Below are 230,686 nucleotides of genomic sequence, written 5' to 3'. Positions count from 1 at the left end.
AGCGCCGAACCTCCCTCACTGACATTCAGCGCAAAACCCCGACAGCGTGGGCAATCTCACGAAAGCCGACTTTGCCTCGCTGCGAGACAGTAGGCCCGTCGCCGATGAAAGCGCCTCGCCGGCGCCAACACGGCTTATCCCTACTCGATCTAAAACGCTGGAGAACATCATGACCGACTTCAAGAGCAGCACCCCAAACGAAGTGGCCGGTAAAGTCGCGCTGGTCACTGGCGCGGCCAGTGGCATCGGCAAGGCCATCGCATTGCTGCTGCATGCCCGCGGCGCCCAGGTCATTGCTGAAGATATAAACCCTGAGGTGGAAGCACTGGCCCGCCCCGGCCTGGTCCCCCTGGTGGCCGACGTCACTCAGGACGGGGCAGCCGAACGCGCGGTCGCCCTGGCCGTCGAGCAATTCGGGCGGCTGGACATTCTGGTCAACAACGCCGGCATCATCATCAACAAACTGGTCATCGACATGACCCGCGAAGACTGGGAACGCATTCAGGCGGTCAACGCCACGGCGGCCTTTTTGCATAGCCGGGAGGCGGTCAAAGCGATGATGCCCAACAAGTCCGGATCGATCGTCAACATCGCGTCCTACGCCTCCTATTTCGCCTTCCCCACCATTGCCGCCTACACCGCCTCCAAGGGCGCGCTGGCCCAACTGACGCGCACCCTGGCGCTTGAAGTCATTGGCCACGGCATCCGCGTCAATGCTGTCGGTGTCGGCGATGTGGTGACCAACATCCTCAACAATGTGGTCGACGATGGCCCTGCCTTTCTCGCCCAACATGGCGAAGCGGCACCGATCGGCCGCGCCGCCCAACCGGAAGAAATCGCCGAAGTGGTCGCGTTCATCGCCTCGGATCGGGCCAGCTTCATGGTCGGTTCGGTGGTCATGGCCGACGGCGGCATGACTGTCACGGCCGGCTGAGCCGCAGCACTAACGCGCCGCACGCCATGCCCGACCAGCCCGAGAGGATCAGGCAAATCTGCGGCAGTTTCGTCCTAACACCGCCGCGCCCGGCTACGTAATCTGAAAGCACGCAACGGATGCAGACACAGGCCACGGCAGGCCGCTCAGATGAACAACGTCAATGAGGACTGAACAATGAAAAACGCAAAACGGCTTTCCCTTTCACTGGTGATCGGCGCGATGGTGGCCTGCGCGATCAACCTTTCCTCGACCAGCCTGTACCTGGCCGCTGACGGTGCTGATCGAACTCCCGGCATGCGCGTAACTGAAGGTGGCAGTGATCGCACTCCAGGGTTCCGCGTTGCCGCAGATGGTTCGGACCGCACGCCCGGCATGCGCGTAACTGAAGGTGGCAGTGATCGCACTCCGGGTTTTCGCGTTGCCGAAAACGGCTCTGATCGCACGGCTTTGGGCCGTATCGGCTCAGTCTGAACATCCGAGGGGAAAAGTGATGAAAGATGCCAAAAAAACCACTCAGGACCATCGTTACGCAGGCATGTGGGTCACCGCGGATGGATTCATCCGTCATGAGCTTCTGACGACTGGTCGTTACGACGAGGCCCGTGGTAAAAACAAGAGCGCCTATCAGGGCCGCTACGAACTGGTCGGTGATTACATCCAGTACTGGGACGACACCGGCTTCACCGCTGATGGCCACTTTCATGACGACGTGCTGTATCACGCCGGAATGATCCTCTATCGGCAATGAGTACTTTGATGATGTCGGGTGAATATCGTCTGCCTGAAAAGCTTCAGGCAGACGCTCATGAACACTTGTGAGAGCCTTGAAATGGAACAGAGCGATGCTTTCATCCTTCAAAACACAGCCGTCTACCGTGACGAACTGGTTCGCCTGCTGACGCAACGCTTTACCACACCCGGGATCTATGAGACCGCCATAGCTCCCCTACATGTCATCCGTTTCGATGCACCTTCGGAGCTGATCCATACCGTGCACAAACCGGCACTTTGCCTGATCGTGCAAGGACAAAAGGAAATCGGCCTGAGTGACGACCACTACCTGTACGACCCCCTCAGCTACCTGGTGGTTTCGGTCACCCTTCCGGTGTCCGGTCGCGTGCTGATGGCCAGCCCGGAGGCGCCCTACCTGTGTATCCGGTTTGATTTCGAGCCCACGGAAATCGCTCAGGTCATCGCCGACGCTCCGCCGGCGGGCGTCCCGGACGAGCCGGAGCTTGGCCTTTTTCTTGAGAAAGTCGATGTGCCCCTGCTGGAAACAATGCTGCGGCTGGTCCGGCTGCTGGAAACACCGAAAGACATCGGCATGCTGGCACCGCTCGCCCTTCGCGAGTTGTATTACCACCTCCTGCGGGGTGTGCATGGCCGTCGTCTGTATGAGCTTGCCCTCGGCGACTCGCAAACACGGCGAGTAACACGGGCAATCGACTGGTTGAACAACCACTACACCCAACCCTTGCGCATCGAAGAGCTCGCCCGGGTCGCCAACTTGGGCAGCTCCACATTGCATCATCGTTTCAAGGCAGTGACGGCCATGAGTCCGCTGCAGTATCAGAAACAGCTGCGCCTGCAGGAAGCCCGCCGCCTGTTGCTCGGCGAAGGGCTGGATGTGGCGAGCGCCTGTTATCGAGTGGGCTACGAAAGCCCGTCGCAATTCAGTCGGGAATACAGTCGCCAGTTCGGGTGCCCGCCCTCCAGAGATGCCAGCCGGGTTCGGCATCCTGCGTGATGGCCTGGCCGGAGCCGGTTCAGGGCAGCAGAGCGCCGGGGAAAGATCCAATACGAAGGTTATTGAAGGAGCCATCGGAGGTTGTTTAAGGGCTTTGGCCTTTGCTGTTTAAAGACACTCAGCGTTACTTCCTCAAGGCTACAACGCCTTGCGTCATTACCTACGACTACGCCAGAATCCGCCGGCTTGTGCGTCTGGGACACGGGTTTTATCGTTTCCGGGTCACTGAAAAACAGTGATCGGGTTTGGTAGCCCGAGTTAACTAGTCGCATAGCGCGCCATTCGCAGACCTCCCCAGGACTGCACTTGATGGTGGCCATGCGCAGGGCACTTTCGAGTGCGCCGGGTTCCTAGTTACCGGTCTACCAACCCGCGTATTGGCCGCCACCCTTCGTTTGGTAGCGAGGGTGAAGGCTCCTTTTCAATAATTAGGAGTTTCACCATGATCAAACCAACACCGAATCCTCCGGAAACCGATCCGGTTTCCCCCTACAAATTCCCCGATTCCCGAACCCTCAACGAAGCTGCCGAACGCGCCCTCGATCACTACCTGACTCCGCAGCAACGGATCATGGGCAGCCACCACAAACACGACCCCATGTATCTGGCCAACCCTGCGTACAACACCGAATCCCTGCTGGCCAACGCCAGTGAGTCATTGGGATCGGCCAGCGAGATGCTCAACAACTTTGCGGCCACGCTGGAGCCCGCCCATCGCAAGACTGCGATCGGGATTGCGCAGTTGGTGATGCTGAGTGAGTTGGCGGTGAATCAGGCGTTGGATCATGTTGAGGTGAAGAGCTAAACGCTAGCCCTCTTTGGTGACCGACTAGTTCGGAACGACAGAGGGAATGAGCGTTGGCCGAAGCTGCCAGGGGAATGGCAGCTATCGGCCAAAAGCGGTCAACCAGACTCCTCATCCGCGATAGCTATCTGGCGCTACTTGGGATTAACCCGGTGGCGCATCGAGCATTACTTGCCCGTTCTTAGCCATTCTCAGTGACAGCCGCCCAGCTTCGTACCAGCATACTTTTTTACCGCCGTCGACAGAAACATTCCACGGTTTGCTTCCACAGTCTGCTGGATAACCATACTGTTTCTGAGTCTCACAAGCATCGGTGAACGGACATGCTGACTCCTGCAATTGAGCCGTACTACCCAATCGCCCATCCACGGTGAAGTGCTGTTGTAGATAGTGAATACTGGTTTGCAAAACACTTAGCTTCTGTAGGATCTCTTCCGGAAGCTTTGCAATTACACCATTGAGCGGCGCTATCCATTCAATAACGCTATCATCATCGACTTTTTCTTGGCAGACAAGACGCTCTAATATATTTAATGTAAAGTCACGAAACTCATACGCAGTAAACTTTTTCTGAATCATCATCTGCTCTAGCATAAAGGTTTTCGTTCGTTGCTTAAGGCCTTTATCGATTAGCTTGCAATAAATTTCGAGCCCTTCTATATGATCACCAGAGCCAGAGAGAATTTCTTTCAATTGATCAGTATATGAAAAATCCGGATTGGATACGTGCCTTACAAATGCGCGATAGATATCGTCTCCAATTCGATCTTGTTCAACCTTTTTACCATCACCTCGGTCCTTATCCCGTTTGATGGCCGCGCATAATTCAAAGAAAGTTTTAGCTGGAGCGCTGCTCAAAAGAGCCAAATTACCAATTAAAATCCGTTCCTGGGGAGTCGTACCGTGTCCAATTAGGTGTTCAACAAGCGGTCGGTAAGCCAAGTACGGATAGCACGGTGTTTGAGAGTCGAGGATTTTATCCGACAAATGTGGAGCGCGGCGCTGCTCCCGTTCAATTTCGTAAGCAATACCTTCACTAATAAAATCAAGACCGGGGGTTAGGACCAACTCTAGTGGCTCTCCTTTATTGTGCTTCGCAGTGATAGGTATCGATTGCATTTGGATTTTTCCAATCTCACCTTCGGTGCCGTAGGTCAGCGTTACCGACTCGGTAGATACTTCACCGAAACACCACTCTGTTATTTCAGGCCATTGAAAATTTTTATCCTTAGGAATACCGGTAACTGAACCCCGAGATGAGTTCATTACTGCGAAAGCTGCCGTCAGCTGATCGTCGTACTCAAGGCCCTCGTAGGCTGTAAACCAACCACGGTCATCCGTGCCTCTCACAAATGGAGCGACTAGCCAGAAGCAAGCAAGCAACGCGTCAAGACCCGCCAAAGTTGAGAGATTATGGAGGTAATGCGTGTACTCGTGCGCGTGCAGCGCAACCGCACCTTGCAACGGTTCGCCAATCTCCGGACTCAAGTCCCCTTCACTGGTAATACGGGTGAATAGCGAGTGAACGCGATAAGTTCCAAGCGTCCCAGCATTCAAAACTTCCCTTTCATGATACTTATACATTCCCAGCCCTTTAAAATTTAGAATTACAAACTTGCTTGCGCGCCAAAGACTTTAATTTTAAAATCGCACCAAACTAGCATCGCCCCCGTCTCCACCTACAAAACAGGCAACTTGTGAAAGTTATTTTTACCAACTAAAGCGGTAGCATAGCGTATGCTACCATTTTCATACTCTCTCCTCGCGTTTTCCTCGTTCGCCTTCTAAAAATTCATTACTAACTCAGTAAGGCGCCTACTTTATGCAAGATCGGAGCAAGCCAAGCCCCACAATTACTATAAATAGCCAGCCAAGCCAATCTGCTCCAGAGGATCGCTTCGGAGCACTTACCGGTCGCGATGCAGGAGCGTTTTGCGATTGCGTTAGCACCTGAGGTGCGCTGACTGTCTGTCGAACAATTTGAGGCGACTGAGCTCGCATCTTTTCAAGCAGTTGCTGATTCGAGCTTTTCGGAGGGACCGCATTCACAGGCGAACTCTGACTTGGAGTAACTGTCGTAGGCCGTCCCTTTGCCATATTCGAAAGTACACCTGCGTTTCGACTCGGCGCGGAATGAACAGCAGGCGCATAACCCAAGCCACGAAGTCGAAATTTTGCTTCCTGCTCCGGTAATTGTTGTATCTGGCCAGTGGCTGTAATAGTTAATGAAAGGTGAGTGTAACTACCAGCTTTCGCCTTCCCCTTGTAAGGAGGGTCAACTAGACCCGTTACTGAAAGCCAACGTCCCACCCACGACTCATCGGGCAGATTTGATCCGATTGCCTTCATCCCATCAGACCAGATTGATAGCTTGACAGCCTGCCCAAGCCAGTCAGAAAAATTCACAAATACATACGGCTTTTTATTCGCCCCAAACCCAGGTCGAACGGAGTGAATCTGTCCGATTAGCTCGATACGGCTGCCCACCTGAGCAAGAACCTGTGCGTACTTTGTTGCATCGCAGACTGGATAGGCCCCTTGATATCCAACCGTGGAAGGAGTGCCCTTTTGCTTAAACGTGATCGCCCCGCCTACTACTCCTTTGTCCTGAAGAAAATCACTAAGGGCTGGAACGCTTTGAAATTCTCCCACAACCACTCTTGCGAGATTTTTAGCGTGATTTGCCACGCCAGGCAGTTTTAGAACTTCACCGAAAATAATTGAAGAGCCAGGGTCAAGAAAATCGTTTCGCCTAAACACCACGGCACTAGGCTCTGAACGAGAAACACCCCAAAGAGAGGGAGAGGCTATCAGGGCTTGAAGAGCAACATCCAAAGTGAGGAACGAGAAACGATCAAGCCTCTCATTGAAATCTTTATCAGTTCGTCTTGGATGCTGAAAATTGATTTGTCCTAGTTCGGTAGCGAAGCGCCCCCTAAACCCTTCTACGAACATTCCATCATAGTCAATCAATTGCACCGTGCCACCGTCAGCGCTCACCATGACATTTTCGGGCTGGATGTCACCATGAGCGATCTGATTCTGTTCAAGAAACGCGGCTAACTTAGCAAGAGCTTGTCGTAACCGTTGGAGTGCTTGGGTATTTTGATGCTCGCCTTCCAGAAACTCTGCCAAAGTTCGACCCTGCGCCCATGCCATCTTGACGATGGGATATGTCGATCCTTGTATCCGAATTCCATTGGTAATGAACTCAAAAGGCAAGAAGTACGGGCTAGCCAATTGCCGGATTCGCGAGGAAATTGCCTTATATCGCTGTTCTAGCTCCCTTGAGCTTTTGTGGAAACAACGTAGCGCAAACCGCTTTCCAGGAACGTCTACGATATAGGTTAAAGCAAATCCCCCGCACAATGCCAAGGGCGAGCCCAGTCCGGAGGTTTTCAATCGGCCATGTTTCAACTCAGCGTCTTGCAGCACTAAATGCGGGGAGTGCAAGGCCTCGTTGTACTGTTCTAGGGTTGGATATGCCATGGTTTAATCTAACAAGTCAGAGTGGCGATAATCAGCGTGACGTCATCTCTTCGCATTGCACCTGAGGCACGCTCAACCTCCACCAGCTCAAGCAACTCTTTCTGATCCGTTATTCGACTAAGTCTCTCGAATGCATCCAAACTACCTTGCTCTCGACTATTCAGAAGCCATGCCCCCAGCGCATCAGTCATGCAAAGCAGTAGGCATGTGTCGTGCTGCTCGTAACACCACTCTATGCGACTCCAAGTTCCCAGCTCATTGATAATCATCTCAGAGTTCAACTCAGGGCGAGTTGCCAAAAGAGTTGGCTTTTGAGTGAATTGATCCGCACTTACATAGGGTGTGGTTTCAATTACATCATTGCCGATGCACCAAACAGCAAAGCTGTCGCCCAATGTCGTGACGGTGACCGTACTACGATCGTGATCATCCTGCGCAATCAACAACGTAGCGAAGCTGCCACGTTCATATGCAGCAGCTTTAGACCAAGATAAAACGTGAGGGTCGTAGAGCCCTTCATATGATCGGATACACGAGCCTAACTCTTCGTCTGATGGATCAGATTCTAGAAAATAATCCACCACCAGGTTAGCCCAGCTTTTAGCATCAAAAGACTCGGAGGCACCATCTGATAGCACCACACGCCCCCTAGCTGGGGCAATGCGATAGGCATCTTCATTTTCCCCTGGCGTATCGAGGTGCTTGGCTACCGTTCCGTCAAAAAGGATTCGGAATGCCATGGTTATCGCAACTGGGCTGCTCGTGTACCAATGTCGAAAAAGTCTACAATTTCGGCGATATCTCCATTAAAAACGAAACCCCGAGACTCCATGTTTGCGTTAATACCCTTGTCTTGTGCGACTTTATGAAGATGCAAAGGTAGGGGGCTGGACATGCGGAACAACAGCTTTGCGTAGCTATCACTCAGCCCTGCGTCAGAGGCGGGAAACTTCACCGGATCCCCCCCACTCGTACTTACATGAAGATTGAACAGCAAAACATTTCCGTCGCTGGTAGTGATTTGCTGTAGTTGCTGAGCCAGACCCTCAGGATCTCCGTCGGTGGACTCACCGTCGGTAACATGCAACACGGTTGGAGGGTAGCTATCCGGGTGAGCATCGCACCATGCAACCAACTGTTCAGCGGCTGTTGTAATCGCATTACACATAGGGGTGCCACCGCCGGCTTTGGGCTCAAACCAAATTGGGAACTTGATGGACTGATCCACCAAGCCGCCAGCTCCGTCGTCAACTCGCTTGACACGGTCTTCAATGCGCAAGGGATGAGCTTCAATCACAGAGATCGGATTCAGAACCCTCGCAGCAAGCTCACCAGACAAGCCGTTTTGAGCGGTGGCGCCGGAATAGCCCAATACGCCGACCTCGAAATAATCACGAGTACCTTCGGACTTTGTGCAGCGGGTAATTAACGTAGCGAAAGTGCGATTTAGAACATCAGCCACAAATTGGGCTTTTGACTTCCCGTTTGCCATGATGTCTTGCATAGACCCGGACTGGTCCACCAAGAACAGGAATGCAGTGGGACTCGTGCGGCTGATTTCAGCGGTATAGCTCATAGAACCCTCATTGGTTATCTGTACTCCAGTACGTGAAGATATAGCACTTTGAAATCATTTTGGCACCATGAATTTGCCGAGTCATAAACACCCACGGAACAACTCATTTGGCCACTTGGATGAAAACCGCCCTGATCTCCGACACCCACAACCTCCTCCGCCCCGAAGCCCTCGCCGCGCTCCAGGGCTGTGACCAGATCATCCACGCCGGCGACATCGGCAACGCGGACATCCTCGCCCAACTGGCCAAAATCGCCCCGGTCCACGCCGTGCGCGGCAACAACGACCTCAACAGCCCATGGGCCGAAAACCTCCCCGACCTCCTGACCTTCACCCTTAACGGTTGGCCAACCCTCCTCGTCCACGACATCGCCGATGTCCCCGCTGATCTCGATCCGGGCATCAAGCTCATCATCACCGGTCACTCCCACAAACCCCGCATCGAATGGCGCGGTGATCGTCTCTACGTCAACCCCGGCAGCGCCGGCCCTCGGCGTTTCAAGTTGCCGGTGACGCTGGCGATCCTCGAGATACAACCCGACTGCATCGAACCGCGCCTGATTTCCCTGCTGGATCCCCCTGCCTGAAACCGCTACCGTTCCCTCCATCCAGAACAGGGAACCCACGCGCCATGTCCATCGCCGACAACCTCCTCGCCTTCACCCTCGCCGCCACCCTGTTGACCCTGACGCCCGGTCTCGACACCGCGCTGGTGCTGCGCACCGCCACCGTCGAAGGCAAGCAGCAGGCGTTGCGTGCGGCGTTGGGGATCAATGCCGGTTGTCTGTTGTGGGGCGCGGCGGTGGCGTTTGGGTTGGGGGCGTTGATTGCGGTGTCGGAGCTGGCCTACAACCTGTTGAAGTATTGCGGCGCGGCGTATCTGGCGTGGCTGGGGTTGAACATGCTGCTGCGCCCTCGCCGCTCGCTGGCACCGGCCGAGGCCGACGGCAAGCCGGGGGCGAACTGGTTTTTCAAGGGCATGCTGGGGAATGTGCTGAATCCGAAGATCGGGATTTTCTACGTGTCGTTTCTGCCGCAGTTCATTCCGCAAGGTCAGCCGCTGGTGCCGTGGACATTCGGGCTGGTGAGCATTCATGTGGTGCTCGGGCTGATCTGGTCGCTGGTGTTGATTGGCGCGACGCAGCCGCTGTCCGGGTTTCTGCGCCGGGAGAAAGTGATTCGCTGGATGGATCGCACCACCGGGATGATTTTCGTGCTGTTTGCTGCGCGGTTGGCATTCAGCAAGCGTTGAAGCGCCTGCGCTAAACAAATCTTCGGTCGAGAGCTGCCACCGTCATCAAACTCCAGGCTTGCCCAACACATATGGATATCCGTATATTCGGACAACCATATGTACTGAAGGCATCGTCATGCTCACCCCCGCTTCCGTTTTCAAATGCCTTGCCGACGAAACCCGCGCCCGGGCCACGCTGCTGATCACCCGTGAGGGTGAGTTGTGTGTCTGCGAACTGGTCTGCGCGCTGGACGACAGTCAGCCGAAAATCTCCCGCCATCTCGCGCAGTTGCGCACCTGCGGTCTGTTGCTGGATCGCCGTCAAGGCCAGTGGGTTTATTACCGGCTCAACCCTGATTTGCCGACATGGATTCGCACGCTGCTTGAAACCACATTGGCCGCCAACACCGCCTGGCTGGAAGAAAACAGCGCGCGGCTGGCGGCCATGGGCGATCGCCCGCTCAATACGTCTGCCTGCTGCTGAGGATCGAAAATGCGAGTTCTATTCATGTGCACCGCCAACAGCTGCCGCAGCATTCTGTCGGAGGCGATGTTCAACCATCTGGCGCCGGCCGGTTTCGAAGCAGTCAGCGCCGGCAGCTTCCCCAAGGGCCAGGTACTGCCGCGCAGCCTGACCACGTTGCAGGCGGCCGGCATTTCCATCGCCGGGTTGAGCAGCAAGGGCAACGAGGCCTTCGAAGACAACCCGCCGGACATCGTCATTACCGTGTGCGACAAGGCCGCCGGTGAAGCCTGCCCGGTGTACTTCGGCCCGGCCCTGAAAGCCCATTGGGGGCTGGAGGATCCGTCGGATGTGCGCGGTGATGAAGACACCATCGACGCCGCCTTCCGCGCCACCCTCGCCCGCATCGAAACCCGCTGCAGGGCCTTCCTCGCCCTGCCCTTCGCCCAACTTGACCGTGATGCTCTCAAGCGCGAGCTCGACCGCATCAGCACGCTGTAACCGGAGCCGACATGACCGACCTGCCCAACCTCGATCCTTCACTGGTTCAAACAACCACGTGTGACGAAGACGCGCACAAGCCGCGCATCCTGTTGCTGTACGGCTCGACCCGCCCGCGCTCCTTCAGCCGTTTGCTGGTCGAAGAAGCCGCACGGTTGCTGGAGCACTTCGGTGCCGAGACGCGGATCTTCAATCCTTCAGGCCTGCCATTGCCGGACGACGCGCCCGGCGATCACCCGAAAGTCCAGGAACTGCTCGAACTGATGCAATGGTCCGAAGGCCAGGTCTGGTGCTCGCCGGAACGCCACGGTGCGATGTCGGCGGTGTTCAAGGCGCAGATCGACTGGGTGCCGCTGGCCCTCGGCGCGGTGCGTCCGACTCAGGGTAAGACCCTGGCGGTGATGCAGGTCTGCGGCGGTTCGCAGTCCTTCAACGTGGTCAATCAACTGCGCGTGCTGGGGCGCTGGATGCGCATGTTCACCATCCCCAATCAGTCGTCGGTGCCCAAGGCTTATCTGGAATTCGACGAAGGCAACCGCATGAAACCTTCGGCGCTGTACGACCGGGTGGTGGACGTGATGGAAGAGTTGGTGAAGTTCACGCTGTTGCTGCGTGATCGCCCGGACCTGGTGGATCGTTATTCCGAGCGCAAGGAATCGGCGGAAGAGTTGATGCAGCGGGTCAATCAGCGGTCGATCTGAAAGATTGAATAAAAACCGGCGCGATGATTCCCGCCGGTTTTTTTTACATCACACGCTTACTTGTTGATCGACACGATGGTCGCTTTGCTGCCCTCCATCTGGAACGAAAACTTCACCCGATCGCCCACCGCCAACCCGGCCAGTTGTTCCTGAGTTGCCGCGAAGCCCATGGTCATCGGCGGCCACTGCAACGCCGCAACGGCGCCATGGGCGATGGTCACGGTGCGCTTCTCGACATCGATGGACTTGATCGTGCCCTCAGCATTCGCGGTCGGAGCCTGTTGAGTGGCGGGTTGCATCTGCATGCCCTGCATGTCGTCCATCTTCATGCCGGGCATGTCCTCGGCGTGGGCAGTCAGTGCAAACGCAACCAGCGTGCCCGCAACAGTGATCGGGATCAGTTTCATGAGGTTTTTCCTTCAGATTGGAGGGTTTCAACGGACAACTGCCGACGGCGCATCAGGCGATACGCCGCCGGTATGACAAACAGCGACAACAACGGCGCCGTGACCATACCGCCGACCATGGGCGCGGCAATGCGGCTCATGACTTCGCTGCCGGTGCCGCTGCCCAGCAGAATCGGCAACAGGCCGGCGATGATCACGGCCACGGTCATCGCCTTGGGGCGCACGCGTTGCACAGCGCCTTCGCGAATCGCCGCGACCAGTCCACGTTCAGAGTGGTCGCCGAGGCCTTCGCGCTCGGCCCAGGCGTTTTTCAGGTAGAGCAGCATGATCACGCCGAACTCGGCCGAAACCCCGGCCAGCGCAATGAAGCCGACCCCGGTGGCGACCGACAGGTTGTAGCCCAGCAGATAAAGGAACCACGCACCGCCGCTCAATGCGAACGGCAATGTGGCCATGATCAGCAGCGCTTCGTCGAAGCGAGCGAACGTCAGGTAAAGCAGCACGAAGATAATCAGCAGCGTCGCCGGCACCACCAGTTTCAGCCGCGCATTGGCCCGCTCCAGAAACTCGAACTGCCCCGAGTAACTCAGGCTCATGCCGGGCTGCAATTTCACCTGCTCACTGACGGCACGACGCAGATCGGCCACCACCGAAGCGATGTCCCGCCCGCGCACGTCGATGTACACCCAACCGGACGGTCGGGCATTCTCGCTCTTGAGCATCGGTGGGCCGTCCGTGACCTTGATCTTCGCCAGCATGCCAAGGGTGATCTGGCTACCGGAAGGCGTGTAGATCGGCAATTGCTCCAGCGCGCCGGGCGAATCACGCCACTCTCGTGGATAACGGATGTTGATCGGAAACCGCGCCAGCCCCTCGATGGTTTCCCCGACGTTTTCCCCGCCAATGGCACCGGCGACGATGGATTGCACATCGCTGATGTTCAGCCCGTAGCGGCCGGCGGCGTTGCGGTCGATATCCACGTCGATGTAGCGGCCACCGGTCAACCGCTCGGCCAGTGCCGAACTGACGCCGGGCACACCTTTGGCTACACGCTCGATAGTCTGGGTCGCGGCGTCGATCTGGGCCAGATCGTTGCCGGCGACCTTCACGCCGATCGGGCTTTTGATCCCGGTGGCGAGCATGTCGATGCGGTTGCGGATCGGCGGAATCCAGATGTTGGTCAGGCCCGGCACGCGCACCACGCGATCCAGTTCTTCCACGAGTTTTTCCGGAGTCATACCAGGACGCCATTGATCGTGGGGCTTGAACTGGATCGTGGTTTCGAACATTTCCAGAGGTGCCGGGTCGGTAGCGGTTTCCGCACGGCCGGCCTTGCCGAACACATGCTCGACTTCGGGCACGGTCTTTATCAGCCGATCGGTCTGCTGCAACAGCTGCGCGGCTTTTTGCGCCGACAAACCCGGTAAGGCCGAAGGCATATACAGCAGATCACCCTCGTCCAGCGGCGGGAGGAATTCGCCACCGAGCCGCGAAATCGGCCAGGCAGCGCTGACAAACACCAACAGCGCCACCAGCAACGTGAATTTCGGCCGGCGCAGCACCACGTCCAGCGCCGGCTGATAAATCCGGATCAGCCAGCGGTTGAGCGGGTTGTGGCGTTCATCCGGAATCCGTCCGCGAATCCAGTAGCCCATCAGCACCGGCACCAGCGTCACCGACAATCCCGCTGCCGCCGCCATGGCGTAGGTCTTGGTGAACGCCAGCGGGCCGAACAGGCGCCCTTCCTGGGCCTGCAAGGTAAACACCGGAATGAACGACAGCGTGATGATCAGCAAACAGAAAAACAGCGCCGGCCCCACCTCCGCCGCCGCGTCGGTCATCACCTGCCAATGGCGCTCGCCCTTGAGCGCCTGCCCCGGATTGGCCGCGTGCCACGCCTCGATTTTCTTGTGGGCGTTCTCGATCATCACCACCGCCGCATCCACCATCGCACCAATGGCGATAGCAATCCCGCCTAGCGACATGATGTTGGCGTTCAACCCCTGATAACGCATCACGAGAAAAGCGATCAACACGCCCACCGGCAGCGAGATAATCGCCACCAGCGAAGAGCGCAAATGCCAGAGGAAGATCCCGCACACCAGCGCAACGACGATGAACTCTTCGAGCAGTTTGTGGCTGAGGTTTTCCACGGCGCGATCAATCAGCTTGCTGCGATCGTAAGTGGTGACGATCTCTACGCCGGGCGGCAGGCTGCTTTTCATGTCATCGAGTTTGGCCTTGACCGCCGCGATGGTTTCGCGGGCGTTCTTGCCGCTGCGCAGAATCACCACGCCGCCGACGGTTTCACCTTGGCCATCCAGTTCGGTGATGCCCCGGCGCATGTCCGGCCCGGTCTGAACCGTCGCGACATCGCCCAGGGTTACCGGTACGCCACCCACGCCGAGTTTTAACGGGATCGCCCGAAAATCATCAAGCGTCTTGAGGTAGCCGGAAGCACGGACGATGAATTCGGTTTCGGCCATTTCCAGCACCGCGCCACCGGTTTCCTGATTGGCCTTGCCGATAGCTTCGCGCACCTGCGCCAGGGTGATACCGAGGCTGGCCAGCCGCACCGGATCGGGCTGCACCTGATACTGCTTGACCATGCCGCCGACGGTGGCGACCTCGGCGACGTTGGGCAGGGTCTTGAGCTCAAACTTGAGGAACCAGTCCTGCAACGCCCGAAGCTGCGCCAGATCATGCCCGCCGCTGCGATCCACCAGCGCGTACTGATAGATCCAGCCCACCCCGGTGGCATCCGGACCCAGTGCCGGTTTGGCGCTGGCCGGCAGGCGACTCTGGATCTGGCTCAGGTACTCCAGCACCCGCGAGCGCGCCCAGTACTGATCTGTGCCGTCCTCGAACAGCACGTACACGAAGCTGTCACCGAAGAACGAATAACCGCGCACGGTTTTCGCCCCCGGCACCGAGAGCATGGTGGTGGTCAGCGGATAGGTCACCTGGTTCTCGACAATCTGTGGCGCCTGTCCGGGGTACGGCGTGCGGATGATCACCTGCACATCGGACAGATCCGGCAGCGCATCAATCGGCGTGCTCTGCACCGACCACACGCCCCAGCCCGTGACGAACAGCGTTGCCAGCAGCACCAGAAAACGATTGGCGACGGACCAGCGAATCAGCGCGGCGATCATGGCTGGCTCCCCGAAAAGTTCCCGCTCGTTTCGAGCGGCTCGGCGATGATGCCCTTGAGACTGGCCTCGGAATCGAGCAGGAACTGGCCGGATGTCACGACGCTCTGCCCTTCTGCCAGGCCGTCGAGGATCACCGTTCTGCCGGCGCTTTCCTGACCGAGGCGCACCTCCACCGGACGATAGTGCCCCGCGTCTTCGGCGAGCATGACCAAGGCGCGCTTGCCGGTGCGGATCACGGCTTCACTCGGCACCCACAATTGACTCTGCCCGGTCGAACGTTTCAGCCGCACTTGTGCGGTCATCCCCGGCCGCAAGCGGCCATCGGCATTGGCCAGCTCGACCCGCACGCGCAGGGTGCGGCTGTCCGGGTTGGTGTCCGGCAGAATCGCGCTGACCGCTCCGTTGAACACACCACCGGGAAAGGCCGGCAGGCGCACTTCGACGGCCTGCCCCACGGCAACCGAACCGGTCTGCGATTCCGGCACCGCCACCGCGAGCCAGACACTGCTCAGCCCGTTGACCCGCGCCAGGGTTTCACCTGTCGCCACGGCCATACCCGCCCGCACATCGAGTGCTTGCAGCACGCCGCCCAAAGGGCTGGTGACCGTCAGTTCGGACTGCACCTTGCCGCTGCGCTCCACTTGAGCAATCAGGCTCGACGGCATCCCGGTCAGCCGCAAGCGCTGGCGTGCCGCGGCGATCAGGTCGGCATCGCCGCTACGCCTGAGCGCCAGAAACTCGCTCTGGGCCGCCGTCCATTCCGGCACGAGAATGTCAGCCAACGCCGCGCCAGCCGTGAGCACGTCCCCCGGCGCTCGGGCGTAGACCCGCTCGACAAACCCGTTGGTGCGCGCCTGAATCACCGCGACATCGCGCTCGTTGAACGCCAGCACACCGCTCACATCGAAGCTCGAGGTGAAGGCACCGCGACTGACCGGCGCCACACGCACACCGAGGTTCTGACTCAGCCCCGGATCGATGCTGACGGACGCACTGCCCTCCCCACCGCTGGCGTATCGCGGCACCAGTTGCATGTCCATAAAGGGTGACTTGCCCGGTTTGTCGAACTTCTGCTGCGGGTACATCGGGTCGTACCAGTACAAGGCCTTGGGCTCAGTGCTCGGCGCCGGGGCTGAAGCCGCTACTCCGTTCATTCGCTGGTAGGCCAATCCGTAACCGCCACCCACACCCACCGCCAGCGCGAGGCCGGCCAGCCACACGCCGTTCCATTGTTTAAGGTTCACAGGCTGGTCTCCCCATAAGCGAAATGCAGACGCGCAGCGGTCAGCGCGCGTTGTTCTTCCATGTCGATCTGTTTGAGGCGGGCCTCGATGAGTTCGCGGCGGGCGTTGACCACCGCGTTCAAATCGCCCTGGCCGGCGCGATAACTGGCCAGGCTCAGATCGACTTTCTCTCTGGCCAGCGGCACCAGGCTGTCCTCGGTGCGGCGCACGGCCCGATCGAGGCGCTGGTAGTCGGCCAACTGGTTTTCAAGCTGCTCGGTGTGCTCGCGGGACAGTGCTTCGCGCTCGGCTTGCAACTGGCTGACTTCGGCCTGTCTGGCGGCGATTTTCGGGTTCTGGCGCGTCTCGGGAAACAGCGGCAGATCCCAGGAAAACTGCACGCTGACCATGTCGCCAAACTCACGGCCACGATGCTGGTAATCCACTTCCCAGCTCCAGTCGGACTTCTTCTCGGACACCGCCTCTTGCACCCTGGCCTGGGCTTCGCGGGTCATGGGGGCGAACGCCGCCAGTTCGGGGTGGTGTTGCAGTTGATGATTGAAGGTCGGGGCATCGACCGGCCACACGGGCAAACCGCCTTCGGGCTTGTCGTTGGCGGCGGTGCCGATCCAGCGTTTGAGCGCGGCTCGAGCCTGGGTGCGTTCGAGGGTCAGGTTGTCCTGTTGCTCGGCGAGTCGGGCCGCTTCCTGTTTCGGCGTCACTGCGTCGGCAGGTTGTGCGCGACCACCGGCAATCTGCGCCCGGACGGTCTCACTCAGCAGACGGTTTTCCTTGAACAATTCCTGGAACAACGCTTCTTTGCGCTCGACCGAATAGCCTCTGATCCACGCCAGCGCCGTCGCCTCACGCACCTTCAAACGCTCGACACGGCGCTCGGCCGCCGCGCGCTCGATGACTGCGTCGGCAACTTCGATGCGCGCCTTGCGCTTGTCTGCGTTGGGCATTTCCTGCCGGTAACCGACCATCTGCATGGTCATGAAGTCCTGATCGACGCTCCAGCGATCCGGGCCGCCCACGGGGTAGTTCTGCAGACCGAGCACCAGCTTGGGATCGGGCAACTCGCCCGCCGGAATGGCCGCGCTGCTGGCGGCCTGGATTTTCTGATCTTGTGCGGTCAGCGACGGCGCATTGTTTTCGGCCAGCCGCAGCGCTTCATCGAGCGTCAGCGCGGCGGCGAAACCCGGCCACGCGAGCACGCTTGCCGCAAGGCCGGCCACCAGAGGCCAACCCGTGCAATTGCACTTGAATGTCATGTTTACGATTCCTGTGATCGTCCACTGCGCGCGGCGTAAAACACGCGCACAGCCAAATCACTCCGCCTGGGCGAAATGAGCTTCAAGGGGAGACAGGAATCAGGTGCGGGGCGGTCGCCAGACCCCGGACGGGGCCGCTAGCGGCAGGGAATCACTGAAGAACGAATGCGTGACAGGACTGAACACGGTAACGGGCGGCTTGAGGATCGCGACTTGCAGCAGGCCGCCGGTCTTGCACTCCTGGCCGGGTTTGCAGGGGGAGCCATGGTCGGCAGGACTCTTCATGTCCTGGCAGCAATCCATGTTCATGCCGTCCATCATCGCCATGCCCATCGTTTGCATCGGGCACGGTTCTGTCGGTGCCTGCACGCCCGCCATCCCGCTGAGGGGAAGCGCCAGGCTGATCAGGAAAACGAGACAAAACCGCAGATAGCGTTTCATGGCCGGGAGTCTAGTCGTGAAAACGTGCGCCTACAATCGGCTGCCCGGCGATCTCACCGGACACGCATTAAGCCAGGATTAGCAGCAGAAAATGATGCAGCAGGCGCCCCATCACCTAACCTCAATGTTTGTGTGATCAACCGGAATCGCCCAGTCCCATGCGTAATGCATTGAAGTCATTGATGTTCATCACCCTGACGCTGCTCTGTCCGGGTGTCTCGATGGTGTCGGCCGCCGACCTGCCCGGCACGCCCGATGTCGGCGCCCCGCTCCCCGGCGTCACGCAAAGCGATCTGCAAGCCTTGCAACTGCGCCTCGACGGCCTCAAGCAGCAGATTTCGTCTGCCAACAATTACAACCAACTCGAAGGCCCGCAGGACCGGGTGCAGACGTTCATTCTGGACATCGATCGGCTGTCGGCATCGCTGTTACCGCAGCAGGCGCAACTGACCGTGCAACTGGGCGTACTCGGGGCTGCGCCGGCCGAAGCGGTCGCCGCCGAGCAAGCCGATATCGCCGCGCAACGGGCGACGTTGATCGAGCAGAAAACCAAAGTCGATACGGCGTTGAAGAACCTCGCCACCCTCAAGCAAAACGCCACGGAGCTGATCACCCAGATCGCCGGTATCCGCCGCACGTTGCTCGAAAGCGAACTGACGCTCAGCACCCACAGCATTCTGAATCCCGGCTTCTGGGCTCCCCTTGTCAATCCGTCGGCGGATGACCGCCAGCGTCTGCGCTCTTTCGTCGATCAGGTGCAACAGACCGGCGCCGAAGCCTGGCAACCGGGTCAGCGACTTTACACCGCCCTGCTGGTGGTGCTGGCCTTCGTCGTCTGGACGCTAGGGCGGCGACTGGCCGACCGCTGGCTGGCGTGGGTGTGCATTCACCGCATGCCGGAGGGTCGACTGCGCCGCAGTTCGCTGGCGTTCGCCTCGGCGCTGGCGACTCTCGCGACCACCGCCATCGCCCTGCAACTGCTCTATTACGCCTGCACCCGTCACGTGCCGTTGCCGCCGATGCTGGCGACATTTTCCGATGAGTTCGGGAAAGTGGTTTATGCCTGCGTGCTGATCACAGGGCTCAGCCGCGCGTTGCTCTCGACCGAGCACCCGTCCTGGCGACTGCCGGCGGTGGCTGACCCGGTGGCGCTCGCGCTGCATCCCTACGCACGGATCCTCGCCGCGACGCTGCTGGTGCTGGTGACGGCGGTGCAAGTCAGCAATGCCGCCGGCATGAGCAGTCAGATCGTGCTCGCAGGCAGAGGCATCATTGCGCTGGCGGTGCTCGGTATCGTCACCACGCTGCTGATGCGCGTCGGCAGGGTGCGCAAAACACTGGCCGCAGCCGGTGACACTCAAGTGGCGGGCAACACCTTTGCCGGGGTGGTTTACACCATCGCCACCCTGGCGATGGTGCTGTCGCTCGGCGCCCTGCTCACGGGTTACGTATCGCTGGCGCGGTTCATCACCTATGAACTGGTGTGGGCGTTTATCGTGTTTTCCGGGTTTTACCTGCTGATGCAATTGCTCAGCGACAGCTGCGAATACTTCTTCTCCCCGCGCCACTCCAGCGGCAAGGCGCTGAAACAGCTGCTGGGGGTCGGCGACCGACGCCTTGAGCAGGCCTCAACGCTGCTGGCCGGTTTCGGTCGAGCCGCGCTGTTGCTGCTGGCGGTCATCACCCTGTTCGTCGGCGGGATCGGCACCACCCTCGGCCAACTGGCCAACAACATCGGCACGATCCTCGGCGGCGCCGGCCTGCGCAAGCTGAACATCGTCCCCGGCCATTTGCTCAATGCGATGCTGGCGCTGCTGATTGGCATCTACCTGATCCGCGCCCTGCGCCGCTGGCTCGACAACGAGTTCCTGCCCAAGACCGACATGGACCCGGGCATGTGCGCCTCGCTCAGCACGCTGTTTTCCAACATCGGTTATGCGGTGGTGATTCTGCTGACCCTGTCATCGCTGGGGGTGCAATGGACCAACCTGGCGTGGATCGTCAGCGCCCTGTCGGTGGGCATCGGCTTCGGCTTGCAGGAGATTGTGAAGAACTTCGTCTCCGGACTGATCCTGCTCACCGAACGCCCGGTCAAGGTCGGCGACCTGATCAGCATCAGCGGCGTCGAGGGCGACATCCGCCGGATCAACGTGCGCGCCACCGAAATCCAGCTCAGCGACCGCTCGATCGTGATCGTGCCCAACTCGCAACTGATCTCGCAGAACCTGCGCAACGTCACCCTCGGCGGCAGCGCCCAGGGCGTGGCGACGCTGGAGCTGATGTTCCCGCTGGATATCGACCCCGAACAGGTGCAGAACCTGCTCTTCGACACCTACAAGGAACACGAAACCATCCTCGAAAAACCGGCGCCGTTCGTGCGCTTCAGCAAGCTGACGCCGGACGGGATTACGTTGACGGTGACCGGGTATGTGGCGAGCCCGAGGATTGTCGGGACGACCAAGAGTGATTTGCTGTTCGAGATTCTCAAGCGGCTGGGGGCGGCGGGAATCGAGCTGGCGAAGCCGCCGAGTACCTGAGGTAAAACCTGCTGCGCGCCTGCCTGATCAGGCCTCAGGGGTTTCAATCGACTCTGGAGCCGCTTGCGCCTCGATCTTCAGGCGATCAGCCTTGCTGATGTACTTCGGCTTGTTGCTCTTGGGTGCCAGTTTGGCGTTGGCCTTTCTGGATTTTTCTTTGAAGAGCTGTTGCAGTTTTTTCTGACGGTTCATGGTGTTTTTTGGCCTGCTTGAAAGTTGTTGGATGATATCAGCGTTGGGCCTGCTTCACCCCAGCACGTCAGTAATCCACCGCACCTGCTGCGTCAGCTCCTGCACCTTGTGTTCACAAACGGCATGCCGAGCCCGTCCGAAGTGAGCCAGCGTCTGCTGCTTGTGCCGCAGCCGGTGCTGCCACTTACTGACAAACGCCGGACTGCGCGCCTGCAACTGCAGCGGCCCGAAATACAGTTCCTCGGCGGTATAGGAAACCGGCCCGCCCCGCTCGGCCACGATGATTTCGTAGTCGAAGCGGTTCTCCCGAAGGATTTCCTCACAGAGGATTCGGTAGTCGTTGTCCATCAGCCATTGGCGCAGCGGTTGCTCGCCGCCGTTGGGTTGCAGGATCAGACGTTCGCGGCCGCTGAGGCGCGCCTTGCCGGCTTCGAGAATGTCGCGGATGGTTTCGCCGCCCATGCCACACACGGTAATTGCCGTGATCCCGTCTTCCGGTTCGACGGCCATCAAACCATTGGCCAGACGTACGGTGATCTGCTGCTCAAGATCGTTGTCGCGCACGGTGCGTTGCGCCGAACGGAACGGCGTCTCGGCCATCTCACCCGCCACCGCCGCCGCGATCGCGCCACGGCGCATCAGGGCCACTGGCAGGTAACCGTGATCCGAGCCGATATCGGCCAGCCGCGCACCGGCGGGCACATGCGCCGCCACACGCTCCAGGCGCAGGGACAATGTCTGTTCGTTCAACCGCAACCCCTTTCACTCTGAACGCCCGGCACCAGTGGCCGGATCGGGGCGCGATTCTGGGGGGCAACGGCGGGCATTTCAAATTTATGTGACCAACCGCGATGCCTAGACCAACACCGCCAACCAAGCCGACAGCAACAACAAAACCGCCAGCCCGGCATTCATTCGCCGAAACGCTCGTGGCGAGCCAAAAAAACGCGCACTGCCCACGCCCAACAGCGCCCACGCCGTCATGCATGGCAGGCAGACCATTAGAAAAACCGTCGACAACAGCAGCATCCGCGCGCTGTCGTCGCCGTTGCCGCCAAACACACTCACCACCGCCACGGCCATCATCCACACCTTGGGGTTGATCAATTGCAGGCCGGCGGCGCCGAACACGTTGAAGCCGTCATCAGCCGCTGTCGCCGAGTCCAGCGACGGCGGCGTGCTGCGAAAGATCTGCCACGCCAGCCAGCTCAGCCACAACACCCCGGCCCAGGCCATCGCCTGCTGGACACGGGGATAGCGCAGCAAGGTTTCCCCCACGCCGAGTCCGACCACCAACACCACCAGCGCCGCCGACACACACGCACCGAAGATGATCGGCACGGTGGCCGTCAGACCGCGCCGCGAGCTGTGGCTCATCACCAGAATATTGGTCGGCCCCGGGGTGATCGAGGCGACGAAGGAAAACAGCAGAAAGGGCAGCAACGATTCCATGACAGGACTCCCGAATCAAAACAGGAGGCCATGGTCGCGGTTGCGCGGGGTTCAGTCTGGAAGGTTTGAGCAGCGCTTGCGGTAGTCCGCCGGCGTCAGGTGATAGGCACGGCGGAACCAGCGCCCGAGATGGCTTTGATCGGCGAAACCGAGGGCGCTGGCGACGGTGGCGGGTGTTTCGCCGCGCGCCAGCAATTGCCGGGCGCGGGCCAGCCGCAGCTGGATCAGATAGGCATGTGGCGCCAGCCCGAAAGCGGCCTTGAACGCTCGGGTCAGACGAAAGCGATCGACCCCGCAGGCCTGGGCCAGGTCGTCCAGCCCGATGTCTTCGAAGGCATGCGCATGCAGATAGTCCCGCGCCACCTGGGCCACCCGTGGCAGGCGCGGATCGAACGGCTGGCGCTTGCGCCAGTCGAGGTGGGACGTCAGCGAACCGAGCAAGGTGTCGATGGCGGTCTGGCGCACGATGCGCAAGTCGCCTTGATGCAAGGCGTTGAAGGCCTGATTGATGGCCGTGGACAGGCGCGAATCCTGGCTCAGGGTATCGGTGAACCCGAGCTGGCTGTTGTCCGGAGCATGCTCGAACAGCACGCGCAATTCACGCTCCAGCCAGTGCGGGTCGAGGTAAAGCATGGAATAGGTGAAACCCTCCTCCGTCGGCGCATGCCCGTCGTGGATCTCACCCGGTTCCAGCATGAAAATCTTGCCCGGCGTACTCAGATGGCGCACGCGCCGGCAATGGAACTGCTGCACGCCCTGCTCGGTGACGCCCACCAGAAAGCTGTCATGCCAGTGCGGATCGTAGGCATGCCCCTGAAAATGGGCACGAATCGACTCGATCCCGGTGTCGGCATCCTGAGACAAGTCGATCCAGTTGCGTTTGTCCACGCAAGGCTCCGAAGGCAGTGGTTGTTCGTCAAGGACGTCTACGTTACCGCGACTTTGCCGATGGGTTTAGAACATTTGTGCACGTGAGCCAGGCAGGCCATCCAGCAAATTTAATGAACCCTGAGTTTCACGGCCCGCCTAAGCCAAAGACCATCAGGAGGTAGCTCATGCAAATTGAAACCACGTGGATCGTACTGGCCGTCGTGCTTTTGCTCATCGAATTGTGGGCGATCAACCGGGTGCGCAAGAGTGAGGGGAAAGCCAGCAACAAAGGCGTCTGGATCGTATTGATCGTTTTTGTTCCACTGTTCGGGCTGATCGCCTGGGCGCTGGCCGGGCCAAAGCAGGTTACTCAGGCCTGAAAACCCAAGGCAAGCAGGAGCCCCGAACATTCGGGGCTTTTTGTTGGCCGCTGGTTTGTATCGCAGTGTGTACGAACGCCTCCCGGATACATGCCCGCGCATCAGCTGATGAAAACGGAAACAGCGCAGATACGTGGCCAGTCTTTAATGGGCTCCAGATTCGAAGGGTTCAGCCAGAACCCGGCCCTCGCCGATCATAAGGAGACTTGCCATGAAGCACGCACCACACGCCACCGTCACCACCGGGAAAAACCGTCGCCGCCTGCTGGGCCTGTCGATTCTCGCCACCGCGCTGTTGCAGTTCGGCGCCTTCGCTCAAGCGCAAACTTCAGCACCGGAGCCGGTCAAGACCGCAGCCGCCAGCGTCAAGGCCGATCTGCCCTTCGGCCCGCTGAAACACGTGAAGGCTGGCCTGCTGGACGTGGCCTACGCCGAAACCGGCCCGGCCAATGGCCCGGTGGTGATTCTCCTGCACGGCTGGCCGTACGACATTCACAGCTACGACGACGTCGCGCCGCTGCTGGCGGCCAAGGGTTATCGGGTATTGATGCCATACGCCCGGGGTTATGGCGACACGCATTTCCTGTCCGACAAGACCGTGCGCAACGGTCAGCCGGCGGCGCTGGCCAGTGACGTGATCGATTTCATGGATGCGCTGAAGATCAAGCAAGCTGTGCTCGGCGGCTACGACTGGGGCGCACGTTCGGCAGACATCGTTTCGGCGCTGTGGCCGGAGCGGGTCAAGGCGCTGGTGTCGGTCAGCGGTTACCTGATCGGCAATCAGGCCGCCGGCAAGAATCCGCTGCCGCCCAAGGCCGAGCTGCAATGGTGGTATCAGTTCTACTTCGCCACAGACCGTGGTGAGGCGGGTTACACCAAGAACACCCATGATTTCGCCAAGCTGATCTGGCAACTGGCGTCACCGAAATGGGCCTTCGACGACGCCACCTTCGACCGCAGCGCCAAGGCGTTGCAGAACCCGGATCACGTCGCGATCACCGTGTTCAACTACCGCTGGCGTCTGGGTCTGGTACAGGGCGAAAGCCAGTACGATGCGCTGGAACAGAAACTCGCCACTGCGCCGTCGATCAGCGTGCCGACCATCACCCTCGAAGGCGATGCCAACGGCGCCCCGCACCCGGCGCCCGAGGATTACGCCAAACGCTTCACCGGCAAATACCAGTTCCGCCTGATCAACGGTGGCATCGGTCACAACCTGCCGCAGGAAGACCCGAAAGCCTTCGCTCAGGCGATCATTGACGCCGATCACCTCTGAAGCCGCACGCCAAACGGCTCGTCATTTGACGAGCCGTTTTTCTTTGGACGGCCGATAACCGAAATAGGCGCTGTAGCACTTGCTGAAATGACTCGGCGAAACGAATCCGCAGGCCACCAGCACGTCCACTTGGGACAGCTCGGTGTGTTGCAACAGGCGCCGAGCCTCAGTGATGCGCAGTTCCATGTAATAACGCTGCGGTGTGGTGCCCAGTTGTTCCTTGAACAGCCGTTCCAGCTGACGTCGGGAGCGACCGGCATACACCGCCAGTTGCTCCAGCTCCAACGGTTCTTCGAGGTTGGCGTCCATCAGCTTCACCACTTCACGCAACGGCGCGCTGACGCAGAGGTTTTCGGTCGGTTTGATCCGCCGGTAACGCGATTCCTCGAACGCCAGAATGTCTTCGATGCCTTCGACCAGCGCCTTGTCGTGCAGGCCCTTGATCCAGTCCAGCGCCATGTGGAACGCGCCGGAGGGACTGGACGCGGTCAACCGGTCGCGGTCGATCACATAGGGTTCGCTGCTGACCTGAGTCGCCTTGGAAATTTCCGCCAGCGCCGGCCGATGCTCCGGGTGAATCGCACAGCGATAACCTTCCAGCACCCCTGCCCGACCCAGGAACCACGCGCCGTTCCACAACCCGGCCAGTATCACGCCAGCCTCGGCGGCCATTTTCAGCAGGTTGATGAACTCGTCGCTCGCCTTCAATTCCGTACGGTAACCGCCGCAGATCACCAGCAGATCCAGTTCCTGCAACACGCTGGTTTCCAGGCGCGCGTCCGGGCGGATCACCAGCCCCAGGTCGCTGATCACTTCACCGTCGCTCAAGCCAAAGGTGCACGTGGAAAACAGACCGGGGCGCAGCAGATTGGCGGTGACCAGGGTGTCCAGCGCCTGGGTGAAGGCCGGCAGGGAAAAATGCTCCAGCAGCACGAACCCGGTGCGGGTCATACGTCCCGGCCCACTGGCGGGCTCGTTCAGGTAGCGAAGGTTCTTGCCCTTCATGCCACCGCTGAATTGGCGTCGTTCGATCAAGGTGGGGTCCATCGGTTTCATTGTTGTAGCGCCATGCTAACCGGCGCCGCAGCAAATTACTCGCGAACGACGCAAGCACCCATCCAGAAATCGTTCCCACGCCGTTGACCTTGATCGTTCCCACGCTCTGCGTGGGAATGCCTCCATGGACGCTCTGCGTCCGGCGTTGGGAGGGACGCGGAGCGTCCCGGGCTGCATTCCCACGCAGAGCGTGGGAACGATCAGTCACCCAATCCCCGCCGGCCTGCGTCCCAACGTCGCAGGCCCGGCACCTTGGCAAACGCCACACAAGGCTTAAAATCGCGCCTCCTCTTGCAGTCGCCCGAACGGCGCCTGCCCGCAGCCATGACAACCCTCAGGTTTGAACAGCCGGCCACTTTCACGAAGCGCGCCAGGCTCAATCGCCCTGCCCGTTCGGCGGTCGTTTGTCTTCAACACACTTCGGCTTGGCACTCGCATGCGCAGAGGCGCACGTTCCGCTGTTCGATCACTTGAGGTTTTTATGACACCGCGTTTGCTGGCCATGGCGCTGGCGCCCCTGCTCGGGCTGTTCATTGTTGCCCTGGGCAACGGCTTTCTGTCTTCTTTGACCACCCTGCGTCTGGGCGCGGCCGGCGAATCGGCGACGATGATCGGCATCGTGTCCTCGGCCTATTTCATCGGCCTGACGCTGGGCGCGATCTTCAACGACCGGTTGATCCTGCGCATCGGCCACATCCGCGCCTACAGCAGCTTCGCCTCGCTGATCGCCGCGACCATCCTGCTGCAAGGGTTGTTTTATGACACCTGGGGCTGGGTCGTGCTGCGACTGATCAACGGCTGGGCCACGGTCGGTGTGTTTCTGGTGATCGAGAGCTGGCTGCTGCTGGCCGGTGACGCGAAGATTCGCGGCCGTCTGCTCGCGTTGTACATGATCGTTCTCTACGGCGCCGGCGTGCTGGGTCAGGCGTTTTTGGGGAAAATCACCGGGCTGGGCGACACGGCGCCGTTCATGGTCGCCGGCATGCTCGCGACCTTGTCGGTGCTGCCGATCGTGATCCTGCCGCGGGTTTCGCCGCTGCTGGAACAGGTCGAACCGCTCAAGCCACGGGCGCTGCTCGGCGTATCGCCCACCGGGCTGGTCGGCTGCTTCGGCTCCGGCGTGACCATCGCGGCAATCTACACCCTGCTGCCGCTGTACCTGCAACGCATCGGCCTGAACGTCGGCGAAGTCGGCAGCATGATGGCCTGGACGATCCTCGGCGCGATGCTCTTGCAATACCCGGTCGGGCGCTGGTCCGATCGCAAGGATCGCCTGCAAGTGCTGACCGTGCTGTGCGCCGCGTGCACCGTGCTTTCCCTGGTGATTGTGCTGGTGCCGCTGTCCTCGGTCATGCTCGCGGCGATGCTGTTCCTGCTGGGCGGCGGCGTGTTCGCGCTGTACCCGGTGGCCGTCAGCCACGCTGCCGACCGTGCACCGGTTGAAACCCTGGTGCCGATGATTCAGGGCATGTTGCTGATTAATTCGCTGGGCTCGGCGATGAGCCCGCTGCTGATCTCGCCGGCGATGAACGCCCATGGCGAAACTGGCCTGTTCTGGGCCTTCGCGCTGGTCAACCTGGCCATGGTGACGTTCTTCTTCTGGCGTCGTGGCAAGCGCCCGGTGCCGGCCAATCCGGCGCCGTTTGCGGCGGCAGCAACGTTCTCGCCAACCGGCGCCGAGCTGCGAGTGACCGAGGATCTGCGTCAGGCCGCGCAGGACCATCCGCCGATGGTCGATGCGTTGAGCGGCGAAGCGGCGCCGCAGACAGGATCGCGCTACGAAGCCAGTTGAGTTTCTGCCGGGCATAAAAAAACCGGTGACTTTCGTCACCGGTTTTTTATTGCCTGCTAATCAGTGTGGAGCCCGAGGAATGGTCTTCATCAGGTCTTCAGGGCTGATATGCCCCACCACACTGCCCGGCTGCGGCAGATTCAGGATGTGGCCCTTCATCTTGCCGATCACGTGCATCTCGCACGGCTTGCAGTCGAACTTCAGGGTCAGCACTTCATCGCCGTGAATCAGCTGCATCGGCGCGACCTTGGTTTTCACACCGGTCACGCCTTTGGCCTGTTTCGGGCACAGGTTGAAGGAGAACCGCAGGCAGTGCTTGGTGATCATCACCGGCACTTCGCCCGCCTCTTCGTGAGCCTCGTACGCGGCGTCGATCAGCTTCACGCCGTGACGGTGGTAGAAGTCGCGAGCCTTCTGGTTGTAGACGTTGGCCAGGAACGACAGATGCGCCTCCGGATACACCGGCGGTGGCGTGGTCTCGGCCTTGCGCGAACCGCGCGGGTGGGCGGCAACGCGGGCGGCGGTCAGCGCTTCGATCACTTCACGGCGCAACGACTTGAGCTGCGAGTTCGGGATGAAGAACGCTTGCGGCGCATCCAGTTTGATCGAGGTCGCGTGGTACTCGGTGGTGCCGAGCTGGCCGAGCAGGTCATGCAAGGTGTCCAGCGCCTGTTCCGGTTTGTTGGCGACGCCGAACGGGCCTTCCAGCGCGACGCTGGCGCTGATGCCCTCTTCGCTGGTCACGGTCAGTTCCAGACGCTCTTCACGCAGCTTCGCCAGCCAGCTCACGCCGATCCGACGCTCGGCAGAAGTCTTGAGCAAGGCCTGCTGCCAGTTGTGGTCGAGGTTGCGGTTCAGCGGGTGGTTCGGGCGCAGCTTGTACAGGCCTTCCGGCATTTCGTTCGGCTCGACGCGGTAGCGGTAGCGCTTCTCGCCTTCTTCCTCGAACTCGCCCTTGGCTTCGGCGATATTGGCGCGGAACCCCACCACTTCGCGCTTGACCAGCACGTTGAGGCCGTCGCCGTTCGACAGCGGCTCGTGGGTGATGACCTGCATGTCACGCTTGCCGACTTTCTCGACCGTGCCCACCGCCAGACCGGTGAAGGTCGGCGAATCGAACGCGCCGATGTCGATCTTGCGCTCGCTGACGAAGTAGTCGGTGCTGCCACGGTGGAAGGTCTTTTCCGGGTCCGGCATGAAGAAATGCGCGGTGCGGCCGCTGGAAGCGCGCGCCAGGTCCGGGCGGTCGTTGAGCACGTCGTCGAGGCGCTGGCGGTAATAGGCGGTGATGTTCTTCACATAGCCCATGTCCTTGTAGCGACCTTCGATCTTGAACGAACGCACACCGGCCTCGACCAGCGCGCGGATGTTGGCGCTCTGGTTGTTGTCCTTCATCGACAGCAGGTGTTTTTCGTAGGCGATCACGCCACCCTTTTCGTCTTTGAGGGTGTACGGCAGACGGCAGGCCTGGGAGCAGTCGCCCCGGTTGGCACTGCGCCCGGTCTGCGCGTGGGAAATGTTGCACTGACCGGAAAACGCCACGCACAACGCGCCGTGGATGAAGAACTCGATGGCGGCATCGGTTTCATCGGCGATTGCGCGGATTTCCTTGAGGTTCAGTTCACGGGCCAGTACCAGTTGCGAGAAACCGGCCTGATCGAGGAACTTGGCCCGCTCAAGGGTGCGGATGTCGGTCTGGGTGCTGGCGTGCAGCTCGATGGGTGGAATGTCCAGCTCCATCACGCCCAGGTCCTGGACGATCAGCGCATCGACGCCGGCGTCGTACAACTGATGGATCAGCTTGCGCGCCGGTTCCAGTTCGTTGTCGTGCAGGATGGTGTTGATGGTGGTGAAGATGCGCGCGTGATAGCGACGGGCAAATTCCACCAGTTCGGCGATTTCGCTCACCTCGTTGCACGCGTTGTGGCGCGCACCGAAGCTCGGGCCGCCGATGTACACCGCGTCGGCGCCATGCAGGATGGCCTCGCGGGCGATGGCCACGTCACGGGCGGGGCTGAGCAGTTCCAGGTGATGTTTGGGCAAGGACATATGTTTTTTTAGTCAGGCTGTCACGGTTGAGGCGCGCATTGTAGCCGCGAAACGCGTGGCCGGCACGCCTGTGCTGCCGGGTGGCTGTTTTCAACCCGTCACGATCAGATCGCTCCCACGCGGTCCGTCACTGATCGTTCCCACGCTCTGCGTGGGAATGCAGTCCCGGGACGCTCCGCGTCCCTTCCAGAGCCGAACGCGGAGCGTCCGTTGAGGCATTCCCACGCCCGGCGTCACAGATCGTTCCCACGCTCTGCGTGGGAATGCAGCCCGGGACGCTCCGCATCCCTTCCAGAGCTGGAACGCGGAGCGTCCCTTGAGGCATTCCCACGCGGACGGTTCGACGCCTCGACGTGGGAACGATCATTACGGGGTCAAGCCTTGGCAGCCATCGCAGTCACTTCCACCTTCATCCCCTCAACCGCCAGCGCCGCCACGCCAACCGCCGCGCGCACCGGCCATGGCTTGGCGAAGTAGCGCTTGTACACCTCGTTGAACGCAGCGCGATCAGCCATGTCGGTCAGGTAGATGGTCAGGTGCAGCACGCGATCCATCGAGCTGCCGGCCTTTTCCAGCGCCACTTTCAGCGCCTGCAACGTGCATTCGCTCTGCGCGGTGACGTCGCCCAGTTCCAGGCTGCCGTCGGAACGGGTCGGAATCTGGGTCGACATCAGGATGCCGTTGAATTCGGTCACGTCCGAAGAGATCGAGTCTGCATCCGGGTCCGGGGTGTAGGTGATGTCTTGGTTGGCCATGGGAAAGTCCTTCGCTGACAGTGAGGACGGCGCCATCGCGCGCCGTTTCGGGCGGCCAGTTTACAGACCCGGTCGCCGGTGGGAAGTCCCGACGCGGTGTGTCAGCCCTGCGCCAGTATCCGCCGCAGTTCCAGCGCATTGCCGAGTGCCGCGCCGCTGGCGGTGTTATCGAAAATGCACCAGGTGTCGATGCCATCGACAGCCGCCACCTGCAAATCGCCGGCGAGCCTTTCCAGATACGCCGAATCATAGGCGCTGTGATAAATCCGTGGCGAACCGTGCAGCCGCCAGTAGCGCACGCCCGGCCAGCCGCACGGAGCCGTGTCGGTGCTGATTCGCGAGGGATCGACCACCGCTTGCGCGATGCGATACGCCATCAACAGCAGTTCGGCGGCGGCCCAGGATTCGTGGCGCGGCTCCAGCACCACGGCCCCGGAATAGCGCTGGCGCAAGCCGATAAAAAACGCCTCGGCAACCGCTTCGTCAAACACCAGCGACGGTGGCAACTGCAGCAGCAGGCAACCCAGGCGATCACCCAGTCCCGAGCACTGCTCGAGAAAGGCGTCGAGCTCATGTTCGCAGTCCCACAGACGCCGCTCATGGCTGATCGACTTCGGCATCTTCACGCAGAAGCGAAATCCGTCCGGCACCGACTCGGCCCAACGGGCGTAGGTTTGGCGTTGGTGCGGACGGTAGAAGGAGCTGTTGATTTCCACGCCATTGAGCAGCGCGGCATAACGTTGCAGATGAGTGCCCTGCTCCGGAAAGGCCGTCCAGTGCTGCCGGGGCAGGCTCCAGCCGGCGCAACCGATGAAGATCGACGGCACATTCAAAACAGCACCTTGCCCGCTTCACGCATGAAGATTTCCACGGTTTTCGGGCCGATCCCTTCGAAGGCTTGCAAACGCTTTTCGAAGTCCTGGCGGTCGGCGCTCGCCTCGACCATGTTCATTACCCGCCCGGCATATTCGCCATTCAGTCTGGCGACCAGGGCCAGCAAGCGCTCGGCGGTGGTTTCGTCGTAGCGCACGTAATGCGCCTGGCCGAGCATCCGCACCAGTTCGCGATGGGTGCAATGGCCGAGTTTGCGCGGCGTATCCCGCTGGTGTCGTTCAACGATCACTCGATAGGCTTCGGCGGCAATTTCGGCCTGGATTCGTTTGCCCATCAGGAAACTGGCGAGCAGCCATTTGAACAGCGCTGATTCGTTCAGCGGATGCAGGTCGATGTGCAAGTCTTCGGCGTTGATGGTTTTGGTCATGCAGTTTTTGAGCGAGGGGCGGCGTGATGAGTGCGGGGCTGGCGACGAATGGTTTTGAGGCTTAACGCGTCAGGTTTCTCCTCGTCGGGCGATGATTGATAAACAGGTTTGAATCACGCCGTTTAAAGACATGTCGGAATGCTTCCGAATGCCTACAAATCCTTGCGCCAGAGCCTACCGCTACGCCAGAATCCGCCGGCTTGTGCGCCTTGGGGTCGGCCGGTAACTTGGATCGGGTCACTGATTTGCAGTGATCGGGTTTAGCAGCCCGTCGAGTCAAGCCGTACAAGTCTCTATCAATTCAGGTATTTCTGAGCTTGATGGTGGCTGTGCGCAGGGCACCTTCGGGTGCGCCGATTGCTTGGCTCATCGGTCTGCTAACCTGCGCGCAGCTGCCACCCTAATTCGTTTAGCAGCGAGATGGTTGCAGCCTCACTCCTTAGAGAGGTTAGAGCCAATGTTCAAAATAACTCCGAATCCCCCGGTCACCGACCCGGCCAGCATCACCAATCCAACATCCCCCTACGAATGCCCTGACTCCAAAAAATTCAACGAAGCCGCCGAACGCGCCCTCAACTACTACCTCGGCCCGCCCGCCCCCTACATCATGGCCACGCCCTACGTTCCCAACCGCCTCTACCAGGCCAACCCGGCCAGCAACACCGAATCCCTGCTCGCCGACGCCTGCGAAACCCTGGGCTCGGCCAACGTCATGCTCAACAACCTCGTCGACGCCCTCGAAGGCCCCCACCGCAAAACCGCACAAGGCATCGCACAGATCGTGATGCTGGCGGAATTGGCGGTGAATCAGGTGTTGGATAATGTCGTGCCGACGGAGTAAACCGCACCGCCGAAACTTATCTTCGCTACCACACAAATCAAAAGGGGACGATTAAATAAATCTGCCCCTTTTGACTTATTAATTATTCTCCCACTCAAGTGTAGATAAAGGAGTGAGAAGCGAAACGTCCTTCTGCATCCTGCTTGTCGCAGGAATATAGCGAACCTCAACTTTTCCTTCTCCGCCGTTCCTAACTACGTCTAATGTAGACACGCCAAAACGTCGCCGAGCCCTCTCGGCGACCTGCTCCGTCGAAACGCCCAAAGGAACATTTAAATATTTAAAACTAAGCACTTCAGCCATGTTAAAAACTCCATTCAACAAATAAATAAAAAGGGGATAGATTATTCCCCGACTCAACCCGCCAAAAGTATCAACACAAACATGCCATTCAAATCTGTCCCCTTTTGATTTCTTTTGATTTAACAAGGTTGAGGTGCGGACTGGCACGCTGTGGGAAAGTCGCTACAAATCCAGCGTTGGTTTTTCAAATGAGGGAGACTCCTCAGCTGTAACCCATGTCCTGCTCGAAATCCAACGCCACATAACACAGCCTCTCCATACCCATATCTTGCAGCTTCTCAACTATTGCATAATCAACAAATCCACCTTCAAATTCATCCCAATTTGTTACTATCCCTCGCGGAGGTTTACCAAGATCTTTCCGTCTAGCAGAATCATCAAATTGAACCTTCCCCAACAAGTTAATTAAGTTTATAACCAGAATATCCGCAGACTCCGTACGCATATCAAAAACCTCTTTTTTTCCAATGAATTCAAAGAATAAAAAGGGACTGAATAAAAAGGGACAGATTTATTTTCCAGCCCACCAGACAAAGTATCAACACAAACAGCAACAACGACACCTGATAGAAATGACAGTTTTTAATACTTATTCAGAACAAACTAAATTCTGAATAACGATAAGGAACAGAGGACGCGGACTCATTTAATTCATTCTCTCCCCAAGCCAGCCAAACCCTCTCCGTCACTGCACACATCCGCCGACACTGGATATCCCCCCAATCCCAATTATGCTCAATGAAACCCCGCCCTCCCGCGCGGGGCGGTGATTCTGTGCACGCTCCACGAAATACCTGAACCGGCATCCGCCACAGGCCTTGGGTACGCGACGTTGATGAAGTGCTCCGGCCTACAAAAACAAGCACGACGGAGAACACCCATGGCAGTACTCGACAGCATGTCCACAGGCAGTGCCCCGCACCACAGCGTCAGCCGGGAGGAGCGCAAGGTCATTTTTGCGTCGTCCCTTGGCACGGTGTTCGAGTGGTACGACTTTTACCTCTACGGCTCTCTGGCGGCGATCATCGCCAAGCACTTCTTTGCCGGGGTGAACGAGACCACGGCGTTCATCTTCGCCCTGCTCGCCTTCGCCGCAGGCTTTGCGGTGCGGCCGTTCGGGGCGATTGTGTTTGGGCGACTGGGCGACATGATCGGGCGCAAGCACACGTTTCTGATCACCATTGTGATCATGGGTGTGTCGACGGCGATTGTGGGGTTCCTGCCCGGTTACGCGACCATCGGGGTGGCGGCGCCGATCATTCTGATTACCCTGCGCTTGCTGCAAGGTCTGGCGTTGGGCGGCGAGTACGGCGGCGCGGCAACCTATGTGGCCGAGCATGCGCCGAAGGGCAAACGCGGTTATTTCACTTCCTGGATTCAGACCACCGCGACCCTGGGCCTGTTTATGTCGTTGCTGGTGATCCTCGCCTGCCGCACCGCGCTGGGCACCGAGGCATTCGAGGCCTGGGGCTGGCGGATTCCGTTTCTGCTGTCGATCCTTCTGCTGGCGGTCTCGGTGTACATCCGGCTGCAACTGAACGAGTCGCCGGTGTTCAAGAAAATGAAGGAAGAAGGCAAGTCGTCGAAAGCCCCGCTGACCGAATCCTTCGCCCGTTGGGACAACCTGAAAATCGTGATCATGGCCCTGCTCGGCGGCACCGCCGGGCAAGCGGTGGTCTGGTACACCGGGCAGTTCTACGCGCTGTTTTTCCTGCTGCAAACCCTGAAGATCGACCCGCAGACCGCGAACCTGCTGATCGCCGGTTCGCTGCTGATCGGTACGCCGTTCTTCGTGATTTTCGGCAGCCTGTCCGACCGCATCGGGCGCAAGGGCATCATCATGGCCGGGTGCATTCTGGCGGCGGTGACCTACTTCCCGATCTTCCACGCGCTGACCCAATACGGTAACCCCGACGTGTTCGTGGCCCAGGAGAAGAACCCGGTCAAGGTGATCGCCAACCCCGACCAGTGCTCGTTCCAGTTCGATCCGGTGGGCAAGGCCAAATTCACCAGCTCCTGCGATCTGGCGAAAACCCTCCTGGCGAAACGGGCGATCCCGTACGAAAACGTGGTGGCGGAACCGGGCACCGTGGCTCAGGTGCGCATCGGCGACAAGGTCATCGAAAGCTTCGAAGGCACGACCCTGCCGGCCGCCGACTTCAAGACCCGTAACGACGCCTTCACCGCCAGCCTCGGCGCCGCGCTGAAAGAAGCCGGTTACCCGGAAAAAGCCGATCCGGCCAAGACCAATTACCCGATGGTGCTGCTCCTGCTGACCGTTCTGGTGATCTACGTGACTATGGTTTACGGTCCGATTGCGGCATGGCTGGTGGAGCTGTTCCCGGCGCGCATCCGCTACACGTCAATGTCGCTGCCGTACCACATCGGCAACGGCTGGTTCGGCGGGTTCCTGCCGACCGTGGCGTTTGCGATGGTCGCGGCCACCGGGGACATCTACTACGGCTTGTGGTACCCGATCGTGATTGCGGTGATGACGGCGATTCTCGGGATCTTCTTCATGCCGGAAACCAAGGATCGCGACATCCATCACACCTGACCCGCTTCGCTCGATGCTGTGCGTGACGTTCGCGCACAGCATCGAGCGTTGTCACATCGGCGTCATTCTCCCTTGGTAACGTCGTCGCGCCCCGATGCCCCGACCACCAAGGTGACCCTCCCGGTGTACTCAAGCCCGACGCGCCAGACCCTCATCCTGCGATCCGACAACATGGCCAGTGACGACTTCGGCGCCCTGTTCTCGCGAATGTTCGGCAACCGTTATGGCGACACACCACCGCCGCCCAAAGACATCATCATTGGCGGCGTTTACGGGCGGTACGAAGACGTGAGTTTCCGGCGCATGCATTACCGGGGCGATTTCACCGTCGCCTTCCCCGAGCCGTTCGATGAAATCACCTTCGTCATTCCCACCGCCGGCAAAATCGTGTTCAACCATGAATCCGTGGGGCTGTGCGATGTGGGGCTGGCCATCGACAAGGCTGACCTGCGTTCGATGCGTTTTATCGACAATCATGCCCAGCACGGCATGTCGATCAGCCGTGCGGCGCTCACCGAACGGCTGTCGACCCTGCTGGGCAAACCGATCGTGCACAAGCTGCATTTCGAGCCGAGGGTGGATCTGAACAGCCCGGCGTTTCAGGGCATTCGCGCGCTGATCGATCTGGCCACCGGTGCGGAATTCGATCTGCTGTTGAACGCTGGCTCGCTGATGCCGTCACGGCTGCGGGAGATGCTGGTGGACGCGGTATTGGAGGCCTGGCCACACAACTTCAGCGAGGCCTTGCGCCGTCCAGAGGCATTGATTGCGCCCAGGCATGTGCGGCAGGCGATCGATTACATTCAGGCGCATCCCGAGATTCAGGTCAGTGGCACGGATCTGGCGCGGCTGGCCAACGTCAGCCTGCGCGCATTGCAGGAAGGGTTTCGACGGTTTGCCGGGATGTCGATTGTCGGGTATCAGCGGCAGGTGCGGCTGGAGCGCGCTTACGAAACGTTGCGTCAGGGCGTTTCGCCGTCGGTGACTGAGGTGGCGCTGCGATTGGGCTTCAGCAATGTCGGCCGGTTCAGCCAGTATTTCCAGAATGCCTACGGCGTGAGCCCGGCCGAGGTGCGAAAAGGATTGCGCTGAGGCAATCCTTTTTCTTCACCTTCAGTTGATCAGAACTGATAACTGGCCTTGAGCGCGCCGCTGAAACCGTGGCTGTCGCCGCCACCGCTGGCACCGACTTCTGCACCCAGACTCAGGGCACCGAGGTTGGCCATCAGGTTGACGCCGCCGCTGAACTGATCGCGATTGTCGAACGCCGCGCGCTGCTCGATATCCAGCCCCAGCAGGTGCCCTTCGCTGTCGACCTGATGATCGCCCAGCACATGCTCGTAACCGACCCGCACGCCCGGCACCAGTTGCCACGCGCCCATCGACATCGGGGCGAACGAGACGTCGAGATTGGCCACGGCGCTGCGGCGGGTTTCCTGAATGTCATCGACATTAAGGGCCAATTCGCTGCCCTTCTCCTGAAAGCCCGACAGGTCCAGACGGCTGACCCGCACGCCGAGGCTCGGCTCCAGAATCACAGTGTTCAGCGGCATGCGATAACCCAGCGCCAGCGTCGCGCCGCTGAGATTACCGTGGGTGTCGCCCTTCGCCGAGCCGAGGCCGCCGCCGAGGTCGCGTTTGCTGTCGTAGTCGACATAACCGGCGCTGATGTTGGCATCGACAAACAGGCCACGTTCCAGACTGGTGAAACCATAACGGGCACCAAGGTCGAGGAAGGTGAAATCGGTGTCAGCCTCCCCACCTGCGCCGCCCACCGAGCCTTTGCTGTAACCGATGCCGCCGCGAGCGCTGAATTGTTCGGAGAAGCGCTGAGTGACGCCAACCATCAGGCCCTGACTGTGTTCGTTGCTGCTTTGCGCATGGGCCGAACCGTCGGTGCCCAGGTAACCGGCGAGCGCGGTGCTCCACAACCGGTACTGGCCGACCTTGAGGTCGGTGCCGCTGGCGAACGGCGCGGCGGCCTGCTCGATCATTGCGTTCTGACGCAGCAGGTAACTCGCAGCATCGGCGTGCACCTGACCGCCGACCGTGGACTCGACACCGCCGAGGGTGCCGGCGTCGATGGCCGATTGCAGGTAGTAGTTGTAGGCGCTGTAGGTGCCCGAGAGTTTACTGTTCTGCAACTCCCGCAACAGTTGCGCACCGGCGGCAGCGTTGCCGATAAGCCCGGCCTGACCCGGCAGGCTGTTGTACTCGACCATTTTGCCGCGCAGCACATAGATGGTTTCCTGGGACAGACCCAGCCCCTGCTTGAGGTAGTTGTCCATGCTGCCGTACTGCGCGGCCACCTGATCGAGGCCCGCTTGCAGATAACTCGCCTCGACACCCAGCAGCGGCGCGTAGATCGCGGCCATGCTCGGCGGCATCATCGCCAGGGTCTTGGCGACCCGTTCGGCGGTGTAGTCGTTGGTCGCCAGGTAATTGCTCATGATCGTGGCGTTATCCACGCCGGCGATGCTCAACAGAACGGCAGCGGTCCAGCCGGTGCGGTCCTTGCCGGCGGTGCAATGGAACAGCGCAGCGCCGTCGACACCGGCCAGTTCATTGAACAGCACACCGAACTGACCACGCATGCCGGCATCGCTGACGAACGCGCGGTTGGTCTCCTGCATCATCGCAATCGCATCGGCTGCGCTTTTGAACGACACGGTGGTGATGTTCGCGCCGGAGGTGGTGCTGCCGATGATGTCGATGTTCTGGTAGGTCGCACCGCTTGGCATCGTGTCCGGCGTGCTGGCAATTTCGCTGGGCGTGCGCAGGTCGTACACCGACTTGATCCCCAGACCGTTGAGGGTCGCCAGGTCCGCCGCCGTCGGCGTCAGGGCATTGGAGCGGTAGAACACACCGGCGCGCATTGTGCCGTCATGGGCCGTGGAATAGGCGGTGGTGGTGCCTGCGATATCCCGAAAATTGTCGATGCCCGCCAGACGCGAGGTATCGAGATCGGCGGCCTGGGCGGCAGCAATGGACAGACTCAGCACGGACAGCGAACACACAAGACGTTGAAACACGGGGCAGCCTCACTGGAAACAGGTTGGGCTGCCCACTATCTGCATTGAAATGTGACCGAATATGACAATTGCGCGAGGGCCAGAAATAGCGGCGCGATCTGTCCGTTTGCCGCGTTTTCTGTCCGTTTTACCTGCACTGACCGTGTAAATCTTCGACACGTTTTGACGTTTTTTTTGCAAGGGCGAACGTAGAATGCCCTCTCCGGCCATCGTGGAAACCGTCAATGAACGACGCAGATGAAGAAATCCTGAACCAGGCAGCGCACTGGTGCCTGCGCCTGCAGGAGGACGATTGCACACCTGACGAACGCCACGCGTTCCAGCAGTGGATTCAGCAAAGCCCGCGCCACGCCTTCGAATACGCGAAAATGCTGGAAATCTGGGACATCAGTGAGCAATTGCCGAACCACTCGACGACTCGCAAAAAACTGCTGACCGATCCTCCCCGGCCCGCCGCGAAGGAGCAATCCTCACGGTGAGCATTCGGGGTTAGAATCCGCGGGGTTCGGCTTACAGTTTAAGGATGATACCGGCATGGCCACCCCCGACATTTCCCTGCAAGACACCGCCGCCCCCGAGGGCGTCTGCTTTGGCTGCGGCAGCAGCAACCCACACGGTTTGCACATCAAGAGCTTCTGGCACGAAGACGGCGTGCACGTCATGGCCGAGCATGTGCCCGAGGCCAAATACTGCGGCTGGCCGGAACTGGTCTACGGTGGGTTGATCGCCATGCTGGTGGACTGCCATTCCAACTGGACGGCGATGGCTTATCACTATCGGACCGAGCAACGCGAACCCGAAAGCCTGCCGCGCATCAACTGCGTCACCGGCAACCTCGGCATCAAGTTCATCAAACCGACGCCGATGGGCGTGCCGCTGACACTGAAGGCCAGAGTCGAAGGTGAAGTCGGGCGCAAAACCCGGGTGATCTGCGAGGTCTACGCCGGGAATCTGCTGACGGCGGTGGGCGATTCGGTGTTTGTGCGAGTGGATACCGAGCAGTTGGCGGCGGCCGCGCACGGTCGCTGAAATCCGTCATTGAAGGAAAACACGATGTCCGACCGCAAAATCATCATCCCCGACTCCATGAAAACCATCGTCGAACGCGCCGGATACGCCCCGGCGGTTCTGGTCGGCGATACGCTTTATTGCGCCGGCCAGGTGGGCCGCACCGCTGATTTGCAAGTCATCGAAGACCCCGAACAGCAATTCATCCGCGCCTGGGAAAACCTCGACGAAGTGCTGAAGGCCGGTGGCTGCAGCTTCGACGATGTGGTGGAGATGACTACCTATCACGTCGACATGAGCCAACACATGCCGGTGTTTCGCGATGTGAAAAACCGCGTATTCCCCAAAGGCTTCTGCGCCTGGACCTGCATCGGCGTCAGCGAGCTGGCCCATCCGGGGCTGCTGGTGGAAATCAAATGCGTGGCGGTGCGCAGAAGCTGAGCCTTACGCCGGCTGGTGACTGGTCACGCAGTGAATCCCGCCACCGCCGGCCGCAATGGCATCGATGTTGATCTGCACCACGTCGCGGTTCGGGTAGAGTTTTTTCAGCAGGTCGAAGGCCTTTTTGTCGGCGTCCTTGTCGCCAAACTCCGGGGCGATCACCGCGCCGTTGATCACGAAATAGTTGATGTAACCGGCGGCGAAATCGTCGTTGTCTTTGTTGAATTTGGTCTTGCGCGGTTTCAGCGGTGGCGAAACGGTGTGGATCTGCAACGGGCGACCGTCGGCGTCGGTGGCCTTTTTCAGGATTTCCAGGTGCGCCAGGGTGACCTTGTTGTCGTAGGAGCGCGGGTCGGTGTCGAGGTTGGCGATCACCACGCCGGGCGTGACGAAGCGCGCGTAGAAATCGACGTGGGCGTCGGTGATGTCCTTGCCCTTGATGCCCGGCAGCCAGATGATCTTGCGCAGACCGAGGCGTGCTTTCAGTTCCGCCTCGACGTCAGCCTTGCTCCAGCCGGGGTTGCGGTTTTCGTTGACCCAGCAGCTTTCGGTCATGATCGCGGTGCCGTGGCCGTCGACTTCGATGCCGCCGCCCTCGCCCACCAGTTCGCTGCGCTGGTAGGTCGCCTGCGCATCGGCCGCCACGCGCTTGGCGATCTTCGCGTCTTTCGAATGCTGTTGCTTGTTGCCCCAGCCGCTGAAGTTGAAGTCCACCGCGCCCAGGCCATTCTTGTCGTCGATGACGAAGTTGGCGCTGATGTCACGCATCCAGATGTCGTCGAGGTTGGCGATCTGGTAGGTGATATTGGAGGTGCCGCAAATCTCTTCGGCCAAGCTGCGTTCTCCGCTGCGGCAGTAGATGGTCAGCGGTTCGTAGCGGGCAATAGCGCGGGCGATCCGGCCGAGGGCTTCCTGGACGTCTTCGGTGAAGTCTTCCCAGATCGCGTCCTGCGCGCCGAAGGCCATGTAGGCGCGATCGTGTTTGTCGCCCTCGTCGGGCATGAACCAGCGACCTTCGCTGGCCGCCAGCAAACGCGCCGGTGACAGGCCAAGGCCCATGACAGCAGCGCCTGCGCCGGCGGCGACTGAAACCTGTTTGATGAACTCGCGACGAGTCGGCATGTGTACGTTCCTGATGGGTAAGGGGCCACCAAGGCAGCCCGGAAAAATCACTGTGCAGTGGCGGTCTTGAATTTGGTCCAGGTGCGCATGCGGGCGCGCATGTCAGCCTGGGGAATGTCCTTGCCCGGTATCAGACGAGCATAGGTCGCTTCGTCGAGGTAGATGTCCGGGTTGTTGCGCATCGCCTCGTCCACATTTGGCCGGGCCTTGGCGTTTGAGGTGGGGTAACCGGTGAAATTGCTGATCGCGGCCATGTTCTCCGGGCGCATCACGAAGTTGATGAATTCGTAGGCGTATTCCGGGTGTTTGGCATCCACCGGAATGGCCATGGTGTCCATCCACACCGTGGTGCCCTCGCGCGGCACGCGGTACTGGAAGCGGGTCTGCTTGCCGGCGCTGTCCGAAGTGCGCTGGGCCTGGGTCATGTCGCCGCTGTAGCCGAGGGAAAGGCACAGGTTGCCGTTGACCAGATCGGTCACCGGTTGCGACTGGAACTTGCGGATGTACGGCCGCAGCTTCATCAGCAAGTCACTGGCCGCTGCCAGATCCGCAGGCTTGGCGCTGCGCGGGTCGCGGCCCAGATAGTTGAGCACCACGGCCAGTACTTCATCCGGCGAGTCGATCATCGAAATCCCGCAATCGGCAAACTTCGCGGCCAGTTCCGGTTTGAACAGCATGTCGAGGCTGTTGACCGGGGCGTCGGCCATGCGTTGCTTGATCTGCTCGGCGTTGTAGGTCAGGCCGATGGTGCCCCAGGTGTACGGCACCGTGGCCTTGTTCGAATGCTCGTAATGGCTGCGCAGCTTTTGCAGGCCCGGCTCGATGTCGTTCATCGCCGTGATTTTCGAAGGATCCAGCGGCAACAGGCTGCCGGCGCGCATCAGGCGTTCGGCCACGGTGTCGCCGGGGAAGATCAGGTCGTAGCCGCTGCCGCCGGAGAGCATCTTGGCTTCCAGGGTTTCGCTGCCGTCCATCACGTCGTAGATCACCTTGATCCCGGTTTCGGCGGTGAATTTGCTCAAGGTGCCTTCAGCGAAATAATCCGCCCAGTTGTACAGCCGCAGGGTCTTGTCTTCGGCGTGTACAGCAGGCATCAAACCGGCCAGCGCCAGGCCCAGAGCGCCCAGTAACCACTTGTGTGAAGTAGGCATATCAGACTCCTTGAGGATTCCAGCGGGCGTTAAGGTGACGGCCGTCCTGGCTCAACAAGGCGCCGTACATTTCCGGGCGGCGGTCGCGGTAGATGCCCCAGCTCAGGCGATCTTCACGCATGGCTGCCAGATCCAGGCTTTGCACCAATACGCCGGTGCTGGCGCGATCGGCTTCGGCGAGCATTTTTCCCTTGTGGTTGCAGATGAACGACGAGCCGTAGAAATTCATTTGCAGCGCCGCATCAGTGCCCGCCACTTCGCGGCCAACCCGGTTGGAAGCGATCACCGGCAGCAGGTTGGCAGCGGCGTGGCCACGCATGGTCATCTGCCAGTGGTCCCGCGAATCCAGATCCGCGCAGCCCGGTTCCGAGCCGATGGCGGTCGGAAACAGCAACACTTCAGCGCCCATCAACGCCAGGCAGCGGGCGGTTTCCGGGAACCACTGATCCCAGCAGATGCCGACGCCGAGGCGACCGAACGCGGTGTCCCAGACTTTGAAACCGGTGTCGCCGGGGCTGAAATATTCCTTCTCTTGATAGCCGATGGCGTTGGGGATGTGGGTCTTGCGGTACATGCCCAACAGGCGCCCGTCGGCATCCGCCACGCTCAGCGAGTTGAAGTAGGCGTTGCCGGCCTTCTCGTACCAGCTCAACGGCAGCACCACGCCCAGTTCACGGGACAGCGCGGCGAAGCGCGACAGCACCTGACTGTCGCGGTGCTCCTCGGCCAGCGCCATGTGCTGATGGCTCTGCTCGATGCAGAAATACGGCGTGGCGAACAGCTCCTGCAACAGGATCACTTGCGCGCCCTGCCCAGCCGCTTCACGCACCAACTGCTCGGCGCGATCAAGGTTGCTTTTCAGGTCCCAGGTGCACGGCATCTGGGTGGTGGCGACTTTCAATATCGTCATCGATCAACCCTCCACCGGCCAGGCTGGCTGTTGCTGGGTGATGCAGTGCACACCGCCGCCACCGTGGGCCAGATGATTGATCTGCACCGGCACCACTTCACGACCCGGGAACGCTTTGGCCAGGGTTTCTGCCGCCACATGGTCGGCCTCGATGCCGTACGCCGGCATGATGATCGCGCCGTTGGCGATGTAGAAGTTGGTGTACGAGGCGCAGAACACTTCGGCTTCGGTGTTCACCGCATCGGTGGCTTCGTACAACTCGATCAACTCGAATTTGCGGCCCCGGGCGTCGGTGGCCAGTTCCAATGCTCGACGGTTTTCCCGCACGACTTCGGCGTACACCGAACTGCGATCGTGAGTCGCGTCTACCAGCAACACACCGGGACGAGCGAAGGCGCAGACGCCATCGACGTGGCCGTCGGTCATGTCGCCGGTGACGTAATCCGGATCGCCCGGCAGCCAGATGGTTTTCTTCACGCCGAGCAGACGGCTGAAGATCTCTTCCATCTCGGCCTTGCTCACGCCGGGATTGCGGTTGGGGTTGAGCAGCACCGATTCGGTGGTGATCAACGTGCCCTCGCCGTCCACGTGGATCGCGCCGCCCTCGTTGCTCAGCGCCGTGCCGAAGCACTCGCCGCCCAAGTGATTGAGCACGCGACGGGCCAGGCTTTCGTCCAGGTCATGGGCCGACTTGCCGCCCCACGAGTTAAAACGCCAGCTCACCCCGGCCAGACCTTGCTCCGCATGAACGACGAAGCTCGGGCCGGAGTCGCGGCACCAGCTGTCGTTGACCGCCAGCGGAATCAGTTCGATGTTCGGTCCGCACAAGGCTTTGGCACGGGCGATGGCCGACGGATCGACGACCATTTTCACCGGTTCGAACCGGGCGATGGCGTTGGCGACGCGGGCGAAATCTTCCTGCACCAACGGCAAGGTCACGCCCCAGCCCGACTCCCACAGGGCCTGATTGTGGGGCCAGACCATCCAGGTCGCCGCATGCGTCACCCACTCTGCCGGCATCATCCAACCGCTGTTGTTGTTTTTGTTCTGCTGCATGGTAAAAAGCCCTTTGAGTTAAGCCATTGTGTTCAATGAAAACAGCCTTGGCGGCGTTGACATGCATGCTAATGGCGGCCTGAAGGGCAAACAAACGATGGATTTTGCGGAAAACTGATTAGAGGAACTTATCGATCATGCTGAAACACTGGCCACCCCTCAGCTCGTTGCGCGGCTTCGAAGCCGCTGCAAGGCTGGGCAGTTTTCACAAGGCTGCCGAGGAGCTGAGCCTCACGCAGTCGGCCATCAGCCAGCAGATCCGCAGCCTCGAGGCGTATCTGGAACAGCCGCTGTTTTTCCGCAGCGGGCGCAGCGTCAGCCTGACCGACGCCGGCCACGATCTGCTCAGCACCACCCAGGCCATGTTGCAGCAACTGTCGGTAGGGATTCGGCGGCTGGGGCAATACCAGAAACCCAATCAACTGGTGCTCAACACCACGCCGGCGTTTGCCCGGCACTGGTTGCTGCCACGGCTGGGGGATTTCCGCCGTCAGCATCCGAAGGTGGATCTGTGGATTTTCAGCACCGATGAAGTGCCGGACATGGCGACCCAGACCATCGATCTGGCGGTGCGCGACGACATCAGTTCGCAGGCTGAATGCAGCTTCAAGGTGCTGCATGCCGACCGCCTCTACCCCGCGTGTCATCCGAGCTTGTTAAGCGTGCCGAGCGCGCAGCGGACCACGCTGCACGGCGAGCGGGAAATGGACTGGAGCCATTGGGCGGTGGAGTCGGGAATCGATGTCGGCCAGCAGGATCAAGGTTTGAATTTCTCTGATCCCGGCTTGCTGCTGGATGCGGCGTGTTCAGGTCTGGGGATTGCGCTGGTCAGTCAGCTGCTCAGCCGGCAGGCGCAACAAAACGGGCTGTTGCAGCCACTGGTGGAGCAAACCATTCGCGGCCCGAACTGGGCGATGCTGACGCACCGCGACAGCGAGAACGACCCGATGGCGCGATGCTTCAGTCAATGGCTGACAACTCAGCTGGCAGAACCCGATCCGCAGGTTCAGACCGCCGTGAAATGACCTGCGCCGAGCCGGCCTTCCAGTCGACCGAACAGTACGTAATGCTGATAACCGCTGGTGAACGCACCCGTGGAAATCGCATTCCTGACGTCCTGATTCATATGCAGGTATTGCGCTTCGTCGAAGTTCTCGGCACTGACTTCGCCATTGCGCCCAAGCTTGTCGCTCTCGACCGGCGCCCCCATGATAGTGCGCCGCTGGAAATCGATGATCCGGTTGACGGCGTGACTTTCCAGCGGTCCCCGATTGGAGTGTGCCGAGTAGATGTGCAATCCGTTGTTCGCGCAGCGATTGCACATGTCGATGCAGTTCGACTGGGTGGACTTGCGTTCGGTCAGTTGCGCCAGCGGCATGTCCAGGTATTTGCCGACCTGATATTCGGTCTGATTGAAAATCGAACAACACAGGATGGTGTTGCCATTGCAGTCGAGCACCAGCCAGTCATCCTTGAGCGTGCAGGCCTGCTGAGGGTACTGGCGGACCAGATTGACCAGATCGTCGTAGGGTGGCAGCGCGAGTCGCTGCAGGGTCTCGCGATCAGTATCGGTCACCGACGGGTCGCGCTCGATCAGCGCCAGCGTCTTCTCCAGCGGCATCATCACTGAATAGCCGGTCGAGAACTGGAAGCCCAGGCTCTGGCTGAATTCGCGCATCAGCCCTTCTTCTTCCATGTTGTCCAGGTAGCGGTGGTAATAGACCTCGATCCGCGTGTTCAAGCCATGTTGCTGCTTGAGCTCATGCAGTTTGATCATGTTGGCCTTGACGACTTCAATATCGCCGCCCACGTGTCCCTGTTCGTACGTCTGCTGATAAAACCCGGACAGCGAGATACGGAAGAACCATGGATTGGCGAGCATCGCCGTCTCCATGTTTTTCGCCAGATTCAGGTTGGAACTGATACCGCTGCGCAGACCGGCCGCGTTGATGATTTCGACAAACTCGCCGATTCGCGGGTGGATCAACGGCTCGGTCCAGTTATACAGAAAAATCGCCTCGACCCCTTCGCTGCGGGCCTTCTCGACGATCTTCCTGAACATGTCAACTTGCATGGCTTTCTTGAAGTTGACGTTTTCCGAGTTACCCATCGGACACGAAGGGCAGCTCAAATTGCACGCGCCGACAATATCGATGTACATATTCATTGCGAGTGACGCTCCTGGGGTGAATAGCGGTGCATCCAGACTGTCGACTTTTGTGATTGCCGTTATTCGCTATTTTTTTGACAGTCCGAGAGCGCCGCCAGCAAGTTCCGCGCCATTGGCATGCGTGGCCATCAATTCCACGATCCAATCGATAAATACCCGCAGCTTTTGGCTGATATGCCGGTTCGGCGGGTACGCAACGTACAGCGGCATCGGTTCAAGCGCCCAACCCTCGAACAGCGCCACCAACTCACCGCGGGCCTCGTGCACCGCCGACATGTAGCGCGGCAGCCAGAGCACACCCAGACCGGCAAGGCCTGCGGCCAGATAGGCGTTGCCATCATCGACTGCCAGAACATGCCGGCCCTTGATCAGCAGGTTCTCCGTGGCATTGCGCAAGGTATAAGGCACTGGCCTGCCAGTGCGCGCCCAAAGGAAACCGACCACCCGATGATGGCTGTCTTCCAGCTCCCGGGGATGCATCGGGGTGCCGGCGCGGGCCAGGTAACTCGGCGCGGCGTACACGCCAAGTTGAAGATCCGCCACCTTCCGGGCCATCAGCGACTGATCCCGCAGCTCGCCGCCACGGATAACGCAATCGACGTTTTCATCGATGATGTCGACGATCCGGTCGCTGACGCCCATGTCGATCTGGATCTCCGGGTAGCGCGCGTAAAACTCGGGCAGCGCCGGCACCAGAATCAGATTGGCCAGGGGGCTGGGTACGTCGACCCGCAAGCGCCCCTTGGGCTGGGCCGCAGCGCCGGGAAGGCTGGTCTCGGCGTCGTCCATGTCCGCCAGCAACTTGATCACCCGCTCGTAATAGGCCGCGCCGTCCGCCGTGGCGTTGACCTTGCGCGTGGTGCGATTGAGCAACTTCACTCGCAGCCGCGCCTCCAGTTGCTGGACGAGCTGGGTCACGGTGGTCTTGCTCATGTGCAACGTCTCGGCGGCTTTGGTGAAACTCCCCGCCTCCACCACCCGGGCGAAGGCTTGCATCGCGTCAAAACGGTCCATACACCACCTCTGTTAGCGGCTCGATTGTTTGGGATTTGCAAACAGTGAACGCCAAGGTTGCGCGTTTATCACGCCGAGGCAAGTCCCTAAAGTTTCTCCATCGCAGGTTTTCAACCCATTGAAGGAGACTCCCCATGACTAACGCCCAGCCAAAACGCGATGTGGTTTTCCCGCCCGGACGCCATGCGCTTTACGAGCGCAACCGTTATTCCCCGGCGGTTCGTTCCAACGGTTTTCTGTTTGTCTCAGGCCAGGTCGGCAGCCTTGAGGACGGCTCGCCGGAGCCGGATCTGCAACAACAGGTGCGACTGGCCTTCACCAATCTCAATGCGATCCTCGGCGCGGCCGGCGGCAGTTTCGATGACGTGGTGGACGTGACGGTATTCATGGTCGACCCGCAATCGACCTTCGAAACCATCTGGGAAGTGGTGCCCGAGTTCTGGGGCGAGGCGCCGCATCCGACCATTACGGCGGTCGGCGTGACGTGGCTGTATGGGTTTCAGTTCGAGATCAAGGTGATTGCCAGGTTGCCGGAGGAGACACGGGCGTAGGCTTGCGGCAATTGCTCACAATCCGTGTTCAACGGCTTCACTGAAGCGCTCTTGATGCCGTTTCCGCGATCAATATTCTGTCCTCATGTTGTTTTTGCCCCGGACAGAAAAGAGCGCAAGCCATGCCCAGCCCGAGAACGCTGTACCAGAAGCACATCGACAGTCACACCGTCTGCACCCTCGACGATCAGGGCCACGTGCTGCTTTACATCGACCGCCAGGTCGCCAACGAATACACCAGCCCGCAAGCCTTCAGCGGCCTGCGCGAGGCCGGGCGCACGGTGTGGCGGCCTGCGGCGACGCTGGCGGTGGTCGATCATGTGAACCCCACCGCACCGAAACGCATCGCGACCATGCCCGACGCCGGGGGTGCGCGCCAGGTGTCGTACTTCGAAGAAAACTGCCGCGATTTCGGCATCGAGCTGTTCGATGTGCTGGACAAGCGCCAGGGCATCGAACACGTCGTGGCGCCGGAGCAAGGCTTCATTTTGCCGGGCATGGTGGTCGCGGCCGGTGACAGCCACACCACCACTTACGGCGCACTGGGCGCCTTCGGTTTCGGCATCGGCACTTCGGAAATCGAGCACCTGCTGGCGACGCAGACCCTGGTCTACAAGCGCCTGAAAACCCTGCGGGTAACGGTCAACGGTGAGCTCGGCGCAGGCGTCACGTCCAAGGACATCATCATGGCGCTGATCGAAAGGATCGGCGCTTCCGGCGCCACCGGTTACGCCATCGAATTCACCGGCCCGGCCATCAGCGCCCTCAGCGTCGAGGCGCGCATGACCATCTGCAACATGGCCGTCGAGGCCGGCGCCCGGGGTGCGTTCATGGCGCCGGACGACAAGGTGTTCGCCTACCTGCAACACAAGCCGCGTGCGCCCAAGGGCAAGGTCTGGGAGCAGGCCGTCGAACGCTGGAAAACCCTGCACAGCGACGAGGGCGCGGTGTTTGATCGCGAAGTCATCCTCGATGTCGCCGCGCTGGAGCCGATGGTGACCTGGGGCACCAGTCCCGATCAGGCCGCGCCGATCAAAGGGCACGTGCCGGACCCGGCCGCCCAGCCCGATCCAATCCTGCGTCAAGGACTGCAGCGCGCCCTCGATTACATGGGCCTGACACCCGGCATGCCGCTGAACGAAGTGACGATCAGCCATGCCTTCATCGGTTCCTGCACCAATGCGCGGATCGAAGATTTGCGCGATGTCGCCCGCGTGGTGCGCGGCAAGCGTGTGGCGGCCCACGTGCGGGCGATGATCGTTCCCGGCTCGACCCTGGTGCGCAATCAGGCCGAGGACGAAGGCCTGGCGCAGATTTTTCTCGACGCCGGTTTCGAGTGGCGGCAATCGGGTTGCTCGATGTGCCTGGCGATGAACGACGACGTGCTCGCGCCGGGTGATCGCTGTGCGTCGAGCACCAATCGCAACTTCGAAGGCCGTCAGGGCGCCGGTGCGCGCACCCACCTGATGAGCCCGGCGATGGTCGCCGCCGCCGCCATCAGCGGCCATTTGACTGACGTGCGCACCGTCGCGCTGGAGGCTTGAACCATGCAACCTTTCGACACCGTCAGCGGCAGCGCCGCGCCGTTTCTTGCATCCAACATCGACACCGACGTGATCATGCCCAAGCAGTTTCTCAAGGGCATCGATCGTCAGGGGCTGGATCGCGGGCTGTTCTTCGATTTGCGCTTTCTCGCTTCAGGCGAACCCGACCCTGAATTCGTGCTCAACCAACCGGCCTGGCAGGACGCGGCGTTTCTGGTGACCGGTCCCAACTTCGGTTGCGGCTCCAGCCGCGAACACGCGGTATGGGGCTTGAAGCAAGTGGGGATCCGGGCCCTGATCGGCACCACGTTCGCCGGGATTTTCTACGACAACTGCCAGCGTAATGGCGTGTTGGCGATTCAGCTGGACGACGCGCAGTTCAAGCGCGTGGCCGAGGCGATCAGCGTCCCGGAAACCGCGCGAATCAGCGTGAACCTGGCACAGCAAACCATCGAGCTGGCGGACGGCACGCTGATCGGCTTCGAGATCGATCAGTTGCGCAAACAATCGCTGCTGCTGGGACTGGACGCCATCGGCACCACGCTGCAACGCACCGAGCAGATCCGCGCCTTTGAGGCACGGCATCTGGCGGACAATCCCTGGCTGGGTTGATGGCAAAAAAAAACGGGCGGTTCATTGAACCGCCCGTTTTCATTCCACGGACAAATCGCGGAAGTACTCCTCCAGAAACTCCACGCACACCCGCAATTTCGCCGACTCGCTGAGCCGGGTCGGATAGACCGCCCAGACGTTGGCGCTCTGGGTGTAGCCGTCCAGCACCTGCACCAGCCTGCCCTGCTCGAGCATCGGTTTGACGTCCCACATCGAGCGCAACAGAATCCCGCCGCCGCTCAAGGCCCACTCCAGCACAATCTCGCCGCTGTTGGAGGACAACGGGCCATTCACTCGCACCGTTTCTTCCTGGCCGTCCTTGCTCAGGGTCCAGATGCCGAACGCGTTGTTACGCTCCTTGAGCACCAGACAATCGTGGTCTTTCAGATCTTCAAGGGATTGCGGCGTGCCCCGGCGTTCGAGGTATTCCGGCGTAGCGCACAGCACGCGCCGGTTGCTCACCAGTTTGCGCGCCAGATGCTGGCCCGGCAGATCATCGCCGACGAGGATTTCCAGGTCGAAGCCCTCGCCCACCAGATCGACCACCCGGTCGAACACGTCGAGCCGAATGTCGAGTTTCGGGCACGCGCGGGACAACTGGCTGATCGCCGGCGCCACATGATTGCGGCCGAAACCGAAGCTGCTGCAAATGTGCAGCGACCCCGCCGGCTGGTGCCGGGCCTGGGAAATCTCGCCGAGAAACTGATCGAAATCCCCCAGCAGTTTCTCCGCCCAGATCCGCACCCGCTCGCCGTCGTCGGTCAGCGCAATGCGCCGGGTGGTGCGGTGCAGCAGCTTGGTCGCCAGCGTGGTTTCCAGCACCGAGATGCGCTTGCTGACGTAGGCCGGTGAGAAGCCCAACTCGTCGGCGGCGCTAGCAAAGCTGTTCTTGCGGATGACGGTGAGGAACACCTTAAGGTCTTCGGGCAAGGGAAATTGGTCACGATTCGTGTTCATGGACAATATATTTCCGCTGATAGCATGCAGTTTGCGCAGAATACCACCGAGGCTTTCATTGCTGGTTTGTGCCGCCGACCTGAATGCCATCAAAAAACTCGAACTCGCTCCATGGCGCTGCATCCAACGTTTAACCCAACGGAGGTCAGTGCCATGAACAACGACAGCAAAGCCCCAGCCACGGATACGTCCGGCAAACCGGTCGATGTGGTGAAACGCGATCTTGAGGACCCGGACGACAAGACCCGCGGCGTGGATGAGGTCATCACGCCCTCGTCGACCCGCACCAAGGAGCAGGACGCTGAGGAGTTGCAACGCAAGGTCGACGAAATCGAACGCAAGGTTGCAGACGGCAACTGATCGGTTCATCGAGGCAGGTCTTTGCCAGGTTTTCGGGCTACAGCGGTCGCGCCGGTTTTCTTGGCAATCGCTGAAAAGCCCGAAAAACCTGACCGACAATACCGTCCGGGAAATAAGTAGCTGTTTTCCCTGAAATTTATTGGCTTCAGGGGTTCACAGATCGCAAGAGCGCTGGTAAAGTGCCGCCCACTGTTGCAGAGGTCCTCCCGGGACTGAAACCAATAGCTTCAGGGGCGTCGCCAAGCGGTAAGGCAGCAGGTTTTGATCCTGCCATGCGTTGGTTCGAATCCAGCCGCCCCTGCCATTTTCTTCCTCGTTTCACCCTCCTCCGTTTTATCTCTGCCTCAACGGCAAATCACTTCTTTGAATTCAACGTAATCGCCGAACGCACCAGCGTTTTCAGAGCTTTTGCATCGATCTTGTCGTCTTCGTGAATATCAATCGCCCGCCGGGTATTGCCCTCCAGGCTGGCGTTGAACAGTCCTGACGGATCCTCCAGCGCCGCGCCTTTGGCGAAGGTCATTTTCACCACGGCCTTGTAGGTTTCCCCGGTGCAGATGATGCCGTTGTGCGACCAGACCGGAACGCCGCGCCACTTCCACTCTTCGACGACCTCCGGGTCCGCTTCATGAATGATCGCGCGGATCTCGGCCAGCTTCTGGCCGCGCCAGTCGTTCAGTTCCTTGATTCTTGCGTCGATCAGCACAGAGGGATTCTCGGTCGCCGCGCCGCTGCTGTCCTTCTTCATATCCTTGTACTCCCGAAAACCTTTTCCGCTATCCAGCGTAGCGCCGGCTGCGCCAAACGCCGGGCAAAAAAAGCCCCGCAAGGTGCGGGGCAAAGGAATTGGTTGGTTGCGGCCAACCAAAGGAGCATCGTCAAAAGCGTTAACCGTCAGGCGTTACAGGCACTCCTGAGCAGCCCGTTCAAAACTCGACGGCATGAAACTCGACGCCAGCAAGTGGCGCTCATACAAAAACACCTTGCCGCCGTCCTGCGCCTTGTAGGCTTCCAGAACGTTGTCCGCCGCCACCTTGCTTGGCACCACGATCCGGTAGCTGCGCTGGGTCTGCGACACGGTCGGATTCAGCGCACTGCCCTGCAGTTTCGGCACCACGCATTCGGCGTACTGGGCGGGCGTCTTGTGCGTCTGCAAGGTCAGCGTCGGATCGTTCGGCGCAGAGGCGCAAGCGGTCAGCAGCAAAGTGGCAGAAGCCATGGCAGGGATAAAAAAGGTACGCATGGATAAAATCCTGAAAATAAACGGTTCGGTTCTTCGGCAACGTTCAGTGTCACGGGCACTGCCGTTGCCGTTTTTGATTTGGGTGTTCAGCCTGCACTCACCAGGGCTTTGAGCGAGTCATCGAACTGCTTCAAGGCACTCAGTTGCAGATCGCGTTGCTGTTCGATCCCTGCAGCGATTTCGGGCGCTGCCTTGTTGTGTACCCACACCGACGGCAGTTGCTTCTCCACCGCGCCCTCGGCCTTGCCGATGTATTGCAGGTTGGCGTTATAGAAGCGTGCGGCGAACCGCGCTTCGACCTGGCTGTTGCGTTGGGTCAGCAGACGGTTGTGGGTGTCGAGCATCACCACCACGTCCGGATGAGCCTGTACCAGCGCATCAAGGCTGTCGTAGACGGTCACCGAGAGAAACTGTTGTTGCAGCGAACTCATCAGCCAGTCGATGGCCAGCTCCGGGTCGGAGCTGTCGACGAAGGCGTCACGGATCCGCGCATCGAGCGCATTCCTGGCTCCGTTCACCGCCACGTCGTGGTAACGCTCGAGGTATTGCAGGTTGTCCAGGGTGTTTTCGCTGTACAGCACACCGACGGTTTGCGAGTGCTGCAACGCGGCGCTGCTGGCGGCGACGGGCAGAAAATGGCACGACTTGGCGTCGTCTGCATAAGCCGGGGCTACGGTAGCGGCCACCCCGCCCATCAGCAGGGCGACTACAGCCAGTCGGTTCAAAGTCTTCATCGCGCAATTCCTTCAGCGGTGTGTTCGATGGAGGCGATTTTCCGCCCATCGGTGCCAAAGCAGAACTTGCGTTTCTTGATGGTCACTATTACTTGAACCAATAGTTGCGCGGCGTGCAGACTGCGGCACACTCAATCACAACGAAAACAGATGAGGATTACCCGTGCGAACCTTTGATCTGATCCGCGATGCGGTCGTGCCCGAATTCCGCGACCGCGTGGCGGAATACCTTGTCGAATACGAAACGGTCCTGGGCCAGAACGTTGCCGACTCCGAATCAGTGCGGGCCGTCGCCTATCAGCTGCGCGGCTATTTGCGCGGCCTGAACACCACGCGCGTTTTGGGCATGGCGGACTGGGAAGAACTCGACCGGCGCGTGCTTAACACTTGGCTAGCGCCCGCTCGATGACACGCTAGACTCTTCAGGCTGCGCCCGCAGCGCCAGACCTGGAGGTGTCCCATGAGCAATAACACCGAACCCACGACATTCACCGGCTGGGCCGCCACCTCGGCCTGCGCGCCGCTGGAGCGCTTCAGTTACGACCCTGGCCCGCTGGGGGATGAGGAAGTCGAAGTCGCCGTGGAATATTGCGGCGTCTGCCACTCCGACCAGTCACTGATCGACAACGACTGGGGCATCAGCCAATACCCGTTCATTCCCGGCCATGAAGTGGTCGGCCGCATCGTGCGCACAGGCCCGCAGGTACGTGGTCTGGAGGTCGGTCAGCGCGTGGGGATCGGCTGGTACAAGGGCAGTTGCATGCATTGCTCGTCCTGCATCGGCGGTTCCCATCACCTTTGCGCCACCGCCAAACCGACGATCATCGGCAGCCATGGCGGTTTCGCCGATCGACTGCGCACTCACTGGGCCTGGGCGCTGAAGCTTCCGGACAACCTCGACCCGGCCCTCGCCGGCCCGCTGTTCTGCGCCGGCTCCACGGTCTTCAATCCGCTGGTGGAATTCGACATCAAGCCGACCGACCGGGTCGGCGTGGTGGGCATCGGCGGCCTCGGGCACCTGGCGCTGCGTTTTCTCAATGCCTGGGGATGCGACGTTACCGCGTTCACCTCTTCCCTGAGCAAACAGGACGAAGCCAAGCGCCTCGGCGCCCACAAGGTCGTCGCCTCCACCGACAGCGAAGCGCTGAAAGCGATGGCCGGCACCCTCGACTTTCTGCTGATCACCGCCAACGCCAACCTCGACTGGACGGCCATGCTCGCCACCCTGCGCGGCAAGGGCAGGTTGCACTTCGTCGGCATCGTGCCCGACGCGATTCCGGTACACGTGTTCAACTTCATTCCTCAACAGAAATCCCTGTCAGCCTCCCCGGTCGGCTCGCCCGCCACGGCAGCGACCATGCTGGAATTCTGCGCGCGGCATCAGATCCTGCCGCAGGTAGAGGAATTTCCGATGAGCAAGGTCAATGAGGCTGTTGATCATCTGCGCAGCGGCAAGGCGCGGTACCGGATTGTGTTGAACGCCAGCAAATGAAGGATTGGCGCGCCGGTTGCATCGGCGCGCCAATCATTTCATATAGAACCCAATTGAATTAATAAATAAAAAATCAGTATTTATCGTTATAAAAATCTCGGCGTACTCTCACCTCATCCCGTCATTGAACACAGTGAAGTGCGCCATGAAACCGACTGACAACCTGATCGACTTCGCCGTCTACCGCAAACGCCGCCACGCCCAGCAACAGGCCCGGCTGATGTGGGAAATGTATGCGCGCAATGCCGGTTATCAGGCTTACCAGTGGGTGCAGGCCGCTCGTTCCGGCGAGACGCGTCAAGCGTGAACGCGCGTGAACCCTCGCGCTTTCTGGCGAGCGCCGATGAACCTGTGCTGGACCTGAACAACCTTGATTCCCTGGAAGAAGACCCGATCTGTGAACGTGTCGCGCAGAACCTGCAACGTCTGCGCGGCAAGCGGCACCTGTCGCTCGATGCCCTCGCCCGCCAGTGCGGCGTGAGTCGGGCGATGCTGGCGCAGATCGAATCCGGGCGCAGCGTGCCGTCGATCAAGGTGCTGTGCAAAATCGCCAAGGGTTTGAAGGTGTCGGTGGCGGCGTTTCTCGAACATCGCGCGTTCGAAGGCGTGGCCGTGTTGTCGGCGAGCCAGAGCAAGCGGCTGGTCAGCGCCAGCGGTGCCTTTGTCAGCCGCGCGCTATTTCCCTTTGATGTGGCGCGCCAGTCGGAATTCTACGAACTGCGCCTGAGCCCGCTGGGCGAGGATCAATCCGAGGGCCACGGCCCGGGCGTGCAGGAAAACCTGGTGGTGGCTCAGGGCGTGCTGGAGATCAGCGTCAACGACGAGCGTTATCTGCTGTCGACAGGCGACTCGATCCTGTTTTACGCCGACCAGCCCCACCGCTACCGCAACCCCGCCGACAGTGAAGCGGTGGCGTATCTGGTGGTGACCTACCCCGAACGCCTGGACTGACAGACAGACAACAAAAAGCCCGACCGGGAATTTCCCGGTCGGGCTTTTTCATGCCTGAAGACTTAGCAGGTGCAGCACATCATCGGCATGCCGTTGCAGCTCATCATCATCGGCATGCTGCAGTCGTTCATCATTTTCATCATCAGGGCGCAGCAGTTCTTCATCATGTCCATGTTCATGCCCGGCATCGGCATGATTTTGCACATCATGCAGTCGGCCATCATGGTGCATTCCATCACGCACTTCATCGATGGCATCGGCATGCCCATCATTGGCATCGGCATCATCATGTTCATCATCGGCATGGCCATGGCCGCCGGGGACATGCACATCATGCTCATGTTGCCGCAATGCATCATCATCGGCATGCCGCAGTCCATCATCATCTGCATCATTTGCGCGCTGTTCTTGAACATGGCCATGTCCATGCCAGCGGCCGGCATCATCTTGCACATCATGCCGTCGTCCATCATGTCGCAGCTCATGGTCGCCATCATCATCGGCATGCCAGTCATCGGCATCATCGGCATGTTGGCGTTCATCGGCATTTGCATCTGCATGGCGTTCATCATGGTGTAGCTCCCTGAGGATTAAGAACTGGATGAGAAGTTGATGGAGCCGATTCTAAGGATTGAAAAATCCGCAACAAGCTGTCCATCGAGCAGCAAAAACTGCTGTTCAAACGCTTCAAGTGCAGCGTTCCGTGCGACTTGAACCGTTGCAGCAGCAGAGTAGACGCAATGACAGATCCGGCAAATGCGGGAGCAGGTTTTTGAATGCAATAGATATGCGATCAAACACCAAGCAAATAACTTAAAGAAATAATCGTTCTAACCAGCAGGCAATATTTTCACTGTGCTTGCTTATTCCATTAGTTCAGCGGCGATCCACTTTTTAATCTTTTATTGCTATTAACCGTCCCCTCTATAATTCGGGACAGTTCTTAACAATAAGGAAGTTCCATGCCGCAACGTTTTCTATTGGCAGCACTGTTCCTGGCGGTCGCCGGGTGTGCCAGCCCTCCTCCGGTTTCCGTGCATACCAAGGATCCCGTCAGTTCGACCCTGCAAGGCGATGCTACGCGGCCGGCGCAGGCGCAGTGGGTGCGCACCGAGTTGTATTTCTCGGTGGGGCCGTTGGAAGGCAAGGAAGGTGTGGTGAGCCCGGCGCGCTGGCGCGAGTTTCTCGATCAGGAAGTGACGACGCGGTTCCCGGACGGGTTCAGCGTGTTCGATGCGTATGGGCAGTGGAAAGACCATGACGCGAAAGTACCCGAGCGGCTGGCGACCAAGGTGATTGTGATCCTGCACGAAAGCAGCGCGAAACGTGAGAGTGACATTGAGGCGATTCGTTTGGCTTACAAGCGGATTACGGGGGATTTGTCGGTGCTGCGGTTATCTCAGCCGGCGGCGGTGTCCTTCTAATCTACGCTCCGTTGCAGAGTCTGCCGAGGTGTCGACACCAGGCGGCTCAACCCGGCCAGCAACAACCCGCCAACCACCAAAACCCCAATCCCCAGTAACGCCCCCAACCCCACCACTGTCACGCTGGAATACAGCATGTAAACGCACAAGCCAGAAAACAGCAGCGGCAAAACCGGATAAAACGGCACCCTGACCGGCCGGGGGATCTCGGGGAAACGCCGCCGCAGAATGATCAACGCCAGACTGCTCAGACTCAGAAACAACCAATACACCGGCGTCAGATACTCAACCATGGTGTTGAAACCGCTCTGGGTAAAACTGCCAAACAACACCAGCAACAACGCGACCGCCCCCTCCGCCAGCAACGCCTTGCGCGGCACGCCGTCGCGTTCGTCCCATTCGCCGAAACGGCGCAGTTGCGGCACATCGCGGGCGGCGGCGTAGGTGGTGCGGGCGCCGACCAGCAAGGTCGAGTTGATGGTGGCGATGGCCGCGATGCCGACCATCAGCAAAATCAGCAGCACGCCGGGAGCCCCGAAGGCGCGGTTCAACAGTTCCACCGCCGGCGCGTTGCTCGCGGCCAGACCTTCGAATCCCAGCCCTTGGACAAACGCCCAGTTCAGCGCCAGATAGATCGCCATTAGCACCGTCAGCGCACCGAGCATGGCAATGAAAATGCCGCGTCGACCGTCGCGCACTTCAGCCGATAACGTCGCCGCATCACTCCAGCCGCCGAAGGCCAGAAACACAAAAATCATCGCCGCAGAAAACCCCGCCGCGCCAGTGTGTTTGAGCACCACCGGATCGCTGGGCAGCGTTGGTTCGATCCCTTGCCACGCCAGCCAGACCCCGGCGCTGGCAATGCTCAGGAACCCGAGAGCAAGCAGCCCGACCAACACAGTCTGAGTAATGAAACCGATGTGCTTGCCCGTCAGATTCAACAGCACCAACGCGGCAATGATCGCACCGGCAAACACTCCCGATCCGTAATGCCCCAACGGCACGACCGCATTGAAGTAGTCGGCAAACATGAACGCCGACAACGCGATCCACCCGGTGTGCATCACCGAGAATCGCGACCAGGCAAACAGGAAACCCATGCGCTCGCCGTAAGCGGTGCGCAGGAAATGATAGTCACCGCCCGGATGCGGAAACGCGGTGGCCATCTCGGCAAAGCACAAGGCCCCGGCCATCGACGCCAGTGCGCCGAGCACCCAGACCCAATAGAAATGTTCCGGCCCGACGTTCAAGGCAACGGTCGGCGCGGTTTTGAGAATGTCGGTGGTGATGACCATGCCCAGCGTGATCAGCAACGCCTGAAACACCGGCAGGTGCCGCTTGGGGCCATAGGTTTGAGTCATGAAGGTTCCCGCTGATGATCCGCCATCCATGGCGGAAAAAGCTCAGAAGCCGTAAGTAGCGGTGGCGTAGTAATAAGCGCCGTTGGTACCGATCGGCGAGAGCACGTCGTACGGCAGGTTGCCGCCGTAGTTGATGGCCGAACCCGAGCGTTCCGGGTAGTTGTCGGTCAGGTTGTTGCCACCCAGGGCGATGCTGAATTTCGGGGTGAATTTGTAGGTCACCTCGGCGTCCAGTTGCCATACCGCGCCGTAGGTTTGCTCAGGCTGCGAGTCGCCGAAATCGAACACCCGAGTGGTTTCGCCCTGACGGGTCAGACGCCCGAGCAGGCCCCAGTGTTCGCTGGTCCAGTTGGCGGAAAACACGAAGCGATCCTTGGGCGCGGCGTCGGTCAGGGTGTTGCGTTCTTCGACCCCGACCAGCGCGTCGTTGCCGATCCCTAAGGCGGTCAGTTGCGACGGCGTGCCCTTGGTACTGGTGACCTTGGTGTGGTTGTAGGTGTACGCGGTGGTCAGGCCCAGTTGCCCGTCGTAGAACGGCTGATGGTAGTTGAGCACCAGTTCGGCGCCGTCGGTGCTGGTGTCAGCGGCGTTGGTGAAGAAGTTGACGTCGTGCACGCCTGCCACGCCGAAGTTGTCATTGATGTAGCTTTCCAGCGCGTCGCTGCCGATTCGCTGGGACAGGGTGATGCGGTCCTTGACGTCGATACGGAACACGTCGAGCGACGCATCGAAGCGTTCGTTCAACTGGAACGTCAGGCCGAGGCTGAAGTTCTTCGAGGTTTCCGGATCGAGTTTTTCCGCGCCCAGGGCACGGGCAATCGGATCGTTGACCGACAGCACGCGGATATCGGTGAGCGTGCCGCCGTCGCCGAAGTTGCTGGTGGTGTTCTGGAAGCCGCTCTGGGCCAGCGACGGCGCGCGGAAGTTATTCGACACCGCACCGCGCAACGCCCATTGATCGGTCAGCTTGTAGCGACCGCTGAGCTTGCCGGTGAGTTTGCTGCCGGCGTCGTCGTAATGTTCCCAGCGCGTGGCGGCATCAACGAAGAAGCGGTCGGTGAGATCACCGGACAATTCGGCGTAGGTGCCGAACACGTTGCGATCCAGATCCGACTCTTCACTCGGGCGCAGCCCGTTGGCGCCATCGGCCCCGGAACCGATGTAAGAGGCTTCATCTCCAGCAAAGGTCAGGTAGTTTTCGTAGCGATATTCACCGCCCACCGCCAGCACGAACGAACGGCCACCGATGCGCAATTCACGGCTGAAATCCAGGTTGGTGGTGGTCTGGCGCAACTCGTAATCGCCGGTGTCGAAGCGGGTCGGCGAGTCCGCGCCGAGGCTGACGTTGAGGGTGCGGCGGGTCGCCGATTCGAAGCGGTTGCGCCCGTGGGTGACGCTGCTGTCGAAATCCCAGTCGTCGCCGATCAGGCCCTTGTAACCGGCGGTGGCGGAGATGTCGGTGTTGTCACCCAACGATTGCGGCAAGTAGCCGTTGGGGTAGAACTGCGGCTGCTCGGACGGATAGCGATAGAACTCGGCGCCGGTGGTGTGGCGTTCGTTGTAGGTGCCGAAGCTGTAGGCCTTGCCGCCGGCCAGCGGCAACTCGCCGTTGAACCAGGCGTTGACGTCCCGCGCCACGCCGTCGCCCATCACATAGTTGCGCTGGCCCGGGGTGTCGGCAAAACCGTCGTAGCCGGCGCGGTTGGTGGGGTTGCGATCCTTGTACTCGGTGCCGCCGCGAATGAAGCCGCCCTCCTCACCCAGCCGCGTGCCGATCTTGGCGGTGGTCACGCTGTTCTGGCCATCGGTGGTGGTTTTGCCGATCGCGTCCTGATGGGTGTGGTAGGCGCCGTAGCTGGTGGAGACTTCGCCGCCTTCGGGGGCGTCGTCGAGGATGATGTTGATGACCCCGGCAATCGCGTCGGAGCCATACTGCGCACCGGCGCCGTCGCGAAGTACTTCGATGCGTTTGATCGCGCTGATCGGGATCGAGTTGAAATCCACCGGCGCCGTGCCGCGACCGATTTTCGACGAGTCGTTGACCACGGCCGAGGTGTGCCGGCGCTTGCCGTTGACCAGCACCAGCACCTGATCCGGGCTCATGCCACGCAGCTGCGCAGCGCGCACGTGGTCGGCGCCGCCGGAGTTGGACTGGCGCGGAAAACTGAACGACGGCAACAGCGTCTGCAACGCCTGGCCCAGCTCGCCGCCACTGGCGCCGGCGGTCTTCAGGTCCTCGGCGGTCAGCACATCCACCGGCACCGGCGAATCCAGCACCGTGCGAGCGGTGCCCCGGGTCCCGGTGACCAGCACGGTGCCCAGCCGAGTGTCATCGTCGACGCTCGCAGAAGTATCTTCAGCTTGTGCAGGAAGTTGCCAGATTGCACTGACAACAGCGATGGCGAGTAATGAACGCGAACGGTGAATCATGCGACAGCTCCTTGAATCGCAGTTAATAACCGGCCGCTGCCGAATCATGAAGTGTCGGCAATCAGCGCACGGCAATTTCTGCTGTAGTTTTGATATTCAGAAAGGCAGCCAGGTGTGTTGAACAACTATCGGCTGTTAGAGCGCAAGAACCCCAAAGTTAGTAGAACCCCCTGTTTACCGATCCTAGACGAGCGGTCGCACGCCGCAAAAGAACCAATAACGCTTAGGTTATGCCCGACGAACGGAGTGTTGCCTGAGCAACACTTGTGTTTGCGCAACAACATGAACACCCAACTAACCAACAACTAATCACGCACGAAAACGCACTCCACGTTGTTGTAGAGAGCGTTATTAATCTGTGTTTTTTCGGTGCGAAGTTAGAGGCCGTCAGTCGAAGTCCTTTTCCCGCCAGGCATCTTCGGCAATGTCCAGCGCGTCGCCGCTGAAGCGCTGCTCAATGAACGGATCGGCGTGCAAATGAAAGCCGTTGCGCTCCCAGAAGCCCGGTTGTTCCTGATCGGTGAACTCGAGCCCGCGCAGCCATTTCGCGCTCTTCCAGAAGTACCGCCCCGCCACCACCAGACGCAGCGGCCAGCCATGTTGCGCGGTCAGCGGCTGACCGTCGTAATGGGTGGCCAGCAGGCTGTGCGGATGCAGCAGGTCTTCGAGATGCAGGTTGGTCTGGTAACCGTGATCGGCGTGGGCCATGACGAAGGACGATGTCGGCCGAATGTCCAGGGCCTGCAACAGGTCTTGCAGGTGCACGCCGCTCCAGCGGGTGTCGAACTTCGACCAGCGTGTCACGCAATGAATGTCGCATTGCAACGAGCGTTGCGGCAGCGCTTGCAGATCGGCGTAGGTCAGCTCGACCGGGTTGGCCAAAGTGCCGAACAGGCGCAGCGACCACGTCGCCAGGTCATAGGCCGGCACCTCGCCTTCGTGCAGGATCGGGAAACGCTCGGTCAGCACCTGCCCCGGTGGCAGCCGTTCGCCCAACGCCACATCGGCTTTCGGCGAACGGCTCTTGCGCAGACGCGCAGCCTTGTCGTGCATGTCGGCTCCTCAGTTCGCCACGGGAATCCACGGCGACCGCGCGACGTTGGCGGTGTCACCGAAGGCCGGCAGTTTCTGCCCAAGGTCGCGCACGTTTTTCACGTCCAGATCCAGCAGTTGCTGACGGGTAATGAGAGTCGGCGGCACCAGCACCTTGTGCCCCGGATTTTCCCCGGCAATCAGCATCGCCAGACTGCGCACGCTGATCGCCCCGGCCACTTGCGGATTGACCGCAGCGGTGGCGGCCCAGGCGCTATCCGGCTCTTTCATGATCTGGATGTCGGCGGTGGAAATATCGGCGCTGTAGATCTTCACTTTGCGGCTCAGACCCGCCTCATCGACGGCGATCTTCGCGCCTTTGGCGAATTCGTCGAACGGCGCGAAGATCACACTGATCCCCGGATTGGCCCGCAGCACGGCGCTGGCCTGATCCGCCACCGAGTTGGCAATCGGCGGATTGAGCGTGCCGAAGCGCGCTTTCTCGATGATCCCCGGATTGCTCGCCTTGACCTGGCTCCAGATCTCGTCGCGGCGCTCCATCGGCGTGAAGCCGCTGATGTAGACATACCCGGCGTCGAAGCGGGTGCCGTTGTCCTTGAGCGCTTGATCGAGTGCCAGCCGCGCCAGTGCGTGGTGATCCTGCTCGACCTGAGTCACTTGCGGCGTGTTCAGGTCGACGTCGAATGCGACGACCTTGATGCCTTTGGCCAGCGCCCGCTCAATCGGCCCTTTGAGGGTTTCCGCCAGCCCCAGTTGCACGATGATCCCGTCGACACCGAGATCGGCGGCCTGATCGATCATCTCGCCCTGGCTCGCCGCCTGTTGCCGCGCGTCGAACACCCGCAGGTTGGCGCCCAGCGCTTCGGTCTGTTTCTCCACCCCGCGCAGATAGGCTTCAGGGAAATCCCCGGAGAACAGATAGCCCACCAGCGCGATCTGTACCTGACCTTTATCGAACGGCGCCGGTGCGCCGGGCAAGGCCTTGGCCTGCGCATTGAAGGCCAGTGCCGAGAGCAACGCCCCGGCGAGGCAATGACGTGCGAACTGCTTGATTGAACCGTGCATGGATCTTTCCTTGAAGCATCAATGAACCGGCTCAGCGCGCCCGATGCGCGAGGCCGAAGGTGAACATCAGGGCCAGCACCAGCACCAGTCCCTTGACGAAATCCTGCGCGTAATACGGCGCGTTGAGCATGGTCAGGCCGTTGAGCAACGAAGCCACCAGCAACGCGCCGACCAGCGTGCCGAACGCGTTGGGCTTCTTCGCCCCGAGCACGGCAAAACCGATCAGCGCAGCGCCCAACGCATCGAGCACCAGGCCGTTGCCGGAACTGACATCCCCGCGCCCCAATCGCGCCGCCAGCAACAAACCGCCCAGCGAGGCCAGCAGCGCCGAGAGCACATAAGCCAGCAACTTGAAGCGCTGCACCGGCGCACCGGCCAGACGCGCCGCCTGCTCGTTGCCGCCAATCGCATAGAACAACCGGCCGATGCGCGTGCGTTCGAGAAACAGCCACACCGCCACCGCAACCACCGCCGTGATCAACACCGGAATCGGCACGATGTCCCACAGCCGTCCGCGACCCAGCGCCAGAAACACCGCACTGAACGAACCCTCGGCTTCGTCGCCATTGGGCAGGGTCATGCCCACCGCAATCGAACGACCACCCGTGGGAATCAGTTGCACGCCGATCACCAGGAACATGCTGCCGAGCGTCGCGAGAATGTCCGGCACGCGCATCTTCACGATCAGCCAGCCGTTGAGCAGCCCGACCAGTGCGCCACCGGCCAGGCTGATCAGCACCGCCGGCACCGCACCCCAGCCGAGCACCACCATCACGTAACTGGCGATCATCAGGCTCATGGCCGCCACCGCGCCGATCGACAAATCCAGCCCGCCCACGGCCATGGTCAGCGTCACGCCCAAGGCCAGCAGCGCGACAATCGACACCGACTGCAGAATGCTGAACAGGTTGCCAACGCGCAGGAACGCCGGTTCCGCGACACTGAAAAACACCACGATCAACGCCAGCACCCACAGCAGGCCATAGCGGATCAGCGCTTGCACGAAGCGCTCGGACGGCGCCAGGGCGGATGACAACAGGGAACTCGAATCAGGCACTCGCTCTACTCCTTGGCGCGGCGTGAACAATAGAATTTTGCGGATCGTTGCCAGCCAGCGCGGCGACCAGGGTGGCGCGATCCAGCCCGGCACGCGGGTACTCGGCCACCACCGCGTGATCGCGCACCAGCAGAATCCGGTCGGCGATCTCCAGCGCTTCATCGACGTCCGAGCAGATCACCAGCGTGGCGCGGCCAGCGGCGCTGTCGCGCAACAACTGGCCGATCTCGCGCCGGGCACGCACATCGACGCCCTGAAACGGCTCGTCGAGAATCAACACTCTGCTCTCGCCAAGCAACCAGCGGCCGAGCACGACTTTTTGCTGATTGCCGCCGGACAACGCACTCATCGGCACATCGATGCCGGCGGTCTTGATTCCCAGCGCTGCGACTTGCGCCTCCACCGCCGCCGCTTCGGCACGGTTGCGGATGAAACCGCCACGGGTGAAGCGTTCGAGGAACGGCAAGGTCAGGGTTCGGCGCAATGAAAAGTCCGCCACCAGCGATTGGCTCGCGCGATCCTCGGCGGCGAAGAACACGCCACTCTGGATCGCCTGGCGGGGCGAGCCCGGTTGCCAATCGATGCCGTCCAGTTGCAGAGAACCGGACAATGTTTTGCGCAGCCCGAACAGCACTTCGGCGATCTCGCTTTTGCCGGCGCCGAGCAATCCGGTCAGCACCACCACTTCGTTTCCGTGCAAGGACAAATCAAAGGCACGGGTGCGCGGCAGGACTGTCACGCCGCGCAGTTTCAGCACTTCGCGCCCCGCCGCTCGCGGTGTGTAGACGTGAGCCTCCAGCGCCTGACCAAGCATCGCTTCCAGTGCCTCTGGCAATTGCCGGGCACTGAACTCACCGGCCAGTTGCCCGTCGCGCAATACCACGGCGCGGTCGGCCACCCGTTGCAGATCGGACAGCCGATGAGAGATGTACAGAATCGCCACGCCACGGCTGCGCAAGGTGTCGATCAGCCCGAACAGGCGCTGCGCTTCGGCATCCGACAGGGCCGCTGTCGGCTCGTCGAGAATCAGCAGGCGCGGTTGCAGGGCAAAGGCGCGGGCCAGCACCACCAGTTGCCGCTCGGCCTGGCCGAGGTGTTCGATCGGTTGCTCCAGCGGCAGCACCAGACCGAGCCCCGCAGCGATACTCGCGGCGCGTTCCAGCAGGCGTTTGCGGTTGAGCCAGAAGTCGGCGTCGGGGCGGCACAGTTCATCGAGCAGCAGGTTTTCCGCCACGCTCAATCCGGGCGCGATGCCCTCGTTGATCTGCTGATGAACCGCGACGATGCCGAAGCGGCGCGCCGACAGCGGCGAACTGAAATGCCGGGGTTGGCCATCGATCCGGATCTCGCCGCCATCGTGGGCCTGACTGCCGGCGAGGATCTTTACCAGCGTCGACTTGCCCGCACCGTTGGCGCCGAGCAGCGCCACCACTTCAGCGGGAAAAATATCCAGGCTGACCCGGTCCAGCGCCCGGTTCGAGCCAAAGGTCTTGCTCAGTTCACGTACACGAATCAGTGGCTCGGAGACCACGGCGACAGGCGCACTCATAAAATTCCTTAACGTCGATGAGCCAGTGAACGCACCAGTCGATCGCCCAGGCTTTGCACACCCTGGACGAGGATGACCAACACCACGACGGTGGCGACCATCACTTCATTGTTGAATCGTTGATAGCCGTAGCGGATCGCCAGATCGCCCAGTCCACCGCCCCCGATCACCCCGGCCATGGAAGAAAAACCGATCAGCATCACCAGCGTCAGGGTGATGCCCGCCAGCAAGGCCGGCAGCGCTTCGGGCAACAGCACTTTGAAAATCACGTGGCGGATGTCACCGCCCATGGCGAGGATCGCTTCGATCCGGCCCTTTTCGACTTCGTCCAAAGCGTTCTCGACGATCCGCGCAAAAAACGGAAAGGCGCCGATGGTGATCGGCACCACGGCGGCAGTGCTGCCCAACGTAGTGCCGACCACCAGCCGGGTCAGCGGGATCAGGGCAATCAGCATCACCACGAACGGCAGCGAACGACCGAGGTTGATCACCGCGCCCAAGGCCTGATTGAGCCTCGGCAACGGATAAAGACCCTGACGGCGACTGATGAACAGCAACACCCCCAGCGGCAAACCGATCAGTAACGTGAACAACCCGGCGAGCAGCACCATGTACAGGGTTTCGCCGGTAGCGTTGAGCACCAGTTGCAGGATTTCATTCCAGTCGATCACGCGGTTCATGAGTGGGCCGCCCGTACGCCGTATTGCCGCAGAAAGCTCAAACCGGGCGCGTCATGCCCCAGCGGCAAGCCGCAACTGGGGCGCAGTGAGGCGCCGAGGGCGGACTGCGGATCGGCCAGCAATCGAGCGACTGGCCCCGCCTCCACAAGTTTTCCGTTGGCCATGGACGCGGCGTGATCGCAGATCGACTTGACCACATCCAGCTCGTGGGTGATCAGGACGATGGTCAAACCGAGCTGGCGGTTGATGTCGCGCAACAGCTCCAGAATCGACGCGGTGGTTTCCGGGTCGAGGGCGCTGGTGGCTTCGTCCGACAGCAGGTACGCCGGCCGTGCCGCCAAGGCCCGGGCGATCCCGACCCGCTGCTTCTGCCCGCCGGACAGTTGCGATGGAAAGGCTTCGGCCTTGTCGCTCAGGCCCACCAGTTCCAGCAGTTCCCGAACCCGTTCATGGCGCTGTAGCTTGGCAACCTTGGCGATTTCCAGCGGCACCGCGACGTTGTCGAACACGTTGCGCGAATGCAGCAGGTTGAAGCCCTGAAAGATCATGCCGATGCGCTGACGCTGGCGGCGCAACTCACGGTCGGACAGCGCCGTGAGGTCTTCGCCGTCCAACAGAATCCGCCCGGCATCCGGGCGTTCGAGCAGATTGAGGCAACGCAGCAGCGTCGATTTACCCGCGCCGCTGCGCCCGAGAATCCCGTAGATCGCGCCATCGGGAATGCTCAGCGACACCTGATCCAGCGCCGGAGTCGACGCTGACGGATAGGTCTTGCTCAACTGCTCGACGACGATCATGGCTTGGCATCCGCCACCGGGATCACCGAACCCTTGAAGTTCTCGGCGATGTACTTGGCGACTTGCGGCGAGGTCAGGTCCTTGGCCAGTTGCTGAATGCGTGGATCGTTTTCCAGTTTCGGCGTGGTCACCAGAATATTGGCGTACGGGTTGTGCTCGGCCTTCTCCAGCCCCAGCGCATCCCTGGCCGGCACCAGCCCGGCTTCCAGCGCGTAGTTGCCGTTGATCACCGCCAGGTCGACGTCGTCCAGTGCGCGGGGCAGTTGCGGCGATTCGATTTCGAGGATCTTCAGCTGTTTCGGATTTTCGGCGATGTCCTTCGGTGTCGCCTGATCGGCCGCCGGGTCATTGAAGCCAGGCTTGAGCTTGATCAGGCCGTTGTCCTGCAACAGGTACAGCGCGCGGCTCAGGTTGGTGACATTGTTGGGCACGGCGACCGTGCCTTTGTCCGGCACCTGGGCGAAGGTTTTGTGGCGATGGGAATAGATGCCCAGCGGTTCGATGTGCACCGTGGCGGCCACCGCGAGTTTTTCGCCGAGAGCCTTTTCCTGGGATTGCAGGTACGGCAGATGCTGGAAGTAGTTGGCGTCCACATCGCCGTGCACCAGCAACTCGTTGGAGTTCACGCCCTGCGGGATTTCGATCACCTTGAGGTTGAGCTGCGGATCGAGTTTCTGGATGTACGCCAGAATCTGCGCGTGGGGCACCGGGTCGGCGGCAACCCGCAATGGCTCCAGCGCTCGAGCGCTGAACGAAGTCACCAGCGCGCCGAGGACGGCCAGGGTCAAGCCTGCTTTTTTCAACATGGAAAGAGTCCTTCTGCGAATGATGGATCAGGCGTTGGCGGTCTTGCGAAGCGGTGTCTGGGTATTCGACGCATCGGCGTAGAAGCGCTGCGCGACATCGGGATGGGAGCGCAGTCGGCCCTTCAGGTAATTCCAGCCGACATCGCGAAACAACGGATTGAGCGGATCGCTGGCCGGGCCGCGCGCCTCACGCAACAGCGCCGTCGGCAACGGATACAGCGGCACCACCGCATCCAGTTGCGCACCGAGGAAAAACGCGATGGACAATCGCTCGCTGCCCACCGGTGGCGACACCACCCGATGCACCGTGGCGCGCAGGTAACCGTTGGTGGCCAGCTCCAGCAACTCGCCGATGTTCACCACCAAGGTGTTGTCCCGAGGCAGCGCATCAATCCAGCGCCCCTCTTCGATTTCCACTTGCAGGCCGGCCTGCCGGTCTTGCAGCAGGAAGCTGAGAAAACCCGAATCCTTGTGCGCGCCGACGCCCTGATTGCTCGCGGTCGAGGCTTGCCCCGGATAGCGCATCAGCTTGATGTGTTCGTTGGGTTTGTCGCCGTACAACCGGTCGAAAGCGTCTTCCGGCAAGGACAGCGCCTGAGCGAATGCGCGCAGCAGGCGCAGCGACATTTGGGTCATCGCCTGCTGCCAGTCGAGCAACAGCGGCTTGAGTTGCGGCAACGCCTCGGGCCATTGATTCGGCCCTTGCAGCCGCGCCCACAACGGACTGTCGGCGTTCAACGGCAAGACCTCACGCTCGGCGCCCAGATCGAATTGCTCACGCTGATCAGGCTGGCCACGGGTGATCTCGGAAGCGGCGCGGTTGTAGCCGCGAAAGTGCGGCGAATTGATCATGCCAACGGCGGTTTTCTCGCTGTCGGGCAAGGCGAAGAACTGGCGTGCGTGATCCTGCACTTGCTCGAGCAGGCCGGCGTCGATGCCATGGCCGGTCAGGTAGAAAAAACCCACATCGCGGGCGGCATGACGCAGGTCATCAAGAAAGGCCTGGCGTTGCGACGGCGTACCGTCGAGCTGGGACAGGTCGAGGATGGGTAATGCGGTGATGTCTGAGGTGTGCGGCATGATTCACTCCCGTGTGAATCAAACCTGAAGAGTCCGTGATCGATTCAGCGCGTGCCGTCATGGCAATCGGGAGGTCTATCGGTTTGATGCATTTGATTCGTCTATGAAACAAAACTAAACGATATTAAAAACACCGAACAAATACCTTTTTTGCATTAGCTTAGGTCTGTCTTACTACAGGGCTCAGCTGACCACCGCGCCCTTCGGGCCGCTGGCAATAAGCGCCGCGCCACACGCAGTTTTCATGCCGTCGAGCGCGATGGGCACCCCATCGACGGTGTAGGTGCTGCTGCCCTCGGCAATCGGGAAAATCCCTTTGCACAACGGGCAACTGACCTTGTGACCGAGCCCGGCAATCGGCTTGCCGTTAAGGTCGGTCCGGGAGAAGGCTTCGAGGACCTTGCCACCGTGGGTGGTGGAGTCGCCGAGGCGGATTGCGTCTTTCATGTTGTCACTCCTTTGACCTGACTTCTGGCATGCCAAATGGGGCCGAGGAATCCATCAAACGTGAAAACGGCGGGCCTTGAGTCGTATCAGGGGAAGTAGCTTTCGATCTCGGGATACTCATCCAGGAACTCATCACTTCGAATAAAGGCGTCAAGATCCGGGGACTTCTTCGCAGCCGCGACAATCGCCTTGATCTTCTCTGCGTTGTCCGAGTTCACGACACGACCGATCAGAATAAGAGGCCATTCCTTGCCACTTGCCTGTCTTTGCAACGTTGAGAAGTTCACCGCAAGCCTTTCAGCAAAAACGCCCGCTTCAGCATGATCAAGAACACCCACCACGCGCTCTTGCACACCGTAGTCGTCTTCATCGCAAAAGGTCGACAGTAGTACATCAATGGTTTTTGCATCGAGTTCGTCGCGGACACTGCTCACGAGCGCCGAGAACTCACGAGCATCTTCCGGGTTCTCGTAGCGATCCAATGAAACCAGTTTATCTCGCCACACTTTGAACGCTTGATCATTCATGGTTTCTCTCACTTATCCAGAAATTTACGGCACTTGGCATACGCCAGCATTTCTTGCATTGCTTCATTGTACTTTCTGGGTTGTCCGACCTGAGTGGCTACACGGCGCACATCTCTGATCTCCATCGCCATTGCACCTCTCATGTCTCCCACTTCGATTTTTGACTGAACCTGAGCTCGATAGGCTTTTCCGGGATTACCCTGGTGGCCGTGACTCATTGTTTGGCTATGGTCATAGGGCTCCATTTGTATTGCTGGCCCCTGGCTTCTCTTAATCGGACTGGTGCTGTCTGCCGGCATGTGATGCGACTCGATCCCCGAGGCCGTGGTGCCTCCGTAAGATCCACCTCTGAATGGCCCGGTTCCTTCAGGGTTGCCTTTCTTCAGATCGGCACACGGACATCTTGCCAAGCCTAGCGGGTCAATCCAGCCCAGTGGACTCGGCGCATATACAAAGAGGTTCAACCCACCGTCATAACCGATGGGATCTTTGCTGATGAAGCGTCCAATCAACGGATCGTAATAACGATAACGATTGTAATGCAGCCCCGTTTCATGATCGTGATATTGCCCCTGGAAGCGAATCGGGTTGCCAATACCCTGTTGCTGCGCCAATGGCGAACGCTGCTCAGACACGCTCCCCCATGCCTTGTACTGAGCGCTCCAGGCTATTTCGCCATTCTGGTCGGTCAACTCCAGAGGCGTCCCCATTCGGTCGCATTGATACCAACTCAACACGTCGATTGGCAGTGCCACAGGTACGTGATTCCACAGCGGGTCGTCCTCCAATTGATACTCGCCGCTGAAGTCAGGCTGCCCCATCAGAATGATTGGCTGGTGTCGCAAAGCTTGCGCAACCGGAATGTAAGTACCCGGCTCATAGATGTAATGCACCGTGCGTCCGGGATCACCATCCAGCAGAGCCGGACTGCTCTCCCAGGCCAGCGTATCGCCGTCCCAGCCATACAATGTGAAACCACAACCCGACTCTCGCTGCTTGCGGACAAACTCATTGTCGTTCCACTGTGATCCGGCTTCAGGCCGCCGCTTGAAATGCGCAGTCGAGTTCTTGTAAAGGCGGCGTCCCAATACATCGTAGGCATACTCGACTTCCAGTCGGGCATCATCAAAGTGAACCAAACGGTCGAACAAATCCCAGCGCATTCTGCCGATACTGCCGTTGTGCCAGCGCTGTATCAGATTGCCTCGATCATCGTATTCATAGTGGGTACCCGAGTACTCGCGCAGCAGGTTGTCCACCCGCTTGCTACGCATCGGGTCCTGATCCAGAGGTCGGCGCATCTGTTCAACCGGCTCATCAAGCAAGTTACCGGCAGGATCAAAGGCGAAAGTTTCCACACCCTGTCGACTCGCCGCCTTGATCAGGCGCCCCACCGGATCGTACTGATACGTCAGCGGCCCGCGTCGCGTGTCGTTGAGAAGGATCAGTTGGCCCGCAGGATCATATTGATATTCACGCTTGAGCAACGTGCGCTTGTCATCGCTGCGACCCAACAATTGCTCCTGCAACTGCCCAGCCGGGTCCCACTTCTGCGTCTGCAATAAATGGTTGCCCTGATGACGGGCGATTTCGCGATGCAGATCATCACGCTCCCAGGCCAGCAACTCGTGGTCATCCACTTTCAATCCCAGCAAGTGCCCGCTGCCGTAGGTCATCCAACTGACTCTTTGGCCATCCGGACGCACAGTCGCTACTCGCTGATTCAGGGCATCGTATTCATGTTGCCAGACTGCGATCCGAGGCTGCTCCAGACTCAGATAATGCTGATGTTCACGCAGCAGGTTGCCCGCCGGATCGTGGAACCACTGCAAGCGACTGTGATCATTTTCAGCCAGTGTCATATTGCCGTTGCCATCGTAGGCAAATGTTTCACTTTGTACCTGTTCGCCCAGACTCGCACGGCGCTCTATCAGACGGCCCATCAGGTCGAATTGGAAAGCCACTCGCCGCTCGCCATCAAGCTTGCTGCTCAAACGACCTGATTCAGTGTCGTACTGGTAGCGCGTAATATGGCCGTCGAAACCTGTTTCCTCCAATAACCGCCCCATCGGATCGTAGTGAAAATGGGCGCTACGCTCATTTTCGTTCTCCAAAGCGGTCAAACGACCGAGACGGTCCCAGCGATAGCGCAACGTTTGCTCAGCCGCATCCACTCGCTCGGCGATAAGGCCGGCGGCGCTGTAGTTCCAGGTGGTGCAGCGGTTCAGGCCGTCGACATGGGCCAACAGTCGCCCTTCGGCATCGCGACTGAAACGCTCCTCAGACTTGTCCGGATGCCTGATCAACACCAGTTGACCTGCCACATACTCATACTCGGTGCTTTGCCCTGCCGCATCGGTAAAGCAAATCAACTGACCCAGGCCGTTGTACTCCCAGGTACTGGTTTTGCCGGAACAATCGGTGTACCCGGTCAACTGACCGGCATCGTTGTATTCGAATTTCTTCTCTGCTCCGTTAGCATCCTTGACGGTCTCCGGATAGCCGGCAGATGTGTAGGTGTACTCCGTCTTGTTACCCAGAGGATCGACAGCTTCCACAAGATTGCCGCTGTCGTCATAAGCTCTGGTCCACTGTCCGCCCTCTGCATCACTAACCTTGATCAGTTGGTCCAGATCATCGTATGCGTAATGCACTACGGTGTTATCGGCACGGATGTGTTCGAGAAGATTGCCACGCTCGTCGTAGCTGAACCGATCAACGCTTCCATCGGTGTGGACATGTCGCACGACATTTTTGGCCTCATCGCGGAACAACCATTCCGAACGCTCATCCGGATGACGGATACGGTACGTGTAGCCAAGAATGTCGTAGTAGTGCCAGGTCTCATTGCCGTGAGCGTCAGTGACGTAGGTCAGACGAATGTTTTCGTCCCACTCAAGTCGAGTATCGAAGCTTCCATCATCCGCCCATTCACGAATCGCTTTGGCATCGGAGCCGTCCCCCTGCCATTGCAAATTCATGCCCCGCCCGGTCCGGTCGGTGTATCGCGTGATCAGATGGCTGCGGAATTCATAATTCCAGGCATAACCGTTTTCATCCCGTGCCTGAACCAGATCGCCCAACGCATCATAGTGATAGGCACACAGTTGGCGCTGAGGAATGCCATCGGCGATCTCCCACAAACCTGTCAGACGTCCGTGGTCATCGATCAGTGTTCCGAGTTGTAGATGAACCTTTGTAACGTCCCCCTGATAGGTGAGCAGGTCAGAGAGCACCGGCTCATCACCATGCATGTGCTCATAGTGCAGCATGATTCCGGCACCGCTGCGCAGCTCGATGCCGGCGAGCAGAAAGCGTGCCCCACGACGCACGTAGGTCTCCTTTCGCTCGACGCCGCGGCACAGCAGCAATTGATTTTCACCTGAGCGAATCAGAGTCAGGTTTTCAATCGGGTCATGATGGGCTTCGCCGACTTTGGGCAACGCAAACTCATGACTTCGGCCATCGGCCGCATGAAAGACCAACCCGTCATCCACATAATCGAAACGAGTGGTGAACTCGTTGATCCAGCGAGCACCCAGGCTGCCTTTGTCGTAGGCCTCCAGATTCGAGTAATAAGTACGGTTCCAGACGACGGGAAACGGGCCCGGCAAACGGAAATCCGTGTGGGTGATGGTTTCCGTGCCGCGTGCAAAGCTGATGTTTCTTTTCGTGCCTGTCGGGACGCGATTCTTGCAATCACTGGCATCAGAACGGGCTCGAGCCTGGCTTTGCTGCAACTCCAGTTGGCCTTTGCCGGCGCGTTGTTCTGCCTTGCTCGTGGCCCCCGGTTTGACACTGGCGGCCTGACCATGAGAGCGACGTTTGCGCCAAGTTACTACAGAGCCCGCCAACATCTGCAACAGCCAGCCGATGGAATGCTGAACGCCTGGGTCACCAAGCTTTTTCATCTGGGATTGCAGCTCCACCCCCAGCGTGCGAAGCATCGATGTGTTGCTCAGTACCAGAGCCTTGGCTTTCTCCGGCAGCAAGTTCTTGGCGGCACTGTTGGCAACGCCTTTGCCTGCAGCTTTGTAGGCACTGAAAGCGGCACCGAAAATGTTGCTGATAGCCGCCTTGGGGTCATGCAACAACTGACCGCGCGCCGCCGTGATTTTCGAACCGGCCGCATTGAGGTCTCCCTTCGCATCGAGCTTGCCGTTGACCACCTTTTCCAGGCCCTTGGCGATCTCGTTCACCAGGCTTTGACCCAGTTTTCCAGCGTCGTCGAGAATGCCCGCCAGTTTGGGTTGTGCCTGTTTGACGAAGTCATCGATGGTGCCGACGATGGTCGCGTTCAGATGCCCGATCAACACTTCAATCAGAGAGTCCCCCAGCAGCATCTTGGCGCTGTTACGCAGCTCCTGACGCACCAACCCCAGGGTCGGGCGTAGTGTCATGCGCGCAGAAGCCATGGTCGGTGGCGCAGGCAATACACCAATCAGGTTGATACCCAGGCTGACCCAATCCAGCACCTGACGCTGTTTGCTTTTGGCCAGGGTGACGATGTCTCCAAGGGCATCAACCAACGCCATGATGTTGCCCACGACAGGAAGAGCACCCGCGACGTTCTTGACCCGATCGAGTGTGACGACACCGCCGCTGATAGACTGCAACCAGGCATCGAATTTGGCAGCGCCGCGTCCAACATCCTGAATATCGATCGTGTTGAGTGGCACCACCGCGACTTGCGGCTCACGCTGTTTCGCACCACCGCCCCCAGTTGTCATGACAGCACCTCACCCGCCAGCAATTCCGGAGTTTTCAAAGAAGGTTTTGGAAGTGTCGGCGTTGGCAGACTCGGCAACTTGCCCGCCTTGCTCGCCGCCCCGAGAATCCCCGACGCACTCGGCATTGCCGCACTCGCCAGTTTCGGCAGCCCGGCCCCTCCGCCCTGCATCACGCCTTTCACCTGCTGCGCCGTTTGCATCGCACCTTGCGCGGTCTGCACGGCGCCCATCCCTGTTTTCGCCATGTCCTTGCCCTTCTCCAACATGTCCCAGTTCTTGCTTGGCAGCACCTGCGCCACCATGGCCTGCACCTGGCTCGGAATGTCTTCGGCCCCCGGCGGATTCAACGGCCATTCCGGTTTGCCGATGTAACTGCCTTCGCTCCAGGTGTCCGCCGGATCCTGGCCGAACAGCACCCGCGCCGGGCCTGGTGCGGCGCCGGCAACGCTGGCGAACCCCTTCGCGTCGAGCTTGCCCTTGATGCTTTTGCCCAGCGCATCGATGACTTCGTAGTCGCCGTCCTTGATGCCCTGACGCCCGGCGTACTGGTTGAACAGCTCCAGATTGCCCTTGCCCGGTTTCGGTGGTTCCGGGAACACACCGGCCAGGGATTTCGCCCCGGTGTAGGCGAAGTTCGCCGCGTGGGCGGTGTACGGGCCGCTGGTGGCGTGGGTGATGCCGCCGGCGTTGTAGGTCGTGGCGCTGCCGCCACCCTGGATCACCAGTTCGGTCTTGGCGGTGATGGTGATGCGGTCGGCGTTGGCGGTGATGTTGAGTTTGGCCAGCAGGTTGATGCTGTCCTTCAGCGCCTTGACGTCGATGTCGCCGGACGCTGCGACCAGACGCCAACCCATGCTTTGCACGAACAGACGCATGCCACGGCTGGCGCTGGCCAGCAGGCGTTTGCCGATGGAAAAACTGGTGTGCCCGGTACTGCTCAGCGCCAGGTGTTCGCCGGTGGCTATGTGGCTGGAGCGCGGGGTGGTCAGGGCGATGCCGGCGGGACTGGCGAGTACCAGATGCGGCTCGGTGAACTCGGGAAATTCGTTGGCGGTGAGGTTCGCCGGGCCACTGCCGAGTACGCCTTGATGCTGCGCGTGCAAGGCCTTGGCCACGTCGTCCTGATCGCCCGCTTCCTGGGCCTGAAGCTCTTTGGCTTGTGTGGCGAAACCGTCCTGTTGGTCGCTGGCGGTGGCCAGGCGCTCGGCGGTTTCCGGCAGGTCCTTGTGGTGTTTCGATTCGTTCGGACGCGGTTCGGTGGTGATCAGCAGACCGGCTCCGGCACGCACGGCGCCGTGGCGGTCGGTTCTTAACTCAAAACCTTCACCCCGAGGCTGACCGCCGCTTGGGCGCGGGTGGGTCAGGTAACCAAGGTTGATCGCGCTCGCGCCGTGATCGCTGCGCAGCGCGATGCTGATCTCGCTGGTGGTGTCGTCGATGCGCAGTTCGTTGGCGCGGCTGCCCTTGTATTCCTTGCTCTTGACCGTGGCCAGGGTCTTGAAGTCCGGCAGCTTGTACGGCGGCAGATTGGCGCCGTGGTACAGGCAACCGGTGATCAGCGGCTGATCGGGATCGCCTTCGAGGAAGGTGATCAGCACTTCCATGCCGACCCGCGGAATGTTGATCGAGCCAAAGGTTTCCGCCGCCCAACTGGAGGCCACGCGCATCCAGCAGGTGGTCTTGTCGTCGTGCTGGCCTTCGCGGTCCCAGAAGAACTGCACCTTCACCCGGCCGTACTGGTCGCAGAAAATTTCTTCGCCTTCGGGACCGGTGACCACGGCGCTTTGCGAACCGAGGACTTTGGGTTTCGGGTGGTCCAGCGGCGGACGGTACGGCACGTCCCACGGGATCGCGTTGAAGCGGTTGCGATAACCCTGATGGAAATCGTCTTTGTTGTCCGTGGTGTCGCTGGTCACCGACTCTTCCAGCACTTGCGGCTGCTTGCCTTCGTGGAAGATTTCGGTGAGCAGCCACAGGTCGTTCCACGTCGGATTGGCGTGGTCGGTCAGGGCCAGAAAATGCCCGGTGACCAGAATCGGCTGATCACTGTTGCCCTCGGCCAGGCGATAGTCGCTGCGGTGGCGTTCGAGGTTGCGGTTGGCCAGGTGCTTGCCACGCTCGCGATCCACGAAACGGCCTGGGTAATCGTAGTCTTCCAGGTCCGGCTGGGCGCTGCTCTTGGCGTCGCTTTCCAGCTCGATCTTCGGTTTGACGAAGTCGTAATCGCGGCGCGTGGTACGGCTGGTGCGGGTGGCCAGGCGCAGGCCGAAACGCTTGACCACCGGTTGGTCCGCCACCAGCCCGGAGTCCTGCTGATACGCCACCGGCGCCAGTTTCGGGAACACCGTCTGGTCATCGCCGAAGGTCAGTTTGTGGCCGCTGGACGTGTGCTGGAAGTGGTAGTGAATGCCTTCTTCTTCGCACAGGCGCTGGACGAAATGCAGGTCCGATTCGTCGTACTGCGTGCAGTAGATCCGCTCGGGATACACCGCACTCAACTGGAAGTGGTAATCGCTGGCCAGAATGCCGTGCTCTTCCAGCACCTGACTGATGATCTGCTGCACCGTCATCTGCTGGAAGATGCGCTGGTTGAAGCGGTGCGCCAGGTACGAAAGCTGCGGTCGCAACGAGATTTTGTAGCGGGTCAGGCGCTTGCCCGCCTCGCCCTGGGCGATGCTGTAGATCAGCCCGTGGATCCCGGTGCCGCTCGGCGACAGTTGAAGAAACGCCAGTTTGTGCAGCAGGCTTTCGAGGTTGATCGAGGCCTTTTCGCTGACCAGTTCCAGCTCGAATTCGAAGGGAGTGTTGAGGGCTTCCCGACCGGTAAACGACAGGACCTGGAAATCGCTGTCCGCGCCATCGATGGTCAGATTGAAGTGAGGCTGGTTGGCCGGTGAGAACATTCCCTTGTCCCTCGTGCTGTGCTGCAACCCACGCCAGATGGATAAGCATCTGGCGGCAGTAATCCTTTAAGAACTCAGAGGTTCCGGCCAGTAACGCTGGCCGGAACGGTACAACCATCAGCCGCGTTTAAACGACCGGAGCACGCCAGTCATCGGAGCCCGAAGTACCGGAGACTTCGTGGGTCCAGGTGATCTTGCGGTAGGTGAAATGCACCTCTTCCAGATGAGTGAAGTGGGCGTTTGCCGGGTCCTGGCAGTTGTGCATCTTGTTGTTGATGGCGACGATGATCGCGTCTTCCAGTTTGGTGGTGTAGTAGTGCTCTTGGGTGCCTTGCGCCGAAGTACGGTACCACTGGATAACGATTTCGCTCATGCGCTCGCCGGAAGTCAGAGCCGCTTGCAGCAGAGGCGAAGCCTTGTCGTAGACCTTGGTGATCACGACTGGCTTGTGCACGCGCTGACCGGTTGGCTGACCGGACTGCGGATCACGTGGGATGATCACGTCGTGGGTGAACGCCTGAACCATGACCTGGTCTTCGTGGCCTTCCTGGTAGGTGTTGCCAACGGAGTCGGCGGTGAAGGCGCCGGCAGTGATCAGGCCTTGTTTTTCGCCGGTAACCGACATGTACGCTGGTGTTGCCATGGGGTGTGCTCCTTGCTCAAAAGACAGGACCGGACGGCGTGATTGCCTGCCCGGGTGGCCAAGGAGTTATCAAAAGTCGTGCCAGCCGTATCAGGGCTGTTACCCATCAAAGACTTACGACGTTTACGTGAGATTCGTTCGATTTTGGCTGTAGGAAACAGGGAAAAAGTGCGCAAGAAGTTGCGCAGTGCTGTGCAACTTCTTGCGCACTTGGCTGGAGGCCTTGATCTGCGAGGCCTCCAGCTATTTTTACCGTGATTTTATTACGGATTACTGCGCAACTTTTTGCGCAGTTCCGCCAATGCGAACAGAACTGCGGAATCAGTACTCCTGCAACGCCCGTGGTCGTTGACTGCGCTGCTGCGCCGCCGCATCCGGCGCCTGCTGCAACTGAAAGTCGAACTTCAATTCGGCTCGACGTCCCGCTGCATCCTCCAGAAATTCGACCTCCCCGACCAACCCTTCACGGGTCGCATACGCAAAGTCATCCCAAAGGTATTTGTCACCCGACAGATTGATCTGCGTCGTCAGGTGCCGGTGCCCCGGTGCGGAAATGAAGAAGTGAATATGAGCCGGGCGCTGGCCGTGGCGGCCGAGCAGGTCGAGGCATTCCTGGGTCGGGCCTTTCGGGTCGCAGCCATAACCGGAGGGCACGATGCTGCGGGCGCGGTAGCGGCCTTCGGCGTCGGTGATGATCCGGCGGCGCAGGTTGTATTCGGATTGGCTCTGATCGAAGAACGAGTAAGTGCCTTTGGTGTTAGCGTGCCACAGGTCGACCGTGGCGCCGGCCAGCGGCTGGCCCTGCGGGTCGAACACCTGGCCTTCGAGCAACATCAGCGTGGCGACGCCCTCCTCGCTGCCGTCGTCCATGCGGCATTCACCTTCGTACAGCGGCGCGCCGGCCACGTACAACGGGCCTTCGATGGTGCGCGGCGTGCCGCCGGTCAAGCCGATCTGCGCATCCTTGGCGTCCTGCAGCAGGTCGAGGAAATGTTCGAGGCCGAGACCGGCCACCAGCAGCCCGGCTTCCGAGCGGCCGCCCAGGCGGTTGAGGTAATCGACGGCTTTCCAGAATTCGTCTTCGCTGATGTCCAGGTCTTCGATGATCCGGGCGGTGTCCTGCAACACCCGCAGGACGATGGTTTTCAGACGCGAGCTGCCGCCGTCGTTGGCGAAACCGGCGGCTTGTTCGAAGAACGCTTGCAGCTCGGCAGTGTGGGCAATCTTCACGGTCATGGTGTTCACCTCATCTTGTTGTTGTGGGGTCGGGTCCGGGCTCAGCGGTCGTCGGTGTGGATCGATGAGGGATGGCGGCAGAGGCCGTCGATCTCGATGTCCATGTAGGGAAACAGCGGCAACAGCATCAGGGTGTCGTGCAGCGCTTCGACGCTGGGCACGTCGAACACGCTGTAATTGGCGTAGTGCCCGGCGATGCGCCAGAGATGGCGCCACTGGCCTTCGCGTTGCAGGCGCTGGGCGAGTTCCTTTTCGTCGGCCTTGAGCTTTGTGGCAACGGCCGGGTCCATGTCGGCGGGCAATTTCACGGTCATTTTTACGTGGAACAGCATGGCGTTCTCCTTAGGGAATCAGTGCCGGCGAAAACGCGCCAGACGCTCTTCATCCAGCGTCAGGCCCAGGCCCGGGGTGCGTGGAATGTGCAGGTGAAAGTCGCGGTACTGCAGGCGCTCGGTGACGATGTCTTCGGTCAGCAACAGCGGGCCGAACAGCTCGGTGTCCCAGGTCAACTGCCTGAGCGTGAGGAACGCATGGGCCGAGGCCAGCGTGCCGACGGAGCCTTCGAGCATGGTGCCGCCGTACAAAGCGATGCCGGCGGCTTCGGCGATTTGCGCGGTGCGCAACACGGCGCGCGGGCCGCCGTTCTTGGCGATCTTCAGGGCGAAGACGCTGGCGGCGCCGTCGGCGGCGAGGCTGAACGCATCCTCGACGCTTTCAATGGATTCGTCGGCCATGATCGGCGCCGGGCTGCGCTGGTTCAGGCGAATCTGCCCGGAACGATTGACCCGCGAGATCGGCTGCTCGATCAGGTCGATGCCGTTGTCGCCGAGCACCTGACAGCCACGAATCGCCTGGGATTCGTCCCAGTACTGGTTGACGTCGACCCGCACACTGGCGCGCTCACCCAGGGCTTTTTTGATCGCCACCACGTGCTTCAGATCCTGCTCCAGCGGGTTGGCGCCGATTTTCAGTTTGAAGATCCGGTGTCGCCGCGCTTCCAGCATTTGTTCGGCTTCGGCGATGTCGCGGGCGGTGTCGCCGCTGGCCAGAGTCCAGGCGACTTCGAGGCTGTCGCGGACCCGGCCACCGAGCAGTTCGCTCACGGGCAGACCGAGACGTTTGCCTTGGGCATCGAGCAAGGCGCTCTCGATGCCGGACTTGGCGAAGGTGTTGCCCTTGGCGATCTTGTCGAGTTTCTGCATCGCGGCGTTGATGTTGTCCGCGTCCATGCCGATCAGCGCCGGCGCCAGGTGCGCGTCGAGGTTGGCCTTGATGCTTTCCGGGCTTTCGTAGCCGTAGGCCAGACCGCCAATGGTGGTGGCTTCGCCGATGCCTTCGATACCGTCACTGCAACGCAGGCGCAGGATCACCAGCGTCTGGTTCTGCATCGTGTGCATCGCCAGTTTGTGCGGGCGGATGGTCGGCAGGTCGACGATGACCGCCGACAGGTTTTCAATCAGGATCCGGTTCATGTCAGTGTCCATTCAAGCGTGATCAACCGAGGTCACCGCCACCGACCGGCAGGGTTACCCCGGTGATGTAGGAGGCGTCGTCCGAGGCGAGAAACAGGATCGCGCCGACCTGTTCGTCAATGGTTCCGTAGCGTTTCATCAGGCTGCTATCAAGGGTTTGCGCGACGATTTCCTGATACCAGGCCTGCTCCTGCTCAGATTGTTCGGCGGCGTTACGCGGGATGCGCCGGGGCGGCGCTTCGGTGCCGCCGGGCGCGGTGGCGTTGACCCGAATCCCGCGCTCGGCGTTTTCGAATGCCAGGCAGGCAGTCAGCGCATTGATCCCGCCCTTGGCTGCGCCGTAAGGGACGCGGTTCAGGCTGCGGGTCGCAATCGACGACACATTGACGATCGCGCCGCGCCCCTGCTTGAGCATGTACGGCAATGCGGCGTGGCAGCACCACAGCGTCGGGAACAGCGAGCGGCGCACTTCGGCCTCGATCTGCTCGACTTCGTAGCGTTCGAACGGCTTGGCCCAAATGGTGCCGCCGACATTGTTGACCAGCACATCCAGGCGCCCGAATGCATCGACGGCGGCGCTCATCACCCGCGCACAATCGGCGTATTGCTCAAGATCGGCGATCAGCGACAGCACGCTCTCGCCTTGCAGTTCGTGAACCAGCTCGGAGCGGTCGACGGCGATCACCTGCGCGCCCTCCTCCAGCAAACGCTCGCACACCCGGCGACCGATGCCCTGCGCCGCGCCAGTGACCAGCGCGACCTTGTTGGCGAATCTGTTGTTCATGACAACCTCGCAATTCAGAAAGAAGACTCAGGCCGCCGCGAATTTCTCGTAGTAGAAGTTCGCCGGCGTGATGCCCTGCTCGCGGATGTACTGGCTGACCGCCTCGACCATCGGCGGCGGACCGCACAGGTACACGTCGACATCGCCTTCGTTGAGGTGTCGCGGCTCGATGTGCTGGGTGACATAACCCTTGAGCGGGTGCTGACTCTGCGGATTGGCCACGCAGGCGCCGAAGCTGAAATTCGGGATGCGCGCGGCGAAGGCTTCGAGGCGGTCGAGTTCCACCAGATCGAAATCGTTGGTCACGCCGTAGATCAGGTGAACTGGATGCTCGCTGCCCTGCTCGGCGATCTTCTCCAGCATCGCCGTGAAAGGCGCCAGCCCGGTGCCGCCCGCCAACAGCAACAACGGCCGCTTGATCTCGCGCAGGTAAAAACTGCCCAGCGGCCCGGCCAGATTCAGGCTGTCGCCGGCCTTGGCCAGCCCGGTGAGGAAGCTGCTCATCAGGCCGCCGGGGACATTGCGGATCAGGAAACTGACCTCGCCGTTCTTCTGCAACGAGCTGAAGGAATAGGCGCGGGATTGCTCGCTGCCCGGCACTTGCAGGTTGACGTACTGACCGGGCAGGAACGCCAGTTTGCTCAGGGATTCGCCCTTGAGCGACAGCGCGATGGTGCTTTCGGAAAGCTGCCGGACATCGCTGATCGACGCCTGATAACTCGCCTGCTCGGTCTTGCACACCTGCGAGCCGACCGGCACTCGCACCACGCAATCGCTTTCGGCGCGCATTTGGCAGGTCAGCACATAACCCTGGGCCAGTTCGTCTTCACTCAGGGCGTCTTCGATGAAGTTGTCGCCCATGGCGTAACGCCCGGCTTCGGCGAAACACTTGCAGGTGCCGCAGGCGCCATCGCGGCAGTCCAGCGGGATGTTGATGCCTTGGCGATACGCCGCGTCGGCAACGGTTTCGTGGCCCGAGGCCTCGATGAAACGGGTGACCCCGTCTTCGAAATTCAGTGCGATCTGGAAACTCATGGTGCACCTCGCTCACAGCGTCGAGCCCGGCTCGCCGCCGTCTCGATCAGATGTGATAGATGTCGATGACCTGACGGACGTAATCGTTCTTCAGCACGACTTTCTTGGCCTTGATCAGCGGCTGTTCGCCGCGCAGGTCGAGGGTGTAGAAGCTGGTGCCGAAATAACTGTCGGTGACCTGATAGCGAAAGCTCAGGGTGTACCAGTTGAAGCGCACCTGACATTGCCCTTCGCCCTGCTCGACGATCTCGATGTTGCTGAGGTTGTGCGAGGTGCGAGTGTCGGGGATGGTCGCGCTGGAGCGCTCGGTCTTGATCCGGAACACCCGGTCTTCGAGGCCGCCACGGTTGCCATACCAGATCAACGAGATTTCGCTTTGCGGGTCTTCGGTCAGGGTGTCGTGGTCGTCCCAGGCCGGCATCCAGAAACTGGCGTCGGCGGCGTAGAGTTCCAGCCACTGATCCCATTGGCCGTCGTCCAGATAACGCGCTTCGCGGTAGAGGAAATCGCGCACGGTGTCGTAGAGGTTGCTCATCACCCAGCCTCCACGGGAATCAGAACCTGCTCGGCCGAAACGGCCTTGAGCATGGTTTCCTGCCAGTACTTGTGTTGCAGCACGAACAGGCCTTCGTCTTCGGTGCGCATGCCGGACAGCAAGGGCTTGAGGTCGATTTCCTCCGCCGCCGCGTCCGCGCCTTCGACCCAATGGGTCGCGCCACGGGACATGTCGTTCCAGCCGCGCCCGGCGCCGTAACCGGTCTGGCACGAGCGGAACTCTTCGAGGTCATCCGGGGTGGCCATGCCGCTGACGTTGAAGAAGTCTTCGTACTGGCGGATACGCTTGGCCCGGGCCTCCGCGCTTTCGCCTTTGGGCGCGATGCAGTAGATGGTGATCTCGGTCTTGTCGACGGAGATCGGCCGGGCGATGCGGATCTGCGAGCTGAACTGATCCATCAGATAGACGTTGGGGTACAGGCACAGGTTGCGCGAGTTCTCGATCATCCAGTCGGCGCGGGCCTGGCCGAAGTCCCGGGCCAGTTCATCACGACGCTCGTAGGCCGGACGATCCTCGGGGTTGGCCCAGCGGGTCCAGAGCAGCAGATGGCCGTGGTCGAACGAGTAGAAACCGCCGCCCTTCTTCGCCCAACTGCCGGCGCTCATGGTCTTGATTTCTTCACCGGCGTCACGCTGCTGACGCTGGTTCTGGGTAGCGGCGTAGTTCCAGTGCACGGAGCTGACGTGATAGCCGTCGGCACCATTTTCGGCGGTGAGTTTCCAGTTGCCTTCATAGATGTAGGAGCTGGAACCGCGCAGCACTTCCAGACCTTCAGGGGACTGATCGACGATCATGTCGATGATCTTGGCCGACTCGCCCAGATGCTCGACGAGGGTTTTCACATCGGCATTCAGGCTGCCGAACAGAAAGCCGCGATAGGACTCGAAACGCGCGACTTTGGTGAGGTCGTGGGAGCCTTCGCAGTTGAAGCCTTCGGGATAGCCGGCTTCGCCCGGGTCCTTGACCTTGAGCAGTTTGCCGCTGTTGTTGAACGTCCAGCCGTGGAACGGGCAGGTATAGCTGGAACGGTTGCCGGACTTGTGCCGGCAAAGCATCGCGCCGCGATGGCTGCACGCATTGAGAAAGGCATTGAGTTCACCGGCCTTGTTGCGGGCGATGAACACGGGCTGGCGACCCATGGTGGTAGTCAGAAAATCGTTGGCGTTGGGGATCTGGCTTTCGTGGGCGAGGTAGATCCAGTTGCCTTCGAAGATGTGCGCCATCTCCAGTTCGAACAGCCGCGGATCGGTGAACATCTCCCGCTTGCAGCGGTAGGCCCCCTTTTCGGGGTCCTCTTCAAGCATGGCATTGAGGTAGTCGATTCCCAGGGACATGGCCGGGGCCTCCATTGTTATTGTTCAGGCCAGGTCAGATTAGGGAGGCAACGCGGGCGGCAATATCCGAATCCTGCAGAGCGCTATCCGTTTTGTGCAGGACGGCGCAGCAGGTGCTTCAGATTGTTTCGAGGCGGGACTTCAGTGGCGGCGCTTGAAGGTCACGGACGGCAATTCGCCGAACTGCTGGCGGTAGCTTTCGGAGAAACGCCCGAGGTGCAGGAAGCCGTAGTCGAGCGCCAGTTCGGTGAGGTTGCGCACCGGGCAGCTCGGATCATTGAGGCAGGCATGAATGCGTTCCAGCTTGCGCTGGCGGATGTACTGCATCGGGGTCACGCCGAGCTGGCGTTCGAACAGCGCGTACAGTGAGCGCGAGCTCATGTTTGCCTGGGCCGCCAGGTGTTCGGCGGGCAGATCCAGCTTCAGGTTGCGCTCTATATAGTCGAGGATCCGCTCGAAACTGACGCTCGGCGAACTCAGGCATTCACGGCTGACGTTGGTGTTCATCAGCGAGATCAGTTTGCTGCCGACGATCTGCGCGTAATGTTCCTGCACCCGCAGCAACGGGTCGCTGGCTTCAGCTTCCTGGCAGATCATGCCCAGCAGATTGGTAAAGCCTTCCAGTTCGTCGAGCCGGTAATGATTGCGCAGAAACCGGATGCCGCCGGCAGGATGCAGCCAGCGCTGCTCGTCGCACACTGACTCCAGCACGCTGACCGGCACCTTGAGGATGAATTTCTCGCAATCGTCGGAATAGGTCAGATCGACCGGATCGTCCGGGTTGATCAACAGCAATTCGCCCGGCACCAGGTGATGCTCGCGCTTGTGCCCGCGCCACAGGCAGTTGCCTTGCAGCAGGACTTGCAGGTGATAGACCGTTTCCAGTGCAAGTGAAGTGACGCGAACGCTGCCGCCATAGCTGATGCGGCACAGATCGAGGTCGGCGAGTTTGCGGTGGTTGAGGCTGGCTTGCGGATGGGTGGTTTTGGACAGGCCGATGAAATGCTGGCCGACGTGCTGGTTCACATAGTCGGAGACGGCATACGGGTCAGCGTGGCGAAACACGCTGCTGCGGTCGCTCAGCAGGCGGCTGTCCATGGGCAAGGTACTCGATCTTGTCGTTATGGTGATGGTCACGGTTTACGCCATCACCGGTCACAGTACGCCGGCGTGCCGGATCGGGCAATTGGACGAAGGTTTGGCTGTCCGCTGATCGAACGCTTTCAGCGAATCAGAATTGACGGCCCCCAACGAAAAAACCACCTGCGAACAGGTGGTTTGATCTGGCCGGCACACCCGATCACTCAGCGATCGGCATGCTGCTCCAGCATCGCATAGGCCTCGCCGGTGAAACGGTAGCTTTTGTCGGGCTGAAACACGATGACGCCCTCCTCGCACAAACGCTTGAGCACTTCCCTGACGCTGATGAACTGAATGCCGCTGACAAATGCCTGCAGATACCCATGCACCCCGCGCCCGCCAACGGCGCGTCCTTCCCGTGTGGCAACCAGCAAGGCATCGATCACCTTGATCCGGATCAGGCTGGTGCGCAGCCCGTAATAATGCAGCAGCTCACGGATATGCTCGTTGGTGCTGCGCTCGAAATCGAAGGCTCGCTGGACTTTCGGGATCGGCAATGGCGTACCAGAGGAAGTCGATGCCGGGCTGGTTAACATTCGAATACTCCTTTTCCTTGAAGGCTCTGTGATCAACCGCTGTGCGTAGCTCTATATATAAGAAGGCGCACCCAACAGTGCGCCCCCGGATCAGAAGTCGACGGTCGCCGACAACTGCAACGTGCGTGGATAGCCCGGGGAGAAAGCGCCATAGGACGCCACACCCGACCAGTACTCGCGATCAAACACGTTCTGCACCGTGGCGCGGAATGTCGTTGGCCGACCTTCGATCTTGGTGGCGTAGCGAGCGCCGGCGTCGATGCGGGTCCAGGAAGGCAGTTCCTGGGTGTTGGCCTGATTGACGTATTGGCTGTCGGTGTAGATCGCGCCGCCGGTCAGAGTGAAACCTTCGACCCACGGTGTGTCCCACTCGGCCCAGAGGTTGGCCTGGACATCCGGCACGCCCACCGGTTTGTTGCCACGGTTGGCGGCGGTGGCCGAATCCGTCAGTTCGCCATCGAGCAAGGTCACGCCGCCCATCAGGCGGGTGCCCGGCGCCACTTCACCGAACATGCTCAGCTCGACACCACGGTTGCGTTGTTCGGCCTGCACCGAGAACACGTTGCCGGCGCCGATTTCGCCGCTCGGCTTCTCGATCTGGAACAGCGCCAGAGTGGTCATGAACGTGCCGTGTTCGTACTTGACGCCGATTTCGTGCTGCCTGGATTTGTAGGGTGCGAAGGTTTCACCGGAGTTCGCCGCCGTGCCCGGAGCGATATCACCTTTGCTCAGGCCTTCGACGTAGTTGTAGTACAGCGAAACGTCTTCCCACGGTTTGACCACCACGCCCGCCAGCGGCGTCGTCGCGTTGTCGTCGTAACGGGAGCTGACCGCACCCGAAGCGTTGTAGTTACGCGATTCGATGTCCTGACGGCGCACGCCGAGGGTCAACTGGATCCGGTCATCGAGAAAGCCCAGGGTGTCGGTCAACGCGATGCCGGACAGTTCCGATTCGGAAATGCGCAGCACTTTCGGCGAGTTGATGTACTGCTTGGGCACGTCCACCGGGTGGTAGATGTTCGAGCGGATTTCCGTGCCGTTGTTGATGCCCCGGGACAACTCATCCTGATAACGGGTCGCCATGACCGTGGTCGTGTGGGTGACCGGGCCGGTGGCGAACAGCGCACGCATGCCCACGTCGGCCGTCGAACGGTCGACGTTGAATTTGTAATAGCCGGGGATGTTGCTGGTGTCGCCGGCGTCGTTGAGGATTCGCGGCACCTGGTCGGACATGCGCTTGACGTCGGAGCGGCCACCGCCGGCGTGGGCGAATACCGTCAGATTATCGTTGAGGTCGTACTCGCCGCCGAGCAAGGCCGACTGCTCCCTGGTGTCCGACCAGCCCCAGTCCTGCGGCAGGTTGGTGCGGCCGTTCGGCGCCGATGGAATCTCGACGCCCGGTGCGATGGTGAACGGGCGCGACGCCGCCTCGAAGCTCTCTTTCTGGCTGATGAAATCCAGGTTCAGACGCAAGCGCTCGCCCTGGTAGTCGAGGGCGATTGCACCGATGTTGAGGTCCCTCTCCTGATCATCCACCGCAGTGTCGCCGCCCTGGAGGCTGCCATTGAAACGTACGCCGAACTGGTTTTCGTCACCGAAACGCCGACTGATGTCCAGGTGCCCGCCCACTTGCGAGTCCGACGCGTAACTGCCGGTAAAGCGGGTCAGGTCTTCGGCCAGCGGTCGTTTGGGTACGATGTTGATCACGCCGCCAACACCACTGTTGGGCGAAATCCCGTACATCAGCGCGCCCGGCCCCTTGAGCACTTCGACGCGCTCGGCGTATTCGGTGAACACGCGATAGTTGGGCGCAACGCCGTACACACCGTCATAGGCCAGCTCGCCGAGGTTGCCCTCGCCTATCGCAAATCCCCGGATGAAAAACGAATCGACGATCCCGCCGGTCTGCCCGGTCGAGCGCACCGATGGGTCGCGTTCCAGTGCATCAGCCACGGTGACCGTTTGCAGATCCGCGAGGGTTTTGGCGGTGTAGCTGGTCACGCTGAACGGTGTGTCCATCACGTCTTTGTTGCCCATCATCCCCAGCCTTGCGCCTCGGGCGACCTGCCCTCCGGCGAGAACTTCCGGCAATGCGGTTGCGCCGTTGTAACGGGCGTTGACGTTGGTGGTGTCCAGCGTCAGCCCTTCGGTGGCGGCGGCGTCCTGTTGCTCGGGTTGCTTGGGGTCTGCTGCCCAGGCAGTGGCGCTTCCTGCGGCCAGGATAGAACTCAGCATCGCGGTGCGAATGGCCAGTGTGAGGGCGCGTTCACTGCAGGGTCGGCGTGCAACAGACATGACGATTGGGTCCTTCTCGAATGGCTGAAAATGGTAATGACTCCTATTTGCCAGTCGACAATCGAAAAAGTATCAGCGTGGCCGAATATTTTTTTGCGCGGATCGCCCGCAGGGGAAAACGCCGGAGGATGGGGCAGTGAAACCCACCCTCCGACGCCGGTCAGTCATACAGGCAGTGCAGCGGGATGGAGACCACCGGCAGTGCGGGGTCGAACGCGTGGCGGGTGGTCTTGTACGGGAACAATTCGCCACGCTCGATGGTGGTGAAAATCTGCGCCACTTCGAACGCTTGTCCGGTTTGCCAGTGGCGCACACAAACCCGTGGGTCGGCGTAGTCGAGCTGGATGCACGGCACGCGTTTCAACCCCAGTGCCCGCGCTGCGTTGAACCGGTGGTTGCCGTCCATCACGATGCCCCGGGAACGCTCGACGATGATCGGTTCCAGCCAATGCCCGGCCTGGATGATCGCCTCGCGCAGACGTTGCACGTTGAGCGGATCGACCTGCTCGGATTGCCGCACGTCGCACAGCGCACGCAAGGCAATCTGGTAACCATGTCCCATGCTTCACCCCCGGTTTCAGCAGGCATCCGCGTTGGCGACCAGCGCGTACTGGCTGGCCATGTCCCGCAGGCGCTGGGCCTGTTCGATGAGCGGCAGATCGACCATTTCGCCGTCGACCTGCACCGCGTGACTGCCCCCGGCCACCGCGCTCAGGACCCGATCCGCCCACGCCAGTTGGCGGGCGTTGGGCAGGAAGGCTTTCTGCACCGTAGTGATTTGCGAAGGATGGATACACAGCTTGGCGCCGAACCCCAGTGACCGGGCGTAACGCGAGTCGCGCTCGACCACCGGCATGTCGCTGATGGCCGGGGTCACGCCATCGATCGGCGCCGGTAACCCGGCCACCCGCGAAGCCAGCACGATGCGATTGCGGGCGAACAGAAACGCTTCGGGAATCTGGCTGCAATCGATGTCCAGGGAAAAATCCAGCGAACCGAATGCCAGCCGCGCCAACCCGGGAATCGCCGCAATCGCCTCGACCTGATGCAAGCCCTTGGCGGTCTCGATGATGGCGACGATCTGCAGCTCGGGGTTCCATTCCAGCAGTCGCCCGACGACATGGGACAGGCTCTCCGGGCATTCGGCCTTGGGCAGGAAAATCCCCGCGCAGCGCTCGGGGTAGCGCATATCACCCAGCCACGTCATGTCCTGGCGAAACAGCGAACTGCCGACGCTGTTCAGCCGGATGTAACGCCGGCAGGCGGTTTCAGGCGTGCTCTGTTGCCAGGCCCAGATCGACGCCCGGGCCACGGCTTTGCTGTTCGGATGAACGGCATCTTCGAGGTCGAGAATGATCGCGTCCGGCCCGGCGTCGACCGCTTTGGAAAAACGCTCCGGGCGGTTGCCGGGAACGAACAGGTAGCTGATGGGAAGCGTAGCGTTGGTGCTGTGACGAACAGTCATCGGGACTCTCCTGAGCGTGCTTCAGTCGTGGGTTTTCAAAAAAAATTCGAACACCTGTTACAGGGGAAAAACCGGGTTGATTTCAGGCGCATTGAATCAATCGTCAACACCTTGAATAACAAGGCGTTAAAAGAATTTTTAATCAATACGCGAGCGCTTACTTGAGCAGGCGAACAAACGGCTTCGCACTCCCCTGTTGTGTGTGTTCATTCAAAAATATTTGAAAACCTTACTTGATAATCGTTCCCGTTCGCAATATTGTTCGAGCCGCTGACAGGGTCGAGACTCAAATCAAGACCTGCAATTTTGTTCACGGAAAGTTCGGCGCAATGATGTCATTTACATGTCAGGCAATGGCACTTCAAAAGCGAAAAGGCCATATTTTATTGGCCTTCTCCTTGCCTGCCTGAGCATTAAGGAGTGGGGTTCTCATGAAACAGATTTGTGAAAATTTTATGAAAGAACATGCCCCTTGTTTAATTCCAGAGCGGATCTGTCATCCGCCTCCACCTTTTTAAACATTCGTATCTGACGAGCAGCAAGAACACGCAACATACATATGGCGATTATTTACGCCAGAGGTTTCCTATGCCTGAATTAATTGCGCCGCCCGTTAAACACACAACTGAAGCTCATTACACAAAAGTGCTGAAACCGTTACTTGATCCTGTTATCGAAAACTTTCTTCAACATTCACCAGGAAAACTTGTTGAGCTTGTTAAACAACACGGATCGCCGCTGAATCTGGTGTGGCCACATGCCTTTGAGGCCAACGCCCAGGCGCTGCAATCGGTGCTGAAAAAGCATGACGTCGACTACGCGATTTTCTACGGCGCCAAAGCCAACAAGTCCCAGTGCCTGCTGGCTGCGGCTGCGTCTTCGGGTATCGGCACTGACGTATCGAGCCTGTTTGAGTTGCAAGCTGCACTGCGCGCCGGGACCGAAGCGGAAAATTTGTGCGCAACCGGGCCGGCCAAAACCAACGCGTTTCATCAAGCGCTGGTGCAAGGCGGTTCGCTGATTTGTGTGGATTCCCGAGAGGAATTCAGCGAGCTAACAGCGTTGCTCGACACTTCGCCGTCACCGGCCAAAGCCCGAGTCCTGCTGCGTTACAGGCCAACAAATTGCTCGTCGAGCCGCTTCGGAATGGGCGCCGATGACGTGTTTCAGTGCTTGCAATGGCTGACGGAACATCGGGAGTCGTTGCACTTCGAAGGTTTCCATTTCCACCTCGGCGGATACGGCTACGAAACCCGAGTACAGGCCTTCCGTGAAGTGACCGGGTTCTTCGATGCCGCCAGGGAAATGGGCCTCGACCCGGTCATGATTGACATCGGTGGTGGCCTGCCGATGCGCTATGTCGACCCACGGCAGTACGACAGTTTTTTGCAGAACGACAACAACCCTGGTCATTATCAGAACCGTCGAGTACCCCACTCTTATTACCCTTATGGCAGCGGTCTGACGGCTTGCCAGTGGTTGGACTTATTCCTGACGTCGGAGCATTCCCCGGAAAAAACCATTGCCAGTTACTTGAAGAGTCAGAATATAAAACTGGCACTTGAGCCCGGCCGAAGTCTGGTGGATCAAGCGGCGATCACCGTCTTTCGCGTAACGCGCACCAAACAATTGGCCGACAACAAAGTTGTGATATTCGCCGAAGGCAGCAGTTTCAGCGCGTGCGAAACCTGGTTTTCATCTGAATACCTTGTCGATCCAATCCTGATCACTTCGAAAGAATCGAGACAAGTTCCGATGCAAGCCTACATCGCCGGACATAGTTGCCTGGATGATGACGTGATTACTCATCGATTGATCAACTTCGAAACAACACCGCAAACCGGCGATTTATTGATCTACGCCAATACCGCCGGTTATCAGATGGACTTGCTGGAAAACGAATTTCATCGCCACCCGTTGCCACGGCGACTGACGGCGACTTGTTGTACGGAAGGTAACTACGCATTCACACCTGACTATTAAGGGAAGACGTCCAGATGATACTGAATAAAGTTTCGGATCTTATTGGCAATACACCAATGTTGGGCATTGATGTTCCGGATACCAACGCTCGACTTTTGCTCAAGATAGAGAAGAACAACCCCGGCGGCAGCATTAAAGACCGTATGGCGCGCAACATGGTCTTGGCGGCGCTCAAGTCCGGAAAGTTGAAACCCGGTGGCGTGGTCGTGGAATCGTCCTCCGGCAATACCGGCATCGGCCTGGCAATGGCAGCCGTGGAGTTCGACCTGCATTTCATTGCGGTGGTCGATCACCATGCGGCGCAGGACAAGATCGCGGTGATGAAGGCACTGGGCGCCGAGATCCGCTTCGTCGCCGGCACGTACCGGGAAGACGAAGTGGCCGTGGTCGAGCGTCAACGGTTGGCCGCCGAACTCGCCTCGCAGATCCCCGGCGCGGTGTTCATGAACCAGTCCGACAACGCGGCCAATGCCGGCGGCTACAGCGACTTCGTCCGTGAAACCATCGCCCAGGCCGGTGGCCACATCGGCGCGTACGTTGGCTGCGTCGGCACTGGCGGTTCGATGACCGGCATCGCCCGCGGCCTGAAACTGCACAACCCGGACATCGTTACCGTCGCCGTCGAACCGGCCGGTTCCATCGTCTTCGGCCATCCCGGCTATCCGTACTACCAGTCGGGGACCGGCACCCCGGCCGGCGACACCGTTGGCCTGGTGCTCGACTACAGCTGCATCGACCTGGGCTTGCAGGTGACCGATTCTCAGGCCTTCGAAACCGCCCGCTACATCGCACGCAATCTGGCCCTGCTGGTCGGCGGTTCGACCGGCGGAGCGATCTTCAAGGCGCTGGAGCTGATTCACAAAGGCACGCTGACCGGCAACGTTGTGGTGCCGATTGCCGACGGTGGCGAGAAGTACCTGCACACCGTATTCGACGACAAATGGCTGGAAGAACGCGACCTGCTGGACCCGGACGTCGCCCCGCAACTGGACCGCTGGCTGGGCAAGACCCGCTGGCTGGAATCCGACGCCACTCCCCTGCAATTGAGCGTCGCCTGACGCGTCTCCCACACAGGAAAGTCTCTGTATGAAACCGCTGAAAGTCGCCATCTGCGGCGCAGGCCGGACCGGGCATCTGAATGCCATCCTGTTTAAACAGTTGCCCAATGTTCAGGTTTCGATACTCACCAATAATCAAGAGGTGGTCGACCGGCACCTCGCCAACCAGCCGATGCAGGCGCTGATGCCGGACGGCTCGACGCTGAGCGCGCGACCGGACCGGGTCAGCACCGACGCCGGCGTCGTGGTTGCCGACGCCGACATCGTGATCATCACGGTGCCGGCTCACGCACGGCCGCAAGCCTTGCAAGCCATCGCGCCGCATTTGAGTTCGAGCAAACCGGTTTATGTCGGCGCGATCCCGGGTTTCTGCGGTTTTGACTGGCTGGCGGAAGCTTCGCTGGGCGAACGCTCCAATGTGGTGATCTGGGGAATGAAGGATGTGCCGCACACCGCGTTCGATCTGAAGCCTGGGGTGTCGGTCAAGATGGGCGGCGGCAAGAGCCAGTTGTATGTCGCGCTGCACGACCGCGAATCAGCGCAATCACGGCAGCACCTGGAAAAAATCCTCACCACGCTTTATGGCCCCTGCGTGACGATGCTCGACCACTACCTGGAAATCACCCTGACACCAGGCAACCCGATCATGCACAGCTCGGTGATCTACGGTTTGATCGGTCCTTACGGCCAATGGCATCGCAAGATCTTCCCGCAACGAATGTGCTGGTGGACCGAATGCCCCGAGTTGGGCGCCTATTTCCTCGAGCGAATGGATCAGGAAAGTCAGGAACTGTGCACGGTGATCAGCCAACGCATGGGCATCGACCTGTCGTCGGTCAAATCCCTCAAGCAGGAAATCATCGAGGCCTATGGCGAGCAGATCCGCGATCAGAGCAGCATGCTGTCGATCCTGCGCACCAACCAGGCCTACAACGACATCCTCGCGCCAATGATTCCGGCCGACGACAACCGCGCCGGCTACGTGATCGAGCGCGAAAGCCGCGCCTTCAACGAAGACGTTGCCTACGGCCTCGTGCTGCTGGTGGAAATGGCCCGGCGCTTCGAACTGAAAGTCCCCTACATCGAAGAAGTCCTGCAATGGAGCGTTTCCTACATGCAGGGCCTGCGCGACTCGGCGCTCGACTACTTCCCCAGCCAATGGCCGCGCACCGCGTGAGCGGGTTCAACTTTTCATTAACTTCTCGACGAGCAGATAGCTGATATGGATGACTTCAAGACACTCATCGCCTACTCCCGCAAGAACGCCCTGCGACGGATGATCCGTTGCCTGTTTGCCGAAAACATTCTGGATCGCGCGGGCTTGCGCTTCTCTGAGGCCGGTAATGAGGCCACGTACGCGCTGAAAGACGGTCGTGCCCATGTGTTCTTTTCCAACATCGCCAAGGGCCCGGCCGATACCGTAGTCAATGACGGCGACGTGATCCTGATGACCGATGAAGGCGTACGCCAGGTGATCTACACCCATCATGACCTGCTGGATGTGCTGCGCGACAGCTTCGATTTCGAACCCACTGATGAAGGCATCGCCGGGCTCAAGTCGGACATGGAAAACAGCCTGATGAACGACGCCCACGCGCGTCAGCATCGCCAGCAATGGAACGCTCGACTGGCCGCCGCCGCCCGGGAACAGGGCCTCGACAGCCTGACCGATTACCTGCGCCAGCACGCAAGCACCAAGGACGCCGCGATCCTTCTCGACCAGTGGGGCTCGCTGGAAGGTCACCCCTACTATCCGACCTGGAAAGCGCGACCGGGCCTCAGCGATGAGGAAGTCGAGCAACTGTCACCGGAGTTCAACGCCCAGGTGCCGCTGCGCATTGCCGCGCTGCGGGCCGACATGGCGAAAAGCGAAAGCATGCCTCACGTCAGCGATTACCACAGCTGGTTCGCCAGTAACTTCCCAACGCAATGGGCGCAATGGAAGGCGTCGCTCAACGACAAGGGCCTGGACGAATCCCAGTGGTTGCCGCTACCGATTCACTCATGGCATTTGCAGGCTTACGTGCTGAAAAACTTTGCGGCGGAAATTGCAGAAGGCATTCTCATCACCGACGGTCCGGACATCCAGACCCTGCCGACCATGTCCTACCGCACGATGATGCCGGTGCTCAATGAGAGCGCGCCGCTGATCAAGTTGCCGATTGCCGTGTGGATGACCAGCGAACTGCGCAGCCTGCAAGCCAAGTCGATTCACATGGGGCCACGCATCAGCACCGTCATCACGAAGATCCTCGAGGTCGAAAACGGTTTCGAGCAACGCCTGGAAATCTTCCCGGAGGAGATCGGCTTGCGTTACAAGCACGCGATCACTCAGGACGACCATCCCGGCCGGCACCTGTCGGTGGTGTTCCGTGCCAGCCAGCAAGCGTTCGAGCGTAACGACGATTGTCTGCCGATCACCGTGGCTTCTCTGTTCACTCGCTTGCCGGGCAACGGTCGACCACTGTTCACCGAGCTGATCGAGCGCGACGGCGTTCGGGCCAATGCCGTTCAGGTGGAAGACTGGTTCCGTCAGTACGCCAAAGTGGTCACTCATCCGGTAGTGGCGATTTACCTGATGTACGGGATCGGGCTCGAAGCGCACCAGCAGAACACGATGGTGCTGTTTTCCCCGGATGGCAAAGCACGTAGTCTGCTGATCCGCGATTTCGGCGATGGCAGGACCTACGCGCCATTATTGGAGGGACGCGGCTACACCCTGCAACCGCATGTGCAGCCGGGCATTCTGCCAACGGTGTTCGAGGGCGATATCGAGCCGGTGCGCATGTTCGTGCTCGACGCTGCATTCCTCACGCACCTGCATGAAATGGCCCTGTGGCTGACCAAGGAGTACGCGCTGGACAACAACCGGATGTGGGGCATTCTGCGTGAAGAAACCGAGCAGGCGTTCGCAGCGGTGCGCGAGCGTGTCGCGCCGGATCTATGGGAAGTCGAACGCAAGGCCTTCCTCAATGATCCATGGCCGACCCGTTCGTTGCTGCGCATGCACATGATGCAGTATTCCAACTACCGGATTCAGCACACGCTGACCAACCCGCTCAATGTCGTTCAATAACCGAGGCTGACTCATGACCCAAGCAGGTGCCATCGCGGGTTCGCGCGTAAGAGTCCTGATTTATCTTCTGTTCGCGATCCAGCTCATTTCGATGGGCGCGATGGAAATGAGCGGGCCGTTCTGGCCTGTCCACCTGCGCGGGCTGACCTCCTCAGACTCGCTTTTCAGCTTCGCCAGCATCGCCGTGTACGTCGGGCCGATGCTGGGCATTATTCTGACCAGCGCATTCTGGGGCCGTATCGGCGACCGCTACGGCCACAAGTTGATGATGATCCGCGCCCTCGCCGGCCTGTCATTGACCCAGCTTGGGCTGGCCCTGTGCAGTGACATCTGGGTGATCCTGATCCTGCGCTTCCTGCAAGGCGCCTTCGCCGGCTACATCGCCCCGGCCCAGGCCTATGGCGTGAGTATCGAGGCGCCTTCGCGGCGGGCGCGACTGTTCGCGATCCTGCAGATTTCCACCAACGTCGGCTCGCTGCTCGGCGCGGTGGTTGGCGGGCTGATCCTCGATTACGCGACGTTCTTCTGGATCAACATGATCGCCGCTGTGTTGTGCGCCATCTGCACCGTGGTCGCGGCCGTCACGTTGCCGGACGTACCGCCGGTGAAGAAAGCACCGGTCGCCGATAACACCGCTCCGGCCGGCCACACCGCCGGCGTCTGGCAAGGCACGCCCCTGCTGTCGTTACTGGGCGTCATGGGCATTTTGCTGCTGGCGCGGATGCTGCCGCAGACGTCGTTCTCGCTGTACGTCAGCTCGGTGTTCGAGGTCAGCAACTCGGTGGTCGGGCTGTGCTATGGCTTGCTGGCATTGGGTTTCATTCTGTCGGCAACCGCGTGGTCGCGTTACTTCGAGCACCGTACCCAGCAGGACACCCTGCAACGCATCACTTATGTCGTCCTCGGCTGTATTGCGCTGACGGCCCTTGCCGGCTACACGCGCAACCCGATCGTGTTCGTCGGTGCCTATTTCATCTGGGGCGTATTGCTGGGGGCCACCACGCCGGTGCTGATGGCCCTGATTTCCAAAACCGCCGACAGCTCGCGCCAGGGCTACGTGCTGGGCATTGCCCAAAGCACTGCGCAATTCGCGTCCATCGCCGGCATTTCGGCCGGTGGGTTACTCAGCCAGATCTATGGTTTGCAGTACACCTACCTGTTTGTCTGCCTCGCCTACATGCTCGCGCTGATGCCCATCGTTGCCTTGCGCTACCGGCCGATGGTCATGCAACCGAGCCAGATGCCGCCGGGCGACTGACCAAGGAGTTTTCGTTGAACATTGAACAACTGCGCGCCGACACCCCTGGTGTCGAGCAACTGATTCACTTCAACAATGCGGGCGCGGCGCTGATGCCCAATCCAGTCATCGAAGCGGTAACCCGTCACTTGCAACTTGAAACCCGGATCGGCGGTTACGAAGCCGCCGGGCAACAGGCCCGGGAAGTGGAGGATGTCTACGACGCCATCGGCCAACTGATCAACGCGCGTCCCGATGAAATCGCGGTGATCGAAAACGCCACCCGCGCCTGGGACATGGCCTTCTATTCATTGCCGCTGCGGCCTGGTGATGTGGTGCTGACGTCGACTACCGAATACGCCGGCAACTACATTCCCTATCTGCAACTCAAGCAGCAGCGCGGCATCGAGATCAGGGTGATTCCCAACGATGAACAGGGACAGGTGTCATTGCCGGCGCTGCGGGACATGCTCGGCGATGACCGGGTTGCCCTGGTGTCGCTGCCGGTGATCGCCACCAACGGCGGCCCGGTGCAGCCTATCGAACAGATCGGCGCCCTCGCCCGCTCGGCCGGGGTTCTGTTTCTGCTGGATGCCTGCCAGGGCGTCGGGCAGATGCCGATCGATGTGCAGAAAATCGGCTGTCATATGCTGGCGGCCACCAGCCGCAAATACCTTCGTGGCCCTCGGGGCATGGGGTTTCTCTACGTCGAAAAAACCTTGTGCGAAAACCTCGAACCGACGTTTCTCGACCTGCACGCGGCCTCATTGCTGACCCCGGATACCTTCAAGATCCGAGGCGATGCCCGACGATTTGAAAACTGGGAATGCAACGTTGCCGCGAAACTGGGCATGGGGGCGGCGGCCCGTTACGCCCTGGCGCAAGGCATCGAACCGATGTGGCAGCGCATTCAACGATTGTCAGCGCATCTGCGCAATCGTCTGGCTGATGTGCCGGGTGTTACGTCGCAGGATCGGGGCGCGGTCAAGTCAGGCATCGTCACCTTCACCTGTAAGGACGCCAGCGCAGCACAAGTCCAGGCATGGCTCGCGGCGCAGGAAAAACGCATCAACGTCACCACCTCGACCTTCCGCTCGACGATGCTCGACATGCAGCAACGGGACCTGCTGGAAGTCAGCCGCGCATCGCTGCACGCTTACAACACCGAGGATGAAATCGATGCCATGGTAAACACGTTGTTGAGAATGCCCCGCGCCTGAAAACGGATGCTGATTCGCGCTTGCGTCGCAGGCTCTTTGTAAACTAGCATTGGGAATACTTCTCAATTGCAAAACACTGCAGCCATGAGCGAAACCCTTCCCGCGAACAACGACAACCATCTGCGCGTGATCGAAGCGCTGTACAGCGGCCATCACGGCTGGCTGTACGCCACGCTGAAGAAAAAACTGGGTAACGCCATGGATGCGGCGGATCTGGCGCAGGATACCTTCACCCGGATCCTCGCCTCCCAAGTCACGACCATCGAGCAACCCCGGGCCTACCTGAGTTGCGTGGCGAAGGGCATCCTCATCAACTGGTATCAGCGCAAGGCTCTGGAACGCGCCTACCTTGATGCCCTCGCGCATTTGCCCGCACCGGAAGTGCCCTCCCCCGAGTTGCGCTTCGTGGTGCTGGAAACCCTGCACGAAATCGACGCGATGCTCGACACCCTGCCGCCACTGGTCAAACGCGCGTTCCTGCTGTCGCAGATCGGCGGCTTGAAATACGCCGACATCGCCGAGCAGCTGGACGTCTCGCTGATCACCGTCAAGCGCTACATGAAACAGGCTTTCGTGCAGTGCCTGATGCTGGTGGAATGAATGCTTACGCGCCGCAGTGAACCGCCGCTCGATCCGAAAATACTCGAAGAAGCCGCCGAGTGGCTGATGCGTCTGAGCGAAAACGACCTCAGCGAAACCGAGCGTGCGGAGTGGGAGTACTGGAAAGTCAGCAGCCCCGAGCGCAACCGGGCGTGGGCCCGCGCGCAGTTGCTGCAAAGCAAGTTCGGCGGCCTGCCGCCGTCGCTGGCGATGTCGGCGCTGGATCGCCCGAGTAACCCGGAACGCCGCGCAGCGCTGGGCAAACTGGCCTTGCTGCTGGCGGCGATACCCGCCGGTTGGGGCAGCTGGAAACTGGCGCAGTCGCAGCAATGGTCCGCCGATTACCACACCGCCGTCGGGCAGCGTCGCGAACTGACCCTGGCCGACGGCTCGCAAATCACCCTGAACACCGACACGGCCATCGACGTTCTGTTCGACACCCGGCAGCGGCTGATCCATTTACGCGAAGGCGAAATCCTGGTGCAGACTGCGCCGGACAACGCCGCGCAGCCTCGACCTTTTCTGGTCAGCACCCGTCAGGGCCGGATGCAGGCGCTGGGCACGCGCTTCACCGTTCGTGAATGGCAGCCGCGCACCCAACTCGCAGTGCTCGAAGGCGCTGTGCAAGTCGAGCTGGCCGACAGCCCACAGAGCGCGCCGATCATCGTCAACGCCGGGCAACGTACCGACTTTTCATCACAGGCCTTTGGCTCGCTGAACCCGACCGACCGCAACGTTGGCGCCTGGACCGAGGGCATGCTGATGGCGGACAAGATGCGGCTGGCGGATTTTGCTGTCGAACTGGCGCGCTATCGCCGAGGCATTGTGCGGTGCGATCCAGCCATTGCCGACCTGCGCATTTCCGGGGCCTTTCCCATCAGTGATACCCAACGCTCGCTGAACATGCTGGCGCAGACCTATCCCGTGCGCGTCTCCGGGCACTTGAGTGGTTACTGGGTGACGCTCTCACCCGCCTGAGCAAAAAAATCACCGCACGGGTGATACTTTTTTTGATCTCGGCTGGCTATGAAAGGAACAACCATTCCACCTCGTCCATAGGGTCATCCCTTCATGCTCGTTGCACGACCCTTGCTTGCGGATCGTCTGCTAAAGCCCGTTATGCGCGGCGTGTTGCTCAGCGTTGTGCTGGGCCTGGCCAGCAGCGCGCTCGCCGAGGCAGCCAGGCCGGAGCAGCTGGACGCAGTCACTGTGCGAGCCTACAACATCGGGCCCGGCCCGCTTGGCGTGACCCTCTCGAGCTTTGCCGTGGACGCCGGTATCGCCTTGTCGTTTCAGCCGTCGATCACCGAAGGCCTCGTCAGCCCTGGATTGTCCGGCAGCTACTCGGTGCAGGAAGCGGTGTCTCGACTGCTCGAAGGCAGTGGCCTGGAGATGGTCGCTCGCAGCGACGGGACCTGGACGCTGGTAGTACGCCGGGTCACGTTGTCGGACACCACGGTCGAAGGCATCGACACGCGCACCGACAGCTTGCCGCCGGTGCTTGCGGGCGGTCAGGTCGCCCGCGGCGGACGCCTTGGCATTCTGGGCAACCGCGATGCGATGGACGCTCCGTTCAGTGTCAGCAGCTACACCTCGACACTGATCAAGGACCAGCAGGCTGTCACCGTCGGCGACTTGCTGGAGCGCGACTCATCGGTGCGTTCCACAGGGCAGACAGGCGGGATTGTCGACTCGTTCTTCATCCGTGGTTTTCCGGTCGGCGAAGGCAACCTCGGTGAACTGGCGTTCGACGGCGTGTACGGCGTGGCCTCCAACTACCGGGTGTTCACCGAGTACGCCGAACGGATCGAACTGGTCAAAGGCCCCGGCGCCCTGCTCTACGGCATGTCGCCCAACAGCGGTGTCGGCGGCGTGATCAACGTGGTACCCAAGCGTTCACTGGACGAAGACCTGACTCGTTTCACCACCAGTTACGCCTTGAATACCCAGCTCGGCGGCCACCTCGATGTCAGCCGACGCTTCGGTGAAGAACGCCGCTTCGGCGTGCGGATCAATGGCAGCGTCCAGCAAGGCGATACGGCTATCGACAAGCAATCCCGAGAGGTCGGTATCGGCGCGATGTCCCTCGACTACCAGGGCGAACGCCTGCGCACCACCCTGGACCTGATCAATCAGAAAGAGAGTTTCGACGCCGCATCCCGCCCCTTCCTGATTGCCTCCGGCGTGGAGATTCCGTCCGCAGCCAACGGCCGCACCAGCGTCAGCCAGGAATGGGGCTGGTCGGAAACCCGCGACAAATCGGCGTTGCTCGGCGGCGAATACGACCTCAACGACAACCTGACCGTGTTCGCCCACGCCGGCGGTGGCCAATCGGATGTCGCGCGCATGTCCGACCAGACGCCGACCATCATCAATGAAGCGGGCGACACCTCGTCGATCCCCGGCTATTACAAATTCGAAGTCCAGCGCTACACCGTTGATGCCGGTGCGCGGCTGCGGTTCGACACCGGGCCGATCAGTCATAGCACGGCGCTACAAGTCACCCGCTACCGCGATAACTTGTCCCGGGGGATTATTTCCGGCCCGGCGATCCTGTCGAACATCTATCACCCGCTCGATCGCCCGAAACCCGCGATCGCCAAGCCAGATACCCCGAAGGTTTCCGAAAGCGAGCTGTCGGGCGTGGCCCTCGCCGACACCCTGTCGGTGCTCGATGAACACCTCCAGGTCACGCTCGGCGTGCGCCAGCAGAACATCAAGTCGGATAACTACAACACGGCAGGCTCAATCACCACGTCCTACGACAAAAGCAAATCCACGCCGCTGTTCGGGATCGTCGCCAAGCCCTGGGACCACGTCTCGCTCTACTACAACTACGTCGAAGGCCTGGGCAAGGGTGACATCGCGCCGTCTGCCGCTGCCAACGCGGGCGAGATCTTTTCCCCTTATGTGTCGCGCCAGCAGGAAGTCGGGGTCAAGCTCGACTACGGCCGTTTCATGTCCACCATCGCCCTGTTCCAGCTTGAAAAGCCCAGCGGTGAACTGGCATCCGGGGTGTTCTCGGTCAATGGGGAACAGCGCAACCGGGGCGTCGAACTGAACATGGCGGGCGAGATTGCAACAGGCACACGCCTGATCGGGGGCGTGACGCTGCTCGACGGCGAACTGACCCGAACCAGTGTCGCTGCCAACCGTGGCAACAAACCGGTCGGGGTTCCCGAAGTGCAAGCCAACCTCTGGGCCGAATGGGACGTGCCGCAAGTCGAAGGCCTGACATTGACCAGCGGCGCGATCTACACCGGCACCCAGTACGTCAATCAGGCCAACACCCAACAACTGGACGCCTGGACCCGCTTCGATGTCGGCGCGCGCTACGCCACCCGCATCGCCGAACGGCCGACCACTTTGCGGGCCACCGTGCAGAACGTGTTTGACCGTGAATACTGGTCGGGCGTCGCCTCCTACGGCGCGTTCTCCCAGGGCGCGCCTCGGACCTTGTTGCTCTCGGCCACTGTCGATTTCTGAAACGTCCGGTCCGGAGCGGCGCCTGGCGTCGTGGTCCGATCCGGCTTTTGCAAAGGCATACACCATGGTTAATGTTTTTCGCCGCCGCCAGACCTTCGCCGCCCTGCTGATCGCCGGGCTGCTGGGTTTGTCGATTTCTTCCTTGATGCCAAGCCGCGTACAGGCTGGCGAAGCGGATCCGGCACTGGGCACCGTGACTGACTTGCAGGGCCGCACGGTCAAGGTTCACCTGCCGGTGCGCCGGGTCATTCTGGGTGAAGGTCGCCAGCTGTATCTGGTGGCCGCGCTGGATACGCAGAACCCTATCGAACGCATCGTCGGCTGGCGCAAGGATTTGATCCAGTCCGACCCGGACACCTATAACGCCTACCTGCGCAAATTCCCCGACATCGCGAAAATCCCGACCTTCGGCGGTTTCGAGAGCGGCACCTTCGACATCGAGCAGGCGATCTCGCAGAAGCCTGACGTGATCATCCTCAACATCGAAGCGCAGCACGCAACCGAGGATGCCCGCTACATCGAGAAACTCGATGCCCTGGGCATCCCGGTGGTGTACGTCGACTTTCGCAACAACCCCATGCAGAACACCGAGCCGACCATGCGTCTGTTCGGCAAGTTGTTCGGCAAGGAAGAGCGCGCCGAAGCCTTCATCGATTTTCGTAACCAGCAGATCCACCGAGTCACCGACGTGATCGAGAAATACCATCCTGCCCGTCCCAACGTGTTCATCGAGCGCATCGGTGGCTATACCGATGATTGCTGCCTGAGTTTCGGCAACGAGAACTTTGGTCTGTTCGTCGACATGGCCGGTGGCAATAACATCGCCCGTCGGATCATTCCGAGCACCTTCGGGCAACTGAACCCTGAGCAAGTGATCGTCGCCAATCCCGACCATGTGGTGGTTACCAGCGCCGACTGGGAAGCCTTTGCGCCGCGGGGCCATTGGGTCGGCGTCGGCCCGGGCGCAGACCTGACCGAAGCCCGGCGCAAACTGGCCTGGTACACCCAGCGCCCGGCCTACGCCGGCATCAAGGCGCAGAACACTCAGGCGTTTCATGCGATCTGGCACCAGTTTTACAACAGCCCTTACCAGTTCGTGGCCATTCAGCAATTGGCCAAATGGTTCCACCCGGAACTGTTCGCCGATCTTGATCCCGATGCGGAATTTCGCGAAATGCACGAGCGCTTCCTGCCGGTGCCGTATGAACCGGGCTATTTCGTCAGCCTGCAAAAAACCGAGGACAAGCCATGAGTTCGCTGGGCGAAGCACCGATTGTGCAGAGCGTCACCTACCGACGGCTGGTGCTGCGTAAACGGCTGATTCTGCTAGGGCTGGCCGTGCTGCTGATCTTCAGCGTGTTGCTCGATCTGGCACTGGGCCCGGCCCGTTACAGCCTCAGCGAAGTGCTCGGTGCTTTGATCTCGCCGGAAACCGCATCGGCACAAGTGCGGGTGGTCATGTGGGACATCCGCCTGCCGGTGGCGTTGATGGCGGTCGCTGTCGGCGCGGCGCTTTCGCTCGCCGGGGCGCAGATGCAGACCATCCTCAACAACCCGCTCGCCAGCCCGTTCACCCTCGGTATTTCGGCGGCGGCCGGTTTCGGCGCAGCGCTGGGGCTGGCCTTCGGCGTGGCGCTGTTTCCGCTGGCGGCGCAATACATGGTGCCGCTCAACGCGTTCATCATGGCGATGCTCTCGGCGCTGTTGATTCACTTCATGAGCATGCGTCGTGGCGTGACCGCCGAAACCATCGTGCTGCTCGGCATCGCGCTGGTGTTTACCTTCAATGCGTTATTGGCGCTGGTGCAGTTTTTCGCCACCGAACAAGCCGTGGCAGCCGTGGTGTTCTGGACCATGGGCAGCCTGACCAAGGCCACGTGGCCGAAACTTGGGATGATCTGCGTGGTGATCCTCATCACCCTGCCGATCTTCGCCAAACGTGCGTGGGCGATGACGGCCCTGCGCCTGGGCGACGACAAGGCTGCGAGTTTCGGCATCAACGTGCGCAGCCTGCGCTTTCAGACGCTGATCATGGTCAGTCTGCTCGCGTCGTTTCCGGTGGCGTTCGTTGGCACGATCGGCTTCATCGGGCTGGTTGGGCCGCACATCGCGCGGATGCTGATCGGCGAGGATCAGCGGTTTTTCCTGCCGGCCTCGTTGCTGACCGGTGCGCTGATCCTGTCCGCCAGTTCGGTGGTCAGCAAGACCCTGATCCCGGGAGCGATATTCCCCATCGGTGTGGTCACGTCACTGATCGGCGTGCCGTTCTTCATTTCTCTGATTCTCAACGGTAAGAAAAACTCATGGTGAAGATCCGGCTCGACAACCTCGGCGCCCGCTACGGGCAGCGCGAGATCATTTCCGGCGTCAGTACCGCAACGTTTACCGGCGGCCAGGTCGTGGCCGTCGTCGGCCCCAACGCGGCAGGCAAATCGACGCTGTTCAAGCGCATGGCCGGGCTGATCGACGGGCCGGGCGAAGTGATTCTGGAAGGCTCGAAAAAAGGCACTCAAGGCATCAGCTACATGCCCCAGGGCCTGAACGCCAGCGCCCGGCTCACGGTGTACGAATCGGTGCTGCTGGCGCGCAAGCAACTGACGCCCAACTGGGCGGTTCACGATGATGAACTGAAACTGGTGGACGAGATTCTCGAAGCGCTAGGGATCACCGAACTGTCGTTTCGCAACCTCGGTGAACTGAGCGGCGGCCAACAGCAATTGGTGTCAATCGCCCAGACGCTGGTGCGCGAACCGGAAATCCTGCTGATGGACGAACCCACCAGCGCACTCGACATGCACCGACAGGTTCAGGTGTTGAACTTCATGAAAGCCCTCGCGCGCCGTCGCGAAGTGATCGTCTTCATCGCCATTCACGACCTGAATCAGGCGCTGCGTTTTGCCGATCAGGTGCTGGTCATCGCGGGTGGCACGGCCCATGGCAGCGGGCCCAGCCATGAAGTCATCACCGAGCCGATGCTGCGCGCGGTCTACAAGGTCGAGGCGCGGATCGAGCAATGCAGTCGCGGGCAGCACCATATTCTGATCGATGACATTGTTTGAGGGTTGCACCGTCAAACCGCAAACGCAGGGATGCCGAGAGCTATTTCGTGACGGGTAGAAATTTCAGGCAGGCGAAACCGGTCTTGATACGCAATTGTTGGATGGGCTGGACACTTTCCTGATCGCCGACCTTTTTCACTACACCGATCCCGCAGTGATACTGGTCGTACTCGAACACCGGAATGATGCCGGGCTTGGTCTCGCTCCAGAAACCGGTCTTTATGGTGTAGACAGCGCCTTCCTGAGGCGTGAAGGAAAAAGGTATCTGGCACTGAGTACCGCCCACTACATCGCGGTAAGTCAGCACCAGTTCTTTACCGACGGCGACTTTGGACTCGATGAAGTCGCCGTTATAGGAAAGCGGCGTAAAGCCGGCATAACAACTTTTTTCGTTGAACGTCATCGCGTCCAGCGTTGTGCCACGATCATATTTAAGGCGAACGGTCGCAGAAGGCTCATCCGGGCGGGGAAACTCGTACTGTTTGCCCATGAACAGTGACGTGCAACCACTGAGCGCAAACGACCCGGCCAACAGTGCACACCAACCAAACTTGTATTTACCGACCATCAACCAGTCCTTGAGACGTTTGAATAGGGAACTGCCTGCCCCTCAGAGCAAACTCCACGACACCCCGACATACATCGCCATGCCCTCACCCGGCGTGGAGCGTGCGGCGTCCAGACCTTTATCGTCATAGCCCGGCGTAACTGTAGCGGCGTAGTGCTTGTCGGTCAGGTTGCGCATGTCCAGCCAGGTCTGCCAGTCGCCTTTCGGTGCGTTGTAACCGAGGGTCGCACCGAAGGTGGCGTAAGGATCGGCGTAATAGCTGTTGGCGTAATCCACTGCGGTTTTCGAGACCAGTTGCGTGTTGACCGCCGCGAAGAAACCCTGCGGGAAGTCGTAGCGCAGTTCGCCCTGGTAGTAATGCATCGGCAGGCCCGGCAAGCGGTTATCACCGAAGCGGTCGTCGTCGCGGTAGTGGAAATCGCTGAAGGTGTAGGCCTGACGCAGGCTCAACTTGCCGCCATCGTTCGCTGACCACAGGTTGCTGAGCAGGCTGGCTTCCACGCCTTGGTGCACGGTCGGGCTGGCGTTGAGTTCGTAAGGCGTGGTCGCGTTGGCGTCCGGCAATACCGAGAGCAATTCGTGGCGCACCTGAGCGTAGTACCAGGCCAGGCTCCATTCACCGAGCGCACTGTCGCCACGGCCGCCGAGTTCCAGGGTGGTCGCGGTCTGGTTTTGCAGCTTGACCGGGTCGCGCTGGGTGCCGGTGGCGGCGCCGCTGCCGGCCGGGAACCGTACGTTGGAGCTGTAGATCAGCGACCACGGATGCGGCGCTTCGACCGAGCGGCTCAGGTTGCCGAACAGTTGCAGGTCCGGCGTCACCTGATAGCGCAGGCCCAGACGTGGCGCGTAATCCCAGTCACCGAGGCTGGTCTTGCCGCCACCTTCCGGGTAGGTCACGGCGCTTTCGCGACGGGTGTAGATCGCGGCGAGGCCGGTGGTCAGCCACAGGTCATCGGCGATTTCCAGATCGTTGCCCACGTGCAGGACAGAATCCGAACCCTGATACGTAAAGTTGCGCATGTGAGTGCCCGGCGCATAGCCGGCGGTGTTGCCGACAGGAATCCGCACCAGCTCGCTGGCCCCGTCGTTGGGCAGGTGTTTGGTCACTCGCAGGCCCACGGTGCTGTTGCTCTCCATCCCCCAGAGCGTGTCGCGGCGCTTGTAGTCAAACGTGCCGCTGACATCGGTGTACGCCACTTTCAGGCGATTGGGGCCTTCGCGCAGGTCCATCGGGTAATCGTGATAGACCAGACCGGTCTGGATGCTCGAATCGTCGTCGATGTAGTACGTGGTCTTGTTGCCGATGAAGGTGCTGCCGGGCTGATCGCGGCTGTCGTTGCGCGTCACGTAGGCCGGGTTGGCTGCGCGCGGATCGTGCTCGATGGAGTGTTTGGTCACCCGGCCGGCGAGGTCGTTGTCGGTCTCGCGGTGACGAATGTAGAAGCGGGTTTCCAGATTCGGATTGAAGCGATAACCGAAGTTGGCGATCACGCCCTGGCTCTTGCTGGCGGTGTGATCCTGATAACCGTCGGAATGCGCGTCGGTCATCGACAGGTAGTAATCGAAGTCACCCAGCACCTGGCCCGAGCTGACTTGCCGCTGGGAATAACCGTGGCTGCCCATGACGTAACGCACATTCAGCAGTGGCGCGTTATAGCCCGTGTGGCTGACGTAATCGACGGCGCCACCGAGGGCCAGCGCACCGCGATCAAAACCGTTGGCGCCGCGCAGCACTTCCACATGATCCAGCCACAGCGGCTCCAGCAGTTCATAAGGCGTACCGCCGGGGCCGGTCAGCGGCAGACCGTCGAGCATCGTGTACAGCCCCGACGCGTGGGCGCCGGGAGCGCGGTTGATGCCCGAGCCACGGATCGAGATTTTCGTCCCTTCGTTGCCCGCCGACTGGGCATAGACACCGGGCTGATACGCCAACACATCCTGATTGCTCGCGACCCGGCCCTGCAATGGCTGGCGCATATCGACCACGTTGCTGCCACCCGGCACCTGGGCCAGACGAGCCTTCGCCTCTTCCACCGACGCATCTTCACCGCTCTGATCCTCGGCCCCGATCAGCACTTGCCCCAGTTCCAGCCCCTGGGATTGCGCCTTGACCGGACAGACAAGGGCCAGCCCCAGCAAGGCAGCGGGCAGGGTTTTCAGCGAAGGCATCGGGTGAACTCCAGACAGGCGGGAACGGACAGTGACAACTGCGACGCAGGAAAGAACGAAGGAAACACATGGCGATTTTGTTTTTTGTCAGGTAAACAGGCGGCTGAAATGCCGGGCTGTGATTTGAACAAGGAGATGCAGGGATGGCCGAAGAAGTTCTGAAGTCGAAGATGGTCAACTTTCTGGTGACCGATGCTGAACTGAACTACGACGATGTGGGCGAATTCTACGAGGTCGTGGGGAGCGGCAATGTCGGCGTACTGGCCGGGGTGCTCGAGGGATTCAGAAATCACTATGGCGGATTGTGGGTGGGCGGCAGAGTCACCGTCACCGAAAACGCCGTTTACTTGAATGCCAATGCCATGAACCGCATGGTTCAGGACGGGACACTGGATGTCGAGATACCAATGCCGGCGATCCGCAAGGTCACCGTCGAAGGCGGTTTCGTGACAAAGATCGTCCGTCTCGACACAGACGCCTACAGTGTCAAATTCCGCTGCTACGGTGCCAAGGACGTTGCCTCGCTGATCGCCAGGCAGGCCCTTTCGCAGTCGTTGAAACGCGCGCGGTAGTGCTGGTCTGAAGACAACAGCGCCACCGGCCTTTGAGGTGGCGACTGGGTCCCCCGTCAATTCTTGCACTTGGCCAACACCACCTGACAGGTGTTGGGCGTTCCGCCCGAACGTCCGGCATAGCGCACGCAGTTATTCATGGATTTTTTTTGCGCGATACCCAGGGTCGCTCCCCACGCGAGACCACCCTCCCCTGACGTCGGCACCGCTTTGGCATAGCAGCGATCACCGGTGCTCGCGTAATGAGCCTTGCTCGAACAGGACGCCGTCAGCGTCAGCAGGATCGCGCACAGGCCATACGAGCATCGGCGTACCCAGAATTCGCTCATCTCGTTTCACCTGCAGCAAGTGGGGCTGACCTGTTCAGTCTAGCCGCAATGACTCGCAAGCCGCTCATTGCTCTGTCGCCTGCCGGTACTGACGCGGGGTGAACCCGGTCGATGCCTTGAACTGGCGAGTGAAAGCACTGTGATCGGTGTAGCCGCATTGCAGCGCCACCTCGGTGATCGGCAGCTCGGTGTGCAACAGGCGATGGGCATGTTCCAGCCGCACTTTCTGGATCATCTGCCGGGGTGTCAGATGGAAGACCCGTTTGCAGTAGCGCTCCAGCTGTGCCACCGAAATACCGGCGATCCGGGTCAGTTCGCCCAACGTGACACGCCGATTGAAATGCGCGCGGATGTGTTCGTCGACCGCCGCCAGTCGCTGGAACGCCGGGTGGGTTTCGCTGGCCGATTGCAGATCCACCGAAATCCCCGCGAGGCCGATGATCTCGCCGTCGCGGTTGTACAGCGGACGCTTGTGCGTCAGGCACCAGCCCGGTTCGCGACTGCCGTACAGGTGCAGTTCCAGCTGATCCTCCAGCACGAAGCCTTCTTCCAGCACCCGCCGATCCTGCTCGGTATAACCCGGCCCCAGTTGCGCCGGAAATACCTGCGCACTGGTTTTGCCGAGCAGCGGTTTCAGGTCTTTCAGCCCACAGCGCTGCACCAGCGTGCGATTGGCCAGGACGTAACGCGCCTGCATGTCCTTGATGAAGATCGCCGCGTTCGGAATCACGTCGAGCATCGGCAACAGCGGCGCCACCCCCGCCAACAGCGCCTCGAGGGTGTGGGGACGATTGTGCTCATCGCCCTGGCACAGGATCGCAAATGCGTTCTGCATGGTGACGGTTTTCCCCGGTGAGTGGATCGGGCTGAGGCGTTCGCGTGCAGATTGCAGCAACGTTCGAAGCGTGTCGAGCGCCGCTGGCTTTCTTCGCAACTGTGCCGAATTCGTCATCCGGAGCTGCGCAAAACATCAATCGCCCGACGCCCGATGAGTTCACTGTTTAGCCGTTCCAGTGACTCACACCTGCCTATCCAATAACTCACAAGAAGGCGATGCCATGTCAGGCCAAGGCAAGTTCAAAAAACAACTTTCATTGATCGACCTCACCTTTATCGGGCTGGGGGCGATCTTCGGTTCCGGCTGGTTGTTCGCGGCCAGTCACGTGTCGGCGATTGCCGGGCCGGCGGGAATTTTTTCCTGGTTGCTGGGCGGGTTCGCCGTGTTGCTGCTGGGCATCGTCTACTGCGAACTGGGCGCGGCATTGCCCCGCGCTGGCGGTGTGGTGCGCTACCCGGTTTACAGCCACGGGCCGCTGCTCGGTTACCTGATGGGTTTTATTACGCTGATCGCGTTTTCCAGTCTGGTGGCGATCGAGGTGGTCGCTTCGCGCCAATACGCGGCAGCCTGGTTTCCGAGCCTGACCAAGGCCGGCAGCGGTGACCCGACCCTGCTCGGCTGGCTGGTGCAGTTCGGCCTGCTGTGCGTGTTCTTCCTGCTCAACTACCGCAGCGTGAAGACCTTCGCCAAGGCCAACAATCTGGTCAGCGTGTTCAAGTTCATCGTGCCGCTGCTGGTGATCGGCGTGCTGTTCACCTTCTTCAAACCGGAAAACTTTCAGGTTCAAGGCTTCGCCCCCTTCGGGCTCTCGGGCATCGAGATGGCCGTCTCCGCCGGCGGCGTGATCTTCGCCTACCTCGGCCTGACCCCGATCATTTCGGTGGCCAGCGAAGTGAAGAACCCGCAACGCACCATCCCGATTGCGCTGATCCTGTCGGTGCTGCTGTCCACCGCGATCTACGTGTTGCTGCAAACCGCCTTCCTCGGCGGCATCCCGACCGAATTGCTCGCCAATGGCTGGGCCGGGGTATCCAAGGAATTCGCCCTGCCGTACCGCGACATCGCCCTGGCACTGGGCGTGGGCTGGCTGGCGTATCTGGTGGTGGCGGACGCGGTGATCTCCCCCAGCGGCTGCGGCAACATCTACATGAACGCCACGCCTCGGGTGATCTACGGCTGGGCGCAGACCGGCACGTTCTTCAAGGTCTTCACCCACATCGACGCGAAGTCCGGCATCCCGCGTCCGGCGCTGTGGCTGACCTTCGCCCTGTCGGTGTTCTGGACCCTGCCGTTCCCGTCGTGGGAAGCACTGATCAACGTGGTGTCCGCCGCGCTGGTGCTGAGCTATGCCGTCGCCCCGGTGACCGTCGCGGCGCTGCGTCGCAATGCGCCCGACATGCCGCGCCCGTTCCGGGTCAAGTGCATGGGCGTGCTGGGGCCGGTGTCGTTCATCATCGCTGCGCTGATCGTTTACTGGTCGGGCTGGAACACCGTGTCCTGGCTGCTCGGCCTGCAAATCCTGATGTTCGTCGTCTACCTGCTCTGCGGCCGCTTCGTGCCGACCGCCCACCTCAGCCTGTCCCGCCAAGTGCGCTCGTCGGCGTGGCTGATCGCCTTCTACGCGGTGACCATCGTCCTGTCGAAACTCGGCACCTTTGGTGGTCTGGGCATCCTCACCCATCCGTTCGACACCCTGGTCGTCGCAGCCTGTGCGATGGGCATCTATTACTGGGGCGCCGCCACCGGCGTACCGGCACACCTGCTGCGTCTGGAATCGGAAGAGGATGAGAGCGAAGTCGCTTCGCCGTCGCCCGCCTCCGCCGCCAACCCGCGCACTGCCGGCGCTTACTGAAATCACTCAACGGGACCTGTCCATGAAACGAGTACACGTCATTGATTCCCACACCGGCGGCGAACCCACACGTCTGGTGATGAAAGGTTTTCCCGATCTGCCCGGCCGCACCATGGCCGAGAAACGCGACGCGCTGCGCAACCAGCACGACCAATGGCGCCGCGCCTGCCTGCTGGAACCGCGTGGCAACGATGTGCTGGTGGGCGCGCTGTATTGCGAGCCGGTGTCGCCGGACGCTACCTGCGGCGTGATCTTCTTCAACAACGCCGGCTACCTCGGCATGTGCGGCCACGGCACCATCGGCCTGGTCGCATCGCTGCAGCACCTGGGGCTGATCGCACCGGGGGTGCACAAGATCGACACGCCGGTCGGCCCGGTCAGCGCCACGCTGCATGAAGACGGTGCCGTGACGCTCGGCAACGTGCCCGCTTATCGCTCACGCAAACAGGTGGCGGTGGAAGTGCCGGGGTACGGCCGCTTCCTCGGTGACGTCGCCTACGGCGGCAACTGGTTTTTCCTGGTCTCCGAACACGGCCAGACCCTGACGATGGACTACGTCGAAACCCTGACCGACCTCACCTGGAAAATGCTCAAGGCCCTCGAGGACCAAGGGATCCATGGCGAGGACGGCGCGGTCATCGACCACATCGAACTGTTCGCCGATGACGCCGAGGCCGACAGCCGCAACTTCGTCATGTGCCCCGGCAAAGCCTACGACCGCTCCCCTTGCGGCACCGGCACCAGCGCCAAACTGGCGTGCCTGGCCGCCGACGAAAAACTCGCGCCGGGCGAGCGCTGGGTGCAGGCGAGCATCACCGGCAGCCAGTTCGAAGGCCGCTTTGAATGGGAAGGCGATCGCATCCGCCCCTACATCACCGGCCGCGCCCACATGACCGCCGACAGCACGCTGCTGATCGACGAAACCGATCCGTTCGCGTGGGGCATCTGAGCCGCTGCGCTGCACTTCAAACCCCTCTGAATGACCGTTCCAAGGAGAACAATAATGAGCGACAACATCTTCACCGGCTGCATGCCCGCCCTGATGACCCCGTGCACCGCCGCGCGCAAACCGGACTTCGATGCGCTGGTGGCCAAGGGTCGCGAACTGATCGACATCGGCATGAGCGCGGTCGTGTATTGCGGCTCCATGGGCGACTGGCCGCTGCTCACCGAAGCCGAGCGTCAGGAAGGCGTGGCGCGGCTGGTGGCGGCCGGGATTCCGACCATCGTCGGCACCGGCGCGGTCAACACCCGTGAAGCGGTGTCCCACGCGGCCCATGCGGCGAAAGTCGGCGCGCGGGGCTTGATGGTGATTCCTCGGGTGCTGTCCCGTGGTGCTTCGGCGGCGGCGCAAAAAGCCCACTTCGCGGCGATTCTGCAAGCCGCGCCGAACCTGCCGGCGGTGATCTACAACAGCCCTTACTACGGCTTCGCCACCCGCGCCGATCTGTTCTTCGAGCTGCGCCGTGAATACCCGAACCTGATCGGTTTCAAGGAATTCGGCGGTGGCGCCGATCTGCGCTACGCCGCTGAAAACATCACTTCCAAGGACGATGACGTGACTCTGATGGTGGGTGTCGACACTCAAGTGGTGCATGGCTTCGTCAACTGCAACGCCACCGGCGCCATCACCGGCATCGGCAACGCCCTGCCCCGCGAAGTGCTGCAACTGGTGGCCCTGAGCAAGCAGGCGGCCAAGGGTGATGCCAAGGCCCGACGTCAGGCCCGGGAGCTGGAATCGGCGCTGGCGGTGCTGTCGTCCTTCGACGAAGGCACGGATCTGGTGCTGTATTACAAACACCTGATGGTGCTCAACGGCGACAAGGAATACACCCTGCATTTCAACGAAACCGATGCCCTTAGCGACTCACAGCGTCGTTACGCAGAAGCCCAGTACGCGCTGTTCCGTCACTGGTACGAAAACTGGTCGGCGGAACAGAACTTCGCCTGACCTGCCGCTGCGCTCAAGCCCGCCGCCACCCACGGCGGCGGGCCTTATTCGTGACCTGTTTTATTGATAAGGAATGCGCCATGACTCTGACGGGCCAACTGCTGATCGGTCAGCAAACCCTCACCGGCGACCGCGACGTCATCCACGGAATCAACCCCGCTACAAACTCGCCTTTGCAACCGGCCTACGCCGGCGGCTCTGCCGAACATGTCGAGCAGGCCTGCGCACTGGCCTGGGCGGCGCTCGACCATTACCGCGAGACATCGCTCGAGGCACGGGCCGAATTCATTGACACCATTGCGAGCGAAATCGAAGCGCTGGGCGACGAACTGATCGACCGCGCCATGGCGGAAACCGGCCTGCCGCGCCCGCGCCTGCTGGGTGAACGGGGCCGTACCTGCCAGCAACTGCGCTTGTTTGCCCGCACCGTACGGGCCGGTGAATGGCTGGATGTGCGAGTCGACAGCGCGCAACCGCAGCGCCAGCCAATGCCGCGTTCGGATCTGCGTCAGCGGCAGATCCCACTGGGCCCGGTGGCCGTGTTTGGTGCGAGCAACTTTCCACTGGCGTTCTCGGTGGCCGGTGGCGATACCGCTTCGGCACTGGCCGCTGGCTGCCCGGTGATCGTCAAGGCTCACGGCGCCCATCCCGGCACCAGCGAACTGGTTGGCCGTGCCGTTGCGCGGGCGGTCAAGGCCTGCGGCTTGCCGGAAGGTGTGTTCTCGTTGTTGTACGGCTCCGGCCGTGAAGTCGGCATTGCGCTGGTCAGCGATCCACGGATCAAGGCGGTCGGCTTCACCGGTTCGCGCAGTGGCGGGCTCGCGCTGATCAAAGCGGCCCAAGCCCGGCCCGAGCCGATTCCGGTGTACGCGGAAATGAGTTCGATCAACCCGGTGTTGCTGTTTCCGGCAGCGCTGCAGAATCGCGCCGAGGCGTTGGCCCAAGGGTTTGTGGCTTCGCTGACGTTGGGCGCCGGTCAGTTCTGCACCAATCCCGGTCTGGTCATCGCCCACAAGGGGCCGGCGTTGGACGCCTTCATTGGCGCCACCACCGAACTGATCCAGCGCAGCCCCGCGCAGACCATGCTGACGCCGGGGATCTTCAACGCCTACGAATCCAGCGTGAATGCCCTCGCGGAAAACCACCGAACGCGTATTGCCGCCGTCGGCCAGCGAGCGACGGAACCGAATCAGGGCCAGGCTCATGTGTTCATCACCGACGCCGCCGACTTCCTCGCCGATCATTCGTTGCAGGCCGAAGCCTTCGGCGCCGCGTCCTTGATCGTGCAATGCGCCAGCGACGCTGAAATCCGTCAGGTGCTCGAACAGCTGGAAGGCCAGTTGACCGCCACGCTGCACTTGGATGACGAGGATCTGCAACAGGCCCGCGCCTTGCTGCCGACCCTGGAGCGCAAGGCCGGACGCCTGCTGGTCAACGGCTGGCCGACCGGCGTTGAAGTCTGCGATGCGATGGTGCATGGCGGGCCGTTCCCGGCGACCTCCGATTCGCGCACCACCTCAGTGGGCACGGCGGCGATCCTGCGTTTTCTGCGCCCGGTCTGCTATCAGGATTTTCCCGACAGCCTGTTGCCCATCGCGCTCAAACACGCCAATCCACTGTCGCTGCGTCGCTTGCTCGATGGCCAAAGGGAAACCGCGAAAAATGCCGAATAACCCGCACGACATCGCCGTGGTCGGCGCCGGTATCATCGGCGTCGCGAGCGCCATGCGCCTGGCCCGTCAGGGTTTGCGGGTGGTGGTGATCGATCCGCAGGAACCGGGCCACGGCGCCTCGTTCGGCAACGCCGGGCATCTGGCGACCGAGCAGGTGTTTCCGATTGCCGACAGCTCGATCCTCAAACGTCTGCCGGCCATGCTCATGGACCCGATGGGGCCGCTGCGCCTGGACTGGAAATACCTGCCCCGCGCCCTGCCCTGGTTTGCGCGGCTGTTGCTGAACCTGCGCTCGGCGCCGTTCCAGCGCACCGTTGCCGGATTGCGGGCACTCAATGAAAGCTCGCTCGACGCCTGGCACCGCTTGCTCAATGACATCCAGCTCCCCGAGCTGTTGAAGATGGAAGGTTCGCTGCTGGTGTTCGAACGACCCGACTCACACCCGGCACTCGAAGCACTGCAGCGACGCATGCAACAGCAACAAGTGCCAGTCGATTGGTGGCAGGCCAGAGCGGTACGCGAGACCGCGCCGCAACTCAGCGAACGGATTCAGGGCGGACTGTTTTTCCCGAACACCGGGCATTTCATCGATCCCTACCGCGTCGTGCGTGAGTTGGTGGAAGCGGCGAAAGCCAGCGGCGTGCAGTTTGTGAAGCAGGCGGTTCAGGGCGGGCAACTGCATGAGCATGGCGTCAGCCTGATGACCGGAACCGGCACCCTGTCCGCTCGCCAGGTACTGATCGCCTGCGGCGCCCACTCGGCAAAACTCACCGCTGCACTGACCGGCAAAAAAATCCCGCTGGACACCGAGCGCGGCTACCACCTGATGCTGCCTCACGAACACAACCGGCTGCCCTTCCCCGTCACCTCGCTGGAACGCAAATTCATCATGACCCCGATGTCCGAAGGGCTGCGCCTGGCCGGTACCGTCGAATTCGCCGGCCTCGAAGCCCCACCGACCATGGCCCGAGCGTGGCAGTTGCATCGGTTGAGCAAGGGGTTGTTTCGTGATGATTTGAGTGTCGAGGCAGCCACGCCGTGGATGGGGTTTCGGCCGTCGCTGCCGGATTCGCTGCCCGTGATCGATCGGGTGTGTGACGGCAAGGTATTGCTTGCGTTCGGGCATCAGCATCTGGGGCTGACGCAGGCGGCGGTGACGGCGGAGATGGTGGAAGAGATGGTTTCACCATCGGCGCAGGACACGGCTCGTATTCTGCCGGTGCGCGAGCCCTATCGGCTGGATCGCTTTTGAGTGACCGTCTATCTGGCGCCCTGCTGATATTCACGGGGCGTACACCCGAACTCTCGGCGGAACACCGTGTGCAGGTACTGCGCGGATTTGAAACCGCACGCGCGGGCAACGTCCGCAATCGGCGTGTCGGTTTTTTCCAGCCCGCGGGTGGCCGCCGCCAGTTTGAAACGCAGAATCTCGTCATGCACGCTGCAACCACGCACCGCACGAAAATGCGACTCCAGCGAGGAACGCGACACGCCGACATAAGCCGCCACTTGCGCGGTCTTGATGCCCTGGCAGGCATATTGGCGGATGAACAGCAGCGCCTGCATCACGTAGGGGTTGCCCAAAGGTTGATGCAAGCTCGACACCTGGACGTTGATCGCTTCAGGCGGGATCAGGACATGCGCACCCGTTGACGGTTTGCCGTGCAGCATCTGGTGCAGCAGTTGCGCGGCGGTGCGGCCCATGGTTTCAGTGCCCTGGATCACCGAACTCAGGGGGACCCGGGTCAGGCTGCGGGTCAGCGGGTCGTTGTCGATGCCGATCAGCGCCACCTGCTCCGGCACGGCGATGCCGGCGGTCAGGCAGGCTTGCAGCAACTGCCGGGCGCGGGCGTCACTCACCGCGATGATGCCAATCGGCTTGGGCAGGCTTTGCAGCCAGGCGATCAACTGTTCGACGGCGCTGTCCCACAGCGGTGCACTGGTGCCCATGCCGCGATAGACCTCGGCGTGCAAGCCGTCCCGTTGCATCAATCGTAGAAAGGCTTTTTCGCGCTCCTGAGCCCAACGATTGGCCTGCGCCTCAGGCAGGCTGAAGCAGGCGAACCGTTGCAGCCCGGCCTCGATCAGGTGCTCGTAAGCCATTGTGATCAGCGCGTTATTGTCGGTCGCGACGTACGGGATGCCTTTGGGATAGGCCCGTTCATCCTGATAAGAACCACCCACCGCCACCACCGGCAACTTGATGTCGGCCAGCGCCTCGCCGATCAACGGGTCGTCGAAGTCGGCAATGATGCCGTCGCCCTGCCAGCGCTCGATGCCCTTCAAGCGGCAGAGAAAATCCTCTTCCAGAAACAGATCCCAGGACGCGCGCGTGCTGCTCAGGTAGTTGCCGATGCCGCTGATGATGCCGCGGTCATAGATCTTGCTCCCGTTGAACAACAGGGCGATACGGTGAACAGGCGGTACGGTTTTCATTGTTTTCAGGCTTGTTCCGGGCCCCTTGCCGTAGAGGCGGTCTGCACAGACTAGGCGCGCAGAGGGCGAATCTCAATACGCAAAATCGCACTGCGTGTTGGTGATTTTCGCAATCGGCAGGCACGGGGCCGTTGCTAGTATCGGGACACGCCCCAAGAACAACAACCGAGAACAACAACCAAGAACAACAAGGACATTGCCAATGCCGTACTTCCCCGATGTCGACCGGATTCGCTACGAAGGTCCTGCCAGCGATTCTCCCCTTGCCTTCCGTCACTACGACGCCGACAAAATCATCCTCGGCAAGCCCATGCGCGAACACCTGCGCATGGCCGCCTGTTATTGGCACACCTTTGTCTGGCCGGGCTCCGACGTGTTCGGCGCCGGGACGTTCAAGCGCCCGTGGCAACACGCCGGTGACCCGATGGAGCTGGCCATTGGCAAGGCGCAGGCCGCGTTCGAATTTTTCTCCAAGCTGGGTATCGACTACTACTGCTTTCACGACACGGATGTCGCCCCCGAAGGCAATTCGCTGAAGGAGTACCGCAACCACTTCGCCCAAATGATCGATCACCTGGAACGCCATCAGGAAGAAAGCGGAATCAAGCTGCTGTGGGGCACCGCCAACTGCTTCAGCAATCCGCGCTTTGCCGCCGGCGCCGCCAGCAACCCGGATCCTGAAGTGTTCGCCTGCGCCGCTGCCCAGGTTTTCAGCGCCATGAACGCGACTCAACGCCTCAAGGGCGCCAACTATGTGTTGTGGGGCGGTCGCGAGGGCTACGAAACCCTGCTCAACACCGACTTGAAACGCGAGCGCGAACAACTGGGTCGCTTCATGCGCATGGTGGTCGAGCACAAGTACAAGATCGGCTTCAAAGGTGACCTGCTGATCGAGCCCAAACCGCAGGAACCGACCAAGCACCAATACGATTACGACAGTGCCACCGTGTTCGGTTTTCTCCAGCAGTTCGGTCTGGAAAAGGAAATCAAGGTCAACATCGAGGCCAACCACGCGACCCTGGCCGGTCACAGTTTTCATCACGAGGTGGCGACGGCCGTCTCGCTGGGGATTTTCGGCAGCATCGACGCCAACCGGGGCGATCCGCAAAACGGTTGGGACACCGATCAATTCCCCAACAGCGTCGAGGAAATGACCCTCGTCACTTATGAAATCCTCAAGGCCGGCGGCTTCGGCAATGGCGGGTTCAACTTCGACTCCAAGGTGCGCCGCCAGAGCCTCGACGAAGTCGATCTGTTTCACGGTCACGTCGGGGCCATGGACGTCCTCGCCCTGTCGCTCGAGCGGGCCGCCGCCATGGTCCAGAACGACCAGCTGCAACGGCTCAAGGACCAACGCTATGCCGGCTGGCAGCATACCTTCGGCCAGTCGGTGCTGGCGGGTGAGTTCAATCTCCAATCCCTGGCCGAGCACGCCTTCGCCAACGAACTGAACCCGCAGGCCGTCAGCGGTCGGCAGGAAATGCTCGAAAACCTCGTCAACCGGTTTATCTATCGCTGATCGCCAATGAGGACTGCGGACGCTGTGACATTTGCGCGACAAATCTGTAGTCCGTTTCGCCTGCTGATTCTCTACAGTTCCACCAGCCCGATATTCATCGTCAGGCCGTGTCTTTCAAACAAAAATAAAAGGACGCACCACCATGAAGAACGTAAAACGCACGCTGCTGGCCAGCGCCCTGGCGCTGTTGTCGCTGCCGGTGATGGCCGACGCGGCCCATCCGAAAATCGGCTTCTCCATTGATGACCTGCGGCTGGAACGCTGGTCCCGTGACCGGGATTACTTCGTTGCAGCGGCGGAAAAAATGGATGCCAAGGTCTTCGTGCAGTCGGCCGATGCCAACGAGCAGAAGCAGATTTCGCAAATCGAAAACCTGATTTCCCGTGGTGTCGATGTCATCGTCATCGTGCCGTTCAACGCCACCGTGCTGACCAATGCCGTGGCCGAGGCCAAGAAAGCCGGAATCAAGGTCGTGTCCTATGACCGTCTGATCCTCAACGCCGATATCGACGCCTACATTTCCTTCGATAACGAAAAGGTCGGCGAGATGCAGGCCAGCGGCGTGCTGCATGCAGCGCCCAAGGGCAATTACTTCCTGCTGGGTGGCGCGCCCACCGACAACAACGCGAAAGTGTTGCGCGAAGGTCAGATGAAGGTGCTGCAACCGGCCATCGACAAGGGTGATATCAAGATCGTCGGCCAGCAATGGGTGAAGGAATGGAACCCTACCGAGGCGCTGAGCATTGTTGAGAACGCCCTGACCCGCAACGAAAACAAAATCGACGGCATCGTCGCCTCCAACGACGCCACGGCCGGCGGCGCCATTCAGGCCCTGGCCGCTCAGCAACTGGCCGGCAAAGTACCGATCTCCGGACAGGACGCGGACCTGGCAGCAGTCAAGCGGGTGATTGCCGGCACCCAAACCATGACGGTGTACAAGCCGCTGAAACTGATTGCCTCCGAAGCCGCCAAACTCTCGGTGCAACTGGCGCGCAATGAGAAACCCGCCTACGGCTCGCAGTACGACAACGGCAGCAAAAAAGTCGACACCATCCTGCTAACCCCGACCCCGTTGACCAAGGACAACATCGACCTGCTGGAACAGGACGGCTTCTACACCAAGGCGCAGATCGCCGGACAGTGACACTCACTGAGTGATGCCCCCCGCAGGCGTTCTGCTCCTGCGGGTTCAGTCCCGTATCTGCCGCTTATGAGCCTCTGCCATGTCCGACTACCTGCTGCAAATGAACGGCATCGTCAAAACCTTCGGCGGTGTCAAAGCGCTCAATGGCATCGACCTCAAGGTCCGGCCGGGGGAATGCGTCGGGCTGTGCGGCGAGAATGGCGCCGGCAAGTCCACGCTGATGAAAATCCTGTCTGCGGTCTATCCCCATGGCACCTGGGACGGTGAAATCCTCTGGGACGGTCAACCGCTCAGGGCGCAATCGATCAGCGAGACGGAAGCCGCTGGTATCGTCATCATTCACCAGGAGCTGACGCTGGTTCCCGACCTCTCGGTGGCCGAAAACATTTTCATGGGCCATGAGCTGACGCTGCCGGGTGGGCGGATGAATTACCAGGCGATGATCCACCGCGCCGAAGCTCTGATGCGTGAACTGAAAGTGCCGGACATGAACGTTTCGCTGCCGGTTTCGCAGTACGGTGGCGGTTATCAGCAACTGGTGGAAATCGCCAAGGCCCTGAACAAACAGGCGCGCCTGCTGATCCTCGATGAACCTTCGTCGGCCCTGACCCGTTCGGAAATCGAGGTGTTGCTGGACATCATCCGCGACCTCAAAGCCAAGGGCGTCGCCTGCGTCTACATCTCCCACAAGCTCGATGAAGTGGCCGCCGTGTGTGACACCATTTCGGTGATCCGCGACGGTCAACACATCGCCACGACCGCCATGGAAAACATGGATATTCCACAGATCATCACCCAGATGGTCGGCCGGGAAATGAGCAACCTCTACCCCACCGACCCCCACGACATCGGCGAGGTGATTTTCGAGGCGCGCCACATCACCTGCTACGACGTCGACAACCCCAAACGCAAACGGGTCGACGACGTTTCCTTCAGCCTCAAACGCGGGGAAATCCTCGGCATCGCCGGGCTGGTCGGTGCAGGTCGCACGGAGCTTGTGACCGCGCTGTTCGGCGCCTACCCCGGTCGCCACGAAGGTGAAGTCTGGCTGGACGGCAAACCCATAGACACCCGCACGCCGCTCAAATCGATCCGCGCCGGCGTGTGCCTGGTGCCCGAGGACCGCAAGCGTCAGGGCATCATTCCCGACCTGGGTGTCGGCCAGAACATCACCCTGGCCGTGCTGGACAGTTTCTCGAAACTGACCCGCATCGACGCCGAAGCCGAACTGGGCAGCATCGATCGGGAAATTTCGCGCCTGCACCTCAAGACCGCGAGCCCGTTCCTGCCGATCACCAGCCTGTCCGGGGGCAATCAACAGAAAGCCGTGTTGGCGAAGATGCTGCTGACACGGCCCCGGGTGCTGATTCTCGACGAGCCGACCCGAGGGGTGGACGTCGGCGCCAAGTATGAGATCTACAAGTTGATGGGGATGCTGGCCGCCGAAGGCGTGTCGATCATCATGGTGTCTTCGGAACTGGCCGAAGTGCTCGGCGTTTCCGACCGCGTCCTGGTCATCGGCGAAGGCCAACTGCGGGGTGACTTCATCAACCATGAACTCACCCAGGAACAGGTGCTCGCCGCCGCACTCAGCCAGCCTGACAGCCATAACAATAAAGATCGGAAATCCGCGTAAATGAATCAGGTCAAACAACTTTTCACCCGCTACAAGATGCTCGCACTGGTGTTTGCCGTGGCGTTGATCTGGCTGTTCTTCAGCTGGCAGACCGAGGGCGGATTTCTGACGCCGCGCAACCTCTCCAACCTGCTGCGCCAGATGTCGATTACCGGGATCCTCGCCTGCGGCATGGTGCTGGTGATCATCAGCGGCGAGATCGATCTGTCCGTCGGCTCATTGCTGGGCCTGCTCGGAGGCGTGGCAGCCATTCTCGATGTTGTCTATCACATACCGCTGCTGGCGAATCTCAGCCTTGTGGTGGTGTGCGGACTGCTGATCGGCCTCGCCAACGGCTACATGGCGGCCTACCTGCGCATTCCGTCGTTCATCGTGGGGCTGGGGGGCATGCTGGCTTTTCGGGGGATTTTGCTGGGAATAACCGGCGGCACGACCATTGCGCCGGTGTCGCCGGAACTCGTCTACATCGGCCAGGGTTATCTTCCACATGCGGTTGGCGCAGGTCTGGGCGTCCTGCTGTTCGCACTGACGTTGTTCCTGACCTGGAAACAACGGCGCAATCGCGCCCTGCACGGCCTCGCGGCACACTCACTGGTGCGTGACGTGGCACGCGTGTTATTGATCGGCGCGGTGCTGGCCGGTTTCGTCCAGACCCTCAACAGCTATGACGGCATTCCCGTGCCGGTCCTGCTTTTGCTGATCCTGCTGGGCGGCTTCAGCTACGTGACCAGCCAGACCGTGTTCGGCCGACGCGTCTATTCCGTGGGCAGCAACATGGAAGCGACGCGCCTGTCCGGTATCAATGTGCAGGCCGTGAAGCTGTGGATCTTCGGGATCATGGGCGTGATGTGCGCCCTCGCCGGCGTGGTCAACACCGCGCGCCTGGCCGCAGGCTCACCCTCGGCCGGCAGCATGGGCGAACTCGACGCCATCGCCGCCTGCTTCATCGGCGGCACCTCGATGCGCGGCGGTTCCGGCACAGTCTACGGCGCCCTCCTCGGCGCCCTGGTCATCACCAGCCTGGACAACGGCATGTCCATGCTCGACGTCGACAGCTACTGGCAGATGATCGTCAAGGGCAGCATTCTGGTGTTGGCTGTCTGGGTGGATGTGAGTACGCGGACTGGGCGGCGTTGAAATGAAGGCATCTCTGAGAATGCAAAAAGCCTGCTTTTGAAGGCAGGCTTTTCGTTACGCCTGGAGCTTTCTGATATCTAGGAAGGCATCAGCCAGTGCCGTTCAGTGGTCCACCCGAGAAAAACCTTACAACCCTCCCGCTCTTGGTGAGCCAAAGTCAACCGACATCCACATACCGCCATGCGCAACCCGATCATGGCGGGAAGAAATCGCCCCTGAAATGCACTGGGTTGAGCGGCAAAGTGCACTTCAATGTTTCCAAGCACACTCTCCAATCGAGACTGATCCAGCATCGACAGGTAAAACATCATCTGGCGCCACGCATACGCTGTGTTCTTCAACATGACCAGACGTGCGTGGTAGAGCTTGATCTGCATCTGCTGCCGACTGCATATCCATTTGAAACATGCTTCGGCCATTGAGCCCAAACGATCATGTAACCGCGTCTTCAGGTCCAGATCATCAAACAGGATTGCCAGATTTTGCGTGGTCAATATTTGTTGCTGTTCGATGATCGTGCCGTTGTTCGCTGGACTCCATCTACCGATGTCGGCATTCGCCCGCCGCGCGCACAAACCAGCCAGCACACCACTGTTGTTTCGTGAATCCCGCTGCTTGGGTAGTGCAGCCAACTCATCCATATCGATATCGTAATAGCGTGCGTAAAGAGACCCGTCCATCAACCGGACTGAACGCTTGGCAGCCTTTACGAACTTGCCGGAGAAAGCGCCCATGAAAATATCAGCCGCGATTTCCTCTACGAAGGGAAGATCCAGCTTGGCCGATTCGGCAAGCGAAGAAAATTCCTGAAGCAACTTGTTGGGCAGAATGGCCTGAGGAAATGCGGTAAGGGTCAACGCGGACGCTTCGACCAAAGCCTGCCTGGCACCTTCAACCGCAAGAGCACCCGCCTCGTATTCGGTTTCCAGGGCTTTCACCCAAGGCAAATCATCGACTCTCACCTGACGCTGCATGTTCAGCAACAATAGAGAGCGTCGACGCCTGAAAGCACGATAGGTAGCGACAGACAGTGCCCGCAGCGCTACGTCTCGATATCCGGCGCTACAGATTTGCGCCGTCATCGCCGGCAGCACTTTCGCGACTGTATCTGCGGATGTGATGACGCCATGGTCAATCAACTCTGCAACCGTTCCCTTTCGGCAACGTTCGAGGCGTTGACGAATCGAAGGAGGAATGGTCTCTCCCACCTTCAACGAGTAAGCCTTAGCCTCTTCGTAGGTGATGGGCGTCAGTAACGGGGCGAAATCAGAAATGCCTTCCGAGACTGGATATCTCGCCAGTCGCACGGAAGCAGCCTTGGCAATCAGATGGTGTGCCGAAGCTGATACGTGATGACGCTGCTGTGCGCGCTTGCTGGAATGATCTTCGGACTCAGGGTGTCCATGCTTGGCTACAAAGTCATCGACGATTCTGCGAATTCGCCCAACCTGGCGCCCCGTTAGCGATGCAGGATCGATAGAGCATTGCTTGAGCAATGCCAGCAACTCCGTCACTCGATCACTGGAATTATCCGTACGACGGGGATCAGCTTCAGTGGCGTTATCAAACTCTTTACCAAGCACCGAAGCACGCTCGAACCACCCTTCAGGGTAATGCCGGCAAGGCCAACCATCGTTGTACGTCAGCAGGAATAGCGAGACCGCCGCGTCGTAGAGAGGCAACCTGCGTTCAACAACATGCTTTTGAACGGCAAGACGAGGCTGGGGTGAGAGAACGGACAGGCGCAGGCTGATTTGGCCAGCATTGAAAACTTCAACTTCAGCCATCGAGAGCGGGCGCTCGTTGGCTGCCGCGGGAAAGAAACGCACTCGTTCGAAGAAAGGCGCGATCTGCTCGATCAACGTCCTGGCTTCTTCGACGCGTTGCTGCCCCAGAAACCAGGCCACTGTCAGCAACGCGGCCTCTTCCGGTACATCGATCCGATAGTCTTCGTTCGTCAATCGCTCTTGCAGCGTTCTGATGCCTTCGTCTGAAAGATGCCACCTATTCAAATCGAGCCGTTCGTAACCCGCTCGAATGCCGGGAATCGATGACGCCAACAGGCGCTCATCAGCGGTCAGCTCGCCACCGGCCAGAAGGTTACCCGTTGCAAAGCCGCCAGTGGCCACTTCCAGCGTGATCCATTCTGGCAGGTCGGTAAACGGCGTCCGCGAGCCATACAGTGCACGGCCATGCATCAGGTTTTCGAGAACCTTTTGCCAGCGTTCGATCCGGGCAAATGCTTTCGGACTGGCGTCGTTGTCGCGTGCAGTGAGCGCGCGAGACAGTTGAAAGTGCGCATAACCGGCGTTTATTCCGCCGAGCGCACCCGATTCATCCTCAGGCCTGGACATACTTCCTTGTGACCTACTATGTAGTGGGTCCGGGGGCTGGATTCGAACCAGCGCCCACCCGGTTAGGAGCCGAGTGTTCTACCGCTGAACTACCCCGGAACAGAGCGCGCATTGTCGATGAGTCGCGAAAGTATGTGAAGCTCGGATTCAGGGATTTTGTTGCGACAAATCTCTGATCGTTAAGCCTTCATCACTCAATGCAGCTCTTATCCAAACGTTGCACGCACAAAATCAATAAAACTCCTCAACTTCGGCGTCAGCCTCGGATCCGGCGCATACAACAGATTCATCGGCGAAACCGGCACCTTGTACTGCGGCAGCAGACTCACCAGCGTCCCGCTCCTCAGCGCATCCTTGACCAGCTCCAGCGGCAACATCACCACCCCCAGCCCCGCCATTGCCCCGGACAGCAACGGATCGCCCTGATTAATCGTCAATCGGCTTTTAATCGGTACATCGATACAGCCTTCCGGGCCTTCGAATCGCAGGTGCGAGCGGCCGTCCGAATAGGCGAACGCCAGACATTCATGTTCCTGAAGGTCCCAAGGCGTGGTGATGGTTGGGCGGCGTGCGAGGTAGGACGGTGCCGCGCACAGCACCATCTGATAGGGCATCAGCGGCAGTGCCTTCAGGCCGCTGTCGGCGAGTTCGCCGATGCGAAATACAGCGTCGTATCCGCCGTCCACCAGGTCGACCAGTTCGTTCGACAGCGTCAGGTCCACCGATACTTGCGGATAACGAACCATGTACTCCAGCAGCTTCGGCGACAGTGTGCTGACGCCGAAGGTGACGGGCGCATTGATCCGCAACCGGCCACTGGGCACGCCCCGGGTCACGGCGGCCATTTCTTCAGCGGCGTCCATGTCGGCCAGAATCAGCTTCGCCCGCTGATAGAACGTGCGGCCGAAATCCGTGAGGCTCTGCTTGCGGGTGGTGCGGTTGAGCAGCGAAACGCCCAGATGCTGCTCGAGCATTTTCACTTGCTTGCCGACCATTTGCGGGGACAGGTTGAGTTCGTCCGCCACCGCGCTGAAGGAACCCAGCTCCACCGCTTTGACGAAAGTGGCCATGAGTGTGAGGCGATCCATTGGAAACTCATTGTTTCTAGTGTTGCGCCATCCTAGGCCTTTATCCGGAGCGGGCCAAAGCCTAAATTGGCGTCCATGGCACCGGATCAAGTCGGTGCAATTTCATCGATAACCGAGGAAGTACAGATGGCACGCATTGTCAGGATTCATGAATACGGTGACGCGAGCGTCCTGAAACTGGAAAACGTCGACGTCCCGAAACCCGCGGCGGACGAAGTGCAGATCGAGGTCAAAGCCTTTGGTCTGAATCGCGCCGAAGTGATGTACCGCAATCACGCCTATCTGCAGGAAGCAGAGTTTCCCAGCCGTCTCGGCTACGAAGCTGCAGGCGTGGTGGTCGCGGTTGGCGCCAACGTCAGTGAATTCAACATCGGTGATGCCGTCAGCCTGATTCCGCCGCTGGACATCGCGCGCTGGGGCACTTACGGCGAGCTGGCCAACGTGCCCGCCCACCTCACCGTCAAGCACCCGCAGAACCTGTCGTTTGAACAAGCGGCGGCGTCCTGGATGCAATACGTCACCGCGTGGGGTGCGCTGGTCGAACAGGCCAAATTGCAAAAGGACGATTTCGTGATCGTCACCGCCGCCTCCAGCAGTGTCGGCCTGGCAGCCTTCCAGATCGCGAAAATGGTCGGCGCCACCTCCATTGCCGTCACCCGCACCCGCGCCAAGAAACAGGCCTTGCTCGACGCCGGCGCCGCACACGTGATCGTCAGCGATGAAGAAGACATGGTTGCAGCCGTCATGGCGCTGACCGACGGCAAAGGCGCGCGGGTGGTGTTCGATCCGGTGGGCGGCCCGTCGTTCGAACCGCTGACCCAAAGCATGGCGCGCGGCGGCATCCTGCTGGAGTACGGTGCCCTGAGCCCTGAGCCAACGCCGTTCCCGCTGTTCACCGTGTTGGGAAAATGCCTGACCCTCAAGGGTTACCTCTACTCGGAGGTCGTCTCCGACCCGGCCACCCTGGCACGCGCCAAGACTTTCATCGGCGACGGGCTGGCGTCAGGTGCGCTGAAACCGATCATTGCCAGGACATTTGGTCTGGATGACATTCAGGAAGCGCATCGCTTTCTTGAGGCCAATCAACAGGTCGGGAAGATTGTCGTCACAGTTTGAGGTGACGATTCCCCTGCTCTACTGTTTGCGGTAGAAACGACGAAAGCCTGCTTTGAAAAAAGCAGGCTTTCGTCTATCCGGCGTCCGGTTATTTCTGATGCGCCGTCAGTGCGGCATAGCCGTTCATCAAGTTGCGGTAGTTCGGAATGCGCTGGGACAGCAGGTTGCCCAGGCCTTCGATGTCGTTGCGCCAGTCGCGGTGCAGTTCGCAGGCTACCGAGAACCAGTTCATCATCTGTGCACCGGCCTGGGTCATGCGGTTCCACGCCGCTTGCTGCACGGTGGTGTTGAAGGTGCCGGAGGCGTCGGTCACCACGAACACGTCAAATCCTTCCGCCAGCGCCGACAGGGTCGGGAACGCTACGCACACATCGGTCACGACACCGGCAATGATGATCTGCTTGCGGCCGGTGGCCTTGATCGCCTTGACGAAGTCTTCGTTGTCCCATGCGTTGATCTGGCCTGGACGGGCGATGTATGGCGCGTCCGGGAACATTTCCTTGAGTTCCGGCACCAGCGGGCCGTTCGGGCCTTGTTCGAAACTGGTGGTGAGGATGGTCGGCAACTCGAAGAATTTGGCCAGATCGGCCAGCGCCAATACGTTGTTCTTGAACTCGTTTGGCGAGAAGTCCTGAACCAGAGAAATCAGGCCGGTCTGGTGGTCAACCAGCAGTACTACGGCGTCGTCTTTGTTCAGGCGGTTGTAGGTTGGAGTGCTCATGTGTGAATCCCTTTTTAATTGTGGAAGTTCGTTTGCGTTCAAGATGGGCACAGATTACTGACTCGCCTGAAAGCGATAAATCGTCTGAAAAGCGTTTCACCGTCAACTCAAAACGGACAATTCGCTCAAACTGCCGAGCAGATCACACAGCCAGCCCGACCTTCCCCCCGATCCTTGTCATACTGTTCACTCGCTCACAACGACAGCCAGGGAATGTTGATGCCCGGACGCAACACGCAAGCGCCCACCTCAGATGAAACACCGCGCGCGCCTCGCCAAGGCGTGAAGGCCGGCTCGACCTTTCGCCTGACCGTCAGTTTCATGCTGATGGTGGTCGTGGCTTTTTTGACCGTCGAGAGCTGGAGGACGTGGCGCGATTACCGTTCGGTGTTTGCCTCCGCGCGCGATTCGGTGACCAACCTCGCCCGCGCCACGGCGCAACATGCCGAGGACACCATCCGCCAGGTCGATGTGCTGACCGCCGGGCTGGCCGAACGGGTTGAAGGCGACGGGCTGCAGAACCTGGATGTGGCACGGATTCACAAGCTGCTCATCCAGCAGTCGAAAATCATGCCGCAGCTGCATGGCCTGTTCATCTACGGCCCGGACGGCCAGTGGATCGTGACCGACAAGGAGGTCACGCCCGAAACCGCCAACAACGCCGACCGCGATTATTTCCAGTACCACCGCACCCATGAAGACCGGCGCGTGCGCATCGGTCAGGTGGTGGAGAGCCGTTCCACCCACGACCTGATCATTCCGATCTCGCGGCGTTTGAACAACCCCGACGGCTCGTTCGCCGGCGTGCTGCTGGGGACGGTCAAGGTCAGCTATTTTGTCGATTACTACGGTGACTTCCGCATCGATGACAAAGGCGCGCTGGTGCTGGCGATGCGCGACGGCACGATCCTCGTGCGCCGGCCGTTCATTGCCTCCGTGGTCGGCAAAAGCCTGGCGAACAGCGAGATCTTCAAGACCTACCTGCCCAATGCCAACCAGGGCATTGTCCAGATCAGGGCGGTGGTCGACGACACCGAACGCCTTTATGGCTATCGCGCGCTGACCACCTATCCGCTGGTGGTCGAGGCCGGTTTGTCCCGTGACTCCATCATCGCGCCGTGGCGCCAGGACCTGCTGAAAAACGGATTCGTGCTGGTGTTCCTGATTCTGGTCCTGGCCTGTTTCGGGCTCATCGTTCTGAGCCAGTTGCGTCAGCGGATGGCGATGGAACGGGAGATCCGTTCCGCGCACAAGACCATGCGCGACATGGCGCTGACCGACAGCCTCACAGGCCTCGGCAATCGCCGACGCCTGGACGCGGCGCTGACGGACGAGATTCGCCTGGCCCGGCGTCAGGGTTCGCCGCTGTCATTGATCATGCTCGATGTCGACTACTTCAAGCGCTACAACGACCAGTACGGTCATGCCGCCGGCGATGACTGCCTGATCGCGGTCGGCGACGGCATCCGCAAAGCGGTCAAACGCCCCTCGGATCTGGCCGTGCGCTACGGCGGCGAGGAATTCACCGTGCTGTTGCCCAACACCGACAACGCCGGGGCGATTCAGGTGGCCGAAGACATTCTGCAGACCATTCGTTCACTGGAGCTTGAACATGCCGGGCATCCACTGGGATACGTCACCGCGAGTGCGGGGATCACCACGCGCTATCCGGTTGACGATGCGGTGACCCCGGCCACTTTGCTCAAGTCGGCGGACACTTGCCTCTATCAGGCCAAGCAACAGGGCCGGAATCGCTGGTGTTCGGCGCAGGCATCCCGGCAAATACAGCCGATTGCGGCCATGCCGCGGACGGATCGCTGAGAGCAACTACCACCCGCCAATTCCAGCGTCCTTCAAGTACATAAGCAGCGTCCTACATCAGCCGTCCCTCACGCCTGATTACGTGGGCGCCCTCGCCTTCGATACCGTCTGCTGCCTGATCCGGACAGAACACAGACGATGCGAAGAAAAGGCAAAGGTACCGAACTCCGAAACCAAACGCTCAAATCAGAAGCCCGCAAACTTGCGCATGAAACACTTTCCATGGATCCAGGAGCTCTGGCAGCCGGGATTAATGCTCAGTTGCTCAGGATCGACCCGATCACGCCCTTGGCAATCAACGCATATCATCAGTGGAGCGGGCCCATTGGGTACCCATGGGATGATGTACTTGAGTGGAAAACAAAAGATGCAAAAGGTCTGGACTTGGCTTTCTGGTACGAAGATGAGCTGTGCGGTTTGTGCTATGCAACGCCACGAAAATGCACAATCTGCATAAAAATCGTTCTTTTGCAGGGTCACACCTGCAAGGCCCATACCCTGCGAGGCTGGATCGCACCAATGGCACTACTGACAACAGAGTTCTATGCCCGAAAGCTGGGATGTACCGAAATTGAAGTTCAAGAACCTGACTCAGGTGCTATCTCCTACTACCAAACGCTTGGATTTTATTTTGACACGACTGACCGCCTTGTCTTTCCACTGGCCCCCCCATAAGATCGACTCAAGCAACCAGACACGAGAGGTGTCCATGAAACACAAGAAGCCAAAAGCTCAACCAGCGCTTGCTTCCAGACTTCGTGCCGAAGAGCCCGGTTTGCCCATCAGGGTTTCCGCTAGTCAGCGGCACTTTTTGAAAGTAGCCGCAACGTGTGGCAAAGAAATGGAGCCTGATGGTTGGCTCGCCGGTGGCAGAACCTGAATCCCGCTTTGAAAAAACCGCCTGATTGGCGGTTTTTTTTCGCTTCAATATTGGCGCGCCCCGCGCCGGGCGCTCCAAAGACAGTGACGTGAAGCAAAAGCAGGAGAATTCCGAAAGCCCGCGCTTCATGATTTATTTACCGGCTCAACCTTGGAATCGGCCCACACTCCCTCATATCAAGGAACATCTGCGACCCATTCGAGAGGAAGGACATGCCATGACCACTCAAACCGAAACTGCGATTCTCGCCGGCGGCTGCTTCTGGGGCATGCAGGATCTGTTGCGCCGCTACCCCGGCGTGCTGCAGACGCGGGTCGGTTACACCGGCGGCGATGTGCCGAACGCCACTTACCGCAATCATGGCAACCACGCCGAAGCCATCGAAATCGTCTTCGACCCCGCCGTGATCAGCTATCGGCAGATCCTCGAGTTCTTCTTCCAGATCCACGACCCCAGCACTCCCAACCGTCAGGGCAACGACCTCGGTCCGAGCTATCGTTCGGCGATCTACTACCTGAACGAGCAGCAACGCGATATCGCCGAAGACACCGCTGCCGACGTCGACGCATCAGGCCTGTGGCCAGGCCGGGTGGTCACCGAAATCGAACCGGCGGGCCCGTTCTGGGAAGCGGAACCGGAGCATCAGGATTACCTCGAGCGCATTCCGAATGGCTACACCTGCCACTTCATTCGCCCGAACTGGAAGCTGCCGAAACGCGGTTGAGGTCCAGCGGGGTCGGTGCGCAACGCGGTATTGGTCGCGTTGTGCCTGATCCCTTTCTCTGGTGCGGCCTTACGATCGAATAGCGCCCATGCCATCCACGCTCATCAGCCTCGTCACCTGGCTTGCCCTTGTAACGCCTGCCCAAGCTGACACCTGCCCCGCCGGCGAAAAGCAAGTGTGCCTCGACAGCTGCATTTGCCTGCCGGATCCGGGGCGGCTGTCTGAAGACCTGTTCCTGATCGCGGCACCCGCTCTGGCGATGGGATTGACCCAGGCCCGCGCCGAAGCCGCCAGCACCGACATCAAACCGATTCCCCCGCACATCCGGGAGCAACTGCTGCGTTGGTATGACCCCGGCGTCCTCGATGCCGTGCACTACAAAGTCACCAATGACGGCCAATACAACGCCGCCACGGCCATCCTGCAAAACCCGGATGTCGGAGCGGTTACGCTGATCGACATCATCCTGTTCCGCGACGCTGAAACCGCAGAACACAACGTCACGCTCTGGGCGCACGAACTGAAGCACGTGCAGCAGTTTCAGGAATGGGGAGTCGACGGGTTTGCGCAGCGCTACACGCAGGATTTCAATGCGGTCGAGGCTCCGGCCTACGCGATACAGGGCGAAGTCAGACGTTGGCTGCGAGCCGAAGCCCGGTGATCGGACATCCCTTGCGTCCATGCCGGGGCCAGCCCCACCGTTCAAGCATCAGAAAAACCCTAGGCCTTGCCCGCCGAAACCGCCGCCCTCACCTGCCCATGTTGCCGCGTGGTCACCAGCCCGATAAACGAAATCGCCAGCGCCAGCCCAATGGTCGACGTCACTTCCAGACGATGCTCGGGCGTCACCATCATCACCGCGAGCGCGGCGCAGATGAACGCGATCACCAGCCACGTCAGCCACGGAAACAGCCACATGCGAAACGTCAGCTCGACGTTCTGCCGACGCAGCATCCGGCGCATGCGCAATTGCGAAACCGCGATCACCAGATACACCAGCAACGCAATCGCGCCGGAGCTGGCGAGCAGAAACTGGAACAGCCCCGCCGGCATGAAATAGCTGAACAGCGTCACCCCGGCGCCGATCACGGTGCTGGCGATCACCGCCGCCCTCGGCACGCCCGCAGCGGAGGTCACTTTCAGCGGTTGCGGAGCATCGCCGCGTCGACCCAGCGAGAACAGCATTCGTGAAGAAATGTAGATCGAGGAATTCATGCAACTGGCCACCGCGATCAGCACGACCACATCGACCAGGAATTTGGCGTTGGGAACGTTCATCAGCTCCAGCGCGCGCTGGTAAGAGCCGACGGACGCCAGCAGCGGATCGTTCCACGGCACCACGGAAATCACCACGAAAATCGACAGCAGATAAAACACGCCGATGCGCCAGATCACCGAGCGCGTGGCCTTGGCGATGTTCTGCGCCGGGTTGCTCGATTCGGCGGCCGCGATGGTCACCGCTTCGGTTCCGATAAAACTGAACATGATGGTGATGAACGCCCCGACCACCGCCGACAAGCCATTGGGCGCAAACCCGCCATGCTCTTCCATCAACCGGCTCAAACCGCTGGCCTCACGCTCCGGAATCCAGCCCATCAACACCGCGAAACCCAGCCCGATGAACCCGATGATCGCCACCACTTTGGCCATCGCAAACCAGAACTCGAACTCACCGTACTTGGACACGCTGAACAGGTTGGTCACCACCAGCAAAATGATCGACAGCAACGCAAACAACCACGCATCGACCTGAGGAAACCACTGATTCAAGACATGCCCGGCGGCCAGCGCTTCGATCGGAATGACCAGCACCCAGAACCACCAATACAACCAACCAATGGTGAACCCCGCCCAGCGGCCGATGGCCTGATCGGCATAGGTGGAAAACGATCCCGTGTCCGGGTGAGCCACGGCCATTTCACCGAGCATGCGCATGACCAGCACGACCAGCAGACCGGAGAAGAGATAAGCGAGCAAGACGGCCGGGCCGGCGGCGGCAATGGCGTGGCCGGAGCCGACAAACAGCCCCGCACCGATGATGCCGGCAATGGAAAGCATGGTGACATGACGCGGCTTGAAGCCCTGCGCCAACTGACCGTTCGAGTCCTTCGAGTTCAGGCTATTCATTGTTTTTGTTGTTCTCTGGTGATCGACGTTTGGGCGTACTGACGACGTGTCAGGCGATCATCATTTCTTCCTCTTGCCCTGCTCCAGAGCGGCGCACCTCAAGCGCTGCAGCGTTACAAATCGGTCGGACGACGACGCAGGGCGATGAAATGATGCGTCACCTTACGTGCCCGGCGTTGATCGCAAATAGCCTGGGAGCGGCACGACGGTGTCTGATTTCGACATGGTGAATAGCGTTCGGGCCCGTTCGAGAGCGCCTTCACAAAATTAAAAAAGGTAAAAAAGCGGTAAAAAAGGGGACTGGTAAAAAAGGGACAAAAAAGGGGACTGATTTATTTAGGAAAAATAGATCAGTCCCCTTTTTCACAAGCCGATGTCGCTGAACAGCTGAGTGACCTCCGGCTTCAGCCCTTGGTCAGATCAACCAACGGTGTCTGCCGCACCTCGGTCTCCCGCCCGCCCTGAATGTCGCTCACCTGCTTCAAGGCCTTATCCACGGCCGCCTTATCCGCCAACAAGCTGTAGCTGATGCGGAAGTTTTTGTGTTCCTTCGGCCCGATTGTCGGTACCAGGTTCAGTGGCCGCTGATAACGGCGGTTGTAGGAAAAACTCGTCCCCGGCTCCAGCCCGGTGACATAACCCTGGCGTTGGGTATCGGTGTTCTTCCACAGGGAAAACACCGGCAACGTCTGCGTATTGAAGCCAACCGAAACGCCCAGGCTGCCGGCCTTGTTATGCAACACGGTCAACGTATCGCCCTTGGCATCGGCATACGGCACGACGTTGTAAACCGTTTCGTCGTAGTCCTTGGTCGGTGCGCGGTAGGTTTGCCATTCGGGCAAATCGCCCTTGGCTTTGTCGTTGAACGGCGACACTTGTTTCACAGGCGCGGCGAAACGAGCGCCCTGCTCCAGAAACGGGGTGCTGAAGTTGCTGTGGTACAGCGCCTGGTATTCCTTCGGATAGTCACCGTTGTTGGTCAGGGTGTCGTTAAGCGCGAACACTACGCTGCCGGGTTCGGTGACCAGTTCGGTGGCGACGGAGAAGTCGACTTTCTTGAACGCCTGCTCTTTCAGCTCACCGCGCAGGGTGATGGCGTACGGTGGCGTTTCATCGATGTGCAAGGTGACTTTGTTCGCCGGAATGTTGGCGGCCCGGCCGTGCAGGGTCAGCAGTTCGCCGTTGTCGACGCCGGGGTGGCCGACCCATTCGTATCCGCAGCGGGTCACCAACTCATTGAAACCCTCCAGCCAGCCCAGACCACCGCGACCATTGAGTTCGATGAAGGACGGATTGACCACCTCCTTGACCGGCGAATCCCAACCCATGCGCACATCGCCGACCGAGGCCTGCAAGACGTTCATTCCCCGCGTCGGCACCACCGAGAGTTTCATCGTGCCGTTATCGATGTCGACAATGCTGACGCCCTCCTGCCGACCACCATGCAAGGTGCGCAGGCTGACGCTGAAGGGTTTGTCGGTTTTCACGCCGAGTTGCTGGCTGGTGATCTGCCAGTTCTGAGCGGCTTTGTCGGTGTCGAGCAAAACGTAATCCCAGGCCATGGCGTGGGAGGCAGCGGACAGTGCGCTGAGGGCAACAACGAGTTTGAGCGGGGTCATGGGAGCAGCCTTTCTTGGAGTTGTGCGGTTTTTATAAACCTGCTGAAACGTTTCATCAAGCTTAAAAAGCGACGCGGCGCTGGTAGGGGCCGAGAAAGAATGGGTACGGACAGGAAAATTGAAATCGATGTGATCGCTTTATCCCGGAGATGGGTGTCCGCTTTTTTAAGGAGCGGCATGAACGTCTGATTTCGACATGGCGAGGGCGACGTGTTTAAGCGTTTTATGAATGGTGTTTAGAAACGCCCGGCATTACTTCACCACGGCTACAGCGTCTTGCGTCATTGCCTACGACTACGCCAGAATCCGCCGGCTTGTGCGTCTGGGGTGCGGGTTTTATCGTTTCCGGGTCACTGAAAAACAGTGATCGGGTTTGGTAGCCCGCAGCGCTGACGCATCGCGTCACCTCATGCAGTTGCATTCATGCGACTGGATTTATGGTGGCCATGCTCAGGGCTTCTTCGGAAGCGCCGGTTCCAGTGCTCCGGTCTACCAACCTGCGTATGGTCGCCACCCCTCGTTTGGTAGCGAGAGTGGATGACTCCCCTTTAATAAGTGCTGGAGATTCATCTATGTTCAAACCGACACCGAACCCACCGGAAACCGATCCGGTTTCTCCTTACAAATTTCCCGATTCCCGAACGCTCAACGAAGCGGCCGAACGCGCCCTCGATCACTACCTCACCCCGCAGCAACGGATCATGGGTAGCCATCACAAACACGACCCCATGTACCTGGCCAACCCGGCCTACAACACCGAATCACTCCTGGCCAACGCCAGCGAATCATTGGGATCGGCCAGCGAGATGCTCAACAACTTCGCTGCGACGCTGGAGCCGGCCCATCGCAAGACTGCGATCGGGATTGCGCAGTTGGTGATGTTGAGTGAGTTGGCGGTGAATCAGGCGTTGGACCATGTTGAGGTTAAGAGCTAAACCTTTGCCCTCTGTGGTGCCCGGATAGTACGCAGCGATAGAGGGAATGAGCGTTGGCCGTAGCTGCCATGGTAAATGGCAGCTATCGGCCAGAAGCTGCCGCTTGCGCGCGACCGCAGTTATTCCAAGTAAGATAGTCACGATAGATATAAATACGCGAAAACAGAAGTACAAGGCGCCGCATGACGAATGTGATTAACAGACACCTAGCTTACGCGGGGTAGGCCGGAGGCCTTGAAATCAGTGGAGCGGATGTAGGGAGTCGTACCCTCATTATCAGCTTGGGAAGCTGCTAACAAGGGTAGGTTTTTTTGAGCTTTTTATAGATTGGCTGAAGTGCACAGCAACAAGTTAATCACAACCTTCTATGAACTCACGTGGGGACAACGTCTTAGCTTTAAAGCCATCCGTAAACTGATCAACGACAGCGGTACCAAAAAAATACTCTGGGTTGTACCAGCGACGATGTTTTGCGACTGCATCAAGCGCAAAACGATATGCTAGCTGACGTTCAATTTCCTTTGTGGCTTTAGAAAACATATCCACAGTAGGCATCCAATCGTATAGATATCGGCATTCATCTAGCACCAGCATGTCCATAAACATAGGGGTGTCTTTTGATTTGTATGACCACCTAAGCGTCTTCTCAATATTTACATGATAGGGCGTTGCAACCTGCCTAAAAAGAGCCTCTATTGATTGATGAAAAAGTACAAGATCGCAAAATTGATGGTAGTCGAAAATCTTGTGTGAGTCGTACATAATTTTGAACTGCTCGGATAAATATTCACTTTGTTCTTGACCTTCGGACAACAAGTATGAAAGGAGCTTAATGCTATCAACCAGCTCTTTTTTGCTTCCTTTAATGTCGAGTTGGGCGAGAAACTGATCAGAATAGTTTGAGAACTCTTCATCTTGGAAGATAAACTGCGGGTAATTTAAATCCTTATTATTCAAGCTTTTATCAAGCGCAGCGAGCGTCCAAAGAAGTGGATACATGTCAGGATCGATGATTACATCACCACCGCCATCGTCCTTGTCGAAATGAAAAAGACTTTCGAGGGATTTTTTGAGAGGAGCTATATCTCGGATATCAAAAAATTTACTAAACAAAGAGTTGTGCTGGGGAAACCTATTATAAGGCGAGATCAAGCTGGCGTGATCTATTAGCAGGCGCGTAACAAACTGCCCATAGTAATAGTCAAGTTTTTCCGATACAACTTGATGCCATTCATTAGGATCGAGGCTCTGAGCGATAGGGCCTTCAGTGAAATCATTTTCGCTGTCTTCGCTTTCTATAAAGCTTTTTGGATACAAGTAGCATGCAACTAACTTGGCGAGCAAGGCTCTACCAACTGGATCCTGAGCCTCAGTTGGCAGCGAAAAATTCGTAATCAAAACACCGGGCGAATTTAGTGAGTGCTTTGCGAGCACTCTTGTTAAGGCTGTCAGTGTTTTTTGTTTTTTCCCCCTACTTGGTAAAGGGCCACAGAAATCCAAGTATATTATATCAAAACGCTGGGGTGAGGCTTCGACAAAAGCGTCAAGCCCTCCATTAATTATTTTAATAAATGGGAATTCTGAGTTTAGTGCAGAAATAACAGCCTCGCTGTATGTGGAATTTTCGGACTCAAATGCCCAGATGTTTTCTGGAAGAAGTCCGAGACTACAAAATACCCGCAAATCGTTCTCTGGGTTAGGTCCTGATAAATATGCAACCTTGAGATTTTCTGGCTTTCTAGATTGTGTTATTGAATCATAAAATGACTCCCATCTTTCGATCGTCGATGTCGATAGTTTCGCGGCCACAATGGAGTCAAAAGAATTATCCTTATTAAGGATATGCTGCTTTACGTCTCGAACGTATGAGCGCCGCGCCAATGTTGAATTTGTTCGGTTTTTTGTCAATGCTTCAACTGCGCCGCTGATAACTGAGTGCCTTGCTATATTCTTTACAGTTTCCGTGTAATTTGCCATTTTGTGCTCTCTCCGGACTTGGTTGGCGATTCCATAGCTGGTAGTTTTATGGTGCTGATATTGAATAATGTTTAGATTGATACTAGTTATAATTTTTGAGCTGGTAAGGGTTTTTTTAAGCTTGTCCAAGTTGACTGGTGTTTTATTTTCTAAAGATTTGTAGATTTTCAGGTGCGTATGTTTGTTAAAAATCTTGAAAACCACCATAGCCTACCGCCATCATGTCGTCCACTAGGCTAGTGAAATTTGTTTGGGACATACAAGAGGGTATGCGGAGTCGATTGAATTTTTCGAATCGGCGAAGTAGATCGCTGTTGGCATGTGGTCTGATCGTGCTATTGTCAGCCGTGGCAAGCTGCGAAATTCGAGCTGCTAGACCTGATCCAGGATGCTGGATGGATGACTTTAATATTTAAGGATGACGTAAAAAATGCATTATAAAAGCTTCTTTGTCGAATGCGCTGAAAAAGTAAGGGACGAGCTAAGAGATTCAAAGTCTGAGATCAATCAAGAAACTGCGAGCCCTTTGATAAAAAGTCTTTTTGATCAGTTTAGCGATGATGAACATGAAGCAATTATGTTGCTGCTTTTAAATGGCCCAGATACGGAATATTATATACAGCGTTCTACAGTAGCTGCTTTTCGTGCGTTAAAGGCCTCAAGAACAAAAATCTCGATAGATGAGTTCCACCATCATATGAACGATTACCTCCAAGACCTTTTCAAAAGTATGGGAGGGTCAGGAACGGTAAATGAAGAGGGGCACAATGATTACAGCATTCTGTTTGCGGATGGTACAGAGATTGAGTTTGAGCCCTATATCAATGAAAGTGGCAAGCCAAAACTCCGCATCACTACTACGCAAGGGCACATGCCTCTCTAGTAGCTCGAAAGGCTAAGGTACTTCCGAAAATTTCAAGGGGCAAGAATGTGGCTAATCGTACGCCAACAACGCCCCTTAGTGCTAAATTAGCTATAATCTCGATATGCAAAAAAGTCCTAAAGCCTTACATTTGTGGGGGCTGTAGGGCTTTTTTTGACTAGTGTTCCAACGTAAGCTCAGCTATGTACTAAGTAGTGACTGATGATCGGTACGTTGTCACGATATCTACTTGGTGTGCCTCAATATACTCTAGAAGTTTTCTGTAATTTTTCAGAAGTACTGCTCTGTTCGACCAGTTATTCTCCTCATCTGCAACCTTTGGCTCCACAAAGGTTCCATTTCGGCTGAAAAAGAACTTGCTTTCTTGAATGCACATCATAGTGTGGTCCCAGTCGGCATTAAATACGGCATCAAAGCTCAGTAAGAAGTTGGAAATGAGTGTATTGAGTTCATTGTGGGCTTTGAAGCCTCCCGTCTTCTGGATTGCTAGTGACCTCGTTAGGTCTAGAATCTCATTGAGAACTTCTCGGTCGTCCCGTTTGGCTTGCTCGTCACTGTCGGGGTTCGTCGAGCGGATTATTTCGGAAACGTGCTCTTCTAGATCGGACCAGTTTTTCTCAAAAGCCTGGTTCAAAATTGACTCGTTAAGAACATTGTCAGGGTTGGCTTTGTTGAGGGCTTGAATTAATTTTTTGATCTCGGCCTTCTGAAATGGAGTGACCTGGAACTGCGTGAGGGGGCCGTTTAGATCACTGGTGCCTAAATCGATCAATACAGGGCATACCAAAGAATCATCAACCTGCTTTGATATGGCTCCTGCCTCGAACGCTAACCAAGGGCTTTTTAAGTTTTCTCGTGTAACGAAAAAAATTCCGGCAGACGATGATTCAAGCTCGGCGGCAATGTCGTGTGACCAGCGAGTGCCTTTTTCGATGTCGGTGGGGGTGTAATACGGTTCAACGGTTTGGAGGACGTGGGGTATCCAATTTTTGAAGGCCTCACCCACACGTTTGCTCATTTCGCCAGACCAGCTAATAAAAACCTTCATTTTCGTCCCATGAGGCTGTGTAGAGTTGTTCGTACATTACCCACGTAAATCTGGCTTGTCACGATGAGGAGGTGGGCAAGCTGGGGTGGGTGGTACAAAAAAGGTACATGGCTAGACGTTTAAAGCTAGCAGCGTTACTAGGCGTGGCCTAAGGAAACTATGACTAATCCATTATCGGAGCGATCTTGCGCCTGCTTCTGGCCGATAGCAGTCCCTCACGAATGTTGTCACTCCCGCTCATACCGCCCCACCGAAAACAACGAAAGATCCAGCTCACTCTCCCCCCGCAAACACCACTGCGCAAACGCCTCCCCCAGCGCCGCCGAGTGTTTGAACCCGTGCCCGGAGCACGCCGACACCACCAACGTGTGTTGCAACCGTGGATGCTCATCAATGATGAAATGCCGATCCGGCGTAACGGTGTAGGCGCAAACCGCTGACTTCACCACCCGATCCGTCAGCCCGGCAATCCGCCCCTGCACCTGCTGTTCGTACATCTCGCGCTCTTCCTCGGCCGAGACTGCGCGATTCAGAGTTTCAGGCGTGGATGTGCTGTGATACTGCGCCGTCGCCACCTTCAAACTGCCCTCCCCCGGCAACGCGGGAAAGCCATAGAAATCGTCGTCCGGTCCGTGAGTGAAGATGAACGTGGGTGAGTGGCCGACCAGTCCGGCGTCAGGCTCGGTCTCGAACCAGAACAGTTTTTGCCGATAGACGCTGAGCAGTTTGTCGAACGGTGCGCCGAGCAAGCCGCCCGCCCAGTTGCCGGCGGTGACCACCAGTTTGTTCGCCCGCACGGTGCGCTGGTCGGTGGTGACGGTGACGCCCTGTTCGTCCGAGCTGATGTGGGTCACGGTCTCGCCCTTATAGAGCGTGGCGCCGTGTTGTTCGGCCAATCTCAGTTGTACGTCGATGCAGCGCTCGGGCCGTACAAAACCGCCTTCGGGCTCGAAGTAGCCAATGGCGTCGTCGCGCACCTGGGCAAACTGCGGGAAGCGCTGGCGGATCTGGGCAGCGTCGAGGACTTCGTGTTCGATGCCGTAGGTCTGTGCCAGGGCGATGGTGCGCAGGGTGAAGTCGGTTTCGTCGCCGGGATCGAAGTCGGGGCTGGAGGTCAGCACCAGCAGGCCGGTCTGTTCGAACAGGGACTCGCCCGACAGCGCTTCCAGTTCGCGCCAGATGCGGTGGGAGTTGCGCACGATGGGCACGTATTGCGCGCCCTCGCCCACGGACAGCCGGGTGATGCGGGTGTCGCCATGGCTGGAGCCGAATGTGTGCGGCGGATGGTGGCGGTCGATGCCGACCACGTTGACCCCGGCCTTCGCCAGTTGATACACCGTGGCCGCGCCCATGGCGCCGAGGCCGATGACCAGTGCTTCGCATCGTTCCATGATTGATTTCCGCTCAGGCAAAAGAGCCACAGTGAAGCGGATCAGGCGATGGAAAACAATCCGTTGAAGGCCGCGTTCTGGCAAAAACGCAAAAATCCAAAAGCCGTGCGATTACCGGCCAGACTCGTTTGTTCCGTCTTGCATCGCGGCATACCCTCTGACGCCAATAAAAACCATAAGAGAGAGTCCCGCCTTGATCCGTTTCTGCAAAACCTCGCTGTGCCTCGCCGTTCTGTCTTCGTTTGTTGCCACTGCCAGCCATGCCGCCGATGCGCCCTGGGTCGATGGCGCCGTGAGCGCGGTCAATCAGGAAGTCATTGATCTGCGCCACACGATTCACCAGCATCCAGAGCTGGGCAATCTTGAATTCAAGACTGCCGCGCTGGTGGCTGAGCGGCTGAAGGCGTCGAACATTGAAGTGCGCACCGGGGTCGGCAAGACGGGGGTTGTGGGTGTTCTGAAAGGCGGATTGCCGGGGCCGGTGGTTGCGTTGCGCGCCGACATGGACGCACTGCCGGTCAAGGAGATGACGAACCTGCCGTTCGCCAGTCAGGCCTCCAGCACGCGGCTGGGAAAGAGCGTGCCGGTGATGCACGCCTGTGGGCACGACACCCACACCGCGATGTTGCTAGGCGCCGCGAAGGTGCTGGCCGAGCATCGGGATCAGGTACGCGGGACGGTGGTGTTTCTGTTCCAGCCGGCTGAAGAAGGCGCGGCCGATGTCGATGAATTCCAGACCGACACTTTGATTGGCGCGCAAGCGATGATCCGCGATGGCGCGCTCGATTCGCCCAAGGTCGAGGCGGTGTTCGGGGTGCATGTGATGGCGGGTTATCCGACCGGGCATCTGTTCTATAAATCCGGAACCGTGCTCAACAGCAGCGATTCGTTTCGCATCACAGTCAAGGGCCAGCAGACTCACGGCTCGGCGCCCTGGAGCGGTGTCGATCCGATTGTCGCCAGCCAAGGCATCATCAGCGGATTGCAGACGCTGGTCAGTCGGCGCATCGACCTGACCCAAGGCATGGGCGTGATCAGCGTCGGTACGATCAATGGCGGTTCGGCGGCCAACATCATTCCCGAGACCGTGGAAATGACCGGGACCATCCGCACCAACAACGCCGACATCCGCGACACGATCTTGAAAAAGATGCCGCCGCTGGTGAACAGCATCGCCAGCGCCTACGAGACCCAGGCCAATTTGCTGCTGGTGAACAATGCGCCGGTAACCACCAACGATCCGGCCCTGACCGAAGCCATGATCCCGGCTCTCGAACTGGCAGCACCGGGCAAGGTCGAGCGCCTGCCCGCCTCGCTGTCGCCGAGCGAAGACTTCTCCTACTACGCGCGCAAAGTGCCGGGGCTGTTCGTGTTCCTCGGCGCAACGCCGGAAGGCCAGGATATGAACAAGGCGCCGAACAACCACAGCCCCTACTTCACCGCCGATGACGCGACACTGGCCACCGGGGTGAAGGCGCATGTGCAGTTTGTGCTCAATTATCCGGGGCGGGGTCAGCGGGGCTGACTAATCTCATTCGCAGTTTTAGCCCCCGATCAGATGACTGATCGGGGTATTGTTTTGGTGCTTACCATTGATCACGGTAAACGAACGAAATTTGGTAGTCGTAAGAAGATGGATCAATGACATGGTTGAAATTCGGTTGAAGAATGCTCACCCAGTTTGAGAGCACGTCGAATCCGCCATTGTTTATATTATTTTCAATTGGTATGCCGAGTGATTCGATTACAGCACCGTCGTCACCGAAATCTTTCGATAATTCCTCTCCCATACCGAGCTCGGTTTCCTTGTCATACCATTCAAGTCTGGCTTTCAATCCCATAAATCCCTCACAAGTACTTTTTGATGCTTCGCTTTTTCCCTTTAGGGGGATCTAGTTGCTTACCGGTTCTATGGTCGTACGACCCCAAATGAGTACCGTCGCTCGCGCGATAGGCCTCAAGCTCTCCGTGAAGAAAGTCCCATTCATATATCGTCCTCCCTTTTGCGTCTATCCAGCGATCCCGGAGACCACCCGAGTACGGGGTTTTCTTTTTCGCTCTTCTCAATCCTGGAAACGCTGTGATTTCGTCTGTCTCAGGGGCCGGGTGGTAGGTGTGACCAGCCTTGGCTGTGCCATGGCCGCGTACATTTAAAACAATATAAATCGGCTTAACCCCGGAACTCGCCGGAAACACCAATATGAAATCCCGATACTCCGGCGGATAAACCGGATTCACCAGAATCCCCTCCGCCGCTTTCGTCGGCGGATACACCCAGATATGCGGCGCCTGCGGAGCAGCCTCCAGTGCCGGAATACCAAGAATGTCGGAACCATCCACAGCCGGCGTCCAGACCAGCTCAACACCGTCACCAAGGTCTGCAACAAACCGGCTATCGCGTGCAGCGAACTGCACAACATCAACCATCTCCCAATCGCGATTCTTGCCGGTGTAGAAGCCGTAACCCTTCAGGCTGCCATCGGCCTGCTGTTCAACGCGCAGGCGCACGCGGGTTCGGGCCTGTTTGAGGGCGAGCAACTGGTCTTCGGTATAGAGCGCGCTGTCGCCCAGGTTCGAGGGCATGAACATCGCCACCAGCCCGAGCAGCGGGCTGATGACGGCAGCAGAGGCCAGCGCGGGCAATGCCTTGAACGCCTCACCGGCAAGGGCAAAAGTGCCCAGCCCCGCAGGAATGGCAGTGCCGCTGATTTTCTTGAGTTCAATCCCACCGCTGTCATTGGCCTCACGCCCACCGAGCAAAATCAGCTCGCCGTAATCCTTCAGGCTGTCTGTCGGCACCATCCCCGACGGATTCGAGTAATCGATGATCGCGTCCGGCAGCTTGCACGACTTGGCAAACACGCAGCCCGCGCGCACCGGCTCAGGCTTGTTCGCCGCCACCTCACGGCTGCGCTCGAAGGCGTCCTGCCTCGTCAGCATGGCGTCGTACTTGTCTTGTCGTTCTTGCTGATCGGCCAGTTCGGTGGCCGTCATGTAGCGGTAGGTAACGTGATGCCCGTCGCCCGCCGGTGGGTTGGGAACCCGAGGAATGTCCTTTTGACCAGCCACTGATTGTCCTTTCGTTCATGCATCGACAGCCCCTCGCAAGGGGCTGCACGACGTTAACGAAGCAGGAAAATCGGGGCTGTAGGACGCGTCTCTAAAAACGTGGGGATTGTTCGACGTGAACGGATTGCATCTCGCCAACCACAGCCTCAATCACACACAACGCCGTCGGCGACAAGCTTCTACCCTGCAAACTCACCACCCCGATTTCAGAATGAAATCCCGGCCTGTCGACAACATGAAGCTCGATCAAACGCCCCACCCGAATGTCTTCAGCCACGGCGCCATGGATAACGCCGAGGATGGTGTCGGTTGAACCAGCAACGGTCTTGAGCAACGCCACATCATCGCACTCCAACACGATGGGCAGCGCCTGGCGGGTGGAGATGCCGAGGGTTCGGGCGGTCTCGAGTTTCACCACTTCCGGCAGGCGCGTTGTGGCGATGCCGTAGCCTTCCAGTTCGCCCATCGACACCTGGCGTCCGGCCAGCGGGTGCTCCGGTCGTACGAAAAAGCCTGCCGAGACTTGGCCCAGCGAACGGATCAGCAGATCGGATTCCGCGGTGAAGTTACGGATATCAGCAACAAAGAATTCGATCGCTTCAGCACGCAACCGCGCTTCGAGAATCTGCCAGTTGTTCACTTCAACGCGCAGGGTGACTGCCGGGTGATCCAGGCGCAGTCGCGGCACCACCTGATGCATCAACATCGCCGCCGGGAACGGGCCGACGCCGAACGCCAGGCTGCCCAGTTGGCGATCGCTGTAGAGCGCCATGTCCCGCTCCAGCGACCGGGCATCGAACAACAGCCGCCGCGCCCGCTCGATCAGAAAGGCCCCCGCCGGCGTCGGGCGGACATCGCCGGTGTCGCGATCGAACAGGCGCTGCCCGGTTTCGCTTTCCAGCGCCTGAATGCTGCGGCTCAGGGCCGGCTGGCTGAGGTGCACGCGCTCGGCCGCGCGGCCGAAATGGCGTTCATCGGCCAGCGCGAGAAGGTGTGACAGTCGTTTGAGGTCCATTCCCGCGATGCTAGCGACGCATTATCCGGATGTAAATAATGCATTGGATACATCGCTGCCCTGCCCCTAGGCTGGAGCGCATTCGACCCTCGGAGAACAACAAGAATGAAACCGACCCTTTACACGATCCTCGCCCTGACGCTGGTGTCCCTCGCCGGCTGCGACAACAAGCCCAGCATCGCAGCCGGCGACGCCACGCCCGCCACGGCCGCGCTGATCCAGGCGTCGATCAAGGGCCTGGATCTCAGCGACAACCGCGACATGGAAGATGCCCAACGCGGCTTCATCGCGCGCCCCACCGGCAAGATCCTCGGCTCCGACGGCAATGTCCTGATCGATTTCGACGCGTACCGCTTCGTCGAAGGCCAGGCGCCGGCCACCGTCAACCCGAGCCCGTGGCGGCACGCGATGCTCAACGCACAGATCGGTCTGTTCAAGGTCCGCGACGGGATTTACCAGTTGCGCGGTTTCGACATCGCCAACATGACACTGATCGACGGGCAGACCGGCTGGATCGTGGTCGACCCGCTGACCTCCCGGGAATCTGCCGCCGCAGCGCTGGCCTTCGCCCGCGAGCATCTGGGCAACAAGCCTGTCACCGCGATCATTTTCACCCACGACCATGCCGATCATTTCGGCGGTGTGCTGGGCATCACCTCGAGCAGTGAAGTGGCCCAGCGCAACATTCCCATCGTCGCGCCCGCCGGCTTCATGGAGGAAGCCACCAGTGAAAACATCCTGGCGGGCCCGGCGATGGCGCGGCGTTCGATGTATCAGTTCGGCAAGAACCTGACGCCGGGCGCCACCGGCATCGTCGACACCGGGCTGGGCAAAAACGTCGCCTACGGCAGCATGGGCATCCTGCCGCCAACGCAGATCATCGACCAGCCGATCCAGCCGCTGGAACTCGACGGCGTCAGCTTCGTATTCCACAACATGCCCGGCGCGGAAGCCCCGGCCGAGCTGACCTTTTCGATCCCCGCGCTCAAGGCATACGGCGGTGCGGAGCTGCTGACGCAGACCATGCACAACCTGCTGCCGATCCGTGGCGCCAAGGTGCGCGATGCGCTGCGCTGGTCCGACTACATGCAAATCGCCCTGGATGAGCTGGGCGACACCGAGGTCTATTTCGGTCAGCACAACTGGCCGATCTGGGGCAACGAGCGGATCCGCGAATTCATCACCAAGCACCGCGACGTCTACAAATACCTGCACGACCAGACCGTGCGCCTGATGAACGCCGGCTACATCCCCAACGAGATCGCCGACAAGATCCAGCTGCCGGATTCGCTGGCATCGTACTTCGGCACCCGTGGCTATTACGGCGACCTGCGCCACAACGTAAAAGCGATCTACCAGATGTACCTGGGCGCCTACGACGGCAACCCCGCCCACTTGAATCCGCTGGTGCCAAAGGAATCGGCAAAGCGCTACGTCGAATTGATGGGAGGTAACGCCAAGGTGGTTGAGGCCGCGCGCGTGGCCTATGACAAGGGCGAATACCGCTGGGTCGCTGAGCTGCTGGATCAGGCCGTGCTCGCCAAACCCGACGACACCGCCGCCAAGGAACTGCTGGCCCGCGCGTACGAACAGATGGGCTATCAGGCGGAATCGGCAACCTGGCGCAACAGTTACCTGACGGCGGCCATGGAGCTGCGCAACGGCCCGCCGGCCAAGGGCGTCAAACGCTCCGACCTGATCGAGCTGATGAAGCAGACGCCCACCGAACGTTTCCTCGAAGCCATGGCTGCGAGCCTCGACGGGCCGGCGGCGGATGGCAAGCACTGGACGTTCAATCTGGTGCTGACCGATACCGACGAATCGTTCGTGCTGTGGATCGAGAACGCCGTGCTGCACTATCGAAAAGGCCCGACGGCGGCGAACGCCAACGCAACGCTGACTGTCACCAAGGACCTGTTCGTCCAACTGCTGGGCGGCGCTGCCGGACTCAAGGAAACGCTAACTTCCGATGATCTGAAAGTGGATGGCAGCAAGGTCGATCTCGTGAGATTCCTGGGGTTGCTGGAAAAGGCGCCGGGGAATTTTGCGATAGTCGCCCGGGCAGGAAACTGACCCACCGAGGCCATCGATTGATCAAACTCCCGGTCGATGGCCTCTGGACGCTTACCCAAGCAAAATCCAATGAAAACCGGAGGCTCGGTCAAAGCTTTCCATTGGATTGTTCAGCATCCTGCGCAACCCGATCGCCGCGAAGCCATCCAGCGTATGGACGTAGAACTTGCACCCGAGCGAAACCCCGAATCCATCGTTTTCATCATTGATGATGACGCTCCTCTACGTGAGGCGCTTGGCAGCCTGCTGCGCTCCATCGGCCTGCGCGTCGAGCTGTTCGGATCGGTCGCCGACTTCATGCAATACCAGCGACCTGACCTGCCCAGTTGCCTGGTGCTGGATGTGCGATTGCAAGGCACCAGCGGGCTGGTCTTTCAGCAGGCGCTCGCCGACGCCAACATCCATTTGCCAATCATTTTCATGACCGGGTACGGCGACATCGCCATGACCGTTCGCGCCATGAAAGCCGGTGCCGTCGATTTCCTGGAAAAACCGTTTCGCGAGCAGGCAATGATCGACGCCGTGGTCGCCGCGCATACGCGGGACAGGTCACGCCGCGAGTGCGAACGCCGCCAAAATGAATTGCGCACACGCCATGGGACACTCACGGTCAGAGAGCAAGCGGTGATGGCGCTGGCCGTCTCGGGTCTGATAAACAAGCAGATCGCCAGTGCCATCGGCCTGAGCGAGATCACCGTGAAGATTCACCGCAGCCAGGCCATGCGCAAGATGCGCGCGCAGTCGTTTGCCGATCTGGTTCGAATGGCCGAAAGTCTGGGCATTAACCATTAGATGTATCGCCCTTATGCGGCGCGCATAGAGTTGTTTATATACGTTGGTATGACTTCTCCATACGCTGGCAGGATAAAACCAAACTTATGCAACATGGTTGATCCCTACCGCCAACAGTAAAATCCCTCCATCAAATGCGACGGCCGGCAAAGTTATTGACTTCGTGGTTTCCTCGCGCGCCGACACTTGTCGATCCACTCATTGACTCAGGGATGACTGATCAACATGTATGACTTTTTTGAAGACTCGTACCGCGTGCTGAAGTTGTCCCACGTGTTGCTGGTCGGTGGCCTGGGCATGTTGATGGTGGGGATTTTCCTGGCTTATGTGTTTGACGCTCACTTGAACTTGCCCACACTGGTCGGCGCGCACGGGATGACGATCCTCGGGCCGACCGCGATCAAGCTGGGCTACGTCATGCGCTTGATTGCGTACAACCGTATTCGCCTGGCAGCACAGGAACATGGAGTTTCCCACTAGAAGTATTCGATTGAATTCAAACCTGTCTGGTTGCAACCGGAAGTTCATTAACGAAATCCCACCACGACTCAGGATGATCACGATGAAAACTATTGGATTGGTATTACCCGTCGCCATTGTTTCAGCCACCTGGATAGTTGCCACTCATGCATTCGGCGCAAGTTGCCTGCCCGATATGCCGGTGGCGAACAGGCAGGAAACCAGTGCTCCGGATTCAGAAACTTCATCAGTGCAACAGCACCGGGCCAGAAAGGCGCCGACCCAGATTGCCGAAGGGGGTTCGGATCGGCTGATGGAGCGTCGTGTTGCCGAGGGCGGTTCGGATCGCCTGAACGAACGTCGCGTAGCCGAAGGCGGCTCAGATCGCCTGATCGAACGCCGGGTAGCCGAAGGAGGCTCAGATCGCCTGATCGAACGCCGGGTAGCCGAAGGAGGCTCAGATCGCCTGATCGAACGCCGTGTTGCCGAAGGCGGCTCCGATCGCCTGATTGAACGTCGCGTTGCCGAAGGCGGCTCCGATCGCCTGCTCGAACGCCGTGTTGCCAGCAATCAGTACGATGCCGCAATGAACATGCAAATGCATTTTTCGATGGATTGATTGGCCGGCTGAGCCATTACTCCGGCAACCCCGCCAACCGCAAACCTTCGGCAAACCGGGCAACGTCTTCAGGCCGTTGAATGGGCAGCCACGCGCGCAGGCTGGACACCCGCAACGTCGGGTCCAGCTGACGCACCCGTTCCATGGCCTGCCCGGCTTTGTCGGCCCGCCCATTGAGCGCGTGGCTCGCGGCGATCAGGGCCGCCGCTACCAGCAGACTGGGCAGGTTTCCCTGCGCTTTCTCGGCCCAGGAAACCGAACATTCGAAGCGACCGGCGAAGAAGTGCGCCAGCGCCATCCCGACCTGCATGCGAAACATTTCCGGATCCAGCGGGCTCAGGCGCACGGCGTGCTCAAGGTTAGCGATGGCGGCCTCGGTTTCGCCACCCAAGGCGCGCAGGATGCCACCCAGATACCAGGCCGGCGCCAGATTGGGGTTGAGCAATCGAGCTCGATCAAGCAGGGCGATGCCGCAGTCGACATCCCCGGTCAGATGGGCCAGGGCATGACCGCAACGGGTCAGCGCCACGGCGTCATCGCGCCCCAGTTCCACACCCATGCGCGCCAGCCGCGCACCTTCGGCGATTTCCCTGGGTCGGTCGGTCATCCAGCCGTTGAGCTTGCGCCAGAAATGGCACCACGCGGCCATGCCGTATGCCGAGGCAAATTCCGGATCCAGTTCGATTGCCCGGTAGAACAGCGCCAGAGCCTGCTCGATCGCCTCTCGGGTGCCGATGTGCAGTTTGGCCGTGCCCCGCAGGTAGTAATCGTATGCATCGAGGCTGTCGGTGGGCTTGCGCTTGGCCCGCTCGATTTCCGCTCGTTCAAGCTGCGGCGCAATGGCGCCCACTACGCTCTCGGCCACCTGATCCTGGAGTTCGAAAATATCGTCGAGCAGGCCTTCGAAGCGCTCGGCCCACAGATGCGTGCCGCTGCACGCATCAATCAACTGGCCGGTGATGCGGATCTTGTTGCCGCTCTTGCGCACGCTGCCTTCCAGCACGTAACGCACGCCCAGTTCCAGCCCAACGCCCCGCGCGTCGACCGCCCTGCCCTTGTAGGTGAAGCTGGAGTTGCGGGCGATGACAAACAGCCAACGCAGGCGCGACAGCGCGGTGATGATGTCTTCGACGATGCCGTCGGCGAAGTAGTCCTGCGCGGGGTCGCCGCTGAGATTCTGGAACGGCAGGACGGTGATCGACGGCTTTTCCGGCAGGACAAGTGTCGTGGCCACTTCGGGTATCGCAGGCGCTTCGGGCGCATTGACGGGGCTGTCGCTCAAGGTGATTTCGCCGACGAAGCGATAGCCCTTGCGCGGCACCGTACGCACCATGCGCTGCTGCTCACCGGTGTCGCCGATGGCCTTGCGCACGGCGTTGATGTGGCTGGTGATGGTTGATTCGGAAACGATTCGGCCACTCCACACGACGCTCAATAGTTCGTCCTTGCTCACCACCCGCTCACGGTTGCTGACCAGTAACAGCAACAAGTCAAAGACCTGCGGCCCGACAGTCACGACTTGCCCGCGCCAGGTCAGTTCCCGGCACTGCTGGTCGAGCACGTAGTCTTCAAACACGAATTGCACGGTGGCTGTTCTCTGGTCTGGCGCCCCCGACTCCGTGTCCGAGCGGGCGATGGTTTTGCGCTCAATCATACGGCAGACCTTGGGCCGCCGCACCGGCCTGCACAGTGGTCTACGCATCTGCCGACGGATTGGCCTGTCTGGACAAAAAACCAAGGTAAATCCAAGGTCACCACAAGGATTCATCCGAACGCCGCAGGCATGCTCAACCCACATCGACAGCAATGGTTGCCGTCGGCAAGTGGAGAGATGTCATGAAGATAGTCGTTATCGGAGGCACCGGCCTCATCGGATCGAAACTTGTGAACAATCTGCGCGAACGCGGACACGATGCCCGCGCCGCCTCGCCTAACACCGGCGTCAACAGCATTACCCGCGAAGGCCTGGCCGAAGCAATGGACGGTGCCCAGGTGGTGGTCGACGTGTCCAACGCGCCGTCGTGGGAAGACCAGGCCGTACTCGACTTCTTCGAAACCTCCACCCGCAACCTGCTTGCCGCCGAAGCCGCCGCCGGTGTTCGCCATCACGTGGCGCTGTCGATTGTCGGCAGTGAGCGCCTGCCCGCCAACGGTTACTTCCGCGCCAAGGTCGCGCAGGAGAATCTGATCAAGGCGTCCGGCATTCCGTACAGTCTGTTACGGGCCACGCAGTTCTTCGAATTTGTCGGCGGCATTGCCCAGTCCGCCACCGTCGGCGAGGAAGTGCGCCTGTCGCCGGCGCTGATCCAGCCCATGGCTTCTGACGACGTCGCTGCTGCGCTGACGGATGTGGCACTGGCAGCGCCGATCAACGGCACACAGGAAATTGCCGGCCCCGAAGCCATGCCGCTCGACGAGTTGGTCCGGCGTTTTTTCCGCGCCACCCACGACACCCGCAAAGTGATCCCGGACGTCCACGCCCGCTACTTCGGCGACGTGCTCGACGACCAGTCGCTCACCCCCGGTAGCAGCAACCCGCGCCTGGGCTCGACGCGCTTTGAAGACTGGCTGGCGCAATCGATCCAGCGCTAACCCCCCCCATCCGCTTAGAAGGAGTCTCGCCATGTTCAGCCGAATCCTGCTGGCCGCCACGTTTGCGGCCCTTTCAATCTCATCCGTCTCGGCCGCCGAGCCGCAGGCAGGCAAGGTCACCGTGGTGTTCGACCGCGCCCTGCCGAACGTTCCGGGAAAATCCATGAAGGGCGTGCTGGTGGAATACGCACCCGGTGGTTCTTCGCCGGCGCACTTTCATCCGAAGTCCGCGTTCATCTACGCCACGGTGCTTGAGGGCGCCGTGCGCAGCAAGGTAGGCGACGGGCCGGAGAAGGTCTACAAGGCCGGGGAAAACTTCATCGAACAACCGGGCGACTTCCACGCGGTGAGCGCCAATGCCAGCACCACCGAACCGTCCCGTCTGCTGGCGGTGTTCGTGCTCGACAGCAGCGAGACCGACCTGGTCAAACCGGTCAAGCCGTAACCGATCCATTCGCCGATCCACCTCCGGCAGCGTGGCTGCCGGAGAGCACCGCTAAGGGGCGCGTTCAAGGTCGGCGTTGCAAAACATGCCCGATCAAAACATTGATCTTTCGCCCCACACCCAGTAAAAAACCGTCTTCCCTTTCCGCCCTTGCAAGGAGCAGCGGATGCTCGAACTCGCCACGCAACGCCTGGATCTGCGCACGATGGTCGAATCCGACTGGCCGCTGTTCCTCAGGCTGCATTCCGAGCCGCAAACCATGCAGTACGTGTTCGGTGAAATCGCCGAGGAACAGGTGCGCAAAGGCTTCGAGCATCGGCTTCCGGCCTGGGGGCCGCAGTCGGATCACTGGTTGTGTCTGGTGGTGACCGACAGGGCCAGCGGGCAGGAACTGGGCGTGACCGGATTCCGCATCCTGTCGCCGGGGCATGCCGAGGTGGGTTGCCTGCTGTTGCCCGAACATCAGGGCAAAGGCTTTGGCACCGAGTCGCGGCAGGCGATCATCGACTATGCCACCGCCATCGGCCTGGACTCATTGGAGTCGACCGTGACCGACGGTAATATCGCGTCCTGCAAGGTTTTGGAGAAATGCGGTTTTGTATTCGAGCGCCGCGTGCCGCAGGCCTATCAGATTGGAGATCGGTGGTTTGACGACCTGATCTACCGCTATCAAATCACCTGACCCGTTTTATCAGCGACCGCCAAGGAGGCCCTCGTCGTGAATCCTTATCAATGCCTGCCACCCCGCGCTTTCTGGCGCACCGCCGTGGCTGACAAGCCCGCGCTGAACATCGATCAACTGTGGACGCCGCAGTTCGAGATCGGCAACAAGGACGCCATCGTCACCGCCGGCTCGTGTTTCGCCCAGCACATCGGCCGCGCGCTGGTGGAGCGCGGCATGAACTGGCTGGATGCGGAACCGGCCCCGGCCGAACTGCCCGCAGCCGACTGGAAGGCCCACAACTACGGGGTGTTCTCGTTCCGCACCGGCAATCTGTACACCCCGGCGATGCTGTGCCAATGGCTGGAATGGGCGCTGGGCGTGAGCCTGCCCCCCGACGAAACCTGGGCCCATGACGGGCGATTCTTCGACCCATTCCGCCCCGCCGTGGAACCCGACGGCTTTGCCAGCGAGGACGCGCTGTTCACCTCGCGCGAAGCCACCCTCGACGCCATCCGCACTGCCCTGCGCCGGGCCAAAGTCTTTGTGTTCACCCTCGGCCTGACCGAAGCTTGGCAGAACCGTCAGACCGGGCTGGTCTATCCCGTGTGCCCCGGCACAGTGCGTGGCACCTTCGATCCGCTGCGTCACCGTTTCTGCAATTTCGGCTTCATGGACACCTATGGGGACATGGTCCGGGCGCTGGAGTTGATGCGTTCGATCAACCCGCAACTGCGCCTGCTGCTCACCGTGTCACCGGTGCCCCTGACGGCGACCGCCACGGGCGAGCATGTGCTGAGCGCCACCACCTATTCCAAATCGGTCCTGCGCGCCGTCGCCGGGCAGCTGTGTGAAGACCTGCACGACGTCGACTATTTCCCCTCTTACGAAATCATCACCGGCACACCGTTCAAGGGCGCGTTCTACCAGCCCAACCAGCGCGAGGTCACGCCGGAAGGCGTGGCGTTTGTCATGCAGCAGTTTTTCGCCGGGCTCGACGCCGTTCAACCGCTGCAAACGCCGGCCAGCATTCCCTCCACCTGCGTGTCCAGCGAGGAGCTTGTCTGTGAAGACGCCGTGCTCGATTACTACGCCTAGGTTTCTGCTGCTGGGCGACTCCCATGCCGGGGTCATCGGCAAAGCCGCGCAGGCCCGCGAGCTGCCGTTCAGCGGCGGCCCGCTGGGCACCGGCCGGGATTTCGCGGTGGATTTTTTCAGCCTGACCCGCCATGACGTGCTGTTTCGGGAAGCCGAGATGGAACGTCTGTATCGCCAGGCCCTGGCGCCGTTCGAAGTGCCGCAACTGGCGAAGGTCGGGGTGCCGCTGGTGAGTACCATTGGCCTGAGCCTGCACTACCTCGCCACCGCGCCGAACTGGACCTGCTACCAGACACCGGACGGCGAATTCGACGAAGGTTTTCTCGCAGGTCCCCTGTTCGAATCCATCGTCGACACCTTGTCCAAACCTGCGCTGGCGTTCTATGAACAGGCCCGGGCGATGAACCTCAAGGTGTTCGCCGTGCTGCCGCCGCAGCGGGTGCCAGAGTTGTCCGATCCGCGGGTGTTCATGGCCGCGCAGGCGCTGCTGATCGAGCGCCTGCAAGGGCTCGGCATCGAGCTGATCGATGTGCGCGCGGCAGCGAATGATGAGCTGGGTTTTCAGCTTCCGGCGTACTGCGAAGTGGATGACCCGCTGCACGGGAATCTGGCGTTTGGCGAGTTGATCGTCGAGCAACTGCTCAAACAAGGTCTGTAAATGAGCGGTGGGAACGGCGCCCGCTCCCACCTTTTTTAGACTCAAGCCTTGGGCTGCGTCCCCAGAATCGTCACCCGCTCGCCATACCGCGAGTGCGGGAAATAATCCCAGACCGCATGGTGCTGGGTGCAGCGGTTATCCCAGAACACCAGGCTGTTCGGCGCCCAACGCACGCGACAGCTGAGGACCGGCTCCCGCGCCACCAGATCGAACAGCATGTTCAACAGCACCTGACTTTCACCGCCGGACAACTGGACGATGTGCGACGTGAACCCGGAATTGACGAACAGCGATTTGCGCCCGGTTTCCGGGTGGCGAACCACCACCGGGTGCTCGGTTTTCGGCAGGTTGGCCGGCGCCTCATAGCCCTTCCACGGAATCGCACCGTCATGGATCGCGGTCAATTCGCCGAGAAACTGCTGCATCGTCGGCGACAGCATTTCCAGCGCCAGGTGCATGTTGGCGAACAGCGTGTCGCCGCCGGTGCCGATGGCCGGGGTTTCCTTGACGTACAGCATCGAGCCCATGGACGGCGCCAGATCGGCGGTGCCGTCGGTGTGCCAGGTTTCGCCGGCCACGTAGCGCGATTGCGCATTGGCGCGGATCACCACCAGCTCCGGGTCATCACCGTCGATGTCTTCCACTGGCAGCGCCCGCAGCTCACCGAACAGCCGGCCAAACGCCTTGTGCTCGTCCACCGTCAGGTGCTGATCGCGGAACACCACCACGTGGTTTTCCAGAAAGGCCCGGCGGATTTCCGCGAGCTGCTCGTCGCTCAGCGGCTGCGAAAGATCGACGCCGCCGATCTCGGCCCCAATGATCGGCGTGATCCGCTCGACCGTGATGTGTTGATACGGCGCGCGCCGTTCGGCGGCGATGCGCTCGATTGCCTTGAGTGCCAACTGATCCATGTTCCCTCACCTTTTTTATTGGAACGACACCGATGACTGCTCGCGCAGCGAACGCGGGCGCATGTCGATCCAGTGTTCGTTGATGTAATCCAGACAGATTTGGCGTTCGCCGCGCATCCCCGCCTCGCTCCAGCCGCTGGCCATCGGCTTGCCCGCCGGCCACAGGGAATACTGGCCCTGAGCGTTGATCACCACATCGAATTGCAGTTGTGCGTCATTCATGTCGTTCTCCTGTTGAACGGGATTGCAGCGTGGCCAGGCTTCGCTCGAGCCCGGCGGCGAGATGGTTGAATGCGGCATGCCGCTGTTCGTCGCTCGAAGCGCCGGCCCCGACGTAAACCCGCACGGACGCCCCGCAGACCTGAGCGCAGGTGTCTGCATCGTCGTCCGCGAAAGCTCGGGCCGACACTTCGGCGTTGGCGCTGGCATGAGCCTGGGCAAACGCGGTGGCGGCGGCCTCGGTATTGAGTTGCGCGTAGTACTGGGCGAACGCCTCGGCATCGCCGAAGTGCTCGACAATCATGGCGCTGTTGGCCGGTGCGAGGCCGTAGGTCAGCGCACTGGTGTGGGCCTTGGCGTACGCCGCGTCGTAGGCGTAGGCCTTGCGATACAGCGCCAGCAATACCGGTTTGAGCGCGGCCCGCCATTCGCCCTGACGCCCGAGCACGCCGAGCGCCGCCCGCTGATGCAGGCTTTGCAACGCGAGCAGCGCCTGCCGGTGTTCCGGCAAGGCTTCGCCGAGCATCGGCAGGACCACGTCGGCCTGCCAGAGATGAAACAGCTGAAACGGCACATGACCCTGCAGTTGCCTCAAGCGCAAGGCCGCGTTCGGCTCGGCTTCGCACAATACCTTGGTCAAGGCCAGCCACCATTGCGGCATCGAGATCGGTTCATTCATGGCGCCGGCTCATCCGTACCAATGACTTCGGCCAGCAACCGCGCCCAGCGGCCCGCGACGATGCCGTAGTGATCGGTGTCGAGGGTTTGCCAGCTGCGCAACTGCGGCAACAAGGCCTGCCAGTTGCGTTGCAGGTCATCCGGGTTCCAGGCGCTGCCCGGCCCGTAAGGATTGGCGTGCCCGGCGATGAACAACCGCACCGCAGTGGTCGCCAGCTCTGGCGGTCGGAAGTCGATCATGCTGGCCATGTTATTGCGGCAGCACACGATCAGCCGTTGCAGATACGCCTGACGTTCCTCGGCCATGCCCTGCCCTTCGACCGCCGGCCAGCGCAGGGCAAACTCGCGCTGGAACACCTGCTCGATGGTCTGCTCATCAATGCCGGCCAGTTCCGCACCGGCATCCGGCGCGGGCGGGTCGATCAGGTACAACAACGGTTGCCTGAACCCGTCAGCCTGGGCCTGATGACACAGCGCCTGCGCCACCCATGCACCAAACGACCAACCTGCCAGACGCCAAGTGCTGCCGTGCGGAAGGTGGGTTTTGATCGCCGCCAGATACCGGCGTGCACGCTCGTCAACGCTGATGTTCGGCAACTGTGGCAGGCGCAGTGCCGGGTCGGCGATCACGCAAACGCCCAGTTCCGCCGGCAGCGCCGAGACCAGTTCCCGATAGGCCTGAACATCGCCGCCCACCGGGTGGATCAGGTACAGCCAGTCACGCCCGGCTCCGGCATGCCATTGGTCGATCCGCACCGCGTCGTGCCAGCCCTGCTGTGTTACACCGGGCGCCTCTTCAACCGTAGCGGTCGAGACCAGCCCCAGCACCTCGCTCAGGCTGACCTTGTGGCTGAATTGCGACAGCTGGAATACCTCACCCGTGGCCGCTTGCAGCTCGTCGATCAGGTCGAGCAGCGTCAGCGAATCCGCGCCCAGGTCGTACAACGAATCGTCATCTTCCAGCTCGGCCACACCGAGCCACTTGCACAGGCACTCACGCAGGCGCGCCGACAGATCCACGCCCTTCGGCGCCTCGACCGCTGCGGCCACGGCACCGTGGCGAACCGGATAAAACCGCCGCGCCGTGTCGATGCCGGTGGTGGAGATCAGCAACTGAGGCAACTGCGTCGCCATCGCCAGATCGAACACCCGACAGCCCTCTTCCGCCGACAGGCCAACCGTCAGATGCTCCAGATGCGCGGCGTCTCCACCGTTGCTGGTGGTGGCCATGCCGATGTCGCGCCAGATGTCCCAGTTGATCCCCAGTCGCAAGCAAGTGTCGGCGGGGTTCGGGCAATAGTGAGTGAAGCCGTCGAGTACCCCGCTGGCCGCCGCGTAGTCCAGATGCCCCGCGCCGCCGAACAGTGCCGACATTGACGAGCAATACAGGACAAAACCCGGTGTCAGGTGTTCGATCAACGCCTCGACCGCCAGCATGCCGCGAGTCTTGGCGGCCATGGCCTCGGCCATTTGTCGGGCATTGCGGAGGCGAATCAGACTGCCCGCACCGACGCCCGCCGCATGAATCACCCCGCTCAGACGACCGTAACGAACGGCCAGTTGATCGAGTACCTGCGGCCAGCGCGGCAGGTCGGCGATGTCCGCTTTGATGCAGTCGATCCGCGAAGCGTAAGCCGTCAGAGACGCCGGCAGTTGCCCCTGACGCGAGAGCAGCACCACTCGGCGTGCAGGCGCCTGCAGCAGGTGTTCGCACAAGGTCCGGCCGATGCCGCCGCTGCCGCCCAGCACGAGAAACGTGCCGTCTTCCGGCAGAAGCCCTGATGTCGTTGCTGGGCCGGTCAATGGCTGAGGCAGCAAGCGTGGCTGCCACAGGTAACCATCGCGCACCGCCATTCGCCGAGGCAGTGAAGACGGATCGCCAAGCAACGCTGCCAACTCGCCGGCCTGCGTTTCGAGGCGTGACGAAGGCCAGTCCAGCCAGTGGCAACGCACCGGGTATTCCTGCGGCACCACTTCGGTGATGCCGGCCAGCGCTGCCAATTCGGGACGCTGAACCTCGCCGTCCACCGGGCACGCCTGCCATGACATCAACCACAACCGCAGCCGTGTCGTGCGCGGTGTTTGCCCCCAGGCCTGCATCAATGCGCTGACCGTGTCCAGACAGGCCCACTGCGCCAGATCCAGACTTTGCTCGCTGACCGCGCCCGACACCGCCAGCGGCAAGGCATGCAGCCAGTCGAGTTCGCCGAGTTCAGGTTCTGCGACCTCGGCGAGCACGCGGTTCAGGGCTTCGATGTCCAGCGGATCAAGCTCGAAACGGTCCGCGCTCAAGCGCTTGAAGCCATTGCCGGTGCGCACTTGAATCACGCGTCGATAGACAGTGTTCAGGCTCGCCAGCAAGGTCGATTCGGGCGCGTCATGGCTACACAGGATCAGCACCTCACGGGATCGGGTCGTGGCTGTCGCGCTCAATCGCCGGGTGCGCACCCACTGGCGCTGGTGGAACCAGTCCGCCAGCGGTTGCCGCGCCAGGGCTGGCGCTTCAGGTTCAGCAGCTACAGGCGTCTGGAAACGATACGACTGAAGATCGAACGACGACGGCGGCAAATCCCAGGGCGGCGGTGCCGAGCGCTGCGGCCACTGGATATTCGCGCCTTCGTACCAGGCGTCCAGCAGTTCCTGCGGCGATTGATCGACGATTTTAAGTTGCGCGCCCGAAGCGGTGACTTCCTTGATCGCTGTCGGCTGCGATGGAATGTCATCACCCGACCGGCAGACCATCGCGAAGCGCCAGCGCAGCTGCCGACGACCTGACTGCAAGTGCCGCAGCAACGCGGTGCGCTGTTCCGGATTGGTTTGCAGATATTCACGAATCACCGCGATATCTCGTAGCAGCTCTGCCCGGCTATGGGCCGAGACCATCAGCAACGGCAACGTTTCCTCGCCCCCTCCCTGCGCCGTGGGCGCAGCACCAACGATGACATGCGCGTTGGTCCCGCCAATCCCGAAACTGCTGACACCGGCCAGTCGCCGCCGCCCTTGCGGCCATGGCCGAGACGTGGTCGGCACATAGAACGGCGAATGTTCCAGGTCGATCTGCGGGTTAATCCGGCCAAAACCGAGGTTCGGCGGCAACACGCCATGGAACACCGCGAGACTGGCGCGAATCAGCCCGACTACCCCCGCCGCCGCGCCCAGATGACCGATCTGGCTTTTCACCGAGGCCAGCGCGCATTGGCCGGCCGGCGCATCGCCGAAAGCTTTGGTCAATGCCGCGACTTCGATCGGATCGCCGAGCAAGGTGCCGGTGCCGTGGGCCTCGATATAGCCGATGTCGGCACCGGTCAACCCGGCCCGACTCAAGGCATCGCGGATGACCGCGCTCTGCCCCGCCACCGACGGCGCGGTGTAACTCATCTTGGCCCGGCCATCGTTGTTCAGCGCCGAGCCTTCGACCAACGCATAGATCCGGTCACCATCGGCCCGCGCCTTGGCCAGCGGTTTGAGCACCACCACGCCGTAGCCACTGGCGCCGAGGGTGCCGCTGGCGTCATCGCTGAATGGACGGCACAGACCGTCGGCGGAAAAGATGTGCTGCGAGCGATGCCGATAGCCCTCGGTCAGGGTCGGATCGATCAGCACCCCGGCCGCGAGCATCACGTCGCTGTCGCCCTGGCGCAGCATCGAACTGGCCAGGTGCACGGCGATCAGCGAACTGCCACACGCAGCCTGCACGCTCAGGGCCGGGCCGTTGAGGTCCAGGTGATACGCGGCTTTGGTCGCCAGAAAATCCTTGTCGTGGTGCAGCGCCAGTTGAAAACCGTCCGGCAGATCGTCGTCGGCGGTTTCGCGCAGCATCTGCTGGAAGTACGTGGTTTCGCCGCAACTGGCGATCAGACCGATGCGCGGGCCCTCCGCCGACGGAACGATGGCCGCGTGTTGCAGGGCCTGCACGCAGGCCATCAGCAGATGCCGCTGTTGCGGATCCATCAGGCGCGCTTCCTGGCGGCTGATGCCGAAGTACTCGGGATCGAAATCGAGCATGCCCGCCAGTTGACTGCGGGCGCCGACCAGGCCCTCTGCGGCGGCAAAGTGCTCGATGCCCAACTCGTTGCCTTGCACCATCGCCCAGAACTCGGACAGATTCTGCGCCCCGGCCACATTGACCGCCATGCCGATGATCGCCATCGGCTGATGGCCTGCATCGGTCTGCCGTATACGCTCCGCCGCTGCCACCGGCGCCGTCGACAGGTGCGCCGCCAGACGCCGCACCGTGACGTGTTCGAACAGATCGGCCATCGTCACCTTGTGCGGCAGTTCTTCGGCGTAACGGCCATGCAAACGCATGAGGCCGAGGCTGGTGGCGCCGGCCTCGAAGAAGGTCTGTTCCGGTTCGATATCCCGGCCGATCACGGCCTGGAACAACTCGCTGAGTTGCCGTTCCAGTGCACTCAGTTGAACAACCGGTTGTGGCGTGCTGCGCCGCTCCATCGCCTCGCCCAGATTCGGCAAGGCCTTACGGTCGATCTTGCCGCTGGGGGTGCGTGGCCAGAGGTCGATCCGCCGGTATTCATCGATTCGCACATGGGCTGGCAGCCACCGTGCAACCTGACGATCCAGCTCGCCGGATGTCGCAGGTTGACCATCGAGTTGCAGCCAGGCAATCAGCCGTGGCGGATCGGCCTGCACCGCGACCACCGCGTTGACCACTTCCGGCACCTGCATCAGCGCCGCCTCGATCTGCCCCAGCTCCAGACGATGGCCGCTGAGTTTGATCTGCTGATCGTCACGCCCCAGATAATGCAGGCAGCCCTGAGCATCGGCCCACGCCAGATCGCCGGTGCGGTAGTACAAACAGTCGTCTGCCACCTCGACAAACCGCGCGGCGTTCAGGGCAGGATCGGCCAGATAACAGCGGGCAACCATCGGCCCGGCCACCAGCAGATAGCCGCGACTGCCGATCGGCACCGGGCGGTCGTGCTCATCCACCAGCAGCAACCGCGCATTGCCGACGGCATGGCCGATCGGCGCGCGCAATGGCCAGTCCCGCGCCACGGGCGGCAGGCGCAAGGCGCTGACCACGTGGGTTTCGGTCGGGCCATAGTGGTTGAACAGCGACGCGTGCGGCATGCCGTCGAACCAGTTGCGCAGCGCATCGGTGCAGAGCAATTGCTCGCCGGCCGTGATCACCTCACGCAACGCCAACGGGTAAATGCCCCGACTCACGGCGGTTTGCGCCAGATGCTGCAAGGCCACGTACGGCAGAAACAGGCGCTCGATTCGCGCCTCGACCATGTAATCCAGCAACGCCTCGGCGTCCTGACGCCAGCGCGGCGTGATCAGGTGATAACAGCCGCCGCCGCACAGGGTGCTGAAAATCTCCTGGAACGACACATCGAACGACAGCATCGAGAACTGCAGGGTCACCGCTTTCGCCGGCAACTGCCCTCCGGTGCGCTGCCATTGCAGCAGGTTGCACAGGGTGCGTTCCGACACCTGCACGCCTTTCGGTGTGCCGGTCGATCCGGAGGTGAACAGCGTGTACAGCGGCCGTTCGCCAGCGTGGCGTGGACGCTCGAACGTTCCGGCATCGGCGCGCAGATCGACCCGATGGGTGGCGAATCGTCCGGCGTTCAGGTCGTCGAGTGCGGCCGCCGTCGTGTCGCTGAACAGCACACACAGAGGCTGCGCCTGCTCCAGCACCTGACGCTGGATCGCCACCGGATAAGCAGGGTCGAGCGGCACGGCGGTCAGGTTGAGTTTGGCCAGCGCCAGCAAGGCGACGATGTGTTCTACCGAGGCATCGAGGAACAGCACGACATGCAGCGGCGCGTTCCCGGTCGCCAAGGGATGACGCTCGATCAGGGTGGCCGCCAGAGTATCGGCCAGCGCATTCAGTTCGCTGTAGCTGAGGCGGTGCTGGCCTTGAACCAGCGCGACCGCCTCCGGCGTGCAATGCACTTGATGCTCGAACCCGTCCGCCAGTGTGTTGAACGGCAGCGCAGTTCGGGGCCCCTCGCTGGCCGGTGGCAAACCACGTCGATACGGACCGAGCAAATCTTCGAGGTTGGCCGCCGGGTTTTCCAGCAACAGATCCAGACCCCGGCGGAACAGCGCGTTCAACGCCCGCATCTGTTCGGCATCGAAATAGCTGCACTGATATTCCCACCAGCATTCCAGCTGCGAACCGCTGCCCACCATCAACAACGTCAACGGGCACTTGGCATGTAACTGCTCGTTGAATGCCAGCGTGGCGCGCAGGTTTGAGTCGGCCAGTGCGGCGTAGTCAGTGTTTTCCAGCACGAACATGAAGTCGAACAGCGAGGGGCTCGACGACAGCCGCAGGTCTTCCACCAGATCCGCCAGCGCCACGTCCTGCAACGCCAGCACTTCACGCACGGTGGCACTCTGTTTGCGCAACTGCTCGCTCAGGGGCAATGCATTTTCAACGGCAGTGGGGATCAGCACGGTGTTGGCAAACATGCCGACGGTGTCTTCGAACTCCGCCAGTGGCCGGTTGGCCACCGGGCTGGCGATCCGTGGCCGCTCGCACCCGGTCAGCGCGTACAGGCTCCAGGCGAAGACACTGAACAGCACTTCGAAACGGGTCAGCCGTTGTTGGGTGCAAAAGCGCTCAAGAGCCGCACTGCGCAGGGTGCCCAAGGGTTCGCGGTGCAACCGGGCGTCGGGGCTGAGTTCGCGCATTGGCATCAATGCAGGCGATGGTTCCTCCTGACGGCGGTGCAATTCGGCGAGGGCGCGGCGCTGGGCGCGATAATGCGGATCGACGCTCCACTGACGCTGCCACTGGCCAAACTCCAGCGTCGTCAATCGGGCGGACGGTTGCGGGCTGTCGCGGCCTTGCAGGACATCGGCGTAAAGCTGCGCCAGGTCGTCGAACAACAGGTTCACCGACCAGCCATCGACGATGATGTGATGCAGGTTCAGCAACAACCGGCAGCTGCCATCGGCGAACGGCAACAGCCAGGCCTGAAACAGGTTCGGCGTGGTCAGGTCGAACGGCGCGGCGAACACTAGCTCGGCAAAGGCCTGCCAGTTGTCCTCGGTGAAATGCCCGACTGCGAAGGTGCGACAGGTCGGACCCTGCTCGGCGATTACCTGATCCAGTCCATCGGCACCCGCCACGAATGCCGTGCGCAACCCCGGATGGCGCTGCACCAGACGCCCCAAAGCCTCGGCCAGTGCCGCAACTTCGACACCTGCCGCCAGATACAGAATCAGCGGCACGCTGTAGGCGGTCGAGGTCGGCGAGCGTTGTTGCAACAGCCACAATCGGCGCTGTTCGGCGGTGGCAGGCAGGCGTTTGGCGCTGCTGATCGAAGGCGCGGGTGGGTAGATCGACTCGCCGTTCGTTTCACCGCTCAGTTGTGCGGCCAATGACGAGAAAGGCTCGTTGAGCAACGTATCGATGGCGATCTCGCGCTGCCAGTGGACACGGATCGCCGAACGCAGGCGCAGGGCCTTTAGCGAATCGCCGCCACTTCCCAGCCAGTCGTCCTGCGCACTCAGGGCCGGTTGACCGAGCAGCGAACGGGCCTGACTCAGCAACCAGTCCAGCGCCGGTGAAACGCTTTCGTTATGCGTAGCCGCCAGGGCTGGATGCCACGGACTCAACCCCTGCGCCAGCAAGCCATCACGATCGATCTTGCCATTGGCCGTCAGCGGCAGGCGCTCCAGCAGAAACAACTGATGCGGCCGCATATACGGCGCCAGTTGTGCCCGCAGATGGTTTTCGAATTCCTGATAGTCCAGATCCCCGCGCGGCACGATGAACGCCAGCAACTGATGGTCTTCTGCCGCCTGCCGCCGGGTGCAGACGTACACCTGCGCCACGCCTGGATGCTCCAGGATCCGTTGCTCCACCTCCCCCGGTTCGATCCGGAAGCCGCGAATCTTCACCTGCCGGTCGACCCGCCCCAGATACTCGATCAAGCCTTCGGCATTGCGCCGCACCAGATCGCCGGTGCGGTAATGCACCTGCACACCACCGTCGAGGTCGGGCAAACGAATGAACTGGCGGGCAGTTTCTTCGGGCCGGTTGCGATAGCCCCGAGCGACACCGTTGCCACTCAAATACAGCTCGCCGACCTCGCCCCCCGGCACTGGGCGTTGCTGCTCATCCAGCACCTGCACGCCGGTCTCCGGCAACGGTTGGCCAATGGGCGCCGAGTCACCGGCAAAATCGCGGCTGATCGGCCAGCACAGGGCAAACGTGGTGCATTCGGTGGGGCCGTAGACGTTGAAGATCCGGCAGCGGCTCTCAGGGTTGGCCCGATACCAGCCGCGCACGGCGGCAGCGCTGATCTGCTCACCGCCGATCAGCACCTGACGTACGCTGGAAAAGCACGACGGCCACTCGGCAATCAACGTGTTGAACAGCGACACGGTCATGAACAGATTGTCGACCTGCGTCCGCTCCAGCACCTCGGCCAGTCGACGCGCATCCAGCACGTCCTCGTCGGCGATCATCACGCAGCAGCCGCCGTTGAGCAGCGGCGCCCACAGTTCGAAACTGCACGCATCGAACGCCGGGTTGGACAGGCAGGCAAACCGGTCCGTCGGGCGAATCTCGATATAGCCGTCGGTGTGCGCCAGACGCAGCAGGCCGCGCTCACCCACCTCGACTGCTTTTGGCGTGCCGGTGGTGCCCGAGGTGTAGAACAGGAACATCACCTCGGCAAAGTCTTCGGCCAGTGTTTGCGGCGGAGCGTCCGGCTGATCGAGCAAGGCCTCGACACTGGTTTGCCACAGTGACGGCGACCACAGCGGTTCTTCGTCCAGGGTAATCAGGCCGACACACGCCGCATCCGCCAGCATCAGTTCCCGGCGTTTGCGTGGGCTGGCGCGATCCAGCGGCACCACCACCGCGCCGACTTTCAGGGCGCCGAGAATCGCCGCCAACCATTGCCAGCAACGCGGCATGCACAACGCCAGCGACTGGCCGGGTTCGACACCGCGCGCCAGCAATCCTCGGGCGATACGTTCGCTCGCGCTGGCCAGTTCCGCGTAAGTCAGCGTGACCGACTGATCAATCACCGCCGGCGCTTGCGGATTACGCCGCACTTGCTCGGCGAAACGCACTAGCAACGGCATGTCTTTGGACGCACTCATCATTTCGCCTCCTGCGCATCGAAGCGTTGCAGCTCCTGACGGATGATTTGCGAGACCCGGTGGATTTCCGCGCTTTCAAGCATGTCCCAGTGCCCGCCGCTGACCAGTTTCGCCAGATAACCGCTGCTCGCGCGGCGACGCCAGAAGCCGCGCAGTTCATGCAACTGATGGCGGCTGAAATCTTCCCGCGCCTGGATCAGCACCACGCGGCCGGCGCGCGGCGCGCACTCATAGGCGGCCATGGCCAGGCGGTTATGGTTGTAGATGTTGAAGTAGCGCTCGACCTGCGCGTCTTCGATGCCGGGGTACATGCCATTGAAACGCACCAGTTTGTCGCGGAATTCGGCCATGTCCACGGTGCCAATCTGCTCGCGAAAACCGGGGTCGTCACTGCCCTGGGTGTCGAGCAGCACCACCGTCACCTGACGATGCCCCGCCGCCGTCAACCGCCGCGCCATTTCATAGGCCACCAGGCCGCCGAACGACAGCCCGGTGAGGATCAGCGGTTGCTCCGTCAGCGGTTCGATCTGGCGCAAGTAAGCCTCTGCCATCGCTTCGACCGTCGGCTCGGTGCTCTCCCCCGGATTCAGTCCCGGCGATTGCACCCCGTACACGCCGGTTTCATCCGGCAGCACCTTGGCCAGCGACAGGTAACAGAACGCCGTACCGCCCGCCGGGTGAATGCACACCACGTTGTGCTGGCCGCTGCCGCGACGGAATTCGATCAGGTTGCTCTGGGCCAACGCCGGGTTGGCCCCGACCCGCAGCCAGCCGCCCAGCGCCTCGATGGTCGGGTAGCTGAGCACCACGCGCACCGGCACTTCGACCGCGAACTGCTGGCTGATTTCATGAGCCATCTTGATCGCGGCGATCGAGGTGCCGCCGACGTTGAAGAAGTTGTCACGAATGCCGATCTGCGGCGCCAGCAACAGGCTTTTCCAGATCTGGTACAGCGCCAGTTCGATGTGATCGCGCGGGCTGCTCAGGTTGACCTGTCGGTTGGTCATCTCTTCGTCTGCCAATGCCGTCAGCGCGGCACGGTCGACTTTGCCATTGGCGGTCAGCGGCAGCGCGTCGAGCCACAGGTAGCTGCCGGGGATCACCGCTCTGGGCAGTGTCGTCGCCAGATGGACGTGCACCGCTGCTTCGTCCACGGTCTCGGCCACCACGCAGCAGGCCACCAGTCGCTGGTCCTGCGCCGCTTCGCCGACCATCAGCACCACGGCGCTGCGGATGCCGGGAAACGCTTCGAGCCGGGCTTCGATCTCGCCCAGCTCCAGCCGCACGCCGCGCAACTTGACCTGAAAGTCGTTGCGACCCAGAAATTCCAGCTGACCGTCCGGGCGATAACGCGCCAGATCGCCGCTGCGATAGAGCCGATCCCCCACGACGAAAGGATTGTCGATAAAGCGCTCGGCACTGAGCTGCGCCAGCCCCAGATAACCCCGGGCCACGCCAACGCCGCCAATGTGCAGATGCCCGGTCACGCCCACCGGCACCGGCTGGTCGCGGTCATCAAGAACATAAAAGCGGTTGTTGGCAATCGGCCGGCCGATCGGCAGTTGCCGGGCCGGCACCTCGGCGCCGGGCTCCAGCGTCCAGAGGCTGTTGATCACCGTGGTTTCGGTCGGGCCGTAGACGTTGTGCAGCCGCGCATGGGGCAGTCGCTCCTGAAAGCGCCGGGCCAGGGCTGGCGGCAGTTCACCGCCGCCGCTGAACACATCGGTCAGCGACCCACACCGGCTGACCTCGTCGACCTCCAGAAACAGCTGCAACATCGCCGGCACGAACACCAGCGCCGTGACCTTTTGCTCGCGCACCTCGCGGGCCAGATACGCCGGTTCGTAATGCCCGCCGGGCCGTGCGATCACCAGCCGTCCGCCGGTTGCCAGCGGCCAGAAGGTCTCCCACGCCGAAGCATCGAAACCGAACGGGATCTTGTGCAGCATCGCCCCTGCTTCGCCGCAGACCTGCAAACACCACAGCAGCAGGTTGCTCAAGCCACGGTGGGCGACCATAGCGCCCTTGGGCAACCCGGTGGTGCCGGAGGTGTAGATCACGTAGGCGAGATGGTCCGGGGTGACGCCGACATGGCGCGGATCAAGATTGTCCGCCGGCAACGACGCCCAGCTCGCGGCATCTTGTTCGAGGTCGAGGATCGGCGCTTCCCAATTCGATCCTTGCACGGCCTGACGCAAGATTCCGTGCGCCGAACCAAGGGTCAGCAGCACCGCCGGCGTGCTGTCGCCGAGCATATGACTCAGGCGCCCCAACGGGTAATCCGGATCCAGCGGCACGTAAGCGCCGCCGGCCTTGAGCACCGCCAGCAACGCGACCGGCAACTCCAGTGAGCGCTCAATGCACACCGCCACGCGCACATCAGGGCCGACGCCCAAGGTGCGCAAGTGCCGCGCCAGCCGATTGGCTTGGGCATTGAGTTCGGCGTAGCTCAGGGATTCGCCCTCGAAGACCACTGCGCAGGCCTGAGGGTTGCTCGCGGCCTGCGCTTCAACCAGTTGATGCACGCAGGGCGCCGTTTGCGTGAGTGGCGTGGCGCGGTTGAAGTCCACCAGCACCTGCTGACGCTCCGCTTCGTTCATCAATGGCAAGGCATTGATCGGTTGCTTGGCGTCGGCGGCGATCTGTTCGAGCAGATGTCGGTAGTGCCCGCTCAGGCGTTGGATGGTCGCGATGTCGTAGAGGTCGGTGTTGTATTCCACCAGCAAGTCCAGCCGCCCTGCCCGCTCGACCCATTCGAACGCCAGATCGAACTTGGCCGTGGCGCTGCTGGTGCCGTACGGCGCGAGTTCCAGGCCGGGCATCTGCACCGCGTTGCCCGGTGTGTTCTGCAACACCAGCATCACCTGGAACAACGGCGAATGACCGGGATCGCGCGGCGGGTTGACAGCCTCGACCACGCGGTCGAACGGCACATCCTGATGGGCGTGGACGTCGAGCATCTGGCCACGCACCTCGCGCAGCAGTTCGGCGAAGGTCTGCTGTGGATTCAGGCGCTGACGCAGCACCAGGGTGTTGACGAAATGGCCGATCAGCGGCTCGACTTCCGGGCGATTGCGGTTGGCGAACGGTGTGCCGATGCACAGATCCTGCTGACCGCTGTGGCGCCACAGCAGCACCGCCAATGCGCCCAGCAGCACGTTGAACAGCGTGCCCTGAGTCTGCCGGGCCAGCGCCGTGAGTTCGCGCAAGGTGCCGCCATCGACGGAGGAACTGAACGTGGCCCCGACATAGCGCTGCACCAACGGGCGCGGCCGGTCGGCGGGCAACGTCGATACCAGCGGCGCGTCGTCCAGGGTGCGCCGCCAGTAATCGAGCTGTGCGTCCAGCGCGGCGCCGCCCACTCGCTGTTGCTGCCAGCAGGCGTAGTCGGCGTATTGCACCGGCAACGGCGCAAGCGTCGGGGTTTCACCACGCAGATAATCGCCGTACAGCGTGGCGACTTCGTGCAGGATCACGCCCATCGACCAGCCGTCGGCGATGATGTGATGCACGCTGTACAGCCACAGGTATTCATCGTCGGCCACGCGCAGTAACGACGCCCGCAGCAACGGCCCGCTGGCCAGATCGAATGGCGCCCGGGCGTCCTGCTCGACGGCGGATCGCACGTGCTGCTCGCGCTCTTCGGCAGGCAATTGGCGCAGATCCGTCACCGACAACGACAGCGGCATCGACGGATGCACCACCTGACGCGGTTCGCCGTCGACGCTGCGAAACGTCGTGCGCAGGATTTCGTGGCGGGCCACCAGTTGGTTGAGCGCCCGCTCCAGCTGCGCGACGTCCAACTGCCCTTTCAGCGTTACCGCCGTCGGCACGTTGTAGAACGGGTTGCCGGGTTCCAGTTGATCGAGAAACCACAGTTGCCGCTGCGAGAAGGACAACGGCCAGGACGTGTGCGTGCCGGATCGGCGGGGAATCGCCGCGTCATCGTGCCCGCCGAGCAAGGCGATCAGTTCCTGTTTGTGACGTTTGAGCGCCTGGGTCAGTTCTTCGGTGAGAAAACCGCGCGGCGCCTTGCAGCGCAGCCTGTCACCGTCCACTTCGAGCACCACACCATGGCGAGCGAACAACGCCAGCAATTGATCGGCATTCATACTTCGAACTCCTCCATGTCTTCATCGTCCAGGCTGGCGGTCACAGGCTCGCTGGCAAACACCTCGACTGGCGCGCGGTGTTGTTCATCGGCCGTGCGCAGGCCGCCGATCATCGAGTAGATCAATTCATGGCTCGGCCCGAGATCGAACAGCGTCGTCAGTTGCTGCTCCTCGACCGAGCCGATACCGCAAAGGCCCAGACCGTGCTCGACGGCAGTCATGCTCAGCAACTGGGCCATGGCGCCGCTTTCGATGTGGCAGAAGTCGCGGCTGCGCTCGCCATACAGCGGGCGAATCGCCGCCATGTCGGCGATGAAAAACAGCGAGAACGCGGCGTTCTCATACACCGGACGGTTGACGAAATAGTCGTAGGTGTCCGGGTCGAGCGCTCCGCTCTGGAGCGCCAGCAGACGATGCTGGCGGGGATCGTAGTAATACGCGCCGCCAGGCACGCCGAGCACGCGATCCGCTTTGATGTAGAGGTAGGCCTGAATCGGGTACAGCCCGCCCGCCGACGGGAACTGGTATTTCACTTCGCCGTCGAGTTGCCCCTGGGCCAGCGCTGCCAGTACGTGGGCGAAGGCCTGGGTGGCGATCGGTTGCCGATCGTATTGACGCACCGAGCGGTAATCACTCAAACGCCGGGCGAAGGCCGGGTCCTGCGGCAGATCCAGTGCCACTGCCGGCAAGGCTTGAGCAAAGTCACGACGCCCACGCTGTTCGGCTTTGAACTGCGCCCGCTGCTGGGGATCTTCGATGATGTCCTGCGCGGGCTCCGGGGCCTGCTGCACGTTGCCGAGCAGATCCTGCCGCGCCCGGTTCTGGCGGTACATGCCAAGCAGATGCAGCAGCGTCGGTTGGGCCAGCAATTGCGCCACGTGCGGGCGGAACTGCAAGGCGCCGGACAAGGCGTTGCTGATCCTGACGATATCGATCGACGTTGCGCCGAGGTTCAGCAGATTGGCGTTGGCGGCAATGGAATCGCGCTTGAGCACGTCCTGCACGATTTCCACCAGCCGTTGCTCCTGCGGGCCCTCGACTTCGAGCGCCGGCCCTTGTTCCTCGATCTGCTCCGGTTCCGGCAGGCGTTTCTTGTCGACCTTGCCGTTGGACGACAACGGCCACGCTTCAACAAAGGTGAACGACGGCGGAATCATGTAGGCCGGCAGTTTGTCGCTCAGGTACGCGCTGAAATCGCTGGCCTGCAACGCCGGGTCGGCCTTCAGCACATAACCCGCCAGACGCTTCTCGCCCAGCGTGCTGCCGAGAATCCGCACCACCGCGCTCTGCACGCCGGGATGGCGATTGAGTGCGGCTTCGATCTCGCCCAGCTCGATGCGATAGCCCTGGACCTTGACCTGATTGTCTTCGCGACCGAGGAATTCGATGTTGCCGTCCGGCAGCAAGCGTCCCAGGTCGCCCGTGCGATACAGCCGTTCGCCGGTCAGTGGATGATCGAAGAAACTGCCCGCGCTGAGTTTTTCATCGCGCCAGTAACCTTTGGCCAGACCGATGCCGCCGATGTACAGCTGACCCGCGACCCAAGTTGGGCGAACCTGCAATGCTTCGTCCAGCACGTAGAAACGCTGATGATCGAGGGCCTTGCCGTAGGGGATGCTGCGCCAAGTCGGGTCGACGTGCTTCACCGGATAATAGATCGACCAGATCGACGCTTCGGTGGCGCCGCCCAGGCTGATCAACTGCAACTCCGGCTGCAAAGCCCAGGCCCGCGCGGGCAAGGTAAGGGGAATCCAGTCACCGGACAGCATCGCCACCCGCAGGCTGGCGGGCAACGTGCCGCCCTCGCCCTCTACGTACTCGACCAGCATGCCGAGCAGCGCCGGCACCGAGTTCCACAGGCTGACCTGATGACGCTTGATCAATTCGAGCCAGTGCGCCGGATCGAGTGACAGTTGCGGTTCGAGGATGACCACCGCCGCGCCCACGGCGAGGGTGCCGAAGAAGTCATAGACCGACAGGTCGAAGCTCAGCGACGAGATCGCCAATACCCGGTCAGTCGGGCCGACGGCAAAGCGTCGGTTGATGTCGAGCAGCGTGTTGACCGCGCCGCGATGGTCGATCACCACGCCTTTCGGCTGACCGGTGGAGCCGGAGGTGTAGATCACGTAGGCGAGGTCGCTTTCGTTCACCTGCACCGGTTGCAGTGGCAGTTCATCGTTCGAGATTTCATCGGCCACCGCGATGGCCGTCACCTGCGCCGGCCATTCGACTTTGTCGAGCAGCGCCGGTTGGGTCAGGGCCAGACTCGCCTCCGCCCGTTCCAGAATATGCCGCAGCCGTTCCGCCGGCTGAGTCGGTTCGATCGGCAGGTAAGCGCCGCCGGCATACAGAATCGCCAGCGTTGCGACCACTTGCTCCCAACCGCGCTCCATCACCACCGCCACCAAGCGGTTCGGCAGGACACCCTGCGCTTGCAGTCGGGCGCCGAGTTGCCGGGCCTCAAAACGAAGCTGGGCGTACGTCAGTTGCCGCGTACCGATCACCGCCAGGGCATCCGGTGTGGCGCGGGCCTGACGTTCGAACAGTTCGTGCATCAATGGCAGCGTTTGCTGACGGTCGACCGGTGCCGGCAAGCGTGCCTGCGGCAGCAGTTGTGGCGTGTTCGCGCCCCAGGCTGCCGGCTCGCACAGGCTGTCGAGCAGGGTGTTATAGGCGACGAACATCTGCTCGATCATGCCTTGCGGGAACAGTTCGTCGATGCTGTCCCAGTTGAACAGCAGGCGCCCTTCCAGCTCCAGCAACGTGTGGTCGAGCCACACTTGCGGGGTCTGGGTGATGCTGTGCATGTGCTTGGCATTCAATGCGTCGGCCAGGTTGAATTCGGCCAGTTCCGGCGCCGCTTCCGACAGCGTGCTGTTGAACACGATCGGCATCGCCGTCTGCTGCACGCCCCGGGCCTGGGACAATTCGCGCAGTACCCGCACGCCGCTGACCACCGAATGGTCGATGTCGCGCCACAGTTGCGCCTGCACCGCGCGGGCCTTGTCGGTGAAGCTCTGCGAACCGTCGATACCGACTTCCAGCAGCACCAGCGAGGTGAAGTCGCCAATGATTTCGTCGACATCGCTGTGCAGCGGCATGCGGTTGAACAGCGGCAGGCTCAGGGTGAAACGTGGGGTGCGGCTCCACAGCGCCAGCACTTCGCTGAACGCGGTCAGCAGCATCACCGATGGCGTCACGGCAAACTGTTTGGCCACGGCTTTGAGCTGCGTCCACTGCGCCGCCGACATGTCGCGGTCGCGGCGGGTGAAGTGCGGGTTGGCGATGCTTTCCGGCTGGCGTACCAGCGGCAGGTCCGGCGCCGGGGCCAACGTGGTCACCCGCTCACGCCAGTAGCCCAGCGCCTGCTCGTAGCGGCGGCCATTACGCAGCTGCTGTTCGGCCAGCACATAGTCGCGGAAGGTCAGGCCCGGTTCCGCCAGCTCCAGGTTCGGATCGACGTAGAACGCCATGAGTTCGCGGGCGAGAATCTGCGTGCTCGCGGCGTCGACGATCAGCGCGTCGAGGCTGATGTGCAAATGGGTGATGCCGTCATCGAGTAACGACAGGCTGAACTCGAACAGCGGCCAGCGACTGGCGTCCAGCACCTGATGGGACTGACGTTCGCGGGTCGCTTCCAGCGTGCGCTGCGCCACATCGGCGGGCAAACCGCGCAGATCGCTGCGCGGCATGCGATAGGTCGGCACCTGCGCCAGCACCTGTTGCGTGCCGTCGCTGAGGAACACCACGCGCAGCATGTCGTGGCGCAGGATCATGCGGTTCAAGGCTTGTTCGAAACGCTCGGCGTCGAACTCGGGAATGCGCAGTTCTTCGTAACCGTGGGCACTGACGCCGCCGAGGCTGACCGTGGCCTCACGACCGAACCAGTAGGCTTGCTGGATATCGGTCAGAGGGAATGGTTCATGCCGATTACTGCGATCCGGCTCGATCTGGAGGAATGCCGGTTCAACGCTTTGCTCTTCACGCGACACCTGCGCCGCCAGATCCAGCAACACCGGGGTCTGGAACAGACTGCTCAGGGACAGTTGCGCGCCCATGCGCTGGTTGATCGCGTAGATCATCCGCGTCGCCAGCAGCGAGTGGCCGCCGAGGTCGAAGAAGTTGTCGTGGATCCCGACCCGCTCGCACTTGAGCACTTCGGCCCAGATCTCGGCCATTTGCCGTTCGGTGTCATTGCGCGGCGCCTCGTAGGTCGCCCCGGCGCTGCGTTCCGGTGCCGGCAGCGCCTGGCGGTCGAGCTTGCCGTTGCGGGTCAGCGGCAATTGCGACAGGCGAACCCAGGCACTCGGGATCATGTGTTCGGGCAACTGGCGTTGCAGTTCGGCACGCAGGCATTCAGGGGTCGCGGTGCCGACCACATAGGCCACCAGACGCTTGTCCCCGACCACGTCTTCGCGCAGCAACACGGCGGCTTCCTGCACACCGGGTTGTTGATGCAACAGGCTGTCGATCTCGCCGAGTTCGATGCGGAAGCCGCGCAATTTCACCTGTTGGTCGATGCGTCCCAGGTACTGCACGTTGCCATCGGCCTGGAATTTCGCGAGGTCGCCGCTGCGGTACATCCGTGCGCCCGGCTCGGCGCTGAACGGATCCGGCAGGAAACGTTCGGCGGTCAGGTCCGGACGGTTCAGATACCCTCGGGCCAGGCAGGCGCCAGCGATGTACAACTCGCCCGCCACACCGACCGGGACCGGATTCAAGTGCTCGTCCAGCACGTACAGCCGCGCGTTGGCGATGGGACGGCCAATGGGCGGCGCGTCCGGCCAGAACTCGGCCTCGTTGCAGTCAAGGCTGAACTGGCTGACCACATGGGTTTCGGTCGGCCCGTACTGGTTGTGCAACTGCGCGCCACCGAGCCCACGGACAAAACCGCGCAGCTCGTCGTTGATTTGCAGGGCTTCACCGGCGGTGATGATTTCGCACCCACCAAGCGGCATCGGTGCATCGGCCTCGGTCAGGCCGGCGAGTTGCTGCAACACGGCGAACGGCAGGAATGCCCGCTGCACGCCTTCGGCCACCAGGGTCGGGCGCAGCGCGGCGAGGTCCTTACGGCTGTCTTCAGTCATCAGCAACAGGCTGCCGCCCTGGCAGAGCGTGCTGCAGATTTCCTGGAACGAGACGTCGAAGTTCAGCGAGGCGAATTGCAGGACGCGCTGCGGTGCCGTGGCTTGATCGAGCTGCCAGCCAATCAGGTTGTCCAGCGCGCGACGGCTGTGGGCCACGCCTTTCGGGCGTCCGGTGGAGCCGGAGGTGTAGAGCACGTAGCCGAGGTTTTCCGGGCTCACCGTGACTTGCGGATCATCCGTCGGGTGTTGTGCCCATTGCGTTGCGTCGGTGTCCAGGCAGCAGACTTTCGCCTCGTTGGCCGGCAGCCCGGTCATCAGGCTCGACTGGGTCAGCAGCAGGGTCGGCGCCGCATCGCTGAACATGAATGCCAGACGCTCGCTCGGGTAAGCCGGGTCAAACGGCACGTACGCCGCACCGGCCTTGAGGATCGCCAGCAGGCCGATGACCATGTGCGGCGAGCGTTCCAGGCACAGGCCGACGCGATGTTCGGGGCCGACACCTTGTTCGATCAGGTAATGCCCTAGGCGGTTGGCCGCGCGATTCAGTTCGCCGTAACTCATTTGCTCACGATCGGCGAGCAGCGCCACGGCGTGGGGCGTTTGCCGGGCGAGGCTTTCAAAGCGCGCCACGCAACCGGGCAACGATGCGGTATCCCGCGCGGTGCGGTTCCAGTCATGAACGATCTGCTGGTGTTGCTCGGCGCTCAGCAGCTTGATCGCAGCCAGCGACTGCTCGCTGTCCTCGACCATCTGCGTCAGCACCCGGCGCAGGTACTCGCCGAACTGCTCGACGGTGCCGCGTTCGAACAGCCCCGAGGCATATTCCAGGCCACCGACGATCTGCCCGTCGCGCTCATGGAGCGCCAGTTGCAGATCGAACTTGGCCACGTGATGGCTGCTCTCGACCGGCGTAACGTCGAGCCCGGTCAGCAGCAGGTCGGAATCCTGATCCTGTTCCCAGGCAAACAGCACCTGGAACAGCGGACTGTGGGCCAGACTGCGCGGCGGGTTGAGCAATTCCACCACTTGCTCGAACGGCAGATCCTGATGTTCCTGAGCCTCCAGCGCCACTCGCCGCGCCTGTTGCAGCCATTGCGCCACCGACGGCGTACCCGATTGGGTCATGCGCAGCGCGAGGGTGTTGACGAAGAAACCGATCAGCCCTTCCAGTTCCTGCTGTGGACGGTTGGCCGACGGCACGCCGATCACCACGTCGCCTTGCCCGGAAAGACGCGACAGCAACAGCGAAAAACCGGCCAGCAGAGTCATGAACAGCGTGGTGCCTTGCTGCATGCCCAGGGCTTTCAGGCGTGCGGTCAGGGCGGCGTCGAAGACCAACGGGACAAAACCGCCGAGGTAATCCTGCACGGGCGGGCGCTTGTGATCGGTCGGCAACTCCAGCAGCACCGGCGCGCTGCTGAGGGTTTCGCGCCAGTAGCGGCTTTGCTGCTCCAGCACGTCGCCGGACAGCCATTGCTTTTGCCACACCGCGTAATCCACGTACTGCACCGGCAAGGGCGGCAGCGGATCGTCGCGATCCTGCAACGCCGCTGCGTACAGCTGACCGAGCTCGCGGGTGAGCACACCCATCGACCAGCCGTCAGAAATGATGTGATGCTGGGTCAGCAGCAACACATGGTCATCCGCCGCCAGCCGCAGCAGGCTGACCCGCATCAGCGGGCCCCGGCTCAGGTCGAAGGGTCTGGCGCCTTCCTCGTCGATCAAGCGGCTCAGGCGTTCTTGCGCATCGAGCCCCTGCACGTCACTCACCGTCAGCCGGACACTGTGCGCAGGCGGCGAAACCAACTGCCGCCCTTCCCCTTCAACGGCGATGAACGTCGTGCGTAACGCCGCATGGCGCGCCACCAGTTGATTGAAGCTGCGTTCCAGTGCCGGCACGTCCAGCGAACCGCGCAAACGCAGGTTCAACGGCATGTGATACGCCGCGTTGCCACCCTCCATTTGTGCCAGAAACCACAGGCGCTGCTGGGCAGACGACAACGTTTGCGCGCCCGCGCGTTCAAGGGCCGTGATGGCCGGGCGAGCCGCCGCCTGACTGGCTTGCAGCCGTTCGGCGAACGCCGCCAGAACCGGTGCGGCAAACAGCGCCGAGGGCGCCACTTCCAGCCCCAGCGCATGACGAACCTGCGCCAGCACGCGCATCACCAGCAGCGAGTGACCGCCGAGGGCGAAGAACTGATCCTCACGCCCTACCCGCTCCACGCCGAGCACGTCGGCCCAGATTGCGGCGAGTGCGGTTTCCAGCGAGCCTTGGGGTGGCTGGTATTCCTGCTGGTCGAACGCCCCGGCGTCCGGCGCCGGCAGATTTGGCCGATCGACCTTGCCGTTGGCGGTCAGCGGCAACGCGTCGAGACGCACGAAAGCGGTCGGCACCATGAAGTCCGGCAGGCTGATTTGCAGTTGTTCGCGCAGTGAGCGCGGGCTCAGCGTTGAGTCTGGTTTTTCGCAGTAGTAGGCGACCAATCGCGGTTCACCGGGACTGTCCTGGCGCAGCGACACCACGCTTTCGCGCACGCCCGGAATGTCCGCCAACCGGGTTTCGATTTCCCCCAGTTCCAGACGCAGGCCGCGCAATTTGGCCTGGGAATCGTTGCGGCCAAGGAATTCCAGTTGGCCGTCGGCCCGGTAACGCGCCAGATCGCCGGTGCGATACAGACGCTCGCCCGCCACGAACGGGCTATCGATGAAGCGCTCGGCGGTCAGTTGCGGCAGGTTCAGATAACCGCGCGCCACGCCGACACCACCGATGTACAACTCCCCCGCGATCCCCTCGGCAACCGGTGCGCCGTCAGCGTCGAGCAGGTAAATCCGGGTGTTGGGCAGTGCCCGGCCAATAGGCAACACCGCGTCGATCTGGCTGTTTTCGGTGAGCTCGAAACAGGTGCTGTCGATGCTCGCTTCGGTCACGCCATAGGCCTGGACGATCTGCACCTGCTCACCGCAAAGCCTGCGCAATTGCCGTGCGCTGTGGGCGGTCCAGATGTCGGAGCCGCAGACCACGGTGCGCAGGAACGACAGGTCGTGGTCGGTCTCTTCGACCCACGCCAACAGTGGATTGAGCAGCGCCGGCACGAAGTCGGCAAAGCCAATCTGCGCCTCGCGCATCAGACGATACAGGGCCGGCGGGTCCATCAGAGTGTCCCGTGGACACAGCACCAGCGTGCCGCCAAAACCCAGCGCACGGATCAGGTCGGCGCTGAACACGTCGAAGGAAAAACCGGCCATCTGCAGATGATTGATCGGCTCGCCCAACTCATAGAGTTGCGCCCAGTCAGCGCTCACCGCAACCAGCCCGCGATGCTCGACCATCACGCCTTTCGGGGTGCCGGTGGAGCCGGAGGTGTAGATCACGTAAGCCAGGTGACGGGGTGTCAGGCCGATTGAATGAGGATCGAGGTTGTCGGCTGAAAGCGAAGCCCAATCACTGGCGTCGGCCAGATCCTGCACCGTCGGTGCAGTCGCCGACTGTTCGAGCGCCGCCCGCAAAACATCGCGCGCCTGGCCGTGGGTCAGCACCACCGGCGGTGCGCTGTCGGCCAGCATGTGCGCCAGCCGCGCCTGCGGATAGGCCGGGTCCAGCGGCACATAGGCGCCGCCGGCCTTGAGCACCGCGAGCACGCCGACCAGCATTTCCAGCGAACGCTCCAGACACAGCCCGACCCGCACGTCCGGCCCGACCCCGAGCATGCGCAGGTGATGGGCCAACCGGTTGGCGCGGGTATTCAGTTCACGATAACTGAGCGCCTCCTGCTGCCAGCGTGCGGCGATGGTCTCGGGGTTGCGCAGCACCTGCGCTTCAAACAGGCCGTGCACGCACAGGTCTGCATCGAACGGTTTCAAGGAGCAAACGTCGGGCTGCGCGGGATTCGTCCCACGCAAGGAAGTGTTATCGAGCATCGGAGGCTACCGTCCATGACTACTTTATTTTTGTGATCAGGCCGGGACAAAAATGCCCCGCCAGTCAGGCCCCGGCATCAGATGCCGGCACGGTCATTCGAATTCAGGAGGATGGCGCGGCGCGCGCGTGCAGACTCGCGTTGAACGCGGGCACACGGAGAAATTCGGGGGGAGACAGGCTGGAGAAAAACGCCGCCGCGCGGTCGGCGCAGGCAACTGGAAAGTGGGCCGGATCATTGGCGACAGACGTCGCCCCGTTCATTGCATCGACGATTGCAAACCGCGTGACCAATTGAAACCTCGACTTCCATTTGAGGGTCAACGACGAGGAACAACCTGCGCGGGGATGACAGCGCCAGGGTGGTCCCGATCGGCTGCGACTGCCGGGTCTGTAGACACACGGCAATCTTCTGGCGCCGGGTTTGTGACCCGAAGCGCCGGCGGATAATAACCACGTTTTTTGTTAGGGAGGCAAACAAAATGTAGGAAATTTGCTAAATAAATATCGGACGTTTCCTACATGGTTGTGACGATGGCAAAGGGACAGGGATGTCAAAAATGCTCGTACACCGTACCGCCGTTTCGTGCAGGCCACGGGCATCGAAAACCGCTGCAGCGTCTTGAGTGGCCAGCGAAAAAGTCACCACGCGACCTACCTCGATAGCCGGGCGCTAACAAGCGCTAACAACGCATAACTGGCAGTCATTCGGCTGTGAAGGCAGGCTTGAATCTCACCGCTGAACGCCGGGCCACCTGCAAATCTTTCCGGCAGCCGCGCTCAGTCGAACGATGGTTTTGCGAGGGATTCGACCATGGCTGAAGGTTATCGCCACACTTGCCTGTGCGAGTCAGACCGGCTCGGCAACGACGAACTGTATGCCTTGGTCGCGGGCGCCGTCCGGCATGGCCGGGGTGAGGCGCAACAGCTGTTCGCGACGGTGACGCCGTTGCTCATCGCCTTTTACGAAGGTCAGGTGCAGGCCGGGCGGGTCCGTCGCGAAGACACCGGCAACCTCGTTCAGCAAGCTTTCAGGGCGCTCTATCAGGAACAGCCCGCCCATGACCCGAGCTTTCCGTTTCGCGCCTGGCTGATCGAGATCGCCCGCTCGACCCTGCTCGACAATCTTGGCCATCGCGGCGCTGAAGTCGTGCCCACGGCCGACGGGCTGGCGGGTGCATCTGCACGGGAATGTCATGAACCCACGCGGGCCACATGAACCGCCCTCCACGCTGTGAAATGCTTTTCAGGGAATGCCCATGATCGATATCGAAAAAACCCTCTACTCCGCGCATACCTGCACCACGGGAGGCCGCGAGGGCACAGGACGCAGTGACGATGGCCGACTGGATCTCAAGCTTTCACCACCGGGCGCGCCCGGCACCGGAACCAACCCCGAGCAATTGTTTGCCGTGTGCTGGTCGGCCTGTTTCCTCGGCTCGCTGCGCCACGCCTGCAATGCGCGCAAGATCGGTTTTCCTGCACAAGCGATGGTTGATGCGCAAGTCGATCTGGCTCATGGCGAGCACGGGTTCTTCCTGCAGGCCCGACTGGCGGTGTCGCTGCCGGATATCGAACCGCAAGTGGCGCTCCAGCTGATCGACGCAGCGCACCAGAACTGCCCCTACTCCAAGGCCACGCGCAACAACATCAAGGTCAGCATCACCCTCGCCTGATCCGTCTTTTGCCGACAGCAAAACGCCCAATCTTCCAACCACACCTTCGTACTATCCGGCGACACCAAGGTGCAATAGATCGCGCCCAAGGCTTTTGATGTGATGGCTGGAAACCGACAAAAGCCAGGAGTTGCGCATGAACAAGCTGACGACTGCCGCGGGCGCGCCCGTGGTTGATAACAACAACGTACAGACCGCCGGCCCCAGAGGCCCGATGCTGTTGCAGGACGTATGGTTGCTGGAAAAACTGGCGCACTTCGATCGGGAGGTCATTCCGGAGCGGCGCATGCACGCCAAGGGTTCCGGTGCGTTCGGCACCTTCACCGTCACCCATGACATCAGCCGCTTCACCAAGGCCAGGCTGTTTTCCAGCGTGGGCAAGACCACCGATGTGTTCGTCCGTTTCTCGACCGTGGCCGGTGAACGTGGCGCGGCGGATGCCGAGCGCGATATCCGTGGATTCGCCATCAAGTTCTACACCGAACAAGGCAACTGGGATCTGGTGGGCAACAACACGCCGGTGTTCTTTCTGCGCGACCCGTTGAAATTCCCCGACCTCAACCATGCGGTCAAACGCGACCCGCGCACCAACATGCGCAGCGCGCGCAACAACTGGGATTTCTGGACCTTACTGCCGGAAGCGCTGCATCAGGTCACGATTGTCATGAGCGATCGTGGCCTGCCGCGCACCTACCGCCACATGCACGGTTTCGGCAGCCACACCTTCAGTTTCATCAGCCCGGCGAACGAACGTTTCTGGGTGAAGTTCACCTGGAAGACTCAACAAGGCATCGAGAACCTGACCGATCAACAAGCCGCGACACTGATCGGCGATGACCGCGAAAGCGCCCAGCGCGACCTGTACAACGCCATCGAGGAAGGCCACTTCCCGCAATGGAAGCTCTACGTACAAGTGATGCCGGAGCTGGACGCCGAGACCTACCCAATCAACCCGTTCGACCTGACCAAAGTCTGGCCCCACGCGGATTACCCGTTGATCGAAGTCGGCGTGCTCGAGCTCAACCGCAACCCGGACAACTACTTCGCCGACGTCGAACAGGCGGCCTTCAACCCGGCCAACGTGGTGCCCGGCATCAGCTTCTCACCGGACAAAATGCTTCAGGCCCGGCTGTTCTCCTATGGCGATGCCCAGCGCTATCGCGTCGGCGTCAATCATCACCAGATTCCGGTGAACGCCCCGCGCTGCCCGGTCAACAGCTATCACCGGGACGGCCAGATGCGCACCGATTCCAACGCGGGCAGCACAATCGGCTACGAGCCCAACAGCTATGGCGAGTGGGCCGAGCAACCGGATTTCAGCGAACCGCCGCTGGCCCTCAAAGGCAGCGCCGGGCACTGGAATCACCGCGAGGACGACGACTACTTCTCGCAACCGGGCGCACTGTTCCGGGCCATGTCGCCCGCCCAGCAAAAGGTTTTGTTCGAAAACACCGCGCGCTCGATCCATGGCGCCAGCGCCCAGACCCGGCAACGCCACATCGATAACTGCACCCAGGCCGATCCGGCATACGGTGCGGGTGTTGCACAGGCCATCGAAGCACTGGGCTGATCCGCAATGGCGTAAGCAAGGCAAGCAGGACAAGCAGGATTGATCCTGTTTGCCCTGCTGCCGTGGTCAGTCCTCTACGATGCTTTTCGCTTCAAGAAACGCCTCCAGCCCGGACACGCCAAATTCCCTGCCGATCCCCGACTGCTTGACCCCGCCAAACGGCGCGAGCAGCTCCGGTGCGATCCGGTTGATCAACACCGAACCGGCCTCCAGACGCGCAGCGATGCGTCGACCCCGTTCCGCCTCGCGGGTAAACACATAGGCCTGCAAACCGTAGACGCTGGCATTGGCGATGCGAATGGCGTGTTCTTCATCGTCATAAGCGATGATCGACAGCACCGGGCCGAAGATCTCTTCCCGGGCAATATCCATGTCGTTGCTGACGTCGGCAAACACCGTGGGCTTGACGAAATAGCCCTGGCTCAGCCCGGAAGGCCGGCCCTCCCCGCCGACGATCAATCGCGCGCCCTGCTCCAGCCCGCGCCGGATAAAACCCTGCACGCGATCAAACTGCGCCTGGTTGACCAACGGGCCGATGGCCGTCGCCGGATCATGGGGATTACCGACCACTATGGCGTCGACCAAGCCTCTTACCCGTTCGATCACCTGCGGCAGGAGCGCGCGCGGCACCAACAGCCGCGTGCCGGCGACACAGGCCTGACCGTTGTTCATGAAGGCGGCATTCAGGGCCATGGGGATGGCCGCCTCGAGATCCGCGTCGTCGAGCACGATGGACGCCGACTTGCCGGTGAGCGACAGGCTCACCCGCTTCATGGTCTCGATACCCGCGCGGGCAATGAGTTTTCCGGTGGCGGTGGAACCGGTGAACGAAATCTTCGCGATGTGCGGGCTGGTGCTGATCTCGTCGCCCACTTCGCCGCCACGGCCCAAGACAATATTGATCACCCCGTTTGGCAGTTCCGCACGGTGCAAGGCGAGCGCGAGCACCTGGGTCTGCAACGGGCTGAGTTCGCTCGGCTTGATGACCGAGGCGCAGCCGCCGGCAATCGCCGCCGCCAGTTTGCTGCACACCGTACCGGCGGTGCTGTTCCAGGGGGCGAACAACGCGGACACCCCGACCGGTTCCATCACGACGCTTGCACGACCCACAGGCCGCACCAGCTCGTAGTTTTCGAGAATCTGCGCCGCGTTGGCGAAGGATTGCGAGGCGTACTGGCTGACCCATTGCGCACGGGCCAACGGTGCGCCGTATTCCTCGATGGCGGTGTCGCGTATCTCCTCGGTGCTCTCCAGCACCGCCGCCTGCAGGCGCTTGAGCATGTCGATGCGCTCGGCTTTCGAGGTGCGGCCCATCGTGACTTGCGCACGCTGGGCGGCGGCGATGGCTTGCCTGGCATCGTCGCGATTGGCCAGGGTGACCGTTCCGATGACGGACTCCGTCGCCGGGTTGATGCATTCGATCGTTTCGCGGCCCTGAACGGGCACGAACGCACCATCGATGTAGCTGTGCTTGATAGTCCACATGGCGATTTTCCCAAGGGTTGAAACAGCAACGCCCGGAACATCCGGGCGTTGATCAGGGCGACGGTTCAGTCGGGTAATGACTCGCGGCTGAAGGCCTGCACCTCCTGGACCAGACCACGAGCGGCCATTTCCACCAGTTGCCGGCCTTTTTCCGGCGAAGCCTGGGCCGGGTCCGAGCCCATGCGGCCGTCCGGGTGACGGGCACGGAAATCCGCCGCTTCCCGGATAGGCCCCCAATTGGCGATCTGCGGCGAGTAGTCGGCCGACTTGATGGAATCGGGGTAGGCCCATTGGGTCACGGCGATTTCCGAAGGGGTCGCGTGAACGCCGTGGCCGGTCGGGAACTGCTCGCGCGCCAGCTCGTTGACCCCTTCCAGGTCCCACCAGTTGCACAGCTTCAGGGCGAACCCGGCCTTGCGTCGGGCGAAGCTCGCTTCGGCGTACAGCTCCGAAAATGCCGCTTCGATTGACGCGATGTTGCCGCCGTGGCCATTGAGGAAAAAGATCTTTTCAAAGCCGTGGGCGGCCAGCGAACGGGTCCAGTCGGCGATGGCGGCGATGAAGGTCGAAGGCCGGAGCGAGATGGTGCCGGGGAAGCCGAGGTGATGTTGCGCCATGCCGATGTTGAAGGTCGGGGCAATCAGGATTTCGGCGTTTTTCTGCGCTTCATGGGCGATGATTTCCGGGCACATCCAGTCGGTGCCCAGCAGGCCGGTCGGCCCGTGCTGTTCGTTGGAACCGATCGGGATGACGATGGTGCGGCTGCGTTCGAGGAATTGGGCGATTTCGGACCAGGTCGATAGGTATAAAAGCATCAGGATTCTCACTCTTCGAAGGTTCCTCGCGGAACGAGGCTGGGTGTTCAGTGCACCTGCAACAGCAGTGTCATTGATACCACCCGCCTCCCTTCGACGACAGAATACGAAGGTATCGGAATCGCCGAAACGCGCTAATCGCGAACGAGAAATTCACGGGGCGATTCGCCCATCACTCGCCTGAACATCGCACTGAAGGCACTCTGGCTGGCGTAGCCCAGATCCCGGGCAATCACCCCGACGGATTGCCCCTTGTCGAGCCGATCGATAGCGGTCGCCAGCCGTACCTGCTGCAGCCAGTGGCGGAAATTCAGACCGGTTTCATTGACGAACAGGCGTATCAGCGTGCGCGAACTGGCGCCGACCCGGTCAGCCCAATAGCCGATCGAATGGTCTTGTCCGGGGTCCTGCAGAATCGCCTCGCACACCGTGACCAGTCGCCGGTCGACCGGCCATGGCACTTCGATCGGCAACGTCCGGGCTCCCTTCAATTCACTGAGTATCAACGCCACGATGTGCGCGTTGCGGCCTTCCTGCGGGTATTCGATCGGTTGCTCGGCCAGGGCCAGAATCAACTCGCGCAGCAGTCCGGGGATCTCCAGTACTTTGCAGTGATGGCCCAGCTCTGCGCAGGCTTGCGGCTCGATGTAGATCGAGCGCATCTTGACCGCGCTCAGCATCAACTGGTCGTGGATCATTCCGGGCGGAATCCACAGCGCCCGTTTCGGCGGCAGGATCCACAAGCCGCGCTCGGTGGCCACCCGCATCACGCCGTTCGAGGCATACAGCAACTGCCCGTGCCGATGCACGTGCGGCTCGTTGTATTCGCCGGTGGCCTGATCGCGCACCAGCACGGTCATTACCCGCGGCACATCCTGATAGTCGGGATAACGTTCGCTGCGCGGCGCGTGTTCACGCCTGGCAATGACCTTGCGCACCTCTCGTTTCATCGGCTGGAGTCTCCTGAAAGCAGACCTTGATCGTGTTGAAGCGGCGATTGTCACTTTGGCGACAAACCCTGGCATTTGCCATGGCCGACCCATTGTTAACCTTGCGCTCATTGTTCATCAATGAGGCCTTTCCCATGGCAATCACCCGCAATCTCTCCGGCCACCAGCAGAGCGTCACGGCGGTGATCGGCCTGCTGATCCTGTCCATCGCCCTGCGGCCGCCGATCATTTCGGTGGGGCCGATTCTGCTGTTGATCCAGCAGCACTTCCAGTTGAGCTACACCCAGGCCGCGCTGCTGACTTCGATTCCCGACGTGTGCATGGGTGTGTTCGCGCTGGTGGTTCCGAGCCTGGCCAGGCGCTTCGGGATCGATCGCAGTGTGGTGGTCGCCCTGACGTTGTTGGGCGCTTCCACCTTGTTGCGGGCGATCTCGCCGAATGCATTCTTCCTGCTCGGCAGTACGTTCTTTGCCAGCATCGGCATTGCGGTTGCCGGCGCGATGACCGGCGCGTGGATCAAGACTCACTTTGCGCATCGGCCGGCGCTGTTCATGGGCATCTATGCCGGCGGCCTGAGTCTGGGCGCGACCCTCGCGGCGGTGTTCAGTGCGCCGATTGCCGAGCTGGCGCAGGACTGGCGGGTCAGCGCCGGTATCTGGAGCGTGCTGTGCCTCACCGCCATCGCCAGTTGGGTGTGGATGGCACGGCGTTTTGCGACACCGGTGCCAGTGGTGAAGTCGTCGCCCCAGAGCAAGCGTCTGCCCTGGGGCAATCCGCAGGCGTGGCTGATCGCGTTGAATTTCGGGGCCGGGCAATTCGTGGTCTATGCCCTCTTCGCCTGGATGGCGCCCGCCTCGGTGGAAGCGGCCACATCGAGTGTTTCCCCGGGCGTCCTGCTGGGCATTTTTACGGCGGTGTTCGCCGTGGCCAGCGTCGGTGCGGGGCTGATTCCGGGCAAGGCCCACGACCGGCGCGGTTTGCTTGGGCTGTCGGCGTTGCTGGCCCTGCTCGGGGTGGGCGGCATGGCGTTCCTGCCGGCGTACTGGCCGATGCTCTACGTGGTGCTCGCGGCCATCGGCCTGGGCATGGGTTTCACCGTGGCCATGACCTTGCCGCTGGATCACGCCCGCACCAGCGAACAGGCCGGATTGTGGACGGTGTTCATGTTGTTCATCGGTTACCTGATCGCCGCGCTCGGGCCGCTGCTGTTCGGTGCCCTGCGCGAATACGCCGGACACTACGGCCCGGCGTACACCTTGCTGTTCGCGGTACTGCTGTTGATGCTCGGCATCACCCCCCTGCTCAGACTGGCACCGGCAACTTCGCCGCAGGTGTCCGTTGCCTGAGCGGGAAGTGACAGAGCTGCGACGCGCCTCGGCACGTCGCAGGGTTTCAGTTGGCGGCCGCAGCTTTTTCAATCAGCCGCGCCACCGGTGCCGGATTCGACACCATCACCACGTGCGAGGCGCCCTTGACCACCTCGACGGCCCTGGCATCTGCACGCTTGGCCATGAACGCCATCGCCTGGGGCGGGATGTTCTTGTCCTTGTCGCCGTAGATGTACCACGACGGAATGTGCTTCCAGGCCGGCGTTCCGGCCTGCTCGTTCAGCGCCGCTTCGGTGACCGGACGTTGAGTAGCCGCCATCAGCGCCGCTTGTGCAGCCGGGACATCGGCGGCGAACTGGTCGTGGAACTTGCTCTGCTGGATGTACAGGTCCTTGCCGCCGTCGGCCAGCGCAACGGGTGGTGCCAGCGTTGGTCCGAGGGTGCTGCCGGGAAACTTGCCGGCCAGCCCGGCAACGGTTTCACCGGCCTCTGGGGCAAACGCGCTGACGTAGACCAGCGCTTTGATATTGGCATGATCGTTGGCCGCATCACTGATGACGTTGCCGCCATAGGAATGACCGACCAGCACCACCGGCGACTGGATGCTGCTGAGCAACGCCGATACCGCTGCGCCATCGCTCTTGACGCCGCGCAGCGGATTGGCGGCGGCGATCACCGTGTAGCCGTCCTTCTCGAGAATCTTCGCCACGCCGTTCCAGCTCGACGCGTCGGCAAATGCGCCGTGCACCAGCACGACCGTGGGTTTGGCGGTTTGGGCGAAGGCATTGGCGCCCAGGCACAGGCCCGCAGCGATGCTCAGTGCAATCAGTGTTTTTTTCATCTGGATGTTCCTCGTATGACGGATTCAGGGGGCGTATCGGGTGAAGACAAAATCGTGGTTCTGCACCCGCGCCTGATGGCAGGCAAAGCAGGTCTGGTGCTGGGCTTCGTCGGCGGGTTTGCCGTTGATGAAACGGCCGAATCCCCAGCCACCGGTCGAGGCGTATTTGCGCGAGTCCTTGACCATCACCTGAACGGTGGTGGCCGCCCCTGGAATCGAGGCCGGTTCGAATTCCGGCGACTGCACGTGTTTCCACGCCAGCTTCACCAGCACCGTGCCGTCGGGAAACGGCAACGTCGCGCTCTGGTAAGCCTTGATCGCCCGGTCATTGCCCAGCACCGCACGCAGTTCATCCAGCGGCGCGGCTTCCTGGGCCGGGGCAATCAGCGCCCACTGCCGATAGTTTTTCGGCAGCTTCACGCCGTAGATCGGCGAGGCATCGCCGTCATCGGCCTCGCCCAACGCGACACCGGTGGCCGCCAGTGCCGCGAGCGCAATGGCCGCTGGCAGCACGGCCCAATGGTTGAATTTCATGGTCGGATCCCCTTCGGCCGGCAATCAGAGATGATCGGCATCGATCACCGCCTGGGCGAACGCTTGCGGCGCTTCCTGCGGCAGGTTGTGGCCGATGCCGCCGCTGATCAGCCGGTACTCGTACTTGCCGGTAAAGCGTTTGGCGTAGGCCTCGGCCGGTGGGTGCGGCGCACCATTGGCGTCGCCTTCGAGGGTGATGGTCGGCACGCTGATCGAGGGGAATGCCGCCAGTTTTTTCTCCAGCGGATCGTATTGCGCTTCCCCTTTGATCAGCCCCAGGCGCCAGCGGTAGTTGAAGATCGACACGGCGACGTGATCCGGGTTCTGCAACGCGGCGGCGCTGCGCTCGTAAGTCGCGTCGTCGAAGTTCCACTTCGGCGAGGCCAGCTGCCAGATCAGTTTGGCGAAGTCGTGGGTGTTCTTTTCGTAGCCCAGACGACCGCGTTCGGTCGCAAAGTAAAACTGATACCACCACTGCAACTCCGCCGCCGGCGGCAGCGGCGTCTTGCCGGCGTCCTGGCTGCCGATCAGGTAACCGCTCACCGCCACCAGCGCTTTCACCCGCTCGGGCCAGAGCGCGGCGACGATGTCGGCAGTACGCGCGCCCCAGTCATAGCCGCCAAGCACGGCCTGCTTGATCTTCAGGGCGTCCATGAAGTCGATCAGATCTTTGGCCAATGCCGCCGGCTGGCCGTTGCGCACGGTTTTGGCAGACAGGAAACGCGTGTCGCCATAGCCGCGCGCGTAGGGAATCAGCACCCGATAGCCTTTCTGCGCCAGTGCCGGCGCCACGTCGGTGTAGCTGTGAATATCGTAGGGCCAGCCGTGCAGCAGGATGACCACCGGACCGTCGGCGGGACCGACTTCGGCGTAGGACACGTCGAGCAATCCGGCCTTGACGTGTTTCAGCGCGCCGAACGAAACGTGGGTGCCGGCGGTAATGGCGTCGATCTTGCCGGCGGGCACTTCGGCGGCGCTGGCGAATGCCGAGGCAATGCCCAGCGCAAGCGCCAGGATCGAACCGGCGAGCACGCGCCGGGATGGGGTTACAGCGTTAGAGTCAGTCATGCCGGGTCTCCCTCGTGAACCGCCGGGGGGCGGTTCCGGGCTTTGTGGTCAAGGGCTTAGGGTTGAAGGGCTTGCGGATTGAAGGGTCAGCGGGCTGCCTGCGCAGCGGTTTTCTGCGCAGCCGCGCGCAGTGGCCGGAAGGCTTCGCGCAGTTCTTCGCTGAACAGTTGCGGTTGCTCCCATGCCGCGAAGTGACCGCCCTTGCTGACTTCGCTGAAGTAGGCCAGCGACGGATAGGCGCGCTGCGACCAGACTTTCGGCGCGCGGTAGATTTCGTGTGGGAACACGGTGATCGCCACCGGCACCTTGATGTCGGCAGTCTTCTGCGCGGCGGCGCTGAAGTTATTGTTGTTGTTCTCCCAGTAGAAACGGGAGGACGACGCCCCGCTGTCGGTCAGCCAGTACAGGCTGATGTCGTCGAGCATTTCATCGCGGCTCAGGACCTTCTCGGGCTGACCGTCGCTATCGGTCCACGCGGCGAATTTTTCATACATCCACGCTGCCGTGCCGGCAGGCGAATCGGCCAGCAGATAACCGATGGTCTGCGGTCGGGTCACCATCATTGCGCCGTAGGCGGCGTTGCGACCGAAGAACTGGCTGAGCGAATTGAAGGCCGTCACCTCCGGCGCGGTCAGCCCTGCCGGGGCCGGATCGCCGCTGTTGATCGGCTTGACCAGTTCCGGCGGCACGGTGGCCGGCATGTTCAGGTGGATACCCAGCAAACCGGGCGGCGCCAGGCGACCCAGCGCATCGGAAATCACCGAGCCGTGATCGCCGCCCTGGGACACGTAATGGCTGTAGCCCAGACGTTTCATCAACACATCCCAGGCCTTCGCCACCCGGTCAGGCCCCCAGCCGAGCTCGGTCGGTTTGCCGGAGAAACCATGGCCGGGAATCGACGGGATCACCACATCGAACGAGTCCTCGACCTTGCCGCCATAGGCCACGGGATCGGTCAGCGGGCCGATGGTCTTGAGAAATTCGAACTGCGAACCCGGCCAGCCGTGGGTGAGGATCAGCGGCATCGCATTGGGATTGCGCGAGCGCACGTGGATGAACTGGATGTCGACGCCGTCGATGGTGGTCACAAACTCCGGCAAGGCGTTGAGCTTCGCTTCAGCCTTGCGCCAGTCATAGCCGTCGCCCCAGTACTTCACCAACGCCTGGACCTGCGCCAGTTGCACTCCCTGGGACACGTCGCCGACCGTTTCCTTGTCCGGCCAGCGAGTGTCGGCGATGCGTTTGCGCAGGTCGCTCAACTTCGCTTCGTCCACATGGATGGTGTACGGGCGAATGGCTTGCGACGGATCCGCTGCCGGGGTCGCGGCCCAGACGCCGCTGCTGCCAGCGAGTACGGCAACGCCGAGTGCGCCGCCCCTGATGCATGACGCCAGGCAATGGCGCCAGGTAAGACCGGACGAAACCGCAACCATGATGGATCTCCTTGTAGTCATTATTCGAAAGGCATCGCCAATCGGATCAGACCACTGCGCTGGCACCGGGGCGATTACACGATGGTGTCGGTCGATACCTTGGTATGACGCGCTGGCCCGGCGTGCAAAATCGCGCTCGAACTCAGCAGCGGTTAACGGGCAGAATGCGGCGGGGAAAAGACCCATTTGAATCACAGAGCGGAACAAGGATCGCGGATGCGTGGGGAAACAGCGCTCGAACGCCTGAGCGGCACGCCATCGACCACTTCGCCGTGGTGGGTGATCGGGTTGTGCATGCTGTTCAACGTGATCGACGGGCTGGACGTGATGGCCATGGCCTTCACCGCCAGCCGGGTTTCGGCGGAGTGGGCGTTGAGCGGCGCGCAACTGGGCCTGTTGTTGAGCGCAAGCCTGGTCGGGATGGCGCTCGGTTCGCTGCTGGCCGCGCCCAGGGCCGACCGCTTCGGGCGCAGGCCTTTGTTGCTCGCCGGCCTGCTGCTCAGCGGCCTGAGCATGTTGCTGTCGTTCTGGAGCCCGGATCATCACGTATTGATGCTCTTGCGACTGTTGACCGGTATCGGCACGGGGGCGGTGCTGGTGGGGGCGAACGTGCTGACGTTCGAACACGCCGGCCCGCAGCGGCGCAATCTGGCGATCGCACTGCAATCCCTCGCCTTTGCCATGGGCGCCAGTCTGGGCGGTGTGCTGGCGCATGTACTCAATGATTTGATGGGCTGGCGGTATGTCTTTCTGGCCGGGGGTTGCATCACGCTGGCGGCGGCATTGGTCGGTGTCTTCTGGCTGCGAGAATCGCCGTCATTTCTGGCACTTGAACACCGCGCGCCTATTCCTCCACTGTCGCCTGACGACGTCAGCCGGCCGTTTTCGCCCGGTCAATGGCAACAGACTCTATCGCTGGCGCTGGCACTCTTTCTGCTGATGTTCTGCTTTTACTTCGTCATGAGCTGGACCCCGAGCCTGCTGGTCCACAACGGTTTTACCGATCGGCAAGGCGCCCGGATCGGGGTGTTATTGGCGTTTGGCGGCATGCTCGGCGCCCTGCTTCTGGGTCTGGCGGCCAATCGTTACGGTTGCCGACGTTTGCTGTCGGGTTTTCTGCTGCTCAACGCCGCCCTGCTGCCATTGATGCTGCCGGCCACTCGCGTCCCCGGTCTGGCGACCCTCGTGGCGGTCACGCTGGGGCTGATGCTCAATGGTGCAGTCGCGGCTCTGTATGTGCTGGCCCCTCAAGCGTTCTGCACGTCGGTCCGTACGACCGGCGTCGGAGTGGTGCTGGCGACGGGGCGTCTGGGGGCGATCATTTCGCCGGTGGTCGCCGGGTTTCTGCTGGATGCCGGATGGACCGCACAACACCTGTTCACGTTTTTCGCCGGTAGTCAGGTGTTGGCGGCCCTGCTGATCTGGCGTGGCGTCAAGGGACGATGATCAGCTTGCCCGTCGTGTTGCGCGACTCGATATCGCGATGGGCCTGTTGCGCATCATCCAGTGAATAACGCTTGCCGATCACGGTTTTCAGTTTGCCGGCACTGACCCACGCGAACAGTTGCCGGGATTTTTCCAGCAGCACCTCGCGGTCGCGCACGTAATGCATGACCGAGGGATACGTCAGCTTGATGCTGCGCGGCATGCTGAAGATATCGATCGGCGGGATCGGGTTCATGAACGGTCCGTACAAGGCCAGGGTGCCGAAATAATCCAGCATCTCCAGCGAATCGGCGAACCCTTCCGCGCCGGTGCCGTCGTACACCACATTCACCCGCTGCCCGTCGGTCAGGCGCATGACCTGGGCGGCAATGTTTTGCGCTCGCCCGATCACCACATAGTCCGCCCCCGCCGCGAGCACCGCCTCGACCTTGTCGGCATGAGAAACCCGGCCTATGACCTTGCCGCCCAGCAGCTTGATCAACTGGGTCAGCATCAGCCCCACGCCCCCCGCCGCCGCATGCACCAAGGCTACGTCGCCCGGCTGGATCGAGTGCACCTTGTCCACCAGATTGCTGGCGGTCAGGCCCTGCATCATCAGGCTGGCGGCGGTGACGAAGTCGATATCGTCCGGCAGCGGCACCAACTGGCTGACCGGGGCGATCACCTGTTCGGCGTAGCTGCCCGGCACGTAATGCCAGGCCACGCGGTCACCGACAGCGAACTCCGTCACCTGCGGGCCGCTGGCCAGGACGACGCCGGCGCCTTCTGCACCCAGCGTCAGCGGTAGCTCCCAGGCAGCGCCGAGCCCGCGTCGGGCACCGGTGTCCATGAAATTGATACCCGCCGCCATGACCTTGACCAGGACTTGCCCGGGCCCCGGTTCTGCCAGTTGAATGTCCTGCACCGTCAACACTTCGGGCCCGCCAAAGGCCTGGATAACCACTGCTTTCATAATGTTCTGCCCTGTCATCGGGACGACCGGTTCTGCTGCCTTTCGGGTGGCAGGAGCGCGGACGTCACGTTGCTTTCACTCAACGTCGAAGGACGTTGAAACCAGGGCCAAGGCTGCGCGGCGGATGTATCCACGCGTTTTCGCAGACAGGTCCGTTTGCATCCTTGTATGGCTTGGGGGGGCGTAGATACAGTGGCTTACAAAAGCGCCACCTGTGATGCCCATCGCAGTGTGCAATGTCGGCCGATATTCGCCACGGGCGACACCAAAGTATGATGGGCGAGTGCCATCCGAAGGCGCATCTTTGTTCAACGGTGACTGCACACAATGAGAATCGGTATGACGAACGAGCAGGAGCGCGTCATCGAGGACGGTCCAGGCCGCGCGGGTGACGCGGTCATGCCGGCGCCGGGGATCGACTCGATCATCGACAGCATCCCGGCCATGGTCGCCTTCATGACGCCGTCCGGTGAGCTGGAACAGGTGAACCGGCAAATCATGGAGTACATCGGCGCCCCGCTCCATGAACTGAAAAACTGGCAGGCCAGCGAGACCGTGCATCCGGACGACCTGCCCTCGGTCATCGCTGCCTGGATGCACTCGGTCAGTACCGGCACGCCCTATGAGAACGAGCACCGGATTCGCCGCGCCGACGGTGTCTATCGCTGGTTCCATGTGCGCGGCCTGCCGATCAGAGACAGCGAAGGCACCATCACGCGCTGGTGCGTGCTGCAGGTCGATATCGATGAGCGCCGCCGGGACAAGGCCTTGATCGCCAGTGCCCTGGCCGAAGTCAGCGCGTCGGAAGAACGTCTGCGCGGGATCATCGACGCCGTTCCCGGGTTTGTCTGGAGCGCTTCGCCGGAAGGCAACGTCGGCTTCGTCAATCAGCGCTGGTGCGACTACACCGGCATGTCCGTCGAACAAGCTTGCGGTGACGGCTGGACGGCGTCCATCCACCCCGACGACGCGCCGGGCCTGGCGGTTTATTGGCAAGGGATTCTGCAATCGGGCAGCGCTGGCGAGTACGAGGCCCGACTGAAGCGCTTCGATGGCGTTTACCGCTGGTTCCTGATCCGCGCCGTGCCCCAGCGTGATGACACGGGGCGGATCGTGCGCTGGTATGGCGAAAACACCGACATCGAAGACCGCAAACGGGCGGAAGTCTTTCTGGCCAAGGCCCAACGCCTGAGCGCCACCGGTACGTTTTCCTGGCGGGTGAGCACCGACGAGATCACCTGGTCGGACGAGGTCTACCGCATCCTTGAACTGGACCCGGACACCCCGCCCGGCTTCGAGGCGATCTATCGCCGCGTGCACCCGGACGACATCTCCAGCCATCGGGAGATGATCAAGCGCCAGCGCCGCAAGGGGCGCGACTTCGAACACGAGCACCGGCTGCTGATGCCCGACGGCACGGTGAAATACGTGCGGCTGGTGGCGCACTCGATCGCCCATGCGCCCGATGGCTTCGAATACATCGCCGCCCTGCAGGACATCACCCAGCGCCGGCTCGCCGAAGAGGTCTTGAGCAAGGCGCGCTCGGAACTGACGCACCTGGCCAGGGTCGCCAGCCTTGGCGCGGTCACGGCGTCGATTGCCCACGAGGTCAATCAACCGCTGGCCGGCATCATCACTAACGCCAGCACCTGCCTGCGCATGCTCGGCGCCGACCCGCCGAATGTCGATGGCGCCAGGGAAACCGCGCGCCGCACCATTCGCGACGGCAACCGCGCGGCCGATGTGATCAATCGACTGCGGGCGCTGTTCTCGAAGAAAAGCATCACCCTTGAAAACGTCAATCTGAATGACGCGGCACGGGAAGTCATCGCCATGCTGCTGGGCGAACTGCAACGCAACGGCGTGGTGCTTCATCCGCAATTTGCCGAAGCCCTGCCGCTGGTCAGGGGCGACCGGGTCCAGCTGCAGCAGGTGATCCTCAACCTGATCATGAATGCCGCCGAGGCCATGAGTGCAATCCATGGCCGGCCCCGGCAATTGATCGTCAGCACCGGTCTGGGCTCGGACGAGAGCGTTTACCTGGCGGTGAAAGACAGCGGCAACGGCGTCGATCCGCAGGACATCGAGCGCATTTTCAATGCGTTCTACACCACCAAAAGCTCGGGCATGGGGGTCGGTCTGTCCATCAGTCGCTCGATCATCGAGCGCCACGATGGGAAGCTGTGGGCCAGCGCCAACGACGGCCCGGGTACGACGTTTACCTTTGCCATCCCGCATTCGACGGACTTGCCGCAAACCGATAACCGCGACCTCGCCGATCGCACCGTGGAGAATGATTGATGGGTACGCATTTGCTCGTATCGGTGGTCGATGACGACGAATCGGTTCGTGAATCACTGCCGGACCTGATCAAGGAGTTCGGCTTCGCCGTCCAGGCGTTTGCCTCGGCCCAAGCGTTTCTGGCATCGCCCTATCTGGATCTGACCCATTGCCTGATTCTCGACGTGGCCATGCCCGGCATGTCGGGACCTGATCTGCAACGGGAGCTGCTTCGGCGTGACTATCGCATTCCGGTGATTTTCATCACCGCGCACGGCGACGCCAGCGAACAGGCGAAGCTGCTGAACAGTGGCGCCGTGGAGTGCCTGTTCAAACCGTTCAGCGAAGCCCAATTGCTCAAGGCCCTGAGCGCCGCCCTGCCCCTCGACTGAGCGTGAAGCCGAACAGAACAAGGAATCGACATGTTGAACGCGAACAACGCAATCGCCCCTTCCCGTGGAGCATTACCGATGAGTGATGTCACGCCCGTCGTATTCGTTGTCGATGACGACATTTCCGTGCGCGAGTCGCTGGAGCTGATGATCCGCTTCGCCGGATGGCAGCCACGGCTGTTCGAGTCCGCGCAGGATTTTCTCGACGCGCCCCGGGCGCTGGTGCCCAGTTGCCTGGTGCTGGACATCAACCTGCCCGACCTGAGCGGCCTGGATCTGCAGACCGCCCTGGCCGATGAACGCCACAACATGCCGATCATCTTCATCACCGGCTACGGCGATATTCCGCGCACGGTGCGGGCCCTGAAGGCCGGCGCGGTGGAGTTTCTGACCAAACCGTTCAACGACGAGGTGATCCTCAGCGCCATGGCCGATGCGCTGCAAAGCAGTCGCGTGGCGCTTGAGGGGGAAAAGAATCTGCGCGCACTGCTTGAGGCCTACAAGACCCTGACGCCGCGCGAGCAGGAAATCATGGCGTCGGTGGTCAGCGGGCGGTTGAACAAGCTGATTGCCGCCGACCTCAACATCAGCGAAATCACCGTCAAGGCCCATCGCGGCAAAGTGATGCGCAAGATGAAGGCCCGTTCGCTGGCGGACCTGGTGAAAATGGCCGCGCTCATTACGCCGGAGTAGCGGGCAGGCTCTGCCAGAAGCTTTCCAGCCGACGCAGATCAAGACTGTCGAAGCCTTCCGAAGCCCGCTCGCGGCAGGCACCGAGCAACGTCCGGGCCTGATCCGGTTGACCCTGTTCAAGCCAGAACCGGGCCAGATCCATCGATGACCGCAACTCCCACGCCCAGGCGCCCTGCTCGCGGCTCAGCGCAATGGAATCCTCAAGAACCGCCAACATGGCCTGCTCATCATCGGCCTGGATGACCTTGAGAATACCGGCCTTGATTCGCAGTAATTCCGGCAGCGCAAAGGCATCACCGCTTCGGCGGCAGTGATCGATGGTGCTGTCGACCAGGGTCAGTGCCTTTGGGTGTTGACCCGCCAGCATCAGGCCTTCGGCCAGTGCGATTTCGAATGAGGTCGTGAGCAGTTCGTAACGCATGCCCCGCAACCGCGCCAGACTTTCCTCCAGCATGGCAACTGCTTCGCCGGGTTCCTCGGCGCGGATGGCGATCGCCGCTCGCAACCCGTGGCAGGCGGCAATGTAAGGGCCGAGTGCGTTGGTTTCGGCGATGGCGCTGAACCGCTCGAGGCTCGCGGTGGCCTTCGCCAGATCACCGGTCCAGATATAGATGCACAAGATCCAGACCATGGCGATGCAGTAAGTGACCGGATGCTGCAGCGCGAATGCTTCGGCCTCGATCTGCTCGGCCAAGCGCCGGGCCTGATCGGGATAGCCTTGCAGCCAGAGTGACCGCGCCAGCGCCAGGCCCGTGCGATTGCGGTGATCGAAGCCGTAGTAAATCGTGTTGCTGGGATGGGACGGCAAACTGTTGCGCAACGAACTTTCCAGTTCCTGGCGAGCCAGACGCTGATTGCCGAGCAGATGATGGGAAATCCCGGTCAGCGATGCGGCAATCGCGATGGCGGCGGGCTCGTTGAGGATATTGCCGACCACAGCGGCCTGCTCCGCCCAGGCCAGCGACGAAGGGAAATCACCGATGCGTTCGTAGAAGATCTGCAAGCGGCCCAGCAACCTCAGCTGAGAGCCGTAGTCGTTCAGCGCGACGGCAATGTCCTGCGCCCGGAGCAAGGCCTTTTCAGCGGCTTCACTGTTGCCTCGGGTGAACATCAGCACCAGGCCGAGCGCGGCTTGCAGTTCCATTTCGGTGGGCGTGCCGTAGTACCCCAGTTCCAGCAGCTCCACCGCCCGGGAGCACCAGGTGCGGCACTCGACCAGCAAGGAAAAATGAAGGAACAACGGCGCGCTCGCAGCCGCCAGCGGCAACGCCAGTCCCGGATCGCCGTGGGGGCCGAAGCTCCATTCCAGCGCACCGCGAACGTTGCCCAACTGGCTGGCCAGACGCGCCGAGTGGCGGAAAATTTCGTCGGGCGCAGTCCCCAGATGGCCGAGCAGATCCATGTAAAACGCCGCGTGCCGGAACGCCAGCGCATTGACCTCGGCCTCTCCCCGCGCCGCCAGTTTTTCCCGGGCGTAGGCACGCGTCATCTCCAGCAAGCGATACGAATCCGTCGAGTCGCTGTGATCGACCGTGACCAGCCCTTTGCACACCAGATCATCGAGGATCGCAGCCGCTGCAGCGCTTTCGTGTTGTGATTCGGCCACCACCTGAGCGGCGGCTTCCTGGGAAAACGGCCCGACGAAGACCGAAAACCGCTCCAGCGCCAAGCGCTCCTGCAGCGACAGCAGGTCATAACTCCAGTCGAGCATGGCGCGCAGGGTCTGATGGCGCGGCACCGCCGTCCTGCGACCCGACCAGCCCAGCGAAAAACGCTCGCCGAGCAGCGCGTGGGTGGCCTTCAGTCCGTGGCTGGCAACCCGCATCGCCGCCAGTTCGATCGGCAACGCCATGCCCTCCAGCCGCTGGCAAATGTCCGCAATCATTTGCCCTCCGTCCGCTTCCAGCAGCAGCGCGGCGTTGCTCGACGATGCACGTTCGACAAACAGCTTGATGGCCGGAAATGCCAGCAACTCCGCAACCGAGAGGTGTTGCGGCTCACGGGGAAATTCCAGCGGATTGAGCCAGTGCACGTGTTCGCCACGCACCCGCAGCGGCTCGCGACTGGTGGCCAGAACCCCGACCTCCGGCGCGGTGTCGCTGATCTGCTCCAGGAGCGTCGACACCGCGTCGATAAGGTGTTCGCAGTTGTCGATCACCAGCATCAGCCGCTGCTCACGCAAATGCGCGAGCAGTACAAACATCGGGTCTTCCGCCTGCACCGGGATGTCCAGCGATCGGGCCAGCGCCGACGGCACCAGCGCGCAGTCTTCCACTTGCGCCAAATCGACGAAACTGACGCGCTCATAACCCTGGGCGGCGATGCGGTGCGCCACTTCGATGGCCAGGCTGGTCTTGCCGACGCCGCCGGGGCCGACGATGGTGAACAGCCTTGGTTGCTGCATATGGTCGATGACCAGTTGCAGGTCGGTCTCGCGGCCGATCAGTTTGGCCCGGGGCGGCAGACTGCAAACGCCATCAGTGGCTCGGGGCGCGATGGGCGCCGGTTGAACAGCGGTCTGTTTTCTTTCCAGCGGCGCGACGAAGGCATAACCCACGCCGACCTGGGTCGCGATGTAACGCGCCTGTTCCTCGCCATCCCCGAGAATCCGCCGCAGGCCGGTCATGTGAAAACGCAGGCTGCCTTCGGCCACCACGCTGTCGGGCCAAACCTTGTCGATCAGGTCGTATTTGGACAGCACGCGCCCCGGTTGCTCGAGCAAGGCGATTAGCAGATCCAGCGCCCGCCCGCCGATCTCGACCGCCACCCCGTTGCGGGTCAGCAGCCGTTTGCCTGGAACGACACAGAACGGACCGAAAATGAATTGGGTCGTGAGGGATTCGTGCAATGCGTCCGGAAAAGACTCCACGAGGATCGATCTCTCTAAAAAACGTAGGGGGCGGCGCCGGTTACAGACAGCCGGCGCAGGCCCTTTGCATGATAGGAGTTTTGCATGGTCGTTCAAGCACGGCACCGGCAGAGTGAGAACCTCACCCCTTTATTTCCCCTTTGCGAATGGCAATTTTGATGGCCTGGGCGGTGGTGGCCACGCCGAGATGCCGACGGGCCGAACGCAGGTGATTTTCCACTGTACGGCCGGACAAGCCGAGCGTGGCAGCAATGTCGGCCTGTCGCCGACCGGCGGCGACCCACGCCAGCACTTCGCGCTCACGGGTCGAGAGTTTCCCGGCTGTCTCGTCCAGCGGCGCTTCGAGCAAGCGTCGTGCCGAGTGAAACGCCACCGTGGCGAGCATGCCCAACGCCAGACGAACCCGCGCCGAGGCATCGATCTGTTCGCCGCCCAGGCTCATGGCGCCTTCAAGCCCTTGCGGGCCGAAGACCGGAATCTGCAATCCATGCACGCCCGGGCCACTGGGCACGCGAACCAGCCGATAAAGTTCGCCGCTCTCCTCCTGCACCTTGCTCCAGAAGAACGATTCGCGGGCGTCCAACAGGTGGCGAGTTACTGGGCAGCGCTGAACGTAGGTTTCGGCGTCGACGCCAGTGCCATCACAAAACCAGTCGCCCTCCACCCAGTAAATGCGCTCGACCACGTCCTCCGACGCCGAGGTGGCGGAGAACAGGACGAACCGATTGTAACCATAGGCCCCGGCAAAACCGCGAACGGCCTTCTGGATCGCCACTAGCGTGGGCGCCGCCTCGATGTCGAGGGCGGCGCGCAAGAGTGCCTCGGCAGGTCCGGAGCTCACCCCGACGTGACCTCTTTGAGGAGCGCGGCCGCCGCCAGTTTGCCCAGCGCGTTGCCCGCCAGCGGACTGTCACCGGTCAGCAGTTTGCGATCCTGAAGCGTGGCCCCGGAAATGTCCTGGTTAGTGATTTCCACACCGAGCGCCTGCAACTGCTCGCCGAACTTCCAGGTCAGGTGGCCGGGCATGTAACCGATGTCGGGGGTTGTCGCGTCCAGGACATCGGGAAAGGCGCAAATCCGGTAGCCATTGAAGATGCATGAATCTTTTGTTTCACCGAGGCCGGCCGCCAGCAGCGCCGCCGGGCCGTGGCACAGAGTAATGACGAATTTGTCCTTGGCGACGGCCCATTGCAGGACTTTCTTCACGTCCTCGCTTTCCGGCAGGCCGATCAGCGCACCGTGGCCGCCGGGAATGAACACGCCGATGTAATCCGAGTCCTCGCCCAGCGCTTCTTCGATCACTTGGGACAGCTTGAGCGGACGCTTGAACTGATCACGATATTGCTCATAGAAGCCCTTCACTTCGGCGTCTTCGGAGGGCATGGCCCAGAATTCGAACTTGACCGGATTGCCCGACAGCGTCGCGACGTCGAAGCCGAAACCGGCCTTGTCCAGGTGATACATCGGCAGCAGGGTTTCAACCGGGTGATTGCCCGTGGAAAACATGGTGCCGTTGTCGGTCAATAGATAGCGCTCGTCCGCGCCGATCATCAGGACCTTCCAGCGCCCGCCCTTGTAACGGTTGGGGTACTCGGCATCACTGAGATCGGATTTGGGCGAAGTGAACTGGCTGAGGGAATACGGCGAGGGGAAAAACGCGTTGTCCTCAGCCGGATCGGGGGTTGGGCGCTTGTCGTCAGTCTGCGTGGTAGCCATGGTGCTCTCCATCGAGTGGGTCAACGTCGGAGTTCATGCTAGTAAGGCGTCAGCGTTACAACAATGAGGGTTTTCCCTCAAAAGATCATGCACTGAACCTGCAGCCCCTCAATGTGATCGATAAGTGGCAGAATCCCCGCAACTGATGAATTCGGAGACCCCCAATGCTTCGCCTGTTTGAACAACGGCTCGACCCCTTCCCGCCCGACGAAGCGCCGCCACCGCCGGTCGGTCTGGCGCGGTTCCTGTGGGCCTGCACCCGTGGCGCTCGCGGTTATATCCTCGCGCTGGCGCTGCTCAGTGCCGGTGTGTCGATCTACGAAGCCTGGTTGTTTTCCTTTCTGGGTCAGGTCGTGGACCTGCTTTCGGCCTGGCAGGCCGGCGGTGATGCAAATGGCCAGGAGAGCCGCGTGCTGTGGGGCATCGGCCTCGTGCTGCTGACCAGTGTCGGGCTGGTGGCGCTGCGCACCATGGTTCAGCATCAGGTCTTGGCTATCAATTTGCCGTTGCGTCTGCGCTGGGATTTTCATCGGCTGATGCTGCGGCAGAGCCTTTCATTCTTTTCCGATGAGTTTTCCGGCCGGGTCACGACCAAGGTGATGCAGACCGCACTGGCCGTGCGCGAAGTGCTGTTCACCGTCATCGAGATCGCACCGGGCATTGGCGTCTATTTCATTGCGATCATCGCCCTGGCCGGCGGTTTCGCCCTGAAACTCATGCTGCCGTTCATTGCCTGGGTCGCACTGTTCGGGCTGGCGATGCTGTATTTCGTGCCACGCCTGGGCCAGGTCGGGCAGGAACAGGCCCATGCACGGTCATCGATGACGGGCCGGGTTTCGGATGCCTACACCAACATCACCACCGTGAAACTGTTCTCCCACTCCAAACGTGAAGCGCACTTTGCGCGGGCGGCAATGGAGGACTTCAAGCAGACCGGTTTCCGCCAGATGCGTCTGGTCAGCCAGTTCGAGATCGTCAATCAGGCGTTGGTGGTCGGGCTGATCATGGGCGCCGGCGGCTACGCCTTGTGGCTGTGGCATCAGGGCGAAGTCGGCACCGGGGCCGTGGCGGCGATCACGGCCATGGCGTTGCGCATCAACGGTATGTCGCACTGGATCATGTGGCAGATGACGTCGCTGTTCGAGAACATTGGCACGGTGCAGGACGGCATGGACACCCTGACCCGAGGCCCCAAGGTGCAGGATGCGCCGGACGCCGGCGTATTGGTGCCTTCCGGCGGCGCCGTGGAATTCGACAACGTGAGCTTCAACTACAACGGCGAACGCCAGGTGCTCGACGGCTTGAGCCTGAGTATCCAGCCGGGCGAAAAGATCGGTCTGGTGGGACGTTCCGGTGCCGGTAAATCCACGCTGATCAACCTGCTGCTGCGCTTCTATGACGTCGATCGCGGCGAGATTCGCATCGACGGTCAAAACATCGCAAAAGTAACGCAGGACAGCCTGCGCAGCGCGATCGGCATGGTCACTCAGGACACCTCCCTGCTGCACCGCTCGATTCGCGACAACATCGCCTACGGCCGACCGGACGCCACCGACGAACAGATCCAGCGCGCGGCGGCCAATGCCCAAGCCGACGGCTTCATCAACCAGCTCAGCGACCGTCAGGGCCACACCGGCTATGACACGCTGGTGGGCGAACGCGGCATCAAGCTTTCCGGTGGCCAGCGCCAACGCATCGCCATCGCCCGGGTAATGCTCAAAAACGCGCCGATCCTTCTACTGGACGAAGCGACAAGCGCCCTGGACTCGGAAGTCGAAGTCGCCATCCAGGAAAGCCTCGATGAAATGATGCAGGGCAAGACCGTGATCGCCATTGCCCATCGACTGTCGACGATTGCCGCGATGGACCGACTGATTGTCATGGATGAGGGGCGCATCATCGAGCAAGGCACCCACACCGAACTGCTGGCCAAGAACGGCACCTATGCGCGGCTTTGGCAGCATCAGAGTGGCGGGTTTCTGGGTGAGGATCAGGGGCTGACTGAGGCGATGGATCAGGCGTAATCCGTGCTGCCCCGGTGTTGTCGGGGCAGACGACGAGGGCTCAGACGCTCGGGTGGGTGTGGTAGATCTTGCTGATGATCGTCCACTTGCCGTCCACCTTCAGCAGGTTGAAGAAGTCGGTGAAACGAAACCCTGACACATTGTCGGTATCGACCCGGGCACTCGCAACCGTGCCGACGATGTCGATGCGAACGATGGCGGCTTCGGCTTCGGGGGATGGACGGAACGCGCTGTCGATGACGTCATACAGATTCTGGATCGCGCCGCCGACGAGCTTGCCGTCGTCAACCCCGAACATGGTCGCCTGAGCATTGAATGCGGGCTTCATTAAGGCGCTGTCAGCCTTCGCTCCCCCTTCGTTGTACTGGCTGAGCACTTCGACGATTGCGTTGTATTCCTGCACGTAAGTTGGATGACTCATGATGAACTCCTGTTTGCTGTGAATGTTTTTTCAATCAATCCGCCCTGCGCCGATCCGGTTCAGGGCGCACAAATCAATGGTCAGCCGTTGGCCAGTCGGTGTAGCCCTTGGCGCCGCCGCCGTAGTAGCTCTCGCGTGGCGCGATGGTCAGTTCGGTGCCCCGACGCAGGCGCTCCACGAGGTCGGGGTTGGAAATGAACAGGCGCCCGAACGCCACCGCGTCAATCCGGCCCTGCGCCCGGCGCTCCAGTGCCATCTCGAGGTCGTAGTTGTTATTGCCGATGAAGGGGCCTTCGAACTGCGCGCTCAATGCATCCAGATCAACGCCATCAGGAACCGTGCGCGAGGTCGCGGTGGCGCCTTCGACGAAGTGCAGATAGGCCAGATTGAGTCGGTTGAACTGCTGAATCAGATATCCGTAAGTCGCCATGACATTGCTGTCGGGAGGCGTGTTTCCGGCATCGGGCGTTACCGGCGAAAGACGAATGCCGACGCGGTCGCTGCCCCAGATCGAAATCACCGCTTCAGTGACTTCAAGGGTCAGTCGGGCGCGGTTCTCAATGGTGCCGCCGTACCGGTCAGTGCGCTGATTGGTCGAGTCACGCAGAAACTGGTCGAGCAGATAGCTGTTCGCCGAATGAACCTCCACGCCATCAAAACCGGCACGCCTGGCATTTTCAGCGGCGCGCTTGTATTGCTCAATGATGCCGGGAATCTCCGACGTCTCCAGCGCCCGGGGCGTCGACACTTCGACAAAGCCGTTCTCGGTGTAGGTGCTGCCTTCTGCCTTGATCGCCGAGGGCGCAACGGGAGCGGCACCGTCGGGCTGTAACTCGACGCTGGAAAAACGCCCCACGTGCCACAACTGGCTGACAATCCTGCCACCTGCGGCATGGACGGCGTCCGTGACTTTTCTCCAGCCCGCCACCTGCGCGTCCGACCAGATCCCCGGCGTCATGGCGTAGCCACGTCCCTGCGCCGAAATGTTTGTCGCTTCGGCAATGATCAAGCCGGCACTCGCGCGCTGTGCGTAGTAAGTAGCGTGCAACTCGTTCGGAACGCCGTCTTCAGCCATCCGGCTGCGGGTCACGGGCGCCATGACAATCCGGTTGGTCAATTGCAGGGCGCCCATTTGCATGGGAGAAAAAAGATCCGTGTTGCGACTGTTATCAATCATGTTGCATACCCTCAATATCAGACCGGTCGTCTAGTAACTTGATGAAAAAAAATCGCCTGTACATCAGCAGGCGTTTACTCGTGCAGCGCCGTCAGTGCTCCTTGTGATCGTCAGGCCTTTTGTACGTCCGGGCGGGTGCGCGAAGGCTCAAGAGTCACCCTCTCCCATTTGGCGATCACCAGGGGCGCGATCGCATTGCCCAACACATTCAGGGTGGTGGTGCCGCTGTCGATAATCCTGAAGATGCCGGCGATCAGTGCCACGCCCTCCAGCGGGAGACCGGCAGACGCCAACGTGGCCGACAGGATGACGATGGCGAATCCAGGCACCCCGGCAGCACCTTTGGAGGTCAGCACCATGGTCACCACCAGCAGGATTTCCTGAGAAAGCGACAGATCGATTCCATAAAGCTGGGCGATGAAAATTGTCGCCACGCCGAGGAAGATCGACGCTCCATCGAGGTTGAACGCGTACCCCACTGGCACCACAAAACTGACAATGCGCCGTGGTACGCCGTAGTTCTCCAGCTTGCTCATCAACTGCGGCATGACCGCTGCAGAGGCAGCACTGGAGAACGCAAGAATCAACTCGTCGCGGAAATACCTGATCAACTTGAAGATGTTCTCGCCGATCAGGTAACTGATTCCTCCGAGCACTACCAATGCGAAGACGATCAGCGCCAGATAAACCACACCAATCAACTTGAGCAGGGGCAACAACGAGGCAAAACCGAAGGTAGCGACGGTCGCACCGATCATGCCGAACACCCCTATCGGGGCATAGGCCATGACGATCGAGACGATCCTGAACATCGCATCCGAAATGCCTTGGACCAGCGCAACCACAGGTGCACTTTTCTCCCTGGGCAATGCGTTGAGCGCGACACCGAACAACACCGCGAAGAACAGCACAGAAAGCAACTTCGCCTCGGACATCGCCACCAGAACGTTATCCGGAACGATGTTTTGCACAATCACGAGCGCGCCCTTCGAAGGCTCCATCGTGATGGCGGCAGCACCGTGTGCGATGCCCGAAATATCGGTGCCCGTACCGGGTTCGAAGAGGTTCGCGAAACACAGGCCGATCACGATGGCCAGGCCGGTGATCGCAAAGAAATAGCCCAGCGACTTGATGCCCATCCGGCCGAACGACTTGTTATCCCCGCCACCGGCGATACCCAGGATCATGCAACAGAACACGATGGGCACGACCACCATCTTCATCATCTTGATGAAGATATCGCCAAGTGGTTTCAGGATCTCCGCACTGACCCACGACTGATACTGCGGATGGGTGTTGAAGTACCAACCAACGAGCACGCCAAGCAACAGCCCGGCAACGATTTGCCACACCAGGGGAATACGTTTCATGTCTAGCCTTCTTGTTGGAATGAAAGGACTGCATCAATCGGCAGTTGCTAGAGTCATGAGCTTCCAGCTCACTTGAGATCAAATGGCACAACGCCGTTGTGCCATTGCGTTTCTTACTTGGCGAAGAGCTGACTCATATCCTTGAAGGCCTTGAATTCGAGGGCATTGCCGCAAGGGTCGAACAGGAACATGGTGGCTTGCTCGCCAACCTGTCCTTTGAATCGAATGTAAGGTTTGATCACAAATTCGGTACCGAAAGACTTGAGGCGCTCTGCCAGCGCTTCCCACTCTTCCCATCCCAGGATGATGCCGAAGTGAGGAACAGGAACGTCGTGCCCGTCGACCGGGTTGCTGTGAACGCTTTCCTGAGACGCGGTTTTCGGGTGCTCGTGAATCACCAGTTGGTGCCCGTAAAAGTTGAAGTCGACCCACTGGTTGCTGGAACGCCCCTCTTCCAGGCCGAAGACTTCACCGTAAAAAGTGCGGGCTGCGGCCAGGTTGTAAACGGGGATGGCGAGGTGAAAGGGTGAAAGGCTCATCAGGACTCCGATACGTTTTTTGTGGTTGATGAGCACATCGTAGGGCGACACTGACAGCAAAAAAATCAATATATATTTCTCAGAAACACAACTAATATTTGTGAATGATCAAAGAACTCAAGACCCTTATTGCCGTCGCCCGGGAAGGCACTTTCGCTGCGGCCGGCAACCGGATCGGCCTCACCCAGGCAGCGGTGAGCGCCCAGATTCAACGTCTGGAAGCCGAACTTGGCTTTGAAATATTCGACAGAAAAGGACGCTCGGCCCACCTCAACAGGATGGGCCAGCAAGTCCTGCTTCAGGCGCAGGAGCTGCTTCGTCTTTACGACAACCTGGGATCGACCACCGTTGGTCTTTCCACCCGCATTCTGGTCAACGTCGGCGCAATCGCCTCAGTCCAGCGATCGTTTCTCCCGGACGCACTCGCCAGGTTTCACCAGCAGTGCCCGGAATGCCGAACGCGTGTCGTGCCCGGTCTTTCCATGGAGCTGGTGAACCTGGTGGATACTGGCGAAATCGACATGGCGGCGATCATTCGGCCGCCCTTCTCGCTTCAAAGCGATCTGCGCTGGACCACACTGGCGCTTGAACCCTACCGTCTGATCGTGCCCAAGGACGTACCGGGAGAAGACTGGATCGAACTGCTCTCATGCCTGCCGTTCATTCGCTATGACCGCTCTTCATTCGGCGGCAGGCAGGTCGATCGTTTCCTGCGACAGATGCATTTCACTTTGCGTGAAGTCTCTGAGCTGGATGAGCTGGAGGCCATCATCAGGCTGGTGGAGAATGGCGTAGGGGTCGCGCTCGTGCCGCAGACGGCCACCCATCAGCAATGGCCGTCAGGGGTGCGGGCGCTCGATCTGGGCCAGCATACTTTCCATCGTGATATCGGACTGGTGCACAGGCCTCGGCGAAGTTTCACCGAACCTGTACGGACTTTGGCTGAACTTATTCTCGAGCAATTCAAGGTGGCGGCTGAGTGAGGGTCGATGGCTCACCCCTCAACAAGCCGCCCCGCAACCCACGCACGACTATACCCGAGCACCCTCCCCGCCAACCCCAGCGGAAAATGAATCACACCATGTGCGGTTTCCGGCAACAGGTGCACCTCCACTTCCGCCGCTCTGCCCCAACGTTCAGCCAACTCAAGCGTGTCATCCCTGAGCGGATCCAGTTCCGCAGCGAACATCAACGCTGGCGGAAAACCGGTGAAGTCACCGTACAGCGGTGACAACGGCGCCTGCCGGCGTTCTTCCTCGTTCAATCCCGGAGTGAGCATTTGCAGCGCTTCAACCATCCCCGGCCCGTCCAGCAGCAAGGTATCGGGCCCGGCGCTGCGTACGCTGGGGGTTCCGGTAAGGTCGTAGACGCCGTAATACAGCAGCGCCCCGCTCACCCGTTCGAGCAGGTCCGGCCACTGTTTGAGTTGCAGCAGGGTCGCGGCGGCGAGGTGGCCGCCTGCCGACTCGCCCACGACGATGACGGGCAGGTTCGCAAACTCGCGGCAGTCATCGCTCAGCATCCAGCGGGCCGCCGTGAGGCAGTCCTGCATGGCGCCCTCGATCGGAGTCGAGACCACAAGCCGATAGTCGACCGAAACCACTGCCACGTCGCAGGCTTTCACCATGGCGACGTTGAGGGGGTCGTTCATCTGCGCGTTGCCGATGACCCAGCCTCCACCATGAATATCCAGCACCACACCTTTGGCCTTTGTCTTTGGCCGAATAATCCGCACCGGCACTGATGCGCCGTCGACACCCACCACTTTTCGCTCGGCCTCGAGCCCGTGCTTGAGCAACTTTCTTGCGCCGCCCAATTGGCTTAGTCGCAACAGCAACTGAATCGCCCGTGGCGTGATGCGATTGCGGATACGAAAGCGCGGCAGCCGGGCAAGCTTGCGGTTGAACGCGCGCAATTGCGCCAACTCGTTATCGTCTGCGGGCCAACGGGTTGATGTCTTCATTTCGTCCTGGCTCATCGGCGGTTGTTGCGCAGGATATCAGCGGTTGCGGTCTGTTCCAGCCTGGATGCCTGGAGCTACGCAAAAAGTTCATCGGCCGTCATCTCGCCCCGTTGATAGGAATAGGCAATGATCAAAGACAAACCGACATAGGTGAGTGTTTCTTCGATGGATACCATGAGCTGAAACCGCATTCACTGGAGCCCGTCATGACCACCACCAAAACCCTCTTCATCACCGGCGTCAGCAGCGGCTTCGGCCACGCGCTGGCCAAGGAAGCGCTGGCTGCCGGCCACCGCGTCATCGGTACCGTCCGCAACGAAGCCGACCTGCAAGCCTTTCAGGCGCTGTCCAGCGGCAACGCGTACGGCGTGCTGCTGGATGTCACGGACTTCGACCGCATCGAAGGCGTCGTGGCGACCGTCGAAGCGACCCACGGTCCGGTCGATGTGCTGGTCAACAACGCCGGCTACGGCCACGAAGGCATTTTCGAAGAATCGCCACTGGAGGACATGCGCCGCCAGTTCGACGTGAATGTGTTCGGCGCGGTCGCGGTGACCAAGGCGTTTGTGCCGTTCTTTCGCCAGCGGCGGGCGGGCCATATTCTCAATATCACGTCGATGGGCGGCACAATCACCATGCCGGGTATCGCGTACTACTGCGGCAGCAAGTTTGCGCTCGAAGGCATCTCCGATACCCTGAGCAAGGAACTGGCGCCGTTCAATATCTTCGTGACCGCCGTCGCACCGGGTTCATTTCGAACCGACTGGGCCGGTCGTTCGATGCAGCGCACGCCGCGCAGCATCGCCGACTATGACGCCAGTTTCGATCCGGTGCGCAAGGCCCGCGAAGACAAAAGCGGCAAGCAACTCGGTGATCCGCGCAAAGCGGCGCTGGCGATGTTGCAGATCATCGCCAGCCCTGCTCCGCCAGCGCATCTGTTGCTGGGCAGCGATGCATTGAACCTGGTGCGCGACAAGTTGAAACGCGCCGCCAGCGAGATCGATCAATGGGAAACGCTGAGCCGCTCCACCGACCATTGAACGGCCCACAGAGAGAACCCGATGAAACAGGCCGACCCGAGCACTTCGCGCATGGTGCAGCTCATGGAAACGCTGGCTCCGGTCGAGGGCTATAACCTCGGTGCGTTGGAGGGCGTACGCTTCCTGCGCTCGAACCGACCACTGACCCGCACGCCGGTGCTGTACGACCCCGGCATCGTGATTCTCTGTCAGGGACAGAAACGCGGGTATCTGGGCGATGACATCTACGTCTATGACGCCCAGCATTACCTGGTGGTGTCGGTTCCGATTCCCTTCACCATGGAGACCGATGCCTCGGAAGCCGAACCGATGCTCGCGATCTACATGCAACTCGATTTCCAGGTGGCCAGTGAGCTGATGCAGCAAGTGGATGAGGTTCACGGCCCGAGTGATGCGCCACCCAAGGGCATGTTCGCCTCGCCGATGGACGACCGCCTGCGCGCATCGACACTGCGCTTTCTCGAAGCCATGAGTATTGCGGGTGAGGCGCAGATATTGGGGCCGTCGCTGTTGCGGGAAATCTACTACCGCATCCTGACCGGCGAACAAGGCGGCTCGATGCGCGCCGCACTCAATCGACAGGGCCACTTCGGCAAGGTGACGCGGGCGATCCGCAAGATCCACAGCAGCTATCAGGAGCGTCTTGACGTCGAGCAACTGGCCCGCGAAGCGAGCATGAGCGTGCCCAGTTTTCACCTGCATTTTCGCAGCGTGACGGACGCCTCGCCCATGCAATACCTGAAGTCGACACGTCTGCATCAGGCGCGACTTTTGATGTTGCGCCACGCCATGACTGCGTCAGCGGCGGCGTTCAGTGTCGGCTATGAAAGCGCTTCGCAGTTCAGCCGCGAGTTCAAACGCTTCTTCGGCCGAACGCCGCAAGCGGAGATCGAGTGGATGAAGGCAACGTACGCGTTGCCTGCGCCGACGTCGTCCTCGGATTATGTTTCGTCGCATTAGCCGATCAGGCCTCCACAGGTGACTGCGGGGTGTCGGGGTCCAGTTGCCGACGGCGGAACTGTCCAGGTGGCTGGCCGTGGATCTGGCGAAAACGTCGGGAGAAATAAGCTTCATCCGCAAAACCACACAGCCTCGCCACCTCGCCCACTGGCCGGGTTCCATTGAGCAGGTAATTGCGTGCCGCGTGCATTCTGCGCTCCAGTACCAGCTCGGTGAAGGTCTTGCCGATTTCCTTGCGCAGCCAGTGCGTGAGATAGGTCGGTGACAGATAGGTCGCCGCCGCGACCTTGATCAGATTGAGATCGGGGTCGGCAATGTTCTTGCGCAGATACTCGAACATCCGGCTCAGTGCATCCCGCCGACTGGCTTGCGCGGCATTCTCTTCTGCCAGGCGCTTGAGTGGTTCGGCATACAGGACGCACACCTTGCCCACCAGTTGCAGCAGCAATCCCTTGAGCACTTCGCGTGTACCGAACTGACGATTCTCGTCCAGGCCGCGCATCTGTTCGATCAAGCCACAGACCTCGTTGAAGTCCTCATCCCCCAGTATGAAATCCAGATGCTCTTGAAAGCGAAACGGCGACAGTTCGGGCGCCAGGAGAATCGATACCTCCTCCAGATCCATCGGGTCGCACTGCAAATGCGGCAACAGAAAGGTCTGGGAAAAGTTGATCACCATGAAATTGCTGTCCGCCGGATGCGGAATCACGTGCACGCGGTGCGGCAGGATGAATGCCAGTGCGTTACGCGGAAATGGTCGAACCGCATTGCCAATGTGCTGCACCGTGTCGCCGCCGAGGTTGATCTGGATCTGGAAGTATTCGTGTCGATGCGGGCTGGTCTCGGCGCGGCGACCTTTTTTGTCACGAATATAGAAATCCATCATCTCGCTGCGTTGCTGCATGACGTAGGTGGGCACACGGCATTGTGACGTCATTTGTTGAGCATCCTCGACAGGTACTTGGGCAGGTTTTCCTGGCGTTGCCGAGTAATCGGCGTGGTTCATCTTGAAGGTTCGTCGCCGACCCTTCAAGCAGTCATACGATGACACCAGACTCAGTGTTTTTTCTACACCGCCACTGCCAATGATCACTGTCCAAAAAACGCGACCGCAAAGTCATTGTTTTTTCCGTTTAAAAACAGTCGGATAGAAAACAAACCAGAGAGCATCCGGAAAAATTCACTGTGTGGATTTTTTTGGACAGGTTTATCCGACGCGCCCTTCTCCGGAAAAAATGATCTAACACCCTGATTGATTTCGAAAGGTTGTACGACCACTGTATTTCCCACGCCCAACCTCTTTCAAAAACAACAGAAGGTGCGCACGTCATGAATCCGCTATTGCTCCCCGCCGCCCCTCCCCACCCTTTACCGACGATGCCAGCCGGAAGACGTCCCTGAACGTCTGACCCTGGCCGTTTGTGCCATTCGTTTCAACTGCGATTGCCTTGCCCCCGGACTGCGGGCAACGGCGTCGGCTGTCCGCAAATAACTCGACACTTCTAACAATAACGAGGTCCACTCATGTCGAATTCGCACACCTCTCAAACCACCGCGCCCCCTTTGATTGCCGCCGACAGGGACGCCGTGTCATCCCGGCGACTGCCGACGCGGCGACGCTGGTTCATGCTCTCGCTGCTGCTGATTGCGACGATCATCAATTACATCGACCGGGTGAATATTTCGATTGCCGCTCCGTTCATGGCCAAGGACCTGGGCCTGGACAAAATTGAAATGGGGCTGATCTTCTCTGCCTTTGCCTGGACCTACGCACTCGCTCTGGTGCCGGCCGGATTTATCGCCGACCGCTTCGGCTCACGCTTCACCTACGGGGTTTCCCTGATCAGTTGGTCGACCGTCACGGTGTTTCAAGGCTTCGCCACGGGATTCGCTTCGCTGTTCGGTCTGCGCCTGGCCGTCGGGGCGATGGAAGCGCCGGCATTTCCGGCCAACAGCCGTGCGGTGACCGTATGGTTTCCGGCGCGGGAACGGGGACTGGCCAGCAGCATTTACGTCTGCGGGCAGTACCTGGGCACGGCACTGTTTACCGGCGCCCTGCTGTGGCTGGCCACAACCTTTGACTGGCGCCATGTCTTCTACAGCACCGGCGCGCTCGGTATCGTTTTCGGGGTGCTGTGGCTGTATCTGTATCGCGATCCGCTGAACTGCAAGAAGGTCAGCAAAGAAGAGTTGAAATACATCGAGGCCGGCGGCGGGCTGGTCAAGAGCAGCCAGGAACGTACTCGTTTCAACTGGCGGCAGATCGCCGAGCTGTTCAGCTATCGCCAGGTCTGGGCCATTTGCATCGGCAAGTTCGCCAGCACCTCGGCGCTGTACTTCTTCCTCACTTGGTTCCCGACCTATCTGATTGAAGAACGCCATCTGACCACGATCAAGGCCGGGATCTTTGCCGTGATGCCCTTTGTGGGCGCAACGGTCGGCATCCTGCTCGCCGGCATCGTGTCCGACCTGCTGATCCGTCGTGGCTACTCAATGTCCTTCGCCCGGAAACTGCCGCTGGTGGTCGGATCGATGCTGGGCATGTCGATCGTGCTGGTGAACTTCACCGACTCGAACGTCATCTGCATCGCCGTGCTGACCATTGCCTTTTTCGCTCAGGGCATCGCGTCGTCCTCGTGGGCGGCGGTGTCGGAGGTGGCGCCCAAGGAACTGATCGGGCTGACCGGCGGGATCACCAGCCTGGCCGCCAACATTGGCGGGATCGTCACCCCGATCGTGATTGGCGCCATCGTCCACGCCACCGGCTCGTTCGCCTGGGCGTTCTGGTTCATCGGCGCCGTGGCGCTGATCGGCACTCTCTCCTACTCATTGCTGCTCGGTCGCCTGTACCGCATCGAGTTGAAAACGCGCTGAAGCCAGAACAACTGTTTTCTCCAATTGGAGGCGGCTTTCGTCCAACTTCGCCAGCGATTGCCGCCGTACGCTGCACTCTCACACAGGACTTCCAGCAGGATGAACATGACCGAATACGTCTTTACCCCGGATCTGCCAGTGACCTTGCCAATTGTCGGCAGCGAGCAACGCTTTCCCGTCGGACGCGTCTTTTGCGTCGGCCGCAACTACCCGTGGCCGGACACCCTGGGCCAGCCGCGCCAGCCACCGGTGTTCTTCATGAAACCGGCCAGCAGTGTCGTCGACGCTGCCGGCGAAGTGATCTTCCCGTCGCTGACCGAAGAGTTCGCCCATGAAATCGAGCTGGTCGTGGCCATCGGCGAAGGCGGCGCGCAGATCCCCGAGAGCCAGGCGCTGGCCTATGTCTGGGGCTACGCCGCCGGCCTGGATCTGACCCGTCGTGACGTACAGCGCCTGGCCAAGCGCGACGGTTTGCCATGGGAAGGTGCCAAGGTGTTTGACGGCGCCGCACCGATGACCGCCATTATGCCGGTCACTCGGACCGGTCGGCTCGAAGGGGAATTATGGTTGAGCGTGAACGGTGAAGAACGCCAGCGCGATCGTCTCGACAGCCAGATCTGGTCGGTGAGTGAAGTCATCAGCCGAATCTCGCAATCCGTAACACTCAAGGCCGGCGACCTGATCATGACCGGCAGCCCCGCCGGCGTCGATGTCTTGCAACCCGGCGACGTCATCAGCGCCGGGATCGACGGCATTGGCCAACTCGAAATGCGCGTCGGCCCACGGCCTTGAGTCTGTCCTTAAGTGATTGGAAAAAGGAGAACAACAAAATGTCTGACACTCAATCCTTGAAAGTGGCCCTGGTGACCGGCGCCGGCAGCGGGATCGGCCGTTCCGTAGCCCTGGGCCTGCTGGCCGACGGATACACCCTGGTGCTGGCCGGGCGCCGGCCCGAACCCTTGCAGGCGTTGGTCGATCTGGCGGCCAGCGAAGGCCGCGAAGCCCTGGCGGTGCCTACCGATGTACGCGACCCCGCCAGTGTCGATCAGCTGTTTGCAACCATTGCCGAAGTCTACGGACGCCTGGACGTGGTCTTCAACAACGCCGGGGTCAATGCCCCCGCCGTGCCGCTGGATGACCTGACGTTCGAGCAGTGGCGAAACGTGATCGACACCAACCTCAACGGGGTTTTTCTCTGCGCCCGTGGCGCGTTCGGGCTCATGCGCCGGCAACAGCCACAGGGTGGCCGCATCATCAATAACGGTTCGATTTCGGCCCACACCCCCCGTCCTTTCAGCAGCGCATACACCGCCAGCAAACACGCGGTATTGGGATTGACCAAATCACTGGCGCTGGATGGTCGGGAATTCAATATCGCCTGCAGTCAGATCGATATCGGCAATGCCTTGACCGAAATGTCGGTGCGCATGACCAAAGGCGTGCGCCAGGCCAACGGCAGCATCGCCGTGGAGCCGATGGTCGACGTCAAGCATGTCGCCGACGCCGTGCGCTACATCGCCGGTCTGCCCCTGTCGGCCAACGTCCTGAACATGACCGTCATGGCCACTGCCATGCCGTTTGCCGGCCGTGGTTGAGCCGGCTTTTTTATTGCGTAAGTGAGGTTTACATGAAGCCAGAAGTCTTGCAGCTCAGCCCGATCCTGATTCCGCAAATCAATGCCCGTCTCGGCGAACTGTTCACGATCAGGCGTTATTTCGAGCAGGCCGACAAAGCGGCGTATTTGCAGGAACACGGCGCCAACATTCGCGGCGTGATCACCGGTGGCCACACGGGCATCAGCCAGGCGCTGATGGCGCAACTGCCCAAACTGGAAGTGGTGGCGGTCAACGGTGTCGGCACCGATGCGGTTGATCTGGCCTACGCCCGGGATCGCGGAATTCGCGTGACGGCGACCATCGGCGCACTGACCGAAGACGTGGCCGACCTGGCCATCGGTTTGCTGATCGCCGTGTGTCGCGGGCTGTGTACCAGTGACCGTTACGTTCGTTCGGGCCAGTGGCCGCAAAGCCCGACGCCACTGGCACCGCTGCCTTTGGCGCGGCAAGTGTCCGGCATGCGGATCGGCATCGTGGGCATGGGCCGGGTCGGCCGAGCGGTCGCCACCCGGGCAGCCGCGTTTGGCTGTCCGATCAGTTACACCGACCTGCAACCGATGAGCGATGTCAGCCACACCTTCATCGCCGACCTCAAGCAACTGGCCCGCGACAGTGATGCGCTGATTCTAGCGGCGGCCGCCGACAAGGCCGAGGCCATCATCGATGCCTCGGTGCTGCAGGCCCTGGGCAAGGGCGGCTACCTGATCAACGTGGCGCGCGGCAAACTGGTCAATGAAACCGATCTGGTGGCGGCCCTGACGGCCGGTGAGATCGCGGGTGCGGCGCTGGATGTTTTCGTCGATGAGCCCAATGTACCTGAAGCCTTGTTTGCCCAGGAACAGGTGGTGCTGCAACCACACCGCGCCAGCGCGACCCTGCAGACCCGCACCCGTATGGGCGAGATGGTTGTGGCGAGCCTGGTGGACAGTTTTGCCGGAAAGACTCCGCAAGGATGTGTGACCGGCTGAGCCTCACAGTCATCGGGGGCCGCAGCCCCCGCTGACAGATTCCAGACCCCGACTACAACGTGTAAGAAATACCGACCTGCACCGTTCTTGGTGCCCCCGGATAGGCGTAGACGTTACCGAATGCACCCTCGTCGTAGTCCCGGTCAAACAGGTTCTTCAGGTCGAGATTGAGACGTAACTTGTCATTGACCTTGTAGTAGCTGAGCAGGTCGACAACGGTGTAGCTCCCCATCGAAAACGCGGTGTTCGCCGTTTGACCGGCGCGCTCATCGACATATTTGAGGCCTGTTCCCAGACCCAGCCCCCTGAGGGCACCGTCCTGGAACTCATAGACATTGAGCAGGCTGAAGCTGTTTTTCGGGATGTTCATCAGTCGCGTGCCGGAGCGGATCACGTTGTCCTTGGTCACCTCGGCATCGACGTAGGCGTACCCCCCGATGACACGCCACTCGGGGGTCAGGTTGCCGGCGACATTGAGGTCAAACCCTCGGCTGCGCACTTCCCCGGCAGCCACGCTGAAAGTCGAGTCCACCGGGTCAGTGGTCAGGACATTGCGCTTTTCAATCTGATAGATCGCCGCGTCAACGCTCAACTGATGATCCAGCGCTTCCCATTTGACGCCCATCTCCCAGGACTTGCCTTTCTCCGGTTCAAAGCCCCCGCCCTGTCGGCTCGCGCCGGTATTGGGCTTGAAGGAACGCGCGGTGTCCGCGTAGACCGCGAGGGTGTCGGTCAGGTCGTAGGTCACACCGACGCGGGGCGTGACGGCATTGTCGCTGGCCTGCCAGTTTTTGCCGCCGGGCACGTAGGTTTCATAGTCGTGCTCAAAGCGCTCGAAACGTGCGCCGGCCAGGACTTTCAGCCGATCGGTCAGGGCCACCTGATCCTGTACGAACGCGGCGTAGGTCTTGAGATTTTCCTTGTCGTGGGTCGGGGTGCGCGTCAGTGCCGGACGGGGCTGCCCATACACCGGATTGAAGATATCGATCGGATAGGCACTCACCGCGCCGCTGGAGCGCTGGATGATCGACTGGTAGTCGTAATCTTCGTATTCGATACCGGTCAGCAATGTGTGCTGCAGGCCGCCGGTGGAGAAGTGACCGGTCAGGTTGAGTTGGGTGTCCTTGTCCGTCCACTCCAGCTTGCGGTAGTTGAAATTTCGTCCCAGGGTCCGGCCGTCGGCGGCAATGCCGTTGGCTTCAATGGCATTGCCCTCCAAGGTTCCGTCGAGCCACTGGAAGCCACCGCCAAGCGTCCAGTCTTCATTGAGCACATGCTCGAAGCGCAATTGCGCCATGTTGTTGTCGTTGTGCAACTTGCCGGCGTCCGGTTCACCGAAGAAGGTGTCGCGGGAGGCGGTGCCGATCTGCCGGGGATAACGCGTCGCGCCCCGGTCCAGCGGATGGTTGTTGCGCATGAAGTCACCCTCGAAGATCACTCGGGTGTCATCGCTGGCTTGCCAGGTCAGTACCGGGGTCACGCCGTAGCGTTCGGTTTCGACGTGATCGCGGAAGGTATCGCCGCCCTCGCCCACCACGTTCAGGCGATAGGCCAGACGCCCCTCTTCATCAAGCGGGCCGGAAGCATCCAGCGTACCCCGCCGCATGCCTTGGTCATTCAACTGGCTGCCGAGTGTGATCGTGCGCTCGGGCAACGGTTGTTTGGATACGACATTGAAAGTACCGCCCGGATCACCACGGCCGTAGAGCATGGTCGCCGGCCCGCGCAGGACTTCCAGACGCTCGATGGTGTTGGCATCCGGCATGTTCGGATAGCCGCGGTTGATCGGGAAACCATTACGGTAGAACTCGCCGGTGGTAAATCCGCGCACGGTGAACGTGGTCAGTCCCTGGCCGCCGAAATTGTTGGCTCGCCCTACTCCGCCCGCATAATCCAGTGCATCCTGCAGCCGAGTGGCGCCGATGTCTTCGACCGCATCTTTGGTGACGACGCTGATCGACTGCGGGGTTTCATGGATCGAGGTATCGGTTCGGGTGGCGCTGGCCGAACGGGTCGCGCGATATCCGTGTACCGGGCTGTCTGCCCTTTCGTAATCCGCGGTACCGACCACATCGGTTGCCTCCAGCTCCAGCACTGACGCCGTTGAATCGGATGGCTCGGCCCACGCAAAGGGAGACAACGTTTGCAACACACAGATGGACAGCAGAGTTCGACGCATGGGGGGAGAACCTTACAGATAGGCCAGAACGAAGGGGATAACTGCCAGCAAAACGCGGCGGATGGTATACCACCCGCCGCGCAATTGATAGGCATTCCCATTCGTTTGTGCGGCTGACTCTCGACCGCTTGCGTCTACTGCTTTCTCACACGCTCAGAAGGCGCTTCGTGGTCGCCATCGACGTACCCAACGATTGCCCCGTGCGTTGCAGTTTGTTCAGCAGACTGGCCCCCAGCCAAAGCTGATACAGGGTTTCAGCCAGTTGCCGAGCATCGCCCTCAGGCAAGCTTTTTTCGACCTGGCCCTGTTCGATGCACTCGCTGATGCGCGCCACCACTCGCTCTGCACCATCACGCAAGGTCAGGCGCATGGTTTCGGAAAGGTCAGCCACCTCGGCACTGAGTTTCACCACCAGGCATTCGTCGCCATGGCCTTCCAGAGTGCAGCGATCCTGCCAGCCCTGCCAGTAATCCATCAGCCGCTCATGGGCGCTCAGGCCGGGCAGCGTCAAGCGTCGCTCCATGTCCGCCAGATAGTCGACGAAGTAATCCTCGAGCAAGGCCTGGCCGTACAGTTCCTTGGATTTGAAGTAGTGATAGAACGAACCCTTGGGCACGCCGGCGGTCTGCAGGATCTCGTTCAGGCCGACACTGGTGAAGCCTTTCTCGGCCATCATCCGGTGGCCGGTGTCGAGCAAATGTTGGCGGGTGTCGTCGTAGGTCGGTTTCATGGGGCACGAATTACCAGGCAATAGACCAGTCGTTTATCTCAAAGGAACGCGAGTTTGCCACACCTGCCCATGAAAAAGCTTCAGAGAAAAAAATTACTAGACGACTGGTCTAATTGGAAACTATGCTGCGCCCCGACAAACTTTTTCCCGGTGCCGATCCTGTGCGAATCCCTTGCTCATGAACGCTGCCAGACCAACCCAGGGTGCTCTATGAAAATCTTGATGGTTTTGACTTCCCACGATCAACTCGGCAACACCGGCAAGAAAACCGGCTTCTGGCTCGAAGAGTTCGCCGCCCCCTACTACGCCTTCAAGGACGCCGGCGCCGACGTCACCCTGGTTTCGCCCGCCGGCGGTCAGCCACCGCTGGATCCGAAGAGCGACGAGCCCGATGCTCAGACGGCTGAAACCGACCGTTTCCGCCAGGACCCCACCGCGCAGCAGGCACTGGCGAACACCGGTCGCCTGGCCGACGTCCGCGCCGAAGATTTCGATGCGGTGTTTTATCCAGGTGGCCATGGCCCGCTCTGGGACTTGGCAGAAGACAAGCATTCGATTGCCCTGATCGAAGCCTTCGCGCGCAGCAACAAGCCCCATGGCTTCGTCTGCCATGCGCCGGGGGTACTGCGTCATGTGGTCGATACGGACGGTAAACCGCTGATCCAGCATCGCGAAGTGACCGGTTTCACCAATTCCGAAGAAGCAGCCGTCGGTTTGACGGACGTAGTGCCGTTCCTGATCGAAGACGAGTTCCAGCGTCTTGGCGGTCGCTATTCCAAAGTTGCCGACTGGCAGGTTCATGTAGTGACTGATGGAAAACTGGTGACCGGCCAGAATCCTGCCAGCTCGGCAGCTGTCGCCGAAAAACTGCTGAAGCTGCTGGGCTGAAGCTTTCCGCTACATCCTCGAACAACTGATCCGGACACCGTGTGTGCGTTGCACGGTGTTCTTTTTTCGTCACTAGAATAGTCGACTGGTCTAATTAGGCCATGAACAAGGTATTTCCATGAACCACAGCTGTTTCTTTACACCCGTCACCTTGGGCCGCCACACCCTGAAAAACCGCATCGTCCTGCCACCCCTGACTCGTCAGCGCAGCACTCAACCGGGCAATGTCGCCAATGAATTGATGGCCGAGTATTACCAGCAACGTGCCGGTGCCGGTTTGCTGGTGACTGAAGGCACCCAGATCGAACCCCGTGGCCAGGGTTACGCCTGGACTCCAGGCATTCATACTCCCGAACAAATCGCCGGGTGGCGCAAGGTCACCGAGGCTGTCCACGCCAGTGACGGCGTGATTTTCGCGCAGCTATGGCATGTCGGTCGCGTCTCCCATACTGCCCTGCAACCCAATGGTGACGCCCCGGTGTCGGCCTCCGCCATCGCCACCGACCGGGTCAGTGTGTTCATCGAAACCGCGCCCGGTGTGGGCGCTCTGGTTCCGCCATCCACACCGCGCGCACTGACCACCGAGGAAGTCCAGGAACTGGTTCAGCTCTACATCCAGGCGGCGCGCAATGCCATGGACGCCGGTTTCGACGGTATCGAACTGCATTGTGCCAATGGTTATCTGGTGAACCAGTTCATCTCAGCCCAGAGCAATCTGCGCACCGATCAATACGGCGGTTCGCTGCATAACCGTCTGCGCTTTCTGCGCGAAGTGGTGGGCGGCGTCGCCGAATGCATCGGCAAGGAAAAGGTCGGCGTGCGCTTCGCGCCGCTGTTCTCCACCACCGATGAAGCGCGGACTTATCTGGGCATGGTCGAGGATGACCCGCACACCACCTACATCGAAGCGATCAAGGTGCTGCAGGACGTGGGCATTGCCTACCTGTCCATCGCCGAAGCCGACTGGGACAACGCGCCAGTGATGCCGGAAACCTTCCGTCGAGCGGTACGCGACACCTTCAGCGGCGCGATCATCTACGCGGGCCGCTACAACGCCGAAAGCGGTGCGCGGTTGCTTGAATCCGGACAGGCGGACCTCGTGGCTTTCGGTCGCCCGTTCATGGCCAACCCGGATCTGCCCGCGCGGATCGCCAATGGCTGGCCGCTGAACTCGCTGAACCCGGCCACGGTGTATGGCGGCCATGCCGAAGGCTATGTGGATTACCCGGTGTACGGAGAGTAGCTTTCGCTGGCGACACTGTTGGCGAGCTGATTGCGGCCCGCCCCTTTGGCTTGATACAGCGCCTGATCTGCCGCAGCGATCAGGCCTTGTACCGTGTCCAGTTGCGACCCGGTGGCGGCCGCGATGCCGATACTCACACTCACTCGGCCGAATGGACTGGTCCGGTGAGCGATAGGCTCTTGCGCCAATCGTTTCAGAATCATTTGCGCCACGACCGCTGCGCCGTCACTGTCGGTATCGGGCATGATCACCGCCATTTCTTCCCCTCCGTAACGCGCCACCAGGTCCGATGGCCTGCGCACGCAGGTCTCAAGCACCTTGGCCACCTGCTGCAGACAAGCGTCGCCGGCAATGTGCCCTTCGGCGTCGTTGAACAGTTTGAAATAGTCGAGATCAATCATCAGCAACGCCAACGAAGTTGCGTCACGCTTCGCCCGGCGCGCTTCCATCGCCAGGGTCTGATCGAAACATCGCCGATTGGCCAGGCCTGTCAGCGCATCCTTCATTGCCAACAGCTCAAGTTGCCGGTTCGTGCCGAGCAACTGTTGTTGGGTATCGCGCAACTCTCCTTCTACCTGCGTCCGGCGACGAATATCCAGGATCAGGAACCAGCCAATGACGCCGGTGAGCCCCAGCAATGTGGTAACCACACCGATCGACAGCAGCGCTTCAAATCGCCACGCCGCCAGGGCTTCGCGCTTACCGAGCGCAACCGTAGTGATCAGTGGCAACGTTTCACTCTTGCGAAAGGCATAGAGCCGTTCCACGCCGTCCAGACTGGACGTGAAGGATGCAGTGCCAACCGATTTGTCTATCAGGTACTTCGCATAGATCGGCGAATTGGAGAAGTTGCGCCCCATGTCCTGTTCGCGGAAAGGGTAACGGACCAGCAGCGTGCCATCGGTGTAGGACAAGCCAATGGCGCCCTCCTGCCCAATATCGAGCTGGCCGAACAGACGCAGAAAGTTTTCCACCCCCAGGGTGACCGACACCACACCGGCAAACTCTCCGCGATCGTCATTGAAACGCCGGCTGATCGTGATCACCCACTCCTGATTCGAGCGACTGCGGATGGGCGGGCCGATGAAGGGTTCGCGAGATGGATCGTCACGGTGATGAATGAAGTAGGCACGGTCACTGCTGTTGGCACCGACAGGAATCGGTCGGTTGGATGACATCAACCAGTGACCTTTGTTGTCGTAGATAGTGATGCCACTGAGCTGCGGCATCAGCGGTCGCTGCCGGTTGATCAAAGTCTTGAGCCGTTCGATTTGCGCTGGGCCACTGCCTTCGGTTTCCAGACGTTCGACGAGTCCGAGCAGAAGCAGCGAGCTCTGCCGGACAATGCCTTCGGAATACGTCGCAAGTGCCTGCGTCAGGTTCAACCCGTGGACATTGACTTCATCCAGTGCTCGATCCCGAGAGCCCAGTATCTTCCAGATGGTCAGCGACGCCAGGGAACAGCCGATTACCAACAGCAAGAGCATTACAAGGTGAGTATCACGCTTCACTTCAGTACCTATGGAAAGTCCGGTTTCCGTCACCGCTATTATTTGATCGGGGCATTACATCGACCGCGCGTCCGCCGCGGTGCTGTTCTGGTTTTGCGCAAGAATCCGAAGTGTCTGGTCGACGGCAGGCGACGCGAGGGCATCCTGCCGTCCCTCTCTCGACTAGACGATTTTCAAAGCCTTGAGAATCACCAGCGTACTCTCGGCAAACGCTTGAGCCTGCGCGGTCAATTCGGCAAGGTTTTCTTCCGCGGTGGTCAGGGCCTTGCCGTCCTTTAGGAGACCTTCGCCCTGGCCGCCGATGATGCCCCATGCCAGTTGTGCCCATTCAGCCGGGTGTTTTTTGCCTTGTTTGATCGATATCAGGAACAACTGCTGGAAGCGACTGACCGTCACCCCACCTCCGGTCACCGGACTCGCCAGGGTCTGTATCTTGTGGCCATACAACGAACGCTTGCAAAGCTGCAGGTTGAGGGTATTGCAGCGGGCCTGCACCAGTTTTTCGGCTGCTTCGCTCTGACAGGGCGCCACGGCCCCCATGCCGATCAACACGTTGAGGGCCTGTTCCACATCGCCATAGGCCAGCGAGGGCAAAAGATCCAGCAAATGCCGCAAGGTCTTCGGCACATAGGCGTCATCCGCCAGTGCTGCGAGTACCGGGCCGTAAATCTCTGCCTGCAGCGTAGCTGCGCCTGCCGGACCGGTGACGTTGGCCGGCACGCTGTCGGCTGCCTGCAACAGGACGAAGCGCGTGCTGAGCATACGCTCGCGGTGCTCGGTAGCAGATAGTCTGTTGGCGCCGCGCACATAAAGATCCCGGCGGAAACTCTGGTTCACAAAATAGTCGCGCGCCTGCTCACGCATGACCGGGTGCTCAATGCCTTCCAGAAAGTCCATGCCTTCGGCGGTCAGGTTGAGCGGATCGACGGAGTCCAGCGGCACGGCTGTCGTGGCGTAATCGAGTTTGGCGGGCGCCAGGGCATCAACCACGTCGGTGAAATACATGCAGTTCCAATCGCGGTTGAAATACTCATGGGCGACGTACTGGCGATCCTGGCCCTTGATGCTCTGCAGCTTGGCGTCCAACCCTGGCGCCGAGTTGGCATATTTGGGATTTGCAGCCAGCAGCGCTTCTGAAAACTGCAGCGCAGCGTCGATACGTTGATCAGGACGTGCAGAGGCCTGACTGGCGAAACGGTCGTGCAGGCTGAACAGTTGGCGCAAGGGTGCCTGGGGCGACCAGCCCGGGAAGCAGTTGTAGCTGACGTACAGCAGACCACCAGGATTGAGATGACGACGGGCGAATTCAACGATCAACTTGTGGTTATCGCGGCTGACCCAGGTCCAGATGCCATGCAGGCTGATACTGTCGAACTGAGGCAAATCATGACGGGCCAGCAACTGCTCGAAGCTGTCGTCATACAGTCGCGCATCGCTGCCCCAGTCGCTGGCCAGAGCAATGGCATGGGACGCCTGACCTGGGTGAAAGTCGGTGCCGACATAAGAGCCCGGATTACCCGCCGCATGGATGTTGATCGAAACACCCTGACCAAAACCAAGCTCACAGTGGTAGCCGTCGCTACTCTCCAGCGTGGCGAATCCGCGCAACAGCAGACAATAACGCTGGAAAACCGGATTGATTTCCCGGCTATAACTGTAGGTGTAGCCTTCGTCCGTGAAATATCCCTCGTTCCAGGCATTGCTCATGCGTGCACCCTTTTTCTTATATCGGAAGTGAAAGTCGCTCTTATACGGGGTAGCCATGGCGTATCACAAGAGGAAAGTGATCAGGCAAACGCCCTACTGGATAAACACCTGCAGCGTCGCCTCCTCAAGAATCTAAATCGAGAAATGGCCGAGCCTTTTCCTGCAGGCAAAACAAAACCCCAACTGCTTTCGCAATTGGGGTTTCGGAATTTAATCTTGACGATGACCTACTCTCACATGGGGAAACCCCACACTACCATCGGCGATGCATCGTTTCACTTCTGAGTTCGGGATGGGATCAGGTGGTTCCAACGCTCTATGGTCGTCAAGAAATTCGGGTACTGACTCGTGACCGGATGGCCTCGCTTCAGCAAATTGGGTATGTGACAGCTGTCGGTGTTTTGTGAGCGTCGAACTTTCGGTTCATTGCGTCTTCACACACCGCAATCTGGTCTCTTTCGAGTCTACAGATTGCTTGGGTGTTATATGGTCAAGCCTCACGGGCAATTAGTATTGGTTAGCTCAACGCCTCACAGCGCTTACACACCCAACCTATCAACGTCGTAGTCTTCGACGGCCCTTCAGGGAACTCAAGGTTCCAGTGAGATCTCATCTTGAGGCAAGTTTCCCGCTTAGATGCTTTCAGCGGTTATCTTTCCCGAACATAGCTACCCGGCAATGCCACTGGCGTGACAACCGGAACACCAGAGGTTCGTCCACTCCGGTCCTCTCGTACTAGGAGCAGCCCCTCTCAAATCTCAAACGTCCACGGCAGATAGGGACCGAACTGTCTCACGACGTTCTAAACCCAGCTCGCGTACCACTTTAAATGGCGAACAGCCATACCCTTGGGACCGGCTTCAGCCCCAGGATGTGATGAGCCGACATCGAGGTGCCAAACACCGCCGTCGATATGAACTCTTGGGCGGTATCAGCCTGTTATCCCCGGAGTACCTTTTATCCGTTGAGCGATGGCCCTTCCATACAGAACCACCGGATCACTAAGACCTACTTTCGTACCTGCTCGACGTGTCTGTCTCGCAGTCAAGCGCGCTTTTGCCTTTATACTCTACGACCGATTTCCGACCGGTCTGAGCGCACCTTCGTACTCCTCCGTTACTCTTTAGGAGGAGACCGCCCCAGTCAAACTACCCACCATACACTGTCCTCGATCCGGATGACGGACCTGAGTTAGAACCTCAAAGTTGCCAGGGTGGTATTTCAAGGATGGCTCCACGCGAACTGGCGTCCACGCTTCAAAGCCTCCCACCTATCCTACACAAGCAAATTCAAAGTCCAGTGCAAAGCTATAGTAAAGGTTCACGGGGTCTTTCCGTCTAGCCGCGGATACACTGCATCTTCACAGCGATTTCAATTTCACTGAGTCTCGGGTGGAGACAGCGCCGCCATCGTTACGCCATTCGTGCAGGTCGGAACTTACCCGACAAGGAATTTCGCTACCTTAGGACCGTTATAGTTACGGCCGCCGTTTACCGGGGCTTCGATCAAGAGCTTCGCGTTAGCTAACCCCATCAATTAACCTTCCGGCACCGGGCAGGCGTCACACCCTATACGTCCACTTTCGTGTTTGCAGAGTGCTGTGTTTTTAATAAACAGTCGCAGCGGCCTGGTATCTTCGACCGGCGTGGGCTTACGCAGCAAGTGCTTCACCCTCACCGGCGCACCTTCTCCCGAAGTTACGGTGCCATTTTGCCTAGTTCCTTCACCCGAGTTCTCTCAAGCGCCTTGGTATTCTCTACCCAACCACCTGTGTCGGTTTGGGGTACGGTTCCTGGTTATCTGAAGCTTAGAAGCTTTTCTTGGAAGCATGGCATCAACCACTTCGTCGCCTAAAGGCAACTCGTCATCAGCTCTCGGCCTTGAAACCCCGGATTTACCTAAGATTTCAGCCTACCACCTTAAACTTGGACAACCAACGCCAAGCTGGCCTAGCCTTCTCCGTCCCTCCATCGCAATAACCAGAAGTACAGGAATATTAACCTGTTTTCCATCGACTACGCTTTTCAGCCTCGCCTTAGGGACCGACTAACCCTGCGTCGATTAACGTTGCGCAGGAAACCTTGGTCTTTCGGCGTGGGTGTTTTTCACACCCATTGTCGTTACTCATGTCAGCATTCGCACTTCTGATACCTCCAGCAAGCTTCTCAACTCACCTTCACAGGCTTACAGAACGCTCCTCTACCGCATCACTTGCGTGATACCCGTAGCTTCGGTGTATGGTTTGAGCCCCGTTACATCTTCCGCGCAGGCCGACTCGACTAGTGAGCTATTACGCTTTCTTTAAAGGGTGGCTGCTTCTAAGCCAACCTCCTAGCTGTCTAAGCCTTCCCACATCGTTTCCCACTTAACCATAACTTTGGGACCTTAGCTGACGGTCTGGGTTGTTTCCCTTTTCACGACGGACGTTAGCACCCGCCGTGTGTCTCCCATGCTCGGCACTTGTAGGTATTCGGAGTTTGCATCGGTTTGGTAAGTCGGGATGACCCCCTAGCCGAAACAGTGCTCTACCCCCTACAGTGATACATGAGGCGCTACCTAAATAGCTTTCGAGGAGAACCAGCTATCTCCGAGCTTGATTAGCCTTTCACTCCGATCCACAGGTCATCCGCTAACTTTTCAACGGTAGTCGGTTCGGTCCTCCAGTCAGTGTTACCTAACCTTCAACCTGCCCATGGATAGATCGCCCGGTTTCGGGTCTATTCCCAGCGACTAGACGCCCTATTAAGACTCGCTTTCGCTACGCCTCCCCTATTCGGTTAAGCTCGCCACTGAAAATAAGTCGCTGACCCATTATACAAAAGGTACGCAGTCACAGAACAAAGTCTGCTCCCACTGCTTGTACGCATACGGTTTCAGGATCTATTTCACTCCCCTCTCCGGGGTTCTTTTCGCCTTTCCCTCACGGTACTAGTTCACTATCGGTCAGTCAGTAGTATTTAGCCTTGGAGGATGGTCCCCCCATATTCAGACAAAGTTTCTCGTGCTCCGTCCTACTCGATTTCATGACTAAGAGACTTTCGCGTACAGGGCTATCACCCACTATGGCCGCACTTTCCAGAGCGTTCCGCTAATCTCAAAGTCACTTAAGGGCTAGTCCCCGTTCGCTCGCCACTACTAAGGGAATCTCGGTTGATTTCTTTTCCTCAGGGTACTTAGATGTTTCAGTTCCCCTGGTTCGCCTCTTGCACCTATGTATTCAGTGCAAGATAACCATCTTGTGATGGCTGGGTTCCCCCATTCAGACATCTCCGGATCAAAGTCTGTTTGCCGACTCCCCGAAGCTTTTCGCAGGCTACCACGTCTTTCATCGCCTCTGACTGCCAAGGCATCCACCGTATGCGCTTCTTCACTTGACCATATAACCCCAAGCAATCTGGTTATACTGTGAAGACGACATTCGCCGAAAATTCGAATTTCTCAACTAAGAGAACTCACAAATTTTACCTTAGCCTGATCACCACCAGTGAAAGTGGCCATCAGTCTATCTTTCTATCACATACCCAAATTTTTAAAGAACGATCTAATCAAAAGACTAGAAATCAATATTCAACTCGAATATTCATTTCTAAACTCTCAAACTTTCGAAGCAGTTTATGGTGGAGCCAAGCGGGATCGAACCGCTGACCTCCTGCGTGCAAGGCAGGCGCTCTCCCAGCTGAGCTATGGCCCCATAACAAAATTGGTGGGTCTGGGCAGATTCGAACTGCCGACCTCACCCTTATCAGGGGTGCGCTCTAACCAACTGAGCTACAGACCCAATTTCGAGCTTGTAACTGCTAGCTGTGAGCTATCAGCTTGGAGCTTAAAGCTGCTTCTATCGTCTTCTTCAATGAATCAAGCAATTCGTGTGGGAACTTATGGAGCAGCTGATGTCGTCGATTAAGGAGGTGATCCAGCCGCAGGTTCCCCTACGGCTACCTTGTTACGACTTCACCCCAGTCATGAATCACACCGTGGTAACCGTCCTCCCGAAGGTTAGACTAGCTACTTCTGGTGCAACCCACTCCCATGGTGTGACGGGCGGTGTGTACAAGGCCCGGGAACGTATTCACCGCGACATTCTGATTCGCGATTACTAGCGATTCCGACTTCACGCAGTCGAGTTGCAGACTGCGATCCGGACTACGATCGGTTTTATGGGATTAGCTCCACCTCGCGGCTTGGCAACCCTTTGTACCGACCATTGTAGCACGTGTGTAGCCCAGGCCGTAAGGGCCATGATGACTTGACGTCATCCCCACCTTCCTCCGGTTTGTCACCGGCAGTCTCCTTAGAGTGCCCACCATAACGTGCTGGTAACTAAGGACAAGGGTTGCGCTCGTTACGGGACTTAACCCAACATCTCACGACACGAGCTGACGACAGCCATGCAGCACCTGTCTCAATGTTCCCGAAGGCACCAATCCATCTCTGGAAAGTTCATTGGATGTCAAGGCCTGGTAAGGTTCTTCGCGTTGCTTCGAATTAAACCACATGCTCCACCGCTTGTGCGGGCCCCCGTCAATTCATTTGAGTTTTAACCTTGCGGCCGTACTCCCCAGGCGGTCAACTTAATGCGTTAGCTGCGCCACTAAGAGCTCAAGGCTCCCAACGGCTAGTTGACATCGTTTACGGCGTGGACTACCAGGGTATCTAATCCTGTTTGCTCCCCACGCTTTCGCACCTCAGTGTCAGTATCAGTCCAGGTGGTCGCCTTCGCCACTGGTGTTCCTTCCTATATCTACGCATTTCACCGCTACACAGGAAATTCCACCACCCTCTACCATACTCTAGCTCGCCAGTTTTGGATGCAGTTCCCAGGTTGAGCCCGGGGATTTCACATCCAACTTAACGAACCACCTACGCGCGCTTTACGCCCAGTAATTCCGATTAACGCTTGCACCCTCTGTATTACCGCGGCTGCTGGCACAGAGTTAGCCGGTGCTTATTCTGTCGGTAACGTCAAAATTGCAGAGTATTAATCTACAACCCTTCCTCCCAACTTAAAGTGCTTTACAATCCGAAGACCTTCTTCACACACGCGGCATGGCTGGATCAGGCTTTCGCCCATTGTCCAATATTCCCCACTGCTGCCTCCCGTAGGAGTCTGGACCGTGTCTCAGTTCCAGTGTGACTGATCATCCTCTCAGACCAGTTACGGATCGTCGCCTTGGTGAGCCATTACCTCACCAACTAGCTAATCCGACCTAGGCTCATCTGATAGCGCAAGGCCCGAAGGTCCCCTGCTTTCTCCCGTAGGACGTATGCGGTATTAGCGTTCCTTTCGAAACGTTGTCCCCCACTACCAGGCAGATTCCTAGGCATTACTCACCCGTCCGCCGCTGAATTCAGGAGCAAGCTCCCTTCATCCGCTCGACTTGCATGTGTTAGGCCTGCCGCCAGCGTTCAATCTGAGCCATGATCAAACTCTTCAGTTCAAACATCTTTGGGTTTTTAAGAAACCCTAAACTTGGCCCAGCAATCGTTGGTTACATCTTTGATTTCTCGCGGAGTAACTTGTGATGCTGATAATCTTGTTGACTATCAGTCTGACTCCACAAGCACCCACACGAATTGCTTGATTCAGTTGTTAAAGAGCGGTTGGTTAAGATCTTTCGTCTCAACCGAGGCGCGCATTCTACAGCAGCCTCATTTGCTGTCAAGTGATTATTTTCAT

At 60.5% G+C, this 230,686-nt stretch carries 191 protein-coding genes, 4 tRNA genes and 3 rRNA genes; 88 read left to right on the top strand and 110 right to left on the bottom strand.

Features of this window, described 5'->3' with window-relative positions; genetic code table 11:
• Nucleotides 1-169 precede the first annotated feature (169 nt).
• The 5 genes from ACEN93_RS00990 to ACEN93_RS00970 all read left to right on the top strand — a co-directional run bounded on the left by ACEN93_RS00990 (nucleotide 170) and on the right by ACEN93_RS00970 (nucleotide 3,489).
• Nucleotides 170-934 carry an SDR family NAD(P)-dependent oxidoreductase gene (locus ACEN93_RS00990; protein WP_495610890.1) on the top strand — a complete coding sequence of 255 codons (765 nt, stop codon included), beginning with the start codon at nucleotides 170-172 and terminating at the stop codon, nucleotides 932-934.
• Between the two features lie 177 nt (nucleotides 935-1,111).
• The gene (locus tag ACEN93_RS00985; protein WP_445433173.1) at nucleotides 1,112-1,408 is read left to right on the top strand and encodes a hypothetical protein; all 297 of its coding nucleotides are present in this window, start codon (nucleotides 1,112-1,114) and stop codon (nucleotides 1,406-1,408) included.
• 19 nt (nucleotides 1,409-1,427) lie between these two features.
• On the top strand, nucleotides 1,428-1,685 hold the full coding sequence (locus ACEN93_RS00980; protein ID WP_039773158.1) for an Atu4866 domain-containing protein: 258 nt from the start codon (nucleotides 1,428-1,430) through the stop codon (nucleotides 1,683-1,685).
• Between the two features lie 81 nt (nucleotides 1,686-1,766).
• A complete protein-coding gene (locus ACEN93_RS00975) occupies nucleotides 1,767-2,684 on the top strand; it encodes an AraC family transcriptional regulator (protein WP_495611534.1) in 918 nt (305 codons plus the stop codon).
• A 442-nt stretch (nucleotides 2,685-3,126) separates the two neighbouring features.
• The gene (locus ACEN93_RS00970; protein WP_179695277.1) at nucleotides 3,127-3,489 is read left to right on the top strand and encodes a DUF6124 family protein; all 363 of its coding nucleotides are present in this window, start codon (nucleotides 3,127-3,129) and stop codon (nucleotides 3,487-3,489) included.
• A gap of 144 nt (nucleotides 3,490-3,633) precedes the next feature.
• On the opposite strand, the gene ACEN93_RS00965 is transcribed toward ACEN93_RS00970, so the two are convergent.
• The 4 genes from ACEN93_RS00965 to ACEN93_RS00950 form a co-directional block, all read right to left on the bottom strand.
• A complete protein-coding gene (locus ACEN93_RS00965) occupies nucleotides 3,634-5,073 on the bottom strand; it encodes a hypothetical protein (protein ID WP_495610889.1) in 1,440 nt (479 codons plus the stop codon).
• 231 nt (nucleotides 5,074-5,304) lie between these two features.
• Nucleotides 5,305-6,978 carry a protein kinase family protein gene (locus ACEN93_RS00960; RefSeq protein WP_414881615.1) on the bottom strand — a complete coding sequence of 558 codons (1,674 nt, stop codon included), beginning with the start codon at nucleotides 6,976-6,978 and terminating at the stop codon, nucleotides 5,305-5,307.
• Between the two features lie 8 nt (nucleotides 6,979-6,986).
• Nucleotides 6,987-7,718 (bottom strand): hypothetical protein, encoded by a 732-nt coding sequence (locus ACEN93_RS00955; protein WP_414881614.1) that lies wholly within the window; start codon nucleotides 7,716-7,718, stop codon nucleotides 6,987-6,989.
• Between the two features lie 2 nt (nucleotides 7,719-7,720).
• Nucleotides 7,721-8,554: a VWA domain-containing protein gene (locus ACEN93_RS00950; RefSeq protein ID WP_414881613.1), complete on the bottom strand. Its 834-nt coding sequence runs from the start codon at nucleotides 8,552-8,554 to the stop codon at nucleotides 7,721-7,723.
• 119 nt (nucleotides 8,555-8,673) lie between these two features.
• Between ACEN93_RS00950 and ACEN93_RS00945 the strand changes: the two genes are divergently transcribed.
• The 5 genes from ACEN93_RS00945 (at nucleotide 8,674) to arsH (ending at nucleotide 11,453) form a co-directional block, all read left to right on the top strand.
• On the top strand, nucleotides 8,674-9,141 hold the full coding sequence (locus ACEN93_RS00945; RefSeq protein ID WP_495611533.1) for a metallophosphoesterase family protein: 468 nt from the start codon (nucleotides 8,674-8,676) through the stop codon (nucleotides 9,139-9,141).
• A 44-nt stretch (nucleotides 9,142-9,185) separates the two neighbouring features.
• On the top strand, nucleotides 9,186-9,806 hold the full coding sequence (locus ACEN93_RS00940; RefSeq protein WP_064595875.1) for a LysE family translocator: 621 nt from the start codon (nucleotides 9,186-9,188) through the stop codon (nucleotides 9,804-9,806).
• A gap of 118 nt (nucleotides 9,807-9,924) precedes the next feature.
• A complete protein-coding gene (locus ACEN93_RS00935) occupies nucleotides 9,925-10,272 on the top strand; it encodes a metalloregulator ArsR/SmtB family transcription factor (RefSeq protein WP_064595873.1) in 348 nt (115 codons plus the stop codon).
• 9 nt (nucleotides 10,273-10,281) lie between these two features.
• Nucleotides 10,282-10,752, top strand: a complete 471-nt coding sequence (locus ACEN93_RS00930) for an arsenate reductase ArsC (RefSeq protein WP_039773144.1) — start codon at nucleotides 10,282-10,284, stop codon at nucleotides 10,750-10,752.
• A gap of 11 nt (nucleotides 10,753-10,763) precedes the next feature.
• Complete coding sequence (gene arsH, locus ACEN93_RS00925; RefSeq protein WP_039773143.1) at nucleotides 10,764-11,453, top strand: arsenical resistance protein ArsH; 690 nt, start codon at nucleotides 10,764-10,766, stop codon at nucleotides 11,451-11,453.
• A gap of 56 nt (nucleotides 11,454-11,509) precedes the next feature.
• Here the strand turns inward: arsH and ACEN93_RS00920 are convergent, their stop codons facing one another.
• The 5 genes from ACEN93_RS00920 to ACEN93_RS00900 all read right to left on the bottom strand — a co-directional run bounded on the left by ACEN93_RS00920 (nucleotide 11,510) and on the right by ACEN93_RS00900 (nucleotide 17,953).
• Nucleotides 11,510-11,860: a copper-binding protein gene (locus ACEN93_RS00920; protein ID WP_221535198.1), complete on the bottom strand. Its 351-nt coding sequence runs from the start codon at nucleotides 11,858-11,860 to the stop codon at nucleotides 11,510-11,512.
• Entirely contained in the window at nucleotides 11,857-15,015 is a 3,159-nt protein-coding gene (locus tag ACEN93_RS00915) for an efflux RND transporter permease subunit (RefSeq protein ID WP_495610888.1), read from the bottom strand. Before ACEN93_RS00915 ends, ACEN93_RS00920 begins: the two co-directional genes overlap by 4 nt.
• Nucleotides 15,012-16,259: an efflux RND transporter periplasmic adaptor subunit gene (locus ACEN93_RS00910; protein WP_103387263.1), complete on the bottom strand. Its 1,248-nt coding sequence runs from the start codon at nucleotides 16,257-16,259 to the stop codon at nucleotides 15,012-15,014. The genes ACEN93_RS00915 and ACEN93_RS00910 overlap by 4 nt, the downstream gene beginning before the upstream one ends.
• Nucleotides 16,256-17,512 (bottom strand): TolC family protein, encoded by a 1,257-nt coding sequence (locus ACEN93_RS00905; protein ID WP_210710176.1) that lies wholly within the window; start codon nucleotides 17,510-17,512, stop codon nucleotides 16,256-16,258. The genes ACEN93_RS00910 and ACEN93_RS00905 overlap by 4 nt, the downstream gene beginning before the upstream one ends.
• Before the next feature lie 99 nt (nucleotides 17,513-17,611).
• Nucleotides 17,612-17,953, bottom strand: a complete 342-nt coding sequence (locus ACEN93_RS00900; RefSeq protein WP_039773137.1) for a hypothetical protein — start codon at nucleotides 17,951-17,953, stop codon at nucleotides 17,612-17,614.
• A gap of 158 nt (nucleotides 17,954-18,111) precedes the next feature.
• On the opposite strand from ACEN93_RS00900, the gene ACEN93_RS00895 reads away from it, so the two are divergent.
• Complete coding sequence (locus ACEN93_RS00895) at nucleotides 18,112-20,490, top strand: DUF3772 domain-containing protein (protein ID WP_495610887.1); 2,379 nt, start codon at nucleotides 18,112-18,114, stop codon at nucleotides 20,488-20,490.
• Nucleotides 20,491-20,517: 27 nt separating this feature from the next.
• On the opposite strand, the gene ACEN93_RS00890 is transcribed toward ACEN93_RS00895, so the two are convergent.
• From ACEN93_RS00890 to ACEN93_RS00875, 4 genes are all read right to left on the bottom strand, one after another.
• A complete protein-coding gene (locus ACEN93_RS00890; protein WP_495610886.1) occupies nucleotides 20,518-20,682 on the bottom strand; it encodes a DUF2986 domain-containing protein in 165 nt (54 codons plus the stop codon).
• Between the two features lie 54 nt (nucleotides 20,683-20,736).
• Nucleotides 20,737-21,432, bottom strand: coding sequence for a tRNA (adenine(22)-N(1))-methyltransferase (locus ACEN93_RS00885; protein ID WP_495610885.1), 696 nt, complete (start codon nucleotides 21,430-21,432; stop codon nucleotides 20,737-20,739).
• A 105-nt stretch (nucleotides 21,433-21,537) separates the two neighbouring features.
• Nucleotides 21,538-22,134, bottom strand: a complete 597-nt coding sequence (locus ACEN93_RS00880) for a LysE family translocator (RefSeq protein ID WP_495610884.1) — start codon at nucleotides 22,132-22,134, stop codon at nucleotides 21,538-21,540.
• Nucleotides 22,135-22,185: 51 nt separating this feature from the next.
• Entirely contained in the window at nucleotides 22,186-23,022 is an 837-nt protein-coding gene (locus ACEN93_RS00875) for an AraC family transcriptional regulator (protein ID WP_414881607.1), read from the bottom strand.
• A gap of 167 nt (nucleotides 23,023-23,189) precedes the next feature.
• Between ACEN93_RS00875 and ACEN93_RS00870 the strand changes: the two genes are divergently transcribed.
• Together ACEN93_RS00870 and ACEN93_RS00865 are read left to right on the top strand one after the other, a co-directional pair.
• Complete coding sequence (locus tag ACEN93_RS00870) at nucleotides 23,190-23,384, top strand: PLDc N-terminal domain-containing protein (RefSeq protein ID WP_039773123.1); 195 nt, start codon at nucleotides 23,190-23,192, stop codon at nucleotides 23,382-23,384.
• Between the two features lie 211 nt (nucleotides 23,385-23,595).
• The gene (locus tag ACEN93_RS00865; protein ID WP_495610883.1) at nucleotides 23,596-24,660 is read left to right on the top strand and encodes an alpha/beta fold hydrolase; all 1,065 of its coding nucleotides are present in this window, start codon (nucleotides 23,596-23,598) and stop codon (nucleotides 24,658-24,660) included.
• A gap of 21 nt (nucleotides 24,661-24,681) precedes the next feature.
• Here the strand turns inward: ACEN93_RS00865 and ACEN93_RS00860 are convergent, their stop codons facing one another.
• Complete coding sequence (locus tag ACEN93_RS00860; protein ID WP_495611532.1) at nucleotides 24,682-25,707, bottom strand: GlxA family transcriptional regulator; 1,026 nt, start codon at nucleotides 25,705-25,707, stop codon at nucleotides 24,682-24,684.
• Nucleotides 25,708-26,197: 490 nt separating this feature from the next.
• Between ACEN93_RS00860 and ACEN93_RS00855 the strand changes: the two genes are divergently transcribed.
• The gene (locus ACEN93_RS00855; protein WP_495610882.1) at nucleotides 26,198-27,508 is read left to right on the top strand and encodes an MFS transporter; all 1,311 of its coding nucleotides are present in this window, start codon (nucleotides 26,198-26,200) and stop codon (nucleotides 27,506-27,508) included.
• A gap of 60 nt (nucleotides 27,509-27,568) precedes the next feature.
• On the opposite strand, the gene ACEN93_RS00850 is transcribed toward ACEN93_RS00855, so the two are convergent.
• The 4 genes from ACEN93_RS00850 to ACEN93_RS00835 all read right to left on the bottom strand — a co-directional run bounded on the left by ACEN93_RS00850 (nucleotide 27,569) and on the right by ACEN93_RS00835 (nucleotide 31,573).
• Complete coding sequence (locus tag ACEN93_RS00850) at nucleotides 27,569-29,557, bottom strand: peptidase U32 family protein (RefSeq protein WP_007955412.1); 1,989 nt, start codon at nucleotides 29,555-29,557, stop codon at nucleotides 27,569-27,571.
• A gap of 374 nt (nucleotides 29,558-29,931) precedes the next feature.
• On the bottom strand, nucleotides 29,932-30,312 hold the full coding sequence (locus ACEN93_RS00845) for a RidA family protein (protein ID WP_039773120.1): 381 nt from the start codon (nucleotides 30,310-30,312) through the stop codon (nucleotides 29,932-29,934).
• A 101-nt stretch (nucleotides 30,313-30,413) separates the two neighbouring features.
• The gene (locus tag ACEN93_RS00840; RefSeq protein ID WP_103387255.1) at nucleotides 30,414-31,145 is read right to left on the bottom strand and encodes a DUF72 domain-containing protein; all 732 of its coding nucleotides are present in this window, start codon (nucleotides 31,143-31,145) and stop codon (nucleotides 30,414-30,416) included.
• Entirely contained in the window at nucleotides 31,142-31,573 is a 432-nt protein-coding gene (locus ACEN93_RS00835) for an HhH-GDP family DNA glycosylase (protein WP_495610881.1), read from the bottom strand. Before ACEN93_RS00835 ends, ACEN93_RS00840 begins: the two co-directional genes overlap by 4 nt.
• A 457-nt stretch (nucleotides 31,574-32,030) precedes the next feature.
• On the opposite strand from ACEN93_RS00835, the gene ACEN93_RS00830 reads away from it, so the two are divergent.
• Entirely contained in the window at nucleotides 32,031-32,414 is a 384-nt protein-coding gene (locus ACEN93_RS00830; protein WP_085667187.1) for a DUF6124 family protein, read from the top strand.
• A 78-nt stretch (nucleotides 32,415-32,492) separates the two neighbouring features.
• Here the strand turns inward: ACEN93_RS00830 and ACEN93_RS00825 are convergent, their stop codons facing one another.
• Nucleotides 32,493-32,717: a hypothetical protein gene (locus ACEN93_RS00825; protein ID WP_495610880.1), complete on the bottom strand. Its 225-nt coding sequence runs from the start codon at nucleotides 32,715-32,717 to the stop codon at nucleotides 32,493-32,495.
• Between the two features lie 202 nt (nucleotides 32,718-32,919).
• Nucleotides 32,920-33,162 carry a hypothetical protein gene (locus ACEN93_RS00820; RefSeq protein ID WP_103387363.1) on the bottom strand — a complete coding sequence of 81 codons (243 nt, stop codon included), beginning with the start codon at nucleotides 33,160-33,162 and terminating at the stop codon, nucleotides 32,920-32,922.
• A gap of 435 nt (nucleotides 33,163-33,597) precedes the next feature.
• On the opposite strand from ACEN93_RS00820, the gene ACEN93_RS00815 reads away from it, so the two are divergent.
• Both ACEN93_RS00815 and ACEN93_RS00810 read left to right on the top strand, forming a co-directional pair.
• Nucleotides 33,598-35,274: an MFS transporter gene (locus ACEN93_RS00815; protein ID WP_495610879.1), complete on the top strand. Its 1,677-nt coding sequence runs from the start codon at nucleotides 33,598-33,600 to the stop codon at nucleotides 35,272-35,274.
• Between the two features lie 123 nt (nucleotides 35,275-35,397).
• The gene (locus ACEN93_RS00810) at nucleotides 35,398-36,366 is read left to right on the top strand and encodes a helix-turn-helix transcriptional regulator (protein ID WP_163974919.1); all 969 of its coding nucleotides are present in this window, start codon (nucleotides 35,398-35,400) and stop codon (nucleotides 36,364-36,366) included.
• A 29-nt stretch (nucleotides 36,367-36,395) separates the two neighbouring features.
• Here the strand turns inward: ACEN93_RS00810 and ACEN93_RS00805 are convergent, their stop codons facing one another.
• The gene (locus ACEN93_RS00805; protein WP_495610878.1) at nucleotides 36,396-38,306 is read right to left on the bottom strand and encodes a tyrosine-protein phosphatase; all 1,911 of its coding nucleotides are present in this window, start codon (nucleotides 38,304-38,306) and stop codon (nucleotides 36,396-36,398) included.
• A gap of 224 nt (nucleotides 38,307-38,530) precedes the next feature.
• On the opposite strand from ACEN93_RS00805, the gene ACEN93_RS00800 reads away from it, so the two are divergent.
• The 3 genes from ACEN93_RS00800 to ACEN93_RS00790 are packed head-to-tail and all read left to right on the top strand — an operon-like array spanning nucleotide 38,531 to nucleotide 39,755.
• Nucleotides 38,531-38,785 (top strand): FecR/PupR family sigma factor regulator, encoded by a 255-nt coding sequence (locus ACEN93_RS00800; protein ID WP_085667191.1) that lies wholly within the window; start codon nucleotides 38,531-38,533, stop codon nucleotides 38,783-38,785.
• Between the two features lie 55 nt (nucleotides 38,786-38,840).
• The gene (locus ACEN93_RS00795; protein WP_495610877.1) at nucleotides 38,841-39,335 is read left to right on the top strand and encodes a PaaI family thioesterase; all 495 of its coding nucleotides are present in this window, start codon (nucleotides 38,841-38,843) and stop codon (nucleotides 39,333-39,335) included.
• A 24-nt stretch (nucleotides 39,336-39,359) separates the two neighbouring features.
• Complete coding sequence (locus tag ACEN93_RS00790) at nucleotides 39,360-39,755, top strand: RidA family protein (protein WP_495610876.1); 396 nt, start codon at nucleotides 39,360-39,362, stop codon at nucleotides 39,753-39,755.
• Between the two features lie 3 nt (nucleotides 39,756-39,758).
• Here ACEN93_RS00790 and ACEN93_RS00785 read toward each other — a convergent pair whose 3' ends face one another.
• From ACEN93_RS00785 to ACEN93_RS00770, 4 genes are read right to left on the bottom strand one after another with little or no spacing between them, the layout of a single operon-like run.
• A complete protein-coding gene (locus ACEN93_RS00785; RefSeq protein WP_495610875.1) occupies nucleotides 39,759-40,877 on the bottom strand; it encodes an agmatine deiminase family protein in 1,119 nt (372 codons plus the stop codon).
• 47 nt (nucleotides 40,878-40,924) lie between these two features.
• A complete protein-coding gene (locus ACEN93_RS00780) occupies nucleotides 40,925-42,028 on the bottom strand; it encodes an extracellular solute-binding protein (RefSeq protein ID WP_495610874.1) in 1,104 nt (367 codons plus the stop codon).
• Nucleotide 42,029: 1 nt separating this feature from the next.
• Nucleotides 42,030-42,938 carry an N-carbamoylputrescine amidase gene (gene aguB, locus ACEN93_RS00775; protein ID WP_495610873.1) on the bottom strand — a complete coding sequence of 303 codons (909 nt, stop codon included), beginning with the start codon at nucleotides 42,936-42,938 and terminating at the stop codon, nucleotides 42,030-42,032.
• Nucleotides 42,939-42,941: 3 nt separating this feature from the next.
• A complete protein-coding gene (locus ACEN93_RS00770) occupies nucleotides 42,942-43,994 on the bottom strand; it encodes an agmatine deiminase family protein (protein WP_495610872.1) in 1,053 nt (350 codons plus the stop codon).
• Between the two features lie 137 nt (nucleotides 43,995-44,131).
• Here ACEN93_RS00770 and ACEN93_RS00765 point away from each other — a divergent pair, with 137 nt between their 5' ends.
• On the top strand, nucleotides 44,132-45,019 hold the full coding sequence (locus tag ACEN93_RS00765) for a LysR substrate-binding domain-containing protein (protein ID WP_039773090.1): 888 nt from the start codon (nucleotides 44,132-44,134) through the stop codon (nucleotides 45,017-45,019).
• Here ACEN93_RS00765 and ACEN93_RS00760 read toward each other — a convergent pair.
• Together ACEN93_RS00760 and ACEN93_RS00755 are read right to left on the bottom strand one after the other, a co-directional pair.
• The gene (locus ACEN93_RS00760) at nucleotides 45,001-46,161 is read right to left on the bottom strand and encodes a radical SAM protein (RefSeq protein WP_074690795.1); all 1,161 of its coding nucleotides are present in this window, start codon (nucleotides 46,159-46,161) and stop codon (nucleotides 45,001-45,003) included. The two genes, ACEN93_RS00765 and ACEN93_RS00760, sit on opposite strands and share 19 nt — an antisense overlap.
• A gap of 69 nt (nucleotides 46,162-46,230) precedes the next feature.
• A complete protein-coding gene (locus ACEN93_RS00755) occupies nucleotides 46,231-47,178 on the bottom strand; it encodes a LysR family transcriptional regulator (protein ID WP_039773086.1) in 948 nt (315 codons plus the stop codon).
• A 134-nt stretch (nucleotides 47,179-47,312) separates the two neighbouring features.
• Between ACEN93_RS00755 and ACEN93_RS00750 the strand changes: the two genes are divergently transcribed.
• The 3 genes from ACEN93_RS00750 to leuD all read left to right on the top strand — a co-directional run bounded on the left by ACEN93_RS00750 (nucleotide 47,313) and on the right by leuD (nucleotide 49,885).
• Nucleotides 47,313-47,729, top strand: coding sequence for a RidA family protein (locus ACEN93_RS00750; RefSeq protein WP_064595819.1), 417 nt, complete (start codon nucleotides 47,313-47,315; stop codon nucleotides 47,727-47,729).
• Between the two features lie 122 nt (nucleotides 47,730-47,851).
• Nucleotides 47,852-49,273 carry a 3-isopropylmalate dehydratase large subunit gene (leuC, locus tag ACEN93_RS00745; protein ID WP_495610871.1) on the top strand — a complete coding sequence of 474 codons (1,422 nt, stop codon included), beginning with the start codon at nucleotides 47,852-47,854 and terminating at the stop codon, nucleotides 49,271-49,273.
• Nucleotides 49,274-49,276: 3 nt separating this feature from the next.
• Nucleotides 49,277-49,885 (top strand): 3-isopropylmalate dehydratase small subunit, encoded by a 609-nt coding sequence (gene leuD / locus ACEN93_RS00740; RefSeq protein ID WP_103387377.1) that lies wholly within the window; start codon nucleotides 49,277-49,279, stop codon nucleotides 49,883-49,885.
• A gap of 39 nt (nucleotides 49,886-49,924) precedes the next feature.
• On the opposite strand, the gene ACEN93_RS00735 is transcribed toward leuD, so the two are convergent.
• On the bottom strand, nucleotides 49,925-50,842 hold the full coding sequence (locus ACEN93_RS00735) for a LysR substrate-binding domain-containing protein (RefSeq protein ID WP_039773187.1): 918 nt from the start codon (nucleotides 50,840-50,842) through the stop codon (nucleotides 49,925-49,927).
• A gap of 153 nt (nucleotides 50,843-50,995) precedes the next feature.
• On the opposite strand from ACEN93_RS00735, the gene ACEN93_RS00730 reads away from it, so the two are divergent.
• Together ACEN93_RS00730 and ACEN93_RS00725 are read left to right on the top strand one after the other, a co-directional pair.
• The gene (locus ACEN93_RS00730) at nucleotides 50,996-51,202 is read left to right on the top strand and encodes a hypothetical protein (RefSeq protein WP_039773079.1); all 207 of its coding nucleotides are present in this window, start codon (nucleotides 50,996-50,998) and stop codon (nucleotides 51,200-51,202) included.
• 229 nt (nucleotides 51,203-51,431) lie between these two features.
• A tRNA-Gln gene (locus ACEN93_RS00725) sits at nucleotides 51,432-51,506 on the top strand.
• A gap of 51 nt (nucleotides 51,507-51,557) precedes the next feature.
• Here ACEN93_RS00725 and ACEN93_RS00720 read toward each other — a convergent pair.
• From ACEN93_RS00720 to ACEN93_RS00710, 3 genes are all read right to left on the bottom strand, one after another.
• Nucleotides 51,558-51,950 (bottom strand): DUF1801 domain-containing protein, encoded by a 393-nt coding sequence (locus tag ACEN93_RS00720; RefSeq protein ID WP_085611866.1) that lies wholly within the window; start codon nucleotides 51,948-51,950, stop codon nucleotides 51,558-51,560.
• Nucleotides 51,951-52,103: 153 nt separating this feature from the next.
• Nucleotides 52,104-52,445, bottom strand: a complete 342-nt coding sequence (locus tag ACEN93_RS00715; protein ID WP_074690790.1) for a YajG family lipoprotein — start codon at nucleotides 52,443-52,445, stop codon at nucleotides 52,104-52,106.
• An 86-nt stretch (nucleotides 52,446-52,531) separates the two neighbouring features.
• Nucleotides 52,532-53,179, bottom strand: coding sequence for a hypothetical protein (locus ACEN93_RS00710; RefSeq protein WP_039773075.1), 648 nt, complete (start codon nucleotides 53,177-53,179; stop codon nucleotides 52,532-52,534).
• A 163-nt stretch (nucleotides 53,180-53,342) separates the two neighbouring features.
• Between ACEN93_RS00710 and ACEN93_RS00705 the strand changes: the two genes are divergently transcribed.
• From ACEN93_RS00705 to ACEN93_RS00690, 4 genes are all read left to right on the top strand, one after another.
• Nucleotides 53,343-53,588 (top strand): hypothetical protein, encoded by a 246-nt coding sequence (locus ACEN93_RS00705; RefSeq protein ID WP_039773074.1) that lies wholly within the window; start codon nucleotides 53,343-53,345, stop codon nucleotides 53,586-53,588.
• Nucleotides 53,589-53,639: 51 nt separating this feature from the next.
• Nucleotides 53,640-54,671 (top strand): NADPH-dependent aldehyde reductase Ahr, encoded by a 1,032-nt coding sequence (ahr, locus tag ACEN93_RS00700; RefSeq protein ID WP_495610870.1) that lies wholly within the window; start codon nucleotides 53,640-53,642, stop codon nucleotides 54,669-54,671.
• A 145-nt stretch (nucleotides 54,672-54,816) separates the two neighbouring features.
• Nucleotides 54,817-54,978 carry a hypothetical protein gene (locus ACEN93_RS00695; RefSeq protein ID WP_166673434.1) on the top strand — a complete coding sequence of 54 codons (162 nt, stop codon included), beginning with the start codon at nucleotides 54,817-54,819 and terminating at the stop codon, nucleotides 54,976-54,978.
• Nucleotides 54,979-55,031: 53 nt separating this feature from the next.
• Complete coding sequence (locus ACEN93_RS00690; RefSeq protein WP_162130482.1) at nucleotides 55,032-55,622, top strand: helix-turn-helix domain-containing protein; 591 nt, start codon at nucleotides 55,032-55,034, stop codon at nucleotides 55,620-55,622.
• A 62-nt stretch (nucleotides 55,623-55,684) separates the two neighbouring features.
• On the opposite strand, the gene ACEN93_RS00685 is transcribed toward ACEN93_RS00690, so the two are convergent.
• On the bottom strand, nucleotides 55,685-56,194 hold the full coding sequence (locus ACEN93_RS00685; RefSeq protein ID WP_074690788.1) for a hypothetical protein: 510 nt from the start codon (nucleotides 56,192-56,194) through the stop codon (nucleotides 55,685-55,687).
• Between the two features lie 390 nt (nucleotides 56,195-56,584).
• On the opposite strand from ACEN93_RS00685, the gene ACEN93_RS00680 reads away from it, so the two are divergent.
• A complete protein-coding gene (locus tag ACEN93_RS00680; protein WP_039773068.1) occupies nucleotides 56,585-57,046 on the top strand; it encodes a DUF3574 domain-containing protein in 462 nt (153 codons plus the stop codon).
• Here the strand turns inward: ACEN93_RS00680 and ACEN93_RS00675 are convergent.
• The 27 genes from ACEN93_RS00675 to ACEN93_RS00545 all read right to left on the bottom strand — a co-directional run bounded on the left by ACEN93_RS00675 (nucleotide 57,043) and on the right by ACEN93_RS00545 (nucleotide 90,027).
• Nucleotides 57,043-58,407, bottom strand: coding sequence for an APC family permease (locus ACEN93_RS00675; RefSeq protein WP_495610869.1), 1,365 nt, complete (start codon nucleotides 58,405-58,407; stop codon nucleotides 57,043-57,045). The two genes, ACEN93_RS00680 and ACEN93_RS00675, sit on opposite strands and share 4 nt — an antisense overlap.
• A 42-nt stretch (nucleotides 58,408-58,449) precedes the next feature.
• Nucleotides 58,450-60,837, bottom strand: a complete 2,388-nt coding sequence (locus ACEN93_RS00670) for a TonB-dependent receptor plug domain-containing protein (protein ID WP_163974896.1) — start codon at nucleotides 60,835-60,837, stop codon at nucleotides 58,450-58,452.
• A gap of 387 nt (nucleotides 60,838-61,224) precedes the next feature.
• Nucleotides 61,225-61,890: a sulfite oxidase-like oxidoreductase gene (locus ACEN93_RS00665; RefSeq protein WP_074690785.1), complete on the bottom strand. Its 666-nt coding sequence runs from the start codon at nucleotides 61,888-61,890 to the stop codon at nucleotides 61,225-61,227.
• A gap of 9 nt (nucleotides 61,891-61,899) precedes the next feature.
• Complete coding sequence (locus ACEN93_RS00660) at nucleotides 61,900-62,955, bottom strand: substrate-binding domain-containing protein (RefSeq protein ID WP_074690784.1); 1,056 nt, start codon at nucleotides 62,953-62,955, stop codon at nucleotides 61,900-61,902.
• Nucleotides 62,956-62,986: 31 nt separating this feature from the next.
• Entirely contained in the window at nucleotides 62,987-64,012 is a 1,026-nt protein-coding gene (locus ACEN93_RS00655; protein ID WP_085667202.1) for an ABC transporter permease, read from the bottom strand.
• Nucleotides 64,005-65,561 carry a sugar ABC transporter ATP-binding protein gene (locus ACEN93_RS00650; RefSeq protein ID WP_495610868.1) on the bottom strand — a complete coding sequence of 519 codons (1,557 nt, stop codon included), beginning with the start codon at nucleotides 65,559-65,561 and terminating at the stop codon, nucleotides 64,005-64,007. Before ACEN93_RS00650 ends, ACEN93_RS00655 begins: the two co-directional genes overlap by 8 nt.
• Nucleotides 65,562-65,569: 8 nt before the next feature.
• Nucleotides 65,570-66,241: a methionine ABC transporter permease gene (locus tag ACEN93_RS00645; protein WP_074690781.1), complete on the bottom strand. Its 672-nt coding sequence runs from the start codon at nucleotides 66,239-66,241 to the stop codon at nucleotides 65,570-65,572.
• On the bottom strand, nucleotides 66,238-67,038 hold the full coding sequence (locus ACEN93_RS00640) for a methionine ABC transporter ATP-binding protein (RefSeq protein ID WP_490843403.1): 801 nt from the start codon (nucleotides 67,036-67,038) through the stop codon (nucleotides 66,238-66,240). The genes ACEN93_RS00645 and ACEN93_RS00640 overlap by 4 nt, the downstream gene beginning before the upstream one ends.
• Complete coding sequence (locus ACEN93_RS00635) at nucleotides 67,035-67,844, bottom strand: MetQ/NlpA family ABC transporter substrate-binding protein (protein ID WP_074690779.1); 810 nt, start codon at nucleotides 67,842-67,844, stop codon at nucleotides 67,035-67,037. Before ACEN93_RS00635 ends, ACEN93_RS00640 begins: the two co-directional genes overlap by 4 nt.
• Nucleotides 67,845-67,871: 27 nt before the next feature.
• Complete coding sequence (locus ACEN93_RS00630; RefSeq protein WP_103386234.1) at nucleotides 67,872-68,924, bottom strand: isopenicillin N synthase family dioxygenase; 1,053 nt, start codon at nucleotides 68,922-68,924, stop codon at nucleotides 67,872-67,874.
• 183 nt (nucleotides 68,925-69,107) lie between these two features.
• Nucleotides 69,108-69,371 carry a PAAR domain-containing protein gene (locus ACEN93_RS00625; RefSeq protein ID WP_039771176.1) on the bottom strand — a complete coding sequence of 88 codons (264 nt, stop codon included), beginning with the start codon at nucleotides 69,369-69,371 and terminating at the stop codon, nucleotides 69,108-69,110.
• Between the two features lie 86 nt (nucleotides 69,372-69,457).
• Nucleotides 69,458-69,898, bottom strand: coding sequence for a hypothetical protein (locus ACEN93_RS00620; RefSeq protein WP_074690776.1), 441 nt, complete (start codon nucleotides 69,896-69,898; stop codon nucleotides 69,458-69,460).
• An 8-nt stretch (nucleotides 69,899-69,906) separates the two neighbouring features.
• The gene (locus ACEN93_RS00615) at nucleotides 69,907-74,628 is read right to left on the bottom strand and encodes an RHS repeat-associated core domain-containing protein (RefSeq protein ID WP_495610867.1); all 4,722 of its coding nucleotides are present in this window, start codon (nucleotides 74,626-74,628) and stop codon (nucleotides 69,907-69,909) included.
• Nucleotides 74,625-77,531 (bottom strand): type VI secretion system Vgr family protein, encoded by a 2,907-nt coding sequence (locus tag ACEN93_RS00610; protein ID WP_085667207.1) that lies wholly within the window; start codon nucleotides 77,529-77,531, stop codon nucleotides 74,625-74,627. Before ACEN93_RS00610 ends, ACEN93_RS00615 begins: the two co-directional genes overlap by 4 nt.
• 127 nt (nucleotides 77,532-77,658) lie before the next feature.
• Nucleotides 77,659-78,174 carry an Hcp family type VI secretion system effector gene (locus ACEN93_RS00605; RefSeq protein WP_011333753.1) on the bottom strand — a complete coding sequence of 172 codons (516 nt, stop codon included), beginning with the start codon at nucleotides 78,172-78,174 and terminating at the stop codon, nucleotides 77,659-77,661.
• Between the two features lie 321 nt (nucleotides 78,175-78,495).
• Entirely contained in the window at nucleotides 78,496-79,410 is a 915-nt protein-coding gene (gene catA, locus ACEN93_RS00600) for a catechol 1,2-dioxygenase (RefSeq protein WP_103386238.1), read from the bottom strand.
• 41 nt (nucleotides 79,411-79,451) lie between these two features.
• Nucleotides 79,452-79,742, bottom strand: a complete 291-nt coding sequence (catC, locus tag ACEN93_RS00595) for a muconolactone Delta-isomerase (RefSeq protein WP_039771165.1) — start codon at nucleotides 79,740-79,742, stop codon at nucleotides 79,452-79,454.
• An 18-nt stretch (nucleotides 79,743-79,760) separates the two neighbouring features.
• Nucleotides 79,761-80,882 carry a muconate cycloisomerase family protein gene (locus tag ACEN93_RS00590; protein ID WP_085667209.1) on the bottom strand — a complete coding sequence of 374 codons (1,122 nt, stop codon included), beginning with the start codon at nucleotides 80,880-80,882 and terminating at the stop codon, nucleotides 79,761-79,763.
• 22 nt (nucleotides 80,883-80,904) lie between these two features.
• Entirely contained in the window at nucleotides 80,905-81,666 is a 762-nt protein-coding gene (locus tag ACEN93_RS00585; RefSeq protein WP_495610866.1) for a 1,6-dihydroxycyclohexa-2,4-diene-1-carboxylate dehydrogenase, read from the bottom strand.
• 27 nt (nucleotides 81,667-81,693) lie between these two features.
• Entirely contained in the window at nucleotides 81,694-82,701 is a 1,008-nt protein-coding gene (benC, locus tag ACEN93_RS00580) for a benzoate 1,2-dioxygenase electron transfer component BenC (RefSeq protein ID WP_064381965.1), read from the bottom strand.
• Nucleotides 82,702-82,747: 46 nt separating this feature from the next.
• The gene (gene benB / locus ACEN93_RS00575) at nucleotides 82,748-83,236 is read right to left on the bottom strand and encodes a benzoate 1,2-dioxygenase small subunit (RefSeq protein WP_210710502.1); all 489 of its coding nucleotides are present in this window, start codon (nucleotides 83,234-83,236) and stop codon (nucleotides 82,748-82,750) included.
• Nucleotides 83,236-84,591: a benzoate 1,2-dioxygenase large subunit gene (gene benA, locus ACEN93_RS00570; protein WP_495610865.1), complete on the bottom strand. Its 1,356-nt coding sequence runs from the start codon at nucleotides 84,589-84,591 to the stop codon at nucleotides 83,236-83,238. Before benA ends, benB begins: the two co-directional genes overlap by 1 nt.
• A 141-nt stretch (nucleotides 84,592-84,732) precedes the next feature.
• Complete coding sequence (locus ACEN93_RS00565; protein WP_210710501.1) at nucleotides 84,733-85,689, bottom strand: AraC family transcriptional regulator; 957 nt, start codon at nucleotides 85,687-85,689, stop codon at nucleotides 84,733-84,735.
• Between the two features lie 206 nt (nucleotides 85,690-85,895).
• Nucleotides 85,896-86,267, bottom strand: a complete 372-nt coding sequence (locus tag ACEN93_RS00560; RefSeq protein ID WP_074690768.1) for a fe2+ zn2+ uptake regulation protein — start codon at nucleotides 86,265-86,267, stop codon at nucleotides 85,896-85,898.
• 90 nt (nucleotides 86,268-86,357) lie between these two features.
• A complete protein-coding gene (locus tag ACEN93_RS00555) occupies nucleotides 86,358-88,562 on the bottom strand; it encodes a TonB-dependent receptor (protein WP_163974880.1) in 2,205 nt (734 codons plus the stop codon).
• 160 nt (nucleotides 88,563-88,722) lie between these two features.
• On the bottom strand, nucleotides 88,723-89,124 hold the full coding sequence (locus tag ACEN93_RS00550) for a ParB N-terminal domain-containing protein (RefSeq protein ID WP_039771147.1): 402 nt from the start codon (nucleotides 89,122-89,124) through the stop codon (nucleotides 88,723-88,725).
• Between the two features lie 15 nt (nucleotides 89,125-89,139).
• Complete coding sequence (locus ACEN93_RS00545; protein WP_495610864.1) at nucleotides 89,140-90,027, bottom strand: HpcH/HpaI aldolase/citrate lyase family protein; 888 nt, start codon at nucleotides 90,025-90,027, stop codon at nucleotides 89,140-89,142.
• Between the two features lie 588 nt (nucleotides 90,028-90,615).
• Here ACEN93_RS00545 and ACEN93_RS00540 point away from each other — a divergent pair.
• The 12 genes from ACEN93_RS00540 to ACEN93_RS00485 all read left to right on the top strand — a co-directional run bounded on the left by ACEN93_RS00540 (nucleotide 90,616) and on the right by ACEN93_RS00485 (nucleotide 105,746).
• The gene (locus tag ACEN93_RS00540) at nucleotides 90,616-92,010 is read left to right on the top strand and encodes a Y4yA family PLP-dependent enzyme (protein WP_495610863.1); all 1,395 of its coding nucleotides are present in this window, start codon (nucleotides 90,616-90,618) and stop codon (nucleotides 92,008-92,010) included.
• Nucleotides 92,011-92,024: 14 nt separating this feature from the next.
• The gene (locus ACEN93_RS00535; RefSeq protein ID WP_039771145.1) at nucleotides 92,025-93,068 is read left to right on the top strand and encodes a PLP-dependent cysteine synthase family protein; all 1,044 of its coding nucleotides are present in this window, start codon (nucleotides 92,025-92,027) and stop codon (nucleotides 93,066-93,068) included.
• A gap of 28 nt (nucleotides 93,069-93,096) precedes the next feature.
• Entirely contained in the window at nucleotides 93,097-94,245 is a 1,149-nt protein-coding gene (locus ACEN93_RS00530) for an NAD/NADP-dependent octopine/nopaline dehydrogenase family protein (RefSeq protein ID WP_074690764.1), read from the top strand.
• A gap of 45 nt (nucleotides 94,246-94,290) precedes the next feature.
• The gene (locus ACEN93_RS00525) at nucleotides 94,291-96,144 is read left to right on the top strand and encodes an IucA/IucC family protein (RefSeq protein ID WP_495610862.1); all 1,854 of its coding nucleotides are present in this window, start codon (nucleotides 94,291-94,293) and stop codon (nucleotides 96,142-96,144) included.
• A 13-nt stretch (nucleotides 96,145-96,157) separates the two neighbouring features.
• The gene (locus ACEN93_RS00520; protein WP_495610861.1) at nucleotides 96,158-97,402 is read left to right on the top strand and encodes an MFS transporter; all 1,245 of its coding nucleotides are present in this window, start codon (nucleotides 96,158-96,160) and stop codon (nucleotides 97,400-97,402) included.
• 14 nt (nucleotides 97,403-97,416) lie between these two features.
• Nucleotides 97,417-98,601: an aminotransferase class V-fold PLP-dependent enzyme gene (locus tag ACEN93_RS00515; protein WP_490841360.1), complete on the top strand. Its 1,185-nt coding sequence runs from the start codon at nucleotides 97,417-97,419 to the stop codon at nucleotides 98,599-98,601.
• Between the two features lie 84 nt (nucleotides 98,602-98,685).
• Entirely contained in the window at nucleotides 98,686-99,201 is a 516-nt protein-coding gene (locus tag ACEN93_RS00510) for a sigma-70 family RNA polymerase sigma factor (protein WP_039771138.1), read from the top strand.
• A complete protein-coding gene (locus ACEN93_RS00505) occupies nucleotides 99,202-100,179 on the top strand; it encodes a FecR domain-containing protein (RefSeq protein WP_039771136.1) in 978 nt (325 codons plus the stop codon). It begins immediately after the preceding gene.
• Between the two features lie 93 nt (nucleotides 100,180-100,272).
• Nucleotides 100,273-102,687 carry a TonB-dependent siderophore receptor gene (locus ACEN93_RS00500; RefSeq protein ID WP_495610860.1) on the top strand — a complete coding sequence of 805 codons (2,415 nt, stop codon included), beginning with the start codon at nucleotides 100,273-100,275 and terminating at the stop codon, nucleotides 102,685-102,687.
• A gap of 64 nt (nucleotides 102,688-102,751) precedes the next feature.
• Nucleotides 102,752-103,939, top strand: coding sequence for an ABC transporter substrate-binding protein (locus tag ACEN93_RS00495; RefSeq protein ID WP_074690760.1), 1,188 nt, complete (start codon nucleotides 102,752-102,754; stop codon nucleotides 103,937-103,939).
• Nucleotides 103,936-104,997: a FecCD family ABC transporter permease gene (locus ACEN93_RS00490; protein WP_074690759.1), complete on the top strand. Its 1,062-nt coding sequence runs from the start codon at nucleotides 103,936-103,938 to the stop codon at nucleotides 104,995-104,997. Before ACEN93_RS00495 ends, ACEN93_RS00490 begins: the two co-directional genes overlap by 4 nt.
• Nucleotides 104,991-105,746 carry an ABC transporter ATP-binding protein gene (locus ACEN93_RS00485; protein ID WP_039771128.1) on the top strand — a complete coding sequence of 252 codons (756 nt, stop codon included), beginning with the start codon at nucleotides 104,991-104,993 and terminating at the stop codon, nucleotides 105,744-105,746. The genes ACEN93_RS00490 and ACEN93_RS00485 overlap by 7 nt, the downstream gene beginning before the upstream one ends.
• Before the next feature lie 40 nt (nucleotides 105,747-105,786).
• Here ACEN93_RS00485 and ACEN93_RS00480 read toward each other — a convergent pair whose 3' ends face one another.
• A complete protein-coding gene (locus ACEN93_RS00480) occupies nucleotides 105,787-106,314 on the bottom strand; it encodes a hypothetical protein (RefSeq protein WP_495610859.1) in 528 nt (175 codons plus the stop codon).
• Between the two features lie 42 nt (nucleotides 106,315-106,356).
• Entirely contained in the window at nucleotides 106,357-108,483 is a 2,127-nt protein-coding gene (locus tag ACEN93_RS00475) for a TonB-dependent receptor family protein (RefSeq protein ID WP_495610858.1), read from the bottom strand.
• Nucleotides 108,484-108,626: 143 nt separating this feature from the next.
• Between ACEN93_RS00475 and ACEN93_RS00470 the strand changes: the two genes are divergently transcribed.
• Nucleotides 108,627-109,055, top strand: a complete 429-nt coding sequence (locus ACEN93_RS00470) for a hypothetical protein (RefSeq protein WP_039771122.1) — start codon at nucleotides 108,627-108,629, stop codon at nucleotides 109,053-109,055.
• A 56-nt stretch (nucleotides 109,056-109,111) separates the two neighbouring features.
• Here the strand turns inward: ACEN93_RS00470 and ACEN93_RS00465 are convergent, their stop codons facing one another.
• On the bottom strand, nucleotides 109,112-109,384 hold the full coding sequence (locus ACEN93_RS00465) for a hypothetical protein (protein WP_495610857.1): 273 nt from the start codon (nucleotides 109,382-109,384) through the stop codon (nucleotides 109,112-109,114).
• 64 nt (nucleotides 109,385-109,448) lie between these two features.
• Nucleotides 109,449-110,219: a PAS domain-containing protein gene (locus ACEN93_RS00460; protein ID WP_495610856.1), complete on the bottom strand. Its 771-nt coding sequence runs from the start codon at nucleotides 110,217-110,219 to the stop codon at nucleotides 109,449-109,451.
• 223 nt (nucleotides 110,220-110,442) lie between these two features.
• Here ACEN93_RS00460 and ACEN93_RS00455 point away from each other — a divergent pair, with 223 nt between their 5' ends.
• From ACEN93_RS00455 to ACEN93_RS00435, 5 genes are all read left to right on the top strand, one after another.
• A complete protein-coding gene (locus ACEN93_RS00455) occupies nucleotides 110,443-112,074 on the top strand; it encodes an APC family permease (RefSeq protein WP_007958121.1) in 1,632 nt (543 codons plus the stop codon).
• 22 nt (nucleotides 112,075-112,096) lie between these two features.
• The gene (locus tag ACEN93_RS00450; RefSeq protein WP_495610855.1) at nucleotides 112,097-113,023 is read left to right on the top strand and encodes a 4-hydroxyproline epimerase; all 927 of its coding nucleotides are present in this window, start codon (nucleotides 112,097-112,099) and stop codon (nucleotides 113,021-113,023) included.
• 54 nt (nucleotides 113,024-113,077) lie between these two features.
• On the top strand, nucleotides 113,078-114,025 hold the full coding sequence (locus tag ACEN93_RS00445) for a dihydrodipicolinate synthase family protein (protein ID WP_039771114.1): 948 nt from the start codon (nucleotides 113,078-113,080) through the stop codon (nucleotides 114,023-114,025).
• An 80-nt stretch (nucleotides 114,026-114,105) separates the two neighbouring features.
• Nucleotides 114,106-115,698, top strand: coding sequence for an aldehyde dehydrogenase (NADP(+)) (locus ACEN93_RS00440; RefSeq protein ID WP_495610854.1), 1,593 nt, complete (start codon nucleotides 114,106-114,108; stop codon nucleotides 115,696-115,698).
• A complete protein-coding gene (locus ACEN93_RS00435; RefSeq protein WP_495610853.1) occupies nucleotides 115,688-116,950 on the top strand; it encodes an NAD(P)/FAD-dependent oxidoreductase in 1,263 nt (420 codons plus the stop codon). The genes ACEN93_RS00440 and ACEN93_RS00435 overlap by 11 nt, the downstream gene beginning before the upstream one ends.
• 8 nt (nucleotides 116,951-116,958) lie before the next feature.
• Here ACEN93_RS00435 and ACEN93_RS00430 read toward each other — a convergent pair whose 3' ends face one another.
• A complete protein-coding gene (locus tag ACEN93_RS00430; RefSeq protein WP_163974861.1) occupies nucleotides 116,959-118,134 on the bottom strand; it encodes a XylR family transcriptional regulator in 1,176 nt (391 codons plus the stop codon).
• 202 nt (nucleotides 118,135-118,336) lie between these two features.
• On the opposite strand from ACEN93_RS00430, the gene xylA reads away from it, so the two are divergent.
• From xylA to ACEN93_RS00410, 4 genes are all read left to right on the top strand, one after another.
• Nucleotides 118,337-119,653 (top strand): xylose isomerase, encoded by a 1,317-nt coding sequence (gene xylA, locus ACEN93_RS00425; RefSeq protein WP_495610852.1) that lies wholly within the window; start codon nucleotides 118,337-118,339, stop codon nucleotides 119,651-119,653.
• Between the two features lie 142 nt (nucleotides 119,654-119,795).
• Nucleotides 119,796-120,797, top strand: coding sequence for a D-xylose ABC transporter substrate-binding protein (gene xylF / locus ACEN93_RS00420; protein ID WP_210710484.1), 1,002 nt, complete (start codon nucleotides 119,796-119,798; stop codon nucleotides 120,795-120,797).
• A gap of 79 nt (nucleotides 120,798-120,876) precedes the next feature.
• Complete coding sequence (gene xylG / locus ACEN93_RS00415; protein ID WP_495610851.1) at nucleotides 120,877-122,433, top strand: D-xylose ABC transporter ATP-binding protein; 1,557 nt, start codon at nucleotides 120,877-120,879, stop codon at nucleotides 122,431-122,433.
• Nucleotides 122,434-123,570, top strand: coding sequence for a sugar ABC transporter permease (locus ACEN93_RS00410; protein WP_039771099.1), 1,137 nt, complete (start codon nucleotides 122,434-122,436; stop codon nucleotides 123,568-123,570).
• A 77-nt stretch (nucleotides 123,571-123,647) separates the two neighbouring features.
• Here ACEN93_RS00410 and ACEN93_RS00405 read toward each other — a convergent pair whose 3' ends face one another.
• The 3 genes from ACEN93_RS00405 to ACEN93_RS00395 form a co-directional block, all read right to left on the bottom strand.
• Entirely contained in the window at nucleotides 123,648-125,924 is a 2,277-nt protein-coding gene (locus tag ACEN93_RS00405; protein ID WP_495610850.1) for a hypothetical protein, read from the bottom strand.
• Between the two features lie 24 nt (nucleotides 125,925-125,948).
• Nucleotides 125,949-126,023: transfer RNA gene (locus tag ACEN93_RS00400), tRNA-Arg, on the bottom strand.
• Between the two features lie 107 nt (nucleotides 126,024-126,130).
• On the bottom strand, nucleotides 126,131-127,012 hold the full coding sequence (locus ACEN93_RS00395) for a LysR family transcriptional regulator (RefSeq protein ID WP_495610849.1): 882 nt from the start codon (nucleotides 127,010-127,012) through the stop codon (nucleotides 126,131-126,133).
• A 126-nt stretch (nucleotides 127,013-127,138) separates the two neighbouring features.
• On the opposite strand from ACEN93_RS00395, the gene ACEN93_RS00390 reads away from it, so the two are divergent.
• A complete protein-coding gene (locus ACEN93_RS00390) occupies nucleotides 127,139-128,128 on the top strand; it encodes a zinc-dependent alcohol dehydrogenase family protein (RefSeq protein WP_495610848.1) in 990 nt (329 codons plus the stop codon).
• A gap of 88 nt (nucleotides 128,129-128,216) precedes the next feature.
• Here ACEN93_RS00390 and ycaC read toward each other — a convergent pair whose 3' ends face one another.
• The gene (gene ycaC / locus ACEN93_RS00385; RefSeq protein ID WP_007958138.1) at nucleotides 128,217-128,849 is read right to left on the bottom strand and encodes an isochorismate family cysteine hydrolase YcaC; all 633 of its coding nucleotides are present in this window, start codon (nucleotides 128,847-128,849) and stop codon (nucleotides 128,217-128,219) included.
• Nucleotides 128,850-129,068: 219 nt separating this feature from the next.
• Between ycaC and ACEN93_RS00380 the strand changes: the two genes are divergently transcribed.
• Together ACEN93_RS00380 and ACEN93_RS00375 are read left to right on the top strand one after the other, a co-directional pair.
• Nucleotides 129,069-130,670 (top strand): sensor domain-containing diguanylate cyclase, encoded by a 1,602-nt coding sequence (locus ACEN93_RS00380; protein ID WP_495610847.1) that lies wholly within the window; start codon nucleotides 129,069-129,071, stop codon nucleotides 130,668-130,670.
• Between the two features lie 138 nt (nucleotides 130,671-130,808).
• A complete protein-coding gene (locus ACEN93_RS00375) occupies nucleotides 130,809-131,345 on the top strand; it encodes an N-acetyltransferase (protein WP_495610846.1) in 537 nt (178 codons plus the stop codon).
• Between the two features lie 7 nt (nucleotides 131,346-131,352).
• Here the strand turns inward: ACEN93_RS00375 and ACEN93_RS00370 are convergent, their stop codons facing one another.
• Nucleotides 131,353-131,679 carry a hypothetical protein gene (locus ACEN93_RS00370; protein ID WP_158248858.1) on the bottom strand — a complete coding sequence of 109 codons (327 nt, stop codon included), beginning with the start codon at nucleotides 131,677-131,679 and terminating at the stop codon, nucleotides 131,353-131,355.
• An 88-nt stretch (nucleotides 131,680-131,767) separates the two neighbouring features.
• On the opposite strand from ACEN93_RS00370, the gene msrA reads away from it, so the two are divergent.
• Together msrA and ACEN93_RS00360 are read left to right on the top strand one after the other, a co-directional pair.
• Nucleotides 131,768-132,274, top strand: coding sequence for a peptide-methionine (S)-S-oxide reductase MsrA (gene msrA / locus ACEN93_RS00365; RefSeq protein ID WP_011333723.1), 507 nt, complete (start codon nucleotides 131,768-131,770; stop codon nucleotides 132,272-132,274).
• A gap of 79 nt (nucleotides 132,275-132,353) precedes the next feature.
• The gene (locus ACEN93_RS00360; RefSeq protein WP_103386310.1) at nucleotides 132,354-132,935 is read left to right on the top strand and encodes an eCIS core domain-containing protein; all 582 of its coding nucleotides are present in this window, start codon (nucleotides 132,354-132,356) and stop codon (nucleotides 132,933-132,935) included.
• A gap of 59 nt (nucleotides 132,936-132,994) precedes the next feature.
• On the opposite strand, the gene gabP is transcribed toward ACEN93_RS00360, so the two are convergent.
• Nucleotides 132,995-134,401, bottom strand: a complete 1,407-nt coding sequence (gabP, locus tag ACEN93_RS00355) for a GABA permease (RefSeq protein ID WP_258713351.1) — start codon at nucleotides 134,399-134,401, stop codon at nucleotides 132,995-132,997.
• Between the two features lie 404 nt (nucleotides 134,402-134,805).
• Nucleotides 134,806-136,020 carry an aldose 1-epimerase family protein gene (locus tag ACEN93_RS00350; RefSeq protein WP_495610845.1) on the bottom strand — a complete coding sequence of 405 codons (1,215 nt, stop codon included), beginning with the start codon at nucleotides 136,018-136,020 and terminating at the stop codon, nucleotides 134,806-134,808.
• 572 nt (nucleotides 136,021-136,592) lie between these two features.
• Here ACEN93_RS00350 and ACEN93_RS00345 point away from each other — a divergent pair.
• Nucleotides 136,593-136,955, top strand: a complete 363-nt coding sequence (locus tag ACEN93_RS00345; protein WP_085690553.1) for a DUF6124 family protein — start codon at nucleotides 136,593-136,595, stop codon at nucleotides 136,953-136,955.
• 351 nt (nucleotides 136,956-137,306) lie between these two features.
• Here ACEN93_RS00345 and ACEN93_RS00340 read toward each other — a convergent pair whose 3' ends face one another.
• A complete protein-coding gene (locus ACEN93_RS00340) occupies nucleotides 137,307-139,139 on the bottom strand; it encodes a hypothetical protein (protein ID WP_495610844.1) in 1,833 nt (610 codons plus the stop codon).
• Between the two features lie 223 nt (nucleotides 139,140-139,362).
• Here ACEN93_RS00340 and ACEN93_RS00335 point away from each other — a divergent pair, with 223 nt between their 5' ends.
• On the top strand, nucleotides 139,363-139,815 hold the full coding sequence (locus tag ACEN93_RS00335; RefSeq protein ID WP_414881551.1) for a hypothetical protein: 453 nt from the start codon (nucleotides 139,363-139,365) through the stop codon (nucleotides 139,813-139,815).
• A 187-nt stretch (nucleotides 139,816-140,002) separates the two neighbouring features.
• On the opposite strand, the gene ACEN93_RS00330 is transcribed toward ACEN93_RS00335, so the two are convergent.
• Together ACEN93_RS00330 and solA are read right to left on the bottom strand one after the other, a co-directional pair.
• Nucleotides 140,003-140,863, bottom strand: coding sequence for a TIR domain-containing protein (locus tag ACEN93_RS00330; RefSeq protein WP_414881550.1), 861 nt, complete (start codon nucleotides 140,861-140,863; stop codon nucleotides 140,003-140,005).
• Between the two features lie 227 nt (nucleotides 140,864-141,090).
• Nucleotides 141,091-142,254: an N-methyl-L-tryptophan oxidase gene (gene solA / locus ACEN93_RS00325; protein WP_495610843.1), complete on the bottom strand. Its 1,164-nt coding sequence runs from the start codon at nucleotides 142,252-142,254 to the stop codon at nucleotides 141,091-141,093.
• 193 nt (nucleotides 142,255-142,447) lie between these two features.
• On the opposite strand from solA, the gene ACEN93_RS00320 reads away from it, so the two are divergent.
• A complete protein-coding gene (locus ACEN93_RS00320; RefSeq protein ID WP_495610842.1) occupies nucleotides 142,448-143,779 on the top strand; it encodes an amidohydrolase in 1,332 nt (443 codons plus the stop codon).
• Nucleotides 143,780-143,840: 61 nt separating this feature from the next.
• Here ACEN93_RS00320 and ACEN93_RS00315 read toward each other — a convergent pair whose 3' ends face one another.
• From ACEN93_RS00315 to ACEN93_RS00305, 3 genes are all read right to left on the bottom strand, one after another.
• Nucleotides 143,841-144,095: a colicin E3-like toxin immunity protein gene (locus tag ACEN93_RS00315; protein WP_163974841.1), complete on the bottom strand. Its 255-nt coding sequence runs from the start codon at nucleotides 144,093-144,095 to the stop codon at nucleotides 143,841-143,843.
• 7 nt (nucleotides 144,096-144,102) lie between these two features.
• Nucleotides 144,103-145,323 carry an S-type pyocin domain-containing protein gene (locus tag ACEN93_RS00310; protein WP_495610841.1) on the bottom strand — a complete coding sequence of 407 codons (1,221 nt, stop codon included), beginning with the start codon at nucleotides 145,321-145,323 and terminating at the stop codon, nucleotides 144,103-144,105.
• 91 nt (nucleotides 145,324-145,414) lie between these two features.
• Nucleotides 145,415-146,338 (bottom strand): LysR family transcriptional regulator, encoded by a 924-nt coding sequence (locus ACEN93_RS00305; RefSeq protein WP_495610840.1) that lies wholly within the window; start codon nucleotides 146,336-146,338, stop codon nucleotides 145,415-145,417.
• A 105-nt stretch (nucleotides 146,339-146,443) separates the two neighbouring features.
• On the opposite strand from ACEN93_RS00305, the gene ACEN93_RS00300 reads away from it, so the two are divergent.
• The 4 genes from ACEN93_RS00300 (at nucleotide 146,444) to ACEN93_RS00285 (ending at nucleotide 150,281) form a co-directional block, all read left to right on the top strand.
• Nucleotides 146,444-148,411: an alkyl/aryl-sulfatase gene (locus ACEN93_RS00300; protein ID WP_495610839.1), complete on the top strand. Its 1,968-nt coding sequence runs from the start codon at nucleotides 146,444-146,446 to the stop codon at nucleotides 148,409-148,411.
• Nucleotides 148,412-148,564: 153 nt separating this feature from the next.
• Nucleotides 148,565-149,203: a response regulator transcription factor gene (locus ACEN93_RS00295; RefSeq protein ID WP_074690961.1), complete on the top strand. Its 639-nt coding sequence runs from the start codon at nucleotides 148,565-148,567 to the stop codon at nucleotides 149,201-149,203.
• 225 nt (nucleotides 149,204-149,428) lie between these two features.
• Nucleotides 149,429-149,683 carry a hypothetical protein gene (locus ACEN93_RS00290; protein ID WP_039771078.1) on the top strand — a complete coding sequence of 85 codons (255 nt, stop codon included), beginning with the start codon at nucleotides 149,429-149,431 and terminating at the stop codon, nucleotides 149,681-149,683.
• A gap of 82 nt (nucleotides 149,684-149,765) precedes the next feature.
• Nucleotides 149,766-150,281 (top strand): hypothetical protein, encoded by a 516-nt coding sequence (locus ACEN93_RS00285; protein ID WP_495610838.1) that lies wholly within the window; start codon nucleotides 149,766-149,768, stop codon nucleotides 150,279-150,281.
• Nucleotides 150,282-150,297: 16 nt separating this feature from the next.
• Here ACEN93_RS00285 and ACEN93_RS00280 read toward each other — a convergent pair whose 3' ends face one another.
• Nucleotides 150,298-151,866, bottom strand: a complete 1,569-nt coding sequence (locus tag ACEN93_RS00280) for a winged helix-turn-helix domain-containing tetratricopeptide repeat protein (protein ID WP_495611531.1) — start codon at nucleotides 151,864-151,866, stop codon at nucleotides 150,298-150,300.
• Nucleotides 151,867-152,117: 251 nt separating this feature from the next.
• Between ACEN93_RS00280 and ACEN93_RS00275 the strand changes: the two genes are divergently transcribed.
• From ACEN93_RS00275 to ACEN93_RS00255, 5 genes are all read left to right on the top strand, one after another.
• The gene (locus tag ACEN93_RS00275) at nucleotides 152,118-152,873 is read left to right on the top strand and encodes an SDR family oxidoreductase (RefSeq protein ID WP_085649148.1); all 756 of its coding nucleotides are present in this window, start codon (nucleotides 152,118-152,120) and stop codon (nucleotides 152,871-152,873) included.
• 31 nt (nucleotides 152,874-152,904) lie between these two features.
• On the top strand, nucleotides 152,905-153,318 hold the full coding sequence (locus tag ACEN93_RS00270) for a cupin domain-containing protein (RefSeq protein WP_285414100.1): 414 nt from the start codon (nucleotides 152,905-152,907) through the stop codon (nucleotides 153,316-153,318).
• Nucleotides 153,319-153,484: 166 nt separating this feature from the next.
• Nucleotides 153,485-154,000: a GNAT family N-acetyltransferase gene (locus ACEN93_RS00265; protein ID WP_495610837.1), complete on the top strand. Its 516-nt coding sequence runs from the start codon at nucleotides 153,485-153,487 to the stop codon at nucleotides 153,998-154,000.
• A 36-nt stretch (nucleotides 154,001-154,036) separates the two neighbouring features.
• Nucleotides 154,037-155,077 (top strand): GSCFA domain-containing protein, encoded by a 1,041-nt coding sequence (locus ACEN93_RS00260; RefSeq protein ID WP_495610836.1) that lies wholly within the window; start codon nucleotides 154,037-154,039, stop codon nucleotides 155,075-155,077.
• Nucleotides 155,046-155,735 (top strand): hypothetical protein, encoded by a 690-nt coding sequence (locus tag ACEN93_RS00255; RefSeq protein ID WP_178076435.1) that lies wholly within the window; start codon nucleotides 155,046-155,048, stop codon nucleotides 155,733-155,735. The genes ACEN93_RS00260 and ACEN93_RS00255 overlap by 32 nt, the downstream gene beginning before the upstream one ends.
• Nucleotides 155,736-155,776: 41 nt before the next feature.
• On the opposite strand, the gene ACEN93_RS00250 is transcribed toward ACEN93_RS00255, so the two are convergent.
• Genes ACEN93_RS00250 through ACEN93_RS00225 form a run of 6 tightly spaced genes read right to left on the bottom strand, consistent with a single transcriptional unit; the run spans nucleotide 155,777 to nucleotide 179,753 of the window.
• Nucleotides 155,777-156,646, bottom strand: coding sequence for a TauD/TfdA dioxygenase family protein (locus tag ACEN93_RS00250; protein WP_495610835.1), 870 nt, complete (start codon nucleotides 156,644-156,646; stop codon nucleotides 155,777-155,779).
• Nucleotides 156,647-156,661: 15 nt separating this feature from the next.
• Nucleotides 156,662-156,868 carry an MbtH family protein gene (locus ACEN93_RS00245; protein ID WP_085649153.1) on the bottom strand — a complete coding sequence of 69 codons (207 nt, stop codon included), beginning with the start codon at nucleotides 156,866-156,868 and terminating at the stop codon, nucleotides 156,662-156,664.
• The gene (locus ACEN93_RS00240) at nucleotides 156,861-157,544 is read right to left on the bottom strand and encodes a hypothetical protein (protein ID WP_495610834.1); all 684 of its coding nucleotides are present in this window, start codon (nucleotides 157,542-157,544) and stop codon (nucleotides 156,861-156,863) included. The genes ACEN93_RS00245 and ACEN93_RS00240 overlap by 8 nt, the downstream gene beginning before the upstream one ends.
• Complete coding sequence (locus tag ACEN93_RS00235) at nucleotides 157,541-166,636, bottom strand: amino acid adenylation domain-containing protein (protein WP_495610833.1); 9,096 nt, start codon at nucleotides 166,634-166,636, stop codon at nucleotides 157,541-157,543. The genes ACEN93_RS00240 and ACEN93_RS00235 overlap by 4 nt, the downstream gene beginning before the upstream one ends.
• Nucleotides 166,636-170,748, bottom strand: a complete 4,113-nt coding sequence (locus ACEN93_RS00230) for a non-ribosomal peptide synthetase (protein ID WP_495610832.1) — start codon at nucleotides 170,746-170,748, stop codon at nucleotides 166,636-166,638. The genes ACEN93_RS00235 and ACEN93_RS00230 overlap by 1 nt, the downstream gene beginning before the upstream one ends.
• Entirely contained in the window at nucleotides 170,745-179,753 is a 9,009-nt protein-coding gene (locus ACEN93_RS00225; protein ID WP_495610831.1) for a non-ribosomal peptide synthetase, read from the bottom strand. Before ACEN93_RS00225 ends, ACEN93_RS00230 begins: the two co-directional genes overlap by 4 nt.
• A gap of 812 nt (nucleotides 179,754-180,565) precedes the next feature.
• Between ACEN93_RS00225 and ACEN93_RS00220 the strand changes: the two genes are divergently transcribed.
• From ACEN93_RS00220 to ACEN93_RS00210, 3 genes are all read left to right on the top strand, one after another.
• A complete protein-coding gene (locus ACEN93_RS00220) occupies nucleotides 180,566-180,970 on the top strand; it encodes a hypothetical protein (RefSeq protein WP_495610830.1) in 405 nt (134 codons plus the stop codon).
• Between the two features lie 40 nt (nucleotides 180,971-181,010).
• Nucleotides 181,011-181,427, top strand: a complete 417-nt coding sequence (locus ACEN93_RS00215; protein ID WP_039771053.1) for an organic hydroperoxide resistance protein — start codon at nucleotides 181,011-181,013, stop codon at nucleotides 181,425-181,427.
• Nucleotides 181,428-181,563: 136 nt separating this feature from the next.
• Complete coding sequence (locus tag ACEN93_RS00210) at nucleotides 181,564-182,997, top strand: catalase (RefSeq protein ID WP_210709462.1); 1,434 nt, start codon at nucleotides 181,564-181,566, stop codon at nucleotides 182,995-182,997.
• Nucleotides 182,998-183,063: 66 nt separating this feature from the next.
• Here the strand turns inward: ACEN93_RS00210 and ACEN93_RS00205 are convergent, their stop codons facing one another.
• The 3 genes from ACEN93_RS00205 to ACEN93_RS00195 form a co-directional block, all read right to left on the bottom strand.
• Nucleotides 183,064-184,482, bottom strand: coding sequence for an aldehyde dehydrogenase family protein (locus tag ACEN93_RS00205; RefSeq protein WP_495610829.1), 1,419 nt, complete (start codon nucleotides 184,480-184,482; stop codon nucleotides 183,064-183,066).
• A gap of 65 nt (nucleotides 184,483-184,547) precedes the next feature.
• Nucleotides 184,548-185,297, bottom strand: coding sequence for a creatininase family protein (locus ACEN93_RS00200; RefSeq protein WP_495610828.1), 750 nt, complete (start codon nucleotides 185,295-185,297; stop codon nucleotides 184,548-184,550).
• 134 nt (nucleotides 185,298-185,431) lie between these two features.
• Nucleotides 185,432-186,247: an AraC family transcriptional regulator gene (locus ACEN93_RS00195; RefSeq protein WP_495610827.1), complete on the bottom strand. Its 816-nt coding sequence runs from the start codon at nucleotides 186,245-186,247 to the stop codon at nucleotides 185,432-185,434.
• Nucleotides 186,248-186,381: 134 nt separating this feature from the next.
• On the opposite strand from ACEN93_RS00195, the gene ACEN93_RS00190 reads away from it, so the two are divergent.
• Nucleotides 186,382-187,593, top strand: coding sequence for an MFS transporter (locus tag ACEN93_RS00190; protein ID WP_495610826.1), 1,212 nt, complete (start codon nucleotides 186,382-186,384; stop codon nucleotides 187,591-187,593).
• A 46-nt stretch (nucleotides 187,594-187,639) separates the two neighbouring features.
• Here the strand turns inward: ACEN93_RS00190 and ACEN93_RS00185 are convergent, their stop codons facing one another.
• The 4 genes from ACEN93_RS00185 to ACEN93_RS00170 form a co-directional block, all read right to left on the bottom strand.
• The gene (locus ACEN93_RS00185; protein ID WP_103386288.1) at nucleotides 187,640-188,416 is read right to left on the bottom strand and encodes an alpha/beta fold hydrolase; all 777 of its coding nucleotides are present in this window, start codon (nucleotides 188,414-188,416) and stop codon (nucleotides 187,640-187,642) included.
• A 24-nt stretch (nucleotides 188,417-188,440) separates the two neighbouring features.
• Complete coding sequence (locus tag ACEN93_RS00180; protein WP_103386289.1) at nucleotides 188,441-188,950, bottom strand: cytochrome P460 family protein; 510 nt, start codon at nucleotides 188,948-188,950, stop codon at nucleotides 188,441-188,443.
• A 24-nt stretch (nucleotides 188,951-188,974) separates the two neighbouring features.
• Nucleotides 188,975-190,018, bottom strand: coding sequence for an alpha/beta fold hydrolase (locus ACEN93_RS00175; protein ID WP_210709458.1), 1,044 nt, complete (start codon nucleotides 190,016-190,018; stop codon nucleotides 188,975-188,977).
• Between the two features lie 86 nt (nucleotides 190,019-190,104).
• Entirely contained in the window at nucleotides 190,105-191,451 is a 1,347-nt protein-coding gene (locus ACEN93_RS00170; protein ID WP_495610825.1) for an epoxide hydrolase family protein, read from the bottom strand.
• A 216-nt stretch (nucleotides 191,452-191,667) separates the two neighbouring features.
• Here ACEN93_RS00170 and ACEN93_RS00165 point away from each other — a divergent pair, with 216 nt between their 5' ends.
• Nucleotides 191,668-192,897 carry an MFS transporter gene (locus ACEN93_RS00165; protein ID WP_495610824.1) on the top strand — a complete coding sequence of 410 codons (1,230 nt, stop codon included), beginning with the start codon at nucleotides 191,668-191,670 and terminating at the stop codon, nucleotides 192,895-192,897.
• On the opposite strand, the gene ACEN93_RS00160 is transcribed toward ACEN93_RS00165, so the two are convergent.
• A complete protein-coding gene (locus tag ACEN93_RS00160; protein ID WP_495610823.1) occupies nucleotides 192,884-193,849 on the bottom strand; it encodes a quinone oxidoreductase family protein in 966 nt (321 codons plus the stop codon). The two genes, ACEN93_RS00165 and ACEN93_RS00160, sit on opposite strands and share 14 nt — an antisense overlap.
• A gap of 339 nt (nucleotides 193,850-194,188) precedes the next feature.
• Between ACEN93_RS00160 and ACEN93_RS00155 the strand changes: the two genes are divergently transcribed.
• The 3 genes from ACEN93_RS00155 (at nucleotide 194,189) to ACEN93_RS00145 (ending at nucleotide 197,214) form a co-directional block, all read left to right on the top strand.
• Nucleotides 194,189-196,150: a PAS domain-containing sensor histidine kinase gene (locus ACEN93_RS00155; RefSeq protein WP_235375911.1), complete on the top strand. Its 1,962-nt coding sequence runs from the start codon at nucleotides 194,189-194,191 to the stop codon at nucleotides 196,148-196,150.
• Nucleotides 196,150-196,521: a response regulator gene (locus ACEN93_RS00150; RefSeq protein WP_039771030.1), complete on the top strand. Its 372-nt coding sequence runs from the start codon at nucleotides 196,150-196,152 to the stop codon at nucleotides 196,519-196,521. Before ACEN93_RS00155 ends, ACEN93_RS00150 begins: the two co-directional genes overlap by 1 nt.
• 78 nt (nucleotides 196,522-196,599) lie before the next feature.
• Entirely contained in the window at nucleotides 196,600-197,214 is a 615-nt protein-coding gene (locus ACEN93_RS00145; protein ID WP_495610822.1) for a response regulator transcription factor, read from the top strand.
• On the opposite strand, the gene ACEN93_RS00140 is transcribed toward ACEN93_RS00145, so the two are convergent.
• The 3 genes from ACEN93_RS00140 to hchA form a co-directional block, all read right to left on the bottom strand.
• Nucleotides 197,201-200,083: an ATP-binding protein gene (locus ACEN93_RS00140; RefSeq protein WP_495610821.1), complete on the bottom strand. Its 2,883-nt coding sequence runs from the start codon at nucleotides 200,081-200,083 to the stop codon at nucleotides 197,201-197,203. The two genes, ACEN93_RS00145 and ACEN93_RS00140, sit on opposite strands and share 14 nt — an antisense overlap.
• Nucleotides 200,084-200,204: 121 nt before the next feature.
• Nucleotides 200,205-200,924 carry a PA1136 family autoinducer-binding transcriptional regulator gene (locus ACEN93_RS00135; RefSeq protein WP_103386297.1) on the bottom strand — a complete coding sequence of 240 codons (720 nt, stop codon included), beginning with the start codon at nucleotides 200,922-200,924 and terminating at the stop codon, nucleotides 200,205-200,207.
• Nucleotides 200,921-201,799, bottom strand: coding sequence for a glyoxalase III HchA (gene hchA / locus ACEN93_RS00130; protein WP_074690713.1), 879 nt, complete (start codon nucleotides 201,797-201,799; stop codon nucleotides 200,921-200,923). The genes ACEN93_RS00135 and hchA overlap by 4 nt, the downstream gene beginning before the upstream one ends.
• A 164-nt stretch (nucleotides 201,800-201,963) precedes the next feature.
• On the opposite strand from hchA, the gene ACEN93_RS00125 reads away from it, so the two are divergent.
• Complete coding sequence (locus tag ACEN93_RS00125; protein WP_495610820.1) at nucleotides 201,964-203,823, top strand: ABC transporter ATP-binding protein; 1,860 nt, start codon at nucleotides 201,964-201,966, stop codon at nucleotides 203,821-203,823.
• 40 nt (nucleotides 203,824-203,863) lie between these two features.
• Here ACEN93_RS00125 and ACEN93_RS00120 read toward each other — a convergent pair whose 3' ends face one another.
• The 4 genes from ACEN93_RS00120 to ACEN93_RS00105 all read right to left on the bottom strand — a co-directional run bounded on the left by ACEN93_RS00120 (nucleotide 203,864) and on the right by ACEN93_RS00105 (nucleotide 207,330).
• The gene (locus ACEN93_RS00120) at nucleotides 203,864-204,244 is read right to left on the bottom strand and encodes a nuclear transport factor 2 family protein (RefSeq protein ID WP_414881531.1); all 381 of its coding nucleotides are present in this window, start codon (nucleotides 204,242-204,244) and stop codon (nucleotides 203,864-203,866) included.
• Nucleotides 204,245-204,317: 73 nt separating this feature from the next.
• The gene (locus tag ACEN93_RS00115; RefSeq protein ID WP_495610819.1) at nucleotides 204,318-205,421 is read right to left on the bottom strand and encodes an alkene reductase; all 1,104 of its coding nucleotides are present in this window, start codon (nucleotides 205,419-205,421) and stop codon (nucleotides 204,318-204,320) included.
• A gap of 110 nt (nucleotides 205,422-205,531) precedes the next feature.
• Nucleotides 205,532-206,791 (bottom strand): cation:dicarboxylate symporter family transporter, encoded by a 1,260-nt coding sequence (locus ACEN93_RS00110; RefSeq protein WP_495610818.1) that lies wholly within the window; start codon nucleotides 206,789-206,791, stop codon nucleotides 205,532-205,534.
• A 113-nt stretch (nucleotides 206,792-206,904) separates the two neighbouring features.
• Nucleotides 206,905-207,330 carry a VOC family protein gene (locus ACEN93_RS00105; RefSeq protein WP_039771195.1) on the bottom strand — a complete coding sequence of 142 codons (426 nt, stop codon included), beginning with the start codon at nucleotides 207,328-207,330 and terminating at the stop codon, nucleotides 206,905-206,907.
• A gap of 104 nt (nucleotides 207,331-207,434) precedes the next feature.
• Here ACEN93_RS00105 and ACEN93_RS00100 point away from each other — a divergent pair, with 104 nt between their 5' ends.
• Nucleotides 207,435-208,313 (top strand): LysR family transcriptional regulator, encoded by an 879-nt coding sequence (locus ACEN93_RS00100; protein ID WP_495610817.1) that lies wholly within the window; start codon nucleotides 207,435-207,437, stop codon nucleotides 208,311-208,313.
• A gap of 11 nt (nucleotides 208,314-208,324) precedes the next feature.
• On the opposite strand, the gene ACEN93_RS00095 is transcribed toward ACEN93_RS00100, so the two are convergent.
• The gene (locus ACEN93_RS00095) at nucleotides 208,325-209,293 is read right to left on the bottom strand and encodes an alpha/beta hydrolase (protein WP_495611530.1); all 969 of its coding nucleotides are present in this window, start codon (nucleotides 209,291-209,293) and stop codon (nucleotides 208,325-208,327) included.
• Nucleotides 209,294-209,499: 206 nt separating this feature from the next.
• On the opposite strand from ACEN93_RS00095, the gene ACEN93_RS00090 reads away from it, so the two are divergent.
• Together ACEN93_RS00090 and ACEN93_RS00085 are read left to right on the top strand one after the other, a co-directional pair.
• Nucleotides 209,500-210,333: an oxidoreductase gene (locus ACEN93_RS00090; RefSeq protein WP_039771007.1), complete on the top strand. Its 834-nt coding sequence runs from the start codon at nucleotides 209,500-209,502 to the stop codon at nucleotides 210,331-210,333.
• Between the two features lie 21 nt (nucleotides 210,334-210,354).
• Nucleotides 210,355-211,293, top strand: coding sequence for an AraC family transcriptional regulator (locus ACEN93_RS00085; protein WP_323151376.1), 939 nt, complete (start codon nucleotides 210,355-210,357; stop codon nucleotides 211,291-211,293).
• A gap of 4 nt (nucleotides 211,294-211,297) precedes the next feature.
• Here the strand turns inward: ACEN93_RS00085 and ACEN93_RS00080 are convergent, their stop codons facing one another.
• Nucleotides 211,298-212,230, bottom strand: coding sequence for a helix-turn-helix transcriptional regulator (locus tag ACEN93_RS00080; RefSeq protein WP_445433076.1), 933 nt, complete (start codon nucleotides 212,228-212,230; stop codon nucleotides 211,298-211,300).
• Nucleotides 212,231-212,817: 587 nt separating this feature from the next.
• Here ACEN93_RS00080 and ACEN93_RS00075 point away from each other — a divergent pair.
• The 4 genes from ACEN93_RS00075 (at nucleotide 212,818) to ACEN93_RS00060 (ending at nucleotide 216,751) form a co-directional block, all read left to right on the top strand.
• Entirely contained in the window at nucleotides 212,818-214,167 is a 1,350-nt protein-coding gene (locus ACEN93_RS00075; RefSeq protein WP_064595597.1) for an MFS transporter, read from the top strand.
• A 99-nt stretch (nucleotides 214,168-214,266) separates the two neighbouring features.
• A complete protein-coding gene (locus tag ACEN93_RS00070; RefSeq protein WP_064595595.1) occupies nucleotides 214,267-214,959 on the top strand; it encodes a fumarylacetoacetate hydrolase family protein in 693 nt (230 codons plus the stop codon).
• Nucleotides 214,960-214,997: 38 nt separating this feature from the next.
• Complete coding sequence (locus ACEN93_RS00065) at nucleotides 214,998-215,762, top strand: SDR family oxidoreductase (protein ID WP_495610816.1); 765 nt, start codon at nucleotides 214,998-215,000, stop codon at nucleotides 215,760-215,762.
• Nucleotides 215,763-215,794: 32 nt separating this feature from the next.
• Nucleotides 215,795-216,751, top strand: a complete 957-nt coding sequence (locus ACEN93_RS00060) for a 2-hydroxyacid dehydrogenase (RefSeq protein ID WP_011333660.1) — start codon at nucleotides 215,795-215,797, stop codon at nucleotides 216,749-216,751.
• A 52-nt stretch (nucleotides 216,752-216,803) separates the two neighbouring features.
• On the opposite strand, the gene ACEN93_RS00055 is transcribed toward ACEN93_RS00060, so the two are convergent.
• Nucleotides 216,804-218,930, bottom strand: coding sequence for a TonB-dependent siderophore receptor (locus tag ACEN93_RS00055; RefSeq protein WP_495610815.1), 2,127 nt, complete (start codon nucleotides 218,928-218,930; stop codon nucleotides 216,804-216,806).
• Nucleotides 218,931-219,075: 145 nt separating this feature from the next.
• Complete coding sequence (gene curR, locus ACEN93_RS00050) at nucleotides 219,076-219,660, bottom strand: TetR family transcriptional repressor CurR (RefSeq protein ID WP_039770995.1); 585 nt, start codon at nucleotides 219,658-219,660, stop codon at nucleotides 219,076-219,078.
• Between the two features lie 210 nt (nucleotides 219,661-219,870).
• On the opposite strand from curR, the gene ACEN93_RS00045 reads away from it, so the two are divergent.
• Nucleotides 219,871-220,548 carry a type 1 glutamine amidotransferase domain-containing protein gene (locus ACEN93_RS00045; protein ID WP_039770993.1) on the top strand — a complete coding sequence of 226 codons (678 nt, stop codon included), beginning with the start codon at nucleotides 219,871-219,873 and terminating at the stop codon, nucleotides 220,546-220,548.
• A gap of 118 nt (nucleotides 220,549-220,666) precedes the next feature.
• Nucleotides 220,667-221,791, top strand: coding sequence for an alkene reductase (locus tag ACEN93_RS00040; RefSeq protein WP_495610814.1), 1,125 nt, complete (start codon nucleotides 220,667-220,669; stop codon nucleotides 221,789-221,791).
• Here ACEN93_RS00040 and ACEN93_RS00035 read toward each other — a convergent pair.
• The 7 genes from ACEN93_RS00035 to ACEN93_RS00005 form a co-directional block, all read right to left on the bottom strand.
• Complete coding sequence (locus ACEN93_RS00035; protein WP_495610813.1) at nucleotides 221,770-223,302, bottom strand: sensor domain-containing diguanylate cyclase; 1,533 nt, start codon at nucleotides 223,300-223,302, stop codon at nucleotides 221,770-221,772. The two genes, ACEN93_RS00040 and ACEN93_RS00035, sit on opposite strands and share 22 nt — an antisense overlap.
• Before the next feature lie 162 nt (nucleotides 223,303-223,464).
• Entirely contained in the window at nucleotides 223,465-225,009 is a 1,545-nt protein-coding gene (locus ACEN93_RS00030; protein ID WP_074690700.1) for a methyltransferase regulatory domain-containing protein, read from the bottom strand.
• Between the two features lie 214 nt (nucleotides 225,010-225,223).
• Nucleotides 225,224-225,339 (bottom strand): 5S ribosomal RNA (gene rrf, locus ACEN93_RS00025).
• 156 nt (nucleotides 225,340-225,495) lie between these two features.
• Nucleotides 225,496-228,386, bottom strand: a 23S ribosomal RNA gene (locus ACEN93_RS00020).
• A 238-nt stretch (nucleotides 228,387-228,624) separates the two neighbouring features.
• Nucleotides 228,625-228,700 (bottom strand) — tRNA-Ala (locus ACEN93_RS00015).
• Between the two features lie 10 nt (nucleotides 228,701-228,710).
• Nucleotides 228,711-228,787, bottom strand: a tRNA-Ile gene (locus tag ACEN93_RS00010).
• Between the two features lie 123 nt (nucleotides 228,788-228,910).
• Nucleotides 228,911-230,447 (bottom strand): 16S ribosomal RNA (locus ACEN93_RS00005).
• The 16S, 23S and 5S rRNA genes sit together here with 2 tRNA genes alongside, the layout of an rRNA operon.
• Nucleotides 230,448-230,686: the final 239 nt, after the last annotated feature.

The organism is Pseudomonas sp. Pseusp21 (genome assembly GCF_059492145.1).
Note: the sequence above shows the minus strand (reverse complement) of the source record. Positions and strands in the feature narration are given on the sequence as shown.

Coding starts and splice junctions, on each gene's coding strand:
- ACEN93_RS00460 (WP_495610856.1), bottom strand. CDS start 110,219: ATGCAGAACGCATTTGCGATCCTGTGCCAGGGCGATGAGCACAATCGT.
- ACEN93_RS00800 (WP_085667191.1), top strand. CDS start 38,531: ATGAACGACGCAGATGAAGAAATCCTGAACCAGGCAGCGCACTGGTGC.
- ACEN93_RS00065 (WP_495610816.1), top strand. CDS start 214,998: ATGTCTGACACTCAATCCTTGAAAGTGGCCCTGGTGACCGGCGCCGGC.
- ACEN93_RS00530 (WP_074690764.1), top strand. CDS start 93,097: ATGAAACCGCTGAAAGTCGCCATCTGCGGCGCAGGCCGGACCGGGCAT.
- ACEN93_RS00785 (WP_495610875.1), bottom strand. CDS start 40,877: ATGCCGACTCGTCGCGAGTTCATCAAACAGGTTTCAGTCGCCGCCGGC.
- ACEN93_RS00405 (WP_495610850.1), bottom strand. CDS start 125,924: ATGTCCAGGCCTGAGGATGAATCGGGTGCGCTCGGCGGAATAAACGCC.
- ACEN93_RS00510 (WP_039771138.1), top strand. CDS start 98,686: ATGAGCGAAACCCTTCCCGCGAACAACGACAACCATCTGCGCGTGATC.
- ycaC (WP_007958138.1), bottom strand. CDS start 128,849: ATGAGCACTCCAACCTACAACCGCCTGAACAAAGACGACGCCGTAGTA.
- ACEN93_RS00095 (WP_495611530.1), bottom strand. CDS start 209,293: ATGAAGACATCAACCCGTTGGCCCGCAGACGATAACGAGTTGGCGCAA.
- ACEN93_RS00105 (WP_039771195.1), bottom strand. CDS start 207,330: ATGAGCCTTTCACCCTTTCACCTCGCCATCCCCGTTTACAACCTGGCC.
- ACEN93_RS00965 (WP_495610889.1), bottom strand. CDS start 5,073: ATGTATAAGTATCATGAAAGGGAAGTTTTGAATGCTGGGACGCTTGGA.
- ACEN93_RS00900 (WP_039773137.1), bottom strand. CDS start 17,953: ATGAAACGCTATCTGCGGTTTTGTCTCGTTTTCCTGATCAGCCTGGCG.
- ACEN93_RS00430 (WP_163974861.1), bottom strand. CDS start 118,134: ATGAAAACCGTACCGCCTGTTCACCGTATCGCCCTGTTGTTCAACGGG.
- ACEN93_RS00770 (WP_495610872.1), bottom strand. CDS start 43,994: ATGCAGCAGAACAAAAACAACAACAGCGGTTGGATGATGCCGGCAGAG.
- ACEN93_RS00125 (WP_495610820.1), top strand. CDS start 201,964: ATGCTTCGCCTGTTTGAACAACGGCTCGACCCCTTCCCGCCCGACGAA.
- ACEN93_RS00640 (WP_490843403.1), bottom strand. CDS start 67,038: ATGATCGTCGTCGAGCAGTTGAGCAAGACCTATCCGTCAGCGTCGACT.
- ACEN93_RS00450 (WP_495610855.1), top strand. CDS start 112,097: ATGAAACGAGTACACGTCATTGATTCCCACACCGGCGGCGAACCCACA.
- ACEN93_RS00855 (WP_495610882.1), top strand. CDS start 26,198: ATGACACCGCGTTTGCTGGCCATGGCGCTGGCGCCCCTGCTCGGGCTG.
- ACEN93_RS00930 (WP_039773144.1), top strand. CDS start 10,282: ATGCGAGTTCTATTCATGTGCACCGCCAACAGCTGCCGCAGCATTCTG.
- ACEN93_RS00635 (WP_074690779.1), bottom strand. CDS start 67,844: ATGTTGAAAAAAGCAGGCTTGACCCTGGCCGTCCTCGGCGCGCTGGTG.
- ACEN93_RS00490 (WP_074690759.1), top strand. CDS start 103,936: ATGAGTTCGCTGGGCGAAGCACCGATTGTGCAGAGCGTCACCTACCGA.
- ACEN93_RS00275 (WP_085649148.1), top strand. CDS start 152,118: ATGAAGATAGTCGTTATCGGAGGCACCGGCCTCATCGGATCGAAACTT.
- leuD (WP_103387377.1), top strand. CDS start 49,277: ATGCAACCTTTCGACACCGTCAGCGGCAGCGCCGCGCCGTTTCTTGCA.
- ACEN93_RS00435 (WP_495610853.1), top strand. CDS start 115,688: ATGCCGAATAACCCGCACGACATCGCCGTGGTCGGCGCCGGTATCATC.
- ACEN93_RS00120 (WP_414881531.1), bottom strand. CDS start 204,244: ATGAGTCATCCAACTTACGTGCAGGAATACAACGCAATCGTCGAAGTG.
- ACEN93_RS00870 (WP_039773123.1), top strand. CDS start 23,190: ATGCAAATTGAAACCACGTGGATCGTACTGGCCGTCGTGCTTTTGCTC.
- ACEN93_RS00100 (WP_495610817.1), top strand. CDS start 207,435: ATGATCAAAGAACTCAAGACCCTTATTGCCGTCGCCCGGGAAGGCACT.
- ACEN93_RS00440 (WP_495610854.1), top strand. CDS start 114,106: ATGACTCTGACGGGCCAACTGCTGATCGGTCAGCAAACCCTCACCGGC.
- ACEN93_RS00620 (WP_074690776.1), bottom strand. CDS start 69,898: ATGAATGATCAAGCGTTCAAAGTGTGGCGAGATAAACTGGTTTCATTG.
- ACEN93_RS00505 (WP_039771136.1), top strand. CDS start 99,202: ATGCTTACGCGCCGCAGTGAACCGCCGCTCGATCCGAAAATACTCGAA.
- ACEN93_RS00085 (WP_323151376.1), top strand. CDS start 210,355: ATGAAACAGGCCGACCCGAGCACTTCGCGCATGGTGCAGCTCATGGAA.
- ACEN93_RS00265 (WP_495610837.1), top strand. CDS start 153,485: ATGCTCGAACTCGCCACGCAACGCCTGGATCTGCGCACGATGGTCGAA.
- ACEN93_RS00195 (WP_495610827.1), bottom strand. CDS start 186,247: ATGAAACGAGAGGTGCGCAAGGTCATTGCCAGGCGTGAACACGCGCCG.
- ACEN93_RS00155 (WP_235375911.1), top strand. CDS start 194,189: ATGACGAACGAGCAGGAGCGCGTCATCGAGGACGGTCCAGGCCGCGCG.
- ACEN93_RS00545 (WP_495610864.1), bottom strand. CDS start 90,027: ATGACTGTTCGTCACAGCACCAACGCTACGCTTCCCATCAGCTACCTG.
- ACEN93_RS00615 (WP_495610867.1), bottom strand. CDS start 74,628: ATGACAACTGGGGGCGGTGGTGCGAAACAGCGTGAGCCGCAAGTCGCG.
- ACEN93_RS00540 (WP_495610863.1), top strand. CDS start 90,616: ATGCCTGAATTAATTGCGCCGCCCGTTAAACACACAACTGAAGCTCAT.
- ACEN93_RS00525 (WP_495610862.1), top strand. CDS start 94,291: ATGGATGACTTCAAGACACTCATCGCCTACTCCCGCAAGAACGCCCTG.
- ACEN93_RS00285 (WP_495610838.1), top strand. CDS start 149,766: ATGAAAACTATTGGATTGGTATTACCCGTCGCCATTGTTTCAGCCACC.
- ACEN93_RS00110 (WP_495610818.1), bottom strand. CDS start 206,791: ATGAAACGTATTCCCCTGGTGTGGCAAATCGTTGCCGGGCTGTTGCTT.
- msrA (WP_011333723.1), top strand. CDS start 131,768: ATGACCACTCAAACCGAAACTGCGATTCTCGCCGGCGGCTGCTTCTGG.
- ACEN93_RS00270 (WP_285414100.1), top strand. CDS start 152,905: ATGTTCAGCCGAATCCTGCTGGCCGCCACGTTTGCGGCCCTTTCAATC.
- ACEN93_RS00240 (WP_495610834.1), bottom strand. CDS start 157,544: ATGAATGAACCGATCTCGATGCCGCAATGGTGGCTGGCCTTGACCAAG.
- ACEN93_RS00445 (WP_039771114.1), top strand. CDS start 113,078: ATGAGCGACAACATCTTCACCGGCTGCATGCCCGCCCTGATGACCCCG.
- ACEN93_RS00780 (WP_495610874.1), bottom strand. CDS start 42,028: ATGCCTACTTCACACAAGTGGTTACTGGGCGCTCTGGGCCTGGCGCTG.
- ACEN93_RS00565 (WP_210710501.1), bottom strand. CDS start 85,689: ATGGACAGCCGCCTGCTGAGCGACCGCAGCAGCGTGTTTCGCCACGCT.
- ACEN93_RS00215 (WP_039771053.1), top strand. CDS start 181,011: ATGATCGATATCGAAAAAACCCTCTACTCCGCGCATACCTGCACCACG.
- ACEN93_RS00390 (WP_495610848.1), top strand. CDS start 127,139: ATGGCACGCATTGTCAGGATTCATGAATACGGTGACGCGAGCGTCCTG.
- ACEN93_RS00075 (WP_064595597.1), top strand. CDS start 212,818: ATGTCGAATTCGCACACCTCTCAAACCACCGCGCCCCCTTTGATTGCC.
- ACEN93_RS00650 (WP_495610868.1), bottom strand. CDS start 65,561: ATGAGTGCGCCTGTCGCCGTGGTCTCCGAGCCACTGATTCGTGTACGT.
- ACEN93_RS00845 (WP_039773120.1), bottom strand. CDS start 30,312: ATGGCCAACCAAGACATCACCTACACCCCGGACCCGGATGCAGACTCG.
- ACEN93_RS00825 (WP_495610880.1), bottom strand. CDS start 32,717: ATGGCTGAAGTGCTTAGTTTTAAATATTTAAATGTTCCTTTGGGCGTT.
- ACEN93_RS00945 (WP_495611533.1), top strand. CDS start 8,674: ATGAAAACCGCCCTGATCTCCGACACCCACAACCTCCTCCGCCCCGAA.
- ACEN93_RS00715 (WP_074690790.1), bottom strand. CDS start 52,445: ATGCGTACCTTTTTTATCCCTGCCATGGCTTCTGCCACTTTGCTGCTG.
- ACEN93_RS00695 (WP_166673434.1), top strand. CDS start 54,817: ATGAAACCGACTGACAACCTGATCGACTTCGCCGTCTACCGCAAACGC.
- ACEN93_RS00905 (WP_210710176.1), bottom strand. CDS start 17,512: ATGACATTCAAGTGCAATTGCACGGGTTGGCCTCTGGTGGCCGGCCTT.
- ACEN93_RS00555 (WP_163974880.1), bottom strand. CDS start 88,562: ATGTCTGTTGCACGCCGACCCTGCAGTGAACGCGCCCTCACACTGGCC.
- ACEN93_RS00455 (WP_007958121.1), top strand. CDS start 110,443: ATGTCAGGCCAAGGCAAGTTCAAAAAACAACTTTCATTGATCGACCTC.
- ACEN93_RS00090 (WP_039771007.1), top strand. CDS start 209,500: ATGACCACCACCAAAACCCTCTTCATCACCGGCGTCAGCAGCGGCTTC.
- ACEN93_RS00485 (WP_039771128.1), top strand. CDS start 104,991: ATGGTGAAGATCCGGCTCGACAACCTCGGCGCCCGCTACGGGCAGCGC.
- benB (WP_210710502.1), bottom strand. CDS start 83,236: ATGAGCAACCTCTACGACACCGTGCGCGATTTCCTCTACCGCGAAGCG.
- benA (WP_495610865.1), bottom strand. CDS start 84,591: ATGTCCCTGGGAATCGACTACCTCAATGCCATGCTTGAAGAGGACCCC.
- ACEN93_RS00480 (WP_495610859.1), bottom strand. CDS start 106,314: ATGGTCGGTAAATACAAGTTTGGTTGGTGTGCACTGTTGGCCGGGTCG.
- leuC (WP_495610871.1), top strand. CDS start 47,852: ATGCCCAGCCCGAGAACGCTGTACCAGAAGCACATCGACAGTCACACC.
- catA (WP_103386238.1), bottom strand. CDS start 79,410: ATGACCGTGAAGATTGCCCACACTGCCGAGCTGCAAGCGTTCTTCGAA.
- ACEN93_RS00760 (WP_074690795.1), bottom strand. CDS start 46,161: ATGAATATGTACATCGATATTGTCGGCGCGTGCAATTTGAGCTGCCCT.
- ACEN93_RS00585 (WP_495610866.1), bottom strand. CDS start 81,666: ATGAACAACAGATTCGCCAACAAGGTCGCGCTGGTCACTGGCGCGGCG.
- ACEN93_RS00795 (WP_495610877.1), top strand. CDS start 38,841: ATGGCCACCCCCGACATTTCCCTGCAAGACACCGCCGCCCCCGAGGGC.
- ACEN93_RS00890 (WP_495610886.1), bottom strand. CDS start 20,682: ATGAACCGTCAGAAAAAACTGCAACAGCTCTTCAAAGAAAAATCCAGA.
- ACEN93_RS00030 (WP_074690700.1), bottom strand. CDS start 225,009: ATGAGCAATGCCTGGAACGAGGGATATTTCACGGACGAAGGCTACACC.
- ACEN93_RS00520 (WP_495610861.1), top strand. CDS start 96,158: ATGACCCAAGCAGGTGCCATCGCGGGTTCGCGCGTAAGAGTCCTGATT.
- ACEN93_RS00315 (WP_163974841.1), bottom strand. CDS start 144,095: ATGGGATTGAAAGCCAGACTTGAATGGTATGACAAGGAAACCGAGCTC.
- ACEN93_RS00915 (WP_495610888.1), bottom strand. CDS start 15,015: ATGATCGCCGCGCTGATTCGCTGGTCCGTCGCCAATCGTTTTCTGGTG.
- ACEN93_RS00185 (WP_103386288.1), bottom strand. CDS start 188,416: ATGAAAAAAACACTGATTGCACTGAGCATCGCTGCGGGCCTGTGCCTG.
- ACEN93_RS00755 (WP_039773086.1), bottom strand. CDS start 47,178: ATGGACCGTTTTGACGCGATGCAAGCCTTCGCCCGGGTGGTGGAGGCG.
- ACEN93_RS00250 (WP_495610835.1), bottom strand. CDS start 156,646: ATGGATCAGTTGGCACTCAAGGCAATCGAGCGCATCGCCGCCGAACGG.
- ACEN93_RS00080 (WP_445433076.1), bottom strand. CDS start 212,230: ATGACGTCACAATGCCGTGTGCCCACCTACGTCATGCAGCAACGCAGC.
- ACEN93_RS00305 (WP_495610840.1), bottom strand. CDS start 146,338: ATGGACCTCAAACGACTGTCACACCTTCTCGCGCTGGCCGATGAACGC.
- ACEN93_RS00630 (WP_103386234.1), bottom strand. CDS start 68,924: ATGCCGCACACCTCAGACATCACCGCATTACCCATCCTCGACCTGTCC.
- ACEN93_RS00220 (WP_495610830.1), top strand. CDS start 180,566: ATGGCTGAAGGTTATCGCCACACTTGCCTGTGCGAGTCAGACCGGCTC.
- ACEN93_RS00070 (WP_064595595.1), top strand. CDS start 214,267: ATGAACATGACCGAATACGTCTTTACCCCGGATCTGCCAGTGACCTTG.
- ACEN93_RS00735 (WP_039773187.1), bottom strand. CDS start 50,842: ATGAACACGAATCGTGACCAATTTCCCTTGCCCGAAGACCTTAAGGTG.
- ACEN93_RS00370 (WP_158248858.1), bottom strand. CDS start 131,679: ATGAAGCGCGGGCTTTCGGAATTCTCCTGCTTTTGCTTCACGTCACTG.
- ACEN93_RS00860 (WP_495611532.1), bottom strand. CDS start 25,707: ATGGACCCCACCTTGATCGAACGACGCCAATTCAGCGGTGGCATGAAG.
- ACEN93_RS00235 (WP_495610833.1), bottom strand. CDS start 166,636: ATGAGTGCGTCCAAAGACATGCCGTTGCTAGTGCGTTTCGCCGAGCAA.
- catC (WP_039771165.1), bottom strand. CDS start 79,742: ATGCTGTTCCACGTAAAAATGACCGTGAAATTGCCCGCCGACATGGAC.
- ACEN93_RS00835 (WP_495610881.1), bottom strand. CDS start 31,573: ATGACCAAAACCATCAACGCCGAAGACTTGCACATCGACCTGCATCCG.
- ACEN93_RS00410 (WP_039771099.1), top strand. CDS start 122,434: ATGAATCAGGTCAAACAACTTTTCACCCGCTACAAGATGCTCGCACTG.
- ACEN93_RS00880 (WP_495610884.1), bottom strand. CDS start 22,134: ATGGAATCGTTGCTGCCCTTTCTGCTGTTTTCCTTCGTCGCCTCGATC.
- ACEN93_RS00895 (WP_495610887.1), top strand. CDS start 18,112: ATGCGTAATGCATTGAAGTCATTGATGTTCATCACCCTGACGCTGCTC.
- ACEN93_RS00210 (WP_210709462.1), top strand. CDS start 181,564: ATGAACAAGCTGACGACTGCCGCGGGCGCGCCCGTGGTTGATAACAAC.
- ACEN93_RS00560 (WP_074690768.1), bottom strand. CDS start 86,267: ATGTTAACCAGCCCGGCATCGACTTCCTCTGGTACGCCATTGCCGATC.
- ACEN93_RS00750 (WP_064595819.1), top strand. CDS start 47,313: ATGACTAACGCCCAGCCAAAACGCGATGTGGTTTTCCCGCCCGGACGC.
- ACEN93_RS00815 (WP_495610879.1), top strand. CDS start 33,598: ATGGCAGTACTCGACAGCATGTCCACAGGCAGTGCCCCGCACCACAGC.
- ACEN93_RS00205 (WP_495610829.1), bottom strand. CDS start 184,482: ATGTGGACTATCAAGCACAGCTACATCGATGGTGCGTTCGTGCCCGTT.
- ACEN93_RS00115 (WP_495610819.1), bottom strand. CDS start 205,421: ATGATTGATAACAGTCGCAACACGGATCTTTTTTCTCCCATGCAAATG.
- xylF (WP_210710484.1), top strand. CDS start 119,796: ATGAAGAACGTAAAACGCACGCTGCTGGCCAGCGCCCTGGCGCTGTTG.
- ACEN93_RS00960 (WP_414881615.1), bottom strand. CDS start 6,978: ATGGCATATCCAACCCTAGAACAGTACAACGAGGCCTTGCACTCCCCG.
- curR (WP_039770995.1), bottom strand. CDS start 219,660: ATGAAACCGACCTACGACGACACCCGCCAACATTTGCTCGACACCGGC.
- ACEN93_RS00295 (WP_074690961.1), top strand. CDS start 148,565: ATGGACGTAGAACTTGCACCCGAGCGAAACCCCGAATCCATCGTTTTC.
- ACEN93_RS00660 (WP_074690784.1), bottom strand. CDS start 62,955: ATGCACGGTTCAATCAAGCAGTTCGCACGTCATTGCCTCGCCGGGGCG.
- ACEN93_RS00675 (WP_495610869.1), bottom strand. CDS start 58,407: ATGACTCAAACCTATGGCCCCAAGCGGCACCTGCCGGTGTTTCAGGCG.
- ACEN93_RS00055 (WP_495610815.1), bottom strand. CDS start 218,930: ATGCGTCGAACTCTGCTGTCCATCTGTGTGTTGCAAACGTTGTCTCCC.
- ACEN93_RS00200 (WP_495610828.1), bottom strand. CDS start 185,297: ATGCTTTTATACCTATCGACCTGGTCCGAAATCGCCCAATTCCTCGAA.
- ACEN93_RS00940 (WP_064595875.1), top strand. CDS start 9,186: ATGTCCATCGCCGACAACCTCCTCGCCTTCACCCTCGCCGCCACCCTG.
- ACEN93_RS00060 (WP_011333660.1), top strand. CDS start 215,795: ATGAAGCCAGAAGTCTTGCAGCTCAGCCCGATCCTGATTCCGCAAATC.
- ACEN93_RS00350 (WP_495610845.1), bottom strand. CDS start 136,020: ATGACCCCGCTCAAACTCGTTGTTGCCCTCAGCGCACTGTCCGCTGCC.
- ACEN93_RS00625 (WP_039771176.1), bottom strand. CDS start 69,371: ATGAAAGACGCAATCCGCCTCGGCGACTCCACCACCCACGGTGGCAAG.
- ACEN93_RS00495 (WP_074690760.1), top strand. CDS start 102,752: ATGGTTAATGTTTTTCGCCGCCGCCAGACCTTCGCCGCCCTGCTGATC.
- ACEN93_RS00790 (WP_495610876.1), top strand. CDS start 39,360: ATGTCCGACCGCAAAATCATCATCCCCGACTCCATGAAAACCATCGTC.
- hchA (WP_074690713.1), bottom strand. CDS start 201,799: ATGGCTACCACGCAGACTGACGACAAGCGCCCAACCCCCGATCCGGCT.
- ACEN93_RS00610 (WP_085667207.1), bottom strand. CDS start 77,531: ATGTTCTCACCGGCCAACCAGCCTCACTTCAATCTGACCATCGATGGC.
- ACEN93_RS00335 (WP_414881551.1), top strand. CDS start 139,363: ATGCATTATAAAAGCTTCTTTGTCGAATGCGCTGAAAAAGTAAGGGAC.
- ACEN93_RS00990 (WP_495610890.1), top strand. CDS start 170: ATGACCGACTTCAAGAGCAGCACCCCAAACGAAGTGGCCGGTAAAGTC.
- ACEN93_RS00820 (WP_103387363.1), bottom strand. CDS start 33,162: ATGCGTACGGAGTCTGCGGATATTCTGGTTATAAACTTAATTAACTTG.
- ACEN93_RS00345 (WP_085690553.1), top strand. CDS start 136,593: ATGTTCAAACCGACACCGAACCCACCGGAAACCGATCCGGTTTCTCCT.
- ACEN93_RS00765 (WP_039773090.1), top strand. CDS start 44,132: ATGCTGAAACACTGGCCACCCCTCAGCTCGTTGCGCGGCTTCGAAGCC.
- ACEN93_RS00245 (WP_085649153.1), bottom strand. CDS start 156,868: ATGAATGACGCACAACTGCAATTCGATGTGGTGATCAACGCTCAGGGC.
- ACEN93_RS00300 (WP_495610839.1), top strand. CDS start 146,444: ATGAAACCGACCCTTTACACGATCCTCGCCCTGACGCTGGTGTCCCTC.
- ACEN93_RS00395 (WP_495610849.1), bottom strand. CDS start 127,012: ATGGATCGCCTCACACTCATGGCCACTTTCGTCAAAGCGGTGGAGCTG.
- ACEN93_RS00340 (WP_495610844.1), bottom strand. CDS start 139,139: ATGGTGGTTTTCAAGATTTTTAACAAACATACGCACCTGAAAATCTAC.
- ACEN93_RS00475 (WP_495610858.1), bottom strand. CDS start 108,483: ATGCCTTCGCTGAAAACCCTGCCCGCTGCCTTGCTGGGGCTGGCCCTT.
- ACEN93_RS00685 (WP_074690788.1), bottom strand. CDS start 56,194: ATGATGAACGCCATGCAGATGCAAATGCCGATGAACGCCAACATGCCG.
- xylG (WP_495610851.1), top strand. CDS start 120,877: ATGTCCGACTACCTGCTGCAAATGAACGGCATCGTCAAAACCTTCGGC.
- arsH (WP_039773143.1), top strand. CDS start 10,764: ATGACCGACCTGCCCAACCTCGATCCTTCACTGGTTCAAACAACCACG.
- ACEN93_RS00230 (WP_495610832.1), bottom strand. CDS start 170,748: ATGAATGCCGATCAATTGCTGGCGTTGTTCGCTCGCCATGGTGTGGTG.
- benC (WP_064381965.1), bottom strand. CDS start 82,701: ATGAGTTTCCAGATCGCACTGAATTTCGAAGACGGGGTCACCCGTTTC.
- ACEN93_RS00330 (WP_414881550.1), bottom strand. CDS start 140,863: ATGAAGGTTTTTATTAGCTGGTCTGGCGAAATGAGCAAACGTGTGGGT.
- ACEN93_RS00865 (WP_495610883.1), top strand. CDS start 23,596: ATGAAGCACGCACCACACGCCACCGTCACCACCGGGAAAAACCGTCGC.
- gabP (WP_258713351.1), bottom strand. CDS start 134,401: ATGAATAGCCTGAACTCGAAGGACTCGAACGGTCAGTTGGCGCAGGGC.
- ACEN93_RS00830 (WP_085667187.1), top strand. CDS start 32,031: ATGTTCAAAATAACTCCGAATCCCCCGGTCACCGACCCGGCCAGCATC.
- ACEN93_RS00550 (WP_039771147.1), bottom strand. CDS start 89,124: ATGGGACATGGTTACCAGATTGCCTTGCGTGCGCTGTGCGACGTGCGG.
- ACEN93_RS00190 (WP_495610826.1), top strand. CDS start 186,382: ATGGCAATCACCCGCAATCTCTCCGGCCACCAGCAGAGCGTCACGGCG.
- ACEN93_RS00045 (WP_039770993.1), top strand. CDS start 219,871: ATGAAAATCTTGATGGTTTTGACTTCCCACGATCAACTCGGCAACACC.
- ACEN93_RS00145 (WP_495610822.1), top strand. CDS start 196,600: ATGAGTGATGTCACGCCCGTCGTATTCGTTGTCGATGACGACATTTCC.
- ACEN93_RS00975 (WP_495611534.1), top strand. CDS start 1,767: ATGGAACAGAGCGATGCTTTCATCCTTCAAAACACAGCCGTCTACCGT.
- ACEN93_RS00470 (WP_039771122.1), top strand. CDS start 108,627: ATGGCCGAAGAAGTTCTGAAGTCGAAGATGGTCAACTTTCTGGTGACC.
- ACEN93_RS00465 (WP_495610857.1), bottom strand. CDS start 109,384: ATGAGCGAATTCTGGGTACGCCGATGCTCGTATGGCCTGTGCGCGATC.
- xylA (WP_495610852.1), top strand. CDS start 118,337: ATGCCGTACTTCCCCGATGTCGACCGGATTCGCTACGAAGGTCCTGCC.
- ACEN93_RS00670 (WP_163974896.1), bottom strand. CDS start 60,837: ATGATTCACCGTTCGCGTTCATTACTCGCCATCGCTGTTGTCAGTGCA.
- solA (WP_495610843.1), bottom strand. CDS start 142,254: ATGGAACGATGCGAAGCACTGGTCATCGGCCTCGGCGCCATGGGCGCG.
- ACEN93_RS00175 (WP_210709458.1), bottom strand. CDS start 190,018: ATGACTGACTCTAACGCTGTAACCCCATCCCGGCGCGTGCTCGCCGGT.
- ACEN93_RS00985 (WP_445433173.1), top strand. CDS start 1,112: ATGAAAAACGCAAAACGGCTTTCCCTTTCACTGGTGATCGGCGCGATG.
- ACEN93_RS00950 (WP_414881613.1), bottom strand. CDS start 8,554: ATGAGCTATACCGCTGAAATCAGCCGCACGAGTCCCACTGCATTCCTG.
- ACEN93_RS00935 (WP_064595873.1), top strand. CDS start 9,925: ATGCTCACCCCCGCTTCCGTTTTCAAATGCCTTGCCGACGAAACCCGC.
- ACEN93_RS00645 (WP_074690781.1), bottom strand. CDS start 66,241: ATGAACCGCGTGATCGACTGGAATGAAATCCTGCAACTGGTGCTCAAC.
- ACEN93_RS00170 (WP_495610825.1), bottom strand. CDS start 191,451: ATGGTTGCGGTTTCGTCCGGTCTTACCTGGCGCCATTGCCTGGCGTCA.
- ACEN93_RS00970 (WP_179695277.1), top strand. CDS start 3,127: ATGATCAAACCAACACCGAATCCTCCGGAAACCGATCCGGTTTCCCCC.
- ACEN93_RS00150 (WP_039771030.1), top strand. CDS start 196,150: ATGGGTACGCATTTGCTCGTATCGGTGGTCGATGACGACGAATCGGTT.
- ACEN93_RS00165 (WP_495610824.1), top strand. CDS start 191,668: ATGCGTGGGGAAACAGCGCTCGAACGCCTGAGCGGCACGCCATCGACC.
- ACEN93_RS00040 (WP_495610814.1), top strand. CDS start 220,667: ATGAACCACAGCTGTTTCTTTACACCCGTCACCTTGGGCCGCCACACC.
- ACEN93_RS00665 (WP_074690785.1), bottom strand. CDS start 61,890: ATGCACGACAAGGCTGCGCGTCTGCGCAAGAGCCGTTCGCCGAAAGCC.
- ACEN93_RS00920 (WP_221535198.1), bottom strand. CDS start 11,860: ATGAAACTGATCCCGATCACTGTTGCGGGCACGCTGGTTGCGTTTGCA.
- ACEN93_RS00375 (WP_495610846.1), top strand. CDS start 130,809: ATGCGAAGAAAAGGCAAAGGTACCGAACTCCGAAACCAAACGCTCAAA.
- ACEN93_RS00710 (WP_039773075.1), bottom strand. CDS start 53,179: ATGAAGACTTTGAACCGACTGGCTGTAGTCGCCCTGCTGATGGGCGGG.
- ACEN93_RS00180 (WP_103386289.1), bottom strand. CDS start 188,950: ATGAAATTCAACCATTGGGCCGTGCTGCCAGCGGCCATTGCGCTCGCG.
- ACEN93_RS00730 (WP_039773079.1), top strand. CDS start 50,996: ATGAACAACGACAGCAAAGCCCCAGCCACGGATACGTCCGGCAAACCG.
- ACEN93_RS00955 (WP_414881614.1), bottom strand. CDS start 7,718: ATGGCATTCCGAATCCTTTTTGACGGAACGGTAGCCAAGCACCTCGAT.
- ACEN93_RS00720 (WP_085611866.1), bottom strand. CDS start 51,950: ATGAAGAAGGACAGCAGCGGCGCGGCGACCGAGAATCCCTCTGTGCTG.
- ACEN93_RS00980 (WP_039773158.1), top strand. CDS start 1,428: ATGAAAGATGCCAAAAAAACCACTCAGGACCATCGTTACGCAGGCATG.
- ACEN93_RS00605 (WP_011333753.1), bottom strand. CDS start 78,174: ATGGCAACACCAGCGTACATGTCGGTTACCGGCGAAAAACAAGGCCTG.
- ahr (WP_495610870.1), top strand. CDS start 53,640: ATGAGCAATAACACCGAACCCACGACATTCACCGGCTGGGCCGCCACC.
- ACEN93_RS00850 (WP_007955412.1), bottom strand. CDS start 29,557: ATGTCCTTGCCCAAACATCACCTGGAACTGCTCAGCCCCGCCCGTGAC.
- ACEN93_RS00590 (WP_085667209.1), bottom strand. CDS start 80,882: ATGAACCGGATCCTGATTGAAAACCTGTCGGCGGTCATCGTCGACCTG.
- ACEN93_RS00160 (WP_495610823.1), bottom strand. CDS start 193,849: ATGAAAGCAGTGGTTATCCAGGCCTTTGGCGGGCCCGAAGTGTTGACG.
- ACEN93_RS00500 (WP_495610860.1), top strand. CDS start 100,273: ATGCTCGTTGCACGACCCTTGCTTGCGGATCGTCTGCTAAAGCCCGTT.
- aguB (WP_495610873.1), bottom strand. CDS start 42,938: ATGACGATATTGAAAGTCGCCACCACCCAGATGCCGTGCACCTGGGAC.
- ACEN93_RS00290 (WP_039771078.1), top strand. CDS start 149,429: ATGTATGACTTTTTTGAAGACTCGTACCGCGTGCTGAAGTTGTCCCAC.
- ACEN93_RS00535 (WP_039771145.1), top strand. CDS start 92,025: ATGATACTGAATAAAGTTTCGGATCTTATTGGCAATACACCAATGTTG.
- ACEN93_RS00680 (WP_039773068.1), top strand. CDS start 56,585: ATGCCGCAACGTTTTCTATTGGCAGCACTGTTCCTGGCGGTCGCCGGG.
- ACEN93_RS00225 (WP_495610831.1), bottom strand. CDS start 179,753: ATGCTCGATAACACTTCCTTGCGTGGGACGAATCCCGCGCAGCCCGAC.
- ACEN93_RS00380 (WP_495610847.1), top strand. CDS start 129,069: ATGCCCGGACGCAACACGCAAGCGCCCACCTCAGATGAAACACCGCGC.